Source organism: Stenotrophomonas sp. ZAC14A_NAIMI4_1 (assembly GCF_003086915.1).
In the GTDB taxonomy this organism is placed as follows: domain Bacteria; phylum Pseudomonadota; class Gammaproteobacteria; order Xanthomonadales; family Xanthomonadaceae; genus Stenotrophomonas.
This window is the reverse complement of the sequence record NZ_CP026002.1, coordinates 2,748,853-2,977,411: the sequence shown is the minus strand read 5'-3', so window position 1 is coordinate 2,977,411 and position 228,559 is coordinate 2,748,853. Positions and strand designations below refer to the sequence as shown.

Below are 228,559 nucleotides of genomic sequence, written 5' to 3'. Positions count from 1 at the left end.
GGCCTGGCTGGCTGCACCGACGGACAACGCGCGCCTGGGCGACTTCTGATCGGGGCGGAGCTGCCGTATCCGGTTTCGGTGCCGGCGCCCAGCCGGCACCACCCCTGGATGCAGCGCGCGGCCCTGCGGACTTAAACTAGACACCGTTGCCCGCAGGATCACCCATGTTCGATATCTCCCCCCAGCTCGACTGCGCCGGTCGCATCCTGCGCCTGGACCGTGCCCGGGTCATGGGCATCGTCAATGTCACCCCGGATTCGTTCTCCGATGGTGGCGCCCATGACAGCACCGACGCAGCCGTAGCCCATGGCCTGAAGCTGGTGGAGGAGGGCGCCGACCTGCTCGACATCGGCGGCGAGTCCACCCGCCCGGGCGCCGCGCCGGTGTCGGTGGAAGAAGAGCTGCAGCGCGTGCTGCCGGTGATCGAACAGCTCGCTGCCCGCACCACCGTGCCGATCAGCATCGACACCTTCAAGCCGGAGGTGATGCGCGCGGCCGTGGCGGCCGGCGCCGGCATGATCAACGACATCTTCGGCCTGCGCCAGGACGGCGCGCTCGACGCGGCTGCCGACACCGGCGTGCCGGTGGTGCTGATGCACATGCAGGGCGAACCCGGCCACATGCAGGCCGACCCGCATTACGACGACGTGGTGGCCGAGGTCCATGGCTTCCTCGTGCAGCGCCTGTTCGCCGCCGAAATGGCCGGCATTGCCAGGAAGAATCTGCTGATCGACCTGGGCTTTGGTTTCGGCAAGACCACGGCCCACAACATGACCCTGCTGGCCCGGTCCGAGCGTTTCCTGGAACTGGGCGTGCCGATGCTGGCCGGCCTGTCGCGCAAGCGCAGCCTGGGCGAGCTGACCGGCCGCGAGGTGGCGACCGAGCGCGTGGCGTCATCGGTGGCTGCTCACCTGATCGCCGTCCAGCGTGGCGCCCGCATCGTGCGCGTGCACGACGTGGCCGCCACGGTGGATGCATTGAAGATCTGGGAGGCCGTGGATGCGGTCCCCGCGATCCGCGCCGATGCCGCCCCGTCGATCCGCTGGCCGGACGAAGAGTGATGGCCGTCGACCAGCGTCCGCTGGCGATCGCGGTGATGGGCCCGACCGCCAGTGGCAAGACCGCCACGGCGATCGCCCTGGCCCGTCAGCTGGACGGCGAGATCGTCAGCGTCGATTCGGCGCTGGTCTACCGCGGCCTCGATATCGGTTCGGCCAAGCCCGATGCCGCCGAGCGGGCGCAGGCACCGCACCACCTGCTGGACCTGCGCGACCCGTGGCAGACCTATTCGGCGGCCGAGTTCGCCGCTGACGCCGGCCGCGTGGTGGCCGACATCGTCGCCCGCGGCAAGACCCCGATCCTGGCCGGTGGCACCGGCCTGTATTTCCGCGCCCTGCTGCAGGGGCTGTCGCCCATGCCCGAGGCCGACCCGGCGATGCGCGAGGTGCTGAGCGCCGAGGCTGCAGAGCGCGGCTGGGCCGCCCTGCATGCTGAACTGGCGCAGGTCGATCCGGCCGCCGCCGCGCGCATCCACGCCACTGATCCCCAGCGCATCCAGCGTGCGCTGGAGGTCTACCGCCTGACCGGCACGCCGATCAGTGAATGGCAGCGCCGCCCCGGCGTGGCGCCCCTGCCGGTGCGCACCCTGAAGCTGATCCTGGCCCCGCGCGACCGCGCCGTGCTGCACCAGCGCATCGAGGCCCGCTTCGACGCGATGCTGGGCCAGGGCTTCCTCGACGAGGTGCGTGCCCTGCGGGCCCTGCCGCAGATGGCGGCCGTGGCCGCGCCGCTGGACCTGCCGGCGGTGCGTGCGGTCGGCTATCGCCAGGCCTGGGAATTCCTGGACGGGCAGGGCGACGCCGCCCGCTTCCGCGACAAGGCCATCTTCGCCACCCGGCAGCTGGCCAAGCGCCAGCTGACCTGGCTGCGTGGCGAGCTTGATGCGCGCTGGTTCGATCCCCATATGGACCAGGAGCGCCTGGCAAGCGCAGTGTCGACCTTCGTCGCACGCTGAACCGCTGCTGGCCGTGTAACATCATGGGCCGGCGGGCGGCTCGGGGGCCGTGGCAACCGCCGGCAACCCAATAAGAACAATAATCAGGAGTTAGCAATGTCCAAGGGGCAATCGCTGCAGGATCCTTTCTTGAATGCACTGCGGCGCGAACGCGTGCCGGTTTCGGTGTACCTGGTCAACGGCATCAAGCTGCAGGGCACGATCGAATCGTTCGATCAGTTCGTGGTCCTGCTGCGCAACACCGTCAGCCAGATGGTCTACAAGCACGCCATTTCCACCGTCGTGCCGGCGCGTAACGTGAAGGTCGGGCCGGGTGGTGGCTATGTGCAGTCGGGTGAAAACGGTCAGGCGGGTGATGAAGCAGACGAGTAATTCTGGAGCGGTGAATGTTTGACCGCTCGAAAAAGGGCGAAAACGCCCTGTTGATCCAGCCCCACTTCGGCAAGCTGGAAGACGACGTGCTGGAAGAGTTCGGTGATCTGGCCCGCTCGGCAGGGGCCAGCATTGCCGCCACCATCACTGCGCGCCTTGACCGTCCCAACCCGTCGACCCTGATCGGCAGCGGCAAGCTGGACGAGATCAAGGCGGCGGCCGATGCAACCGGCGCCGACCTGATCCTGGTCAACCACTCGCTGAGTCCGGGCCAGGAACGCAACCTGGAACGTTTCCTGGAGCGCCGGGTGATCGACCGTACCGGCCTGATCCTGGACATCTTCGCCCAGCGTGCGCACAGCCACGAAGGCAAGCTGCAGGTGGAGCTGGCGCAGCTGCGCCACCTTGCCACCCGCCTGGTGCGCGGCTGGACCCACCTGGAGCGCCAGCGCGGCGGTTCCATCGGCCTGCGAGGCCCGGGTGAAACCCAGCTGGAAACCGACCGCCGCCTGCTGCAGAAGCGGGTGGAGCAGCTGCAGAAGCGCCTGGAGAAGGTCGAGGTGCAGCGTACCCAGATGCGCCGCGCGCGCCTGCGCAGTGAGCTGCCGCGCGTTGCCCTGGTCGGCTACACCAACGCCGGCAAGTCGACGCTGTTCAATGCCCTGACCGGCGCCGAGGCGTACGCCGCCGACCAGCTGTTCGCCACTCTGGACCCGACGGTGCGTCGCATCGCCGTACCCGGCGGCAGCGTCGTGCTGGCCGATACGGTGGGCTTCGTGCGCGACCTGCCGCATGACCTGGTCGCCGCGTTCCGCTCGACCCTGTCCGAGGCGCGCGAGGCCGACTTCCTGCTGCACCTGGTCGACGCCGCCGATCCGCACCGCGAGGAGCGCATCGCCCAGGTCGACGAAGTGCTCACTGCGGTCGGCGCCGGTGACCTGCCGCAGCTGCTGGTGTTCAACAAGATCGACCGCATCGAGGGCGGCGAGGTCCGCCACGACGGCCAGGACGGTATTCCCGATCCTTCGCGCCGCGAGCGGGTCTGGATTTCCGCCCGCGACGGGCAGGGCCTGGAGCTGCTGCAGAGCGTGCTGGGCAAGCGCCTGGGCCTGCAGCACGTCACCGGCGAGCTGCGCCTGCCGCCCAGCGCCGGCCGCCTGCGCGCGCGCCTGCACCAGCTGGAAGTGATCCGCAGCGAGACGGCTGACGAAGACGGCTGGCTGCTGCAGGTGGACATCCCGATCGCCGAAGCCGAAAAGCTGGCTGCCAGCGCCGACGGCGGCCCGATCCGCGCCCTGCTGCCGGAAAAGCTGCCGGAGTGGTGAACCACGACGGGTGGGGGCGGAGCCCTTTGCTGCGCAAAGGGATCTGACCCTGTGCGTTCCGACAGATCGCGGGAAACTGTCGAAGGCGGGGCACTGTGGGTTTGCGGGGTGTGAGCCGCATGGATGCGGCGACCAAGCCCCCATGGACGGGTTTACGGCGTCCCCGCAGACCCACAGTGCCCCGCCATCCCACGGATAGCAGCATTTGACGTCGCCGTTGCCGTTGATTGCGGCAGGTGCAGGGCTGCAAGCCCTGCTGGAACACTCCATCCCGCACTACCGGCCGATTACCGCACTCCAGCCGCCCGATAGTGCACATCCGCTCACGCCCGCCGGGCGGATGATCCGAGGGTCTGCCCCCACGGCACCCCCGGAGTCCCTTCCATGTCCCACGTCAGCACCGACGCACTCCCCCAGTACACCGCGGCGGAGAAACGCCACCGCGTGTTCGCCATCATGTCGGCCTCGTCCGGCAACCTGGTGGAGTGGTTCGACTTCTACGTCTACGCGTTCTGCGCCATCTACTTCGCCGGCGCCTTCTTCCCGGCGTCCAACCCGACCGTGCAGCTGCTCAACACCGCCGGCGTGTTCGCCGCCGGCTTCCTGATGCGGCCCATCGGTGGCTGGCTGTTCGGCCGCATCGCCGATCGCCTCGGCCGCAAGAAGTCGCTGCTGATCTCGGTCAGCATGATGTGCGGCGGCTCGCTGATGGTCGCCTGCCTGCCGACCTACGCCAGCATCGGTGCGATGGCACCGGTCCTGCTGCTGGTCGCGCGCCTGATCCAGGGCCTGTCGGTCGGTGGCGAGTACGGCACCACGGCCACCTACATGAGCGAGGTCGCCCTGCGCGGCCAGCGCGGCTTCTTCTCCTCGTTCCAGTACGTCACCCTCATCGGTGGCCAGCTGCTGGCGGTGCTGGTCATCGTCATCATGGAAGCCCTGCTGAGCGAAGCGGAGATCCGCGCCTGGGGCTGGCGCATGCCGTTCGTGCTTGGTGCCATCGCCGCCGTGGTCGCGCTGCTGCTGCGCCGTACCCTGCATGAAACGCAGAGCGAGGCCGACCGTGGCGACAAGGATGCCGGCAGCCTGTCGGCGCTGTTCCGTGACCACAAGGCCGCCTTCTTCACCGTGCTCGGCTATACCGCTGGCGGCTCGCTGATCTTCTACACCTTCACCACCTACATGCAGAAGTTCCTGGTCAACACGGTGCACCTGCCCATCAAGACCGCCAGTTACGTGATGACCGGCGCGCTGTTCCTGTACATGTGCATGCAGCCGCTGTTCGGCATGCTGTCCGACCGCATCGGCCGCCGCACCAGCATGATGCTGTTCGGTGCGCTGGGCGCGCTTACCACCGTTCCGATCCTGATCACCCTGCAGCACGTCACCAGCCCGTGGGCGGCCTTCGGGCTGATCGTGCTGGCACTGGCCATCGTCAGCTTCTACACGTCGATCTCCGGCATCGTGAAGGCCGAGATGTTCCCGCCGCAGGTGCGCGCGCTCGGCGTCGGCCTGGCCTATGCCATCGGCAACGCGATCTTCGGCGGCAGCGCCGAGTATGCCGCGCTGGGCCTGAAGAGCCTGGGCCATGAACAGCTGTTCTTCTGGTACGTCACGGTGATGATGGTGGTGGCGTTCCTGGTCAGCCTGCGCCTGCCGCGCCAGGCCCGCTACCTGCACCACGACCACTGAGGGGCGGGGGAGGACAGCGCTGCCGATCTGCGGTACAAGATGACCGTTGCTACCTCGATCCATGCCGATGTCCTTCCCCTCCGACGCCGATCTCCATGCCCAGGCCGCCGCGCTTGGGCAGCGCCTGCAGCAGGCCTCGCTGCAACTGGTCACCGCTGAAAGCTGCAGCGGTGGCTGGATCGCCAAGTGCATGACCGATATCGCCGGTTCCTCGGCGTTCTTCGACTGCGGCATGGTGGTCTACAGCTATGAAGCCAAGCAGCGCCTGCTGGGCGTGCGCGCGCAGACCCTGGAGCAGTTCGGTGCGGTCAGCCGCGAGGCCGTGCTGGAAATGGTGTCCGGTGCGCTGATCAATTCCGGCGCCGGTATCGCCGTGGCCGTGACCGGCATCGCCGGCCCGGGCGGCGGCAGCCCGGACAAGCCAGTCGGCAGCGTCTGGATCGGCTGGAAGCGCCGCGGCGGTTACGCACGCGCCGAGCTGTTCCAGTTCGACGGCGACCGCGAAGCCATACGGCGGCAGACCGTCGCAGCCGCCCTGCACGGTATCGACGCCCAGCTGTGACATGCTGGCCCGGTATCGAACCGGAGTAGGCATCGATGTGGGAGACGCTGGGTACCGTCCGTGACCTTGGCCGGCTGCAGGAAATCGCGGCCGTCCTGATCCGTTACGGCTTCGGCGACGTGGTCCGGCGCATCGGCCTGGCCACCGTGCTCGAGCGCGCCGGCCGGCTGCTGCACTGGAACGAGGAAAGCCAGCAGATGCTGCGCATGACCGCGCCGGTGCGGGTGCGCAGCGCCCTGCAGGATCTCGGCCCGACCTTCGTCAAGCTGGGCCAGGTCCTGGCCACCCGTGTCGACCTGCTGCCGCCGGAATGGATCGCCGAGCTTTCCGAGCTGCAGAACGCGGTACCGGCGCTGCCCTATGCCGCCATTCGCGAACAGTTGGAGTCCGACCTGGGGGCATCGCCGTCCCAGGTGTTCGCCTTCCTCGATGAAACGCCGATGGCCGCGGCTTCGCTGGCCCAGGCCCACCGCGCGCGCCTGCACGATGGCCGGGAAGTAGTGTTGAAGGTGCGCCGACCCGGCATCCGCGATGTGGTGGAAGCCGACCTGCGCCTGCTGGCGCGCCTGGCCGAGATCGTCGAGGCGCGCCTGCCCGACCTGCGTCGCTATCGCCCGGCCGAAGTGGTCCAGCAGTTCACCGTATCGCTGCGCCGCGAGCTGGATTTCGCCGCCGAGTGCCGCAATGCCGAGCGCATCGCCCGCAATTTCCACGGCCGCGACGACATCCTGATTCCCGAGGTGCACTGGCAGTGGACCTGCGAGAGCCTGAACGTCCAGGATTTCGTCGACGGCATTCCAGGCCGTGACCTGGCTGGCGTGGATGCGGCGGGGCTGGACCGCCGTGAGCTGGCCCGGCGTGGTGCCGACATCGTGCTGAAGATGGTGCTGGAGGACGGCAGCTTCCACGCTGACCCGCACCCCGGCAACATCATCTACCTGCGCGACGGCCGCATCGGCGTGATCGATTTCGGCATGGTCGGCGCGCTCTCCGAGGTGCGCCGGTTCCAGGTCGCGCAGTTGCTGCACGGCCTGGTCGAGCAGGACCCGCAGGGCGTGGCCGACGTGCTGCTGGACTGGGCCGGTGGAGTGGAAGTGGACGAGAACCGGCTGCAGCACGACATCAGCCAGTTCGTCGACCAGTACCGCGGCGTGCCGCTGAAGGACCTGCGCATCGGCCTGATGCTGGGCGACATCACCCAGTTGCTGCGCAGCTACAGCCTGACCCTGCCAGCCGACCTGGCGCTGATGATCAAGGCCTTCCTGACACTGGAAGGCATGGGCCGCCAGCTTGACCCGGATTTCGACATGGCCAGCGCCGCGCGCCCGTTCCTGGAGCGGGTGGTGCTGCAGCGCTACGCGCCGCGTGCGCTGCTCAAGCGCGGACGGCGCAGCCTGCTGGGAATGATCGATTTCGCCGGCGAACTGCCGCGCGACCTGCGCAAGCTGGTCCAGGCCGCGCGCCGCGGGCGCCTGCAGCTGAAGGTGGAAACCAGCGCGCTGCAGGGCTTCGGCGACCAGGTGAACCGCGCCGCCAACCGCCTGGTGATGGGCATCGTCACCGCCGCGCTGATCATCGGCTCGTCCATCGTGATGCACAGCGTGGGCGGCATCTCCAGCCGCTGGCTGCTGGCCCTGGGCGTCTGCGGCTTCGTCGGTGCCGGTTTCTGCGGGGTCTGGATCCTGTTCTCGATATGGAGAAGCGGCAAGCACGCGTAGCGTGCTTACCGCAGCGGTTCCCAACGGGAACCGCGGAATCGCTGCGCGATTCCTGTAGAGCCGACCGCTGGTCGGCTGCTTTTGCTCCTGCCCCTGCGCTTTTTACCCATCTGCCGAGCATGGGCTCGGCACTACAGATCCCGCCCCAGGCACTTGCACACCCATCAGTTAGTAGTAATACTACTAACCATGGACCTGACCGACACCCAGCAGGCGATCCTGCAGTTGATCGCCGAGCGTATCGAGAGCGAAGGCGCACCGCCGTCGCAGACTGAAATCGCACGTGCATTCGGCTTCAAGGGCGTACGCGCGGCCCAGTACCACCTGGAGGCCCTGGAGCAGGCCGGTGCAATCCGTCGCATCCCCGGCCAGGCCCGCGGCATCCGCCTGGTACAGGCACCGCCGATCGAGAAGCTGGCCGAACCCGGGCTGCCCGACAGCGTCCTGCGCCTGCCGGTGCTGGGCCGGGTCGCCGCCGGCCTGCCGATCGGCGCCGACATCGGTTCGGACGATTTCGTGGTGCTGGACCGGGTGTTCTTCTCGCCGGCCCCGGATTACCTGCTGAAGGTGCAGGGCGATTCGATGATCGACGAGGGCATCTTCGACGGCGACCTGATCGGCGTGCACCGCACCCGCGACGCGCATTCCGGGCAGATCGTGGTGGCCCGCATCGACGACGAGATCACCGTGAAGCTGCTGAAGATCGCCAAGGACCGCATCCGCCTGCTGCCGCGCAACCCGGACTACAAGCCGATCGAAGTCCTGCCCGACCAGGATTTCGCGATCGAGGGCCTGTACTGCGGCCTGCTGCGTCCCAACCGCTGAGCCTGCTGCGGCAGCACCGTTCCACCAGCATTACCCCGCGGTCTTTTGTGGCGATTCTCTGGTTCCACTGAGGTTGGTACGGATGTCCGATAATTCTTTTCTGAGCGCCGGGCAGAATCTCAGCCTGTGCGATACATCCGACTTAAAGTGAACCCATGGCAAAGAAGACCCCGAAAGACAGCACCCCCAACGACATGACCTCTGCTAGGAGCAACACGATGGACGAGAACAAAAAGCGCGCATTGGCTGCTGCTCTGGGCCAGATCGAGAAGCAGTTCGGCAAGGGCTCGGTGATGCGCATGGGCGACCGTGTGGTCGAACCCGTTGAGGCGATCCCGACCGGCTCGCTGATGCTCGACATCGCACTGGGCATCGGTGGCCTGCCGAAGGGTCGTGTCGTTGAAATCTACGGTCCGGAGTCGTCGGGCAAGACCACCCTGACCCTGCAGGCCATCGCCGAATGCCAGAAGATGGGCGGCACTGCCGCGTTCATCGACGCCGAGCACGCACTGGACCCGATCTACGCCGCCAAGCTGGGCGTGAACGTGGACGACCTGCTGCTGTCGCAGCCGGATACCGGTGAGCAGGCGCTGGAAATCGCCGACATGCTGGTCCGCTCGGGCTCGGTGGACATCCTGGTGGTCGACTCGGTCGCCGCGCTGACCCCCAAGGCCGAAATCGAAGGCGAAATGGGTGACCAGCTGCCGGGCCTGCAGGCCCGCCTGATGAGCCAGGCGCTGCGCAAGCTGACCGGCAACATCAAGCGCTCCAACACCCTGGTGGTCTTCATCAACCAGCTGCGCATGAAGATCGGCGTGATGATGCCGGGCCAGAGCCCGGAAGTGACCACCGGCGGCAATGCGCTGAAGTTCTATGCCTCGGTGCGCCTGGACATCCGCCGTATCGGTGCGATCAAGAAGGGCGACGAGATCATCGGCAACCAGACCAAGATCAAGGTCGTCAAGAACAAGCTGGCGCCTCCGTTCAAGCAGGTCATCACCGAGATCCTGTACGGCGAAGGCATCAGCCGCGAGGGCGAGCTGATCGACATGGGCGTGGATGCCAAGCTGGTCGAGAAGGCCGGTGCCTGGTACAGCTACGGTGAAGAGCGCATCGGCCAGGGCAAGGACAACGCCCGCGGCTACCTGCGTGACAACCCGACCGTCGCCGCCAAGCTCGAGGCCGAGCTGCGCGAGAAGTTCCAGCCGTCCGAAGCCGCCCGCGAGGAAGGCGACGACGACGGCGACGACGAGTAAGACTTGCTGTGGGGCAGGGCGGCGCCGTCAGTGACGTCGCCCTGTCCCGCAGGTTCGAACCGCCCACGGACGGGCAGGGTGCCAGGGACGGCGCCACCCTTGGAGTAGCAGATGTCTGATGCCGACGCCCCCACCGGCCGCAAGCGCCGGCCGCGCGAACAGACCCCCGTACAGCGTGCCCTGGGCCTGCTGGTACGGCGTGAGCATTCGCGCAAGGAGCTGACCCGCAAGCTGACCGCACGCGGTATTGAAGGCGAGGCCGCCGAGGCTGCCGTTGCCAAGCTGACCGAGGCCGGCTGGCAGGACGACACCCGCTTTGCGGAAAATCTCGTCCGGATGCGCGCCAATACCGGCTATGGGCCCATCCACGTCCGTGCCGAGCTGGGGACCCACGGCCTGGACAGCGCGGCGATTGCCGCCGCGATGGAGACCTACGAGGGCGACTGGCAGGAAAATGCCCGCGATCTGGTGCGCCGCCGCTTTGGCGAGGATGGCCCGCAGGATCTGGCGCAGCGGCGCAAGGCCGCCGATCTGCTGGCCCGGCGGGGCTTCGACGGTGACAGCATCCGCCGTGCGACCCGCTTCGACCCGGATGACTGAGACTGGCGGCGCCGGGCCTGATACCCTTTGGGTTTTCGGCGGTCCGTTACGACCCTGGCCAGTGAGGCCGGCGGTTCGGGGCTGCCGGCCCGCACACTGCCAGCCCCCTCAATGAACGCACCCGCCAAATTCACGACCTCCCAGATCCGCAGCGACTTCCTTGAGTTCTTCAAGGGCAAAGGCCACACCATCGTGCCGTCGGCGCCGCTGGTGCCGGGCAATGATCCGACCCTGCTGTTCACCAACTCCGGCATGGTCCAGTTCAAGGACGTGTTCCTGGGCGCGGAAAAGCGCAGCTACGTGCGCGCGGCCGACGTCCAGCGCTGCCTGCGCGCCGGTGGCAAGCACAACGATCTCGACCAGGTCGGCTACACCGCGCGTCACCACACCTTCTTCGAAATGCTGGGCAACTGGTCCTTCGGTGATTACTTCAAGAAGGACGCCATCGCCTGGGCATGGGAACTGCTGACCCAGGTCTGGAAGCTGCCGGCCGAGCGCCTGCTGGTCACCGTGTACCAGACCGACGATGAGGCCTACGCGCTCTGGCGCGACATGGTGGGCATCCCGGAAGAGCGCATTGTGCGCATCGGCGACAACAAGGGTGCCCCGTACGCGTCGGACAACTTCTGGCAGATGGCCGACACCGGCCCCTGCGGCCCGTGCACCGAGATCTTCTACGACCACGGCGACCACATCGCGGGCGGCCCCCCGGGCTCGCCGGATGAAGACGGCGACCGCTTCATCGAGATCTGGAACCTGGTGTTCATGCAGTTCGACCGCCAGAGCGACGGCACGCTGGTGCCGCTGCCGGCCCCCTGCGTGGATACCGGCATGGGCCTGGAGCGCCTGGCGGCGATCCTCCAGCACGTGCACACCAATTACGAGATCGACCTGTTCCAGGCGCTGATCCGCAAGGCGTCCGAGCTGACCGGCATGGCCGACCTGGAGAACAAGTCGCTGCGCGTGATCGCCGATCACATCCGCGCCTGCTCGTTCCTGATCGTCGACGGCGTGCTGCCGTCCAACGAAGGCCGCGGCTATGTCCTGCGCCGCATCATCCGTCGCGCCCTGCGCCACGGCTGGATGCTGGGCGTGCGCCAGCCGTTCTTCAGCAAGCTGGTGCCGACCCTGGTCGAGCTGATGGGTGAGGCTTACCCGGAACTGCCGGCCCAGGCCGACACCGTCGTCCGTGCGCTGCAGGCCGAGGAAGAGCGTTTCGCCGAAACCCTCGATGCCGGCATGAAGATCTTCGAGGACGTGGCGGCCAAGGCAAGCAACGGCGTGATCCCCGGCGTTGACGCCTTCCGCCTGTACGACACCTACGGCTTCCCGCTGGATCTGACCCAGGACATCGCCCGCGAGCGCGAGCTGACGGTCGATACCGACGGCTTCGACGCGGCGATGGAGCAGCAGCGCGAGACCGCGCGTGCCGCCGGCAAGTTCGGTGGCGGCGTAACCCTGCCGGCCGAGCTGGTGGCGACGCTGACCCCGACCCTGTTCCTGGGCTACGACCGCCTGCAGGCCGACGGCCTGACCGTGCTGGCCCTGCTCAAGGACGGCCGCCCGGCGCAGTCGGCAGACGCCGGCGACGCGGTGATCGTCATCACCAACCAGACCCCGTTCTACGCCGAATCCGGCGGCCAGGTGGGTGACACCGGCGTGCTGACCGGCAACGGTGTGCGCCTGGTGGTGAGCGACACCCAGAAGTTCGCGGGCCAGTTCCATGGCCACGTCGGCACCCTGTCCGAAGGCGGGCTGAAGGTCGGCGACGTGCTGTCCGGCCAGGTCGATGGCGAGCGCCGTGGCGCCACCATCCTCAACCACTCGGCCACCCACCTGCTGCATGCCGCCCTGCGCGAAGTGCTCGGCACCCACGTGCAGCAGAAGGGTTCGCTGGTCGCACCGGACCGCCTGCGTTTCGACTTCTCGCACTTCCAGCCGATCAGTGCCGAAGAGCTGGCCGTGATCGAACGCAAGGTCAACCAGCAGGTGCGCGCCAACAACGCCGCTGAAGTGCACAACATGGGCATGCAGGAAGCGCTGGACTTCGGCGCGATGGCCCTGTTTGGCGAGAAGTACGGCGAGAACGTCCGTGTGCTGAAGATGGGCGATTACTCCACCGAGCTGTGTGGCGGTACCCACGTCAGCCGTACCGGTGACATCGGCCTGTTCAAGATCACCTCCGAAGGCGGTGTCTCGGCGGGCGTGCGCCGCATCGAGGCCGTCACCGGCCAGGGTGCCCTGGATTACGTGGACGCCGAGGAAGCCCGCCTGGCCGAAGCGGCCGAACTGCTCGGCGGCAGCGCCGCCGACGTGGTCGAGAAGATCCGTGCCCTCGGCCTGCGCCAGAAGCAGCTGGAACGCGAACTGGAAGCCGTGAAGGCCAAGGTCGCCGCCGGCGCCACTGCGGACCTTTCCGGCCAGGCCGTCGAGGTTGCCGGTGTGAAGGTGCTGGCCGCACGCCTGGAAGGCTTTGATGCCAAGGCCCTGCGTGACGCCATGGACCGCCTGAAGCAGCAGCTGGGCAATGCCGTGATCGTGCTGGCCGGCACCCAGGACGGCAAGGCTGCCCTGGTCGCGGGTGTGAACGGCAGTGCAATGGGCAAGGTCAAGGCCGGGGAACTGTTGTCCCACATCGCCAGTCAGATCGGGGGCAAGGGCGGCGGACGCCCGGACCTCGCCCAGGGTGGTGGCGAGGACGGGCCCGCCCTTGCTACCGCTCTGGCCGCGGTCGTCGAATGGGTCAGCCCCCGCCTGTGATGTGAACCCCTGCCGTCCCCCTCCTTGTAGGAGCGGGACGGCTGACGGTACCATTGCGAAATCTTTTCCCTTTGTCGTGGGGACGCTTCTTGACGGAGCGTCAAGCCGGTGGGGGATACCCTTCCACACGGTTCCATGGAGACTTACAAAAATGTTGATCTTGACTCGCCGCGTCGGCGAAACCCTGATGATCGGAGACTCGGTGAGCGTCACCGTGCTCGGCGTCAAGGGCAACCAGGTGCGTATCGGTATCACCGCGCCGAAGGACGTTGCTGTGCATCGCGAAGAGATCTACCAACGCATCCAGCGTGGTGACGAAGCCAGCAGCACCGGAAGCGAAAATTCCGGCGAATAAAAGCTTTACCTTCGCGTCTGATTAACGTTATGATTCACGCCCCGCTGAGGTGCACCGCACCAGACGCGGAGAAAACCCCGGAGCGATGCCCGAGTGGCTGAAGGGGCTCCCCTGCTAAGGGAGTATAGGGTCAAAAGCTCTATCGAGGGTTCGAATCCCTCTCGCTCCGCCAGATACAAGAAAGCGCCCGCAGATCTTCGATTTGCGGGCGTTTTTCGTTGTGCGCGTGCCTCAGTCGCAGGCGCGTCACTTGCACATTCCGGGACGCAGAAACGAGCGCCCGCGGAAAATCATTCCGCGGGCGCTGTGTGCGTCGAAAAGAAACAGCTCAGAGCCGCACGGTCACGCCCACCTGGAAGCCACGCCCCGGCAGCGGCGCGATGTACTTCAGCGGCGAGTTGTGCGGGCGCGCCTCCTCGTTGAGCAGGTTGCTGCCATTGATGAAGACCTCCATTCCCGAGACAGCGGTCGTACGCAGGGGAATCTCACGGCTCAGCTGCAGGTCGACCAGGTTGAAGGCATCCAGCGGCACTTCTTCGCTGACGTTGCGGCCCAGGTACTTCTGCGTGTCGTAGTAGGTGCTCGACAGCTGCGCCTTCCAACCTTCGCGCTGCCATTGCAGGCTCGCGCCGTAGCGGTTGGTCGGCATGTTGGGCAGATACTCGCCGTCGTTGTGGGCACGCAGTGCATCGGGATGGTCGGCCTTGTTCTTCACCAGGTCGGCAAAGGCGGACATTTCCAGGCTGCCGAAGCGGCCGAGTGCCACCGACTGCGAGGCATCGATCTCGAAGCCCTTCACCGTGGTATCGGTCTGCTTCCAGTACTTCAGCGGCAGGCGGTTGGCCGTCTGCAGGCCGGAGTAGCCCAGGTACAGGTAGTTCTCGTAACGCATCCGGTAGGCGGTGGCGGTGAGCTGGAAGCCGCCCAGGTGGAACATGCCGGCCAGCTCCAGGTTCTTCGCGCGTTCCGGTTCCAGGTTCTGGTTGCCTTCTTCCTGGGTCATCACCGAGTAGTGCGCGTTGCTGGCGTACAGCTCGTTGATCTCCGGTGCGCGCTGCGAGGAGGAATAGCGCAGCTTGGCGGCGAACAGCGGGCCGAGTTCAACGTAGGAGCCGATGCTGTAGCTGTTGAGCCGGAAGTCGCGGTCCTGCAGCGCGGTGTTGGCGGAATTGCGCGCGGTCTTGAAGCTGCTGGGCCGCAGCGTGTGGTCCACGCGTTCGTGGCGCACGCCCGCGTCGAACGACGCCCAGTCGAAGTCCAGCGTTTCCTTCAGGAACACCGCCTGGGTGCGGGTGTCAACGTTGGGCAGGTAGCGCTGCGGGCCGCTGCCGGTGACGTCGCGTGACTGCTGGCTGAGGCCGAGCAGGCCGCTCAGCGGGCCCACGCGGCGGTGGGCCAGCAGCAGTTCGGCCTGGGTGCTTGCGAAGTCGTAATCGTTGGCCTTGCGGGCACCCAGGCGTTCGCCGGAGGTGTTGTCCAGCTGCGAGACGCGCAGCTCGGCGCGTTCGATGCCCGGCACCGGGTCGCGCAGCAGGGCTTCCAGTGCATAGCGCTCCTGCTTGATGACCACGCCCACCGGCAGGCCATCGGCATGGTTGGCGCCGAAGGACAGGTTCTGCATCGAGAAGCCGGGCACGCCGTACTCGCTGTCCTTGGCGTCGATGCTGATGCCCACGTAACCGCGATCGAAGAACAGGGTCGAGCCGAGCGCCACCTGCGAGCTGCGTGAGTAGCTGTTGCCGAGGCGATGGTGGTAATCCGGGGTGACGTCGTTGTTGATCCGCTTCTGCACGTAGGACGGCGTACCGGCGACATAGTCCGGATTGGCCGAATTGACGTAGGTCTGGCGCTGCCAGACCGAGGTCGGGTTGCTGGTGTAGAAGGAGAACTCGCCATCGGCCCAGTCCGGGTTCTCGGTCATGAACTGGTCGATGTAGGGTTGCGATGCCTTGTTGTAGACCTGCTGTACCCGCGCCTCCTTCTGGCAGGCGTCGGCGAGTGCCGAGTTGACCCCGCCGGCGGCCGGGAACAGCTGCGTATTGCACGCGGCCGCCTTGCTGTTGCCGGGGATGTCGTAGTGCGAGATGCGCTGCCGCGAGACCTGCAGGTTGGTGGAGACGTTGCGCTGGTTGTTGAAGTTCATGCGGAAGCCCTGCGCATCGGCGGCGTTGAAGCCCTTGCGCAGCACCAGTTCCATCGACTGGTCCTTGTCCTCCATCGTGCGCGAGATCAGCCCGGAATCGACCTCGACACTGCCGCCGATGGCATTGCCGCCATGGCGCACGGTATCGGAGGACTTGTTGACGCTGACGCTGCGCACGAACAGCGGGTCGAACGGAATGTTGATGTCGCCGCTGATCGCGTTCATGCCCAGGATCGACTGGCCGTCCTGCAGGATCTGCACGCGGCTGCCGCTGAGGCTGCGGATGACCGGGGCACCGGCGTTGGGCCCGAAGGCGCTGCTCTGCACGCCGGAAACGTGTTCGAGAAGGCCGCCGAGGGTGCGGTTCTGTGCCTGTGGGTTGTCGACGGTGACCCGGCTGTCGATGCGCGAGGGCTGGCTGACTTCGACCTGCAGGGTGGGCAGGGTGGGCGCGTCCGCCGCGCGGGCGGAGTGGAGGGCGACGGACTGAAGGGCGAGGGGGATGGCTGCTGCTAGCAGGTGGCGACGCATGACACGCTCCGTAAAAATGGCGTGAAATGTTATAACGTAACGATACGTAACGACAAACGATTTCTTCGCCGTATCATCGAAGCCATCATCGATGGCGACCGGCCCTGCCTTGGATTCCCTGCAGCACTTCCATCCCGCCACCCGTGACTGGTTCCATTCCGCGTTCGCGGCGTCGACGCCGGTGCAGGACCAGGCATGGGCGTCGATCGCCGCAGGCCAGCACACGTTGGTGGTTGCGCCCACCGGGTCGGGAAAGACGCTGGCGGCCTTCCTGCATGCGATCGACCAGGTGTTCGCCGAGCGCGATGGCGATGCACGCCGCGACCCGGCGGCCAAGCCCGTGGCACGCACGCGCGTGCTGTACCTGTCGCCGATCAAGGCGCTGGGCAGCGATGTTCAGCGCAACCTGCAGGTGCCGCTGCAGGGCATCAGTGCGCGCCGCAGCGAACGCGGCGACCCGGCCGTTGCCCTGACCGTGGCCATGCGCACTGGCGATACCAGCAGCAGCGAGCGCGCGCGGCTGGTGCGGCGTCCGCCGGATATCCTGATCACCACGCCCGAGTCGCTGTACCTGATGCTGACGTCACAGGCGCGGGAGATCCTGCGCGATGTGCATACGGTCATCCTCGATGAGATCCATGCGGTGGCCGGCGGCAAGCGCGGCTCGCATCTGGCCCTGAGCCTGGAGCGGCTCGACGCGCTGCTGCAGGTGCCCGCACAGCGCATCGGCCTGTCCGCCACGGTGCGCCCGGTCGAGGGCGTTGCGGCCTTCCTCGGCGGTGATCGCCCGGTGCAGGTGGTGCAGCCGCCTTCGCAGCGGCAGCTGCAGCTGAAGATCGTGGTGCCGGTGGAGGACATGACCGACCTGGCCATGCACGGCCCGGCGGAAGGGCGCGGGGCCGGCACACGGGCAGGTTCGATCTGGCCGCATGTGGAAGCCAGCATCCTCGACAACGTGATGCAGCATCGCTCCACGATTGTCTTTGCCAATTCGCGTGGCGTGGCCGAACGGCTCACGGCGCGGCTCAACGAGCTCCATGCCGAGCGCGCGGACGCTGGGCACGCGAGCGACACCGACGATGCGGCCGCAACCGCTTACGGTTCTTTCACCGGCAGCACGGTGAACCGTGTCACTGCACCCGAGTCAGTGATCGCACGCTCACACCATGGCTCGGTGTCCAAGGAGCAGCGCGCCGCCATCGAGCAAGCGCTGAAGTCGGGCGAGCTGCGCTGCGTCGTCGCGACCTCCAGCCTCGAGCTGGGCATCGACATGGGCCTGGTGGATCTGGTCATCCAGGTGGCGCCGCCGCCGTCGGTGTCCAGTGCATTGCAGCGGGTGGGGCGTGCGGGACACCAGGTCGGCGGCATCTCGCGCGGCCTGCTCTACCCGCGGACACGGCGCGATCTGGTCGATGCCGCCGTGGTGGTGGACAGCATGCTGGATGGGCGCATTGAAGCCATCGATCCACCGCGCAACCCGCTGGATGTGCTGGCCCAGCAGACCGTTGCCGCCGTGGCGATGGAGCCACTCGATGTGGAGGCCTGGTTTGCACGGGTCTGCCGCGCCGCGCCTTACCGCACGCTGCCGCGCAGTGCCTTTGACGCGGTGCTGGAAATGCTGGCCGGGCGCTATCCGTCCGACGAATTTGCTGGTTTCCGCCCCCGTCTGGTGTGGGACCGGAAAACGGGCACGCTGACTGCGCGCCCGGGTGCCCGGCAGTTGGCGGTCACCAGTGGCGGCACCATCCCGGACCGCGGCATGTACGCGGTGGTGCTGCCTGAGGGCGAGGAGCAGGCCGGTTCGCGTCGGGTGGGCGAGCTGGACGAGGAGATGGTGCACGAGTCGCGGGTGAACGATGTGATCACTCTCGGCGCGACGTCCTGGCGCATCGACCAGATCACCCTTGACCAGGTCGTGGTGACGCCCGCACCCGGGCGCTCGGCGCGGCTGCCGTTCTGGCGTGGCGAGGGCATCGGTCGCCCGGCCGAGCTGGGGCAGGCCACCGGTGCGTTCCTTGCCGGACTGGAGGCCGATCCGGGCGGCGCTGGCGAGCCGTCACCGGCGCTGCTCGCGCGCCTGCGCGAACGTGGTCTGGACGACAGCGCGATCGGCAACATGCTGGCGCTTGTTGGCGAGCAGCAGCAGGCGACCGGCGTGCTGCCGACCGACCTGCGCCTGGTGGTCGAGCGCTGCCGCGACGAACTGGGCGATTGGCGGGTAATGCTGCATTCGCCGTACGGACGCCGCGTGCACGACCCCTGGGCCCTGGCGGTGGCCGCGCGGCTGCGCGAGCAGGTGGGCATCGACCCGGCCGTGGTGGCCAGCGACGACGGCATCATCGTGCGCATGCCTGACCGCAGCGGCGCTGCGCCGGGCGCGGAGGTGTTCGTGTTTGACGCGGCCAGCCTGCGCCACTCCATCACGCTGTCAGTCACTGGGTCCGCATTGTTTGCCGCCCGTTTCCGTGAGTGCGCCTCGCGCGCCCTGCTGCTGCCACGGCGCACGCCGGGCAAGCGCTCGCCGCTGTGGCAGCAGCGCCTGCGTGCGGGGCAGTTGCTGGAGATCGCGCGCGGCCACGAGGATTTCCCCATCCTGGTCGAGACCGCGCGCGAATGCCTGCAGGATGTCTACGATCTGGACGCGCTGGATGCGCTGATGCTGCGCGTGCAGGCGGGCCAGGTGCAGGTGGTGGAAGTGGAGACCGCCGTGCCGTCGCCCTTCGCGGCGAACCTGTTGTTCGGCTATGTCGCCGAGTTCATGTACGAAGCCGACGTGCCTCTGGCCGAACGGCGTGCCTCGGTGTTGTCGCTCGACAGTGGCCTGCTCGCCGAGCTGCTTGGCCAGGTCGACCTCGGTGAGCTGCTGGACGATGACGTGGTGGCCACCGTGGCGCGTGAGCTGCAACGGTTGGATCCGCCCCGCCACGCGCGGGGCAGCGAAGGCGTGGCCGACCTGCTGCGTGAGCTTGGCCCGTTGCCGGCCAGCGACATCGCGCAGCGCATCACCGAACCCACGCAGGCGGCGGCCTGGCTGCAGGCGCTGCATGCAGCGGGCCGTGCCATCCGCGTGACCGTTGCCGGTGTTGAACAGTGGGCAGCGGTGGAAGACGCCGCGCGGCTGCGGGATGCCCTCGGCATCGACTTGCCGGCAGGCATTGCCGAGGTGTTCCTGGCACCGGTGCTTGATCCACTCGGTGACCTGCTCGGCCGCCATGCGCGCCACCACGGGCCCTTCAGCAGCGGCAGCGTGGCTGCCCGCTTCGGAGTGGGTGTGGCGGTGGTGGACGATGCGCTGCAGGTGTTGCAGGAGCAGGGCCGGATCATTCGTGGTCGCTTCGGCCTTGATCGCCGCCATCCCCCCGGCAACGCCACACTGCCTACCACGCGCGCGGCCCACGAATGGGTGGCGGTCGATGTGCTGCAGCGGCTGCGGCTGCGCTCGTTGCAGGCCGCCCGCGAGGCAACGCGCCCGGTGCCGGTGGACGCCTATGTCGGCGTGCTGCTGGAAGGGCAGGGCGTATTGCACGAGACCGCGCCTGATCGTGGCAGCGAGCGCGTGCTGCAGGTGATCGAACAACTGGCGGGGCTGCCACTGCCAGCGTCGCTGTGGGAGCAGCAGGTGCTGCCTGCACGGGTGCCCGGTTACACGCCTGCGCTGCTGGATGAACTGCTGGCCACCGGTACGGTGCTCTGGGCCGGCCACGGCCGGCTGGGCGACGATGACGGATGGGTGTCGCTGCACCTGCGGGAGCATGCGGCCGAAACCCTGCCGCTCATGGACGCGGATGCCAACGCGTCGCCGATGCAGCAGGCGATCCTGCAGGTGCTCGCCGCAGGCGGTGCGTTCTTCGCGCGCCAACTGGCGATGCAGGTACAGACTCAACTCGCGGATGCAGGCAGTGCCGGCGAGGATTTCCAGACGGCGCTGTGGCAGCTGGCCTGGCGCGGGCAGATCAGCAGTGACCTGTGGGCCCCGCTGCGTGCGCTCGACGGCGCGCGTCCGCTACGGGCGCGCCCGATGCCCGTGTCCCGCCGCCGCCGCGGCTTTGCCTTCGCGCCGCTGGCGGCGGGCAGTGCAGGACTGGAGCTGGCGAGCAGCGCGGGGCCGACGCTGGCCGGACGCTGGTCGCTGCTGCCACAGGAGCGGGCCAGTGACACGTTGCGCGCGCTGGCGCAGACCGAGGCGCTGCTGGACCGCTACACGGTGGTCACCCGCAGCGCGGCGATGAGCGAAGCCGTGGCCGGCGGCTTCCCGGCACTGCGCCCGGTGCTGCGCAGCATGGAAGACGCCGGCCAGCTGCTGCGCGGGCGCTTCGTGGAGGGCATGGGCGGTGCCCAGTTCGCCCAGCGCGAGGATATCGACCGCCTGCGGGCCTGTGCCGAGCGCGCGGGTGGCCCTGGCGGATGGGTTGCGCTGTCCGCGCTGGACCCAGCCAACCCGTTTGGCAGCCTGTTGCCCTGGCCGCAGACGATGGCCGGGGCCAGGCCGGTGCGTCGCGCCGGTGCGCTGGTGGTGATCGGTGGAGGCCGACTGCAGCTGTATCTGCCGCAGGGTGGCCGCCAGCTGTCCAGTTGGATCGATGACACGGCAGCCGACGTTGCGGCGCGCTGGACGGCGGCAGCGCAGGCGCTGGCAGTCGGCCTGCGGCGCGGCCGTAGGCTGTCCTTCACGCTGCAGCGGATCAACGAGGCGCCGGTCCACCGCGGGCCTGCCGTGGACGCCCTGCGCGCGGCAGGGTTCAGCAATGAGCCGCGCGGGCTGGGCTGGAACGGCTGACCTCGAGCCGTGCTCGACTGGCGTTGTAGAGCCGAGCCAGCGCTCGGCTGCATTTGTAGAGTCGAGCCATGCTCGACTAAGCCGAGCATAGGCTCGGCTCTACGGGACCGCGCAGCCGAGCATCGGCTCGGCTCTACAGAAACCTTCAGCCGTGCTACAGAAACCTTCAGCCGTGCTCGAAGCGCAGTGGCTGGCCACCCATCGCCGGGTCGCTGGTGCCGGGGCGGCCGTCTTCGGCGCGGCCGGCCAGGCGCAGCTCGCTGTCACCGGCCACCACGTGCAGGTCATACCACCCGCTGGTGGGTGCAGCGTCCCAGGCCAGCGTGGTCTGCGCACCCGCGGCCAGCATCAGCGTCTGCTCCGGCATGTGCCCGGCGTAGGCACCGGCGCGCACACGGATCGATTGCGCGGCGCTGCTTGCATTGCGCAGCTGCAACCGCAGCTGGCCCTCGACCGGGTCTACCTGCGCTTGCAGCACCGGTGCACCGGCCACGCCACGGAAGTGGCGATGGAAGCCGTTGGGGCCGAGCAGCCACAGGTCATAGCGACCCTGTGCATCCAGCGCCCAGCGGTCCTGCAGCGGCGCGCCGGGCAGCACCGTATAGCGGCGTGGCAGGGCGGCCAGCTGCAGGCGGTCGTAGACGTGCAGTACGCTGGCGGCGCCTTCGCACGCCAGGTGCAGGGCCACGCCGTCCGCGGCAACCGCCTGCACCTGCGCGTGTGGCCGGTACGGCAACGCGCGCGATGGGCGCGTGCCCGCTTCCTGGCGCGCCGCCTGCAGGCCCTCGGGCAGTGCAGGCACGGTGCGGCCCGGCAGGGCTGCCGCGCGCGCGGCGGTGGCGCTCACATCGGGCAGCCCGCGCACGAACGGGCGGGTATCGCGCTGGGCGAAGTCGAAGGCGTTGGCCAGGTCGCCACACACGGCGCGGCGCCACGGCGAAATGTCCGGCGCGGCCACGCCGAAGCGGCGTTCGATGAGGCGCAGCACCGAAGTGTGGTCGTACACCTGCGAATCGACCCAGCCGCCACGACTCCATGGCGAAATCACGTACAGCGGCACGCGCGGGCCCAATCCATACGGGCGGCCCCGCAGTCCGGCCTCGTCGTACTTCTCGTCGCCCGGTGCCGGGTGCTGGTGGTACTCGCCCTCGGTGCTCACCGATGAAGCGCCTGCCCAGCCGCCACCGGGCTGTGCCGATGGAGGTGCCGGCGGCGGCACGTGGTCGAAGAAGCCGTCGTTCTCGTCGAACATCAGCAGCAGGGCAGTGCGGCTCCAGACCTCCGGATCGGCGGTCAGCGCATCCAGCACGTGTGCGGTGTAGGCCGCGCCCTGCGCAGGGCTGGACGGGCCGGGGTGCTCGCTGCCAGCGGCATCGGCAATGATGAAGCTGACCTGCGGCAGGCGCCCCTCGATGGCGTCCTGGCGCAGCTGGGCCAGGCCCCGCGTGCTGACCCCGCGCTGGCGCAGCGCGGCATCGTGCCCCGGTGCGGCACGGTAGGCCTGGCGGAAGGTCTCGAAGCCGGCCAGCGGGTTGTCGGTGAAGTTGTCGGCCATGTCCTGGTAGATCTGCCAGGACACGCCCGCCTGCTGCAGGCGCTCGACATAGCTGGCCCAGCGGTACGAATCCGGATGGCCGCCGTGCTCGGGGAAATTGTCATGCGAGTTGGCGATCACCGGCCCGCCGGCGCGGGCGAAGGCATCGTTGTGGCCGGTCCACAGGAACACCCGGTTCGGGTTGGTGCCGGCCTGCATGGCGCAGTGATACGCGTCGCAGATCGTGAACGCTTCGGCCAGGGCGAACTGGAAGGGCAGGTCGGCACGCTGGAAATAGCCCATTGCGTGGTTCTGCTTGGCCATCGGCCAGTGCCCCATGCGGCCATGGTCCCACGCGCGCTGCGCGTCGGGCCAGGTGTGCGGGGTGCCTTCCACGCGCATGTAGCCGAAGTGCGCGGCCGTATCCAGCGGGAACGGCGCGATCGCACGCTGGCCGCTCGCATCGGGCTGCAGCCACAGGCTGCGCGCACCGTCCCCGCCGGCCAGGGGCGCGGCAGGGGCAACAAAGCGGTCGCCAAAACCACGTACGCCCGGCAGCGTGCCGAAGTAGTGGTCGAACGAGCGGTTTTCCTGCATGAACACCACGATGTGCTGCAGGTCCTGCAGGCTGCGCGTCTGCGCGACCGGGGCGATGGCCGCAGCGCGGGCGATGCTGGGCAGCAGCGGTGCCAGGCCGGCGGCAACGCCGGCCTGCAACAACCGGCGTCGGCCGATATCAGTCACGAATGCCTCACAGATCCACGCGGAAGGAAATGCCGACGGTGCGCGGTGCGCCGATGAAGGCGGCGTTGGCACCGTCGACCCCTGCAAGATAGCGCTTGTCGGTGAGGTTGCTCACGACCAGGTTGGCACCCATGCCCTTCAGGCGCGTCGACAGGCCCTGCAGGTCAAAGCCGATGTTGGCGTTGAAGACGGTGGCCGAGGGCAGCTTGTTGACGTTGGCCGCGTCCAGGTAGCGGGTGCCGAGGTAGCGGCCGGACAGTCCGAAGTTCCAGTTCTCGCCCTGCCAGTCGGCCGAAAGCACCAGGATCTGCTCGGGCTGGCCGATCACCTTGGCGCCATCGACGATGCCCAGCTGGGTGTCACGCGCGGCGTCGCCGCTGCCCAGGTACTTGGAACGGTTGTAGGTGTAGGCCGCGTTGACCCGCCAGCCGTTGTCCCAGCCATAGCCGAACGCGGCTTCCAGGCCGTTGCTTTCCACGCCACCGAAGTTCTCGTAGACGCCATCGGTCTCGCCCAGGTAGTCGATGCCGCTGACGAAGCCGGCCGGCAGGTAAACGATGCGGTTGTCGAACTTGATGTTGTACAGGGTGACCGAGGCGGTCAGCGGCCAGCGGCTGATGCGCATGCCCACTTCGATGTTGTCGGCCGTTTCCGGTTCGACGTTGCGGAAGCGCTGCGGATCGGTCTCGCCAAGCACGCCGGAAGGAATCGCGGCGAAGTTCTGCGAGAAGCCGGCGAACAGCTCCATGCCTTCCACGCCCGGCGCCCAGGTGAAGCCGGTGGAGAGCAGCGGATCGGACTTGGAATCAGATGTGACGTGTTCGCTGGCGCCGATCACGCGGTTGCGCGACTGGTCGACGAAGAACTGCTTGACGCCCACGCGCGCGCTGAACGGGCCGAAGCGGGCCACGTCCTCGACGTAGTACATCTGCTCGTCCACCTTGTACTTGTCCTCGAACTGCACCCAGTACGGCTGGTGGTCGAAGCCGATGTCCTGGCCGACGTTGAGCAGGCGGTGCCAGTCGCGGCGGGCGGAGCGGTCCAGCTTCTCCACCCACAGGCCGCCGCGGATCGTGTTGTCGACGCCGCCGAAGGTCTGCCGCCATTCGACATCGGCGGTCACGCCCATGCGGTCGTTGTCGTAGTGGGTGTGGCGATAGGACTGCGCACCCAGCACGTTGCCGGCGTAGCAGTTGGGGTCGTACTCGGCGCTGAAGCCCACGCGCGGGGTGCAGCCGGCAATCGGCTGGGCGCTGCTGCCATCGGGGTTCACGAAGTAGATCTGGCCCAGGTTGCTGCCGCCGTACACGGTGCTGCCGCCCAGGTATTCGGACTGCGGGCGACCGGCGCCATCATTCGTGACATCGGCCAGGTAAGGCGGCAGCCAGTCGCCGCGGCCCTGCATGCGGTGGCCATAGGCGGCCATCGAGGTCTTGAAGCCGTTGCCGGCGTCGAAGGCGGCGCGCAGGTAGCCGAAGGTGTTTTCGCGCAGCGCACGCGAACCCGAACGGTAGTTCTGGTCCAGGTAGGGGATGCCGGTGAGGGTGCCGACCAGGTTGTCGCGGTCGGGGTTGGTGGCGAAACCCTGCGGCGAGACGCTGGTGTACTCCGGCTCGTCGGCATCGTTGTAGGACAGGTAGCCGGTCAGCGTCCAGCGGTCCAGTTCGGTGATGAACTTGCCGGCGATGTGGTCGTTGCTGGTCTTGCCGCTGCCGTCGATCCAGTCGCTCACCCGGGCCGAGGACGCACTGACCCAGGCGCGGGTGTGGCCGCCCAGCAGCCCGGTGTCGTAGCGCACGTAGTACTTGCGCGCATCGTTGTCACCGGCGCCGACGACGAAACGCAGGCGGCTGTCCTGCAGCGGATCGCTGGTGAGGAAGTTGAGGGTGCCGCCGAGCGCCTCGTTCGAACGCGAGGAGATATCGGCCGTGCCCTGGCTCACTTCCACCGTCTCCAGGTCGAGCGTGTCGATGTAGCGGTTGGCCATCGAGCCGCCACCGTAGCCCGAGCCACCATTGGGCAGGCCATCGATGGTGGTGCCGATCTGCTGCGTGTCGCGGTTGGTGACGAAGCCGCGCATGCTGATCTGCGTGCCCCACACCGATGAACCGGTGGCGTCGGCTTCGCTGACCACCACGCCCGGCACTTCGTTGAGCGCGCCGTTGACGCTGCTGAGCACGGTCTGCCGGTTCAGCGTTTCGGCGCGCACCGAGGTCTTGGCGTAGCTGGTGGCCTGGCCGATCACCTGCACCTGGTCCAGGGTCCGTGCGTCGGTGCTGTGCGTTTCGGCGGCTTCGCCCTGCGGTGCTTCGGCCAGGGCGTCCAGCGCGGGGGCGATCAGCAGGGCAAGCAGCGAGACTCGGGGAAAACGCGCAATCGTTCGCATCGAAACCGGACCTTGAGTGGGGGAAAGCCCGGGAGTTTCAGCAGGGTGGATGACATGGGAGTGACGTTCAGATGCAGGCTTCATGTTGCGTGACGGCCGGCACGGTGAAGCGCTGCGCTCAGTAGCGCGCATCCTTGGGCTTGGGGTCGCGCGGCCAGTCCTTGCCCTTGCCATCGAAATCCGGCCGCGGCTGGTGGATGAAGTAGTCGGCGATGTCCACCGCGTCCTGGTCGGGCATCACCTGCTGGCCCAGCGGTGGTTCGCGGCCCGCCGCCGGTGGCATGTTGTGCTTGACGAAGCTGGCCGCCTTGTACAGCCGTGCCATGCCGGCGCCGATGTTGAAGCTGCGCTCGCCCCACAGCGGCGGGAAGGCGATATCGCCGCTGCCATCGCGGCGGCCCGCGCCGTTGTCGCCGTGGCAGGCGGCGCACTGCGCTGCATACAGGGCCTGGCCGCGCATGCGGTCGGGCACCAGCGAGGAATCGATCGGCCCTTCGCTTGGCGCCGCCACGCGCGCGCCGTCGGGTACGGGGCGGCTCAGCCAGGCCATGTATTCCAGCATCGCGCGCATCGGTGGTGCGTCGCGGGCCAGCGGCTTGCCGTTCATCGAACGCTGCAGGCAGCCGTTGATGCGTTCGACCAGGCCGATCTCCTTGCCGGGGCGGGTCATGTAGCGCGGGTAGCTGCCGCCGCCGGTGTTGAGGTAGTGGTTGCCGAAAGGCCGCTTGCCCTCGGCCATGTGGCAGGAGTTGCAGTTCAGGTCATTGCCCACGTTGTCCGGCAGCAGGCGTGCGGTCTCGTTGAGCAGGCGGCGGCCGTACATCACCGCATCGCCATTGCCGAGGCTGGCGATCTCTTCGGCGCTGGGCATGTGGTACGCGCCGACCCGCGAGCCCTGTGCGTCGAGGATGTCCAGCGTGGCGGGAGTGGCATCCAGCGACGGATGGCGGTACGCGTACAGCAGTGCGGCGGCTGCGGCCACCACCAGTACGCCGATGGCAATGACAATGGCCGCGCTTCTGCGCTTGCGTGCGCGCCTCATGGTGCCACCTCCTGCGGAACCACATGCACGGGCTTGTCGCGCACCACCCTGCGCATGCGCGCGATGTCGGCTTCGCTCACCGCGCTGGCCTGGTTGCCCCAGCTGCTGCGGATGAAGGTCAGGATCTGCGCCAGCTGGGCGTTCGGCAGATGCTCGAAGCCGGGCATCGAGAAGGCCATCCGGTCGTGCGGCGTGTGCGGCATGCGGCCACCAGCCAGGGTGACCTGCACCAGCGAACTCGGGTCATCGGCGAAGACGATGGAGTTGCCGGCCAGGGCAGGGTAGATGCGCGGCATGCCACGGCCATCGGCACGGTGGCAGGCCTGGCAGTGCTCGGCATAGGCCAGCGAACCCTCCACGCGGTAGTCGCCGTCGCGCAGCGCGGTGGTGGTCGTGTCGGGGCCGGCAATCCACTGCGTGCTGCGGCCGGCGCGCGGCGGCAACTGCTTCAGGTAACGGGCCATGGCCAGCAGGTCGGCGTCGGTCAGGTACTGGGTGCTGTGTTCCACCACGTCGGCCATGCCGCCGAACGCGGCGGAGCGATCAGTGCGGCCGGTACGCAGGAACTCGACGATCTCGTCCTGGCTCCAGCTGGCCAGGCCAGTGGCTTCGTTGCGCAGGTTCTTCGCATACCAGCCTTCCAGTACCGAACCGGAGAGGAAACGGCGGCCCTCGTCATCAGCCATGGCGGTTTCCTGGAAGGCCAGGCCGCGCGGGGTATGGCAGGCGCCACAGTGCGCCAGGCCCTCCACCAGTTCGGCGCCGCGCTGCTGGCCGGCATCCAGCGAAGGATCGGCAATGAAGCTGCGGGGGCGGGCAAACAGCAGTTGCCACCATGCCAGGGGCCAGCGCATGTTGGCCGGCCAGGGGATCGTGCTGTCGGCGTTGTGCTGGCGCACCGGCTGCACCGCGCCCATGAAGTAGGCGTACAGCGCCTGGACCTCGTCATCGCTGGCGATCACGTAGGAGGCGTAGGGCATGGCCGGGTACAGCGGCTGGCCGTCGTGGCGGACGCCGCGGCGGACCGCGCGCTCGAAATCGGCATAGTCGTAGCGGCCGATGCCGGTATCCGGGTCTGGGGTGATGTTGGTGGAATAGATTGTGCCCATCGGCGTCTGCATGCCCAGCCCGCCGGCAAAGGCTTTGCCGCCGGGGGCCGTGTGGCAGGCGGCGCAGTCGGCCGCGCGCGACAGGTACTGGCCGCGGGCGATCAACGCGGGATCGTGGATGTCGACCACGGCGGGCTGGCGCGGCGCAAACCAGTACGGCGTGCTGCGGGCAATGCCCCAGGCCGCACCGGTCGCGGCGGCCAGGACAAGGAGAAGCTTGAACGAGGTACGCATGGGCGCACTGTCGGCAAACGCGCAGGCGCGTTCATTGATCCGGATCAATGCTTTGTCCATATGCGACATCGCGCGAAGCTGAATCGATCCCGGCTTGTCATCAACCCGTCATCGAGCTGCGATAGATGCGCCCGGCCGCGCCCGCTAACCTGCCACGCTGTCGCACCTTTTCCCTGATTGCCCATGAAGCGCCCGCTGCTGCTGTTGCTGGCGTGCGCCGGCCTGTGGCTGGCTGCATGCTCATCCTCGATCACCGCCTCGTCCACCTCGCTCAGCGACCAGCTGGTCGCGCCCGGTGGCGTGTCCACCCTGCTGGACCAGCCGCGCATCGCCGCGGCCATCGCCGAGCTGCCCAACCGCCATGGCTTCCTGCCCGGGCGCGACAACGTGCCGATCTTCTGGCGCGTCTTCGACCCGGGCGATTACGGCGCCCGCTACCACTACCTGCCGCAGCGCCATGAAAACGGCCAGCCGTTGGATACCGGGTTGAGCCTGTCGGTGCCGCAGCCGTTCCGTGCGCAGGCGCCGCGCGGCACCGTGGTGCTGCTGCACGGCTGGATGATGAACGGTGATTCGATGCTGCCGTGGTCGTTGCAGCTGGCCGAGTCGGGCTACCGCGTGGTCACCCTGGACCTGCGCAACCACGGGCAGTCCGGGCGCGGCCCGTCGGGCTACGGCACCTACGAATCGGATGACGTGGTCGATGTCATCGGCGAGCTGCGTGCGCGTGGTGAGGTCGCCGGGCCGCTGTATCTGTTCGGCGTGTCCTACGGCGCCGCGACGGCGGTGTTCACTGCAGACAAGCTGGGCGACCAGGTGGCCGGCGTGGTGGCGATGGAGTCGTTCGCCAATGCCGGCGTGGCGATCCGCACGATGATCCCGCACCTGATGGCCTTGCAGCCGGAGGGGCTGAAGGCGCAGGCAGTGGCGTCCTATGCGCGCTGGCGTTATGGCGGCCAGGACATCAACCAGGTGATCGCCGCGGCCAGCCGCCGCATCGACGTCGACCTGGACCAGGTGGACGTCGCCCGCGCGCTGGCCGATACCCGCGCCTGCGTGCTGCTGCTGCACGGGCAGGGCGACCAGCACATCCCGGTCAGCCAGGGCCGCGAGCTCGCCCTGGCCAATCCGCGCGCGCACTACATCGAGATGCGCGGCGAAGACCACATCACCCTGCCGCTGCGGCTGGACCTGCTGGCCGGCGTGGTCGATGACTGGATGGCCCAGGACGAACACCACCCCCGCGCAACCTGCCCGGCGCCGCAGCTGCCGGCGCAGGCCGAGTGGCTGGTGCGCGATACCGCTGCCGCTGCGCCCACCCGCAGCTGACGTTCTTCCTTACGGCAGGCGGCGTGCCAGCGCCCGGGCGGAGGCGGCCACGCCCAGCAGCAGCGCTGCCACGCACAGGAAGGCGAAGCCCAGGGTGGTGAGGTGGGCCAGCCCGCCGATCGCTGCCGGGCCGGCGAGGATGCCCGCATAGCCCAGCGTGGTCACGGCCGTGATCGCAATGCTTTCCGGCATCGCACGCTGCTGGCCAGCCATTGAGAACAGCGCCGGTACGATGTTGGCGCAGCCCAGGCCGACCATCACGTAGCCCACCAGCGCCACCGCGAAGGAAGGCACCAGCGTGGCCAGGACGAAGCCCGTGGCTGCGGTGATGCCCCCCAGCACGATCGTGCGCGTACGGCCCAGGCGCTCGACGATGCCGTCGCCGAACAGGCGCATCGCGGTCATCGCCAGGGTGAACACCGCGAAGCCGGCGCCGGCCTGGTCGCGCGGCACCTGCCGCACTTCGGCCAGGAACACCGCGCTCCAGTCCAGCATCGAGCCTTCGGCGAGGAACACGATGAAGGCCAGCACGCTGATGAACAGCACCACGCCATGCGGAACGGCCAGCATCGGGCCGTCATGGGCGATGCGCTGCGGGCGCCAGTGCGGTGCCGACAGCAATGCCACCACGAGCATGGCTGCCACCGACAGCAGGGCCGCCATCCACAGCGGCGTGCCCAGCAACAGCAGGCCGGTCATGCAGCCGGCACCGACGAAGCCGCCGATGCTGTAGAACGCGTGGAAGCCGGACATCATCGCGCGGCCGGCATCGCGTTCGACCGCGACGGCCTGCATGTTCATCGTGCAGTCCATCGCGCCAACGCCGGCACCGAACAGGAACAGGGCCGCACCCAGTGCCAGCGGCGATGGCGCCAGCGCCAGCAGTGGCAGGGCCAGCAGGATCAACGCCGTGGTGATGACCATCAGGCGACGGCACCCCAGGCGTCCACTCAACGCGCCGGCAAGCGGCATCGCCAGCAGCGAGCCCAGGCCCAGGCAGAGCAGCACCGCGCCCAGGCTGGCATCGGACAGGCCGGCCTTGGCCTTGGCATAGGGCACCATCGGTGCCCAGGCGGCGGTGGCAAAGCCGGGAATGAAGAAGGCGGCGCGGGTGGCGTGCTGCTGGGCACGCGGGGAAGAAGGCGTCATGCGCAGGAAAGGCTCCGGAGGATCCCGGTCATGAAAACGTTTTCAGATCGACCGGGCAAGTGCCATTTGTGTCATTCCAGTGCGAATACGAATGCAGCGTCGCCCGTCGCACACGCAAAGGCCCGCGATACCGATGGGTATCGCGGGCCTCGCTGCACGGTATTGTCTGGTGCTTACAGCGGCAGGTCGAACACCAGCACTTCAGCGTCGTTGCCGTTCTCCAGGGTCAGCTGCGCTTCGTCGCTGACCTGCAGTGCATCACCGGCATCGAGGGTGATGCCGTTGACCTGCAGCTGGCCACGGGCGACCTGCACATAGGCACCACGGCCGTTGCCCAGTGCGTGGTGCAGCTTCTGGCTGCCATCGAGGATGGTGGCGTAGATGCGGGCGTCCTGCTGGATGCGCAGCGAACCGTCGGCGCCATCGGGCGAGGCGATCAGGCGCAGCTGGCCGCGCTTGGTCTCCGGCGCGAAGTGGGTCTCGCGGTACGACGGCTCGATGTTCTCGCTGTCCGGGAAGACCCAGATCTGCAGGAAGTGCACCGGATCAGTGGCCGAGTGGTTGAACTCGCTGTGGCTGACACCGCTGCCGGCACTCATCACCTGCACGTCGCCGTAGCGCAGCACCGAGCCGGTGCCCATCGAGTCCTTGTGCTCCAGCGCACCGCCCAGCACGTAGGAAATGATTTCCATGTTGCTGTGGCTGTGGGTGCCGAAGCCCTGGCCACCGATGACCTTGTCCTCGTTGATGACGCGCAGCGGGCCGAAGCTGACGTAGCGCGGGTCGTAGTAGCCGGCGAAGGAGAAGGTGTGGCGGGAAGACAGCCAGCCATGCTCGGCCAGGCCACGGGTAGCGCTCTTGCGGATCTGCAGCATGATGAATTCTCCTTGTTCGATGGTTTCGATGGGGCGGGGTGGGCCGGTGGCCGCTGTGTTTCCCCGTTGGAGAGAAGTATCCGCTTGCACCCCGGGTTTGAAAAACGGATAGTTTTGACAGCCATCATCGAAAATTTCGAATGCTCAAGCTCAGCCTCGACGCTCTGCAGATCCTGGACGCCATCGACCGCCGCGGCTCGTTTGCCGGCGCCGGCAAGGCCCTGCACAAGGTGCCCTCGACCATCTCCTACACCGTGGCCAAGCTGGAGGAGGACCTGGGCGTGCAGCTGTTCGATCGGGTCGGCCCCCGTGCGGAGCCGACCGAGGCCGGTCGCGCCCTGCTGGACGAAGGCCGCCACCTGCTGCGTGCCGCCCGCGAACTGGAGCTGCGGGTGCGCCGGGTGGCCTCTGGCTGGGAGGCCGAGCTGACCCTGGCGGTGGATTCGATGTTCCCGACCTGGCTGCTGGGCCCGGACATCGCCGCCTTTCGTGGGATTGAAGCGCCGACGCGCCTGCGGCTGTTCAGTGAAGCGCTGTCAGGTACCTGGGAGGCGCTGCTGGATCGCCGTGCCGACCTGCTGGTGGGTGCCGCGGGCGAAGGCCCCAGTGGTGGTGGCTATGTCGTGGAGCCGCTGGGCAGCGTCGATTTCGTGTTTGCGGTAGCGCCGGATCATCCGTTGGCGCAGGTGCCGGGCGTGCTGGGCCGCGAGCAGCTGGCCGAGCATTGCGCGATCGCGGTGTCCGATTCCGCGCGCCGCTTGCTGCCGCGGACGGTGGGCTTGTTGATGGGCCAGGAAATGCTGACGGTGCCGGACATGGCCAGCAAGTTGAAGCTGCAGTGCCAGGGCGTGGGCTTCGGTTTCCTGCCCGGGCCGTGCGCGCGCGCGGCGGTGGCGCGCGGCCAGCTGGTGATCCGCGAGGTGGAGGAGCCCAAGCCGGAGGAGACATTCTGGCTGGCGTGGCGCACGGGTGAGGATGGTGCGGCATTGCGCTGGTGGCGCGAGCGGTTGCGCAGGCCGGAGCTGCTGGCGCAGTGGTGGCAGGCGATGGAGTAGATCCACGCCATGCGTGGATGAGGGTCTTGTTTGCAGGGCTTGCAGCCCTGCACCTGCTCAATGCAACGTCAACTTCAACGTCAAATGCGTGCATTCCGTGGGTTGGCGGGGTGGGTCCGGTTGAGGGGGACGCTGCAAGTACGTCCATGTAAGCTCGGTCGCCGCATCCATGCGGCTCACGCCCCCTCAACCGGACCCACCCCGCCTTCGACAGATTTCAGCGATCTGTTGGAACGGCGTTCTGCTTTGGTGGGTGCCGACCGTTGGTCGGCACGGGGTTGGATCTGGTAGGTGTCGACCTTGGTCGACACAGTAGAGCCACGCCATGCGTGGATGATTCATTCGATATCTGACAGATGTGCCGACCAACGGTCGGCACCCACCAACGGCCTGTCGGAGCAGCGCTCTGCTCCGGTAGGTGTCGACCTTGGTCGACACGGTGGATCCACGCCATGCGTGGATGATTCATTCGATATCTGACAGATGTGCCGACCAACGGTCGGCACCCACCACCAGCAGGTTCCAACAGCCGCGGGAAACTGTCGGGGGTGGGGCGGTGTGGGTGGACAGGACCGTTGGCGCCATGGATGGCGCCATCGAGCCCCCATGGATGGGTTTACGGCGTGTCCTGGCCACCCACACCGCCCCGCCCAACCAGCAGAAAACCAGAGCCGCTTTTGATCTTGCTTCGGCTTCGGCTTCGGCCTCTGCAGGTGCAGGGCGCAGCCCTGCCGAAAACACAAAAAAAACAGCAGGCCGGAGCCTGCTGTTTCGGTGTAATGGTGCGCCCGGAGAGATTCGAACTCCCGACCGCCTGGTTCGTAGCCAGGTACTCTATCCAACTGAGCTACGGGCGCCAATTACATAAACTTGTTGTGTTGATCGTGTGTGGTGCGCCCGGAGAGATTCGAACTCCCGACCGCCTGGTTCGTAGCCAGGTACTCTATCCAACTGAGCTACGGGCGCGCGGTACACAATCAATTTTGTTACTACATTTTACTGCATCTTCCAGCGGCGGATGCTGGAAGCCTGTCGAGTGGTGCGCCCGGAGAGATTCGAACTCCCGACCGCCTGGTTCGTAGCCAGGTACTCTATCCAACTGAGCTACGGGCGCCCTGCGACAGGAGCGGAATTATGCGGATGTCGGCGGCTGCCGTCAACGCTTTTGTGAAAATTTTCATTCAACTGAATGAAAAAGTGCTCAGCCACGGCCTCCGGCGCCTTCATCCAGGCGAAGTGATCCGCACGCGTACCCAGTTCCTGCGCGGAAAGCACGCGCACGCGTGAGGCCACATTCGGCAGCTTCGCCAGCAGCGCCTGCATCGACCCGAGGGGCGCGAACCAGTCATCGGCCATCAGTACTGCCTGCGCGCTGCCATGGATGCGTGCCAGTTGTGCATCGAGGTCTTCATGCATGCCGACGGCGGCGTAATGGTTGTTCAGGCCCACGCGCGCCCAGTCGGCGATCAGCCCGCGTGCTTCGGTGCCGCCAAAGCCGAGGCGGCGGCCGTGCAGTACCCCCTGGCGGCGCGCGATCCACGGCAGGAAGCGGTAGAACAGCGGCAGCAGCCAGCCGCGCGGCGGCGGGAACACGCGCCAGAACGGCGTGCCGCTGGCCGCCAGCCACAGGCGCTGGAATCGATCCGCAGTGCGGCCCGCATGCAGGCAGGCCAGTTGCCCGCCCAGGCTGTGCCCGCCGATGATCCATGGCAGCGCGGCCTCTGCTTCGTCTTCGCGGCCCAGCACGGCCTGGCTGGCCGGCAGATCCTGTTCGAGGATTTCGCGATAACCCCAGTCCGCCGTGCGCGAAGGGCGCAGGGAGCTGCTGCCGTTGCCGCGCCACTCATGCAGGTAGACGGCGATGCCGCGTGTGGCCAGTGCCTGCGCCAGCGGCAGGTAGTGGCGTGCGGCCACGCCCAGTGCCGGCAGCCACAGCAGGCGGGCCAGTGGCCGTGGCGGCACGCAGGCGATGATTTCGTAACGGTGGCCATCGCCGCTTTCCACGGCGATCGTGCGCGGCGTATCGCTCATGCGTGCGGTGCCGCGCCGAAGTGGTCCAGCACGAGCACCTCGCTGCGGCCGGGTGCGTACCCCTGCTGCAGGCCGCGTGCCACGTAGTCGATGCCGGCTTCGCAGGCGTTGGCCAGGCTGAGCCCGTTGCACAGCTGTGCGGCGATGGCCGAGGCCAGCGTGCAGCCGGTGCCGTGTGCATCCAGCGGCAGCCGTGCGTGGATGAATTCCTCGCTGCTGACGCCGTCGAAGTAGCGGTCGATCACCCGGTTGCCTTCGTGCAGGTGGCCCCCCTTCAGCAGGACGGCGCCGGCACCCATGTCCAGCAGGGCGGCGGCAGCCTGTTCGGCCTGGTCGGCGTTGCTGATGCTGCGGCCGACCAGCAGTTCGGCTTCGGGGGTGTTGGGCGTGATCAGCGTGGCCAGCGGTATCAGGCGTTCGCGCATGGCCTGCAGCGCGCTGTCTTCCAGCAGGCGCGCGCCGCTGGTGGCGACCATCACCGGATCGAGCACCACGTGTGCCGGGCGGCGTTGTTCAAGCACGTCGGCGACGGTGTGGATCACATCCGCATTGGCCAGCATGCCGAGCTTCACCGCGTGGATGTCGAAATCATCGAAGCAGGCATCGAGCTGCGCGCGCAGGAAGGCGACCGGCGGCACGTGCACGGCCGTCACGCCGCGGGTGTTCTGTGCAGTCAGCGCAGCGATGGCGGACAGGCCGTGTACGCGATGCGCGGCGAAGGCTTTCAGGTCGGCCTGGATGCCGGCGCCACCGCCGGAATCGGAACCGGCGATGGTGAGGGCGGAAGCGGGAGTGGTCGGGCTCATGCCTCGATTGTGCCGTGGTCCCGCCTGTGAAAGTAGATCCACGCCATGCGTGGATGCCCCCCCGGTTCAATGCCGCCAGCGTGCCCACTGCTGGTAGAGCACATAGACGATACCGGTCAGCCCGGTCAGCAGGGCGGGGGCGAGCAGGGCGTCGTAGCGGAAATGCATGAACAACCAGGCACCGAGAATGCCGCCGCCGAGGAAGCCGCTGATGATCAGCCCGCTCAGGGTCAGCCGGCGGACCTGCAGCGGCAGGCCGCGCAGCAGGTGGCCCAGGCCGATGCCGAGATCGGTGAACATGCCGCTCAGATGGGTGGTGCGCACCACGGCGCCGCTGAAGGTGGTGGCCATCGCGTTCTGCAGGCCGCACGCCATGGCAGCGGCCAGCGCACCCCAGATCTGCTGCTGTTCGAACAGCGGAATGGCCACCAGCAGCAGCGCCGATTCGATCGCCAGGGCCACGCCGTAGCGCCGGCCCAGCTGCAGCGTGTTGTCCTGGATCAGCAGGCCGCTGAGCATCGCGCCCAGCGAGAACGCGATCAGCAGGCCCCACAGGTGACCGACCGCGCGCCAGTCACCCTGGGCGATGGCCATGCCCAGCTGGCTCGTGCTGCCGGTCATGTGGCTCACCGCCTGGTGCTCGAAGCCCAGGAAGCCCACCACGTTGACCATGCCGGCCACGCTGGACAGCGCCACCGCGCCGATCCAGACCCAGGTGGGCAGGCGTATTCCCATGCCGCCGCCTCAGGGCGACGGCACTTTGCCGCCGTTGAACTGCAGGTCGCTGAAGGTGCCGGTGGCCGGATCGAACACCGCACCCCAGAACTGCCGGCCGCCATCGCAGACGCGGATCGCTTCGCGGGCGGGGTTGCTGCCGGCGCCTTCAGGCAGGTGGAAAGCGTTGATGTAGATCAGCTGCTGGCCACCGCTTTCGATGCCCACGTACTGGCGGTCGAAATCCAGTACGCGCGGCACCTGGGCTTCCAGCGAGGACAGCTTGGCTTCCATCTGGTCCACCTGCTGCCGGCTGGGTGCCCAGTAGCCGCTTACCCGCCCGGCCTCGCGGCCGGGGCTGGTGCGCGAGCAGGTGTCCAGCACCTGCGCGGCGATGCCGGGGCGGGTCACCACCCACGATTGGCCGGTACGCTCGGCGGTCGGCACGCTGGCCGGGCCGCGCGTGGTGGTGCAGGCGGCCAGTGCGGCTGCGAGGGTGATCGCAGCCGTGGGCAGCAGCAGGCGGGTGCAACGGTTCACAACACCTCCGAAGCGTAATCGGCCAGGCGCGAACGTTCGCCGCGGCGCAGGGTGATGTGCGCACTATGCGGCCAGTTCTTGAAGCGGTCCACCGCGTAGGTCAGGCCCGAGGTGGTTTCGGTCAGGTACGGGGTGTCGATCTGCTCGACGTTGCCCAGGCAGACGATCTTGGTGCCGGGGCCGGCACGGGTGATCAGCGTCTTCATCTGCTTCGGGGTGAGGTTCTGCGCTTCATCCAGGATCAGGTAGCGCGACAGGAAGGTGCGCCCGCGCATGAAGTTCATCGAGCGGATCTTGATGCGGCTGGCCAGCAGGTCGTTGGTGGCCTGGCGGCCCCAGGTGCCGCCTTCCTGGTTGTGGGTGAGCACTTCCAGGTTGTCGGTCAGCGCGCCCATCCACGGCGTCATCTTTTCTTCCTCGGTGCCGGGCAGGAAGCCGATGTCCTCGCCCACGCTGACCGTGGCGCGGGTCATGATGATCTCGCGGTAACGCTGCTGGTCCATCGTCTGCGCCAGGCCGGCGGCCAGCGCCAGCAGGGTCTTGCCGGTGCCGGCGGTGCCGAGCAGGGTGACGAAGTCGATCTCCGGGTCCATCAGTGCGTTGAGCGCGAAGTTCTGCTCGCGGTTGCGCGCGCTGATACCCCACACGGCGTGGCTGCCGTGGCGGAAATCATCGACCAGCGACAGCACCACCTTGCCATCGCCGACCACGCGACTCACGCGCAGTTCGACCTCGTCTTCGCCGGGCAGGTAGACGTACTGGTTCGGGTACCACTCCTCGCCATCCTGCGCGAGGATCTCGTAATGCGTGCGGCCCTTGTCGCTCCAGCTGCGCAGGTCCTCGCCGTGGCGCTTCCAGAAGTCTTCCGGCAGCTCGGTGGCGCCGGTGTAGAGCAGGCTGAAATCATCCAGCGCGCGGTCGTTCTCGTAGTCCTCGGACACGATGCCGGCGATGGCGGCCTTGATCCGCAGGTTGATGTCCTTGGAAACGAACACCACCGGCAGGTCGGGGGTTTCTTCCTTCAGCGCCAGGATCGCGCCGAGGATGGCGTTGTCCGGGATGACCTTGCCGAAGCTCTTGCCCGCATCGAAATGGCTGGTCTGGAAGCGCAGCTTGCCGGCGCTCTGCTTGCCGCGCAGCTGCAGGCCGTTGGGGCGCTCCAGCGGAATGCCGTCGGCCAGGTTGTCCAGGCCCGATTCCTGCACCAGCTCATTGAGGAAGCGGCTTACCTGGCGGGCGTTGCGGCTCGCTTCGGAGGTGCCCTTCTTGCCGTTGTCCAGCTCCTCGATCACCTGCATGGGCAGGTAGACGTCATGTTCCTCGAACTTGAACAGCGCGGTGGGATCGTGCATCAGCACGTTGGTATCCAGCACGTAGATGCGCTTGCCTCGGGTCATCGTCATTTCCTGGTTACGGACAGGGAAAAACCACCACGACCTGCTGCAGGGCAGGGTGGTGGCGGACACAGTGGGCGTTGGAACTCACTTGGATTGGGCGGCCTTCAGTTCGGCAAGCACGGCGTCGGCATGGCCGGCGACCTTGACCTTGCGCCAGGACTGCACGAGTTGGCTGTCGGGAGAAATCAGGAAGGTGCTGCGTTCGATGCCACGTACCTGCTTGCCGTACATGTTCTTCATCTTGATGACGTCGAAGGCGGTGCACAGCGCTTCGTCGGCATCGCTGACCAGCGGGAAATTGAAGCCCTGCTTGGCGCAGAAGTTGTCGTGCGACTTCATCGAGTCGCGGGAGACGCCGAGCACGACCGCGCCGGCCTTCTTGAATTCCGGCAGCAGCGCGTTGAAGTCGATGCCTTCGGTGGTGCAGCCGGGGGTGCTGTCCTTGGGGTAGAAGTACAGCACCAGCCACTGGCCTGCGTAATCGCCGAGGGTGGTCTGGTCACCGCCGGACAGTGCCAGCGGGAGGGAAAGGGTGGTGCTGTCCAGGGTATCGCCGTTGTTCATGAGGTCCTTCTGTCGAGCCTGGGTTGTTTCTACGACAATTGCATGAAACGCCACGCGCCCGTGAGAGGCGCGCGAAAATCCGCACGCCCGGTCAGAATTTCATCGGGTCCATGATCGCGTCCAGGTTCAGGTGGTCGCAGAATTCGAGGAAATCGTCGCGCAGCGCGGCGATGTGCATGTTGGCCGGCACGCCGATGGTGACCTGCGCGCTGAACATTTCAGCACCAGTCTGCATGGCGCGGTAACGCGTGCTCTGCAGGCTCTCGATGGTGATGCCCTGGCGGTCGAAGAAATCGGCCAGCTGGAACAGGATGCCCGGCTTGTCGGCGGCGATCACTTCGACGATGTACGGCAGCAGGTTGGACTGCGCCTGCTTGGCCTCGGTGCGGTACCAGACCAGCTTCAGGCCTTCCTCGCGCTCAAGCCGGGTCAGCATCGCTTCCAGCTTGGCGACTGAATCCCAGGAGCCGGTGGCCAGGGCGGTGACCGAGACATCGCGGCCGACCGTGGCCAGCCGAGCGTCCACCAGATTGCAGCCACTGTCGGCAATGCGGCGGGTGACGGACAGCAGGGGGGACTCCGGATGCGTCGTGTAGGCGTTGATCAGGAGGTGGTTTTCGCTCGGCGCGGGGCGCGGGGTGGTGTCGGTCAAGGCGATTCCGGGTAATGCATGGGTGAGTCTGAATGCCCGCCGGGGGCGGGAATCCACCGGTGTCCAGCATACTTGCCCGTGCTTTCGCGCCGCAAGTAACATTCAGGTGCCCCCGGCCTGTCGTGGCGGGCGTTTTCCCTCCCCAGCCAAGAGCAGCACGTCCTTGTCCCTTTCCGGCCTCATCACCGCGCTGGCGACCCCGTTCCGGGCCGACGGCTCCCTCGACCCCGACGGTTGGCAGCGCCTGCTGCACCTGCAGCTGGAGGGCGGCGTCCAGGGCGTCGTCGTTGCCGGCTCGACCGGCGAAGCAGCCACCCTGTCCGATGCGGAGTACGACCAGCTGCTGGCCAGCGCCGTCGAGCGCATCGCCGGCCGCGTCCCGGTCCTGGCCGGCACCGGCCTGTCCGGTACCGCCAAGACCATTGAACAGACCCGCCGCGCCGCCGCGCTCGGCGCCACCCACGCCCTGGTGGTGACCCCGCCGTACGTGCGGCCCACCCAGGCCGGCCTGATCGCGCATTACCGCGCCGTGGCCGACCAGGGCGGCCTGCCGGTGGTGCTGTACAACGTGCCCGGCCGCACCGGCTGCGACATGCAGCCGGACACCGTGGCCGAGCTCGCCAGCCACCCGAACATCGTCGCCATCAAGGAAGCGGTGGGCGACATGGGGCGCGTGCAGGCCCTGCTGGCCCTGGCGGGTCCGGAGTTCGCCGTGCTCAGTGGCGATGACGGCACCGCCGCCCGCTCGATCCAGGCCGGCATGGCCGGGCTGATCTCGGTCGGTTCCAACGTGCTGCCCGGTGCCTACCGTCGCATGTGCGCGCTGGCTGCCGCCCACGAACATGACGCCACTGAATCCTGGGATGCGCGCCTGCAGCCGTTCCATGATTTCTGCGGTGTCGAACCCAACCCGATCCCGGTCAAGGCGCTGCTGCGCCGCATCGGCATCGGCCATGACCTGCGCCTGCCGCTGCTGCCGCTCTCGGCCGCACACCAGCCCGCGGCCGACCATCTCGCCGGCGACATCGCCGCCCTTGAAGCCCTTTCCAGCCACTGACCTGTTGTCGTGGCCTGATCCAGGAGATCCACATGCGTCAATCCGTTTCCACTGTCCGCGTGCTGTCCTACGCCCTGCTTGCCATCGCCGTCGCTGCCGGCACCACCGGTTGCTTCAAGCGTGGCGCCAAGGGTGATTACGCCCTGGCGCCCGAAATGCGCCCGCTGGAAGTGCCGCCGGATCTGAACGTCCCGGCCGGTGCCGGTGGCAACCAGGTGCCGGCGCTGAGCTCGGCCACCAAGCCGGCCGCTCCGGCCGCCGCCGCCCCGGCCGCTGGCAACAGCGGTTTCACCATCCCGGGCAGCAAGGAAGAGGCCTTCGGCAAGGTCGGCACTGCGCTGGAAGGCGTGGAAGGCCTGACCATCGCCAGCCGTGCGCAGCTGCTGGGTTCGTATGACGTGGCCTATGAAGGCAGCAACTTCCTGGTCCGCGTGGTCGCCGTCGATGCCGGTGCCTACATCTCCGCGGTCGACCCGCGTGGCCTGCCGGCCACCGCCGAAGCCCCGGTGAAGCTGATTGCCGCACTGAAGGCGAAGCTGGCGCAGTAAGCGCGGTCGAGGTTCCGCCGGGCATGGCCCGGCGCTACCTTTCGCTCTGGTAGACGCCAACCTTGGTTGGCATCGACCCACAAAAAAGGGCGCCGCAAGGCGCCCTTTTTCGTTGCCGCAACAGGCGCTTGTCAGCGCTCCAGCAGCGGCAGCTTGTCCGGCTTGCCGTCCCACTCGCCGGCATCGGCGGGCGGATCCTTGCGCACGGTCAGCACCGGCCACTCCTTGGCGAGCTCGGCGTTGAGGCCCACGAACACTTCCTGGCCGGCTGGGACATCGTCCTCCGGGAAGATCGCGTTGACCGGGCACTCCGGCTCACAGAGGGTGCAGTCGATGCACTCGTCCGGGTCGATCACCAGGAAGTTCGGGCCTTCGTGGAAGCAGTCCACGGGGCACACTTCCACGCAATCGGTGTGTTTGCACTTGATGCAGTTTTCGGTGACGACAAAGGGCATAAGGGGGGAGGCAGATCCGTCTTCAAGCGGACAATTCTAGAACAGGTTGAACGCGCGCGCTGCCGTTGGACGCACCAGCGGCCTGCGCGCTGACGATTCTGCACAGGTGGCGAGGGTGTGCGGCCACCGCGTAGCGGCACTTTGCGGCACTGCACATTGCCAAGCCGGGGAAGCCCCCGGCAGACTCGTTGTCCATCGGTGGACAACGGGCGGTGAAGCGGTGCGGATCGCAGGGATGGGCAGGGCATGAGCGTGTATCTGGGCATCGACGCCGGCACGCAGAGCGTGAAGGTGATCGCCTACGACGCGGCGGCGCGCGCGGTGCTGGCGCAGCAGGCCCGGCCGCTGGAGCTGTCGGCGACAGCCGACGGTGGCCGCGAGCAGAACGCCGCCGACTGGGTAAAGGCGCTGGTCGAGGCGATCCAGGCCCTGCCAGGGCCGGTGCGGGCACGGGTGCGAGGGCTGGCGGTGTCCGGCCAGCAGCACGGCTTCGTCCCGCTGGGGCGCGACAACCGCGCGCTGGGCCCGGTCAAGCTCTGGTGCGACACCAGCACCAGCGCCGAATGCGAGGACATCACCGCCACCCTGGGCGGGGCGGCAGCGTGCATTGCCGAGGCGGGCAACGACCTGCGGGTGGGCTACACCGCATCCAAACTGCGCTGGACCCGCCAGCACCGGCCCGAGGTGGATGCGGCCCTGGACGGCATCGCCCTGCCGCACGACTACCTGAACCTGTGGCTGACCGGACAGCGCTTCATGGAGGCCGGTGACGCCTCCGGCACGGGCTGGCTGGATGTGCGCCGGCGCGACTGGTCGCCGGCGATGCTGGCCGCCACCGACGAGCGGCGTGACCTGGCGGCGCTGCTGCCGCCGCTGGTCGGCCCGGAGCAGGGCTACACGCTGCTGCCGGCGGTCGCCGCACTGCTGGGGCTGCCTCCCGGCACCCGCGTGGCGGTCGGTGGTGGCGACAACATGATGGCGGCGATCGGCACCGGTGCGGTGCGCGAGGGGCGGCTGAGCATGAGCCTGGGTACCTCCGGCACGTTGTTCGCCTGGAGCGCCACGCCCTGCGTCGATGCGCAAGGGCGCTGGGCCGCGTTCTGCGCTTCCGACGGTGGCTGGCTGCCGTTGATCTGCACGATGAACTGCACGATCGCCACCGGCCAGGTCGCCGCGCTGCTGGGCCAGTCGCCCGCGCAGTGCGAAGACCTGCTGGCACAGAGCGCGCCGGGTGCCGATGGGCTGGTGATGCTGCCGTACTTCAATGGCGAGCGCAGCCCAGACCTGCCGCTGGCGCGCGGCGCCCTGCATGGGCTGGACCTGCACAACCTGACCCCGGCCAACCTCTACCGCGCCGCGATGGAGGGCGCCAGCTACAGCCTGCGGCTGGGCCATGACGCGCTGGTCGAAGGTGGCCTGCATGGGCAACGCCTGGTGCTGACCGGCGGTGGCGCCAACAGCCCGGCGTGGCGCCAGCTGATCGCCGACCTGTTCCAGCTGCCGGTGGTCGTGCCGGTGCAGGCCGAAGGTGCAGCCTTCGGTGCCGCGCTGCAGGCGCTGTGGCTGTGCGAAGGGCAGGGCCGGGCGCTGGCCGATCTGGTTGATGAGCACCTGCAGTTCGACGCCGCCCTGGCCGCCCAGCCCGATCCCACGCGCGCCGCCGCCTACGAGGCCGGCTACCAGCGTTTCGTCCACCACCTGCAGGCGTTGACGCCGCTGTTCCAGCAGCGCCTGCCCTGATCCCGAAGAAGGAAGCATCGTCCATGGCAACCCCGTTCCATGTTGGTCAGCGTGAGTACTTCCCCGGCATCGGCCGCATCCCCTTCGAGGGCCGCGATTCCGACAATCCCCTGGCCTTCAAGGTCTACGACGCACAGAAGCAGATCGGCGGGCGCAGCATGGCCGAGCACCTGCGCTTCGCCGTGGCCTACTGGCACAGCTTCTGCGGCGCCGGCCAGGACCCGTTCGGGCCGGGCACCCGTGCTTACCCGTGGGACCACGGCGCTACCGCGCTGGCCCGTGCCGAGGCACGCTGCGATGCGGCCTTCGAGTTCTTCACCAAGCTGGGCGTGCCGTACTGGTGCTTCCATGACGTGGACCTGGCGCCGGATGCGGACGACATCGGCGAATACCGCGCCAACCTCGCGCACATGGTCGAGCTGGCCGGCCAGCGCCAGCAGCAGACCGGCATGCAGCTGCTGTGGGGCACGGCCAACCTGTTCTCGCACCCGCGCTACATGAATGGTGCGGCCACCAACCCGGACTTCGCCGTGGTCGCGCGCGCGGCGGTGCAGGTGCGTGCGGCGCTGGATGCCACCGTGGCGCTGGGTGGCAGCAACTACGTGTTCTGGGGCGGTCGCGAAGGCTATGCCTGCCTGCTCAACACCGACATGAAGCGCGAGCAGGCGCATCTGGCGCGGTTCCTTGCGGCGGCCCGCGACCATGGCCGCAGCATCGGCTTCCAGGGCACCTTCCTGATCGAGCCCAAGCCGATGGAGCCGATGCACCACCAGTACGACTTCGACAGCGCCACCGTGGTCGGCTTCCTGCGCGAGCACGGCCTGGACGGCGATTTCAAGCTGAACATCGAGGCCAACCACGCCACCCTGTCCGGGCATACCTTCGCCCACGACCTGCAGGTGGCTGCCGATGCCGGGCTGCTGGGCAGCATCGACGCCAACCGCGGCAACCCGCAGAACGGCTGGGACACCGACCAGTTCCCGACCGACCTGTACGACGCCACCGGCGCCATGCTGGTGGTGCTGCGGCAGGGCGGGCTGGGCCATGGCGGCCTGAACTTCGATGCCAAGGTGCGCCGCGAGTCGAGCGACCCGCAGGATCTGTTCCTGGCCCATATCGGCGGCATGGATGCCTTCGCCCGCGGCCTGGAAGTGGCCCATGCGCTGCTGCAGGCCTCGCCGCTGGAGACGTGGCGGCGCGAGCGCTATGCCAGCTTCGACCACGGCCCGGGGCAGGCCTTCGCCGCCGGCCAGCTCAGCCTGGACGACCTCTGTGCGCATGCCCATCAGGCCGGCGAACCGCGCCAGCGTAGCGGCCGGCAGGAAGCCTATGAGAACCTGCTGAACCAGTACCTGCTGCGCTGAGCGGCAGGCCCACCCCTTTCGCGGAAGACCCAATGTCCACAGCGATTCCTGCAAACGCCGGCACGCGCGGCGAAAACACCGCCTTCATCGTCCTGATCAGCTGCGTGGCCACCCTGGGGGGCTTCCTGTTCGGCTTCGACAGCGGCGTGATCAACGGTACGGTCGACGGCCTGCGCCAGGCGTTCAATTCCAGCGAGGCCGCGCTGGGCTTCGAGGTGGCGTCGATGCTGCTGGGCTGCGCGATCGGTGCATTCGTGGCCGGGCGCCTGGGCGACCTGCTGGGCCGGCGCAGCGTGCTGATCATTTCGGCGGTGCTGTTCCTGCTGTCGGCGCTGGGCGCGGGCGCGGCGCATGCCTCGTGGCTGTTCGTGGCCGCGCGCATGGTCGGCGGCTTCGCGGTGGGCGCGGCCAGCGTGATGTCGCCGGCCTACATCGCCGAAGTGGCCTCGGCGCGCTACCGCGGCAAGCTGGCCACGGTGCAGCAGATGGCCATCATCAGCGGCCTGTTCGCGGCGTTCCTCAGCAATTTCCTGCTGGCGCGCGCCGCCGGTGCCTCCACCGAGGTGCTGTGGCTGGGGCAGGAGGCGTGGCGCTGGATGTTCTGGATGCAGGCGATTCCGTCGCTGCTGTTCCTGGTGCTGCTGCTGGCCATCCCGGAAAGCCCGCGCTTCCTGGTGGCCAAGGGGCGCCAGGCGCAGGCCGAGGCGGTGCTGGTGAAGCTGTACGGTGCGGACGAGGCACGGACCAAGCGCAGCGAGATCGAGGGCAGCCTGGCCCAGGACCAGCACCGGCCGAGCTTTGCCGACCTGAAGGACAAGGCCACCGGCCGCCTGCGCAGCATCGTCTGGGTGGGTATCGGCCTGGCGGTGCTGCAGCAGCTGGTGGGCATCAACGTGGTGTTCTACTACGGCGCGGTGCTGTGGCAGGCGGTGGGCTTCTCGGAAAACGATGCGCTGCTGATCAACGTGCTGTCCGGCGCGCTCAGCATCGGTGCCTGCCTGGTGACGGTGCTGCTGATCGACCGCATCGGCCGCAAGCCGCTGCTGTGGGTCGGCTCGGTGGGCATGGCCGTTGCGCTGGCGCTGATGGTGGTGGCCTTTGCCAGCGGCAGCCTGGTGGATGGCAGGCTGCAGCTGTCCGACGGCATGGGCCGGCTGGCGCTGGTGGCCGCCAACGTCTACGTGGTCTTCTTCAACATGTCGTGGGGCCCGGTGATGTGGGTGATGCTGGGCGAGATGTTCCCGAACCAGATCCGCGGCTCGGCGCTGGCGGTGGCCGGCGCGGCGCAGTGGACGTCCAACTTCGCCATCACCGTCACCTTCCCGATGCTGCTGGCCGGCATCGGCCTGGCCGGTGCGTACGGCATCTACACCGTGGCAGCCTTCCTCTCGATCTTCTTCGTGGTCCGCTACGTCCGCGAGACCAAGGGCAAGGAACTGGAGCAGATGGAAGGCTGACGCGCTTCGGCTTCGGAGGCGATCCGTTCGCGCCTCCCTGTTACGTGGGGGAGGGGGCAGGCCGCCCTCTCCAGGACACGCAAAATCCCCTCCATGGTGCTCGATGGCGCCATCCATGGCGCCAACGGTCCTGGAGAGGGCGGCCTGCCCCCTCCTGACAGTTTCATGGTGTGTGCGGCAGCTGCGGGCTGCTTGCCGATGGCTGCCGCAGTGCGCGATCAACTGTCCGGAGACGGTGGGGTCACCCAGGCCAGGACCGCAGGCGCCATGGATGGCGCCTACGAGCCCCCATGGATGGGTTAACGGCGTGTCCTGGCCTGGGTGACCCCACCGGCTCATGCCGATAACAGGGAGGCGCCACAGCGACCGAGCGCCCGCAGTAGTGAACCCGGAAAACGGAAAAGCCCGCACAAAGGCGGGCTTTTTCGGTTCCTGCTGCGGCGACTGGTGCTCCCTAGGGGACTCGAACCCCTGTTTTAGCCTTGAGAGGGCCACGTCCTAACCACTAGACGAAGGGAGCAGTGTGTCGCTGCCGGGGCAGGAGCGCTAGTATATGCACCTCGATGCCATTGGGCAATCCCGAAACTTCAACCGGAAGCGCCAACATCATTTCCTCTGCTCCATCACCGTTCAGCCTGCGCGTCATCCCGCGCGACCAGCACACGATCTCCCGCAAGGACATCAGCCCCAATGCTTTGCGCGTGCTGTACCGCCTGCGCGATGCCGGCTTCGGCGCCTACCTTGTCGGTGGCGCGGTGCGCGACCTGCTGGTCAATGGCCAACCCAAGGATTTCGACGTGGCCACCGACGCCACGCCCGAACAGGTCAAGCAGCTGTTCCGCAACTGCCGCCTGATCGGCCGCCGTTTCCGCCTGGCCCACGTGGTCTTCGGCCGCGAGATCATCGAAGTCGCCACCTTCCGCGCCAACAGCGATGACGGCAGCGGCGACCGCGAAATGGAAAACGGCATGCTCGTGCGCGACAACGTGTACGGCACCATCGAAGACGATGCCGTCCGCCGCGACTTCACCTGCAACGCCCTGTACTACGCCATCGAGGATTTCTCGGTGCGTGATTACACCGGCGGCTTCGAGGACGTGCAGGCACGCCTGATGAAGCTCATCGGCGACCCGGTGCAGCGCTACCAGGAAGACCCCGTGCGCATGCTGCGTGCGGTGCGCCTGGCGGCCAAGCTCGGTTTCCAGATCGAAGAAGGCACCGCCGCACCGATCCCGCACCTGGCCAACCTGCTCAACGAGGCCGCCCCGGCGCGCCTGTTCGAGGAAGTGCTCAAGCTGTTCCTGTCCGGGCACGGCGTGGCCAGCTTCGAAGGCCTGGAACGCTACGGCCTGTTCGACGTGCTGTTCCCGGAAAGCGGCAAGGCACTGAAGTCCAACCGCACCGGCGCGCTGCGCCGCATGCTGGTGGAAGGCCTGGCCAATACCGATGCACGCGTGGCCAACGACGAACCCGTCTCGCCGGCGTTCCTGTTCGCGCTGCTGCTGTGGCCGGCCTACTGCCGCGCCCAGGCCAGCCTGCTCAAGCAGGGCGTGGCCCCGGAAGAAGCGCAGCGTCGCGCCGCCGACCGGGTCACCGTGCAGCAGCTGAGCACCATCGCCCTGCCGCGCCGCTTCTCGCTGCCGATGCAGGAGATCTGGCTGCTGCAGGCGCGCTTCAGCTCGCGCCAGCGCAAGCGCGTGTTCCGCACGCTCACCCACCCGCGCTTCCGCGCCGCCTTCGATTTCCTGGCCCTGCGCCAGGTCGCCTCGGCCGAGCACGAAGCCGACGTGGCGTTCTGGCGCGAGGCACAGGCGCAGTCCGGGCATGAGCTGGAATCCTCGCTGGATGCCATGCACACCGACGGTGGCGATGAGGAGGGTGGGGCACCGCGCAAGCGTCGCCGCCGTCGTCGTCGCACCGGTGCTGCCGGCGGCGCTGCCGAGTAAGCCATGACCCTTGCCTGGATCGGCCTGGGGGCCAACCTGGGTGACGCGGCCAGCACCGTCCGCGCGGCCATCGCCGCGCTGGATGGGCTGCCCGGCACGCAGCTGCGCCAGGCGTCGCGCCTGTACGCCACGCCGGCCTGGGGCAATGAAGACCAGCCACCGTTCGTCAACGCGGTGGCTGCGGTCGAGACCACCCTGGCCGCCGGCGATCTGCTGCAGGCGATGCTGGCGCTGGAGCAGCAGTTCGGACGCGTGCGCGACCCTGCCGTGCACTGGGGCCCGCGCGCGCTGGACCTGGACCTGCTGCTGTACGGCGCGCAGGTGCTGGACGAGCCCGGCCTGCAGGTGCCGCATCCGTACCTGCACGAGCGCGCCTTCGTGCTGGTGCCGCTGGCCGAAATCGCACCGGAACTGGTGATTCCCGGCCATGGACGCGTGCAGGATGCAGTGGTGCGGGTCGATGCCTGCGGGATCGCGCCGATAGGGTGATAATGACCGGGTTATCTCCCCCGGTTATCAGCACATGAGCACCCACGCAGACAGCAAGCCCTGGACCGTTCCCGCCCTGGCCGAGGCCAAGCGCAATGGCCAGAAGCTGGTCATGTTGACCGCCTACGACGCTGGCTTCGCCCGTACTTTCGACGCCAACGGCGTGGACCTGATCCTGATCGGCGATTCGCTGGGCATGGTCGTGCAGGGCCATGATTCGACCCTGCCGGTGACGGTGGCCGACATGGTCTATCACACCCGCGCGGTATCCCGCGTGCTGCAGCGTGCGCTGCTGGTGGCGGACCTGCCGTTCGGCGCCGACGCCACCCCGGAACGCGCGCTGGACGCTTCGCTGCAGCTGCTGCAGGCCGGTGCGGAGATGGTCAAGATCGAAGGTGCCGGCTTCAAGGTCGACATCGTGCGCTACCTGGTCGAGCGCGAGATTCCGGTCTGCTCGCACCTGGGCCTGACCCCGCAGTCGGTGCTGCGCCTGGGCGGCTTCAAGATCCAGGGCCGTGGCGATGCCGCGCGCCAGCTGGTGGAAGACGCCAAGGCCGTGGCCGCGGCGGGTGCAGCGCTGATCGTCCTCGAATGCATGCCGACCCCGGTGGCCGCGGAAGTGACCGCCGCCGTCGACGTGCCGACCATCGGTATCGGTGCCGGCCCGCACTGCGATGGCCAAGTGCTGGTGCTGCACGATTTCATCGGCCTGGACAGCGGCCACCGGCGTCCGAAGTTCGTCAAGGACTTCCTGGCCGAAGGCGGCTCGGTGGCCGGTGCCACCCGCGCCTACGCCGACGCCGTGCGCGACGGCAGCTTCCCCGACGAACAGCACGCCTACGCCCAATGATCCAGACCTTCAACGAGCTCGGTGCGCTGCGCGAACAGATTGCGCAGTGGAAGCAGCAGGGCCTGCGCGTGGCACTGGTGCCGACCATGGGCAACCTGCACGGCGGCCACCATTCGCTGGTGAGCCTGGCGCGCCAGTATGCCGACAAGGTAGTGGCCAGCATCTTCGTCAACCCGACCCAGTTCGGGCCGAACGAGGACTTCAGCCGCTACCCGCGCACGCCCGAGGCCGACGTGGCCGGGCTGGAGCAGGTCGGCTGCGATGCCGTATGGCTGCCCAGCGTAGAGGCGATGTACCCGCTGGGCGTGGACAAGACCACGCAGATGCACGCCCCGGGCGTGAGTGAAGTGCTGGAGGGCGCCAGCCGCCCGGGGCACTTCGATGGCGTCTGCACGGTGGTGGCACGCCTGTTCCTGCAGGTGCAGCCGGACGTGGCCGTGTTCGGCCGCAAGGATTACCAGCAGCTGGCCGTGATCAAGCAGATGGTGGCCGAGCTGTCGTTCCCGATCCAGATCGTCGGTGCCGAGATCGTGCGTGACGACGATGGCCTGGCCAAGAGCTCGCGCAACCAGTACCTGGACGCGGCCCAGCGCCCGCTGGCGACCACCCTCCACCGCACCCTGCTGGGCATGCGCGAAGGTTACGTGGCCGGGCAGGCGCGCGCGCAGATCGAGGCTGATGCCACAGCCGCGCTGCAGGCCGCCGGCTTCCAGGTCGACTACGCGGTGCTGCGCACCCCCGAGCTGGCCGAGCCGACCTTCGACGGCGGTGGCCGGGTGGCGCTGATCGCCGCCCGCCTGGGCAGCACCCGGTTGATCGACAACCTGGAATTCTGAGTTCCGCCCGCGCCGGGCGATGCATGGGGTCAGATCGCTTTTCCAAGGGAAAAGGGATCTGACCACGGTTTCATCGCCTACCTGAACGGGTTGCCGGCCGTGATGCCCCGCGCTGCGCGGGTGCTAGAATCCCCGCTTTCCTTTGCGTTGTGCCGTGCCATGCATCTGTCCCTGCTGAAGACCAAGATCCACCGCGCCACCGTCACCCATTCCGAGCTGAACTACGAAGGCTCGATCGCCATCGACGACAACCTGCTGGCTGCCACGGGCATCCGCGAGTTCGAGCAGGTGCACATCTGGGACGTGACCAACGGTGCGCGCTTCTCGACCTACGCCATCCGTGCCGAAGCCGGCAGCGGCGTGGTGTCGCTCAACGGTGGCGCTGCACGCCACGTGCAGGTCGGTGACATCATCATCATCGCGGCGTTTGCCAGCATGACCGAGCAGGAAGCCGACAGCTTCAAGCCGAAGCTGGTGTACGTGGACGGCAACAACCAGATCACCCACACCAACGACACGATCCCGACCCAGGCCGCATGACAACGAACAACGGATTCGACTCGCTGCATTCCCACGCCCAGCGCCTGAAGGGCGCAAGCATCCCCAGCCTCCTCGCCGCCGAACCCGGTCGCGTGCAGGACCTGGCGCTGCGGGTCGGTCCGTTGTACGTCAATTTTGCCCGGCAGAAGTACGATGCCGCGGCGCTGCAGGCGTTGCTGGCACTGGCCGCCGACCGTGATGTCGGCGGTGCCATCACCCGCCTGTTCCGTGGCGAGCAGGTCAACCTGACCGAAGGCCGCGCCGCACTGCACACCGCGCTGCGCGGCGATGTGGTCGATGCGCCGGTGGCGGCCGAGGCTTATGCCACCGCGCGCGAAATCCGCCAGCGCATGGGCGTGCTGGTCCGCGCGCTGGAAGACAGCGGCGTGACCGACGTGGTCAGCGTCGGCATCGGCGGTTCCGATCTGGGCCCGCGCCTGGTGGCCGATGCGCTGCGCCCGGTCAGCGGTGCACGCCTGCGCGTGCATTTCGTGTCGAACGTGGACGGCGCCGCCATGCAGCGCACGCTGGCCACGCTGGATCCGGCAAAGACCGCTGGCATCCTCATTTCCAAGACCTTTGGTACCCAGGAAACCCTGCTCAACGGGCAGATCCTGCACGACTGGCTGGGTGGCAGCGATCGCCTGTACGCGGTCAGTGCCAACCCCGAGCGCGCGGCCAAGGCCTTCGCCATCGCCGCCGATCGCGTGCTGCCGATGTGGGACTGGGTCGGGGGCCGCTATTCGCTGTGGTCGGCCGTTGGTTTCCCGATCGCGCTGGCAATCGGCTTCGAGCGTTTCGAGCAGCTGCTGGACGGCGCCGCGCAGATGGATGCGCACGCGCTGGACGCGCCGCTGGAGCGCAACCTGCCGGTGCTGCACGGCCTGACCGACATCTGGAACCGCAACGTGCTGGGCCATGCCACGCACGCGGTGATGACCTACGACCAGCGCCTGGCGCTGCTGCCGGCCTACCTGCAGCAGCTGGTGATGGAAAGCCTGGGCAAGCGCGTGCAGCGCGATGGCCAGCCGGTCACCACCGACACCGTGCCGGTGTGGTGGGGCGGGGCGGGCACCGATGTGCAGCACAGCTTCTTCCAGGCGCTGCACCAGGGCACCAGCATCATCCCGGCCGATTTCATCGGCTGCGTGCACAACGATGATCCGTACACGGTCAACCACCAGGCGCTGCTGGCCAACCTGCTGGCGCAGACCGAGGCGCTGGCCAACGGCCAGGCCAGCGACGACCCGCACCGTGATTACCCGGGCGGCCGCCCGAGCACGCTGATCCTGCTGGATGCACTGACTCCGCAGGCGCTGGGCGCCCTGATTGCCATGTACGAACACGCCGTGTACGTGCAGTCGGTCATCTGGAACATCAACGCCTTCGACCAGTTCGGCGTCGAGCTGGGCAAGCAGCTGGCCAGCGGCCTGCTGCCGGCACTGCAGGGCGAAGACGTGGCGATTGCCGATCCGATGACCCGCGAGATCCTGGCGCAGCTGAAGCGCTGAGGTATCTGTAGAGTCGAGCCATGCTCGACTGCATTGTGCGTGGAGTCGAGCATGGCTCGACTCTACAATTCGGTAGCGCCGGGCCATGCCCGGCGAGCGCAGCGGCGTCTTACCTGCTCGGGTCGCGTTCCGGGCTCGGCCGCTTGGCCAGCTTGCGCTGCAGCGAACGCCGGTGCATGCCCAGCAGGCGCGCAGCGGCCGACACATTTCCGCCGGTCTCGTGCATCGCCTGCTGGATGTGTTCCCACTGCAGGCGGCTGATCGGCGTCATCGCGTCGGGCACTTCCATTTCGCCGTCATCGGCCGGGCCGTCATCTTCCTCGCCCAGTGCGCGCAGGATCATCGGCACCGTGGCCGGCTTCGGCAGGTAATCATCCGCACCCAGCTTGATCGCCTCCACCGCAGTGGCGATGCTGGCGTAGCCGGTGACCAGCAGGATCCGCATATCCGCGCGCAGGGCGCGCAGCGGCTGGATCAGCGCCAGGCCCGAATCGCTGCCCAGTTTCAGATCGATCAACGCGAACGCCGGCGGGTGCTGGCGGGCCAGCGCCAGCGCGCTGGCGGCATCCTGCGCCGTCTGCGTTTCCAGCCCCTTGCGGGCCAGGCTGCGCTGCAGGGTGCGCAGGTACAGTTCGTCGTCGTCGACCAGCAGGCCGAGGGTTGAGGCGCTCATGGGGTTTCCTCGTAGGGAGCCAGGGGCAGGCGGAAGCCGACGCGGCTGCCGGCGCCTTGCGCCGGGCGCATCCACATCTCGCCGTGCAGGCGTTCGATGGTGGCATGGGACAGGGCCAGGCCCACGCCCATGCCTTCACTCTTGCTGCTGCCGAACAGCTTGCCCGGCAGCACCGCGGCGCGCGCATTGAAGCCGTGGCCGTAGTCGCGTACTTCGCCGATCAGGTCCTCGCCGTCGATGCGCAGTTCCAGATCCACGCGTGGCCGGCCGGCCTGTTCGCCGGCGTCGGCAGCATTGTTCAGCAGCACCATCAGCAGGTGGCCCACGCCGGGATCGAGTGGCAGGCGCAGCGGCGCGTCGTCGTTGCGGTGCAGGTCGATGGTCGGGCGCACCAGCCGCCATTGTTCCAGCACCTGCTGGGCGCTGGAGTGGCTGCGGCCCGGGCCATCGGTGGTGGCCGGCGCAGCCAGCGCCAGCACGCGTTCGCGGCATTGCACCAGCAGTTCGCGCAGGGTTTCCATGTCCTCGCGCACTTCCGGCTCCTCGCTGCGCTCGGCCACGTCGTCGGCCAGCAGGGTCATGGTCGCCAGCGGGGTGTTAAGTTCGTGCGCCACCGAGGCGGCGTGCGTGGCCAGGGCGACGATGCCTTCATTGCGGGCAAACCGCTCGCGCAGCGCCGAAAGTTCCAGTTCGCGCACGCGCAGGGCCATCGCCAAGCGGGTGGAGAAGGTCAGCACCACCGCCGCCGACAGCAGGAAGTTGGCCACAACGCCCCAGCGGTTGAGGTCCACCGTATGGAAGTAGCCGGTCGGCAGCGGCTGCCCGAACAGGCCGCTGGCGGCGTAGCCGAGCAGGCAGGCGGTGGCCACGGCCAGCGCCCAGCGCAGGGGCAGGGCGAAGGCGGCCAGCGCGATCAGGATCAGGAACAGCGAGCCGAACGGGTTGGCGATGCCGCCGCTCCAGCCGACCATCCAGGTCAGGATGATCACATCGACCAGGATATGGCCGAAGGCAGTCAGTGGCGCGGTGTCATCCGGCTCCGGGCGCAGCTGCGTATACAGGTTGAACACGGCCAGCACGGCCACGCCCGCCCACAGCGGCAGCTGCGGCAGCGGCAGGCCCAGCACCCACGTGGCGACCAGGATCGTCGCGGCCTGGCCGGCGACGGCCAGCCAGCGCAGGCTGCAGAGGGTGCGTAGGAAGGGGGCGTCGGGACCGGTCATTCCCGACCATCGTATGCGTTCACCGGGCAACCTGCCTGCGACAATCGGCCGCAGACGTGCCGATGGCTGAATGGCAATCGCCCGGAATGCAGGGCCGGGCGGTAGAATGCGCCCATGCACGACGCCGTCACCCGCCCGACCCAACCCTCCGATGCCACCGCCTGGTCCCGTCGCCAGACCCATGCCGTCCAGATCGGCGGGGTCACCGTAGGTGGCGGCAAGCCCGTGGTGGTGCAGTCGATGACCAACACCGACACCTCCGACGTGGCCTCCAGCGTGAAGCAGGTGGCCGAGTTGTGGCGGGCCGGTTCGGAAATGGTGCGCCTGACCGTCAACACCGTGGAAGCGGCTGCAGCCATTCCGCGCATCGTCGACAAGCTGGCGATGATGGGCATCGACGTACCGCTGATCGGCGACTTCCACTACAACGGCCATCAGCTGCTGACGGCCGAGCCGGCCTGTGCCGAGGCGCTGGCCAAGTACCGCATCAACCCGGGCAACGTCGGCTTCGGCAAGAAGAAGGACCTGCAGTTCGCCCAGCTGATCGAGTTCGCCATCCGCTACAACAAGCCGGTGCGCATCGGCGCCAACTGGGGCTCGCTGGACCAGGCCCTGGCGGCGAAGCTGATGGACGAGAACAACCATCGCGAACAGCCCTGGGACGCCGGCCGCGTGCTGCGCGAGGCGCTGATCCGTTCTGCGCTGGATTCGGCCGAGCAGGCGGTGGAGATCGGCCTGCCGCGCGATCGCATCATCCTCTCGGCCAAGGTCAGCGGCGTGCAGGAACTGATCGCGGTCTACCGCGATCTGGCCCAGCGTTCGGATTTCGCCCTGCACCTGGGCCTGACCGAAGCCGGCATCGGCAGCAAGGGCATCGTCGCCTCGGCGGCAGCGCTGAGCGTGCTGCTGCAGGAAGGCATCGGCGACACCATCCGCATTTCGCTGACCCCTGAGCCGGGCCAGTCGCGAACGCAGGAAGTGATCGTCGCCCAGGAACTGCTGCAGACCACCGGCCAGCGCGCGTTTACTCCGCTGGTCACCGCCTGCCCGGGCTGCGGCCGCACCACGTCCGAGTTCTTCCAGGAACTGGCCAAGGTCGTGCAGAACCACGTCCGCGAGAAGATGCCGGTCTGGAAGGTGCAGCACCCTGGTGCGGAGAACATGACCCTGGCGGTGATGGGCTGCATCGTCAACGGGCCGGGCGAGTCGCGCCACGCCAACATCGGCATTTCCCTGCCGGGTACCGGCGAAACGCCGGCCGCGCCGGTGTTTGTCGATGGCGAGAAGAAGGTGACCCTGCGCGGCGACAACATCGCCCAGGAATTCGTTGCCCTCATCGACGAATACGTCGAACAGAAGTATGTCCGGATCGCCGGGTAAGCCGGCGATCCTGGCCGCGCCGGAACCGGCGTCCGGCTTCCGACACTGGATGGGGCGCAACGCGTGGCGCCTGGTGCTGCTGTTTGCCGGTGTGCTGCTGCCGCTGGCCGGCTTCGTCGCCCTGGCCGACGAGGTGCACGAGTTCGAGTCGTTCCATTTCGATGCCCCGCTGCTGTGGCAGATGCACGGGTTGCATTCGCCGTGGCTGGACCGGTGCTTCGTGCTGCTGTCGAAACTGGGTTACGAGTGGTTCCTGATCCCGGCCGACGTGCTGATCGTCGGTGCGCTGCTGTGGCGGCGGCGATGGCGCGAGGCGACCTTCGTGGCGGTGTGCTTCGTCGGCTCGGCGCTGCTGAACATGGGCAGCAAGCAGTTCTTCCAGCGTGACCGCCCAAGCCTGTGGGAATCGATCGCCCCCGAATCGACGTTCAGCTTCCCCAGTGGCCATGCGATGGGCACCATGACCCTGGCGGCGACCGTGGTGCTGCTGGCCTGGAACACCCGCTGGCGCTGGCCGGTGCTGGTGCTGGCGCCGCTGTTCAGCCTGCTGGTCAGCCTTTCCCGGGTCTACCTGGGGGTGCATTACCCCTCCGATATCCTCGCCGGATGGTGTGCGGCGCTGGTTTGGGTGGTAGGGTGCTATCTGGTCATGTTCAGTCGCCGGCAACCCTGGCGACACCGCGGTTCGCCGCCAGCAGCGGCCAGCGAAGCGATCGCAACAGGGGAGTGACGTGGATGCCCCTCCGGGGACGTCCATGAAAGAGCAGGTTGTTTCGTTGTAACGGGTTCTGTGGGACAGGGGGCTACATCGATGTGCGAAGAATGTGATGCGCAAGGCAGAACGCCGTTTTTGCGCAGTCGTCGTGCTTGCGATGGTCGGATGCCCTGCCTAGCGTGGCCCGCAATGGCCGCATTCGAAGAGGTACGTGAATGACGATTCGAGTCTACCTGGTGGACGACCACGCGCTGGTCCGCACCGGTATGAAGATGATCCTGTCGGGTGAAGCCGACATCGAGGTGGTGGGCGAAGCCGAGACCGGCGAGGACGGCCTGCGCGAGATCCGCCAGCTGCTGCCGGACGTGGTGCTGTGTGACCTGCACCTGCCGGGCGTCAGTGGCATGGAAGTGACCGAGCGCATCGTGCGTGGACACCGTGCCACGCGCGTGGTGATCGTCTCCGTGCTGGAAGATGGCCCGCTGCCGAAGCGCCTGCTGGAAGCGGGCGCGGCCGGTTACATCGGCAAGGGCTGTGACGCGCAGGAGCTGCTGCGTGCGGTTCGTGACGTGGCCGCCGGCCGCCGTTACCTCGGCACCAGCATCGCGCAGAACCTTGCGCTGTCCACGGTGGAAGGCAATGCCTCGCCGTTCGACACGCTCTCGCCGCGCGAGCTGGAAGTGGCGCTGCTGCTGACCCAGGGCCTGCGCCAGGAAGACATCGCACGGCGGCTCAGCCTGAGTGCGAAGACGGTGAACACGCACAAGGCGCGGTTGTTCGAGAAGATGGGGATCAGCGACAACATCGCGTTGGCGCGCATGGCCAGCCAGTACGGGCTGGTGGATCCGGCGCGGCCGCTGTAACAGCGTCGGCCGGACACCTTGGGTCAGAGCCCTTTCCTGCGGAAAGGGATCTGACCCAGGACAGGTTGCAGGTGCTTCGGGGTCGGATCCCTTTCCCGGCGGGAAAGGGCTCTGACCCCTGATGACGCCGAATCGCGGCTTGGGCTTAGTGGCCGCGGACGCGCTTGATGATCTTCGCGGCGTCGGCGGCGCTGGCGCGCACCTTGTCCCACTCGCCGTCGGCGATCCAGTTGCCCGGCACCATCCACGAACCACCGATGCAGACCACGTTCTTCTGTTCGAGGTATTCGGCGGCGGTGTTTTCGGTGATGCCACCGGTCGGGCACAGCTTCAGGTCGGCAACCGGACCAGCCAGGCCCTTGATCATCGCCAGGCCACCCACGGCCGTGGCCGGGAACAGCTTGCAGACACGGAAGCCGCGCGCGTAGAGCGACAGCAGCTCGGTCGGCGTGGCCGCACCCGGCACCACCGGCAGCGGTGCCGCCGCCAGCGCATCGGCCAGCACCGGCGGCGTACCCGGCGTCACCAGGAAATCCGCACCCGCATCGATCGACTGCTGCATCTGCTCCACGGTCAGCACCGTGCCCGCGCCCACCACCACATCGGGCAACTCGCGCTTGAGCATCGCCAGCGCTTCCATCGCCACCGGCGTACGCAGCGTCAGCTCGATGGCCGGCAGCCCACCTTCCAGCAGCGCCGCACTGACTGCACGCGCCTGGTCCAGCGTATGAATCGTCACCACCGGCAGAATGCCCGCCGCATGCAGCAGTTCCGCCGCCTTCACCTGATGTTGTTCGATACCCATGCTTTTGCCTTTGCCTTTGCTCTTCTTGATTCAGTGGCCGCAGCGCAAATGACACGCCGGGAATTGTCCAAGGGCAGTAGAGCGCCCTGGCCGGGACCGTGAGCGGCATGGATGCCGCGACCGAGCCCCCATGGATGGGTTTACGGCGTGTCCCGGCCAGGGCGCTCTACTGCCCAAGCCGGGAAGCCTGCCGCGGCGTTTCGCTTCAGGCGTCTTTTGCCTCATGCGGCGCCGCCGCCGCCGCGGCATCATGCCCCAGCTCATATTCCGAATCGTAATCCCACGGCCCACCATCAGCCGCCGCCGGCCCGCACGAAATCGAAATCGCACCCTGGTCCGCCGGACCCACCACGCGGCGATTGATCGCGAACAGGTTGCGGCCCAGATCGTGCGCTGCCGGTGCCGTGTTCGGCGCCAGCGACCGTGCCGCCCACTCGGCCGCATCCACCAGCACTTCCAGCGTGCCGGCTTCACCGTCCAGGCGGATCATGTCGCCCTCGCGTACCTTGGCCAGCGGGCCACCGCGCGCCGCTTCCGGCGTCACGTGGATCGCCGCCGGGATCTTGCCCGACGCACCGGACAGGCGGCCATCGGTGACCAGCGCCACGCGCCGGCCCTGGTTCTGCAGCAGGCCCAGCAGCGGCGCCAGCGAATGCAGTTCCGGCATGCCGTTCGAACGCGGGCCCTGGTAACGCACCACCGCCACGAAATGCTCGGGCAGCAGGCCACCGGCGTGCAGCTTGTTCAGCACCTGCGGCGCATCGACCACCACGGCCGGCGCTTCAATGGTGCGGTACTGCGGCTTCACCGCCGACAGCTTGATCAGCGACTTGCCCAGGTTGCCGCGCAGCAGGCGCAGGCCGCCCTGGCTTTCGAACGGGTTGTCGACGCTGCGCACCACTTCTTCATCGGCGCTGCGTTCCAGGCCCGGCAGATAGACCAGCTTGCCGTCGCGCAGCTGCGGTTCGCGCGCGTAGTCGGCCATGCCGCCACGGGCCACGCTGACCAGGTCTCCGTGCATCAGGCCGGCCTTGATCAGCTCGCCGAACACGAACGCCGGGCCACCGGCAGCGGCGAAGCGGTTCACGTCGGCCTCGCCGTTCGGATAGACGCGGGCCAGCAGCGGAATCAGCTGCGACAGTTCGTCGAAATCGTCCCAGGTCAGCACGATGCCGGCGGCACGGGCCACGGCAATCCAGTGGATGGTGTGGTTGGTAGAACCGCCGGTGGCCATCAGCGCGATGACCGCGTTGATGATCGCGCGCTCGTCGATGATGCGGCCCAGCGGGCGGAAATCATCGCCCAGTGCGGTGATGTCCAGCGCACGCTCGGTGGCTTCGCGGGTCAGCGCATCGCGCAGCGGCGTATCCGGGTTGACGAAGGAGGCGCCCGGCAGCTGCACGCCCATCGCTTCCAGCAGCACCTGGTTGGAATTGGCGGTGCCATAGAAGGTGCAGGTGCCGACGCCATGGTACGAGGCGGACTCGGCTTCCAGCAGTTCCTCGCGGGTGGCTTCGCCGGCGGCGTAGCGCTCGCGCACTTCGGCCTTCTGCTTGTTGGGAATGCCCGGGGTCATCGGGCCGGCCGGCACGAACACCGCCGGCAGGTGGCCGAAGGCCAGTGCGCCGATCAGCAGGCCCGGCACGATCTTGTCGCACACACCGAGGTGGATGGTGGTGTCGAACATGTCGTGGCTGAGGCCGATGGCCGTGGCCTGCGCGATCACATCACGCGAGAACAGCGACAGTTCCATGCCGCCGCGGCCCTGGGTCACGCCGTCGCACATCGCCGGCACCGCGCCGGCCACCTGTGCGGTCGCGCCGAGTTCGCGGGCGACCGCACGGATCTGCTCCGGGTAGGTCTCGAACGGCTGGTGCGCCGACAGCATGTCGTTGTAGGCGGTGATGATGCCCAGGTTCGGGGTCACGCCGCCGCGCAGCCGGCTCTTGTCGGTGGTGCCACAGGCGGCGAAGCCGTGGGCGAGGTTGCCGCAGCTCAGGCGGCTGCGGAACGGGCCATCGCGCAGGGCGGCGTCGATCGCGGCCAGGTAGGCGGCGCGCGAAGCAGCGCTGCGGGCGATGATGCGATCGGTGATGGCTTGCAGTTGCGGATGGAGGCTCATTGGCTACCAGCGTTCAAGGTGGCGAGAGGCTGGCGGCGGCGGGCGCCGCCGCCGACGTCAATCAGCCCAGTGCACGCGCAGGCGCGCGCCGTCCAGGTTGATTGCATTGAGGATCGGGTAAAGCTGTGCGTCGTTGCTGTCCAACGCCTGGCGCAGCACCTGCAGCTTCTGCTTGCCGCGCAGCAGCAGCAGGCGCTGGCGGCACTGGCCCAGGCCACGCGGGGTCAGGGTGATGCGCAGCGGCCACTGGTTGGCGCCAGGGCAGCCGGTGGCATCCAGCGCGGCATAGGGCAGGGTGCTTTCCAGGGCGCGGGCCAGATCCTTCGAGCCCGGGAACAGCGAGGCGGTGTGGCCATCGTTGCCCATGCCCAGGGCGACCACGCTCGGCGCCTGGCTGTGCTGGGCCTGCAGGTTGGCGGTGTACACGCATTCGGCCAGCGGCTTGCCGACGCGCACCAGCGGATCGAAGTGCGCCCCTTCGGCACGCTTGAGCAGATGCTCGCGCACCAGCCAGGCATTGCTGTCGCGATCCTGCGGCGAGAGCCAGCGCTCATCGGCCAGGCTCACTTCCACCCGGTCCCAATGCACGTCCAGCTCGGCCAGCGCCTGGTACACCGGCGCTGGCGTGGTGCCGCCGGAGAGCAGGATGCGGGCGCGGCCGACTTCGTTGATGTCGTGGTTGATGGCCTGGGCCATTTCGGCGGCCACCGCTTCGATCCAGCCATCGGCATCGCCATGGCTGATGAAATCGATGCGGTCGTCGTGGAAGGTCTGGCTCATGCGGCAACTCCTTGGGCGTCACGTTCGGCGTCGGCGGCATAGGCGGCGGCGCCCAGCAGCCCGGGGCAGGGGTGCATGATCGCCAGCGACGGCACCCGCGCCATGATCGAAGAGAACCGGCCCTTGTGTTCGAAGCGCTGGCGGAAACCCGAATGCTGCAGCGAATCGAGCATCTTCGGCACCAGGCCGCCGGTCAGGAACACGCCATCCCAGGCGCCCTGCACCAGCACCAGGTCACCGGCGATGGCACCGAACACGGCACAGAACACATCCACGGTGCGCATCGCCTGCGGGTCGCCCAGCGCAGCACGCGCGGTGACGTCGACCGGCTGCAGCTGGCCCGGATCGAAGCCGGCCATCTCGCATACCGCGCGATGGATGTTGACCAGGCCCGGGCCGCAGATCAGGCGCTCATTGGAGACGCGGCCGAACTGCTCGGAGAGGATTTCCAGGATGCGGATTTCCTCCGGCGTGCCGGGCGGGAAGCTGACGTGGCCGCCTTCGGTTTCCAGCGGGTAGCTGCGGCCGTGGCGCACGATCAGGCCGCCGACGCCGAGGCCGGTGCCGGGACCGATCACGCCGTAGTTGCGCGGCTCGCCCGGCGCGGCCGGGGTCCAGTGCGCGCCGCCGATCTGGATCACGTCCTGCGGCTGCAGCAGGGCCACGGCCATCGCCTGTGCGGCGAAGTCGTTGATCAGGTGCAGCTCGTCGAAGCCGAGCATGGCGGCGGTGCGGCTGCGCGAGATCACCCACGGGTGGTTGGTGATGCGTGCCTCATCGCCGTCGACGCGGCCGGCCACCGCGAACACGCCGCGGCGCGCGGTGGCGCCGGCCTGTTCCAGGTAGTGGCGCGCGGCATCGCCCAGCGAGGGGAACTCGGCCACCGCGTATTCGCGGATGCTGTCCTTCTGCAGGGGCGCGTCCAGCGAGGTGTCGGCCAGGGCGAAGCGGGCGTTGGTGCCGCCGATGTCGGCGACCAGCACAGGCTGGCTGCCGACACTCATGCCGATGCTCCGCTGTCCGGTGCGTCCACGCCCTGCGGCAGGAAATCGGTGGCGTTGTCTGGGCCCCACTGGCCGGCCGGGTAGGGCTCCAGCGGCAGGTTGGCGGCCTTCCAGGCATCGGCCACGCTGTCGATCCAGGCCCAGGCCGCGCGCACTTCGTCATCGCGCACGAACAGGGTGTGGTTGCCGTTGAAGGCATCCAGGAACAGGCGTTCGTAGGCGATGCGGCGGTGCAGGCCGGTCGGCACGGACAGCTCCAGTTCCAGCGGGTGCAGTTCCAGCGCGCCCCATTCCGGGCCGGCCAGGCTGCTCATCAGGCCCAGCTCGATGTTTTCCTGCGGCTGCAGCTGGAACACCAGGCGGTTCGGCGCGGCCTGCGCACGCTGCGGGCGCTCGAACAGCCAGTGGGTGACCGGCTTCAGCGTGACCACCACGCGGGTGGTGCGCTCGGGCAGGCGCTTGCCGGTCACCAGGTGGAACGGCACGCCGCTCCAGCGCCAGTTGTCGATGTGCGCGGTGACGCCGGCGAAGGTTTCCACGTCGCTGCCTTCCGGCGGCTGGTAGGCCTGGGCCGGCTGGCCGTTGATGCTGCCGGCGGTGTAGCGGCCACGGATGCTGTCACGCGCCGCGTGCTTGGCATCGAGCGGGCGCAGGGCGCGCAGCACCTTGACCTTCTCGTCGCGGATGCGGTCGGCTTCGAGCGAGGCCGGCGGCTCCATCGCCACCATGCACAGCAGCTGCAGGATGTGGCTCTGCACCATGTCGCGCAGGGCGCCGGAGCGGGCGTAGTAGGCATCGCGGCCGTCCACGCCTTCGCTCTCGGCCACCAGGATGTGCACCGATTCGATGTAGTTGCGGTTCCACACCGCTTCCAGCAGCGTGTTGCCGAAGCGCAGGGCGATCAGGTTCTGCACCGCCGCCTTGCCCAGGTAATGGTCCAGGCGGAACACGCGGTCTTCGTCGATCCACTGGCCGATGGTGGAGATGATCTCCTCGGCGCTTTCGCTGTCGCTGCCGATCGGCTTTTCCAGCATCAGGCGCGACGGTGCTGCCAGGGCGCCGCCCTTGGCCAGGCCTTCGCAGGTGGAGATGTACAGGCCCGGCGGGATGGCCAGGTAGCTGACGCAGCGGCGGTCGACCAGGTCGGACACCGCGGCGGCGACCGAGTCGACGTCGCGCAGGTCCACCGAGCGGTAGTCGATGCGGCGCAGCAGGGAGGCGATGTCCTCCTGGCTGGCCATCGGCATGGCCTGCTGCAGGCGCGGCCGCAGGATGTCATGGAAGGCTTCGGTGTCATGGCCGGACAGGGCCAGCGCACGGATGCGGAAGTCCTCCGGCAGCAGGCCGTCGCCAAGCAGGCGCAGCAGCGAAGGGAACAGGTAGCGCTGGGCCAGATCACCTGTGGCACCAAACAGGAAGAGGGTGTCGTGCATCGCTCGAGTTTCAGATCCGGGTGACATCGTTGTCAATCGCTTCATGGCTGGGTTCAGGGGACATCCGCGCTACTGTCTGTCCGAGGCTCGCTGGGGGCGGATTTCCGGCGAACCGGAAGACCGTTCCATGCGTAACCACTACGACGATGACCTTTCGTCTGGTCGTCGAAGCAGATCGGCGCGCACCGACGTTCGGATAGTGCCACGTGAAAACGTTTACATGGCAGAATGGGCAACTGTATTCGATTGCAGTGGTCGCCGTCATGCGGCAGCTGCGCAATCATCACTGCCATCGGGAGGGCCGAGGCAGTCCCCAATGACAGCCCGGGCGTCGGGCGGACTGGATAGATTGATATGGCAAAAGTGCAGTTGCAGGGTGTGCGCAAGGTCTACGACAACGGCCAGGTCGCGGTGAAGGACGCCACCTTCGAGGTCGCCGATGGCGAGCTCATGGTGCTGGTCGGACCGTCCGGCTGTGGCAAGTCGACCCTGCTGCGGATGGTGGCCGGACTTGAGGAGATCAGTGGCGGCACGCTGACCATCGGCGACCGGGTGGTCAACGATGTGGCGCCGAAGGACCGCGACATCGCCATGGTGTTCCAGAGTTATGCGCTGTACCCGCACATGACCGTGGCCGAGAACCTGGCCTTCGGCCTGAAGCTGCGTGGCCACGACAAGGCGACCATCGACAAGCGCATCGCCGAGGCGGCGCAGACGCTGGGCCTGACCGAGATGATGGACAAGCTGCCCAAGGCGATGTCCGGCGGCCAGCGCCAGCGCGTGGCCCTGGGCCGTGCACTGGTGCGCGAACCGGCGGTGTTCCTGCTGGACGAGCCGCTGTCCAACCTGGATGCCAAGCTTCGCCACAGCGTGCGTACCGAGATCGCGCAGCTGCACCGCAAGCTGGGCACCACCATGATCTACGTGACGCATGACCAGGTGGAAGCAATGACCCTGGGCCAGCGCATCGTGGTGCTGAAGGACGGCATCATCCAGCAGATCGACACGCCGATGGCGCTGTATGACCGCCCCGCCAACCTGTTCGTGGCCGGCTTCCTCGGCAGCCCCGCGATGAACGTGCTGCGCGGCACGCTGCAAGGCGATGCTGCAGGTGTGTCGGTGCTCGATGGCGAGTGGCGCGCGCCGCTGGGCCAGGCCACCATCGACCCGGCGTGGCTGCAGAAGCCGATTGCCGTGGGCGTGCGTCCGGAGCACCTGCAGCCGGCGGGTGCCGACGATACGCATGCGTTCACCGCACGCATCGAGGGCATCGAGCCGGTCGGCAACGAGATCTTCGTCAACATGAGCAGCGGCAAGCATGCCCTGACCATGCGCGTGGCGCCGCAGTCGCTGCCGGGCGTGGGCGAGGACATCCGCGTGGCGATCCACACGCAGGGCCTGCATTTCTTCAATGCCGAAACCGGCGAACGCCTGTAAGGGGCGGTAGCGCCGGGCCATGCCCGGCGTCATCAAAGGCGTGCGGACCAACGGTCCGCACCCACCCGATTCTGTAGAGCCGAGCCCACGCTCGGCTGCGGGCCTCAGCGCGCCAGGCCGTCCAGCAGCGGCATGCGCTGCGCGGCCACGCCGCCCACCTGCAGTTCGGCGTCGCTGGTTTCCAGCGGCAGCACGGCCAGGGCCAGGTCGCCAGCCACGCTGGCAATGCTGCCCAGCGCCGCACCGTCCTGCTGCACGCCATCGCCGGCCTGTGCCGGGGCGGCGGTATGCAGCAGCTGCACCGCACGCTTGGCCTTGCCGAGGAAATGGGTGCGGGCCACGATTTCCTGGCCCGGGTAGCAGCCTTTCTTCACGCTGTAGCCGTTCAGCCGGTCCAGGCCCAGCTGCTGCGGCGTCCACACCTCGCGCTGGCTTTCGTCCAGGCGGGGCAGGCCGAAGCGCAGGTCGGCCTGGCGCCAGGCCAGCGCGAACGCGGCTTCATCGACCTCGCTGCCCGCCGCAAATCCCTCAGCCGGACCAATGCGCAGGGTGCGCGGCAGGGCATCGCTGCCCAGGTCCAGCTCCCAGCCCGCCTCGCCACCCCCGGCGATCGCTGCGCCACTGGCCGCTTCCGGCGCAGTGAAGGCACCGGCCACGGCCAGATCCGCGTGCACCTGCAGCTTCACCTTGCGGCGGAACACGAAACGCTGCAGTTGCGACGCAATCGCATCTGCATCGCCATCGGCCAGCACCAGCATCACGTGATCCTCGGCCAGCCGCAGCAGCTGGAACACCGCCAGGGTGCGGCCCTTGGCGCTCAGCCACGCGCTCCATTGCCAGTGCTGAAGGGGCAGGGCGGTGACGTCGCTGCTGAACTGGGCATGGGCGAAAACGGCCGCATCCACGCCCTGCAGGCTCAGCAACTGGTGGCCGGGCAGGCGCGGATATGCGACGAAAGCAGGGGGAAGGTTGTCAGGCACGTGAACGAGGTCTAAAATTTGTGCGTTGCGAGACCGAACATGATAGGCCAAACAACCCCCACTCCCGACGACGAAACTGAAGCCCCGCTGGTTCCTGCGGCACCTGTGCCCGTGGAAAAACCAGAGGCGGAAGAAGAATTCGGCGGCCGCGGCGGACTTGATCCGGTGCGGTATGGCGATTGGGAGAAAAACGGACGCTGCATCGATTTCTGATCAGCATTGAGCCAACGCGGCATCGTGCCGCCCAGCCGAGACAACGAGCCCAGCGAAATGGCGACCAGACAACGCCCCCTATCCCCGCACCTTCAGGTGTATCGCTGGCAGATTCAGATGGCCACCTCGATCCTGCATCGAGCCACTGGCGTCTTTCTGTCCGTGGGTGCCCTCATCATCGCCGCCGGCCTGCTGGCCCTGATGATGGGACCCGATTCCTGGAACTGCTTCACCGGTCATGCCGGGGCCTGGTATGGCCGCGTGTTCCTGTTTGCGTGGACATGGTCGTTCGCCTATCACCTGTGCAATGGCATCCGCCATGTCGTGCAGGACTTCGCCGTCGGCTTCAGCATCCCGGCCTTCGTCCGCAGCAGCTGGATCTCGGTCTTTGCCAGCCTGGTGATCACCGCGCTGGTCTGGGCCTACGTGTTGTTCGGAGGTGCCGCATGAGCAAGTTCCGTACCCCGCTGAAGAACGTGCGCGGCCTTGGCTCGGCCAAGACCGGCACCGAGCACTTCGTGCACCAGCGCCTGACCGCCGCCGCCCTGGTGGTGCTGGGCCTGTGGTTCCTGGTGTTCGTGGTGCGCATGGCCGGCGCCGACTACGCCACGGCCGTGGCCACCATCGCCAAGCCGTGGAATGCCGTGCCGCTGATCGGCCTGCTGATCACCATGTTCTGGCACGCACAGCTCGGCATGCAGGTCGTGCTGGAAGATTATATCCACGAATCGCTGCTGGCCCTGGTGCTGCAGACCGCGGTGAAGTTCGTCGCCGTGCTCGGCATGATCGTCAGTGTGTTTGCGGTGGGCCGCATCGCCCTCGGCGTTGCCTGAGCCCAGGCACCAAGACAGGAATCCAGACTAGATGTCCGCTTACAAGATCACCGAACACAAGTACGACATGGTCGTGGTGGGCGCCGGCGGCGCCGGCCTGCGCGCCACGTTCGGCCTTGCCGCCAAGGGCCTGCAGACCGTGTGCCTGACCAAGGTCTTCCCGACCCGTTCGCACACCGTCGCTGCCCAGGGCGGTATTTCCGCCGCGCTCGCCAACATGGGCGAAGACGATTGGCGCTACCACTTCTACGACACCATCAAGGGCTCGGACTGGCTGGGCGACCAGGACGCCATCGAGTACATGTGCCGTGAGGCCATCCCGGCCATCATCGAGCTCGAGCACTACGGCGTGCCGTTCAGCCGCACCGCCGAAGGCAAGATCTACCAGCGCCCGTTCGGCGGCATGACCACCAAATACGGCGAAGGCCCGGCGGCGCAGCGTACCTGCGCGGCGGCCGACCGTACCGGTCACGCCATGCTGCACACCCTGTACCAGCAGTCGCTCAAGCACGACGCGCGCTTCATGATCGAGTACTTCGCGCTCGACCTGATCTTCGATGACGAAGGCGTGTGCCGTGGCGTGCTGGCCCTGGACATGTCCGACGGCACGCTGCACCTGTTCCGCGCCCAGGGCGTGGTGCTGGCCACCGGCGGCTACGGCCGTGCGTACTTCAGCGCCACCTCGGCGCACACCTGCACCGGCGACGGTGGCGGCCTGGCCATGCGTGCCGGCATCGCCATGCAGGACATGGAGTTCGTGCAGTTCCACCCGACCGGCATCTACGGCGCCGGCTGCCTGATCACCGAGGGTGTCCGCGGTGAAGGCGGCATCCTGCGCAACAGCAGCGGCGAGCGCTTCATGGAGCGCTACGCACCGCACTACAAGGATCTGGCCTCGCGTGACGTGGTGGCCCGTTCGATGACCATCGAGATCCGCGAAGGCCGCGGCGTCGGCGAGCACAAGGATCACATCCTGCTCGACCTGACCCACCTCGGCCCGGGCGTGATCGACGAGAAGCTGCCGGGCATCGCCGAAAGCGCCCGCATCTTCGCCGGCGTCGACGTGCACAAGCAGCCGATCCCGGTCATCCCGACCGTGCACTACAACATGGGCGGCATCCCGACCAACTTCCACGGCGAAGTCGTGCGCAAGGATGGCGACAACCCCGATGCCGTGGTGCCGGGCCTGTACGCCATCGGCGAAGCGGCCTGCGTGTCCGTGCACGGCGCCAACCGCCTGGGCTCGAACTCGCTGCTCGACCTGGTGGTGTTCGGTCGTGCCGTGGCCAACCGCTGCGCCGCCACCATCAAGCCGGGCGCTGCGCACAAGCCGCTGCCGGCCGATGCCTGCGACAAGGCGCTGGGCCTGCTGGACAAGCTGCGCCATGCCAATGGCGATACGCCGACCTCGGTCATCCGCGACAACATGCAGCGCACGATGCAGGCCGACGCCGCCGTCTTCCGTACCAGCCAGACGCTGAAGGAAGGCTGCGAGAAGATGGCGACCGTGTTCGACTCGTTCCAGGACGTGAAGGTCAGCGACCGTTCGCTGGTCTGGAACTCGGACCTGATCGAGACCTACGAGCTGAACAACCTGCTGCTGAACGCGGTGGCGACGATCAACTCGGCGGAACAGCGCAAGGAAAGCCGTGGTGCGCACGCGCACGAGGACTTCCCGGACCGCGACGACGTCAACTGGCACAAGCACACGCTGGTCACCGTCGACGAGAAGGGCAAGTGCAGCTTCGACTACCGTCCGGTGCACATGTACACGCTGACCGACGAGGTCGACGTGGTGCCGCCGAAGCCGCGCGTGTACTGATCGCGACCCCCGCCTACCATGCAATCCGCGCCTTGATGGCGCGGGCCGCCTGAGCCAACGAGAGCAGCCATGGCCGAGTTTTCACTCCCCAAGAATTCCAAGGTCACGAAGGGCCAGCACTTCCCCGCCAAGAGCGGTGGCAAGAACCTGCGCACCTTCAAGATCTACCGCTGGAGTCCGGACGACGACAGCAATCCGCGCACCGATACCTATGAGATCGATCTGGACGCCTGCGGCCCGATGGTCCTGGACGCGCTGATCAAGATCAAGAACGAGATCGATCCGACCCTGACCTTCCGTCGCTCCTGCCGCGAAGGTATCTGCGGTTCGTGCGCGATGAACATCGACGGCACCAACACCCTGGCCTGCACCCGCGCCATCGCGGACTGCGGCAAGAAGGAAGTGCCGATCTACCCGCTGCCGCACATGAGCGTGGTCAAGGATCTGGTTCCGGACCTGACCCACTTCTACGCGCAGTACGCGTCGATCAAGCCGTGGATCCGCACCCAGACCCCGGCGCCGCCGGACCGCGAGCGCCTGCAGTCGCCGGAAGACCGCAAGAAGCTCGACGGCCTGTACGAGTGCATCCTGTGCGCCTGCTGCTCGACCAGCTGCCCGAGCTACTGGTGGAACGGCGAGCGTTACCTGGGCCCGGCGATCCTGCTGCAGGCCTACCGCTGGATCATCGACTCGCGCGATGAAGACACCGGTGCGCGCCTGGACGATCTGGAAGATCCGTTCAAGCTGTACCGCTGCCACACCATCATGAACTGTGCCCGGACCTGCCCGAAGGGCCTGAACCCGGCGCTGGCGATCGCTGAGATCAAGAAGCTGATGATGGAACGCCGCGCCTGATACGGCGCCGCGTTGTTGCATGACCCCAGTAGAGCCACGCCATGCGTGGCTTTGCTGTATCTGGAGAAACACGATGGACGAAGACACCCTGCTGAAGAAGCTGCGCTGGCGCTGCCGCCGCGGCATGCGCGAGCTGGACCAGCTGTTCGGGCGCTACCTGGACCGCGAATGGAGCACTGCGCCGACCGAAGAGCGCGAGGTTTTCCTGTTCCTGCTCGAGTGCGAGGACGATAAGTTGTGGCGCTGGTTCATGGGCTACGAGGCCTGCCCGCATGCCCACGCCATCCCTCTCATGCAGAAGATCCTCGCCCTCAAGGCTTGAGTGGCGACCCTCGCGGCTGCAGGCCGGCGCCCAGGCGCTGGTGCTGCTGGCCGCGCCCTGGCTGCTGCGCGCCTCGGCCCTTCCCGAAGACCGGTACTGGCCGGTACTTGCCGGCGTCTGGCTGCTGGGCCTGATCCAGCTGGGCTGGCGGCTGCGCCGGCCGGTGCGCCGGCTTGAACTACCGGCACTGCCGGCGCCGCTGCGGCTGGATGGGGCCGATCTCGAGGTGCCGCGGCTGGTGGTGCGTGGCCCCTGGCTGCTGCTGCACTGGCGCTGCGAAGGGCGGCGCGGGCGCCTGCTGTTCTGGCCGGACGTGCTCGCCCACCGGCAGCGACGTGAACTGCGACTGGCCGTATCCGCACGCAGCGTTTCACGTCGACCCCGTACGATGGCACCATAGACTGAATCGACTGGCGTGCCTGCATGTTCAAACCCATCCCCGTGGCCATTGGCCTGCGCTATCTGCGCGCCAAGCGCCGCAACGGCTTCATCTCCTTCATCTCGATGGCATCGATCCTGGGCATCGCGCTCGGCGTCACGGTGCTGATCACCACCCTGGCGGTGATGAGCGGTTTCCAGAAGGAAATCCGCAGCCGCCTGCTGCAGATGACCGCGCATACCACCATCAGCCGCGATGGCGAGCCCATGCCCGACTGGATGCGCGTGGTCGACGTGGCCAACAAGGACCCGCGCGTGGCCGGTGCTGCGCCGTACATCGAGATCCAGTCGATGATCAGCGGCCCGCGCGTGCAGGGCGCGATCATCCAGGGCATCGAGCCGGCGCTGGAGCCGAAGGTGTCGGTGATCGACAAGAAGATCACCAAGGGCAGCTATGACAGCCTCAAGCCGGGCAGCTTCAACGTGCTGCTGGGCAAGGAGCTGGCCATGTGGCTGGGCGTGGACGTGGGCGACCAGGTGCTGGTGACCTTTGCCGAAGTGCAGGGCACGCCGGCCGGCGCGGTGCCACGGATGAAACGCTTTACGGTCAGCGGCCTGTTCGAGGCCGGCTACAACGAGGTCGACCGCGGCGTCGGCTTCGCCAACATGAAAGACCTCGAGCGCGTGCTGCGCTCGGACGGCGCCACCGGCGTCCGCCTGAAACTGCACGACATGGACCGCTCGCTGGAAGTGGGCGTGGACCTGGCGCAGAACCTCGGCGGCGCGTACCGCGTGAGCGACTGGACCCAGCAGAACGCCAACCTCTACCACTCGCTGCGCATGGAGAAGGTGGTGATGGGCATCCTGCTGTCGCTGATCATCGCGATGGGCGCCTTCAACCTGGTCTCCTCTCAGGTGATGCTGGTGACCGACAAGCAGGCCGACATCGCCATCCTGCGCACGCTGGGCCTGACCCCGGGCGGGGTGATGCAGGTGTTCATGGTGCAGGGCTCGCTGATCGGCATCTTCGGCACGCTGGCCGGCCTGATCGGCGGCATCACCCTGACCTTGAACCTGGAGCGCATCCTCGGCGCCATCGAGTCGCTGTTCAACGTCAAGCTGCTGCCGGAGGACGTGTACTACATCACCGGCCTGCCGACCGACATGCAGCCGCGCGACATCGTCGTCATCACCCTGGTTGCCTTGTTGATGAGCTTCCTGGCCACCCTGTATCCCGCCTGGCGGGCAGCACGCACCCAGCCGGCGGAGGCCCTGCGCTATGAATAAGGTCTTCAATCGCGGCGATGAAGTGATCCGTGCCGAGACGCTGGCCAAGACCTACGCCGAAGGCCGCATGCAGACCCCGGTGTTCGACGGCCTCGACCTGAAGGTCACGGCCGGCGAGACGGTGGCGATCATTGGCGCCTCCGGTGCCGGCAAGAGCACCCTGCTGCACCTGCTGGGCGGCCTGGACGTGCCGACGGCGGGCGAGGTGTACGTCACCGGCCAGCGCATGTCGGCACTGTCGGACACCGAGCGCGGCCTGCTGCGCAACCAGGCGCTGGGGTTCGTCTACCAGTTCCACCACCTGCTGCCGGAATTCACCGCGCTGGAAAACGTGATGATGCCGGTGATGCTGGCCGGTATCGGCGTGCCGGAGGCCAGCCAGCGCGCGACCGCGCTGCTGGAAGCGGTCGGCCTGGGCCATCGCCTGGATCACAAGCCGGGCGAACTGTCCGGTGGCGAGCGCCAGCGTGCCGCCGTAGCGCGTGCGCTGGTCAACCACCCGGCCTGCGTGCTCGGCGATGAGCCGACCGGCAACCTGGATGACCGCACCGCCGCCACCGTGTTCGAGCTGATGCTGGAACTCAACCGTGCGCGCCACACCAGCCTGGTGCTGGTGACCCACGACCGCAGCCTGGCGCGCCGCCTGGATCGCGTGCTGGAACTGCGCGAAGGGCGGCTGCACGCCCTGGCCCACGCCGACGTCTGAGGCGCCGGATCCCGGCGGGCACCGCCGACCGGCGGCTGAATCGGGCCGCCGGCCGTTGCGCCGGCGTTGCCCGGCCGGGCGCATGATGTGCGCAGTTCCCCGCTGGAGATCGCCATGAAAACCCCGTTGCTGATCGCCGGCCTGTGCCTGGCCCTGGCCGGCTGCGCCACCACTGGCCTGACCAGTGCCGACCGGCTGGAACTGTACCGCGCACACGCCGGCCCGCCGCAGAGGGACATGCAGTTCTTCGGCACGCTCAATGGTTGGACCGAGCTTGGAGACAGTGCGCTGGCGGTGTGGACCCGGCCCAGCGAAGCCTATCTGCTGGAGCTGGCCGGGCCGTGCACGGATCTGTCCAGTGCACCTGCCATCGGCCTGACCAGCCGGATGGGTCGCGTCAGCGCGCCCTTCGACAAGGTGCTTGTGCGCGACCCGACGGGCGGCCCGCGCGTGCCGTGTTTCATCAAAACGATCCGCAAGCTGGATGTGAAATCGCTGCGCGCAGAGGAAAAGGAAATGCGGCAGGCGCAGGTGCAGGAGCGCGAGGAATCCGCGAACTGATCGGGTAGCGCCGGGCCATGCCCGGCGGGTGTCTGGTCGCCGGGCATGGCCCGGCGCTACCGGCTCAGGCTTCCGGGGTAAAGCCGGCCGGCTTTTCGGCGTCTTTCTCGAACAGGAACTTCACCAGTTCCGCTTCCAGCATCGCGCGGTGTTCGGGCTTGCGCGGCGACAGGCGGTTTTCGTTGATCAGCGTGGTCTGGTGCGCCAGCCAGGCCGCCCAGGCCTGCTTGCCGATGTGGTTGAACACGCGCTGGCCCAGGTCGCCGGGGTAGGGCACGAAGTCCAGGCCCTCGGCATCGCGTTGTTCGTACTGGCAGAAGACGGTTCGGGGCATGGCACTCACTCGTGGTTGCGGGGTTTCGTGGGTCTGCGTTTCGGCGCCTTCACCGGCGTGCCGTCCAGCAGCTTGCGGATCGGCGCGGGCAGGCCCAGCGCCGGGAGTTCGTCAGCGGCCACCCAGCGCAGCGCCGGTTCTTCCACGCGCAGGCCGCGTACCTGCCGCGACAATACCTGCAGGTGCAGCCGATAGTGGCTGAAGGTGTGCTGCAGCACCGGTAGTTCGTCGGCATCTTCCAGCGAACCGTCGACGTACGCGTCGAACCAGTCCTGCAGGTCACTGCCGGCCTCGGCCTGCGGCAGGGTCCACAGCTGGGCCCAGATGCCGGTATCGGGCCGCTTCTGCAGCAGCACGCGCTGCTGCGGGTCGCGCAGCAGCAGGGCCACCGCTTCGCGCTCGGGCAGGGTCTTGCCGGGTTTCGGCGTGGGCAGTTCGGCGGTGCGGCCTTCGCGGCGAGCCACGCAGTCTTCCTGCATCGGGCAGATCACGCAGGCCGGCCTGGCGCGGCTGCACACGGTCGCGCCCAGATCCATCTGTGCCTGGGTGTAGTCGGCCATGCGCCCGGCGGGTACCTGCGCCACATGTGCTTCGGCCAGCGCCCAGAGTTGCTTCTCGATGGCCGGCAGGCCGGGAAAGCCCTCGATGCCGTGATAGCGGCTCAGCACGCGCTTGACGTTGCCATCGAGGATCGCGAACGGGTCGTTCCAGGCCTGGCTGAGGATGGCGCCAGCGGTGCTGCGGCCGATGCCGGGCAGGGCATGCAGCGCATCGAAATCGCGCGGCAGGTCGCCGTCGTGCAGTTCCACGCAGCGCTTGGCCGCAGCATGCAGGTTGCGTGCACGGGCGTAATAGCCCAGGCCGGCCCACTGCGCCATCACTTCGTCGTTGCTGGCGGCGGCCAGGTCGGGCAGGCTCGGGAAATGCTGCAGGAAACGCTGGAAATACGGGATGACCGTGGTCACCTGGGTCTGCTGCAGCATGATCTCCGACAGCCAGACCCGGTAGGGACTGCGCGGGTGCTGCCAGGGCAGGTCGTGGCGGCCGTGGTCGTCGAACCAGTGCAGCAGGTGGGCGACGAAGTCGTCTGCGGGGGCGGTTCCGGCGCTGGCGTGCGGCTGGCGGGGCATGGGTATTCCGGGGAAGGCAGCCACCCGTGGGGTGGCTCTACCAGATTTCAGTAGAGCCACGCCATGCGTGGCTGCACGGCGTATCAGGCGCCCAGCGCTTCAGGCAGCAGGGCGTCGACGAAGGCTTCCGGATCGAACACGCGCAGGTCTTCCGGGCGCTCGCCGATGCCGGCGAAGCGGATCGGAATGCCGAACTCGCGGGCCAGGGCGAAGACCACGCCGCCCTTGGCGGTGCCGTCCAGCTTGGTCACCACCAGGCCGGTCACCTTCACTGCGGCATTGAACTGACGCAGCTGCGACAGCGCGTTCTGGCCCGTGGTGCCGTCGATCACCATCAGCACTTCGTGCGGCGCGGTTTCGTCGATCTTGCCGAGCACGCGGCGGATCTTGCCCAGCTCGTTCATCAGGCCGGACTGGGTATGCAGGCGGCCAGCGGTGTCGGCAATCAGCACCGAGGTGCCGCGCGCCTTGCCGGCCTGCAGCGCGTCGTAGGCCACCGAAGCGGCGTCGGCGTTCTGCCCCTGGGCGACCACGGCCACGCCGTTGCGCTCGCCCCAGGCCTGCAGCTGGGCCACGGCCGCAGCACGGAAGGTATCGCCGGCAGCCAGCATCAGGCTGTGGCCCTCGTCCTTGAAGCGCTTGGCCAGCTTGCCGATGGTGGTGGTCTTGCCGACGCCGTTGACGCCGACGGTGAGCACCACGAAGGGCTTGGCGTTGCGGTCGATCACCAGCGGCTTGGCCACCGGCTGCAGGATCGCGATCAGCTCGCTGCGCAGTGCGGCCAGCAGGGCATTGGCATCGACGAACTCGCGCGACTTCATGCGCTTGCGCAGGCCCTCGACCAGGTCGGTGGTGGCGCCCACGCCGACGTCGGCGGTGATCAGTGCGGTTTCCAGTTCGTCCAGCAGGTCGTCGTCGAGCTTGGGATTGCGCGAGAACAGGCCGCCGAAGCTGCGGGCGATGACGCTGTTGCGCAGGCGCTCGCGCCAGCCGGGCTTGCCGGCCGGGGCCGGGGCGGCATCGACCAGCACCGGCAGATCAGCGGCGGGCGCGGCCGGAGCCTCGGCCGGGGTCACCGGCGCCAGCGGTGCGAGCACGGCGGCGGCAGCCAGGGCCTCGGCCTCGAAGTCCTCCGGGGCGATGACCCGTTCCTGCACCGGCGCTGCCGGTGCAGCGGCAACCGGCGGCTCGGGCGCGGCGACGGGCGCGGGCGCAGCGGCCTCGACGGTGGCCGGCGCGGCTACCGGTGCGGCGGGTGCCTCCTCGACCGGAGCGGCAGACGGGAACGCCGCCGCCAGCTCATCAGCCGAGTAATGCTGGGTCTTGGGCGCGTCCGTCGTGGCGGCGTCCTGGGGCTTCTTGCGGCGGAAAAAACTGAGCATTGGCAAAAGGCGCTGAAATCAGAGGGATATGCTACCACTCGGGCCTGTCGGCTCGATGTGGACTCAAGGTTGCGCGTGCGGGGCCGTTAACCGGTCCGAGGGGCTGCGCAGGGCAGCCCGGAGACCGCCGATGAACGTGATGGAGACTGCGCTGTCCGGAATGCGCGCGGCCCAGCAGGGCGTGCAGGTTGCCGCACACAACGTGGCCAACGCCGCCACCCCGGATGCCCAGCGGCTGCAACTGCAGCGCGCTGCGGCCGGGCAGGGCGGGGTAGAGGCGACGGTCGTTGCTGCCGACCCAGACCCCACCGCGCCATTGGGTGACCTGCTGGCGGCCAAGGCTGAAGTGGTGGCCTTCGCCGCCAACGCCGCGGTGATACGCCGCCAGGACCAGATGCTGGGCTCGCTGCTGGATCGGGAGGCCTGAGAAGCCCGCCCTGGTAGGTGTCAACCTTGGTTGACACGCATTTGGAGCGCCAACCAAGGTTGGCCCCTACCAGAGCATCGCCCGGTAGCGCCGGGCCATGCCCGGCGCCCCGCTGTCGATCAGGCCGACAGTTCCAGCAGCAGCTTGTTCAGGCGTGCCACGTAGGCGCCCGGGTCCTTCAGGCTGTCACCGGCGGCCAGCGCGGCCTGGTCGAACAGCACCCGGCCCAAGTCGTCGAAGCGCGCGCCGTCGGCTTCCGCATCGAGCTTGGCGATCAGCGGGTGGCCCGGGTTGATCTCCAGCACCGGCTTGCTGTCGGGCACCTTCTGGCCGCTGGCTTCCAGGATCTGGCGCATCTGCAGCCCCAGGTCCTGTTCGCCGATCGCCAGCACCGCCGGCGAATCGGTCAGGCGGTGCGAGACGCGCACTTCGGCCACGTCATCGCCCAGCACCGACTTCAGGCGCTCGACCAGGCCCTGCCTGTCCTTCGCCGCGGCTTCCTGTTCCTGCTTGTCGGCTTCGCTTTCCAGCGCGCCCAGGTCGAGGTCGCCGCGGGCGATGTCGACGAAGCCCTTGCCGTCGAAATCGGTCAGGTAGCCCATCAGCCACTCGTCGATGCGGTCGGTCAGCAGCAGCACTTCCACGCCCTTCTTGCGGAACACTTCCAGATGCGGGCTGTTGCGCACCTGGCTGTAGCTCTCGCCGGTCAGGTAGTAGATCTTGTCCTGGCCTTCGGCCATGCGGCCGATGTAATCGGCCAGCGACACGGTCTGCGCATCAGCCTCGCCACGGGTGGAGGCAAAACGCAGCAGGCCGGCCACCTTCTCGCGGTTGTTGTAGTCCTCGGCCGGGCCTTCCTTCAGCACCTGGCCGAATTCCTTCCAGAACGTGGCGTACTGCTCCGGCTTGTCGGCGGCCAGCTTCTCCAGCATGTCCAGCGAGCGCTTGGTCAGCGCTGCCTTCATCGAATCGATGACCGGGCCGGACTGCAGGATCTCGCGCGAGACGTTCAGCGACAGGTCGTTGGAATCGACCACGCCCTTGATGAAGCGCAGGTAGAGCGGCAGGAACTGCTCGGCCTGGTCCATCACGAACACGCGCTGCACGTACAGCTTCAGGCCCTTGGGCGCATCGCGGTGGTACAGGTCGAACGGCGCGCGGCCGGGCACGAACAGCAGCGAGGTGTACTCCAGCTTGCCTTCGACCTTGTTGTGGCTCCAGGCCAGCGGGTCGCTGTGGTCGTGCGCCACGTGCTTGTAGAACTCGGTGTACTCGGCGTCGCTGATCTCGGTGCGCGGGCGGGTCCACAGCGCGCTGGCGCGGTTGACGGTCTCCCATTCACCGGCAGCGCCTTCTTCGCCTTCCTTCGGCATCTGGATCGGCAGGCCGATGTGGTCGGAGTACTTCTTGAGGATGCTGCGCAGGCGCCAGCCATCGGCGAAATCATGCTCGCCGTCCTTCAGGTGCAGGACGATGCGGGTGCCGCGCTCGGCCTTGTCGACGGTGGCCACGTCGAAGTCGCCTTCGCCGCGCGAGGTCCAGCGCACGCCTTCGCCTGCAGCCAGGCCGGCGCGGCGCGAGGTCACTTCCACTTCGTCGGCGACGATGAAGGCGCTGTAGAAGCCGACGCCGAACTGGCCGATCAGCTGCGAATCCTTCTTCTGGTCGCCGGACAGCTGGCGCAGGAAATCGCCGGTGCCGGATTTTGCAATCGTGCCGAGGTGGGCGATGGCTTCGGCGCGGCTCATGCCGATGCCGTTGTCTTCGATGGTGATGGTGTGGGCGGCGGCGTCGAAGCTGACGCGCACGCGCAGCTCGCTGTCGCCTTCCAGCAGGGCGGGCTGGGTCAGGGCTTCGAAGCGCAGCTTGTCGGCGGCGTCGGCGGCATTGGAGACCAGCTCGCGGAGGAAGATTTCCTTGTTGGAGTACAGCGAGTGGATCATCAGCTGCAGCAGCTGCTTGACCTCGGTCTGGAAGCCAAGGGTTTCGGTCTGGGGGGTCTCGGTCATCGATAGGGCTCCGTGTGCAATGCCGCGCCAGCGCGTGCGGCCTGGCCAAGGGGTATGGCTGATTGTCCCGAAATCAAGGGGTTGGTCGGCAGGGCTTGCAGCCCTGCACCTGCAGAGGCAACAGCAACAGCAGCAGCGGCATTCCGTGGGATGGCGGGGCACTGTGGGTTCGCGGGGACGCCGTAAACCCATCCATGGGGGCTTGGTCGCCGCATCCATGCGGCTCACACCCCGCGAACCCACAGTGCCCCGCCTTCGACAGGTTCACGCGGCTGTTGGAACCTGCTGTTGGTGGGGGCCGACCGTTGGTCGGCACATCTGTCAGATATCGAATGAATTCATCCACGCATGGCGTGGATCTACTGGCAACGGCGGCTGTTGGTAGCTGTCGACCTTGATCGACACTATTTTTCCATAACACATCGATATCCAACCCAGTGCCGACCAACGGTCGGCACCCACCTGAGCAGAAAGCCGTTCCGACAGATCGCAGGAAACTGTCGAAGGCGGGGTGGGTCCGGTTGAGGGGGTGTGAGCGCCATGGATGGCGCGACCAAGCCCCCATGGATGGGTTTACGGCGTCCCCCTCAACCGGACCCACCTCGCCATGCCACGGAATGCCCGCTGTTGCTTCGGCTGTTGCTCTGGCCTCGGCGGGTGCCGGGCGCCGCCCGGCCGAACTACAATCCCGCTCATGGTGAATTTCTCGAACAACCTCCGCCGGGGCCGCCGGTGAGCGGCCGTGGTGGCAATGACGGCCAGGTCCGCATCATCGGCGGGCGCTGGCGCAATACCCGCCTGCCGGTGCCGACCCTGCCGGGCCTGCGGCCCAGCAGCGACCGCGTGCGCGAAACGCTGTTCAACTGGCTGATGCCCCGGCTGGGCGGGGCGCGGGTGCTGGATCTGTTCGCCGGCAGCGGCGCGCTGGGCCTGGAAGCCGTCTCCCGCGGTGCGGCGCACGCCACCCTGGTCGAGCGCGATCCCCAGCTCGGCCGCAACCTGTCGTCCGCCGTCGCCAAGCTGCAGGCCGCCGGGCAGGTCACCGTGGTCCAGGCCGATGCCCTGCGCTGGCTGCAGGGCGCGCAGGCGCAGCAGGCCGATCTGGTCTTCATCGACCCGCCGTTCGCCGATGGCCTCTGGCAGGACGTGCTGGCCCAGCTGCCACGCCACCTGGCCGCCGATGCCTGGCTGTACCTGGAATCGCCGGCCGGCCACGTGCCCGTGCTGCCGCCGGAATGGCTGCTGCACCGCGAGGGCGGCACCCGCGAGGTGCGCTTTGCCCTGTACCGCCGCGCCGCTGCTACACTTTGACTTCATCTGAACATCTGCATCCGCCCATGACCGTGGCCAACCGCCGCATTGCCGTCTACCCCGGCACGTTCGACCCCATCACCAACGGTCATATCGACCTGGTGAGCCGGGCCGCGCCGCTGTTCGAAAAGGTCGTGGTGGGCGTGGCGCAGAGCCCGTCCAAGGGCCCGGCGCTGCCGCTGGAGCAGCGCGTGCAGCTGGCCCGGGGTGCCCTGGGCCACCACAGCAATGTCGAAGTCATCGGCTTCGATACCCTGCTGGCCCATTTCGTACGTTCGGTCCAGGGCGGGGTGCTGCTGCGCGGCCTGCGCGCGGTGTCCGACTTCGAATACGAATTCCAGATGGCGAGCATGAACCGCCACCTGATCCCGGAGGTCGAGACCCTGTTCCTGACCCCGGCCGAGCAGCACAGCTTCATTTCGTCCTCGCTGGTCCGCGAGATCGCCCGCCTGGGTGGCGACGTGTCCGGTTTCGTGCCGGCCGCCGTGCTTGAGGCGCTGCGCAAGGTCCGCGAAGCGAAGTCGGCGCAGTCGTAAATCCTGCCCGCCGCGGCAGGGCCAGTAGTACCACGCACCCCCATTACGTAAACCACACGCACCACTCGGGAGGAAACCCATGAACACCACCATGCGCGCGATGCTGATCGCTTCGTTTGCCCTGGCCTTCACCGCCTGCAAGAAGGAAGAAGCGGCTCCGGTCGAAGACGCCAAGCAGGCCCTGGTCGCTCCGGCCAAGGAAGACGATGCAGGCTGGAAGAAGTACCTGCAGGAAGTGGCGATCCAGAACATGGGCACCATCACCAACAGCCCGTTCCTGTATTACCTCTCGCCGGAATCGGACCCGGACTTCCAGGCCAAGTACGAGCGCCAGACCGAGAGCGCGACCCAGGCCGTGGCCCGTGGCGTGCAGCCGGGCAACATGCTGGCCTTCGGTTCGTCGGCCTCCGGCAAGATGGCTGACATGATCCAGGCCGTGTTCAAGGACGTCTCGCCGGATTCGATGAAGGGCGTGCGCGTCGTCTTCATCGGCCAGTCCGCAGACAACGCCCGCGTGCAGGCTGTCGTGCAGCCGACCGGCGCCGAGTACATTTTCGTCGAAGCCAAGTAAGACCGTGCCATGGCGGCCATGCTCCGGCATGGCCCGGGCGGCGCTCCGCAAGGATGCCGCTGATGACCTGACCGGCCCGCGCGCCCGCGCAGGCCGGTCCTTGTCCCAAGGCGCGGGCGAGGAGTATCGCCATGTCGCTGAAAATCAACGAGCTCTGCGTCAACTGTGACGTCTGTGAGCCGGCCTGCCCGAACCAGGCCATTTCGATGGGTGAAACCATCTACCTGATCGACCCTGCGCGCTGCACCGAATGCGTGGGTCACTTCGACGAACCACAGTGCGTGGTCGTCTGCCCGGTCGAATGCATCGACCCGGACCCGGAGATCGTGGAAACGGAAGTCCAGCTGCTGGCCAAGTTGCGCCGACTGCAGCACGATCACCCCGAACTCTATGCGGAGCCCCCATCCGAATGAAGACGCTGATCGTCCGTCCCCTGCTGCTGCTCGGCCTGGTGCTGAGCCCGCTGGCCTGGGCTGAAACCACCGCCCGTGCCGAGCGCCCCGATGGCGCGGCCATTGCCAGCGGTCATGCGCTGGCGACCCAGGCGGGCATCGACATCCTGGCGCAGGGCGGCAATGCCTTCGATGCGGCCGTGGCGGTGTCCTCCACCCTGGCCGTGGTCGAGCCGATCAGCTCGGGCCTGGGCGGCGGCGGCTTCTTCCTGCTGCACGATGCGGCCACCGGCAAGGACATCATGCTGGATGCGCGCGAGACCGCCCCGACGGCCGCGACCCCGCAGGCGTTCCTGGACAAGCAGGGCAACCTGGACCGCGACCGTTCGGTCAACGGCCCGTGGTCGGCCGGTATCCCGGGCCTGCCCGCCGCCCTGGTGGAACTGTCGGCCAAGCACGGCAAGCTGCCGCTGTCGGCCTCGCTGCAGCCGGCCATCCGCATTGCCCGCGAGGGCTTCCCGGTCTATGACCGCATGGCCAAGGGCTACGCCTCGCGCCGTGAGGTGATGGAACGCTTCCCCGGTACGCGCGAGGTCTACCTGCGCAACGGCAAGCCGATCGCCACCGGCGATCTGTTCAAGCAGCCGGAGCTGGCGCAGACCCTGGAGCGCCTGGCCGCAGGTGGCCGTGATGGCTTCTACAAGGGCCAGACCGGCAAGCTGCTGCTGGAAGGCGTGAAGCAGGCCGGCGGCAAGTGGACGGCCGACGAGCTGGCCGGCTACCAGGTCAAGCTGCGCGAACCGATCGTGTTCGACTACAACGGCTGGAAGATCACCACCGCGCCGCCGCCGTCGTCCGGTGGCATCGCCCTGGCCAGCATGCTGCAGATCCTTGAAGGCTGGGACATCAAGCAGATGGATGCGGCCCACCGTACCCACCTGGTGGTGGAAGCCATGCGCCGCGCCTACCGCGACCGCACCTTCTTCCTGGGCGATCCGGACTTCGTGCAGATCCCGCAGAAAGTGCTGACCAGCAAGGACTACGCGCAGGGCCTGCGGGCCACGATCCACCCGGAAAAGGCCACCCCGAGCGACCTGCTGTCGGGCAACCCGACCCCGCTGGAAGATGACGAGACCACGCATTTCTCGATCATCGACCGCGATGGCAACCGCGTCGGCGCCACCCAGACCGTCAACCTGCTGTACGGCTCGGGCCTGATTCCCAAGGGCACCGGCGTGCTGCTGAACAACGAGATGGACGACTTCGCGCTGAAGCCGGGTACCCCCAACGCCTTCGGCGTGATGGGTTACGAGGCCAACGCGCCGAAGCCGGGCAAGCGCATGCTCAGCTCGATGACGCCCACCTTCATGGAGAACGCCGACAAGGTGGTGGTGCTGGGCACCCCCGGTGGCAGCCGCATCATCACCATGGTGCTGCTGGGCATCCTCGGCTATGACGCCGGCCTGGATGCACAGCAGGTGGCCGCCCTGCCGCGCTACCACCACCAGTGGCTGCCGGACCTGATCGAGGCCGAGAGCGATGCCTTCGACGCAGGCACCGTGAAGCAGCTGCAGGCGATGGGCCACAAGATCGACCTGCCGGGCGACGTCGCCGCTGGCGGCCGCGGCTCCAGCCACGTCTGGGGCAACCTGCAGACGGTGGAGTGGGACCGCAAGGCCAACAAGCTCTACGGTGGCAGCGATCCGCGCAACCCGGTGGGCAGCGCCCAGGTCGTGCCGGCACACTGATGTGGCGGTAGCGCCGGGCCATGCCCGGCGAAGCAGAAATCACCAGGCCCCGCCACCCAGCGGGGTTCTGCATTTTGCGGCTAGCGATTATTTAACGGGGTGCCCTCGATAATTGCCGAATGAAACTATGGTCGATTCGTGGGAACTCGCAGCGCCTGGATGGCGGCGCGATGTTCGGCAACGCGCCGCGTGCGGTGTGGGAAAAGTGGGCGGCACCGGACGAGCTCAATCGCATCGAGCTGGCGTGCCGTGCGCTGCTGGCCAGCCCGCTGGATGGCAAGACCGTGCTCTTCGAGACCGGCATCGGTGCGTTCTTCGATCCCCGCATGCGTGACCGCTATGGCGTGCAGGAAAGCCAGCACGTGCTGATCGATTCGCTGCGCGAGGCGGGTTTCGAGCACGAGGACATCGACGTGGTGGTGCTCAGCCACCTGCATTTCGACCACGCGGGCGGCCTGCTGGCGGCATGGAGCGAAGGGCGCGGGCCGGAGCTGCTGTTTCCCAACGCGACCTTCGTGGTCGGTGCGCAGCACTGGCAGCGGGCGCTGCAGCCGCATCCGCGCGACCGCGCCAGCTTCATTCCGGAGCTGCCGGGCCTGCTGCAGGCCAGTGGGCGCCTGGAAGTGGTCGATGGCGAGTATTCGCAGGCGCTGGGCAACAGCGTGCGCTTCAGCTACAGCGATGGGCATACGCCGGGCCTGATGCTGGCCGAGATCGTGGGCCATGCGCATGCCGGCGAGGATGCGCATGGTGGCGTGGTGTTCTGCGCCGACCTGATCCCGGGGCGCTCGTGGGTGCACGTGCCGATCACCATGGGCTACGACCGTAATGCCGAGCTGCTGATCGACGAGAAGCGGCGCTTCCTGGAAGACAAGCTGGCGCGCAACGTGCATCTGTTCTTCACCCATGACCCGCAGGTGGCGCTGGCGCAGCTGGGGCGGGATGAGAAGGGGCGTTTCGTGACCCTGCATGAGCAGGGGGAGCTGAAGGCGCGCGCGCTGGGGTGAGGGGTGTTCGTTTGGCAGGGCTTGCAGCCCTGCACCTGCGGTAGTGCCGGCCGCTGGCCGGCACCCTCAACAGCAAAAGCGGGCATTCCGTGGGTTGGCGGGGCGGTGTGGGTGGTCAGGACACGCCGTAAACCCATCCATGGGGGCTCGATGGCGCCATCCATGGCGCCAACGGTCCTGCCCACCCACACCGCCCCACCTCTGACAGTTGGCCGGTGGCTGTTGGTGGGTGCCGACCGTTGGTCGGCACATCTGTCAGATATCGATTTTCAAATGGGGTCGGATCCCGTTGCTTCGCAACGGGCTCTGACCCCGCTCGGGTGAAGTCGATGGACTCTCTTACGAGGCTTTCAGGCAGCTGCTCATGAAGGTCTTGCGGGCGTCGCCGGCGAGTTTCTTCGTCGCGGCATCGGCGTTGCACTGCTTCATGCGCTCCTGCGGGGTGGCGGCCTTGGTTTCGGTGGCGTGGCCGCTCAGGCAGGCGCTCTGCGCGGTCTTGTAGGCGTCGCCCTTCAGCCCTTTGTTCTTGGCCGAGCAGTCAGCCATGCGCTGCTGTTGCGGGGTGGCGGCGGTGGCGGCCAGGGGCAGGCCGATCAGCAGGGCGGCGGCCAGCAGGAACGAGGCGTTCATGGCATCTCCAGGGCGAGCGGTGCGGGTGCGCGGAGCATTCGCCTGCTGGCTGGAAAACGACGTGAAGATCCGCGATCGTCCCGGTAACGCTTGCCTGGGCGGGGCGATCGGCGTATCGGTGGGCATCCGACCGTTCGCACAGGAGTACGCCCATGACTGCCGATGCCGACCAGCATCCGGACACCGACCTGGTCATCAGCCGCGTGCTGGCCGCGCCGCGGGCGGCCTTGTGGCGGGCGTGGACCGAGCCTGAGCTGCTGCGGCAGTGGTGGTGCCCGCGGCCGTGGACCACTGAAGTGCGCGCGTTCGAACTGCGCGCGGGTGGGGCATTCCACACCTTCATGCAAGGCCCCGAGGGCGGCAGCAGCGATAACCCCGGGTGTTTCGTCGAGGTGGTGCCGCAGCAGCGCCTGGTGTTCACCTCGATGCTGGGCGGTGGCTGGCGCCCGCAGACGCCGTGGCTGGGCTTCACCGCCATCATCACCCTGGCAGACGAAGGGCAGGGCTGCCGCTACACCGCGCAGGTGATGCACCCGGACAAGACAGTCCGTGACCAACACGAACAGATGGGATTCTTTGAGGGCTGGAACATGGCCATCGACCAGCTGGAAGCGCTGGCGGCCGGGTTGTAGCTTGGCCGGGGTCGGAGCCCTTTCTGCGAAAGGGATCCGACCCCGGGGTCAGATCCCTTTGCACGGGCAAAGGGCTCTGACCCCTTGAACCGGATCACACCACGCGGGTACCGAAGATGCGGTCGCCGGCATCGCCCAGGCCCGGCAGGATGTAACCCTTGTCGTTGAGCTGGGCATCGATGGCCGCGGTGTAGATCTCCACGTCCGGATGCGCGGCCTTGACCGCTTCGATGCCTTCCGGCGCCGCGACCAGGAAGATGCCCTTGATGCGGCGCGCGCCGGCGCGCTTGAGCATGTCGATGGTGGCGATCAGGGTGCCGCCGGTGGCCAGCATCGGGTCCAGGATCAGCGCGTCGCGCTCTTCCAGGCGGCCGGTCAGGCGCTCGAAATAGGGCACCGGCTGCAGGGTTTCCTCATCGCGCTGCAGGCCGACCACGCTCACGCGCGCAGCCGGGATCAGCGACAGCACGCCGCTGAGCATGCCCAGGCCGGCACGCAGGATCGGCACCACGGTGATCTTGGCACCGGCGATGCGCTGCACGGTGACCGGGCCGGCCCAGCCGGGCAGGGTGTGCGGCTCGGTCTCCAGGTCGGCGGTGGCCTCGTAGGCCAGCAGCGTGCCCAGTTCGTTGGCCAGCTCGCGGAAATCCTTGGTGCTGAGCGCGGCGTTGCGCATCAGGCCGATCTTGTGCTGCACCAGCGGGTGGCGCACTTCGACGATCTTCATGGTCGGGAAGGGGAATGGAGAGAGGCCCCCATTTTGCCGGATCGGCGCTGCGAAGCCCACGCCGCATGCAATGAATGTGCTGAACAGTGTCACCGCCATGCAATCTTGCGGACATACCGTGCAGACCCATTCTTCACAGGTATGGGACTCCACCGTGCACATCAAGACTCCGCTGGCCATGGCCATCACCGTGACCCTGGCGCTGGGGGCCGCAGCACCGCTGCAGGCCGCCGGGCAGCAGGCCTTGGCCGCCACCGGCGCGGTTGCCGCCGATGCCGTCGACCTGGACCGCATCGAAGTGCGCGCCCAGCTCGAATCGCAGATCCGCGCGGTCGACCTCAAGCGCAGCAGCGACGCCATCGAAGACGCCGTGTCCTCCGATGCCCTGGGCCAGTACCCGGACAAGAACGTCGCCGAATCGCTGCAGCGCCTGCCGGGCATCAGCGTGACCCGCGACCAGGGCGAAGGCCGTTTCGTGGTCATCCGCGGCCTGGATGCCAACCTCAACAGCGTCAGCATCGATGGCATCGCCGTGGGTACCCCGGAAGATTCCAGTCGTGCTGCACCGCTGGACGTCATTCCCTCCGATTCGACCGAGCGCCTGCGCGTGGTCAAGTCGCCCACCCCGGACATGCCCGGTGATGCCATCGGCGGCGCGGTGCTGGTTGAATCGGCCTCGGCCTTCGACCGCGACGGCCGCAGCCTGCGTGGCAAGATCGAAGCCAGCCACCAGCAGCTGTCCGGCGAGACCAGTCCGAAGGCCTCGTTCAACTACAGCGAAGTGTTCGCCGACACCTTCGGCGTGGCGCTGGGCGTGAACTACCAGAACCGCAAGTTCGAGTCGGAAAACACTGAAGTCGAGTACGACGGTGAGAAGGATGCCGCTCCGGGCGATGTCACCGCGATCAACCTGCAGAACCGCAAGTACGAGATCGAGCGCAAGCGCATCGGTGCCAACCTCAACATGGACTGGCGCCCGGACGAGGACAGCAAGTACTACCTGCGCACCCTGTACAGCCAGTTCGACGATGCCGAAACGCGCCAGCGCGTGATCTACAACTTCGACGACGCCGACATGGTCGCCACCGGCACCGACCAGTTCCGCCTGGACGACCTGCCGTCGGATGCGATCCAGAAGCGCATGCGCTACCGCACCAAGAAGGAAAACACCTTTGCTGCCAGCCTGGGCGGCGAGAACAAGCTGACCAACGCGGTGGTCGATTACAAGATCGGTTACACCCGTACCGAAGAGCGCGTCAACGATGAGATGGAGGCGCGCTTCGAACTGGATGCCGACGACATGTCCGGCACCCTGGATCAGCGCAGCCGCCTGCCGACCTACACGCTCAGCAGCAACGACTGGATGGACAACGCGAACTACGCGTTCGACCGCTTCGTGATCTCGCCCAAGCAGGTCAACGACGAAGAGCGCAGCGCGCAGGTCAACGTGCGCTTCGACGGCGACAGCAGCAGCATCAAGTTCGGCCTGCTGGGCCGCTGGCGCGACCGTGATGTCAACGTGGACGAAAGCGAGCTGCGCCGCGGCCCGGACATCGACCTGACCACCTGGACCGCCGCCGACCCGGAACACCGCCACGGCGTGATGGGGCAGGGCATGAGCTCGGCGGCCATGCGCCGCTACTGGGCGCAGAATGGCAGCCGTTACACCGCCCGCCCGCAGGACGTTGCCGGCAACGCCGCCACCTCGCTGGAAGAGGACTACACCGCCAGCGAAGACATCTTCGCCAGCTACGCGATGGGCACCTGGGACATCGGTGCGCTGCGCATCATCGGTGGCGTGCGCGTGGAAAACACCCGCTTCAAGGCCACGGGCAATAGTGTCGAGCTGGACGACGATGACGGCTACACCGTCAACCCGGTGCAGGCCAACCGCAGCTACACCAACGTGCTGCCGGGCCTGCACCTGCGCTACGACGCGGCCGACGACTGGGTGCTGCGCGCCTCGGCCAACAAGACGGTCTCGCGCCCGTCCTTCGGTGACATCTCGCCGCGCCGCGCGCTGAACGCCGGTGACGAAGAGCTGCGCCTGGGCAACCCGCAGCTGGATCCCTACGAATCGAAGAACATCGACCTGTCGGTCGAGAAGTACATCGGCACCACCGGCATCGTCTCGCTGGGCCTGTTCCACAAGTCCATTGACGGCTACATCGTGGAGACCGTGAGCCAGAATGATCCGGCCTACGACGGCCTCGACGTGACCCGCCCGATCAATGGCCGCAAGGCCACCGTGCGCGGTGCCGAGTTCAATTGGCAGCAGCAGCTGGCATTCCTGCCCGGCGCGCTGGACGGCCTGCTGGTCGGTGCCAGCGGCACCTGGCTGGATACCAGGTTCGATGCAGGCATCGACGGCCGCGAGGGCGAGGACTTCATGCTGCCGCGCGCTTCCAAGCACGTGTACAGCGCGCACATCGGCTACGAGAAGTACGGCCTGAGCACGCGCCTGGCCGCGGTCTACCGCAGCGAGTACCTGGACACCGTTGGTGCGGGCCGCGCGTTCGACATCTACGTCGCGCCCAACACCCAGCTCGACTTCTCGCTGGATTACAAGTTCACCCCGCGCATCAGCATGTACTTCGAAGCGCAGAACCTGCTCGACAAGCCGCTGGAGCTGTACCAGGGCACCCGTTCGCGCACCCTGCAGATGGAAGAGTACGGCCGCACCTACGCCATCGGCCTGAAGGTGGCCCTGTGATGGCGCGTGGCATGACCCTGCTGGCCGCCGCGATGGCTGCCTGCCTTGCCGCCGGCTGCACGCCTGCGGAGGCTCCGGCCGGTGCCGATACCGACGCCGCCGCGAAGGCACCGGCTGAGGCCGCGCGCTCGGTGTCGACCATCGCCGAGGCGTTCCTCAGCCCGATGACCCCGGACGACAACATCGACTCGCCCGCTGCGTGGAAGGCGCCGGACGGCAAGACCTGGCTGATCGCCACCGCCAAGGCCACCGACAAGCTGGTGGTGTACGACGGCAGCAACGGCCAGCACCTGCGTGACGTCGGCACCGCCGGCACCGCGCTGGGCCAGTTCGACCGCCCCAACGGCATCTCGGTGACCGACGACCTGCTGTGGATCGTCGAACGTGACAACCATCGCGTGCAGGTGTTCTCGCTGCCCGATTTCACCCCGCTGGCGGTGTTCGGTGCCGACGACCTGCGCAAGCCGTATGGCCTGTGGGTCGACCGCCGTGCCGATGGCTACAGCGTGTACGTCACCGATTCGTGGGACAACGGCGAGGATGCACAGGGCAAGGACATCCTGCCGCCGCTGGCCGAGCTGGACAAGCGCGTGCGCCAGTACCACGTCACCCGCGATGGCGCCAAGGTTCAAGCGACCCTGGCGGCCAGCATCGGCGATACCAGCGAGGCCGGCGCACTGCGCGTGGTCGAGTCGATCTGGGGCGACCCGGCCAACGATCGCCTGCTGATCGCCGAGGAAGACGAAAGCTACGCCAGCGAGTTCAAGGTCTACACGCTGGCTGGCCGTTTCACCGGCACCACCTTTGGCCGCGATGTGTTCAAGGCGCAGGCCGAAGGCGTGATGCTGCGCACCTGCGGCAAGGACGGCTGGTGGATTACCACCGAGCAGGGCAAGCAGCGCAGCGTGTTCCACCTGTTCGACCGCCATACGTTGAAGCCGGTGGGTGCCTTCCAGGGCAATACCGTGGCCAACACCGATGGCATCTGGATGATGCAGCAGCCGAGCCCGCGCTTCCCGCATGGCGCGCTGTATGCCGTGCATGACGACCAGGGCGTGGTCGCCTTCGACTGGGAGGCCATCGCCAAACAGCTGTCGCTGCCGCTGGAGTGTGGCGCATGAGCCGTCGTTGCATGAATGCCCTCGCGCTGGGCCTGCTGCTGGCGGTTCCTGCGCTGGGCTTTGCCGCCGCCGAACCGAATACCCAGGTGCCGGTGGGCAGCCATCACTATGCGGCCACCACCGTGCCCGACCGCATCGTCGCCTCGCCGTCGGTCGACCCCAGCCAGGGCTTCGCCGTGGCCTGGCGTACCGATGGCAGCGTGCAGGCGCCGCTGCTGGAAATCGCTCTGGCCGGTGATTCGCCGGCCATCGAGGGCATCCGCCAGGTGCGCGCGAAGACCCAGGAACTGAAGACCGAGAACGGCGTATCGCACCACCATCGCGCCGAAGTCGAGGGCCTTACGCCGGACACCCTGTATGTGTACCGCGTGCAGGGCAATGGCAGCTGGAGTGCCTGGAACCAGCTGCGCACGCTGGGCAAGGCCGGCGAGCCGCTGACCCTGCTGTACTTCGGCGATACCCAGAACAAGAACCTCAGCCATGTCAGCCGCGTCGTTCGTGCCGCGCAGAAGACCGCACCGGAGGCACGCATGAGCCTGTTCGCCGGTGATCTGGTCAGCGGTGGCGACGGCGCCGATGACAGCGAGTGGGGCGAGTGGTTCACCGCTACCAGCTGGCTGGCGCAGGAAACCCTGGTGGCCCCGGCCATCGGCAACCACGAGTACTTCGAAGAGTTCGAGGACACCCCGCAGGAACGCCGCGTGCTGGGCAAGCACTGGCCGGTGACGTTCGCGCTGCCGGGCAACGGCGCCGCCGCCGCGGCCAGCAGCACCTACTGGTTCGACGTGCAGGACGTGCGCGTGGCCGTGCTCGATGGCACGTCCGCACTCGACCTGGGTACGGCCAAGGCGCAGGCGCAGTGGCTGGACAAGGTGCTGGCCAACAACCCGCACCCGTGGACCATCGTGCTGCTGCACCAGCCGTTCTATTCGCCGCGCGAAGGCCGCGAGAACGCGGCGCTCCGCGACGTGCTGCTGCCGGTGATCCGCCGCCACAACGTCGACCTGGTGCTGCAGGGCCACGACCACACCTACGGCCGCCGCGGCGAAGGGCAGGCCGCCACGCCGCAGTACGTGGTGACGGTGGCCGGCCCGAAGCAGTACCGCCTGTCCGACGAGGCACGCCGGACGATGGACCCGGTGGCCGAGGACACCCAGCTGTTCCAGGTGCTGAAGATCGACCCGCAGCACCTGCGCTACGAAGCCCGCACCGTCACCGGCCGGTTGTACGATGCCTTCGAGCTGCGCCGCGACGCCGCTGGCGGCAAGCAGCGGGTGGAACTGCGCGAAGATCGCATCGCCCCGCGCGACTGCCCGCGTGCGCAGACCGCCAAGGGCCGTGCCGACCGTTGCTGGGAATGAGGAGTGACCGCATGAATGCATCTCGACGCATCGCCCCGCTGGCCGCCTTGGGCGCAGCCCTGCTGCTGGTGGCCGGTGCCGTGACCGCCGCCGACAGCGTGCTGCACCCGTTCCTGGCGGCGCAGCCGAAGCAGGCCCCGGCCGAAGTGAACCTGGCGGTGGAGATCCCGGCCGGCAGCTTCACCAAGTACGAGATCAAGGAAGACGGCCTGGTGCATGTGGATCGCTTCCAGTCGATGCCGGTGGCCTATCCGGCCAACTATGGCTCGATGCCGCGCACGCTGGCCGGTGACAACGATCCGCTGGATGCGCTGGTGTTGACCCGCGAACCGCTGCACCCCGGCGTGATCGTGCGCTTCCGTCCGATCGGCTACCTGAAGATGATCGATGGCGGCGAGCACGACGAGAAGGTGATCGGCGTGCCCACCGACAAGGTCGACCCGACCTACGCCAACATCCGCGACCTGTCCGATCTGCCTGAGATCGAACGGCAGCGCATCGAAGCGTTCTTCCGGGTCTACAAGGACCTGCCGGCCGGCCGCAACCCGGTGCAGCTCAACGGCTGGGGCAATGCCGCTGAGGCCCGCGCGCTGATCAGCGAGGCGATGAAGCGCTTCGAAAAGTAGATCCACGCCATGCGTGGATTCAGCCCAGTAACGTCTCGATGAACGACTCGGCCTGCAGGCGGTCGCCCAGCACCCGGGCCACCGCCTGCACGGCCGCTTCCTGGTGCTCGGCGCGGATGCCGCCGTCGTCGTCATCGTTGTAGAGATCGTCGCCGGCCTCCATATACGCCGTGCCGGCCGCCGCCAGCGCTGCCATCAGGGTCGGCACATCCGTGGCGATCTCACCGGCCTCCAGCAGACCGGCGCCGTGGTGGCTGAACAACACGCGGCCGTCATCCAGGTCGAGGATGAACGGATCGGCGCCGCGATCGGCAATCACCAGCCAGTTCGACGGCCAGCTGTCGATCGGCTCGCCGCTGATGCCGTTCCAGCGATACCCCGCCTGGTGGCGCCACAGACGCTGCAGCGGCGGCACCCACACCTCAAGACCGGGAATGGTGATGCCGGCATGGCCGACCTTGGTATTGATCTCGCGCCCCAGCGGCCCGACCTGCGCGTAGAAACGCGCCAGCTCTGGCGGCAGCGGGAAGGGACCGTCCCAGTCCTGTCCGTCCTGGGCCTGCAACGGGCCGAAACGGGCGAAGGCAGCGTGCAGGTCATCCATGGCGTCGTTGTTCCGGTAACGGGCCCGGCAGCCTAGCAGATGGTCCTGCGTGCAATGCCTTCACCGCCGCTGGCTATCATGTGCGCCATCCAGAACGAAGGCGATGCACGTGTCGGTAGCGTTGGTGTGGTTCCGCCGCGATCTGCGGCTGCAGGAAAATCCGGCCCTGCAGGCCGCGCTCGATGCCGGCCACGAGGTGGTGCCGGTCTACATCCATGCGCCGCAGGAAGAGGGCGAATGGGTGCCTGGCGCAGCGTCGGATGCCTGGCGCCATCGCTCGCTGGCGGCGCTGGATGCCGACCTGCGCGCGCGCGGTTCGGCCCTGGTGCTGCGCAGCGGCGACAGCCTGGACACGCTGAAGGCGCTGATCGAAGAGACCGGCGCCGAGGCGGTGTACTGGAACCGCAAGTACGAGCCGGCCACCCAGCCGCGCGACGCCAGCATCAAGCGCACCCTGCGCGAGCAGGGCGTTGATGCGCAGAGCTGCAACGGCAGCCTGCTGTTCGAGCCGTGGGATGTCGCCACCCAGCAGGGGCAGCCGTACAAGGTGTTCACCCCCTACTGGCGCAACGTGCTCAGCCACTGGCGCCTGCCTGCGCTGCAACCCGCGCCGAAGAAGCTGGCATCGCACGGCGTCGCCAGCCTCGCGCTGGAGGAACTGCAGCTGGCGCCGGCGCTGGACTGGGACACCGGCTTCTGGGAGCACTGGCAGCCCGGCGAAGCGGGTGCGCTGGAGGCGTTGTCGGTGTTCGAGGATGGTGCCCTGCGCGGGTACCGCGAGCAGCGTGACCTGCCGGACCGTGTAGGCACCTCGCGGATGTCGCCGCACCTGCATTTTGGTGAGATCGCACCGTGGCGCATCGCCCATGCGCTGGAAGGCCTGCGCAGTGCCGGCACCGATGCCGATATCGACGGCTACCTGCGCCAGCTCGGCTGGCGTGATTTCGCCTATCACCTGCTGCACCACTTCCCGAAGACGCCGAACGAGAACCTCAACCCGCGCTTTGATCGCTTCCCCTGGGCCAACCCCAGTGGCGCGCAGCTGCGCGACTGGCAGCGTGGCAACACCGGCGTGCCGATCGTTGATGCCGGCCTGCGCGAGCTGTGGCATACCGGTTACATGCACAACCGGGTGCGGATGATCGTTGCGAGCTACCTGTGCAAGCACCTGCGCGCGCACTGGCTGCACGGCGCGCGCTGGTTCTGGGACACGCTGGTCGATGCCGACCTGGCCAACAATACGATGGGCTGGCAGTGGGTGGCGGGCACCGGGGCCGACGCGGCGCCGTATTTCCGCGTGTTCAATCCGGTTACCCAGGCTGAGAAGTTCGATCCGCAGGCCCGTTACATCACCCGCTGGGTGCCGGAACTGGCGGCGCTGCCGGTCAAGGCGCGCTTCGCGCCGTGGCAGCATCCGCTGCTGCTTGCCGACAAGGCGCCGGGCTACCCGCGCACCCCGCTGGTGGACCTGGCTGCAGGCCGCGACGCCGCGCTGGCGGCCTACCGGAGCACGGGCGGCGCGTAAAGGCCGCCGATGAAGGCCGGCTCAGAAAGCTGAATGCAGCACGTCCGGCCTTCACATCCATCATCCCGGCATCGCGCCGGGCTGTATATCCTCCGGGTCGTTCGCACGCCGCACCGGCCGGCATCCAAGGAGACCACCATGATCCGCAACACCACCCGCAACGTCGCCCTGGCCCTGATGACCGCTGCCGCGCTGACGGCGTGCGCCACCGGCGGCTCCTATGTGCAGAGTGACCAGTACGGCAACCCGACCGAACAGCAGAACCGCACCGGTCGTGGCGCCCTGATCGGTACCGCCGTCGGCGTGGCCGCTGGCCTGCTGAGCGGCAACAGTGCCACCGAACGTCGCCAGCACGCACTGGTCGGCGCCGGCATCGGCGCGCTGAGTGGCGCGGCCATCGGCAACTACCAGGATCGCCAGGAGCGCGCCCTGCGTGAGCGCACCGCCAACACCGGCATTGACGTGCAGCGCCAGGGCGACAACATCACCCTGAACCTGCCGGACGGCATCACCTTCGATTTCGGCAAGTCGGCGCTGAAGCCGCAGTTCTACGGCTCGCTCAACGGTGTTGCCAGCACGCTGAACGAGTACAACCAGACCATGATCGAAGTGGTCGGCCACACCGACAGCATCGGCAGCGACGCGGTGAACAACCGCCTGTCGAAGGAGCGCGCGGATTCGGTGGCCCAGTATCTGGTCGGCCAGGGCGTGCAGCAGGTGCGCATTGAAACCCTGGGCGCCGGCAAGGCCTATCCGATTGCCGACAACAGCACCGACGCCGGCCGCGCGCAGAATCGTCGCGTGGAAATCCGTGTGATTCCGCTCAAGCAGTAACGCGCAGCGTTACTGCTGTTCCGGCACCGCCGGAACAAAAATGCCGCCCTTGCAGGCGGCATTTTTTGTAGGTGCCGAGCCTTGCTCTGCACGCTCTGGCCTTTGTAGAGTCGAGCCATGCTCGACTCCGTAAAAGCAGTCGAGCATGGCTCGACTCTACAAAAAGCGGTCGAGCAAGCTCGACCACTACAAGAGCGTCTACACATCACCCCGCTGCCGTCGGCCGCACCACGATCTCGTTCACGTCCACGTCGCCCGGCTGCTCGATCGCGAACCGCACTGCGCGGCCGATCGCATCAGGCTGCAGCGCGATGGCGCGGTACTGCACCATCGCCTCCGCGGCGACCGGGTCGGTGATGGTGTCGGCCAGCTCGCTTTCCACCACGCCCGGGTGGATGCAGGTCACCCGCAGGTCGCGATGCTCCTGGCGCAGGCCCTCGGAGATCGCGCGCACGGCGTACTTGGTCGCGCAGTACACCGCTGCCGTCGGCACCACCGACAGCGCACCGATCGAGGCGATGTTGATGATCTGGCCCTGGCCACGCGCCTGCATGTGCGGCAGCACGGCGGCGATGCCGTGCAGCACGCCGCGGATGTTGACGTCGATCATCCGGTCCCACTCGTCCACCTTCAGCGAGGCCATCGGCGAGAGCGGCATGACGCCGGCGTTGTTGACGATCACGTCGATACTGCCGAACTCCGCCAGCGCCATCGCAGCGAACGCTTCGACCTGCGCGCGCTGGGTCACGTCCAGCGCCTGCACCCGCACCTGCGCACCTTGTCCGCGCAGTTCGTCGGCGAGTGCCTGCAGCCGGTCGAGGCGGCGTGCGCCGAGCACAAGGCGCGCGCCCGGCTGGGCCAGTGCGCGGGCGATGCCGGCACCGATGCCACTGGATGCGCCGGTGATGAGGATGGTTCGGGAAAGGCTCATGGCAGGACTCCTGGACGGGGAAAGGGTCGGTCTGGACCCGGTGCCGCCACGGTAGATCCCCCACGTTGTCGCGATAAGATGCCTATTGCCGATCAGCCTGTTAAGGACTGCTAACCAATGTCCGTCGATCTCAATGCCCTTGCGGTGTTCCAGCGGGTGGCCGAATGCCGCAGCTTCACCGGGGCCGCCGAGCAGCTGGGCGTGACCCGTTCTGCGGTCAGCCAGACGATCAGCAAGCTGGAACAGGCGCTGGGCATCGCCCTGGTCCTGCGCACCACGCGCAGCGTCAACCTGACCGATGCAGGGCAGGCGCTGCTGTCCTCGGTGCGGCCGGCGCTGGCAGAACTGGATACCGCGCTGGAGGCGACCCAGCGGCGCCAGGCTGCCGTATCCGGGCAACTGCGGCTCGCGGTGTCCTCCATCGCAGAAGCCTTTCTGGGCGGGCCGATGCTGGCCAGCTTCGCGGCGCGGCATCCGGCGCTGCAGCTGGACATCACGGTGAGCGACGAGGAATTCGACATCGTCGGTGCGGGCTTCGATGCCGGCGTGCGCCTGGGCGAAGTCATCGCCCAGGACATGGTGGCGGTACCGGTGTCGGCACGGCAGCGGCAGCTGGTGGTGTGCGCGCCGGCATACCGCGATCAGCATGCGCTGCCCACGCATCCGCGCGAGCTGGCCGATCATCGCTGCATCGGTTGGCGCAGTGCGCCGGGCAAGGCGCCGTATCGCTGGGAATTCGAAGAGCGCGGACGGGAGTTCAGTGTCGATGTGCAGCCGGAAATCACCAGCAACGACATGGGCGTGATGGCGCGCCTGGCGGTGGCCGGCGCGGGCATCGCCATCGGCATGGAAGAGACCTGGCGGCCGTGGCTGCAGCGCGGCGAACTGGTGCCGCTGCTGGAGCCGTACTGCCCGCGTTTCGCGGGCTTCTTCCTGTACTACCCGAGCCGCCGCCAAGCCGAACCAAAGCTGCGCGCGCTGGTCGAGCACGTGCTCTCCGGCTTGTAGCGTCGAGCCATGCTCGACTGCTCCTGCTCTCCCGCATTCGGGTTTTCAAGCAGTCGAGCATGGCTCGACTCTACAAAAGCAGTCGAGCAGTAGATCCACGCCATGCGTGGATGCGTCGGTCATGCCGCAGCAGTGACCTTCTCGAGGATGCGCTTGCCGCTGTTTTCCAGCGCGGCATCTTCCTTTTCCTGCTGCTGCCGTGCCAGCTTCGCCGCCGGGCACTGCGCCAGCATGTAGTTGGCGTCGAAGTTGAGCTTCTCCACCAGGAAATCGACGAAGGCACGCACCTTCGGCGAGACCAGGCGGCCGCCGGCAAACACCGCGTTGAAGTCCACTTCCGGCCCGGTCCAGCCGGCCAGAACGCGGCGCACCATGCCCGATTCGACGAACGGCTTGGCCATCACGTCGCCGGTCAGCAGCAGGCCTTCGCCGCACACCAGCGCGCCGTTCAACGCCGACATGTCGTTGGCGGTCATCAGTGGCGTCACCGGGAAATCGCGCAGCTCGCCACCGTTCTCGCCCAGCTGCCAGGTGAAGCGCGGCGAGTTGCCGGTGTGGTACGGCTTGCGCATGGCCAGGATGCGGTGGAACTGCAGTTCCTCCGGGTGCAGCGGTTCGCCGTAGCGTTCGATGTAGGCCGGGCTGGCAAACACCTGCGTGCGCAGGCTGCCCAGCTTGCGCGCAACCAGGTTGGAATCGGGCAGGGCACCCACGCGCAGGGCAAGATCGGCCTCGCCTGCAATCAGGTCCAGCTTCTCGTTGCCCAGGTGCATGTCCAGGCGGATTTCCGGGTACTGCGCGTGGAACTGGCCCAGCAGCGGCGCGATCCAGGTAATGCCGATGGAGTAGGGCACGGTGAAACGCAGCCAGCCACGCGGGCCGGACTGCAGCTGGCTCACCGCGCTCTCGGCTTCTTCCAGTTCGCGCGCGATGCGCTGGCAGTGCTCGTGATAGATCGAACCGGCTTCGGTCAGGCCGAGGCGGCGCGTGGTCCGGTGCAGCAGGCGCGCGCCCAGGCGCGTTTCCAGCTCCTGCACTTTGCGGCTGACCGTGGTCTTGGGCAGGCCGAGCGATTTGGCAGCGGCAATGAAGCTGCCTTGCTCGACCACCTTGACGAAGATCAGCGTCTCGTTGAGATCGTGGGACATGGTCGGGATCCTGGACGGCGGGGATGGGACAATCGTGACAGAACGATTGGACCGGGGACGGGATGATTATTCCCCTTAATCCGGACTAATCAAGTAAAGGTTTGAGGTCTATCGTGGCGCCATTCGTGAAATGGAGCTCGTCCCCCATGAGCCTGCGCAACATTCTTGCCCACTTCCGGCGTGCCGGCCAGAACGCTCTGGACCTGGCAATGACCGTCGAAGCCCGCCCCAGTTCCTTGGTACACAAGGATTTCCGGGAGTTTACCGCGCCCATGCGTAACCAGCGCGGCAGCTCGATCCGCCTGTCCGCCCAGCAGGGCGATCGACTGCGCCGAATTGGGACTATCCCGGATTTGGGAGGAAATGTCCCGTGAATGGGATTCTGACGCCCGAAGTCCTGGTTCTCGGCGGCACCGGTGCCGTCGGCCAGGGCGTGGTCGGCGCCCTGCTGGAGGCCGGCAGTCCGGTCCTGGTGGTGGGGCGCGACCCGGGCCGACTGGCGGCACTGCACGAGCAGTTCGCCGATGAGCCGGGCCTGCAGACGATGCTGGGCTCGCTCAGTGACGACGGCTCGGCAAAGGTGCTGGCCGAACGCGTGGCGCAGCGTCCGCGCCCGCTGGCCGCGGTGGTCGCGGCGATGGGCGGTCCGTACAACCGCGGCCGTGTCATCGACCGCAGCGGCGATGCGCTGCTGGGTGCGATGCAGGCCGACCTGATGCCGCACGCCCATGCGGTGCGCCACCTGCTGCCACTGCTGCAGGACAACCCGCATGCCCGCCGCTACGTGATGATCGGCAGCCCCGCCGGTGCCAAGCCCTGGGCGGGCTACGGTGAAACCTCCATCACCACCGCTGCGCTGCGCATGTACGCGCAGGTGGTGCACCAGGAAGCGCAGGCGCTGGGTGTGCGTGCGCAGATGCTGGAAGTGTGCAGCCCGGTCTGCACGCCGGCCAATGCGGCCAATGCCTGCATCGAGTGGCCGAGCTCGCTGCTGGTCGGCCGCCGCGTGGTGTCCCTGCTGGATGGATGCCGCGACAACCGCGCCATCGTCCGCTGCGACAACAGCGATGCGGAACTGCCGCGCGGCCTGTTGAACCTCGACCTGCCACCGCTGTGGCGCGACACCGCAGGCGTTGCTTGACCTCAACCATCGTTGAGGTCGCAGGCTACGCCGCCGCTTTACCGATCTTCGATTCCTACGCTGTACCACCCCTTCCGTACGGATGCATGCCATGACTTCCCCCAACACCACCTCACACCGTTTCAGCCATCGCCTGGCGATGGCCGGCGTGTCGATCCTCGCAGCCGCGGTGCTGGCCGCCTGCAGTGGCGGCCATGCCGAAGAGGCCGGCGCACCGCCGCCGCCGCAGGTCAGTGCCGCCCCGGTGCTGGTCAAGCCGATCAGCCAGTGGGACGAGTTCAGCGGCCGCGTCGAGGCCGTGCAGAGCGTCGAGCTGCGCCCGCGCGTGTCCGGCTACATCGACAAGGTCAATTACGTTGAAGGCGAAGAAGTGAAGAAGGGCGCTGTCCTGTTCACCATCGACGCCCGCAGCTACCAGGCCGAGTACGATCGCGCCGCCGCCGAACTGGCCCGTGCCCGCACCCAGGCCAGCCTGGCCCGCAGCGAGTCCGAGCGCGCCAAGCGCCTGTCCGAGCAGCAGGCCATCTCCACCGAGACCGCCGAGCAGCGTCGCGCTGCGGCTGACCAGTCCGGTGCAGCGGTGCAGGCTGCACAGGCAGCATTGGATGCCGCGCGCCTCAACCTGGAATTCACCAAGGTGCGCGCGCCCATCGACGGCCGTGCCGGCCGCGCGATGGTCACCGCCGGCAACCTGGTCACCGCCGGCGACAGCGCCAGCGTGCTGACCACGCTGGTCTCGCTGGATACGGTGTTCGTGTACTTCGATGCCGACGAAAGCACCTTCCTGCGCTACGCCCAGATGGCCCGCAAGGGCGAGCGCCCGAGCGAGCGTGACAGCGAGCTGCCGGTGAAGGTCGGCCTGTCCGGTGAAGAGGGTTACCCGCACACCGGCAAGGTCGATTTCCTCGACAACCAGGTGGCCCGCAGCACCGGCACCATCCGCGTCCGCGCACTGCTGGACAACGCCGACCGCCAGTTCACCCCGGGCCTGTTCGCCCGCGTGCAGCTGCTGGGCAGCGGCCAGTTCCAGGCCATGCTGATCGACGACAAGGCCGTGCTGACCGACCAGGACCGCAAGTACGTGTACGTGGTCGACAAGGATGGCAAGGCCCAGCGCCGCGACATCCAGCTCGGCCGCACCGCCGAAGGCCTGCGCATCGTCCAGAGCGGCCTGGCCGCCGGTGACAAGGTCATCATCGACGGCGTGCAGAAGGTCTTCATGCCGGGCATGCCGGTGCAGGCCAAGGCGGTGGCGATGCAGCCCTCGCCGGCGCCCGCACCGGGCCGCGATGCCACCGCCGCCCTGAACCACTGATCCGCCGTCTCCTGATCCAAGTTTCCGCTTAGCTGTCGGCGCCAGCGACAGCCTTCCCTGCCTTCGTCATTTTGACGAGGGGCAGGGCGGCTGTTGCCCGTCGGCGGCATTTCCCAGGAATTCCTCCATGGACTTTTCCCGTTTCTTCATCGACAGGCCGATCTTCGCGGCGGTGCTGTCGATCGTGATCTTCGCCGCTGGCCTGATCTCGATCCCGTTGCTGCCGATCGGCGAGTACCCCGAAGTGGTGCCGCCCTCGGTGGTCGTGCGCACGGTCTACCCGGGCGCCAACCCCAAGGTCATCGCTGAAACCGTGGCCACCCCGCTGGAAGAGGCGATCAACGGCGTCGAGGGCATGATGTACCTCAAGTCGGTGGCCGGCTCCGATGGCGTGCTGCAGATGACCGTCACCTTCCGCCCGGGCACCGACCCGGACGCAGCGGCGGTGAAGGTGCAGAACCGCGTGGCGCAGGCGCAGGCGCGCCTGCCCGAGGACGTGCGCCGGCAGGGTGTGACCACCCAGAAGCAGTCGCCGACGTTCCTGATGGTGGTGCACCTGACCTCGCCCAATGGCAAGTACGACACCCTGTACCTGCGCAACTACGCCCGCCTGCACGTCAAGGACGCGCTGGCCCGTATCCCGGGCGTGGGCGATGCGCAGATCTTCGGTGGCGGTGACTACGCCATGCGCGCCTGGCTGGACCCGGACAAGGTGGCCTCGCGTGGCCTGACCGCCAGCGACGTGGTGCGCGCCATGCGCGAGCAGAACGTGCAGGTTTCGGCGGGCCAGCTCGGTGCCGAGCCGCTGCCCAACAGCCAGTTCCTGACTCTGATCAATGCCCAGGGCCGGTTGAAGAGCGAAAAGGAATTCGGCGACATCGTGCTCAAGAGCGGCACCGATGGCGAGATCGTGCGCCTGTCCGATGTGGCCCGCGTGGAACTGGGCGCCGGCGACTACACCCTGCGTTCGCAGCTGGATGGCAAGAACGCGGTCGGCATCGGTATCTTCCAGTCGCCGGGTGCCAATGCGCTTGAGATCCGTGATGCGGTCATCGGCACCATGGACGAGATGCAGAAGACCATGCCTGCCGACGTGAAGTACGAAGCGGTGTATGACACCACCATCTTCGTGCGCGATTCGATCAAGGCCGTGGTGTCCACCCTGCTCGAAGCCATCGCCCTGGTGGTGCTGGTGGTGATCCTGTTCCTGCAGACCTGGCGTGCCTCGATCATTCCGCTGATCGCCGTGCCGGTGTCGGTGGTGGGTACCTTTGCCGCGCTGTACCTGCTGGGCTTCTCGATCAACACGCTGAGCCTGTTCGGCCTGGTGCTGGCGATCGGCATCGTGGTCGACGACGCGATCGTGGTCGTGGAAAACGTTGAACGCAACATCGAGGAAGGCCTCACCCCGCTGGCTGCGGCCCACCAGGCCATGCGCGAAGTGTCCGGCCCGATCATCGCGATCGCGCTGGTGCTGTGCGCCGTGTTCGTGCCGATGGCCTTCCTGTCCGGCGTCACCGGCCAGTTCTACAAGCAGTTCGCCGTCACCATCGCCATCTCCACGGTGATCTCGGCCATCAACTCGCTGACCCTGTCGCCGGCCCTGGCCGCGCGCCTGCTGAAGCCGCATGACGCCGCCAAGGATGCGCCGACGCGCATCATCGACCGCCTGTTCGGCTGGGTGTTCCGTCCGTTCAACCGCTTCTTCAAGTCCAGCTCGGAGAAGTACGAGCGTGGCGTGTCGAAGATCCTCGGCCGTCGCGGTGCGGTGTTCGTGGTCTACGCGATCCTGCTGGTCGGTACCGGCGTGATCTTCAAGCTGGTGCCGCCGGGCTTCATCCCGACCCAGGACAAGCTGTACCTGATCGCCGGCGTGAAGCTGCCGGAGGGTTCGTCGATCGCGCGTACCGATGAAATGCTGCGCAAGGTCGCCAAGATCGCCCAGGAAACCGATGGCGTCGCCCACACCATTTCCTTCCCGGGCCTCAACGCGCTGCAGTTCACCAATACGCCCAACACCGGCGTGGCATTCATTCCGCTCAAGCCGTTCAACGAGCGTCATGGCCGTACCGCCGCGCAGATCAATGCGGAGATCAACCAGAAGATCGCCGGCCTGCAGGAAGGCTTTGCTTTCGCCCTGATGCCGCCGCCGATCCTCGGCCTGGGTAACGGCAACGGCTACCAGATGTTCATCGAGGACCGTGGCAACCTGGGTTACGGCGCGCTGCAGAATGCCGTGCAGTCGATGCAGGGTGCCGTTGCGCAGACCCCGGGCATGGCCTTCCCGATTTCCAGCTACCAGGCCAACGTGCCGCAGCTGGATGCGGAAGTGGATCGCGTGAAAGCCAAGGCCCAGGGCGTGCAGCTCACCGAGCTGTTCGACACCCTGCAGACCTACCTCGGTTCGGCCTACGTCAACGACTTCAACCAGTTCGGTCGTACCTGGCAGGTAATCGCCCAGGCCGACGGCCCGTTCCGCGAGAGCGTCGAAGACATCGGCAAGCTGCGTACCCGCAATGACCGCGGCGAGATGGTGCCGATTGGTTCGATGGTCACCATCAAGCAGACCTTCGGCCCGGACCCGGTGCTGCGCTTCAACGGTTACCCGGCGGCCGATCTGGCCGGTGAGGCCGATCCGCGCCTGCTGTCCTCGGCCGAAGCGATGAACAAGCTGACCGAGATCGCCGACAAGGTGCTGCCGGTGGGCATGACCACCGAATGGACCGACCTGAGCTACCAGCAGGCCACCCAGGGCAAGGCCGCCTTCATCGTGTTCCCGGTGGCGATCATGCTGGCCTTCCTGGTGCTGGCAGCGCTGTACGAAAGCTGGTCGCTGCCGCTGGCGGTGATCCTGATCGTGCCGATGACCCTGCTGTCGGCCCTGTTCGGTGTGTGGATGACCGGCGGCGACAACAACGTGTTCGTGCAGGTCGGCCTGGTGGTGCTGATGGGCCTGGCGTGCAAGAACGCGATCCTGATCGTCGAATTTGCCAGAGAGCTGGAGATGGGCGGCAAGGGCATCGTTGAATCGGCCCTGGAAGCCTGCCGCCTGCGCCTGCGCCCGATCGTGATGACCTCCATCGCGTTCATCGCCGGCACCGTGCCGCTGGTCCTGTCCCATGGTGCAGGCGCCGAAGTGCGCTCTGTCACCGGCATCACGGTGTTTGCCGGCATGCTGGGCGTGACCCTGTTCGGCCTGTTCCTGACCCCGGTGTTCTACGTGGCCCTGCGCAAGTTCGTCACCCGCAATGGCGGTGGCCAGCTGGTGCAGCACGGCGAGCCCACCATTCACCACTGACATGCACCCCGAGGTCGCCGGCATTGGCTGGCGACCGCTTCCCCCAAACCAAGGCGTGAATCCATGAACACCCATCAGAACAAGATTGCACTGGTCACCGGCGCCACCCGTGGCATCGGTTTGGAAACCGTGCGCCAGCTGGCCCAGGCCGGCGTGCACACGCTGCTGGCCGGCCGCAAGCGCGAGACCGCGGTGGAGCAGGCACTGCTGCTGCAGGGCGAAGGCCTGCCGGTGGAAGCCATCCAGCTGGACGTGACCGATGCTGCCAGCATCGCCGAAGCGGTCGAGCAGGTGCGCCAGCGCCACGGCCGCCTGGACATCCTGGTCAACAACGCCGGCATCATGATCGAGAACCCGGCGCAGGCACCGTCCGAGCAGTCGCTGGAGACCTGGCACCGCACCTTCGACACCAACGTCTACGCGCTGGTTGCGGTCACCCAGGCGTTCCTGCCGCTGGTCAAGCAGGCCAAGTCCGGCCGCATCGTCAACGTGTCCAGCATGCTCGGCTCGCAGACCCTGCATGCCGATCCGAACTCGGGCATCTACGATTTCAAGGTCCCCGCGTACAACGCGTCCAAGGCGGCCGTGAACAGCTGGACCCTGGCGCTGGCGTACGAGCTGCGCAACACCCCGATCAAGGTCAACACCGTGCATCCGGGCTACGTGAAGACCGACATGAACGGTGGCAACGGCGAGATCGAGATCAGCGAAGGCGCGCGTTCCAGCGTGGAAATGGCGCTGATCGGCGAAGCCGGTGCCAGCGGCAGCTTCACCTACCTGGGTGAGGTGCTGCCATGGTGATCCGCACGTTGGCGATGGCCATCTCCAGCTTGGTGCTGGCAGGGTGTGTCAGCGTCGGCCCCAACTACAAGGCCCCGGCGCAGGAGCCGGTGGTCCTGCAGGGCGCACAGCAGGCGGTGTTCAGCACCGCCTCGCCGGTGGCCAGCTGGTGGGCGCAGTTCGATGATCCGGTGCTGGAAGAACTGGTGCACGGCGCACTGTCGGAAAACCTCGACCTGCGCGTGGCTGTGGCCCGCGTCAGCCAGGCCCGTGCGGTGTTCGTCGAAAGCCGCTTCGACCAGGCCCCGCATGTCACCGCTGGCGGCAGCTACGATCGCCGCAAGCAACCTGATCCGCAGCTGGGTGGGCAGCGGGTGTTCAGTGAAAGCTACCAGCTCGGCTTCGACGCCGGCTGGGAGCTGGATCTGTTCGGCCGCAAGCGCCGCGCTGCAGAAGCCGCACGCGCCGATCTCGGTGCCGAGCAGGCAAACCTGGCCGATGCCCAGGTGCTGGTCGCCGCCGAAGTGGCGCGCAACTACTTCGAGCTGCGTGGCACGCAGAAGCGCATCGCGGTGGCCCAGCACACCCTGGAAAACCTGCGCGATACGCAGAAGCTGACCGAGGCGCGCTGGGAACTGGGCGCCGGCAGCGAGCTGGATGTGCAGAGCAGCCGCGCCCGCCTGAAGGCGATCGAGGCCGACATCCCGCTGCTGGAAGTGTCCGAGGCACAGTCGCGCAACCGCCTGGCGGTGCTGCTGGGCCAGCGTCCGGAAGTGCTGACCGCGATGCTGGCGCCGCAGGATGTGCCGGCGTTCGCCAAGGCGTTGCCGCTGGGTGACACCCGCGAACTGCTGCGCCAGCGCGCCGACGTGCGCGTGGCCGAACGTCGCCTGGCCGCTGCCACTGCGCGAGTGGGCGTGGCCACGGCCGATCTGTTCCCGCGGCTGTCGCTGTCCGGTTTCGTCGGCTTCCTCGGCGGCGATGCCAGCGGCCTGGTCAACGGCAACAACAAGGCCTGGTCGCTGACGCCCTCGCTGAGCTGGGCCGCGTTCGATTTCGGCACCGTGCGTGCGCGCCTGCGTGCCAGCAAGGCCGAGGCCGAAGGCGTGGCCGCGCAGTACGAACAGGCCGTGCTGCTGGCGCTGGAAGACACCGAGAACGCGCTGACCCGCTACTCCAAGCAGCAGGCGCGGCTGGCCATCGTGGTCGAGCAGGCGCAGGCGGCACGGCGTGCCGAGTCGCTGGCGCAGATCCGCTTCCGCGAGGGCTCGGAGGACTTCCTGACCCTGCTGGATGCGCAGCGCACGCAGCTGGCCGCCGACGATGCACTGGCCGCGGCCGAGGCAGAGGTCAACGTCAGCGTGGTGGGTGTCTACAAGGCCCTGGGCGGCTGGGGGCAGTCGCCGCAGGCGCCGAGCGTGGCGCAGGCGCAGTAACCGCGGGACTGCAACAACGACGAGGGGACGGATGCGCAGGCATCCGTCCCCTTGTTGTCTGCGGCCGTCAGCGCTTCGGCCAGTCCAGCTCAACCACCAGCGGGAAGTGGTCCGACGGCAGCACGCCGCTGATGCGGCGGTCATCGGTGGTGAAGCTGCGGGCATGGAAGCCGCGCACCAGCACCCAGTCCAGCTGCACGGTGGCCTTGCCGGTGAAATCGTGGAAGGTTTCGCGCGGGCCCTTCGGCGCCTTCACCTGCGTACGGGTGTCCTGCAGCACGCGGGTGAAGGCCTTGTAGGTTTCGCTGCCCGGCTCGGTGTTGAAATCACCGGTCAGCACCACCGGCAGGTCGGCGGGCAGCGTATCCAGGCGTTTGGCGATCAGCTCGGCGCCCTTGATCCGGCGCGGCTCGTCCTCGTCGCGGTAGGGCAGGTGGGTGTCCATGAAGTAGAAGCGGCGGCCATCGTCCAGGCGGCGGAACAGCGCCCAGGTGACCATGCGCGGGTACAGGTTGCCCCAGGTGATGCTGCCGGGCACGTCCGGGGTATCGGACAGCCAGAAGTTGCCGGATTCCTCGATCGCCAGCACCTTGCTGTCGTAGAACACGCCCATGTGCTCATCGCCCTCGCCACCGCGGCGGCCTTCACCGAACCAGCGGTAGCCGGGCAGATGGGCGGCCAGGTAGGTGGCCTGTTCCTGCACCAGTTCTTGGGTGCCGACCACGGCCGGGTGCGCATCGAGGATGACCTTGACCATCACATCGCGACGGTCGTCCCAGCGCTTGCCCGGTTCGGTATCGGCGGGGGTGCGCACATTGAAGGACATCACCTTCAGCGGGGCGGGCGGTTGCGCTGCCCAGGCAGCGGCAGGCAGAGCAAGGGCCAGCAGCGCGCACAGTGCGGGCCGGCGAAGACGCGACAACATCGTGGAATCCCTCCATTCCATGAAAACGGTTTCACGGAGCATGCCACGGAACGCAGGGCAGGGGGTGTGCCGGGATGGGTGGCTGGCGCGGAGCGGGCCGCCGCGGGTCCGCGGCACGATTTGACGCATCCGGACACGTCGGGAAAGATACGCCCCTGTTCCGGGCCAGCCATATCGCCACGCCCTCCCCCCAAGAGGAGTTCACGTGCTGAGATATTCGCGGCTGACGGTCGCCATTTCGTTGCTGGTCTGCGCCCACGCCCACGCCGAGCAGGCCCCGCCCGCGCCGCAGACGCTGGACAAGGTCATCGTAACGGCCTCGCGTACCGGCCAGGACGCCGCCACCGCGCCGCAGACGGTGGTGATCATCGGCAAGGAGCAGATCGAGCAGCAGCTGCGCCTCAGCAGCAATTCGTCCGATGTGCTGTCCAGCCTGCTGCCGTCGTACACGCCCAGCCGCGGCAAGATGAACGGCAGTGGCGAGACCCTGCGCGGGCGCACGCCGCTGATCCTGGTCGATGGCATCCCGCAGTCGAACCCGCTGCGCCCCACCGGCCGCGAGGCGCATACGATCGACTACGCGCTGGTCGAGCGCATCGAGGTGATCCAGGGCGCCAACGCCATGAACGGCCTGGGCGCTACCGGCGGCACCATCAACCTCATCACCCGGCGCCCGGAACCGGGTGCGGTCAACCAGCACTTCGGCGTGCAGACGACGCTGCCGACCTCTGAAGTGCGCGGTGAAACCACGGGTTACCGCGCCGATTACCGCATCAGCGGCAGCAAGGGAAAGTGGGATTATCTCGTCGGCGCCGGCTATGAAGACCAGGGCCTGTGGGTGGATGGCGAGGTCACGCCGATCGGCGTGGACGTCACCCAGGGCGACCTGATGTCCACCCGTGCCTACGACCTGCACGCCAAGCTGGGCTACTGGATCGACGACAACCAGGAGCTGCAGTTCAGCAGCAACCGCTACCGCATCAAATCCAAGGCCGAGTACGTACCGGTGGCCGGCAACCGCGATCTGGGCATTGCCACCACCTCGGTGCGCGGCACGCCGCCGGGCACGCCGGCCTGGAACGATGCCTGGACCACCGGCCTCAGCTACACCCACCACGACCTGGCCGGCATGGAGCTGAAGGCGATGGTGTTCAACCAGGAGTTCGAAGGCCTGTTCGGCGCGGACAACTCGTCCACCTTCCAGGACCCGCGCATCGCGCCGGTCGGGACGTTGTACGACCAGTCGCGCTCGACCGCTTCCAAGTGGGGCAGCAAGACCAGCCTTGGCCGCGATGACCTGCTCGGTGGCGACCTGAAGATCACCGCCGGCGTGGACACGCTGCGCGACAGCGGCAAGCAGGACCTGTACGGCACCGGCCGCACCTACGTGCCCGATTCGCGCTACAGCAGCGTGGCCGGCTTCGTGCAGGCCGACTACAAACTGCTGCCGCAGCTGACCGTGCAGGGTGGCTGGCGCCGCGAAGAGGCCGACCTGCGCATCGACAGCTACACCACGCTGTACCGCTACAACCGCGTGGCGGTGCAGGGCGGCAAGCTGAAGTTCCAGCAGAACCTGCGCAACATCGGCCTGGTGTACGCGCCAACCGAGCGCTTCAACACCTTCGCCAGCTATTCCGAAGGCTTCGGCATGCCCGACGTCGGCCGCGTGCTGCGCTCGATCAACACGCCGGGCACCAACGTGGAATCGCTGCGCTCGCTGCAGCCGCTGCTGACCCGCAACAGCGAGATCGGTGTGCGCTACCGCTCGCCGTCGTGGGAAGCCGAGGCCAGTGCATTCCAGTCACGCTCGGAGTACGGCACGCGCGTGATCGCGGTCGACGGCGCGTTCCAGCTCGCCCGCGAAAAGACCGCCATCGAGGGCCTCGATGCGAGCGTGCGCTATCGGTTGAATGATGCCCACGGGCTGGGGCTGTCCTATGCCTGGACCCGCGGGCGCTACGACAGCAATGCAGATGGCCGGCTCGACGCGCGGCTGGATGGCCTGAACATCGCACCGAACCGCGTCATCGCGACCTGGTCGGCGCAGTGGACGCCGGAGCTGTCGACCTTCGTGCAGGGGCAGTACGCCTTCAGCCGCAACTTCGACGAGGCCGCCAAGGAATTCAGCGGCTACGCGCTGTTCGACCTTGGCGTTGACTACCGGCTCGCCAAGGGCAAGGTGAACCTGGGCATCGCCAACCTGCTCGACCGCCAGTACATCACCTACTACTCGCAGAGCGCGCTGATCGAACCGGCGCGGTACTTCGCCGGGCGTGGGCGGACGGTGACGCTGGGTTACAGCCTGGATTTCTGAGGCGGGCCGTGCGGGCAGGATTATTTCTGCCCGCCATCATGCGCCTGCATGTCCTCGTGCAGGATGCGCCGCAGCTCGACAATCGCCGGCGTGGCTTCCTGCACGCTGTGCCCGGACACGATCACCTTTTCCGATACCGCATTGGGCAGGTGCGAGCTCCAGTAAGGCACCAGCCCGTCGTTGGTTTTTTCCAGCGGCCCGTCGGCGCTGGCGCGCGCAATGATGGAGTGGTAACGCACCCGCGGTGACAACGGCAGATCGGCCACCGCCTTCACGAACGGATCGTCCTTGTCGAGGTTCTGGATGCTGTTCATCTGGTAACCGTGCTTGCCATCGTCGCGGTCGATGTGGCCGTCCTTGGCGACGTTGGCCGCGTCTTCCAGCACGGTCAGCGGCAGCCGCACCAGGCGGCCGATCCAGCGGCCCAGGCGCGTGCCGGCCACGTCGGTGCCACGGTGCGGGGTGGCGATGAAGACCACCCGCGAGATCTCCGGTTCGGGCTGGAAGGTCAGCAGCGGCGGGCCCTTGGTGCGCAGCAGTTCGCGCTGTGCCGGGCTCAGTTGGGCCGTGGCCAGCAGCGTATCCACCAGGTGGTCGCCGGACGAAGACACCATCAGCCGCGAGATCACCCCGCCCATGCTGTGCCCGACCAGCACCATGTCATGCGAGGCCACCGCCTTGCCGCTGGGATCGTAGTGCTGCATCACGTCCTCGAGCGTGCGCCGGATCGCATCGTGGCTGAGCGCGATCGGCATGTTGGTCGGGTAGTAGAACTGCCAGACCTGGAAATCGCTGCGGATCTCGTCGTCGCGCATCAGCTCGTTGGCCACGTTCACCCAGGCCTCGGGGCTGCTGGCCAGGCCGTGGATCATCAACAGCACGCGGCGGTTGGGGTCGTAGGGCTGCATCATGAACAGATGCGGGCGGTCGATGCCGCCCTTGCCGCCGAACAGCGAGCGCAGCGATTGCCGGCTGAAGTTGGAACGGGCCAGCCAAAGCGCGTAGCCGGCGGTGAAGTTGGCAGCCAGCGGCACCTGCTCGCCATGCAGCTGCACCATCGAGATCTGGTAGGGGTCGTGGATCTCCAGCTCCGGCTCGTCGTCGTGCAGCATCTCCCACAGGTTGGCGCCGGAAAAACGCAGCAGCACGGTCATCGAGGGCGAGGGCATCTCGCTCCAGCTGCGCTCAGGTGGCGCGGCGTCCTGGCCCGGACGGTCGGCATGCGCTGCAGCGGCCAGGCCGGTCGTGGCCGGGTCGGCCATCACCGCCACCAGTTCGGCGCCGAAGCCATCGCGGCGATGCACGCTGCGCAGCGTGCCGGTGAAGGACATCGACGCGGCCGCGACCAGCTCGATCGGCTCGCGCGTGTCCTGCGTGGTGCCTGCATCGGGCTGGGCCAGCACGAAGGTCCAGCGGCCCAGCCGCAAACGGCCGCTGTCATTGCCCACCTGATGGCTGGAATAGGCATCGAACAGCATCACCGCAGCTTCCTGCACGGCCAGGTTGTAGTAGTCGCGCACCTGGGTCTGGCGGTCTTCGAAGCCGCGCTGGTTGGCCGTGCGTTCGGTGAAGAACAGATACGCATAGGCCTGCCGCGCGACGTGCATCCACGCATCCAGCCGCGGCTGGAAGCCGGGATCGGCCACCAGCATCGCCGGCGTCGTGCCGCGCCGCGCCTTCGGCATGGGCATCGCCATCGCCTGCTGCAGCCACAGTTCGGCCAGCGCCGAGCGCTTGTCCTCCTCGCGCACCACGATGCTCGCTTCCATCGCCTCGATACAGGGCAGGCCGGGCTTGGCGCAGGTGGTTTCGTCCAGGCCCGCCACCCGCAGCGTCTCGATGGTCGCCGCGCTGAGCCTGCCGCTGGTGAGGATGTCGCCGCGCTTGAGGGCGATGTACTGGCCTGGGGTGACCGTGGTCACCTGCACCGAGGGGCCGAACTGGCGCAGCGTGGCGCAGCCGCTCAGCAGGAGCAGCGCGATCAAGACGAGGGTCGTGTGGCGGATGACGCCGAAGCCCGTGGTTGCCATGCGATCCTCCGGCGCGGTGGCGCCACTCTAGCGGGCGGGGCGTCAAGGCGGAAGCACGTGGATAAACGCGTGCTGGGGGACTGTGACACCATCGCCGGCAGTGCTTTTCAGGGAATGACGATGCACCTGCTGGAAACGCGGATTCCACCGCCGCTGGTGATGCTGCTGTGCGGGGCGGTGGGGTATGCGCTGGCCGGCGCCTGGCCGTGGCCCGTCCTGCCGGTTCCTGGCTGGGTTGCAGTACTGGTGGGGCTGGCAGGGGTGGGGTTGAACCTGCTGCCCAAGGTGGCCTTCCGCCGCGCGCGGACTACGGTCAATCCACTGCGCCCTGGCGCTGCTACATCGCTGGTGACCGGCGGCATCTACCGCCACACGCGCAACCCGATGTACCTGGGGCAGGCGCTGCTGCTGCTGGGCGGAGTGCTGTGGCTGGGCAGTGCTGCGGCGCTGCTGGTGGTGCCGCTGTTCGTCGGCTGGATCACGCGTTTCCAGATCCTGCCCGAGGAGCGGGTGCTGGCCGACCGTTTCGGCGCTGAGTACGCCGCGTTCCGGCGCGGGGTGCGGCGCTGGCTGTAGGGCAGGGCGCAGGCAACAAAAAAGCCGGACCCCAATCGACGGGAGTGTCCGGCTTTTCGTGCCCCGAAGGGCGGTACAGATGGTGGAGGTGGGCGGAATTGAACCGCCGTCCGAAGGCACTCCATCCCCAGCACTACATGCTTAGCTCACCGTTGAATCTCATCCCCGAGCAGCACGGTGTGCAAAGCGCACCCGGGAACCAGCCTGTTTTGTTCTAGTGCCGGACTGACAGGCAGCCGCCCAGCGCGATTCCATGATAATGACTCTACGCTGCGAGCATGGACACAAGCAGTTTCGAGGCTCCGCCTAAGTCGGCAGAAGGTCACGCACCGCAGTTTTTAGGCTGCGAGAGCGACCGGAGCGTAGTTGTCGTCGTTGGCAACTAGAGTTTTGCAGCTGGATTTACGAGGACAGCTACCCCCTCGGCATGCGCCAGGCGACTTCACAACCCCCGTCGAAACCAATGCACCCCCGGTTTCTTCAAGTTCTGCAAGGTACAAGGCCGATGAACGTGTTGCCACGTGCAGCGCCTGCCCAACGAGTGCAATGCTACGGCAAAACAGCTGAACAGTCACCTTGGCAATCGGAAAAACGTTGTAGAGCCCCTGTCATAGCGGTTTGCTAACGTCGTTGGCACGATTTTGCGACACACTGGCCACCAACATCCGAGCCAGGACAGACACGGAGACCCAGGGTGAGCGACACCATCCAACAACGTAGCCTGCGACAGCTGGTCGGGCCGGTAGGCGCCGACTACCGCCGACGCGCGTTGCCGCCCGGCTGGGTATGGGCGGTACTGGCCGCGATCGTCACTGCGGCCTGCCTGACCGCGCTGCCGGCGACGGCGGCGGTGTTCCTGGTGGCCAGTGCGGTGGTGGTGTACTGGCCGCGTCGCGACCAGGCCCTGGTGCCGGGCTGGCGCATGCTGGCCCTGGCCGTGCTGGCGGTGATGGTCTGGGGTCCAGATGTCATCGCGCTGTGGTTCGAGCACGGTGCGGCGGTGGCCCTGCTGACCCTGGCCTCGTTGAGCATCCTGACCCATGTCCGCCGCAGCTGGGCGCTGTCGCAGCAGCTGCAGCACCGGGCCGATGCGCTGGATGACCAGCAGCTGCTGGCCCTGTTGCCGGATGATGCGGCCCAGCTGGCAAAGCAGTGGCGGGCCGGCGATGACCGGCATGCGCCGGAGCTGGCGGTGGTGATGCACCTGGCGGTGATGCACGCGGCGCTGGCGCCGCGGATGCGCGGGCAGGGCATGCTGGCCGGCTGATCGCCCGCCTTTCTGTAGAGCCGAGCCATGCTCGGCTGCCCCGCGACCAGAAAACCAAGCCGAGCATGGCTCGGCTCTACAAAAGGCAAGTCGAGCAAGCTCGACTCTACAAACAGCTGTTACGCGTCGCGGTTTCCGCGACGCATCACGCGCTGCTTCTCGATCGCCCAGTCGCGGTCCTTGGCGGCATCGCGCTTGTCGTGGGTCTGCTTGCCCTTGGCCAGTGCCACTTCGAGCTTGATCTTGTTCTTGCTCCAGTACATGGCGGTGGGCACGATCGTGTAGCCATCGCGCTCGACCTTGCCGACCAGCTTGTCGATCTCGTTCCGGTGCAGCAGCAGCTTGCGCTCGCGCCGGTCGTTGGCCACCACGTGGGTGGAGGCCTGGATCAACGGGGTGATCTGCGCGCCGATCAGGAAGATCTCGCCCTGCTTCACGTAGGCGTAGGCGTCGATGATGTTGCCGCGCCCGGCGCGGATCGACTTCACCTCCCAGCCCTGCAGGGCCAGGCCTGCCTCGAAGCGCTCCTCGATGTGGTACTCGTGGCGGGCACGCTTGTTCAACGCGATGGTTTTGTTGGCCGTCGCGTTCTTTGCTTTATCCTTGCCGCTGTTCTTGCTCATTTCCGTATTGTCTCCGATTCGGGCCCGCCCGGTCGATTGCCGAAACGCGCCGTCTTTATGCCTACTATCCGCCGCAGCGCCCTGGTCGAACACTCGGCCGCGCGCATGTTCGACCTGGTCAACGATGTCCAGGCCTACCCGCGCCGCTTCCGCTGGTGCTCGGACGCCCGCATCCTGGAACAGGGCGAGGACCGCCTGGTCGCCCGCCTGGATCTGGGCCTGGGCTCGTTCAGCACCTGGTTCCAGACCGAAAACACCCTGCAGCGCCCGCACAGCATTGATATGCAGCTGCGCGACGGCCCCTTCAAGCAGCTGCATGGCCGCTGGGAGTTCCATGCGCTGGCCGAGGATGCCTGCAAGGTCACCCTGACCCTGGAGTTCGAGCCGAAATCGCGCCTGCTCGCACCGGCGCTGGCGATCGGTTTTCAGGGCCTTGCCGACCGCATGGTCAACGACTTCGTCCGCGTTGCCGACGAGGGCTGAGCGATGATCGAGGTCGAGGTGGTACTGGCCTGGCCGCAACAGGTGCAGTCACGCCGGTTGCAGCTGCCGGAAGGTGCGACCGTGGCCGAGGCCGTTGCCGCAGCCGCCCTCGAGGGCAGTGCCGGGTGTCCGGCCGCCGCCGTGCATGGCGTGCTGGCACGCCCGCAGCAAGCGCTGCTGGACGGTGATCGGGTGGAACTGCTGCGGCCGCTGCAGGCCGATCCCAAGGAAAACCGCCGGCGTCGCGCGCGCGGCGATTGATTCCAGGGTCCCGCCCCGCAGGGCGGGCGGTGGGCTCAGCGACCCTTCTTCTTGTCCTTGGCCAGGTTGCGGCCGAACTGGCGGACCGTCTGCTGGGCCAGGGCCTTGTCGTTGGCCGGGAAGTACTCGCCATCCCAACGGGTGACGGCGTCATTCTCGAAGTACACGGTGAAGTTCTTCACTTCGGTACGGCCGAGACGGTTCACGCGCTGGCTGGAGGTGTAATCCCAGCGCTGGGCGTGGAAGGGGTCCGGCACGGACGGGGTGCCCAGCAGCGCATTCACCTGCTGCTTGCTCTGCCCGACCTGCAGCTTGGAGACGGCATCTTCCCGGATCAGGTTGCCCTGATAGATGGGTTGCTTGTAGATGATGCCGCACCCGGTGGTGGACAGGGCGACGGCGGCGACCAACAGAAGATTGCGCATCGGTACTGGCGGTTGGGGAAATCAAACCGATGATACACTCCCGGCGTGCCACCGCGACCCAATCCGAGGCAGCTGGCGCTAAATCGCCAATGAACGGAGACCTATGGAAACCCACGACCTGCGTAAAGTCGGCCTGAAGGTGACCCATCCGCGGATGCGGATCCTGGCGCTGCTCGAGCAGCGCAATGCCCAGCACCACATGACCGCCGAAGACATCTACCGCCAGCTGCTGGAGCACGGCGATGAAATCGGCCTGGCCACGGTGTACCGGGTGCTGACCCAGTTCGAGGCCGCCGGCCTGGTGCTGAAGCACAACTTCGAAGGCGGCCAGGCCGTCTACGAGCTGGACCGCGGCGGCCACCACGACCACATGGTCGATGTGGACAGCGGCAAGATCATCGAGTTCGAAAGCCACGAGATCGAGGAGCTGCAGCGCAAGATCGCCGCAGACCACGGCTACGAGCTGGAAGAGCATTCGCTGGTGCTGTACGTGCGCAAGAAGCGCAAGTAAGGCGCTGCGGCCAGCAGTGGATACACGAAGACCCCGGGCATGCCCGGGGTTTTTCGTTGCTGGGCCCGATGCTGGGGTCAGAGCCCTTTGCTGGCGCAGAGGGATCCGACCCCGGCCGACCCAATGGGGTCAGATCCCTTTTCCGGCGGAAAAGGGCTCTGACCCCTTACCTCCAAGCAGCGCGTCCAGATCCACCGCCTCGGCCATCGCCCGGTTGCCGGCATCGCCGGGGTGCAGGTGGTCGCCCGAGTCAAAGGCGGGGGCCATCCGCGACGGATCAGCGGGATCACGCAGGGCCGCATCGAGGTCGATCACGGCGTCGAACGGGCTGTCGCTGCGCAGCCAGTCGTTGAGCTGCCGGCGCAGCGCGTCCTTGTCCGCAGCGTAGTAGTCCTCCAGTGGCGTGCCCGGCAGGGCGCCCGCGACGGGCGGCAGGGTCGCGCCGAGAATCCGCAGGCCCCGGCCGTGGGCCTGCCGTGCCAGCGCCCGGTAGCCGGCCTGCAGCTGGCCCAGGGTGGGCCGGGCCTCGTCGCGGGCAAAGGCCGTGCCCGGCCAGCTGATGTCGTTGATGCCGAGCAGCACGATCACACTGGCCACGCCGGGTTGGTCGAGTACGTCACGCGGGAAGCGGGTGAGGGCGGCTTCGCCCATGCCGTCGCGCAGCAGGCGGCCGCCGGAGATGCCGGCATTGGCCACGGCCACCCCGCGCGGGGCCAGGCGGGCGGCCAGATGATCGGTCCAGCGCTGGTCCTGGTCCAGGCTGGCGGTCGCGCCATCGGTGATCGAATCGCCGATGACCACCACGCTGCGCGCGCTGGCTGGCGCCTCGACGTCGATGCCGCTCAGTACCAGGCGTGCGGTGGTGGGTTCGGCCCCGTGCAGGGTGGTCGCTCGGCTCTGGTCACCGGGGGCGATCCAGCTGGTCTGCCGGCCGTCCCAGTGGAAGCTGTGCAGCGGCGTGGCTGCCGGCAGGTAGAGGCTGACCTGGACGGCCTGCAGGGCGCGGGTGGGCAGGGCCAACGGGTCGCTCAGGCGCTCCTGGCCGGGGGCGATCAGCACGCTGGGCTGGCCGTCGAACTGCAGAGCCAGGGGCGCGCTGCCGGCGGCGCTGGCCACGCTGGCCGCGCCTACCCGGAGCGGCTGCTGCCCATGGACATTGCTCAGACGCACCCGCAGCCGCGGTCCGCCCAGGCTGATACGCGCGGTCTGGCGGAAGGTCTGGGCCTGCAGGGCGGGCGGGATCAGGGTCGGAAACAGGAAGTCCGCGCCCCAGACCGGTTGCGGGCTGGCTTGCCAGCTGGCGACCCAGTGGCTAGGGCTGGCTGGTTCAGCGGTGGCGGCGCCGGACAGGGCGATCAGGACAGTGGCGGCAAAATGGCGGAGGCGGTGCATCGGGCAATCCCGGCAGGAGGAAGCGCCATGGTGATTGCGGCCCCATCTGTGAACTAGACTGCGGATGGATAATCATCTGTGAACTGGATTCACTGGCATGGCGCGACCCGACATCAACCGATCCGGCGAACTGGAAGTGTTCGTACGGGTGATCGAGACCGGCGGCTTTTCCGCCGCCGCGCGCACGCTGGATATGACGCCTTCGGCGGTCAGCAAGCTGGTGGCGCGGCTGGAACAGCGGTTGGGCACGCGCCTGCTGCAGCGCTCCACCCGGCAGCTGCAACTGACCCCGGAAGGCTGCGCGTTCTACGAGCGTGGGCTGCGGGTGCTGGCTGACCTGGAGGAAGCCGAGCGCTGTGCCAGTGCCGATGCCGAGCCGCGGGGCCGGCTGCGGGTCAATTCCAACGTGCCCTTCGGCCAGCACTTCCTGCTGCCGCTGCTGCCACGGTTCCTGCAGCGCAATCCCCAGGTGGGCGTGGACCTGACGCTGAACGATGAGGTGATCGACCTGCTGGAGCAGCGCACCGACGTCGCCGTGCGTGCGGGGCCGCTGAAGAGTTCCAGCCTGGTGGCACGGCGGCTGGGCTCGACCCGGATGATGATCGTGGCGGCGCCGTCCTATGCGCAGCGGCAGGGGCTGCCGCGCACGGCCGAGGAGCTGCTGGCGCACAACCGGCTGGACATCGGCCATGCGCGGGCGATGCAGGGCTGGCCGGTGCTGCAGGACGGCCGCGAGCGCATGGTGCTGCCCAACGGCAATGCCCGCGCCAGCAATGGTGACGCGCTGCGCCAGCTGGTGCTGGGTGGGCTGGGCATGGCGCGGCTGGCCGCGTTCCAGGTGCAGGCCGACATAGCCGGTGGGCGCCTGCTGCCGGTGCTGGAAGACGCCAACCCGGGTGACCTGGAAGAGGTGCACGCGGTGTTCCTGGGGCAGGGCGGTTACCTGCCGCTGCGGGTGCGCGCGTTCCTCGATTTCCTGGTGGAGCACGTGGATCTGGCGCGGCCGTTGGGGTAGTGCCGCGCATGGACGCGCCGGAGCCGAGCATGGGCTCGGCTCTACATGTCGGTTTCGTTCGAGATGTTCCTGTAGAGCCGAGCCCATGCTCGGCTCGGCCGGCGTTACACCTGCAGCAACTTGCGGGCGGCCGCGCGCGCTTCCTTGCTCACTTCCACGCCACCCAGCATGCGCGCGAGCTCTTCCTCGCGTGCCTTGGTATCCAGCTTTTCCACTGCGCTCTGGGTCATGCCTTCCACCGGGGCCTTGCTGACCCGGTAATGGGCGTGGCCCTTGGAGGCGACCTGCGGCAGGTGGGTGACGCACAGCACCTGGCGCTTCTCGCCCAGCGCGCGCAGCTTCTGGCCGACGATGTCGGCCACCGCGCCGCCGATGCCCGAGTCGACTTCGTCGAACACCATGGTCGGCACCGCATCGAGGTCCAGCGCAGCCACTTCGATGGCCAGCGAGATGCGCGACAGTTCACCGCCGGAGGCGACCTTGCGCAGCGCACGCGGTGGCTGCCCGGCATTGGCTGCCACCAGGAACTCCACGCGCTCGGCGCCCTGCGGGTCGGGCTTGCCGCTGTCCTGCGGTTCCAGCTCGATCAGGAACTGGCCGCCGCCCATGCCCAGCTCGGCGATGATGCCGGTGGTGGTGGCCGACAGCTCGGCTGCAGCCTGGCGACGGCTGCTGCTGAGCACTTCGGCCTGCACGCGCCACGCGGCGGCAGCCTTGTCGATCTCACCGGCCAGGCGCTGCAGGCGCTCGTCTGCGCCGCGCAGCTGCTCCACTTCGGCATGCATGCGCTCGCGCTGCGCGCCCAGTTCGTCCATCGGCACGCGGTGCTTGCGGGCCAGGTCGTGCAGGCGGCCGAGGCGGCGCTCGTTCTCCTCGAACTGCTCCGGGTCGGCATCGAGATCGTCGTGCACCCGGTCCAGCAGCGACAGGGCTTCGTGCAGCTGGATCGAGGCGTTCTCGATCAAACCATCCACCTCGCCCAGGCGCGGGTCGTGCTCGATCAGGCGTGACAGCTCGTGGCGCACCTGCTGCAGCAGGTCCAGCGCCGAGCTGCCGTCGTCACCGTTGAGCTGGTTGCTGGCCGCCTGGCAGGCGCTCAGCAGGGCGCTGGCGTGGGCCTGGCGACGGTGGCTGGCGCCCAGGGCGGCAATCGATTCGGGTTCCAGGTCCTCGCGGTCGAGCTCGCGCAGCTGGTGCTCGAGGAAGCCGATGCGGTCGGAAACGTCGCCCTGTTGCGACAGCGCCAGTGATTCATCGACCAGCGCCTGCCACGCGGCGGCGGCGCGGCGCACCTGGCGGCGCTCGGCCTCGTTGCGGGCATAAGCATCGAGCAGGGCCAGCTGCGACGGGCGCGTCAGCAGGGCCTGCTGCTCATGCTGGCCATGGATCTCCACCAGCCGCCCTGCCAGCTCGGCCAGCTGTGCCAGGGTCACCGGGCGGCCGTTGATCCAGGAGCGCGAGCCACCGTCGGCGCGGATCACCCGGCGCAGCTGGCACTGGTCCTCGTCGTCCAGCTCGTTGTCGGCCAGCCACTGGCGTGCGGCCTGCAGCTGGTCCAGGGCGAACTCGGCCGACAGCTCGGCGCGGGCGGCGCCGTGGCGGACCACGCCGCTGTCGGCGCGCAGGCCGGACAGGAAGCCCAGCGCGTCGACCATCAGCGACTTGCCGGCGCCGGTCTCGCCTGAAACAACGGTCATGCCGGGCCCGAATTCCAGTTCGGTGGCGCGGACGACGGCAAAATCCTTGATCGAAAGATGTCTGAGCATGGGTACAGGGGTGTCTGAGCCGCGCAACGCTAGCACGCGCGGCGGGGTGGTCCAATGACTTGCCAAGGCGACGCACCGCCATTATCTAGTGTCCGTGTCTCACAGGTTGATTCCATGCACGGTTCCGCTGACCAGCTTGCCCCGCGTGCGCGCCATCTGCTGCGCACGCTGATCGCGCGTTACATCCAGGACGGCGAGCCGGTCGGCTCGCAGACGTTGGCGCGCGTGGCTGGCCTGGAGGTCAGTCCGGCCACCATCCGCAACATCCTGGGCGACCTGGAGGACCTGGGCCTGCTGGCCTCGCCGCATACCTCGGCCGGGCGCATCCCCACCGCGCACGGCTACCGGGTGTTCGTGGACAGCCTGCTGCAGATGCAGCCGCCGGGCGAGGGTGAACTGGCCCGCCTGCGCCACGAACTGGCCGGAGGCGGCAGTACCCAGGCCCTGCTGGGCAGCGCCTCGGAGCTGCTGTCGGCCATGAGCCACTTCGTGGGCGTGGTCAGCGCGCCGCGGCGCGAGCAGTTCGCCTTCCGCCAGATCGATTTCGTGGCGCTGGACGGTCGCCGGGTACTGGCGATCCTGGTGTTTGCCGACAACGAGGTGCAGAACCGGGTCATCGAGACCCGCCAGGACTTCGAGCCGGGCCAGTTGGAACAGGTGGCCAACTACCTCAATGCCCATTTTGCCGGCCTGCCGCTGGCCGAGATCCGCACCCGCCTGCTGCTGGAGCTGCGCGACGCCCGTTCCGAGCTGGAGCTGCTGCTGGCCCACAGCATCGAGCTGGCCGAGCAGGCCCTGCAGCCGCCGGCCGACGACATGCTGGTGGCCGGCCAGACCCGGCTGATGGGGGTGCAGGACCTGTCCGACCTGGAACGCCTGCGCGAACTGTTCGAACTGTTCTCCAGCAAGCGCGAGATCCTGCAGCTGCTGGAGCGGACCATCCAGGCCCCGGGCGTGCGCATCTTCATCGGTGAAGAGACCGGGATGATGCCGCTGCAGGGGGTCTCGCTGGTCACAGCGCCCTATACCGCCAACGGGCAGGTGCTGGGCGTGCTGGGGGTGATCGGGCCCAAGCGGATGGCCTACGACCGGGTGATTCCGCTGGTCCAGGCCACCGCGGACGTGCTCGGGGCGGCCTTTTCGCCCCCGGGACGCGGTCCGGGGCCGGCAGACGCTTGAAACGCAGCATCCCGCCCACACTAGGGTGGGTGGAGGCGGAGAGTGACCGCCAGGGACCCAGACATGAACCAAGAACATCCAGATATCGAAGCCCAGCAGAGCGCCGCCGATGCGGCCGCTGCCGCAGGCACCCATGACGAACTGGAGCGCCTGCGCGCCGAGGTCGAGCAGGTCAAGGCCGATGCGCTGCGTGAGCGCGCCGACCTGGAGAACCAGCGCAAGCGCGTGGCCCGCGACATCGACCAGGCCCGCAAGTTCGCCAACGAGAAGCTGCTGGGCGAGCTGCTGCCGGTGTTTGACAGCCTGGATGCCGGCCTGAAGGCTGCCGGCGACGACGCCAACCCGCTGCGCGAGGGGCTGGAGATGACCTACAAGCAGCTGCTGAAGGTCGCCGCCGACAACGGCCTGGTCCTGCTGGACCCGACCGGCCAGCCGTTCAACCCGGAACACCACCAGGCCATCAGCCAGGTGCCGGCCCCCGGTGCCGCCCCCGGCAGCGTGGTGACCGTGTTCCAGAAGGGCTACCTGCTCAACGAGCGCCTGCTGCGGCCGGCGCTGGTGGTAGTGGCCGCCGATTGACGCGCCGGGCCGGCAACGGCCCACCGCCGTCAGGTAGCGCCGGGCCATGCCCGGCGTACCTTGAACGGTTGAACACAGCGTTCGGGTGATGGCTTGAATGTTCCACGAGCCTCCCCCACATCCCATTCATCCACCGGCCGACCGGCCGGACTGACACCAACAAGCATTCTTCAGGAGTCTCCCCCATGGGCAAGATCATTGGTATCGACCTCGGCACCACCAACTCGTGCGTGGCGATCATGGACGGCGGCAAGGCCCGCGTCATCGAGAATTCGGAAGGCGATCGCACCACCCCGTCGATCGTCGCCTACACCAAGGACGGCGAAGTCCTGGTCGGCGCCTCGGCCAAGCGCCAGGCCGTCACCAACCCCAAGAACACCTTCTACGCGGTGAAGCGCCTGATCGGCCGCAAGTTCACCGACGCCGAAGTGCAGAAGGACATCGCGCACGTCCCGTACAGCATCCTGGCCCATGACAACGGCGACGCCTGGGTGTCCACCAGCGATGCCAAGAAGATGGCGCCGCAGGAAATTTCGGCCAAGGTGCTGGAAAAGATGAAGAAGACCGCCGAGGACTTCCTCGGTGAGAAGGTCACCGAAGCGGTCATCACCGTGCCGGCCTACTTCAACGACAGCCAGCGCCAGGCGACCAAGGACGCTGGCCGCATCGCCGGCCTGGACGTCAAGCGCATCATCAACGAGCCGACCGCGGCCGCGCTGGCCTATGGCCTGGACAAGGGCGACAACAAGGATCGCAAGATCGTGGTGTACGACCTGGGCGGCGGCACCTTCGACGTCTCGGTGATCGAGATCGCCAACGTCGACGGCGAGAAGCAGTTCGAAGTGCTGGCCACCAACGGTGACACCTTCCTGGGCGGCGAAGATTTCGACAACCGCGTCATCGAATACCTGGTCGAAGAGTTCAACAAGGACCAGGGCATCGACCTGCGCAAGGATCCGCTGGCCCTGCAGCGCCTGAAGGACGCCGCCGAGCGCGCCAAGATCGAGCTGTCCAGCGCCCAGCAGACCGAAGTGAACCTGCCGTACGTCACCGCTGACGCGTCGGGCCCGAAGCACCTGAACATCAAGCTGACCCGCGCCAAGCTGGAGTCGCTGGTGGACGAGCTGATCAAGAAGTCGATCGAGCCGTGCCGCGTCGCCCTGAACGATGCCGGCCTGCGCTCGAGCGACATCAGCGAAGTGATCCTGGTCGGTGGCCAGACCCGCATGCCGAAGGTGCAGCAGGCGGTGACCGAGTTCTTCGGCAAGGAACCGCGCAAGGACGTCAACCCGGACGAAGCCGTGGCACTGGGTGCGGCGATCCAGGGCGGCGTGCTGGGCGGCGACGTCAAGGACGTGCTGCTGCTGGACGTGACCCCGCTGTCGCTGGGCATCGAGACCATGGGCGGCGTGTTCACCAAGATCATCGAGAAGAACACCACCATCCCGACCAAGGCATCGCAGGTGTTCTCGACCGCTGAAGACAACCAGTCGGCCGTGACCGTGCACGTGCTGCAGGGTGAGCGCGAACAGGCCCGCTTCAACAAGTCGCTGGCCAAGTTCGACCTGTCCGGCATCGAGCCGGCCCCGCGCGGCCTGCCGCAGGTGGAAGTGTCCTTCGACATCGACGCCAACGGCATCCTGCACGTGTCGGCCAAGGACAAGAAGACCAACAAGGAACAGAAGGTCGAGATCAAGGCCGGTTCGGGCCTGTCCGAGGAAGAGATCGCACGCATGGTCGCCGACGCGGAAGCCAACCGCGAAGAAGACAAGAAGTTCCAGGAACTGGTGCAGGCCCGTAACCAGGCCGACGCCCTGATCCACGGCACCCGCAGCGCCATCACCGAGCACGGCAGCAAGGTCGGCGGCGATGTCATCGGCAAGGTCGAGGTCGCACTGGCCGATCTGGAAACCGCGATGAAGGGCGACGACAAGGCACAGATCGAAGCCAAGTCGAAGGTGCTGGAAGAAGCAGGCCAGGCGCTGTTCGCCGCGGCTTCGGCCGAACAGGGCGGTGCCGCCCCGGGTGCCGACGCCGGCAACGCAGGCAAGGCGCAGGATGACGTGGTGGACGCCGAGTTCACCGAAGTCAAGGACGACAAGAAGTCCTGATCCGGACCGACACGGGACGCTGGCCACCAGCGTCCCGTTGTCGTACCAGGGTCCTGACCGCCCACCGGCGTGTCGGGGCGCCCGACGCAAGAGCGGACCTGGTTCCGCTCTTCCGCTTTGACGAATCCCGACTTTCCGGAATGCGATCCACGATATGAGCAAGCGCGATTACTACGAAGTGCTGGGCGTTGCCCGCACCGCCACCGACGAAGAGCTGAAGAAGGCCTACCGTCGCTGTGCGATGAAGTTCCACCCGGACCGCAACCCGGGTGATGCGGCGGCCGAAGCCTCCTTCAAGGAGTGCAAGGAAGCCTACGAGACGCTGTCCGACGGCAACAAGCGCCGCATGTACGATGCCCACGGCCACGCCGCGTTCGAGCACGGCATGGGCGGCGGTGGCGGTCCGGGCGGCCCGGACATGAACGATATCTTCGGCGATATCTTCGGCAACATCTTTGGCGGTGGCGGCGGTGGGCCGCGCCAGGCCCGTCGCGGTGCCGACATCGGCTACGTGATGGAACTGGACCTGGAAGAAGCCGTGCGCGGCGTCGAGCGCCGGATCGAGATCCCGACCCTGGCCGAATGTGGCGACTGCGATGGCAGTGGCTCCGAAGACGGCAAGGTCGAGACCTGCAACGTGTGCCATGGCCGCGGCCAGGTGCGCATCCAGCGCGGCATCTTCGCCATGCAGCAGGCCTGCCACAACTGCAACGGCCGTGGCCAGATCATCGCCAAGCCCTGCAACACCTGCCACGGCAACGGCCGCATCGAGGAAGACAAGGTGCTGTCGGTGAAGGTGCCGGCCGGCGTCGATACCGGCGACCGCATCCGCCTGCAGGGCGAAGGCGAGGCCGGCCCGGCCGGTACGCCGCCGGGTGACCTGTACGTGGAAGTGCGCGTGCGCGAGCACCACATCTTCCAGCGCGACGGCGACGACCTGCACTGCGAAGTGCCGATCCGCATCTCGCAGGCCGCGCTGGGCGATACCGTGCGCGTGGCCACCCTTGGCGGTGAGGCGGAGATCCGCATTCCGGCCGAAACCCAGACCGGCAAGCTGTTCCGCCTGCGCGGCAAGGGCGTGCGTTCGGTGCGCAGCCGCAGCGAAGGCGATCTCTACTGCCGCGTGGTGGTGGAAACCCCGGTGAACCTGACCAACGACCAGCGCAAGCTGCTGGAACAGTTCGAAGCCACCTTCGTCGGCGAGGAAGCGCGCAAGCATTCGCCGAAGTCGGCCACCTTCATGGATGGCGTGAAGGGCTTCTGGGACCGCATGACGTCCTGAGTTCTTGAGCGGAAACGTAGAACGGTAGCGCCGGGCCATGCCCGGCGTTTTCGTTTGCGGGCGTCATCGGCAGGAATGGGGTCAGAGCCCGTTGCTGGGCAACGGGATCCGACCCCGTGCCGTAGAGCCACGCCCGGCGGGCACTACCAGATCTCCCAATCTGCATTGCCGCCCATCCGGCGCCCCTCAAACACCAATGTGCCGCGCTCGCCGAACACATCCAGCTGGAACCAGGCCTGTCCATCGTGGCTTCGCGGGCGCACATGAAGGCGGCCTTGCGCCCGGTTCATTTCCACATGGTAAGGATTGCGCTGCGGAGGGTTCTCGGGGCTTCCCGTCCATTCCACGTTGATGTAGCCGTCGTCGCTACGCCCTTGGATCTCCAGGGAAAAACGGAATCCGTCCGGCTGCTCGTCCGAGTGGAACCGGAAGTGAGACCCGCTGGCGTGTGTGGCGGGACTGCTCATTGCCAGGATCAGCAATGCTGCCGAAGCCGCCCGCATGGTGACACTGCTCGCCTTCATGCATCGTGCTTCCTCGCCAGTGGGAGGTCATCGAAGCACACCGTTGCGCAGCGGAACTGCGACACGCTTGGCTCTTATGCCCGGTTGCGGAGAATGCCTACGGCACGCCCGGCGTTTCGTCTGTGCGATTCCTGCCGCCTAAAATGGAAGCATGAATCCATCCATCCTGAAAAGACTGCGCTGCCGGGGCGCCATCGGCATTACGATGCTGGTGGCGGTGTTGACCGTACCCCATGTCTCGGCAGCACCGGCTTGCGGCTTCGATGAGCCGATCGTCGATCCGCAGGGAGCCCCTACGCCTTTGCCTGGTACACGCTGGACCTACTCCATCGGCGCATCGCGTCCAGAACTGACGTTGCAGCTGCAGACGGTGGAACCGCAGCAGCTGGCGCTTTCGATTGATGGAGAGGCCGTTCGGCACGAATGGCGAGAGACCTATGCAGACGTGAATCCGCTGCGCAAAGGGGAAAAGATCCTGCTGCGCTTCCCGTTATCCGTCGGCGCGCAGTGGCAGGACAGGTTCGAGGAGCCGGGCGAAATCCGCGCTTCGTTTGGCAGCTATCGCTATGACTATGTGGAGGAGAGCAGCAGCCGAGTCGTAGCCGTCGAGACGGTACGGACTGCGCTGGGTGACGTAAATGCCTACCGGATCGAGAGAGATGCGCGGTGGCACAAATCCAATCCCCGCTCGGATGACATGAAACACATGCGCCTGGACGGTAGTGGTGCGGTGGACGGAATGGAACGCAGCATCAGCTGGTACGCGCCAAGCGTTGGGCGGGTGGTGTTGCGGCGAAGCATCAAGGCCAATCCAAACTATCGCCGCTACCCGACTGCGGAAAACGACAGTCCCCATCTGATGGTCACCGAGCTGGTCGGTTTCCAGCGCCCCGATGGCTGCCGCGTCGAAGCAGCTCCCACCCAGGCGCGCGTGCCCGATGATCTGCCGCCGCTGCATTACCCCCTGATGTTCAACGACAGATGGGAATTCCTGTTGATTCGTCATCAGCATGTGCCGGCCGTATCCGTGGATCGTTAGCGCGTGGAGCTGCCTGCGGGACCCGCAGGCGATCATCGGAAAAATGCCGCCGGCGTCTGCCCCAGCTGCCGCTTGAACATGCTGGTGAAGGCGCTGGGGCTGTCATAGCCCATCGCCAACGCCACATCGATGACTTTCTCACCGACCGCCAGGCGCTCCATCGCGGCCAGCAGGCGCGCCTGTTGCCGCCACTGGCCGAAGGTCATGCCCAGTTCGCTGGCGAAATGGCGCTGGATGGTTTTCACGTCCACCGCCAGCGCTTCGGCCCAGTCCTGCAAGGTGGCTTCGTCGCCGGGGTGCTTCTGGATGTGCTGGCAGATACGTTGCAGGCGCGGGTCGGTGGGCGTCGGCAGGTGCAGCGGCAGCACGTCCATGCGGTGCAGCTCGTCCAGCAGCAGACGCACTACGCGGCCATCGCGGCTGTCATCGTGGTGCTCGCCTTCGATCAGCGTGGCCGCGTGCAGCAGCTCGCGCAGCAGGGGCGCCACCTGTACCGCGAATGCCTCGGTGGCCAGCTGCGGGGCGAACGCCGGATCGATGTAGAGGCTGCGCATGTGCACATCGGCGATGCAGTCCACGGCATGGGCCATGCCGGCCGGCATCCAGATGGCACGCGTGGACGGCACCACCCAACGGCCGACCTCGGAGCGCACCACCATCAGGCCGGACATCGCGTAGACCAGCTGGTGGCGGCGATGGCGGTGCGGCGACACCCGGGTGCCGGCCGGGTAGTCCTTGACCCGGCAGGTCACCGGCCGATGGCCGGGCACTTCGTTCCAGGGCGCGGATTCCCGGATCGCGCAGGGAGTGTCCTTTTTGCGATATGGCATGACCAGAACGCGGCGGAAGGGAGGGGGAGGGCACCGTAGCATGCAGGGCTCGCCCCCAACCTGACTGCGCACCATGTCCAGCCTGGCTACACCCGCCCCCACCGCCCGCAGCTCGACCCGCGGTGTGCTGGCGGCGATTTCCACCTCCCACATGGTCAACGACATGATGCAGTCGCTGATCCTGGCCATCTATCCGGTGATCAAGGGAGGCTTCAACCTCAGCTTCACCCAGATCGGCCTGATCACGCTGACCTACCAGCTGACCGCTTCGATCTTCCAGCCGCTGGTCGGCCTGGTCACTGACCGCAAGCCGGCACCGTACTCGCTGCCGATCGGCATGGCCTCGACCCTGTGCGGCATGCTGCTGCTCGGCTTCGCGCCGAACTACGCCATGGTGCTGCTGGCGGCGGCCATGGTCGGCATCGGGTCGGCCATTTTCCATCCGGAAGCCTCGCGCATCGCACGGCTGGCCTCCGGCGGCCGCCACGGGCTTGCCCAGTCGGTGTTCCAGGTCGGCGGCAACTTCGGCACTGCCCTGGGCCCGCTGATCGCCGCGGCGGTGATCGTGCCGTTCGGCCAGCACGCCGCCTCGTGGTTTGCCGGCGCCGCACTGATCGGCATCGCTCTGCTGACCTATGTCAGCCGCTGGTATGCGCTGCATCTGGGCGCCCCGCGCCCGGTCGGGCAGGCCACGGTCGCCCCGCGTCATCCGACCCGCACCGTGGCCCGGGTGATGGCGATCCTGCTGGTGCTGATCTTCAGCAAGTACTTCTACATGGCCAGCATCGGCAGCTACTTCACCTTCTACCTGATCCACCACTTCGGCATTCCGGTGGCGCAGGCCCAGCTGCACCTGTTCGCGTTCCTGGTGGCGTCGGCCGCTGGTGGCTTCCTCGGTGGCCCGCTGGGCGACCGCATCGGCCGCAAGCCGATCATGTGGACCTCGATCCTGGGCGTGGCGCCGTTCGCGCTGGCGCTGCCGCATGCGGATCTGTTCTGGACGACGGTGCTGGCGGTGCTGATCGGCTTCGTGCTGTCGTCGGCGTTCTCGGCCATCGTGGTGTACGCGCAGGAGATGATGCCGCACCGCATCGGCATGGTGTCGGGGTTGTTCTTTGGCTTCGCGTTCGGCATGGGTGGCCTGGGCGCCGCCGTGCTGGGCCTGCTGGCGGACAAGACGAGCATCGAGTACGTGTACCAGCTGACCGCGTTCCTGCCGCTGCTGGGCATCATCGCGGCCTGGCTGCCGCCGTCGCGTCCTGCTGCTCACTGAGGGGTTTGGGTTTACAGGGCTTGCAGCCCTGCACCTGCTCAATGCAACGTCAACGTCAAATGCGTGCATTCCGTGGGTTGGCGGGGTGGGTCCGACAGTCTTCCGCGAGCTGTCGGAACGGCTTTCTGCTCTGGTGGGTGCCGACCGTTGGGCGGCACGGGGTCCGTCGGAATGGCGATCTGCTGGGGTAGGTGTCGACCTTGGTCGACGAAGTAGATCCACGCCATGCGTGGATGAATTGATTCGATATCTGACAGAAAAATCGTGTCGACCAAGGTCGACACCTACCAACAGCCGCGCATCGCCGTTACCGACAGCCGCGGGAAACTGTCAGAGGTGGGGCGGTGTGGGTGGGCAGGACCGTTGGCGCCATGGATGGCGCCATCGAGCCCCCATGGATGGGTTTACGGCGTGTCCTGACCACCCACACCGCCCCGCCATCCCAAGGAATGCCGCTCTGGCTCTGGCTTTTGCAGTTGACGTTGCATTGAGCAGGTGCAGGGCTGCAAGCCCTGCCGAAAACCCCCTTGGGCGTAGAATGCGGGCATGAGCGAATCCCTCGACAACCACCTGCTCCACGGCCGTCGCCAGCGCCCCGACGGGCCCTCGCCGATCGATGTCATCTCCGTCCAGTCGCAGCTCGTCTACGGCCATGCCGGCAACAGCGCCGCCGTGCCGCCGATGCGCGCCCTCGGCGTGCGCGTGGCGGAAATCCCGACCGTCCTGCTCAGCAATGCGCCGTTCTACGACACCACCCGCGGCCGCGTGCTGCCCGCCGATTGGTTCGCCGATCTGCTGCTCGGTACCCGCGAACGCGGCCTGCCGCAGCGCGCGAAGATGCTGGTCTCCGGCTACTTCGGCAGCGCCGCCAACGGTGCCGCCTTCGCCGACTGGCTGGACGGGATCCTGCCGGCCTGCCCGCAGCTGCGCTACTGCCTGGACCCGGTCATCGGTGACACCCATACCGGCCCCTACGTGGAACCCGGGCTGGAGGCGATCTTCGCCGAGCGCCTGCTGCCGCACGCCTGGCTGGTTACGCCCAATGCGTTCGAACTCAACCGCCTCACGGGCATGCCCGCCCTGGCCGAGGCCGATGCCATCGCCGCTGCGCGCACGCTGCTGGCCCGTGGCCCGCAGTGGGTGATCGCGCACAGCGTGGGCGGTACCCCCGGCGAGCTGGTGACCCTGGCCGTCGGCCGCGACGAGACCTGGCGCTGGACCTCGCCGCTGCTGCCGGTGGATGTGGCCGGCACCGGTGACGTGCTGATGTCGCTGGTGGTGTCCTTCCTGCTGCGTGGCGAGTCGATGCAGCAGGCCATCTCGCGCGCCATCGCCGGCACCCATGCCGCGCTGGAAGCCACCCTGGCCAACGGCTTCGAGGAGTTCGACGTGATCGCTGCCGCGCCTGCCGCGCTGGCTGAGCCCGCGCGCTTCCACGCCGAACGCGTGGCATGAGCGACCTGCAGGCGCGTACGCCGCGCACGGTCGGCATCGTGGGCAGTGCCGGCGCCTATGGGCGCTGGCTGGCCCGGTTCTTCCAGCAGCACATGCAGCTGCATGTGATCGGCCATGATCCGGCCGACCCGTCCTCGCATACGCCCGAACAGCTGCTGGCGCAGGCCGATGTGCTGGTGTTCTCGGCGCCCATCCGGCATACCCCGGCCCTGATCGCCGGCTACGTGCAGCAGTCGGGCGGCCGCGAGCAGGGGCGCCTGTGGCTGGACGTGACCTCGGTGAAGGACGCCCCGGTGCAGGCGATGCTGGCCTCGCAGGCCGAAGTGGTCGGCCTGCATCCGATGACTGCGCCACCGAAAGCGCCGACCCTGAAAGGCCGGGTGATGGTGGTCTGCGAGGCGCGGCTGCAGCACTGGCAGCCGTGGGTGGACAGCCTGTGCGCCGCCCTGCAGGCCGAGTGCGTGCGTGCCACCCCGCAGCACCACGACCAGATGATGGCGCTGGTGCAGGCGATGGTGCATGCCACGCACCTTGCGCAGGCCGGCGTGCTGCGTGAGTACCAGCCGCAGCTGGGCGACCTGGCGGCGATGATGCCGTACCGCTCGGCTTCGTTCGAACTGGATACGGCGATCATCTCGCGCATCCTCTCGTTGAACCCGGCCATCTACGAAGACATCCATTTCGGCAACCCCCACGTGGCACCGATGCTGGACCGGCTGGTCGGCCAGCTGCAGTCACTGCAGGCGCAGGTCGGGCAGGGTGACGATAAGGCCCGTGGCTGGTTCCGCGAGCAGATGCTGGCCGCCAACCACGACGCCTTTGGCGAGCCCGCGCTGGCGGCGGGCAACTACACCTTCGAGCGCGTTGGCTACCTGCTGGCCGACTTGACCGAGCGCAATGCCTTGTCGGTGCACCTGCCGGAGGATCGGCCCGGTTCGCTGCGCGAACTGCTGCATGTATTCGAGCAGCACAGCATCAGCCTGGCCTCGATCCACTCGTCGCGGACGCCGGGCGGCGAGGTCCATTTCCGTATCGGTTTCGTGGCGGGCAGCGATCCGCTGGCGATCGCGCGGGCGGCAGTGGAAGTCGACGCGAGCGGAATCGGCCGGGTGCTCGGCCAGGCCTAGTCATCCACAGGCGGTGTGGATGATTTCTGAGCAAACGTGTGGATAACTGTCGACAGCCCTTGGCAGGCAACGCTGTCAAGATGGTTGGCGAAAAATTGACCACACGATTTTTGTAGAGTCGAGCCATGCTCGACTGCCCCCTGCCGGACCACGCCCGGACGGCGGGGAATGTCGACCAAGGTCGACACCTACCAGAGCAGGGCGGTACGAAATCCGGTAGCGCCGGGCCGTGCCCGGCGATCCTCAGATCGTCAACCGCAGTTCGCCGCCACTGGTGGTGAACTCGCGGCCATTACGGACCAGGTGACGGCCGTCATCCAGTTCGTAGCGCGGCGTGGTTTCCCGGTCATTGCTGCTGCCGACGGCATCGGGCTTGAACTCGATGATGATGTGGCTTTCGCCATTGCTGTCGACTGCAGGGAACTGACGGAACGACATCGTGCACCTCCTTCAGCGGAACCTTCTGTTTCGCCGCCAGCTTGGGCCGGCTGGTGTTAGCCGGCCGTCAATCAATCGACGAACTGCAGTCGCGCCAGCTCCGCATACAGTCCACCTTCAGCCAACAGCTCCGCATGCGTGCCTTCGGCAACGATGCGGCCCTGGTCCATGACCACGATACGGTCGGCCTTCAGCACGGTGGCCAGGCGATGGGCGATGACCACGGTGGTGCGCCCGGCCATCAGCCGTTCCAGGGCCTGCTGCACGCTGTGCTCGCTCTGCGCATCCAGTGCACTGGTGGCCTCGTCCAGCAGCAGGATAGGCGAATCCTTCAGCAGGGCGCGGGCGATCGCCACGCGCTGCTGCTGGCCGCCGGACAGGCGCGCGCCGCGCTCGCCCAGCTCGCTGTCATAGCCTTGCGGCAGTGCGCGCAGGAAGGTGTCGGCTTCAGCCGCTTGTGCCGCGGCTTCGACCTCGGCATCGCTGGCCTGCAGGCGTCCGTAGCGGATGTTGTCGCGTGCACTGGCGGCGAACAGGGTCGGCTGCTGCGGCACCAGCGCAAGCTGGGCACGCAGGTCGGCCGGATCGACCTGGCGCACATCATGGCCGTCCACGCAGATGCGGCCGCTGGCCGGATCATGGAAGCGCAGCAGCAGCGACAGCACGGTGCTCTTGCCGGCCCCGGACGGGCCGACCAGGGCCACGGTCTCGCCGGGACGCACGTTCAGGCTGAAGTGATCCAGTGCCGGCTGGTCCGGCCGCTGCGGGTAATGGAACACCACATCGTCGAACTGGATCTGCCCCTGCAGCGGCTGCGGCAGCGCGTGCGGCTGTGCCGGTGCGCGGATCTCGATGTCTTCCTGCAGCAGCTCGCCGATCCGGCCCATGCCGCCGGCCGCACGCTGCAGTTCGTTCCACACTTCGGCCAGCGCGCCCACCGAGCCGCCACCGATCAGTGCATACAGCACGAACTGGCCCAGGGTGCCGGCGCTCAGGCGGCCGTCGATGACATCGTGCGCGCCCAGCCAGAGCACGCCAACGATGGCGCCGAACACCAGCAGGATGGCGCTGGCGGTAACCAGCGACTGCGCGCCGATGCGCCGCCGAGCGGCGGTGATGGCATCGCCGAGCGCATGGTCGAAGCGACCGCGCTCGTAAGGCTCGCGGGCATGGGCCTGCACGGTGCGTACCGCGCCCAGGGTCTCGCTGGCCAGGCTGTTGGCATCGGCGATGCGGTCCTGGCTGTTGCGGGCGACCACGCGCAGCTTGCGCGCGCCGATGATGATCGGCAGCACCGCCAGCGGGATGCCGAGCAGCGACCATGCGGCCAGCCGTGGGCTGGTGACGAACAGCATCGCCAGGCTGCCGACCACCGTCACGCTGCTGCGCAGGGCCACCGACATGGTCGAACCGACCACGCTGCGCAGCAGTTCGGTATCGGCGGTCAGGCGCGACACCAGTTCGCCGCTGCGGCTGCGGTCATGGAAGCCGGCGCCGAGCTGGATCAGGTGTGCGTACAGCTGGCTGCGCAGGTCGGCCACGACCTTTTCGCCCAGCAGCGACACGAAGTAGAAGCGTGCGGCCGTGCCCAGCGCCATCACCACGGCAACCACCATCAGCAGCGCGAACGCGCGGTTGATCTGGCCGCCGCTGCTGAAGCCGTGGTCGATCATCTGCTTGACCGCTGGCGGCAGGCTCAGCGTGGCCGCCGATGAGACCGCCAGGGCCAGCAGCCAGGCGGTGAACAACCCGCTGTGGCGGCGCACGAACGGCCACAGCGTACGCAGGCTGCCCAGGCGGCGCAGCGGCGGGGTTGAAGCGGACGTCTCGTCCTTGTCAGTCATCCTGGTGGTCATCTTCTATGCGGATACGGTCACGGGTGGCGTCGCGCAGGCGGATTTTCAATGCGTCGACCTGATCGGCGGGCAATTCCACCCGCAGGCGCACACCGTTGGCATCGAACTGTTCATCGCGCTTTTCGGCGGCAAAGCCGGGCAGGGCGGCGTGCAGGGTGCCCAGATCCTCGAAGCCGGCCTGCAGCTGCAGGCGTGCCATGGCCACCAGCGGCAGGCGCGGCGCGGTGCGCAGGCATTCGGCGGCAGTGCCACCATAGGCACGCACCAGGCCACCGGCACCGAGCTTGATGCCGCCATACCAGCGGGTCACCACCACCATCACGCGGTCGAAGCCCTGGCCATCGATGGCCGCCAGGATCGGCCGCCCGGCGGTGCCTGCGGGCTCGCCATCATCGCTGGAACGGTAATCCTGGCCGTGCCGGTAGGCCCAGCAGTTGTGGGTGGCATCGGCCACGGCCACCTGCTGCAGGAACGCCAGCGCACCGGCGCCGCTGTCGATGGGCGCGGCGTGGGCGGTGAAGCGGCTGTGCTTGACGTCCAGCGTATGGCTGACGGGCTGGGCGAGGATATCGGGCATTCCGACCATTCTACGGCGTCGCGGCGGGTCTGCCTCAGTCGTCCAGCAGCGGGCGCAGATCCTTTGGCAGGCGCGCTTCGGGATACGTCTGCAGGTAGCGCTCCAGGCTGGCACGGGCCAGATCGCGCTGGCCGTTGTCGCGGCGCTCGCGGATCTTCTGCAGCCACTGCCGGCGCGGCAGCCTGGCATCGGCTGCGACTTCCGAATGCACCGCGTCGGCGCTGAGCGAGGCATCGCTGGAGCGGCGCAGCATCACGCCCGGCGCGCTGGTCGGCGCGGGCGCGGAATTGGCCTTGAAGGCGGTGGGTGCTGCACGGCGCTGGCTGCGGGCGGCGTCGGCGCTGGCCGCGGCTTCACCCTGGATCGCGTCCCGCTCGGCCGCAGCCGGGGCCGAATAGGCCACCGGTGCTGCGGGTGCCGCGGGCGCGGGCGGCGCAGGCGGTGCGGGTGCGAAGGCGGCCTCGGCAGCGGGTTCGGCTGGCAGGCTGCGCAGGGCGATGCGGGGCGCGGGTTCGGCCAACGCCGGGGCCGGGGCCGCCTGCGCCTCGGGCCTGCGGGCAATGGCGGGTTGGGCGGCCTGCTTGGCTGCAGCCTGTGGCGCGGGCAACGGCGGCGGCGGCGCAACCTCTGCCGCAGCGGACATGGGCTGCGGTGCCTGGGCATCGGCCGCAGCGGCGGCATCGGCGGCGGGCGCGGTGGCGATCTGTGCTTCCTGCGCCGGCAGCACCGGCGGTTCCGGGCGCATATGCCAGGCGATGCCGACGGCAAATACCATCGACGCGGCGATGCCGAACACGGCCGGCCAGCGCCGCTGCGTCCGGCGCGCGGTCGACGTCGTGGCGGTGTTGTCGGCTGCTGCCGCTGTGTCTGCGGCAGTCGTGGACACCGATGCACGCGCGGCGGCAAGGATCGCCGCGTCTAGCGCAGCAGGCGGTGCCTGGTCGTGGCGGCGGCCGATCAGGCCGGCCAGCGCACGTTCTTCAGGCGACAGGGGATCGTCTCGATTCATGCCTTCAGTCCCGCACGCAGCTTGTCCATCGCATAGCGCAGCCGCGATTTCACTGTTTCCCGGCCGACGCCGGTGATCTGGCCGATCTCCTCCAGGCTCAGTTCCTGTTCCAGCCGCAACTGCAGCACTTCACGCTGCTCGGGCGGCAGGTCTTCCATCGCCAGCTGGATGCGCCGGCGCTGCTCGAATTCAGACAGTTCAGCTTCCGGGGTCTGCCCGTCTTCCAGCGCAGCCAGGCGCAGATCGGCGTCGGCCGGCGCGGCAGGGCGATGGCGGGCGGCACGCCAGTGGTCATTCAGGCGGTTGTGCGCGATGCGGAACAACCACGTGCTGAATGCAGCATCGGGCTGCCAGCCGGCGCGCGCGCTGATCACCCGCTGCCAGACGTCCTGGAAGATCTCTTCGGCCAGCGCGGTGTCGCGCAGTTGCCGCAGCAGGAAGCCGAACAGGCGCTTGCGATGGCGCGTATACAGGCTTTCGAACGCCTGCAGGTCGCCACCGGCCCAGGCCAGCATCAGCGCTTCATCGGTTGGCAGGGCGGTCGCTTCCACGGCATACAGGGTAAGGCCTGCAGGCGGTGGCGCATAGCCGTTGGCGGGGGCGGGGAGGGCGCAGTTCACGGCGGTTCGCGGGCGGGTGTCGACAGGAACAACGTGCCGGCACACGAAACGGGGTTGGCGGGCTTCCATTCCCCCCCCGGTGCCGCGTTATGCTCGCCCGCTCAGGGGAGGCGACGCTGTAGCGGCGCCAAGAGAACGTCATTTTGTCCACGCAAGCCGACCGTGTGTCATCGCTGTCACCTCACGAGGCCGTCTTGAGCACGGCGCTGGTGCGCGCGCTGCATGCGCTGCTGCCGGACGCCGCGATCGTGCGGGTGGGGTGGAACGACCCGCAGCTGGGCCGCGGCCGGGACAGCTGGCCGCAGGGGGCCAGCGATGGCGAGCTCGACGGGGACGCGGGGATATGGGAGCACGCTGCCTGGGGACACGATGGCGCACAGCTGTCGCTGCGGGTGCGCGGCGCGTCGCCTTCGGAAGCCTGGTGGGGGGTGTCGCGGCAGGCAATGGAGCTGGCCCTGCAGCGTGGCCGCCAGGCCGGACAGATCCGTGCCCTGGAACAGGCTGAACGACTTCAGCAGGCGCTGTTCCAGATTGCCGATCTGGCCGGTGCCGACCTGGAAATGGGCGAGATGCTGCGCCACGTGCATGGCGTGCTCGGCTCGCTGATGTACGCCGAGAACTGCTACATCGTCGAGTACGACGATGTGCGCGACCAGATGCGCTTCCTGTATTTCGCCGACCAGGTGGATGACTTCGTGGCTGACCCTTCGATCAGCTACGACGCCGGGCAGATGCCGCGCAGCCTGACCGTGGCCCTGCTGCGCCATGGCAAGCCGCTCAGTGGCCCGTCGCGCGAACTGCTGGCCGATGCCGAGGAAGAGCACGACCCCGAGCGCGGCCCGGAAAGCCTGGACTGGCTGGGCGTGCCGATGCTGCGCGATGGCCGCGTGTGCGGCGCAATCGTGGTGCAGAGTTACGAACAGGCTGCGCTGTATGGCGAAGCCGAGCGCGCGCTGCTGGGCTTCGTTGCCCAGCACGTGCAGACCGCGATGGACCGGCGCCAGGCACAGGTGCGGCTGGAACAGCAGGTGGAGCGACGCACGCTGGAGCTGCAGCGTGCCAACCGCAGCCTGCAGGACGAAGTGGCCGAGCGCCGTCGTGGCGAACAGCTGCAGACCGCGCTCTACAACATCGCCGAGATGGCCATGTCGGCCGACAGCCTGGCCCAGTTCTATGGGCAGGTGCATGGCGTGGTGGGCCGGCTGCTGGACGCGCGCAACTTCTACATCGCCCTGGTCAACACGCGCAGTGACGGCCTGGATTTCGTCTACTCGGTGGATGAGCACAACAGCTCACGCGCGCCGCGCGCCTTCAGCCGCGGCCTGACCGAATACGTGGTGCGCCACCGGCGCCCGCTGCTGGCATCGCGTGCGCAGATCGACGCGCTGCTGGCCACCGGCGAAGTGCGCGAATCCGGCGCGCGTTCGCACTGCTGGCTGGGCGTGCCGCTGCTGCGCGACGACGAGGTGGTCGGCGCGATCGTGGTGCAGAGCTACACCGACCAGATCGCCTTCAGTGTGCACGACCAGCGGCTGCTGACCTTCGTGGCACAGAACATCGGTACCGGCCTGGCCCGCCAGCGCGACCAGCAGCGGCTGCGTTCGGCGCATGCCGAGCTGGAAAAGCGCGTGGAAGAACGCACGCGCGAACTGGCTGAAGTGAATGACAAGCTGCTGGGCCAGATTGCCGAGCGGCTGCGCGCCGAGCAGCGCCTGACCCACCAGGCCATGCACGATGCGCTGACCGGGCTGCCCAACCGCCTGCACCTGCTGGACCGCCTGCAGGATGCGCTGGCGCTGGCGCGCCGCGAAGGCGGCCCGGTGTTCGCGATGCTGTTCCTGGACCTGGACCGCTTCAAGCTGGTCAACGACAGCATCGGCCACGCCGCCGGCGACCGCATGCTGGTGGAGGTGGCCAAGCGCATCGTGTCCATGGCCGGCGACGGCGATGTCGTGGCACGGCTGGGCGGCGATGAATTCGCCGTGCTGCTGCAGTGCCCGCAGGGCCTGGCCCAGGCGCTGGATTTCGGCCAGCGCCTGCTGCTGGCCCTGCAGGAATCGATGTGGATCGCCGGGCGCGAACTGTTCCCCTCCGGCAGCCTCGGCATCGCCCTGTGGAATCCGCATTACCGCACCGGCGAAGAGCTGCTGCGCGATGCCGATGCGGCGATGTACCGGGCCAAGGCGCAGGGCCATGACCGCTGCGCGATCTTCGATGAGGACATGCGCGAGCAGGCCATGCGCAGCCTGGACCTGGAGGCGGACCTGCGGCGGGCGATCAACAACCGCGATTTCGTGCCGTTCTATCAGCCCATCGTGCGCCTGTCCGATGGCGAGGTGGTGGGCCACGAGGCGTTGCTGCGCTGGCAGCACGAGCGCCGCGGCCTGCTGCTGCCCGGCGCCTTCCTGGAGCTGGGCGAGGAAAGCGGCCTGATCGAGCAGGTCGACTGGCTCATCTACGAGCAGGTCATCGCCGGCCTGGCCGACGGTGGGCGTGGCTATGTCTCGGTGAACGTGTCACCGCGGCATTTCCGCTCGGCCGATTTCAGCAAGCGCCTGTTCGGCCTGCTGGAAGCCAACGATGCCGACCCGCAGCGGTTGCGGCTGGAAATCACCGAGGTCGCGCTGCTGGACGACGGCCCGCACACGCTGCGCATCCTCAAGGGGCTGCGCGAGCGGGGCATCCAGGTGCAGCTGGATGATTTCGGGACCGGCTTCTCGGCGCTGTCCTACCTGCACCGGTTCCCGATCAGCACGCTGAAGATCGACCAGAGCTTCATCGCCGGCCTGCATGGGCCGGAGGCCCAGAGCACGCGCGCGCTGGTGGAAGGTGTGCTGTCGCTGGCGCGCACGCTGGGCATCGAGACCATCGGCGAGGGCATCGAGACCGAGGCCCAGCGGCAGAGCCTGTTCGAGCTGGGCTGTGACTACGGCCAGGGCTACCTGCTGGGGCGGCCGGCACCGTGGACGCGCGCGGTGGCCTGAACCACCGCGCAGGCCAGGCACGCTGGGCCACGCTCAACGCAGCGCGGCGCGTCGCTTCTCGTCGATCCACTTCGAGGCCTGGGCCGGCTCGTAGGCCTGCATCCACGCCAGCATTTCATCGATGTCCGAGCCGTACCACAGGTCCTGGCGCTGTTCCGGGTGCAGGAAGCGCTCTTCCACCATGCGGTCGATCATGCCGATCAGCGGGGCGTAGAAGCCGTCCACGTCCAGGAACGCGCAGGGCTTGTTGCCGATGCCGAGCTGGCGCCAGGTGAGCATCTCGAAGATCTCCTCCATGGTGCCGAAGCCGCCGGGCAGGGCGACGAAGCCGTCGGACAGGTCGAACATGCGCGACTTGCGCTCATGCATCGAGCCGACGATTTCCAGTTCGGTCAGGCCGCGGTGGGCCACTTCCCAGTCGGCCAGCTGGCGCGGGATGACGCCGGTCACTTCGCCGCCGGCGGCCAGCACAGCGTTGGCGACGGTGCCCATCAGGCCGACATTGCCACCGCCATAGACCAGGCGCATGCCATCGCGGGCGATGCGGTCGCCCAGCGCCATGGCGCGTTCGGTGTAGACCGGCTTGCTGCCAGCGTTGGAGCCACAGTAGACGCAGAGGGACTTCATGGGGGATTCCTGTCTCTTGGTGCGGAAACGAAAACGCCCCGCCGGCAACCGGGTCAGCGGTCGCGGGCGGGGTGTTGGTCGATTATGACGCGTTGGCGCGGATTACGCGGCGGCGGCCTGCTCGCGGCGCGGGCCTTCACGCAGGGCGCGGCCGACCAGGCCCACCAGCAGGTCCAGCTCATCGCTGTCCATGCCGAAGTGCGGAGTGAAGCGCAGCGAGTTCTCGCCACCGTGGATCACGTTGATGCCGTGCTGGCGCAGCCATTCCTCGGTGGAACCGGCGCCATAGCACTTGAACTGCGGGGCCAGCTCGCAGGAGAACAGCAGGCCGGTGCCCTGCACCTTGGTGATCAGCCCGCCCAGCTCGCTCTTCAGCTGTTCCAGCTTGCGCACGGCCTCGGCACCGCGCTCGGCGATGTTGGCGCGCACCTGCGGGGTGAGCTGGGCCAGGGTGGCGCAGGCCACGTCCAGCGCACGCGGGTTGCTGGTCATGGTGTTGCCGTAGATGCCCTTGCGGTACAGCTGGGCGGCATGCTCGGTCACCGCCAGCACCGACAGCGGGTACTGCGCGGCGTTGAGCGCCTTGGAGTAGGTTTCCATGTCCGGCGGATCCAGGCCTTCGAAGCCCGGGTAATCCACCACCGACAGCACGCCATGGGCGCGCAGGCCGGCCTGGATCGAATCGAGCAGCAGCAGGCTGCCGTGGGCGCGGGTCAGCTCGCGGGCCACCGCATAGAACGCCGGCGGCACCGAACGGCCCGGGTCGCCTTCACCCATCACCGGTTCCAGGAACACCGCTTCGATGAACCACTGGTTGCGCTCGGCATCCTCGAACACCTTGCGCAGGCCGGCCTCGTCGTACGGGGCGACCGTAATGACCGAATCCTCGCCACGGTAGCTGGCCAGGTGCTGCTGGTAGCTCTTGCGGCTGGAATCGGAATACAGCGCCGGGCGGTCGGTGCGGCCATGGAAGCTGCCCTTGATGACCACGCGCTTGATGGCGGCACCGGCATGGCGCGCACCCGGGTCGGTCTGCAGCTTGGCGTTGACGTCGGCGATGCGCGCGGCCAGGCCGACCGCTTCCGAGCCGGAGTTCAGGCACATGAAGCGGGCGAACGGGCAACCGCCTCGGCGGTGGCCGATCTCCGCGCGCAGGGCGGTGATGAAGCGCTGCTGAGACAGGCTGGGGGTCATGATGTTGGCCATCACCTGCGGGCGCGACATCGCTTCGAGCACCGCATCAGGGGTATGGCCGAAGCCGAGCATGCCGTAGCCGCCCGCGTCGTACAGCACGGCGCCCTTCAGGGTGACCACCCACGGGCCGCGCGCGGCCAGCGCCACGTACGGGGTCACCGCGTCGTCGGCATAGAAATTGACGAAGCCGTCCTGCATCGCGTCGATCTGCGCCTGCTCGTCCTGCGCCAGCAGCGGCCCCAGCTCCTGCTGCACGCGCCCGAACTCGTCGGCGGCCGCTTCCACGGCGGCAACCAGCTGCGGGTGGCGGGCCGACAGCGCGACCAGGGTGGCGTCGTCCAGGCCGGTGGTGATGCGGCTGCCGGGCTGGGCGCGGAGGGGGGCGAGGCGTTCGATGAAGCTCATTGCAGATCTCCTGAAACGTTGGGTCGCACGGGCCTTCAAAAGCAAAACGCGCGTCATCACGCGCGCTTGGGGCGGACTCGTGCTGCGGACTTCCTTTCCGATGCTAGCACTAGTTTTTTTGCGCGATAACCCCGCAGAAACCTGCTGCATAGCAGCATATTGCCCGACGTTCGCCACGAAGCGCGCCGGCTCGCAGGCGCTGGACGTACAATGCGCGCCAATGTCGACCTGTTGCCGATCACTGCCTTGAAGAAGTCCGATTTCCACTACGACCTGCCGGCCGAACTGATCGCCCAGGCGCCGCTGGCCGAGCGTTCGGCCAGCCGCCTGATGCTGGTGCCGCCGGCGCCCGCCGCCTTCACCGACGTGCAGGTGCGCGACCTGCCGTCGCTGTTGCAGCCGGGCGACCTGATGGTGTTCAACGACACCCGGGTGATCCCGGCGCGGTTGTTCGGGCAGAAGGCCAGTGGCGGCCGCGTGGAGATCCTGATCGAGCGCCTGCTGGGCGGCCAGCAGGCGCGTGCCCAGGTGGGCGCCAGCAAGTCGCCCAAGGCCGGCAGCCGCATCGCCCTGGATGCCGGCGGCGAGGCCGAGGTGCTGGGCCGCGACGGCGAGTTCTACGTACTGCACTTCCACGTGCCTGAATCGCTGGAACAGTGGCTGCTGCACGCCGGTCGCCTGCCGCTGCCGCCGTACATCCAGCGCGAACCGGGCATGGACGACCGCGAGCGCTACCAGACCGTGTTCGCCCGCGAAGTGGGCGCGGTGGCCGCGCCGACCGCCGGCCTGCATTTCGACGAGCCGCTGCTGGCCGCCTTGAAGGCCAAGGGCGTGGACTTCGGCCACGTCACCCTGCACGTGGGCGCAGGCACCTTCCAGCCGGTGCGCGCCGATGACCTGAAGGACCACGTGATGCATCGCGAGTGGCTGAACGTGGGCGCTGAACTGGTGCAGCAGGTGCGGCGCACCCGCGAGGCTGGCGGCCGGGTGATCGGCGTGGGCACCACCGTGGTGCGCGCGCTGGAAAGCGCGATGCGCGAGGGTGAACTGCTGCCGTTCGCCGGCGAGACGCAGATCTTCATCACCCCCGGCTACCGCATCCGCAGCGTGGACGCGATGGTGACCAACTTCCACCTGCCGGAAAGCACGCTGCTGATGATGATTTCCGCGTTTGCCGGCAAGGATCGCGTGTTCGAGGCCTACCAGCACGCGATCGAACAGCGCTACCGCTTCTTCAGCTACGGCGACGCGATGCTGCTGTTCCCGCAGGCGGGGTAGGGGGCTGGCCTCTGCCTGATTGTGGTGGGTGCGCACCGTTGGTGCGCACTTGCAGGTGCCTGGAAGCCAGCAAAGCCACGCATGGCGTGGCTCTACTGCCGCTGCAATCGGTAGATCCACGCCACGCGTGGATGAACCCCTGCCGAGTCAGCCAACCCGCGTCATGCGTGGGTATTTCTGTCCGCGAGCGGGTTCCGGGGGAGGGCTGCTCAGCCCAAATCCACGTCGCATTCGCTGAGCGGGACGGACTGGCCGTCCGAAATCATCAAATGGCGCCCTTGAATACGGGCCAAGCGAAGACGCATGGTTCTTGCCCCAGCTTCTACTGCCGTCCGCCATCCATCCAGATCACCGTGGAAGGAAAGGGCTCGGAAGCACTGGCCGTTGGGCAGGGCTATCCGGCAGTTGTCCGATACGATGCCACCGCTGCTCGCGATGATTTCGCCAGCACAATCCAGCAGCTCATTGAATTGACTGGAAGCAGGGCGGATTCCGTCATCTTCGTAGTAGATGAACTCCACTCCGGCTACAGGGTTGACGCCCGGGGCGGTTCGATTGGCTCGTTGCTCGATTTTTCCGCCAAGGATTCTTTCCAGATCTTTCCGGTCACCGTTCACTGACTCGTCTCGTCTCATTGTGGATTCGCCTGCGCAGCCAGCTGGGTCGCGATGGCTGGTTCGGCCTGAACGCCCTCGCATGTGAGTGCGTGCTGCTGCACGAGTCTTGCTTCGTGGGTCGGAATCTCTGAAGCATCTACTTCAAATCGACGGACCCACTGATCGGCGAGCTGGCCGATCAGCCTCGGTTCTGTAGACTTTGGGTTGGAGTGGAGATTGCCGAGTGATGCAGCTCGAATTTCCCTGAGATAATGATCGAGCAGCACGTATTCAGGGGGGCGAGGGTCTGCTCCATGCACGCAAGCGAGGGGCCTTGCTCCAGCCTGGATCAAGGCTCCCCCGCCATACGTGTGAAGCTTGAAGTATTGCCCTGGGAGGGCGCCGCGAAGCTGGTCGAGCCCTCCGGCCGTTGCCAGCCGGGTGTCATCCAGCAAGGTCAACCAGCTGACCGTCTTGAACCTGGGATGCTTGAGCTCCGCCCGGTTCGCCAGGAGGGCAGCGTTCCCCGCATCCAGGCCTGGAAGGCGCTGGGCCAGCACTGCTTCAATCGCCTCATTGCGCTCTCGGCGCACTGGGCTCAGATTCAAGGCGTAGCCCGCATGCCCATGTGCGGCCCTCAACCAGTGTGCACATTTGATCGCCAGTTCAATGAATTGGCGTAGCCCTGCTAAGGACTGGCTAGTCGGGACTGACAACTCGAGCACACTCGTGTCATTGCCCATGTGGGATTGCCAGCCGCGCTTACCGTAAACAACGAACTGCCAAGCTCCAGCGTCCTCGGCGTTGGAACCGCTGGTGTAACAGAAGCTGAGATGGTCGTCTTCCGACATTGGCTCGATCATTTCGCGCAGAGCTTTGCTGTCCTTGACGCGCTGCCGGGGTGGTCCGTCCTTCGGTTTCTCGCGCCAGAGCCATTGCAATGCGTCTCCCGCGAACTCGCGGAACGCGTCGAAGCAAAGGCAAAGGTTTTCTCTCGTGGAGGCCAGGTGTGCGCCCTTGAAGTACAGCGTCAGGCGTAGACACATCACCGCGCCTACGTAGTTCGCTGGGCCGCTCGGAAGAAAGAGGTCGCCGGGAAACTCGAGTGACGCCTGTGCGTCCGGAGACCATTCAATTTCCAGGGGAAGGTCGTGCGGGGAGGGCATGAGTGGAGTGGCAGCATGTGGAGCTGGCCACACTAGGAAGAAGGTGTTCTGCCGCCAAGGCCAATTACGACAAGCAGGTGTCGGATGGTCGCCCATTCAGCCCTGAATGGGCGGCCGACCCGGTTTTGGGAGACAATAGGCGACTATTTGCCTGAACGACCGCTCCATGTCCCGATTGCAGTTCCAGCTCCAGACCCGCGACGGCCGTGCCCGCCGTGGCCGCCTGACCTTCCCGCGTGGCACGGTGGAAACGCCGGCCTTCATGCCGGTGGGAACCTATGGCTCGGTCAAGGGCATCCTGCCGGACCAGGTGCGCGCGCTGGGCGCCGAGATCATCCTCGGCAACACCTTCCACCTGTACCTGCGGCCGGGCCTGGACATCATCGCCGACCACGGCGGCCTGCACGGCTTCTGCCAGTGGGATGGCCCGATCCTGACCGACTCCGGCGGCTTCCAGGTGTTCTCGCTGGCGCACCGCCGCAAGATCACCGAGCAGGGCGTGACCTTTGCGTCGCCCACCGACGGCGCCCGCGTGTTCCTGGGCCCGGAAGAGAGCATGAAGATCCAGAAAGTGCTCGATTCGGACGTGGTGATGATCTTCGATGAGTGCACCCCGTACCCGGCCACTGAGGACGTCGCCCGCCGTTCGATGGAGCTGAGCCTGCGCTGGGCCCAGCGCAGCCGCAACGCACATGACGAGCTGGGCAACGACGCGGCGCTGTTCGGCATCGTCCAGGGCGGCGTGCATACCGACCTGCGCAGCCGCTCGGCCGAGGCCCTGCAGGCGATCGGCTTCGACGGCTATGCCATCGGTGGCCTGGCCGTGGGCGAACCGGAGCACGAGCGCAACGCCATGCTCGACCACCTGGACCCGGAGCTGCCGGGCGACCGCCCGCGCTACCTGATGGGCGTGGGCCGGCCGGAGGACCTGGTCGAGGGTGTCGCCCGTGGCGTGGACATGTTCGACTGCGTGATGCCCACCCGCAATGCCCGCAACGGCCACTATTTCACCTCGTTCGGCACCGTACGCATCCGCAACTCGCAGTATGCGCGCGACATGGACCCGATCGAGCCGGGCTGCGGCTGCGTGGCCTGCAGCGGCGGCTACACCCGCTCGTACCTGCGCCACCTGGACCGCTGCAACGAGATGCTGGCGCCGATGCTGGGCACCCTGCACAACCTGTTCTACTACGAAAAACTGATGGCCGACATCCGCGCGGCCATCGAGGCGGGAACCTTCCAGGCCTTCCGCGAGTCCTTCTATGCAGCACGCGGGGCGGTCGCGCCGCCCCTGTAACCCCGCAGCACCCCTGCCGAACGGCCCAAGGACGAACGTCCGGGGCCGTGGCATACTTCAAGGCTGACCCAGATCCGCGGTCGACACCCTGCGCCCGTCAAACGGGCCTGAGCGCCGCCCAACCTAAGGACCAACGATGAACCTGCTTGCTTTCCTGATTCCCGCCGCCCACGCCCAGGCCGCCGGCGGCCAACCGCAGGGCATGGGCCTGACCACCCTGCTGTTCCCGATCATCCTGATCGCCATCATGTACTTCCTGATGATCCGCCCGCAGATGAAGCGGCAGAAGGAACACAAGGGCATGCTGGAGAAGATCAAGCGTGGCGACGAAGTGCTGACCAACGGTGGCATCGCCGGCGTGGTCACCGACATCGGCGACAACTTCATCACCGTCGAAGTGGCTGACAACGTGCGCATCCGCGTGCAGAAGGGCGCTATCGGCAGCGTGCTGCCGAACGGCACCCTGAAGTCGGCCCAGTAAGCCACTCCTTTTCCGATGCACAACCGCGGCGCCGGGGATGGCGCCGCGCGGGACCCAAGCAATGCTCGAATTTCCACGCTGGAAGTACGTCGTCATCCTGATCGTACTGGCGCTCAGTACCCTGTATGCGCTGCCCAACATCTACCAGAAGGACCCGGCCGTCCAGATCACCGCCAACCGTGGCGGAGTGGTCGACGACGCGCTGCGCGACCGTGTGCTGGCCGACCTGAAGAAGGCCGGTGTCACCACGATCGGCGCCGAGAAGGAAGGGGAAAGCCTGATCGTCCGCCTGCCGGACCTGAAGGCCCAGTCCGCTGCCAGCGACGCGCTGCGTGACACCGTCGGCGAGAACTACACGGTGGCCCTGAACCTGGCCTCGACCGTGCCGGACTGGCTGGCCAAGCTGGGCGGCCGCCCGATGGTGCTGGGCCTGGACCTGCAGGGCGGCGTGCACTTCGTGCTGCAGGTCGACCAGAAGGCAGCCCTGGACAAGCGCCTGGACGCCTACACCGAAGACGTGCGCAGCACCCTGCGTGACGCGCGCATTGCGTACCAGTCGGTCGAGCGCCGCGCCGACAACACCATCGTGGCCAACCTGAGCCCGTCGGCCGGTGACGATGCCGCCGCCAACGCCCGCGCGGCGCTGGTCAAGTCGCAGCCGACCCTGGGTTACGACGTCAGCGGCAGCCGCATCACGGTGACCATCCCGGACACCGAGATCTCGCAGATCGCCAACGGCGCCATCGAGCAGAACATCAACACCCTGCGCAACCGCGTGAACCAGCTGGGCGTGGCCGAGCCGATCATCCAGCGCCAGGGTGCCGACCGCGTGGTCGTGCAGCTGCCGGGCGTGCAGGACACCGCCGAAGCCAAGCGCATGATCGGTGCCACCGCCACCCTGGAATACCGTGCGGTGGTCGAAGGCAACGCGCAGGACGCCATCGCCTCCGGCCGCATTCCGCCGGAAGCCAAGGTCTACCAGCAGCGTGATGGCCGTGGCCCGATCCTGCTGAACAAGCGCGTGATCGTCACCGGCGACCAGATGGTCGGCGCGCAGGCGGTCACCGACACCAACAGTGGTGCCCCGGCGGTCAGCGTGACGCTGAACAACGTCGGCGGCCAGCGCATGTTCGACTTCACCAGCGCCAACGTGAACAAGCCGATGGCCGTGGTGTACACCGAGCGCGTGCCGACCGTGACCGTCGTTGACGGCCAGGAAGTGCGTGGCTTCAAGGTCAACGAGGAAGTGATCTCGGTGGCCAACATCAACGGCGTGTTCGGCAAGAACTTCCAGACCACCGGTCTGCAGAAGAAGGAAGCCGAGGACCTGGCCAAGCTGCTGAAGTCCGGCTCGCTGGCCGCGCCGATGGACTTCGTCGAAGAGCGCGTGGTAGGCCCGAGCCTGGGTGCGGAGAACGTCAAGAACGGTATCACCGCGGTGGTCTACGCGTTCCTGTTCACCCTGGTGTTCTTCACCATCTACTACCGCATGTTCGGCCTGATCACCTCGCTGGCGATGCTGTTCAACCTGCTGATCGTGGTGGCGGTGATGTCGCTGTTCGGCGCGACGATGACCCTGCCTGGCTTCGCCGGCCTGGCGTTGTCGGTCGGTCTGTCGGTGGACGCCAACGTGCTGATCAACGAGCGTATCCGTGAAGAGCTGCGTGCCGGCGTGCCGGGCAAGACCGCGATCGTGACCGGTTACGAACGTGCTTCGGGCACGATTCTTGACGCCAACCTGACCGGCCTGATCGTCGGTGTGGCCCTGTTCGCCTTCGGCACGGGTCCGCTGAAGGGCTTCGCCCTGACCATGATCATCGGTATTTTCGCCTCGATGTTCACTGCGATCACCGTGTCGCGCGCCCTGGCGACGCTGATCTATGGCCGTCGCAAGAAGCTCCAGAACGTGGCCATCTGACGGGACGACACGCACATGAAAATTTTTCCGCTGCACATCCTCCCGAACGATACCCAGATCGACTTCATGCGCTGGCGCCATGTCGCGATGGTCGTCACGATCATCGTGTTCCTGGCATCGATCGGCATCATCGGCTTCAAGGGCTTCAACTACGCCCTGGACTTCACCGGCGGCACCCTGATCGAAGCCCGCTTCGATCGCGCGGTGGACGTCGAGCAGGTCCGTACCAAGCTCGAGGACAATGGTTTTGAAGGCGCCCAGGTGCAGAGCGTCGGTGGCAACACCGACCTGCTGATCCGCCTGGCCCCGCACGGTGAGCACGCCCCGGGTACCGGTGCGGCCGCCGCCGAGGACAAGGCCACCGCTGCGGCGGTGGTCAAGGCGCTGTCCACCGCCGACAACCAGGCCACCGTGCTGCGCAACGAGTTCGTTGGCCCGCAGATCGGCAAGGACCTGGCGATGAACGGTCTGTACGCCACCATCTTCATGCTGGCTGGCTTCCTGATCTACATCGCGGTGCGCTTCGAATGGAAGTTCGCGGTCACCGCCAGCATCGTGGCGATGTTCGACCTGATCGTGACGGTGGCTTACGTTTCCCTGCTGGGCCGTGAGTTCGACCTGACCGTGCTGGCCGGCCTGCTGTCGGTGATGGGCTTTGCGATCAACGACATCATCGTGGTCTTCGACCGCGTGCGCGAAAACTTCCGCAGCCTGCGTGCCGAGCCGATGGAAGTGCTGAACCGTTCGATCAACCAGACGCTGTCGCGTACGGTGATCACCGCGGTGATGTTCTTCCTGTCCGCGCTGGCCCTGTACATGTACGGCGGCAGTTCGATGGAAGGCCTGGCCGAGACGCACATGATCGGTGCGGTGATCGTGGTGCTGTCCTCGATCCTGGTGGCGGTGCCGATGCTGACCATTGGTGCGCTGCGCGTGACCAAGCAGGACCTGCTGCCGAAGGCGAAGGACGTCGAGGCGCTGGCCCGTCGCCCGTAAGCACCCGCTGCACGCAGTACACAGAGAACCCCGCGCAAGCGGGGTTTTTTGTTGCAGGGCTGCGCCCTGCACCTGCTTCAATGCAACGGCAACGTCAAAAGCCTGCATTCCGTGGGATGGCGGGGCACTGTGGGTTCGCGGGGGCGCCGTAAACCCATCCATGGGGGCTTGGTCGCCGCATCCATGCGGCTCACACCCCGCAAACCCACAGTGCCCCGCCTTCGACAGTTGGCCGGTGGCTGTTGGTGGGTGCCGACCGTTGGTCGGCACATCTGTCAGATATCGATATCCGACCCAGTGCCGACCAACGGTCGGCACCCACCAGAGCAGAAAGCCGTTCGGACAGATCGCGGAGAACTGTCGAAGGCGGGGTGGGTCCGGTTGAGGGGGTGTGAGCGCCATGGATGGCGCGACCAAGCCCCCATGGACGGGTTTACGGCGTCCCCCTCAACCGGACCCACCCCGCCAACCCGCAGCAACCCAGCCTTTGACGTTGACGTTGATCCAGCAGGTGCAGGGCTGCAAGCCCTGCAAAACAAACCCCACCCTACGCCAGCGTCGGTTGTGCAATCTTTCCCCGCGCACTACGATCCTGCGGTTCGCGCGCACCTGCGCGCGCCCGTATTCCTGCTGAGCGCCCCGTGCGCCGCATCTGCCAACCCGAGGTATCCATGGTCATCAAACCGCGCGTCCGCGGCTTCATCTGCGTCACCACCCACCCGACCGGCTGCGAGGCCGCGGTCAAGCAGCAGATCGACTACATCCGCGCCCGCCCGCCGATCCAGAACGGCCCCAAGCGCGTGCTGGTCATCGGTGCCTCCACCGGCTACGGACTGGCCGCGCGCATCACCGCCGCGTTCGGCAGTGGCGCTGCCACCCTGGGCATCTTCTTCGAACGCCCGGGCAGTGAGACCAAGCCGGGCACGGCGGGCTGGTACAACTCCGCGGCGTTCCACAAGTACGCCGACGAAGCCGGCCTGTATGCCAAGAGCATCAACGGCGATGCCTTCTCCGATGAAGTGAAGGCCAAGGCCATCGAGATGATCAAGGCCGACCTCGGCCAGGTCGATCAGGTCGTCTACAGCCTGGCCGCGCCGCGCCGCAAGCACCCCAAGACCGGCGAGATCATCAGCTCCACGCTGAAGCCGATCGGCGAACCGATCGTCCTGCGCGGCCTGGATACCGACAAGGAAGTGCTGACCGAGACCCACCTGCAGCCGGCCACGGCTGAGGAGATCGCCGGTACCGTCGCGGTGATGGGTGGCGAAGACTGGCAGATGTGGATCGATGCGCTGTCCGAGGCCGGCGTGCTGGCCAACGGCTGCACCACCACCGCCTTCACCTACGTGGGCGAAGAGATCACCCAGGCGATCTACTGGAACGGTTCGATCGGCGCGGCCAAGAAGGACCTGGACGACAAGGTGCTGGGCCTGCGCGCATCGCTGGCGAAGATCGGCGGCGACGCGCGCGTGTCGGTGCTTAAGGCCGTGGTCACCCAGGCCAGCTCGGCCATTCCGACCATGCCGCTGTACCTGTCGCTGCTGTTCAAGGTGATGAAGGCGCAGGGCACGCACGAAGGCTGCATCGAGCAGCTCGACGTGCTGTACGACATCCTCTACGGCGGCAAGGCGGACGGCGTGGCTGTCGACCGCCTGCGCCACGACCTCGTCGATGACCAGGGCCGCACGGTCGCCCTGGTGGACGAGGAAGGCCGCCTGCGCGCGGACTACAAGGAAATGGCGCCGGAAGTGCAGGGCAAGGTGCTGGAGCTGTGGCCGCAGGTGACCAACGAAAACCTGTACGAGATCAGCGACCTGGCCGGCTACAAGGCCGACTTCCTGCGCCTGTTCGGTTTCGGCGTGGACGGCGTGGACTACGAGGCCGACGTCAACCCGGACGTCAAGATCGCCAACCTGGTCGACCTGACCTGACAACCCCGTGGTAGTGCCGGCCGCTGGCCGGCATTGCGGGCATGCGTGGTTGCCGGCCAGCGGCCGGCACTACCAGTATCAGACTCAGCCGAAATCGAAGTTCATCGATGGCAGCGCCGGGCCGACGAACTCGCCCTGCACGTAATCGACGCCCGCGCTGAACAGCAGGGTCATCGAGTTCGCGTCGCTGACGAACTCGGCCATGGTGCGGATGCCGGCTTCCTGCGCACGTGCGGTGATCTGGCTGATGCGGTCGATGTTCTCGCGGGTCGCGCCAAGGTCGCTGGTGAAGCCGCGGTCCAGCTTGAGGAACTGCGGTTCGAAGTGGGCCAGCAGCTGGAACGAATCCAGCCCCGAACCGAACTGCTCCAGGCCGATCCGGCAACCCAGCGGGGCGACGTCGGCAAGGAACTGCTGGGCGGCGCGCAGGTGGGTGAAGACCTTGACCTCCGGCGCATGCAGCCACAGCCGTTCGCCCGGTACGCCCTGGGCCTGCAGCTGCTGGCGCAGGGTGGCGATCATCTTGGAGTCGTCGAACGACTCGGGGGTGACCTTGACCAGGATCTGCGTGTCATGGCCGGCACGGGCGCGTGCGCCGAGCACGTCGATGGCCTTCGAGACCACCCAGCGGTTGATGTCGCCCAGCAGGCCGTGCTCCTCGGCAATGCCGAGGAAGGCGGTCGGGCTGAGCAGCTCGCCGTTGTGCTCCAAGCGCAGGTAGGCCTCGTACAGCTCCAGCGGCTCGCCCTGCAGGTTCAGCACCGGCTGGTAGTGCAGCTGGAAGCCGTCACCTGCCAGCGCCTCGCGGATGCGCGCGACCCAGCGCTGCACGCGCTCTTCCTCGATGCGGTCGACCGCAGCCGGGTCGAAGATGCGCGAAGTGTTGCCCAGCGCGGCCGCAGCCTGCGCGCATTCGCTGGCACGCGCCAGCACCTGGCCGATGCTGGCGATCTTCTCGCCCACCTGCACGCCGCCGAGGCTGACGGTGACCGTGGCCGAGCGTGCGCCGATGGTGAACACGTGCGCGGCAAAGGCTTCGCGGATGCGCTCGGCCAGGGCCAGGGTCTGTGCGTAGGCGCCGGACTGCAGCACGGCGAAGCTGTGTTCGCCGAAGCGCGCCATCTGCGCATCCTCGCCCACCACGTCAGCCAGCAGCGCGGCCATCGCGCCGATCAGGGTGTCGGCCGAGGCCAGGCCGATATCGGGGATCAGGCGCGCGTAGTGGTCCGGTTCGACCAGCAGCAGGCCGAACTGGCCCTCACTGCGGCCGGCCTGGGCCACGGCATCTTCCACCTGCAGCATGAAGGTGGGGCGGTTGAGCAGGCCGGTGACCTGGTCGCGCTGGCGGAGGTCCTCGACCTCGCGGGCCAGTTCGGTGTCCAGTTCCAGCCGGCGGCGGAACACCACCTGCAGGCAGGATTCGCCTTCGTAGGTGGCGGCGGTGAACTCCATGGTGGCCGGGAACGCACTGCCATCCTGGTGGCGCGCATCCAGCTGGTACTGCGGCGGGGGCGCCTCGCCACGGCTGAGCGACTTCAGCAGCTGCTTGAAGCTGTCCACGTGCTGGGCGGCGACCATGTCCAGCAGCGAGATGCCTTCGACCTCGTCGAAGTCCTCGTAGCCGAACATTTCCAGATAGGCATCGTTGGCACGGATGTGCATGCCTTCGTGGACGTAGGCGATGGGGTCGCGCGAAGAGGCGATCAGCGCGTCGCAGCGGCGCTCGGTCTCGCGCATCTGCGCCTCGATGCGGCGCAGGCCACGGCGCGCCTGCAGGTCGACCCACTGGTCGCGGACCACCGCCAGCAGGTGTTCATTGCGCTGGCGCAGCGCCAGGGCGCGGACGCCGTTGCTGCTGGCCTGGACCAGTTCGTCTTCGTCGATGCGATCGGCCAGCAGCACCAGCGGGATGTCCTTGCCGCTGGCGGCGATGTGCTGGGCCACCAGCGGCAGCGGGATGCCCTGCGACGGCGAGGCCAGCACCAGGTCGATGGCCTGGCTGGCCAGCACCTGCGTCAGCTCGGCCGAATCCTGTGGCCGCCAGGGGCGCACGGCGATGCCGCTGTTGCGCAGGGTGCTGACGATGGCTTCGGCGTTCTCGCCGCTGTCATCGACGATCAGCAGCCGGATGGTGATGTCGTTCGCGTTCTGCATGCACTGCTCCCCAATCTGCAAATCTAGATACACGATGCGCGGCGGTCCGTCCATGCGCTCGCCCCTTGCGGGGTTGGAACGGCGATGCGGTTCACACCACGCTGCCGGCGGCATGGCCGCTGGCCCAGGCCCACTGGAAGTTGTAGCCGCCCAGCCAGCCGGTCACATCCAGCACCTCGCCGACGAAGTGCAGGCCGGGCACGCGCTTGGACTCCAGGGTGGCCGAAGAGACCTCGGCCGTGTCCACGCCGCCCAGGGTGACTTCGGCGGTGCGGTAGCCTTCGGTGCCGCTGGCCACCAGCGGGAATGCGCCCAGCAGCTGCCCGGCCTGGCGCAGCACCGGTTCGTCCAGCTGCCGCACCGGGCGGTCCGGCAGCCAGTGCTCGCACAGGCGCTGGGCCAGCCGCTTGGGCAGCACCTCGGCCAATACGGTGCGCAGTTCGGCCGCCGGCCGGTCGCGTTTCATCTGCCGCAGCCACTCGGTCGCGTCCTGGCCCGGCAACAGGTCCAGTTCCAGGGCATCGCCGGGTTGCCAGAACGAGGAGATCTGCAGGATGGCCGGCCCGCTGACGCCACGATGGGTCAGCAGCATGAAGTTCTGGAAGTGTTTGCCGTTGCAGCGCGCCTCGATGGGCAGGGCAACGCCACTGAGGTCGGCCAGCCGCTCCTGATGGGTGCCACTGAGGGTCAGCGGTACCAGGCCGGCGCGGGTGGGCAGGATCTGGTGGCCGAACTGGCGGGCCACCTCGTAGCCGAAGCCGGTGGCGCCCATGCTGGGGATCGAAAGGCCGCCGGTTGCCACCACCAGCGAGGCGCAATGGAACAGGCCATCGGTGGTGTGCACGCGGAAGCCATCGCTGCCGTGTTCGATGCGCTGCACGCTGCAGTCGGTGCGGATCTGCACGCCGGCCGCCTGGCACTCGTCCACCAGCATCTTCACGATCTGCTTGGACGAGACATCGCAGAACAGCTGCCCCAGTTCCTTTTCGTGATAGGCGATGCGGTGCTTGTCCACCAGCTCGATGAAGTGCCACGGCGTGTAGCGCGCCAGGGCCGACTTGCAGAAGTGCGGGTTGGCCGAGACGAAGTTGGCCGGCGTGGTGCCGGTGTTGGTGAAGTTGCAGCGCCCACCACCGGACATCAGGATCTTCTTGCCGACCTTGTTGGCGTGGTCGATCACCTGCACGTGGCGGCCGCGCTGGCCGGCCGTGATCGCAGTCATCAGCCCGGCTGCGCCGGCACCGATGACCAGCACGTCGCAGCGGATCGTGCTCATGCCTTGGCGCGCTTGCGCCAGTTCGGAATGATGTCGAGCTGGATCTGGTCGTTGAGGAGCTGCACCTCGCCGTCCTGGATCAGCACGCTGAAACGCATGGCGCGCTGGATCTGCTGGCCCCACTGTTCGACGAAGGCGCCGTCGAGGTCGACCACCGACAGGTTGTCGAAGCGGGCAAGGCCCTTGCTCTGCTTGTTCCACCAGATCTCGGACGCGTTGCCGCCGTAGTTCACTACCTGCACCTGGCGGCTGCGGTTGCAGGCCTTGCGCACGCGAGACTCGTCCGGGTGACCCAGGTCGATCCACTGCAGGATGTCGCCGGTGTAATCGTGGTTCCACAGGTCCGGTTCGTCGTCGGTGCTCAGGCCGCGGCCGAACTCCAGGCGGTCATCGGCATTGAGGGCGAAGGCGAGCAGGCGCACCATCAGGCGATCGTCGGTTTCCGACGGGTGCTGGGCCAGGGTCAGGTTGTGGGTCGCGTAGTAGCCGCGATCCATGTCGCTGATCTGCAGCTCGGCCTTGCGGATGGTGGCGGTGAGGGCCATGGGGAATCCGTCGACTAAAGACGACCATGATAGAGGTTTGCTGTAAGGGTGTCCGTCGCCAGGGTGTCTGCCGGGCGTCAACGATGGCACTCTGGCGGTGCTTTCCCTCCTGCCGCCCGCGCATGACCCGTTCCCCGATCCGCCGTCTCCGTATCGCCGACGTCGACTTCGTCTGCAGCGTGCGCGCATCCGCGCCCGGTGCGCTGCCCGCCAGCGTGGTGTTCGCCGCCTATGGGCCCGGGCGTCGGCTGCGCATGCGCTTCAGCAGCGCCCCTGCGCAGCGGCGGCTGGCGGGTGATGCCGGGCTGGACCACGGCAGCCTGCGCATGGCCGACGGCACCTGGATCAACCTGCACCGGCCTGCGGTGATGCGTGCGCTGGTGCTGGCGGCGCTGGGCGATGGCCTGGGCGACGGCATGGAGCGCGATGGCTGGCAGGTGCTGGACGTGGCCACGTTGCCGCCGCCGGAGCCCACCACGCCATGAGCCTGCCCAGCCGCCTGCAGCTGCCGCCGGGTGACTGGGCGTGCCTGCTCGATGGACTGTGCGCGCGCTTCCCGCGCATCGGCCGCGGGCAGTGGCAGGACCGTTTCGCCCGGGGCCGGGTGCAGGACGCGCAGGGCAGGGCGCTTGCGCCGGACCAGCCCTGGCAGGTCGGGCTGGACATCGTCTATTTCCGCGAGGTCAGCGACGAACCGCGCATCCCGTTCAGCGAGCGCATCGTGTACCAGGATGAGCACCTGCTGGTGGCCGACAAGCCGCACCACCTGCCGGTCACGCCCGCAGGCGGCTACGTGCGCGAGACCCTGCTGGCGCGGCTGGTGGCGCGCACCGGCAACACGGACCTGGTGCCGCTGCACCGGCTTGATCGGCTCACCGCAGGGCTGGTGCTGTTTTCGCAGCGGCCCGATTCGCGCGATGCCTACCAGCGGCTGTTCCGCGAACGTCGTATCGACAAGACCTATGAGGCGCTGGCGCCCGCGTTGCCGGGCCTGCAGTTCCCGCTGGAACGGCGGAGCCGGATCGTGGCGGGCGAGCCGTTCTTCCGCATGGCCGAGGCACCGGGCGAGGCGAACGCGCGCACCCGGGTGGACGTGATCGCCGCCGACGCGGCGGTCTGGCATTACCGGCTGCGGCCGGAAACCGGGCGCAAGCACCAGCTTCGCGTGCACATGGCGGCGCTGGGCGCACCGATCCTTGGCGATGACCTGTACCCGCAGCTGCAGCCAGCGGTGGATCCACTGCGGGCGCCGCCGTTGCAGCTGCTGGCGCGGGCTTTGGCGTTCCAGGATCCGCTGGATGGGCAGCGCCGGGTGTTCAGCAGTGACCGTGCGCTGCAGGCGCCGGACAGCCCGGCCGACGCGGTCTGATCAGCGGGGCCTGATCACTGTGGATTGATCACCGCGGCTTGATCCGGGCCAGCCAGCGGTCCAGCTCGGCGGCGAACAGCTGGCGGTCGCGCTGGCCCAGGGGCGGCGGGCCACCGGTCTGTACGCCCGACCCGCGCAGTTCCTCCATGAAATTGCGCATCGACAGCCGCTCGGCCATGTTGTTGGCGGTGTACAGCTGGCCGCGCGGGTTCAGGGCGACGGCCTTCTTCTCCAGCACCAGCGCAGCCAGCGGGATGTCCTGGGTCACCACCAGGTCACCGGCGGCGACCCGCTCGACGATGGCGCTGTCGGCCACGTCCAGGCCCTGTGGCACCTGGAGGGAGCGCAGCCAGCGCGAGGGCGGTGTGCGGATCCACTGGTTGGCGACCAGGGTCAGCTCCAGGCCGACCCGCTCGGCGGCGCGGAAAAGGATGTCGCGGATGACAACAGGGCAGGCGTCGGCATCGACCCAGATCCTCGGACGCCCATGTTCAGCGGGGGTTTCAGCTTCAGTCATCTACCCAGTGTAGGGTAGGAAAAACCTGAATGGGGACTCGGGTTTAGCCTCGATCGGCTGCCAGCCCTTGTCACGCCTAGCCGGGCAGGGGATGCGGCTGAATGTCGGGGCTATCGCTTTTTCCTGAAAACACGCGTATCGTTCGACCCACTGTGTTTGCTAGGGTCACCGTGAATCGTGGCCTGGTGCAGTTGATCTCACGATCCGCTCATCGATCCGCTTTACCAACGCCTGCAACTCAGTCTCGGCCCCGATACCCGGTGGCTGCGATTTTTTTCAACATGTGTTTCAGGAGTTAGTAACTATGTCTGATCGTCAGACCGGCACTGTCAAGTGGTTCAACGACGCCAAGGGCTTCGGCTTCATCACCCCGGAAAGCGGCCCGGACCTGTTCGTGCACTTCCGTGCCATCCAGGGCACCGGCTTCAAGACCCTGCAGGAAGGCCAGAAGGTTACCTTCATCGCCGTCCAGGGCCAGAAGGGTATGCAGGCTGACCAGGTGCAGGCGGTCTAATCCGTCTGCTACCGTTTGGTAGCCAGAAACGCCGGAAGCGAAAGCTTCCGGCGTTTTTTTATGCCCTCTGTAGAGTCGAGCCATGCTCGACTGCGGCATGCTCGACTGCGGCGTGAAGGCAGTCGAGCATGGCTCGACTCTACAATGGGCCATGCATTCCAAGAGCCCGCCCATGCGCATCGTCCACCACCTGGAAAACTCCCGTTCGCTGCGCGTGCTGTGGATGCTGGAGGAGCTGGGGCTGGACTACGAGCTGCGGCGCTACCCGCGCGATCCGAAGACGCTGCTGGCGCCGCCGGAGCTGCGCCAGGTCCACCCGCTCGGCAAATCGCCGGTGCTGCAGGATGGCGATCTGGTGCTGGCCGAGTCCGGGGCGATCCTCGACTACCTCGTCGACCGCTACGACACCGGGCGCCAGTTCTCGCCGTCGCCGGTACCGGCCGACGGTGCCGAGCGCATCGACTACCGCTACTGGCTGCATTACGCCGAAGGTTCGGCGATGCCGCCGCTGCTGCTGACCCTGGTGATCGGCCGCATCCGCAGCGCACCGATGCCGTTCTTCGCCCGGCCGATTGCCCGCGGCATTGCCGACAAGGCCGAGCGCAGTTTCATTGGCCCGCAACGTCGCCTGCACCTGGACTGGATGGAGCGACGGCTGGCCGAAAGCCCCTGGTTCGCCGGTGACCGTTTCACCGCCGCCGACATCCAGATGAGTTTCCCGATCCAGGCGGCTGCAGCCCGTGGGGGTGGCCTGGACGACAAGCCGGCCCTGCGCAGCTTCCTTGCACGCATCGGCGAGCGCCCGGCCTACCGGCGTGCCGAGGCGCACGGCGGCGCCCTGCAGGCCCTGCGCGGCGATTGAGGAGCGGCCCTGCCGCCCCCATCCTGCAGGGATGGATACCAGCGCCCCCCGTTTCGACAACCGCCTGCTGAGCGCCCTGCCGGGCGACCCCGAGAGCGGCCCGCGCCGCCGCGAAGTGCGCGGCGCCGCATGGTCACCGGTGATGCCGACCCCCGTGGCCGCCCCCACGTTGCTGGCCTGGTCGCCGGACGTGGCCGCGCTGCTGGGCCTGGAAGCAGCAGACGTGGAAGGCGACGACTTTGCCCAGGTATTTGGCGGCAACGCGCTGTACGCAGGCATGCAGCCATGGGCAGCCAACTACGGTGGCCACCAGTTCGGCCATTGGGCGGGCCAGCTGGGCGATGGCCGGGCGATTTCGCTGGGTGAACTGGTGGCGGCCGATGGCCGGCACTGGGAGCTGCAGCTGAAGGGCGCCGGGCCGACCCCGTACTCGCGCGGCGCCGATGGCCGTGCCGTGCTGCGTTCGTCCATCCGCGAGTTCCTGTGCAGCGAAGCGATGCATCACCTGGGCGTGCCGACCACGCGCGCCTTGTCGCTGGTCGGCACGGGCGAAGACGTGGTGCGCGACATGTTCTACGACGGCCACCCGCGCGCCGAGCCGGGCGCCATCGTCTGCCGTGTCGCGCCGTCGTTCATCCGCTTCGGCACCTTCGAACTGCCGGCATCCCGCGGCGAGACCGCGCTGCTGAAGCAGCTGGCCGAGGCCTGCATCGCCCGCGACTTCCCCGAGCTGCAGGGCGAGGGCGAGGCGTTGTACGGCGACTGGTTCGCGCAGATCGCCGTGCGCACCGCCGAGCTGATGGCGCACTGGATGCGCGTCGGTTTCGTGCACGGAGTGATGAACACCGACAACCTGTCCGTGCTGGGCCTGACCATCGACTACGGCCCGTACGGCTGGGTGGAGGATTACGACCCGGAGTGGACGCCCAACACCACCGACGCCCAAGGCCGCCGCTACCGCTTCGGTACCCAGCCGCAGGTGGCGTACTGGAACCTCAACCGGCTTGCGCAGGCACTGTCGCCGCTGTTCGCCGACGTGCAGCCGCTGCAGGCCGGTCTGGCTGCGTTCCAATCCACCTTCGTCGCCTGCACGCGCCGCGATGCCGCCGCCAAGCTGGGCCTGGCCGCCGCCGATGACGAAGACCTGCAGCTTTACCTGCGCTGGCAGCAATTGCTGCAGGACGGCGGCATGGACATGACGTTGGCCTGGCGCGCGTTGATGCGCGTGGACGCGGCGGCGCCGGATGCAGGTTTGCTCGAAGCGGTGTACTACGACGAAGCTCGCCGGCAGGCGGTGCAGGTGCCGCTGCAGCAGTGGTTGCAGGACTACGCCGCGCGGCTGCGTGTCGATCCGCTGGCGGCCGATGCGCGCCTGGCAAAGATGGCGGCGGCCAATCCGCTGTACGTGCTGCGCAACTGGTTGGCGCAGGAAGCGATCGACCGGGCGGAGCAGGGCGACCTGGAAGGCGTGCACGCGCTGCAGGACGTGCTGCGCGACCCGTACACGGAACGCCCGGGGCTGGAGCACTATGCCGGCAAGCGGCCGGCGTGGGCGGATGACCGCGCGGGCTGCTCGATGCTGTCCTGCAGTTCGTAGGGGGTTTTTTCTGCAGGGCTTGCAGCCCTGCACCTGCCGAAGCAACAGCAAAAGCGTGCTATCCGTGGGATGGCGGGGGGGGTCCGGTTGAGGGGGACGCTGCAAGTACGTCCATGTAAGCTCGGTCGCCGCATCCATGCGGCTCACGCCCCCTCAACCGGACCCACCCCGCCTTCGACAGTTTTCTGCGGTCTGTTGGAACTTGCTGCTGTTGGTGCCAGCTGCTCTTGGTGGGTGCCGACCGTTGGTCGGCACGGGGTTGGATATCCCGGCGTTGCCAGTAGATCCACGCCATGCGTGGATGAATTCATCCGATATCTGACAGATGTGCCGACCAACGGTCGGCACCCACCAACAGCACACGGAACCCGCCATCCCACGGAATGTGGCCTTTGACGTTGACGTTGACGTTGCCTTGGCTCGAAGCAGGTGCAGGGCGGCAGCCCTGCCAACAGCCCCCTACAACGATGGTATTACCCATTCAGTGCGATATTCGCACGCGTAGTCGATTACCGCACTTGAATGGTGCAGTGCGATAAACCTAATTTCACTCCCACAGTTTCACAGCAGTCCAAGCGATCCACCCCTGGCGGGGCGAGGGCAGCAGCCGGTCCGGTGCTGAAGCCAGGTGCAGGGGAAGACCGCCGGATTTCCCTTCATCTGTGCGGAGTGATCGCATGCGCCGTCGTCTGTCCGTTGTTTCCGTGTCCCTGCTTGCCGTGCTGCCGTCGCTGGCGCTGGCCTACCAGGCCGAACCGCCGCGCGAAGACCTGCAGGTCCTGCGCGTGGACCGCTATGCCGACGACGCCAATGCCGGCTCGCTGCGCTGGGCCATCACCACCGCCAACGCTGCGCCGGGCCGCTATCGCATCGAGATCGACGCCGTCGGCGCCGCGCCCTACGTGATCAAGCCGGCCGCGCCGCTGCCGGAAATCAAGGGCCCGGTGCAGATCATCGGCACGCCGTGGGCGCGCGATGGCCAGTACGTCGCCATCGATGGTTCGGCCTACGTCACCGGCACCGGTACCGATGCCTGCCCGGGCGCCGAGCCAGGCCAGTCCGGCACCAACGTGCGCACCACCACGCTGCCGGGCCTGGTCCTGCGCGATACCCAGGGCGTGGAACTGGCCGGCCTGGAGATCCGCAACTTCTGCATCGGCGTGCTGGTCAACCGCGCCAGCCACAACGAGATCCATGACAACCGCATCGTCGCCAACAAGGGCGGCGCCGGCATCATGCTCACCGGCGACGACGGCAAGGGCCAGTCCACCGCCACCACCACCGTGCACAACCGCATCGTGCGCAATGCGTTCCTCGACAACGGCGACGGCCTGGAGCTGACCCGCGGCGCGGCCTGGAACCTGGTGGCCGACAACCTGTTCCAGTCCACCCAGGCCAACCCGGAACCTTCGCAGGGCATCGAGATCCTGTGGGGCAACGACAACAGCGTGGTCCACAACCGCTTCGTCGATTACTCCGATGGCCTGCAGATCAACTGGGGCAACCGCAACTACATCGCGGCCAACACCTTCACCGGCAATTCGCTGGGCCTGAGCATCACCGGCAGCGGCAACGTGGTCGATGGCAACACCATCACCGGCAATGGCATCGGCATCGGCGTGCGCCCGCAGCCGGTCAGTGCGCCGAACCGCTTCACTGCCAACCGCATCTTCGGCAACGGCCTGCCGATCGAGCGCTGTGAAGCCGGCGGCGCCTGCGTGAAGGGCCAGCCGCGCGGCGCCATCGTGTTCGGCGTGCCGGGCTTGGAACACGCCAGCTTCGTCGGCTCGCGTGGCCGTGGCGTCGACAACGATCCATCCAAGCGTGCACGCATCTGCACCGCTGCCGGCCAGGCCGACTGCCAGCCGCTGCCGAACCTGGGCCAGGCAGCGCCGCAGCTGACCGCCGTGCAGGGCAAGGGCGCGCAGCGCCAGCTGACCGGCCGTTTCCAGGGCGTGCCCGACAGCCGCTACCAGGTGGAAGTGTTCGGCAACCGTGCAGCCAGCGGCAGCGAGGCCGAGCTGGTGCTGGGCAGCGTTGAGGCCCGCACCGATGCGCAGGGGCAGGGCAGCTTCACCTTCGCGCTCGGTGCCGGGGCAGATGCTGCCGCTGCCGGCAGCCTGACCGCCACCGTCACCTCGGCGCAGGGCGCCACCTCCCCCCTGAGCGCGCCGCTGTCGCTGCGCTGATCACCTCCACGAGACCGCGACCATGAATCCTGCGAAATCCCCTTCACTGGGCCTGTCCCTGGGCATCCTTGCCACTGCGCTGCTGCCGGCCCTGGCCAGCGCCCAGTCCAGCAACCGCTACGACGGCAAGACCCTCACCGGCGACTGGGGCGGTACCCGCACCGACCTGTACGAGCGCGGCATCGCATTCCGCGGTGACTACGTGGGCGAAGCGATGGGCGTGGTGGACGGTGGCTACGGTGAAACCGGTGCGCGCTACGCGCAGCAGGTGCGCGTGGGCATGGACCTGGACATGGGCAAGCTGGCTGGCTGGGACGGCGGTGCGTTCCACTTCACCCTCAACGACCGTCGCGGCCGCAGCACCTCGGTGGACTTCGTCGGCAACCGCTTCCCGATCCAGGAAGCGTACGGCGGGCAGTACACGCGGCTGACCGAACTGAGCTACGACCAGACCTTCAACGCGGGCCAGTCGTACTACAAGCTGGGCTACTACGCGATGGGCAACCAGTTCGGCCTGCACAGCCTGCTGACCCACTTCGTCAACGCGGCCTTCTGCGCGCACCCGCTGGCGATGTCCGGCAACAGCGGCTGGTACAACTACCCGATGGCACGCTGGGGCGGCGAGTTCGCGCAGCAGATCAGCCCGGCGGTGAACGTGCGCACCGGCTGGTTCCAGGTCAATCCGAACCTCGGCGGCAACATCGAGCGCAATGCGTTCCGGCCGTTCGTCTCGGGCACCACCGGTTCGCTGTTCCCGGTGGAAGTGACCTGGACCCCGGCCAAGGGCAGCCGCTACGCTGGCGTCTACAAGTTCGGCGGTTACTACGACACCTCGCGCGTGAACAAGCGCGGCTTGGATACCTCGCCGACCACCGGCCGCCACGGCGCCTACGTGCTGGCCGAGCAGCGCCTGACCCAGGAGTCGGCCGACCCGAGCCGCGGCCTGACCGCGTTCGCGCAGTACATGGTGTCCGACACCGATACCGCGCAGATCAAGCGCTGGTATGCGCTGGGCGGCGTCTACCAGGGCATCGGCTCGCGCGCGCAGGACAGCATCGCGCTGGGCTACGTGGGCGCCGACATCAACGACCGCCTGGTCGATGCGCGCCGGGCCACGCTGATGAGCGGTGGCGTGCCCACCGATTCGCCGCTGTACAACCTCAGCCAGGCCGAGGAGCTGTTCGAACTGTCCTACAGCTTCCAGGTGAACCCGTGGCTGATGATCCGCCCGGACGTGCAGTACATCATCAACCCCGGCACCTTCAATTACAGCGGTACCGACAACGCCTGGGCCGTCGGTGTCCAGGCCAAGGTGACCTTCTGATGGCCGCGCGCTCCCTCCACGCTCTGGTGACTGCCATGAAATTCCCGTTCGCGTCCGTTGTCCTCGCCGGTGCGCTCGGCGCCTCCCCCCTGCTGGCCCTGGCCGCACCGCCGCCGGCGGTGCTGCAGGTTGGCCAGCTGCGCATCGGCGAGGGCAGCCCCCGCACCATCGTGCCGATCACCGGTGCCACGGCTGACGTTGCCCTGCAGCAGGCCGCCGCCATCGCGGCCAGCAAGGCCACCGACATCGCCGAGTGGCGCATCGACTACCTGGACATCGCCACCGACGGCAAGGCGCTGGTCGCGCTGGGCAAGCGCATCCAGGCGACGCTGGGCGGCAAGCCGGTCATCGTCACCTTCCGCACCAAGGCCGAAGGCGGCGCCAAGCCGATCAGCGATGCCGACTACGGCGCGCTCTACGCCACGCTGCTGCGCGGCGGTGTCGCCCAGCTGATCGACGTGGAGATGTTCCGCGACCCGAAGGTGGTGCAGGCGCTGGTAGCGCAGGCGCACAAGGCCGGGGTGAAGGTGGTGATGTCCAACCATGACTTCCATGCCACGCCGCCGCGCGAAGAGATCGTCGCGCGCCTGCTGAAGCAGCAGGAACTGGGCGCGGACGTGCTGAAGATCGCCGTGATGCCGCGCGATGCCGGTGATGTGCTGGCCCTGCTCGATGCCACCTGGCAGGTGCGCCAGCAGAGCGACAAGCCGCTGCTGACGATGTCGATGGGGGGCACCGGCGTGGTGTCCCGGCTCGCGGGCGAAACCTTCGGCCAGGCCCTGACCTTCGGCATGATCGGCACCCCGTCGGCGCCGGGCCAGGTCGAGGTCGATCGCCTGCAGGACGTCCTGCAGGTCATCCACGCATCCAGCCAGGCCGGTCGCTGAGACCTTCCCCGCCGGACGTTCCATCGCATCACGCTGTTGCAGGAAACCGCACCATGAGCCACGCCTCCGCCGCCGCACCCTCGCTTGTCCTGGAACGGATGAGCCCCTTCCAGTGGACCGCCATCGCCATCTGCGTGCTGTTGAACATGCTCGATGGCTTCGATGTGATGGTCATGGCCTTCACCGCACCGCACGTATCGGCGGACTGGGAACTGTCGGGCAAGGTGCTGGGGCTGATGCTCAGTGCCGGCCTGGTCGGCATGGCGCTGGGTTCGTTCCTGCTGGCGCCATTGGCGGATCGCTGGGGCCGGCGGCCGATGATCGTCTGCTGCCTGCTGATCCTGACCAGCGGCATGGCGCTGTCGGCGCTGGCGGCCAACGCCTGGCAGCTGGGCGCGCTGCGCGTGTATACGGGCATCGGCATCGGCGGCATGCTGGCCGGTGTCGGCGTGATCACCGCCGAGTACGCCAACGCCAAGTGGCGCAGCACGGCGGTCGCGCTGCAGGCCACCGGCTATCCCATCGGCGCCACTGCCGGCGGCCTGCTGGCGGCGTGGATGCTGGAGCACTGGTCCTGGCACAGCGTGTTCCTGATCGGTGCGGGTGCCTCGCTGCTGTGCATTCCGCTGGTGCTGAAGTGCCTGCCGGAATCGCTGGATTTCCTGGTCGCGCGTCGCCCGGCCAACGCGCTGCCGCGGCTGAACGCACTGCTGTCGCGCATGCGCATGCCGGAACTGCAGGCACTGCCGCCGGCGCCGGTGCGTGATGGTCAGCGCCAGGGCTATGCGGCGCTGTTCGTGGGCGACCTGCGCCGCGTCGCGCTGCTGATCGCGCTGGCCTTCTTCCTGCACATGTTCGCCTTCTACTTCGTGCTGAGCTGGACGCCGAAGCTGCTGGTCTCGGCCGGTGTCTCGGCGCAGCAGGGCATCACCGGTGGCGTGCTGCTGAACCTGGGCGGCATCGTCGGCGGCAGCCTGTTCGGCTGGCTGGCCTCGCGCTGGTCGCTGTCGAAACTGACCGCCGGTGCGCTGCTGCTGGCGATGGTCTCGATGCTGGGCTTTGCCGCCTTCAATACGCAGCTGGGCGTGGCGTTCCCGTTGGCATTCGTGATCGGCGCGGCCTTGTTCGCGGCGATGGCTGGCCTGTATGCGGCTGCGCCGGTGGTGTTCGCCGCCGAAGTGCGTACGACCGGCCTGGGCTGGGCCATCGGCATCGGCCGCGTCGGCGCGATTCTCTCGCCGCTCACCGTGGGTGTGCTGGTGGACGGCCACTGGCAGCCCTCGGCGCTGTACGTGCTGTGCGCGCTGCCACTGCTGCTGGCGGCCTGGGCATGCCTGGGCCTGCGCGTCGGCGTGGGCCAGAACCGGCGTTGAACCGATGTCCAGAGCCTATTACTCAATGTGCGATTATCGAATCAACTGGCCGAATATCGCATTGACCGGACGGGGCGCCGTGGCGACCATGTCCGGGTCGCGTTTTCCCTTCGCAGTGGCCCTGCAGCGTGGCGGCGGTGACCGCCGGCAGGCAGGGCAAGGAGCAATGCAGTGATCGACAAGACCGTGGCCAGCGTGGAAGCAGCGGTGGCCGATATCCATGATGGCGCCACCGTGATGATCGGCGGCTTTGGTACCGCCGGCATGCCTGACGAGCTGATCGACGCGCTCATCGCACAGGGCGCGCGCGAACTGACCATCATCAACAACAACGCCGGCAACGGCGATACCGGCCTGGCTGCGCTGATCAAGCACAAGCGCGTGCGCCGCATCGTCTGCTCGTTCCCGCGCCAGGCCGATTCGCAGCACTTCGACGCTGCTTACCGCGCTGGCGAGATCGAACTGGAGCTGGTGCCGCAGGGCAACCTGGCCGCGCGCATCCACGCGGCCGGCTCCGGCCTGGGCGCGATCTTCACCCCGACCGGCTACGGCACCGAGCTGGCCCAGGGCAAGGAAACGCGCGAGATCGATGGCCGCCACTACGTGCTCGAATACCCGTTGCATGCCGATTTCGCGCTGATCAAGGCCGACCGCGGCGACCGCTGGGGCAACCTGGTGTATCGCAAGACCGCGCGCAACTTCGGCCCGCTGATGGCCATGGCCGCACGCTGCGCCATCGTGCAGGTGCGTGAGGTGGTGGCGCTGGGCGAACTGGACCCGGAGGCCGTGGTGACGCCCGGCATCTTCGTACAGCGCGTAGTGCCGGTGGCCGCAGAAGGAGTGCAGGCATGAACAAGCTCAGCCGCGAACAGATGGCCGCGCGCGTGGCGCGCGATATTCCCGAAGGGGCCTACGTCAACCTGGGCATCGGCCTGCCGACCACGGTGGCCAACTTCCTGCCGGCCGACAAGGAGATCTTCCTGCAGTCGGAAAACGGCCTGCTGGGCATGGGCCCGGCGCCGGCCCCTGGCCAGGAAGATCCGGACCTGATCAACGCCGGCAAGCAGCCGGTCACGCTGCTGACCGGTGGCTGCTATTTCCACCATGCCGATTCGTTCGCGATGATGCGTGGCGGCCACCTGGACATCTGCGTGCTCGGAGCGTTCCAGGTGTCGGCACACGGCGATCTGGCGAACTGGAGCACGGGCGCTGCCGACGCGATCCCCGCAGTGGGCGGTGCGATGGACCTGGCCATCGGTGCCAAGCAGGTCTTCGTGATGATGGACCTGTTCACCAAGAAGGGCGAAAGCAAGCTGGTGGCCGAGTGCAGCTACCCGCTCACCGGCCTGCGCTGCGTGTCGCGCGTTTATACCGATGTGGCGGTGTTCGACCTCGGCGCCGACGGTGCGACCGTGCTGGAAATGGTCGAGGGCATGGACATCGAACAACTGCGTGAACTGACCGGCCTGCCGCTGGCACTGGCCGAGGGAGCCTGAGATGAGCTTGCACGAGACCTACATCGTCGATGGCATCCGCACCCCGATCGGCCGCTACGGCGGCGCGCTGTCCGGCGTGCGCGCCGATGACCTCGGCGCGATCCCGCTGAAGGCACTGCTGGCGCGCCACCCGCAGCTGGACCCGGCACTGATCGAGGATGTCTACCTCGGCTGCGCCAACCAGGCCGGCGAAGACAACCGCAACGTTGCCCGCATGAGCCTGCTGCTGGCCGGCCTGCCGGTGACGGTGCCGGGCAGCACGATCAACCGCCTGTGTGGTTCGGGCCTGGATGCGATCGGCACCGTGGCCCGCGGCATTGCGGCGGGCGAGCTGGGCCTGGCCATCGCCGGCGGCGTCGAATCGATGTCGCGCGCGCCGTTCGTGATGGGCAAGGCGACTTCGGCGTTTGCCCGCGACCAGCAGATCGAAGACACCACCATGGGCTGGCGCTTCATCAACCCGCGCCTGCGTGAACTGCACGGCGTGGAAACCATGGGCCAGACCGCCGAGAACGTGGCCGAGCGCTACGGCATCAGCCGCGAGGACCAGGATGCGTTCGCCCTGCGCAGCCAGCAGCGCACGGCTGCTGCGCAGGCGCGTGGCTTCTTCGACGGCGAAATCGTCGCGGTGGACGTGCCGGGCCGCAAGCGTGGCGAGACCGTGACCGTCGACCGCGATGAACACCCGCGCGGCGACACCACCGCCGAGGCCCTGGCCAAGCTGAAGCCGCTGTTCCGCCAGCCGGGCACGGTCACCGCCGGCAATGCCTCGGGCATCAACGATGGCGCCGCCGCGCTGCTGCTCGCGTCGGGCGCGCAGGTGAAGGCGCTGGGCCTGACCCCGCGCGCGCGCATTCTTGGTTTTGCCAGCGCCGGCGTGGAGCCGGCCATCATGGGCATGGGCCCGGTGCCGGCCAGCCAGAAGCTGATGGCACGGCTGGGCCTGTCGATCACCGATTTCGATGCCATCGAACTGAACGAAGCCTTCGCCTCGCAGGGCCTGGCCTGCATGCGCCAGCTCGGCCTGGCCGACGACGCCGCGCACGTGAACCCCAACGGCGGTGCCATCGCCCTGGGCCACCCGCTGGGCATGAGCGGTGCGCGGCTGGCGCTGACCCTGCTGCGCCAGCTGGAAGCCAGCGGTGGCCGCCGTGGCCTGGCCACGATGTGCATCGGCGTGGGGCAGGGCGTGGCGCTGGCCATCGAACGCGTGTAAGCCTTCCACCGGATCCATGATCTGCAAGACAGCCGCGGCCCCTGGGCCGCTCGCCAACAGGAGTACGCCATGAGCGATCCCACCGAACTGCGCGGCTACCGCAAGCCGTACCCCGGCAGCCAGCCGCCGCGCATCCACCTGCCGTATGCCTCCACCGCGCTGCGTGGCCCGGGTACCGACCCGATCGCCATCCCGGTGACGCTCTCGGAAGTGACCGGCCCGAGCATCAACCGCATCACCCTGGGTGAGCATGCCGCCGACCTGACGGCCGGCTTCCCCGGCCAGCCGCAGGGCGAGCGCATCATCGTCAGCGGCCGCGTGCTGGACGAGAACGGCCGCCCGGTGCGCAACACCGTGGTCGAGGTCTGGCAGTGCAATGCCGCCGGCCGCTACCTGCACAAGGGCGACCAGCACGACGCACCGCTGGACCCCAACTTCAAGGGCACCGGCCAGGTGCTGACCGACAGCGAAGGCCGCTACCGGTTCACCACCATCAAGCCCGGCGCGTACCCGTGGCGCAACCACTACAACGCCTGGCGCCCGGCGCACATCCATTTCTCGCTGCATGGCGATGGCATCGGCCAGCGCCTGGTCACGCAGATGTATTTCCCCAACGACCCGCTGCTGGCGTTCGATCCCATCTACAACTGCGTGGATGACGCCAAGGCGCGCGAGCGCATGGTGTCCTCGTTCGACTGGGAAAACACCGCCAACGAGTTCGCGCTCGGCTACCGCTTCGACATCGTGCTGCGCGGTCGCAAGATGACCGTCTGGGAGTAAGACCATGAGTTTCCAATCCACTCCGTGGCAGACCGTAGGCCCGTACTACCGCCTGGGCCTGGAACCGCTGTACCGCACCGAAATCGCCCCGGCCACCGCGCAGGGTGAACGCGTGGAGGTGCAGGGCCAGGTGTTCGATGGCAACGGCGTACCGGTGTCCGATGCCGTGCTGGAAATCTGGCAGGCCGACGCGCAGGGCATCTACGCCCATGGCGAAGACCCGCGTCGCGGCAATCACGACCCGGCCTTCGACGGCTGGGGCCGCGTGCCCACCGATGACCAGGGCCGCTTCGCCTTCACCACCGTCAAGCCGGGCCGCGTGCCGGGCCTGCGTGGCGAGCCGCAGGCACCGCACCTGATGGTGCTGGTGTTCATGCGCGGCCTGCTGCAGGCCACCCGTGGCCGCATCTACTTCAGTGACGAGGCCAGCAATGGCGAGGACGGCATCCTCGTGCTGGTGCCGGCCGAACGCCGCCACACCCTGGTCGCGCAGGCGCAGGGCAAGGGCCTGTACCGCTGGGACGTGCGCATGCAGGGCCCGGATGAAACGGTGTTCTTCGCCTACTGACGCCGGCGCGCCCGACGCGCCTTCCGGCCACTCCACGCCCGCGTGCGGCGCGCGCGGGTAAGCTGTGGCCACCCAGGATGGACTGCACCAATGAGCCACTCCCCAACGCTGCTGGGCGGTCTGTTCGGCGACCCCGCCGTCGACGCCGTGTTCAGTGATGAAGCACGCCTGCAGGCGATGCTGGATGTCGAACGCGCCCTGGCGCGCGCGCAGGTGCAGTGCGGGGTGATCCCCGCCGCTGTGCTGGCGCCGATCGAAGCGGCCTGCAGCGCCGACCTGTACGCAGTACCCGCGCTGTCGGCCGCTACGGCACTCGCCGGCAACCCGGCCATTCCGCTGGTCAAGGCGCTTACCGCGCAGGTCAAGGCGAACGATGCCGACGCCGCGCGCTGGGTGCACTGGGGCGCCACCAGCCAGGACATCATCGATACCGGCGCAGTGCTGCAGCTGCGCGCGGCGGTCAGCCACGTGCGGGCGCGCCTGCAGGTGCTGTGCACGGCGCTGGCGCGGCTGGCCGAGGCCGAGCGCGGCACCGGCCTGCCGGGGCGCACGCTGCTGCAGCAGGCGGTGCCGGTGACCTTCGGGTTGAAGGCGGCCGGTTGGCTGGATGCCCTGCAGCGCAGCCAGCGGCGACTTGAAGCGCTGGCCGACGACACCCTGGTGCTGCAGTTCGGCGGTGCCGCCGGTACGCTGGCCTCGCTGCAGGCACGAGGGCTGGAGGTGGCCGAAGCTCTCGCCGACGAGCTGCAGTTGCCGCTGCCGGCGCTGCCCTGGCACACCGCGCGTGACCGCATCGCCGAGTTCGGCAGCGTGTTCGCGCTGCTGACCGGCAGCCTCGGCAAGATCGCCACCGACATCGTGCTGCTGATGCAGTCGGAAGTTGCTGAAGCCTTCGAGCCGGCGGGCGAGGGCAAGGGTGGTTCTTCGGCGATGCCGCACAAGCGCAACCCCGTTGGCTGCGTGGCGGCCATTGCCGCCGCAACGCGCGTGCCGGGCCTGCTGTCCACGTTGTTCAGCGCCCTGCCGCAGCCGCACGAGCGCGCGGCCGGGCAATGGCACGCCGAGTGGGACACCGTGCCGGAGATCGTGCGCCTGTGCGCCGGCAGCCTGGCCCAGGTGAGCGTGGTGGTGCAGGGTCTGCAGCTGGACCGCGAACGCATGCGCCAGCACCTGGACAGCCATGGTGGCCTGCTCTATGCCGAAGCCGTCGCAGTCACCCTGGGCGAGCGCATCGGCAAGCCGGCCGCGCACGCCCTGGTGGAACGCGCCGCCAAGCAGGCGCTGGCGCAGTCGCTGCATCTGCGCGAGGTGCTGGGGCAGACGCCGGACGTCGCCGCGCAGCTTTCCACCGCACAACTCGATGCCCTGTTCGCCGCCGACAGCTGGCGCGGCATGGCCGATACCTGGATCGACCGCGTGCTCGCGCGCGGCTGATCCCCACATTCGCTGGAGCACGCATGCCCTTCCTCGACCTTCCGCAGCATCGCCTGCATTACCAGACCGAGGGCCGCGCCGATGGGCCGTGGCTGACCTTCTGCAATTCGCTGGGTACCGACCTGGGCATGTGGCAGCCGCAGGTGGATGTACTGGCCTCGCAGTACCGCATCCTGCGCTATGACCGCCGCGGCCATGGCCAGTCCAGTGTGCCGCCGGGGCTGTACACCGTGGCCGAACTGGGCGCCGACGTGCTGGCGTTGTGGGATCACCTTGGCATCGAGCGCAGCCATTTCTGCGGGTTGTCGATCGGTGGCCTGACCGGGCAGTGGCTGGGCGTGCATGCGGGCAACCGCCTGCGCACGCTCACCGTGGCTGCCACCGCAGCCAAGATCGGTACGCTGGACGGTTGGCAGGCGCGCATCGCCCAGGTCCAGCACGATGGCCTGCTGCCGTTGGTGGACGGCACCCGCGAGCGCTGGTTCACCGCCGCCTTCGCACAGACCCACGCGAGCCAGGTGGAGGACATCCTGCAGCGCTTCCTCGCCACCAGCGTGGCCGGCTATGCAGGCTGCTGCAACGCCGTGGGCATGGCCGATTTCCGTGATGTGCTGGGCCGCATCGGCGTGCCGCTGCTGGCCATTGCCGGTGACGACGATCCGGTCTGCGTGCCGGCCGAGCTGCAGGCCATCGCCGAGGGCGTGGCCCATGGCCACTTTGCCGCGGTTCCCGGCCGCCACATCTGCAATCTGGAATCGCCGCAGGCGTTCACTGCCGCACTGGCCGCGCATCTTTCCGCGCAGCACTGAATCACTCAACAGGGTTATGACGATGGACGAACAGGAACGCTACGAAGCCGGCCTTGCGGTGCGCCGCCAGGTGCTGGGCGAGGCGCACGTTGACCGCTCGCTGCAGGCGCGCACCGAGTTCACGACTGAATTCCAGGATTTCATCACCCGCACGGCGTGGGGCACGGTGTGGACGCGCGAGGGACTGCCGCGGCATACGCGCTCGCTGCTGACCATCGTGATGATGGTGGCGCTGGGCCACGATGAAGAGTTCAAGCTGCACATCCGTGCCGCCCGCAACAACGGCGTAACGCCGGAGGAGATCAAGGAGGTGCTGCTGCAGGCCGCGATCTATTGTGGCGTGCCGGCGGCCAACCACGCGTTCGCGCTGGCCAAGCCGATCCTGGAAGAGCAGGCCGCCGGCTGACATCGGGGTCGGATCCCTTTCCAAAGGAAAGGGCTCTGACCCCAGGTCGCAGCGTCGCCCAGCGGGGTCAGAGCCCTTTGCGTTGCAAAGGGATCCGACCCCGGCGATCAGCTCAATTCAACAACGTACCCAAACGCTGTGCCGCTTCGCGCAGGCGCGGCAGCAGCTGGGTCTGCATCACGCCCAGGCCGATGCGGCCCGCCTGGGTGCCGATGTTCAGCGCGGCCACCACATCGCCGCTGCGCGAACGCACCGGCACGGCGATCGAGCGCAGGCCGATCTCCAGCTCCTGGTCGACCAGCGAGACGCCTTCGCGGCGCACCTTTTCCAGCAGGTCGAGGAAGTCATCCATGCGGGTGACGGTGCGGTCGGTGCGCGGCCGCAGCGGGTTGCGTTCCAGGTAGCCTTCCAGCGTGTCGCGCGGCAGGGCGGCCAGCAGCACGCGGCCCATCGACGTGCAGTAGGCCGGCAGGCGGCTGCCCGCACGCAGGCCGATCGACATGATGCGAACGGTTTCCGCGCGTGCTACGTACAGGATGTCATCGCCATCGAGCACGCCCAGCGAGCAGGATTCGTGCACGTCATCGCGCAGGGCATCCAGCACCGGCTGTGCGGCCGCGGTCATCGACGACGAGGCGACGTAGGCGCCGCCCATGCCCAGCACGCGCGGCAGCAGCACGAAGCCGCGGCCCTGTTCGCCCACGTAGCCCAGCTTTTCCAGCGTGTACAGCACCCGGCGCACGGCTGCGCGCGAGATGCCGGTATCGGTGCTGATCTGCGACATCGTCACTTCGCGCGGGTGCTGCGAGAACACGCTCAGCACGGCCAGGCCGCGGCCGAGCGAGGTCATGAAATCCGGATCGCCCTGGTTGTCCTGGATCTGCTGCATCAGCTCATGGGCCAGGCCGCGGTCCTGGGGTGGCGCAGGCGGGCGCTTGGGACGACGGCTGGGAGGAACGGCAGGCATGGCAGCAGCTTTCATCAGGTTCGACCTTGCATGGTAAGCGCTGGAAACGGTATCCGGTACCCACGCGGCGCAGCCTGGCAGGCTGCACCGCATGGCACAGCTCACTTGCGCTCGGGCAGCGCGTAGGCGATCACGTAGTCGCCACGGTCCGGCGACTGGCGTGCGCCACCGGCGGAAATCACCACGTACTGGCGGCCGGTCTTCGGCGAAACGTAGGTCATCGGCGTGCCCTGGCTGCCGACCGGCATGCGTGCCTTCCACACTTCCTCGCCGGTGCGGCTGTCATAGGCGCGCAGGTAGTAATCCTGCGTACCGGCGAAGAACAGCAGGCCCGACTGCGTAGCCAGCGAACCACCCAGCGTCGGCATGCCGATCGGAATCGGCAGGCCCATCTTGATGCCCATCGGCCCGGTGTCCTTCACCGTGCCCACCGGCACCTGCCAGACCAGCTGGCGGGTGGCCAGGTTGATCGCCGACATCGTGCCGAACGGCGGCTTCTGGCAGGGGATGCCCAGCTTGGACAGGAAGCGGTCGCGCAGCGAGCCGTACGGCGTGCCGGTCTGCGAAGCCGCACCCATTTCCACGCCACCGTCGCCGCTGGTCATCTGCGCGCGCGGGATGAGCTTGGTCCACAGGCCCAGGCGCATATCGTTGACGAACAGATAGCCGGTGGTCGGGTCGATCGAGGCGCTGCCCCAGTTCATGCCGCCCAGCGAACCCGGCCACTGCAGCGCGAGGTCTTCGCCCGGCGGCGTGTACATGCCGTCGTAGCGGAACTGCTTGAACTGGATGCGGCACAGCATCTGGTCGATCGGGGTGGCGCCCCACATGTCCGATTCGGTCAGCGTCTGCGCACCGATCTGCGGCAGGCCCACCGACAGCGGCTGGGTCGCGGCGTAGCGCTCGCCCTGTGCATTGCCCTGCGGCGCGGGGATGTTGCGCACCTCGCTGATCGGCACGCCGGTCTGGCGGTTGAGCATGAAGATCTGCCCGGCCTTGGTGATCTGCAGCAGGGCCGGCAGCGTGCCGCCCTTGCCGTCGGGCACGTCGGTCAGGGTCGGCTGCGCCGGCAGGTCGTAGTCCCACAGATCGTGGTGCACGGTCTGGTAGACCCAGCGCTCCTTGCCGGTGGCCACGTCCAGCGCGACCACGGCCGAGCTGTACTTGTCATCCTGCGGGGTACGCTCGCCGGCCCACTGGTCCGGCGTGGTGTTGCCGGTGGGCAGGTAGACCAGGCCCAGCTGCGGGTCGTAGGCCATCGAGGTCCACACGTTCGGGGTGGCACGGGTGTAATGGATCGACGGATCCAGCGGCACGTCCGGGGTTTCCTTGGACAGATCCCAGACCCAGGCCAGCGCACCGGTACGCACGTTGTAGGCACGCACCACGCCGGACGGTTCACCCACTTCGATGTTGTCGGCCACGCGGCCGCCAACCACGATCAGCTCGCCCGCCACCAGCGGCGCGGCGGTGAGCGTATAGAAGCCGGGCTTGATCTCGCCCATGCCGGTCTTCAGGTCGACCACGCCGTTGCTGCCGAAGTCCGGGCACAGCGCGCCGGTCTTCGCATCCAGCGCGAACAGGCGCGCATCGATCGAGGTCATCAGGATGCGCTTTTCGCACAGGGCCGGGCCGGCGCTGGCGGTTTCGGTGGCCGGCATCGGCGCGGGCGCCGGGGCCGCTGCAGTCGCCGCCGCGGGTGCGGTCGCTGCATCGAAATAGCCGAGGCCGCGGCAGCGCTGCCAGTTCGGTGCGGTCGCCTTGGGGTCGAAGGCCCAGCGCTGCTTGCCGGAGTCGGCATCGATGGCGATCACCTGGTTGTGCGGCGTGCACAGGTACAGGGTGTCGCCGATCTGCAGCGGGGTGTTCTGGTCCTCGGCACCGAAGCCGTTGCTTTCCGGCACGTCGCCGGTGTGCGCGGTCCAGGCAACCTGCAGTTCCTTCACGTTGGCCGGGGTGATCTGGTCCAGCGCGGCGAAGCGGGTGCCGGCGGTGGTGTTGCCCCAGTGCATCCAGTCGCGCTGTTCAGCGCTCTTGGCCACCGGCACCACCGGCGGCGTGGTGCCCTGCGCGGTCTGTACCGGGCGCGGCTGGAAGGCGGAAAAGGCCGTGCCCAGCAGGCCAACCAGCAGCACTGCAGCCACGCCATAGGCGCCGCGACCGGCAGCCTGGCCGCGGCTGCGGCGCAGCACCGGCCAGGCCAGGGCAACCAGCAGGGCCAGCACGGCCGGCATCACCAGGCGCGAGACCAGCGGCCAGAACTCCCAGCCCGCATCCACCAGCGCCCAGGCCAGTGTGGCCACGAAGGCCAGGCCGTACAGCAGCGCGCCGTTCGGCCGGCGCATCGCCAGCAGCACGCCAGCCACGGCCGACACCGCACCCATCAGCAGGAAATACCAACTGCCCCCCAGCATTACCAGGCGAACACCACCGACCAGCAGAGCCAGGCCGAACAGGGTCACCAGGATGCCGAGCAGGACCACCAGCACACGGCACAGGGCCGGAACTTTCGTCGTCTCGTCCACGTTGCATGAACCTCATTGCGAAAAACCCGCGCGGAGGCGGGAAAGCCCCGCGCGCGCCAGGCGTGGCGGGGGCCGTCGGCATCCCGGGCGGCTGCGGGCCATGGCGGCGGGCAGGCGTCTGCCTGCTTATGACGCAGGCTGGGTGAATGACCGGTTAGGGCGATTATCGCACGTGTGTGCGATTTTGGCGTGATACCAGACCGCCACGGGTGGAACGCAGCGGCGCGGTGGTGCCGGGAACGGGCAGGGCAGGGGCGAACCGGTTACCCTATGCCGCCATACAAGCTGGTAGCTGCAATGACCGACGCCACCGTGGCCGTCCCCGCCTGGGCTTCGCGCCTGCGCGATATCGCCGATTTCCCGAAGCCCGGCATCCTGTTCAAGGACATCATGCCGCTGCTGGCCCACGGCGAAGACTTCCGCGGCGCGATTTCGGCCATGGCCGACCGTTGGCGCGGGCAGCAGCTGGATGCCATCGTCGGCATCGAATCGCGCGGGTTCATCCTGGGCGCCGCCATGGCGCTGGAACTGGGCGTGGGCTTCGTGCCGGTGCGCAAGCCGGGCAAGCTGCCGGGCAAGGTGCTGCGCGAGGAATACACGCTGGAATACCGCAGCGACTGCATCGAAGTGCATGCAGACGCACTGCCGGCCGGCGCGCGCGTGGCCATCATCGATGACGTGCTGGCCACCGGCGGCACCCTGGGCGCCGCGCTGTCGCTGGTACGCCGCTTGGGCGTTGAAGTGGTGGGTGCCGGCGTGCTGGTCGAGCTGGACGGCCTGGGTGGCCGCGCCCGCTGGGAAGCCGGCCTGCCGCTGCACACCGAACTGGTGTTCTGAGCAGGACGGATCGAATCACCGCACTACGGTAGTTGCCAACCTTGGTTGGCATTGCCCGAGGGGCCAACCAAGGTTGGCCACTACCAGAGCGAAGCGCGGCAGCGAATCACCGCAATCCGGTAGTTGCCAACCTTGGTTGGCACTGCCAGAGGGGCCAACCAAGGCTGGCCGCTACCAGATCACATCATCCGCACGCGGAAGCGACGGCCCTTGATCTTGCCGGCTTCCAGCTTCGCGACCGCCTTGTTGACCTGCTCACGGGCGATGGCCACGTAGGAGCGGGTCGGGAAAATCGCGATCTTGCCGATGTGCTTGCCCGACAGGCCGGCGTCACCGGTGAGCGCGCCGAGGATGTCACCTGCGCGCAGCTTGTCGGTCTTGCCGCCATCGATGCGCAGGGTGCGCATCGCCGCCTGCGGCAGCTCGGCCGGGCGCGAAGTCGCCAGCGGCGTCTTCTGCCAGTCCAGCGGCTGGCCCAGGTGCGCTTCGACGGCCTCGGCACGGGTCTTTTCGCGGCCGGCCACCAGGCTGATCGCCAGGCCGCTGGCACCGGCGCGGCCGGTACGGCCCACGCGGTGCTGGTAGCTTTCCACGTCGGTGGGCAGCTCGTAGTTGATCACCGCGGCCAGCTCTTCCACGTCCAGGCCGCGCGCGGCGACGTCGCTGGCCACCAGCACGTTGCAGCTGCGGTTGGCCAGGCGGAGCAGCACTTCCTCGCGGTCACGCTGTTCCATGTCGCCATGCAGGGCCAGCGCCGAGAAGCCGAACTGCTGCAGCGAGTTGGCGACCTCGTCCACGTCCTTGCGGGTGTTGCAGAACACCACCGCCGATTCCGGCGTGTACTTCAGCAGCAGGCCGGCCAGCGCCTTCTGCCGGTGCGCCGGTTCAACTTCGCAGAACAGATGGCGGATGGCTGGAGCCTGGTCGGCGCCTTCCACGGTCACTTCCACCGCATCGCGCAGCAGGTCGCGGGCGATCACGCGGATGCTGTCGGGGAAGGTGGCCGAGAACAGCAGGCTCTGTCGGTCCTTGTGGGTGCGGCCGGCGATCTCGCGGATCGGCTCTTCAAAGCCCATGTCCAGCATGCGGTCGGCTTCGTCCAGCACCAGGGTGCGCACCGCGCCCAGGTTCAGGGCGCGCTTGCGGGCCAGCTCCTGCACGCGGCCGGGGGTGCCGACCACCACGTGCGGATCATGGCCTTCCAGCGAGGCCAGCTGCGGGCCCAGCGGCACGCCACCGACCAGCAGCAGCAGCTTCAGGTTGGGGATGCCGGTGGCCAGCTTGCGGATCTGCTTGGCAACCTGGTCAGCCAGTTCGCGGGTGGGGCACAGCACCAGCGCCTGCACGCGGATCAGGCTGGGGTCGATGGCCTGCAGCAGGCCAAGGCCGAAGGCGGCGGTCTTGCCGCTGCCGGTCGGCGCCTGTGCAATCACATCGCGGCGATCCAGGATCGCCGGCAGGCTCTGCGCCTGGATCGGCGTGAGAGTGGTATAGCCGAGGGCGTCCAGGCCGGGCTGCAGGGCCGGGCTCAGCGGCAGGGTCGAAAAGTCAGTCATGGCACATTGTACCTGTGCGCGGGGCCGGTCCCGCCTCAGCCCAGCCCGATGGCTGCCAACCGCACGGCCATCGCCTGCAGCTGCGCTGGCGTCGCCGGACGTCCATCGGCCTGCGGCCCCAGCAGCAGCTGGTGGAACCACGGGTTGGCGTGCCGTGTGTCGAAGTCGAACGAGCAGGTCGCCCGCACGCCCATCACGGCCTGCACGATCCCGATCAGCGTGTCCTCCGCCTCGTCGACATTGCCCGGCCCGTAGCGGTCATCGAGCAGTCGCAGGGGAATCGGCAGCAGGGCGGGCGAGGCGGTCATGCCCCAAGTCTAAGCTCACGCCCGCAGAGCCACGCCATGCGTGGATGGCATCGCCCCGGCGCTCAGCCCAATACCGCCAGCACACCCTGGTGGATGGCCAGCCCACCCAGCAGCAGCCACGCGAACAGGATCGATGCCAGCAGCAGCGGCTTCAGCCCGGCCTGGCGCAGCGCCGACACATGCGTGGTCAGGCCCAGCGCGGCCATCGCCATCGCCAGCAGCACGGTGTCCAGCTGCACCAGCCCGGCCTGCACGCCCGCCGGCAGCAGATGCAGCGAATTGAAGCCGGCCACCGCCACGAACCCGAACGCGAACCACGGCACCACGATGCGCGGCGTGCTGCCATCGACCGCCGCCTTGCCGCCGCGTGCCAGCCACAGCGACAGCACCACCAGGAACGGCGCCAGCAGCATCACCCGCACCATCTTGGTGATGACCGCGGTATCGGCGGCCGACTCGCTCACCGCGCGGCCGGCGGCCACCACCTGCGCCACCTCGTGCACGGTCGCACCGGTGAACAGCCCGTACTGGCGCGCGTCCATGGCCAGCCAGCCATGCGACTGCACCAGTGCATACAGCGCCGGGCACAGGAACATCGCCAGCGTGCCGAACACCACGACCGTCGAGACCGCCACGGTGACCTGCGCCGCCCGCCCGCGCACCACCGGCTCGGCGGCCATCACCGCCGCCGCGCCGCAGATGGCGCTGCCGGCGCCGATCAGCATCGCCGCCTCGCGGTCCATCCTGAAAACACGCACGCCCAGCCAGCACGCAAGCCCGAAGGTGCTGGCCACCACCAGTGCATCCATCGCCACGCCGGCCACGCCTACATGGCCGATGTCCTGGAAGGTCAGGCGCAGGCCATACAGCACGATGCCGGCGCGCAGCAGCCAGTGCTTGGAAAAGCCGACGCCGGCTGCGCTGCCCGGCGCCAGCCGCGGGTAGAACGTATTGCCGACCACGATGCCGGCGACGATGGCCACGGTCAGTGCACTCAGGCCATGGGCCTGCAGCCAGGGCAGCTCGGCCAGAGACAGCGATGCCGCCGCCACCAGGCCCACCAGCAGCAGGCCGGGCAGGCGCGGCTGCCAGCGCTGGCGCAGGGCGGGCAGGGACCAGGGGGAGAGGGTGGAGGCGTTCATGCGGGACACGGGCTGAGGAGATGCGTACAGACTGCGCGCGCCCGATTGACCCGTAAAACGAATAATATGCTTGAAACCTACCTATCTAGCAGGTAACCGCCATGCGCTTGACGCTGCGCCAGCTGCAGGTCTTCGTGGCCATTGCCGACCATGGCAGCACCACCGCCGCCGGCCAGGCAATCGCGCTTTCACAGTCCGCCAGCAGCGCCGCCCTGCAGGAACTGGAGGCCCATTTCGGCACGCCGCTGTTCGACCGCATTGGTCGCCGCCTGGCCCTGAACGGCCATGGCCGCGCCCTGCTGGAACCGGCCCGTGCGCTGCTGGTCAACGCCGCCGATCTGGAGCGCCAGCTCGCTGCCGGCGGCGATCCCGGCCAGGGCGCGCCGCTGCGGCTGGTACTGGCCGCCAGTACCACCATCGGCAATTACCTGCTGCCGCCGCGCATTGCCGCGCTGTTGCGGCAGGCCCCCCAGGCCGAGGTCGACCTTCGCATCGACAACAGCGCGGGCGTGGTCGCCGCCGTGCAGCGGCTGGACGTGGACGCCGGCCTGATCGAGGGCCCGTGCCACGAGCGTGGCCTGCAGGTGACCCCGTGGCAGCAGGATCCGCTGGTGATCGTGGCTGCCGCCGACGCGCCCGCGCGCTGGTCGCTGGACGAACTGCGCGGCGCCCGCTGGCTGCTGCGCGAGCCGGGTTCCGGCACCCGTGAAGCGGTGGAACAGGCGTTGCTGCCACACCTGCACGGCTTCGCCCAGACCCTGCAGCTGGGCAATACCGAAGCCATCAAGCAGGCCGCCATCGCCGGCCTCGGCGTGGCCTGCCTCTCGCGTCACACGCTGGAAGAGCCGCTGTCCCTGGGCCGACTGCGCGTGCTGGAGACCCCGCTGCCCCCCCTGCAACGTACGCTGTGGCTGGTACGCCATCCCGGCAAGCAATGGCTGCCGGGCCTGCAGGCGTTGCTGGGGGAGGCGCAGGGGTAGGGTCGACCATGTGCCTTGGTAGAGTCGACCGTGGGTCGACCATGTGCCTTGGTAGAGTCGACCGTTGGTCGACTATCGCGCAGCGCGGGCCCGCCCCCAGATCGAAGAACAGTCGACCAACGGTCGACTCTACTGCCGAGATTCCGACTGACGCCCGGCAACCGGTACAATGGCCGGATGCCTCTGATTACCCTACAGAACGTCGACTTCAGCGTCGGCGGCCCGTTGTTGCTGGAAAAGGCCGAACTGTCGATCGAGCCGGGCGAACGCATCGCCCTGATCGGCCGCAACGGCGCCGGCAAATCCACCCTGCTCAAGCTGCTGTCCGGCGACCACAAGCCCGATGACGGCGAAGTACGCGTGCAGCAGGGCGTCCGCGTGACCCGCCTGGAGCAGGAAGTGCCGCATGGCGCTGCCGGCTCGGTGTTCGACGTCGTGGCCGATGGCCTGGGCGAACTGGGCCAGTGGCTGGCCGAGTTCCACCACCTCAGCCATGCCGAGGTCTTCGATGGCGAAGCCCTGGGCAACGTGCAGGCCAAGATCGACGCCGCCAACGGCTGGGGCCTGGACCAGCGCGTCAGCGAAACCCTCACCAAGCTCGACCTGGATGGCGAGGCCGAGTTCGGCCGCCTGTCCGGCGGCATGAAGCGCCGCGTGCTGCTGGCCCGCGCGCTGGTGTCCAGCCCCGATGTGCTGCTGCTGGACGAACCGACCAACCACCTCGACATCGAAGCCATCGACTGGCTCGAAGCGTTCCTGAAGGGCTGGAGCGGCAGCGTGGTGTTCGTCACCCATGACCGCCGCTTCCTGCGCGCTCTGGCCACCCGCATTGTCGAGATCGACCGCGGCCAGGTCACCAGCTGGCCGGGCGACTGGGCCAACTACGAGCGCCGCCGCGAGGAACGCCTCAATGCGCAGGCGCAGGAAAACGCCCGCTTCGACAAGCTGCTGGCGCAGGAAGAAGTCTGGATCCGCCAGGGCATCAAGGCACGCCGCACCCGCGACGAAGGCCGCGTGCGCCGCCTGAAGGCGATGCGCAACGAGCGCTCCGAACGCCGTGATCTCAGCGGCAACGTCAAGATGGAAGCGGCGCAGGGCGTCAGCTCCGGCAAGAAGGTCATCGACGTCAAGGATGTTTCGTTCGCCTTCGGCGAGCGCACCATGGTCCGCGACTTCACCACCACCATCCTGCGTGGCGACCGCATCGGCCTGATCGGCCCCAACGGCAGCGGCAAGACCACGCTGCTGAAGCTGCTGCTGGGCGAACTGCAGCCGGCCAAGGGCGAAGTCAATGCGGGTACCAACCTGCAGATCGCCTATTTCGACCAGTACCGTGCGGTGCTGCGCGAGGATTGGAGCGCGATCGAGAACGTGGCCGAAGGCCGCGATTTCCTCGAGTTCAACGGCAAGCGCAAGCACGTGCATGCCTACCTGCAGGACTTCATGTTCACCCCCGAGCGTGCGCGCGCGCCGATCACCCGCCTGTCCGGTGGTGAACGCAACCGCCTGCTGCTGGCCAAGCTGTTCGCACAGCCGTCCAACCTGCTGGTGATGGACGAACCGACCAACGACCTGGACGTGGAAACCCTGGAGCTGCTGGAAGAGCTGCTGGGTGAATACACCGGCACCCTGCTGCTGGTCAGCCATGACCGTGACTTCATCGACAACGTGGTGACCTCCACGCTGGTGATGGAAGGCGATGGCGTGATTGGCGAATACGTGGGCGGCTACACCGACTGGCAGCGCTATGCGGCCAGCGTGGCCGCGCCTGCCGCTGCGCCCGCCACCAAGCCCGCCGCCGCTGCACCGGCCGCCGCGGCGGCTGCGGCACCGGCCGCACCCAAGCGCAAGCTGGCCTACAAGGAAGCACGCGAGCTGGAACAGCTGCCCAAGACCATCGAGAAGCTGGAAGGCGATGTCGAAGGACTGACCGCGGCGATGAACGACCCGTCGTTCTACACCCGCAGCAGTGCCGAAGTGACCGCGCACACGCAGCAGCTGGCCAAGGTGCAGGCCGAGCTGGATGCGGCGTACGCGCGCTGGGAAGAGCTGGAAGGCTGATCGTGCGGGATTGGTGCGGACCAACGGTCCGCACCTACCGGTAGATCCACGCCGTGCGTGGATGGGTGATCCGCCAGTGCGGACCAACGGTCCGCACCCACCACCAACGGTCCGTACCCACCGGAATGCCGGGGGTTATTTGACCCCGTGCAGATCCCGCAGCTGGCTCGGCCGGCTGCCGAAGTACGCCGCCAGGTCGGCGATGTCCTGGTCGCTCAGGTCCTTCGCCTGCGGCGTCATCAACGCGTGCTGGCGGTCGCCGGCCCGGTAGGCCTGCAGGGCATGGGCCAGGTAATCGCCGTACTGGCCACCCAGCTTGGGGTAGGTCGGGTCGATCGGCGCGTTGCCGTCGGCACCATGGCAATCAATGCAGCTCTGGTTGGTCGCCTTGCCCTTCACCTTGGCGCGGGCTTCACCGGCTGCCTCGCGGCCCGGCGGCAGGCCGGCCGAGGAGGACGAACCGTGTTCGCCACTGGCGTGGCCAGGGTCGCCGGCCGATTTTTCACTGCTTTCCACCTGCGACTGCGAGCAGGCCGCCAGCAGCAGGGCAACGGACAGGGCGATGGCGTGACGCATCGTATGCGCGGCTTTCGACATGGGCGGGCCTTACTTGACGGTGGACAGGTAAACAGCGAGATCGGCGATCTCCTGTTCGCTGAAGCTCATCGACTGCGCCTGCATCGTCGGATGCCGGCGCTTGCCCTGGCGGTACTCGGTCAGGGCCTGGGTCAGGTACTGCTGGGTCTGGCCACCGATCTTCGGTACCCGGTAACTGGGGTAGGCGTTCTTGTAACCGGTGATGCCGTGGCAGCCCTGGCAGGTGTAGGCCAGCACCCGGCCATTATCGAAGTTGCCGGCCGGGGCGGCGGCAGCGGGCGGCGAGGCCTGGGCCGGAGCCGGGGCGGGTGCTGCAGGTGCAGGAGCAGGAGCGGGCTGTGCGGCGGCCCCGAGGGGCAGGAGGACGGCCAGAGCGAGACAAGCGGCGAGCGGCTGCGGGCGCATGATGTCGTTATCCGGGGATTCGGGTCTGGTCGTTCCGGCGTGGGGTACGGAACGACCCGAGTATAGCCTCAGGTTTCATCTAGCTGAAATGGGGGCGGGCCGACCAGCGGCGTGAAGGCACCATGACCTTTGGGATATGGTGTTGCCGTGAAGTGGTGCATTACTTTGCTACCACACCTGCCCACGCATCCTCCAGGGATCTGACGATGTCGCACCCAACCTTCCTGCCCGGCCGCCGCACTGGACTCTGTGCCGCCGCCCTGCTGATCTCCACCTCCCTGCTGCTGGGCGGTTGCGCCGCGGGCCCCAATTCCGAAGCCAAGGCGGCCGAAACCAAGGACGAGAAGAAGGTCGACGCGGTCCCGGTGGAAGTAGCCGTGGCCAGCCACCGCGCCGTGGCGGCCAGCTACACCGGCACCGCTGCGCTGGAACCGCGCGCCGAATCGCAGGTGGTGGCCAAGACCTCCGGCGTGGCGCTGGCGGTGCTGGTCGAGGAGGGCCAGCGGGTGACCGCCGGCCAGCCGCTGGTGCGCCTGGACCCTGACCGTGCGCGCCTGGCCGTGGCGCAGAGCGAAGCGCAGATGCGCAAGCTGGAAAACAACTACCAGCGCGCACAGAAGCTGGTCGGCCAGCAGATGGTCAGCGCCTCCGACGTCGACCAACTGCGCTACGACCTGGAAAACATGCGCGCGCAGTACCGCCTGGCGACGCTGGAACTGTCCTACACCACGGTGGTGGCGCCGATCTCCGGGGTGATCGCCTCGCGCTCGATCAAGACCGGCAACTTCGTGCAGATCAATACGCCGATCTTCCGCATCGTCGACAACTCCCAGCTGGAAGCCACGCTCAACGTGCCCGAGCGCGAACTGGCCACGCTGCGCGCCGGCCAGCCGGTCGTGCTCTCGGCCGATGCGCTGCCGGGCAAGACCTTCACCGGCACCGTTGACCGCATCGCGCCGGTGGTCGATTCGGGCAGCGGCACGTTCCGCGTGGTCAGCGCCTTCAACGGCACCGAGCACGCGCTGCAACCCGGCATGTTCGGACGCATCCGCATCGACTACGACCAGCGCGCTGATGCCCTGGTGGTGCCGCGCCTGGCCATCCTCGACGACGGCGAGCCGGCGGTGTTCCGCGTGCGCGAAGGCAAGGTGGCGCGCGTACCGGTGAAGCTGGGCTATGCCGAAGGTCCGTGGGTGGAGATCCGCGAAGGCCTGGCTGCCGGCGACAAGATCGTCACCGCCGGCAAGGTCGCCCTGCGCGACGGCACCGCCGTGCAGGTCATCGCCGATCCCAAGGCTCCCAAGGCCAAGCCGGCCACCGTGGCCGCCGGTAAATCCGCAGACAAGGCCGGGAGCCAGCAATGAGCGCCCCGGGACACGACCACGGTGCCTCGCCGGGCGGCGATGGCGCCGCTGCCGGCCTGCGCGGCGGCCTGGTGGAATTCGCCACCCGCCGCCGCGTCACCATCGCCATGTGCACGGTCACGCTGCTGCTGTTCGGCCTGATCGCGCTGGGCAACCTCAAGGTCAACCTGCTGCCCGACCTGAGCTATCCCACCTTGACCGTGCGCACCGAATACACCGGTGCGGCACCGACCGAAATCGAAAGCCTGATCACCCAGCCGGTGGAAGAAGCCGTGGGCGTGGTCAAGAACCTGCGCAAGCTGAAGTCGGTTTCGCGCACCGGGCAGAGCGATGTGGTGCTCGAGTTCGCCTGGGGCACCAACATGGACCAGGCCAGCCTGGAGGTGCGCGACAAGATGGAAGCGCTGAACCTGCCACTGGAGGCCAAGGCCCCGGTGCTGCTGCGCTTCAATCCGTCCACCGAGCCGATCATGCGCCTGGTGCTGTCCACCAAAGCCAGCCCGGCCAGCGATGAGGACGCCATCCGCGAACTGACCGGCCTGCGCCGCTATGCCGACGAAGACCTGAAGAAGAAGCTGGAGCCGGTGACCGGCGTGGCTGCAGTGAAGGTCGGCGGTGGCCTGGAAGACGAGATCCAGGTGGACATCGACCAGCAGAAGCTGGCCCAGCTCAACCTGCCCATCGACACCGTCATCAAGCGGTTGAAGGAAGAGAACATCAACATTTCCGGCGGGCGCCTGGAGGAGGGCTCGCAGCGCTTCCTGGTGCGCACCGTCAACCAGTTCGCCGATCTGGAAGAGATCCGCAACCTGCTGGTCACCACCCAGTCGTCCAACGGCAGCGCGGCCGATTCGGCCCTGCAGCAGATGTTCAACATCGCTGCGTCCACCGGTTCGGCAGCGGCCGTTGCCGCGGCGTCGGCGGCGCAGAGTGCCTCCTCCGGCGGCGGCTCCAGCGTCGTTGCCAACGGCGTGCCGGTACGCCTGAAGGATGTGGCAACCGTGCGCCAGGGCTACAAGGAGCGCGAAGCGATCATCCGCCTGGGTGGCAAGGAATCGGTCGAGCTGGCGATCTACAAGGAAGGCGACGCGAATACCGTGGCCACCGCCGAAGCGCTGCGCAAGCGCCTGGAACAGATCAAGGCCACCTTCCCCGGCGATGCCGAACTGACCACCATCGAGGACCAGTCGCGCTTCATCGAACACGCCATCAGTGACGTCAAGAAGGACGCGGTGATCGGCGGCCTGCTGGCCATCCTGATCATCTTCCTGTTCCTGCGCGATGGCTGGTCCACCTTCGTGATCAGCCTGTCGCTGCCGGTCTCGATCATCGCCACGTTCTTCTTCATGGGCCAGCTTGGCCTGAGCTTGAACGTGATGTCGCTGGGCGGCCTGGCGCTGGCCACCGGCCTGGTGGTGGACGATTCGATCGTGGTGCTGGAAAGCATCGCCAAGGCGCGCGAGCGTGGCCTGGGCATCCTGCAGGCGGCCATCGTCGGTACCCGCGAAGTGAGCATGGCGGTGGTGGCGTCCACCCTGACCACCATCGCGGTGTTCCTGCCGCTGGTGTTCGTCGATGGCATCGCCGGCCAGCTGTTCCGCGACCAGGCGCTGACCGTGGCCATTGCCATCGCGATCTCGCTGCTGGTGTCGATGACCCTGATCCCGATGCTGAGCTCGCTGAAGGGCCGGCCGCCGCTGGCCTTCCCGGAAGAAGCCGCTGCCGAACCGTGGCAACCGCAGAGCCGCTGGCAGAAGCCGGTCGCGCTGGGCCGTCGGGGTTTCGTGGCCAGCGTGCGCTGGAGCTTCTTCGCCCTGGCCTGGCTGGTGGTGCGCCTGTGGCGCGGCGTGGTCGCCGTGGTCGGGCCGGTCATGCGCAAGGCCAGCGACATCGCGATGAAGCCCTATGCCGGTGCCGAGCGTGGCTACCTGCGCCTGCTGCCCAATGCGCTTGCCCATCCCGGCAAAGTGCTGGGCCTGGCCGCGCTGGCCTTTGTCGGCACCATGGCCCTGGTGCCGATGCTCGGCGCCGACCTGATTCCGCAGCTGGCCCAGGACCGCTTCGAAATGACGGTGAAGCTGCCCGCCGGCACGCCGCTGAAGCAGACCGATGCGCTGGTGCGCGAGCTGCAGCTGGCACACGGCCAGGGTGAAGGCGTGGCTTCGCTGTACGGCGTCAGCGGCAGCGGCACGCGGCTGGATGCCAGCCCGACCGAGAGCGGCGAAAACATCGGCAAGCTGACCGTGGTGATGGAAGGCGGCGGCAACGCACGCACCGAAGCGGAAATCACCGAGCGCCTGCGTGACACCATGGGCCAGCACCCCGGTGCCCAGGTCGACTTCGCGCGCCCGGCGTTGTTCAGCTTCTCCACGCCGCTGGAAATCGAGCTGCGCGGGCAGGACATGGCCACCCTGGAACAGGCCGGCCAGCGCCTGGCGGCCCTGCTGCGCAGCAACGCGCACTACGCCGATGTGAAGTCGACGGTGGAAGAGGGCTTCCCGGAAATCCAGATCCGCTTCGACCAGGAGCGCGCCGGTGCACTGGGCCTGACCACCCGCCAGATCGCCGATGTGGTGGTGAAGAAGGTGCGTGGCGACGTGGCCACCCGCTACAGCTTCCGTGATCGCAAGATCGATGTGCTGGTGCGTGCGCAGGAGGGGGACCGTGCCAGCGTGGACAGCATCCGCCGCCTGATCGTGAACCCGGGCAGCAGTCGTCCGGTCACCCTGGATGCGGTGGCCGATGTGGTCGCCACCACCGGCCCCAGCGAGATCCATCGCGCTGACCAGACCCGCGTGGCCGTGGTGTCGGCCAACCTGCGCGACATCGACCTGGGCGCGGCCATGCGCGAGGTGCAGCAGATGGTGGCCGAGCAGCCGCTCGGCGCCGGCGTCGGCCTGCACATCGGCGGCCAGGGCGAGGAGCTGGCACAGGCTGCCAAGTCGCTGATCTTCGCCTTCGGCCTGGCCATCTTCCTGGTCTACCTGGTGATGGCCTCGCAGTTCGAATCGCTGCTGCACCCGTTCGTCATCCTGTTCACCATCCCGCTTGCCCTGGTCGGTGCGATCCTGGCGCTGCTGATGACCGGCAAGCCCATTTCGGTGGTGGTGTTCATCGGCCTGATCCTGCTGGTCGGGCTGGTCACCAAAAACGCGATCATCCTGATCGACAAGGTCAACCAGCTGCGCGAGGCCGGTGTGGCCAAGCACGAGGCGCTGGTGGAAGGTGCGCGTTCGCGCCTGCGGCCGATCATCATGACCACCCTGTGCACCCTGTTCGGCTTCCTGCCGCTGGCGGTGGCGATGGGCGAGGGCGCCGAGGTGCGCGCACCGATGGCGATCACCGTCATCGGCGGCCTGCTGGTGTCGACCCTGCTGACCCTGCTGGTCATCCCGGTGGTGTACGACCTGATGGACCGCCGCGGCGATGCCTACTACCGCGAGCGAGGCCGCAAGCATGCCGGCGAAGGCCTGCACGCTGCTGAGGCTGGCCACAGCGGCGGCGCGGAGGAACCGGCATGAGCGTCGCCGAGTTCTCCATCCGCCGCCCGGTCACCACCATCATGTGTTTCGTGTCGCTGGTGGTGGTGGGCCTGATCGCCTCGTTCCGGCTGCCGCTGGAGGCGCTGCCGGACATCTCCGCGCCGTTCCTGTTCGTGCAGATTCCCTATACCGGCTCGACCCCGGAAGAGGTCGAGCGGACCATCATCCGCCCGGTGGAGGAATCGCTGGCGACGATGACCGGCATCAAGCGCATGCGCTCGCAGGCCACGTCCGAAGCCGCCTCGATCTTCATCGAGTTCAGCGACTGGGACCGGGATATCGCCATCGCGGCCTCCGATGCACGCGAGCGCATCGATGCCATCCGCAGCGACCTGCCTGACGACCTGCAGCGCTACAACGTGTTCAAGTGGTCCAGCAGCGACCAGCCGGTGCTGAAGGTACGCCTGGCCAGCGCCACCGACCTGACCGCCGCCTACGACATGCTCGACCGCGAGTTCAAGCGGCGCATCGAGCGCATCCCGGGCGTGGCGCGCGTGGACATCACCGGTGCGCCGCCGAACGAGGTCGAGATCGCCATCGATGCCGACCGGCTCAGCGCGCATGGCCTGAGCATCAACGAACTCAGCGACCGCCTGCGCACGCTGAACTTCTCGATCTCGGCCGGGCAGATCAACGACAACGGCCAGCGCGTGCGCGTGCAGCCGGTGGGCGAGATCACCGACCTGCAGGAAATGCGTGACCTGGTGATCAACGCCAAGGGCCTGCGCCTGGGTGACATCGCCGAGGTGCGCCTGAAGCCGGCGCGCATGAACTACGGGCGCCGCCTGGACGGCAACCCGGCCATCGGCCTGGACATCTTCAAGGAGCGCAGCGCCAACCTGGTGGATGTCTCGCGCGCTGCCCTGGCCGAAGTCGAGGCGATCCGCGCACAGGACTCGATGCGTGACGTGCAGATCAAGGTGATCGACAACCAGGGCAAGGCGGTCACCTCCTCGCTGCTGGAACTGGCCGAAGCCGGTGCGGTCGGCCTGATCCTGTCGGTCACCGTGCTGTTCTTCTTCCTGCGCCACTGGCCGTCCACGCTGATGGTGACGCTGGCGATCCCGATCTGCTTCACCATCACCCTGGGCTTCATGTACTTCGCTGGGGTGACGCTGAACATCCTGACCATGATGGGCCTGCTGCTGGCCGTCGGCATGCTGGTGGACAACGCCGTGGTGGTGGTGGAAAGCATCTACCAGGAACGCGAGCGCATGCCGGGGCAGCCGCGCCTGGCCTCCATCATCGGCACCCGCAACGTGGCCATCGCGCTCAGTGCCGGCACCCTGTGCCACTGCATCGTGTTCGTGCCCAACCTGTTCGGCGAAACCAACAACATCAGCATCTTCATGGCGCAGATCGCGATCACCATCTCGGTCTCGCTGCTGGCCTCGTGGCTGGTGGCCGTCAGCCTGATCCCGATGCTGTCCGCACGCATGGCCACGCCCAAGCTGCTGCATTCGCAGACCGGCGTGATCGCGCGGCTGCAGCGCCATTATGCCCGCCTGCTGGACTGGTCGCTGCGCCATCGCGGCTGGAGCCTGCTCGGCATCGTGCTGGTGGTGCTGGTCAGCCTGGTGCCGATGAAGTTGACCAAGGTCGACATGTTCGGCGGCGGCGGCGGCAAGGACGTCTTCATCGGGTACATGTGGAAGGGCGCCTACACCTACCGGCAGATGTCCGAGGAAGTCGGCCGTGTTGAAGCCTGGGTCGAACAGAACCGCGAGCGCCTGCACGTGCAGCAGGTCTATTCCTGGTACAGCGAACAGGAAGGTGGCTCGACTACCGTCACCATCGACGAGAAGTACGCCAAGGACATCAAGGCGCTGCAGGAAGAGATCCGCAAGGGCCTGCCGAAGTCGGCGCGCGCCGATTACTTCATCGGCAACCAGGGCGGCGATGGCGGTGGCAACCAGGGCGTGCAGGTCCAGCTGGTGGGTGATTCCAGCAGCATGCTGCAGGAGATCGGCCAGGAAGTGCTGCCGCTGCTGGCCCAGCGCCCGGAGCTGCGCGACGTGCGCATCGACAACGGCGAGAAGGGCGGCGAACTGAAGGTGCACGTCGACCGCGAGCGCGCCGCTGCGTTCGGCTTCAATGCAGAGCAGGTGGCCAGCTTCGTCGGCCTGGCCCTGCGCGGTGCACCGCTGCGCGAGTTCCGTCGTGGCGACAACGAAGTGCCGGTGTGGGTGCGCTTCGCCGGTGCCGAGCAGAGCAGCCCGGAAGACCTGGCCAGCTACAGCGTGCGTACCGGCGATGGCCGCAGCGTGCCGCTGCTGAGCCTGGTCAGCGTCGATGTGGGTTCGTCGGCCACCCAGATCGGCCGCACCAACCGCCAGACCACCCTCACCATCAAGGCCAACCTGGCCGAGAAGATCACCGCCCCCGATGGTCGCAAGGCGATCGAAGCGGTGCTCAAGCCGATGAGCTTCCCCGCCGGCTATGGGTTCACCTTCGATGGCGGTGACTACGGCAACGACAACGAGGCGATGCAGCAGATGGTGTTCAACCTGCTCATCGCCCTGGTGATGATCTACGTGGTGATGGCGGCGGTGTTCGAGTCGCTGCTGTTCCCGGCGGCCATCATGAGTGGCGTGCTGTTCTCGATCTTCGGCGTGTTCTGGCTGTTCTGGGTCACCGGTACCTCGTTCGGCATCATGTCCTTCATCGGCATCCTGGTGCTGATGGGCGTGGTGGTGAACAACGGCATCGTGATGATCGAGCACATCAACAACCTGCGGCGCGGCGGCATGGGCCGCACCCAGGCGCTGGTGGAGGGCTCACGCGAGCGCCTGCGGCCGATCATGATGACGATGGGCACCGCGATCCTGGCCATGGTGCCGATCTCGCTCACCAATACGCAGATGTTCGGCGATGGCCCGGAGTACGCACCGATGGCGCGCGCGATTGCCGGCGGCCTGGCGTTCTCCACCGTGGTCAGCCTGCTGTTCCTGCCGACCATCTACGCGGTGCTGGACGACCTGCGCAGTGCGGTGACACGCCTGATCCGGCGCGCGCGCGGCCTGGACAAGGCGGCCGCAACGGCCGCATAGCGTCGAGCTTGCTCGACTATCGGGCACGACAACGTGTTGTGGTGTGGGGGAGACCGGTCGTAGTGGGGCGGTCTCCCCCTTTTTTTGCCTTCGGGCATGGTGGCGCCAACCAAGGTTGGCCTCTACCTTTTGCCGCCTTGCGGCGCCGACCGGGCATGGGCTCGGGCGCTACGGATTCCGCGACCGGTAGCGCCGGGCCACGCCCGGCGGGGTGCTGCAATCAACCCGCGACCTTGCCCCACACCTTGCCGGCGGTCAGCCACAGGCCCAGCATGCTGCCCAGATTGGTCAGCATGAAGGTCAGCACCACCCGCGTGACGCGGTTGCGGTACCAGCCCTTCAGGCTCTGCGCATCGTCGCGCAGCTTGAGGAAGTCCTCGTAGGCCGGCTTGCGCAGGCGCGCTTCCACCAGCGCCGAGAACGCACCGGTGGGAATGCTCAGGCGGAACGGCTTGAACGGCGCCACGGCAATCGCGGTGAGGATGCTCAGCGGGTGGCTGCCGGCCAGCAGGCAGCCGATGCCGGCCAGGCCGCCGGTGTACATCGCCCACGTGGCCAGCAGTTCGGTGCCCACGCCCAGGCCGCCACGGTAGAAGCCCACGGCAACGCCGGTGATCACGATGGCCAGGATGATCAGGGTCAACCACGGGATGTTGCGCTTCTTCGGCACGGCTTCCAGTTCCGCGCGCAGCGGTGCCGGTTCGGCGGTGTCGGTTTCCAGGTAGCGCGCCAGCCCGGCAAGGTGGCCGGCGCCGACCACCGCCAGCACCTCGCGCAGCTGCGGGTTGTGTTCCTCGCGCAGGCGCGTGGCCATGTAGCGGTCGCGCTCGCCGATGATGGTCTCGTACAGCGCCGGGCTTTCGGTGGCGAATTCACCGAAGCTCGATTCCAGCATGTCGCCCTGCTTGAGCTTCTCGATCTCGTTCTCGCCCACCTCTTCCGAGGAGAACAGGCCCGCGCCGAGACCGGCCACCAGCTTCAGCTTGCCGAAGAAGCCCAGGCGCTGCGAGGCGCGGCGGAAGGTCAGGCCGACTTCGCGGTCGATCAGGTGCACCGGCAGGCCGCGTTCGCGCGCCAGGTCCACCGCGCGCTTCAGCTCGGCACCGGGCTCGATGCCCAGCTGTTCGGCCAGGCGGCGCTGGTAGGCCGACAGGGCCAGGTTGGCGGCAAACAGCGCCACGCGGCCCTTGCGGATCACTTCCACCAGGTCCAGCTTGGCCAGCGTGTCCGGGTCGCTCAGCGCCTGCAGGCGCTGCGGGTCCAGCTCGACGGCCACCGAATCGAAGCGGCCGCTGTCGATGGCTTTTTCCACCGCCTCGACGCTGGCGTGGGAAACGTGTGCGGTGCCCAGCAGGGTGTAACGCACGCCGTCGCGTTCAACGACGCGCACCGGCTGGCCGGCGAACAGATCGTCGCCGGTTTCGGGAAGGGTTTCAGTCATGGATTCATTCATTGGAAGGTGCGGTGTCGGCGCCATCGCCGAGCGCGCGCTGCATCTGCACGGTGTCCAGCCAGCGGCCGTGCTTGCGGCCCAGGCCCTTGAACACGCCCACCAGGTGGAAGCCGAAGCGTTCGTGCAGCTTGATCGAAGCGGTATTGGTCGGTTCGCCGATCACCGCCACCATCTGCCGGTAGCCGCGCGCCACGCAGGCATCGATCAGCGCCTGCAGCAGGCCGGTGCCCACGCCCTTGCCCTGGTAGGCAGCGTCGACGTAGACCGAGTTCTCCACGGTCCACTGGTAGGCCACGCGGGTGCGGTAGGTGTTGGCGTAGGCATACCCCGCCACCTGGCCGTCGATCTCGGCGACCAGGTAGGGGAAGCCACGGTCGATGATGTCGCGCATGCGGCGCAGCATCTCGTCCTGGTCGGGGATGTCGTACTCGTAGGTGTTGACGAAGTCGGTCACTTCCACCGCGTAGATCGCGGTGATCGCGGCGATGTCGGCCGGGCCGGCATCACGGATGAGGACGGCCATGGCAGCGCTCCGGCTCAGTCGATGTAGCGCTTGAGCAGGTCACCGTACGCATCGATGCGACGGTCGCGCAGGAACGGCCAGATGCGGCGCACGTGTTCGCTGCGCTGCAGGTCCACGTCGCACACCAGCACGGTGGCGTCGGTGCCGGCCTCGGCCAGGAACTCGCCCTGCGGGCCCAGCACGTGGCTGTTGCCCCAGAACTGGATGCCCGACGCGCCCAGCGGCGACGCTTCATGGCCGACGCGGTTGCAGCTCAGCACCGGCAGGCCGTTGGCCACGGCATGGCCGCGGTGGCTCAGCACCCACGCGTCGCGCTGGCGGGTCTTCTCGTCCTGCACGTCGTCCGGGTCCCAGCCGATGGCAGTGGGGTAGAGCAGCAGTTCGGCACCGGCCAGCGCCATCAGGCGCGCCGCTTCCGGGTACCACTGGTCCCAGCAGACCAGCACGCCAAGGCGGCCCACCGAGGTATCGATCGGGGTGAAGCCGATGTCGCCCGGGGTGAAGTAGAACTTCTCGTAGAAGCCCGGATCGTCCGGGATGTGCATCTTGCGGTACTTCCCCAGCAGGGTGCCGTCCTTCTCGAAGACCACGGCGGTGTTGTGGTACAGGCCAGCGGCGCGGCGTTCGAACAGCGAACCGACCAGCACCACGCCATGCTTCTTCGCCAGTGCGCCCAGGCGCTCGGTGCTCGGGCCGGGAATCGGCTCGGCCAGGTCGAATTCATCGACCGACTCGTGCTGGCAGAAGTACGGGCCGTTGTGCAGTTCCTGCAGCAGCACCAGTTTCGCGCCCTGCGCAGCCGCCTCGGCCACGCGTGCTTCGATCACCGCCAGGTTGGCGGCGGCATCACCGTGGTTGCGCTCCTGGATCAGGGCGACGGTAAGGGGGCTGCGCGAGTTCATGCGGGGCGTTCCTGCGGGGGAAAACCTGCATGTTAGCGCGGATGGCCTGCCGCGGCGTGTCGGCCGCTGAATGGGCCACCCCTTGTAGAGTCGAGCCATGCTCGACTGCTCTCCGGTCAGATCGCGCGGAAAGCCAGTCGAGCATGGCTCGACTACAAGGAGAGCGCCGGGCGGGGCCCGGCGGCATCCGTTACGCCTTCAGCAGCCCTGCCGGCAGCTGCATGGTGATGCAGTGCAGGCTGCCGTTCTGCCAGATCAGCGAGCGGCAGGGCACCTGCACGATCTCGCGGCCCGGGTGGGCCTGGGCCAGCACATCGCGGGCCAGGTCGTCGGCCGGGTCGCCGTAGGCAGGCATCAGCACCGCGCCATTCACGATCAGGTAGTTGGCGTACGACGCGGCCAGGCGGCGGCCTTCGTCCATCACCGGCTGTGCCCACGGCAGCGGGAACAGGCGGTACGGCTGCCCATCCTTGGTGCGCAGCGCGGCCAGCTCGTTGCCCATCGCCTGCAGTTCGGCGTAGTGCGAGTCGCTCTGGTCGTCGCAGGCCTGGTAGACGATGCTGTCAGGCGAGGCGAAACGGGCCAGGGTGTCGATGTGGGCGTCGGTGTCGTCGCCTTCCAGGTAACCGTGGTCCAGCCACAGCACGCGGTCCTGCTGCAGCCAGTCGGCCAGGTCGGCGCTCAGGCTGGCGCGGTCGCGGTCCGGGTGGCGCTCGTGCAGGCACTTCCAGGTAGTCAGCAGGGTGCCTTCACCGTCGGTCTCAATGCCGCCGCCTTCCAGTGCGAACGGGATGCTGCGCACCGGCGCGTCGTTGAACACACCAGCCTGGTCAAGCGCGCCGACCAGCTGGTCGTCCAGGGTGGCGTCGAACTTGCCGCCCCAGCCGGTGAAGCGGAAGTCCAGCAGCTGGAAGCTGCCGTCGGCGCGGCGCAGGGTGATCGGGCCGGAGTCGCGCAGCCAGGTATCGTCATAGGCCGCCGTGGTGAAGCGGACCCGGTCCATGTCGATGCGGTTGGAGCGCAGCCGCATTTCGGCATAGGTCTCCACATCGTCGTCGGCCACGCAGATCAGCACCGGCTGGAAGCGGGTGATGGCCGCGACCAGCGCGATGTAGGTTTCCTCTACCTGGCCCAGGCGGTCGGCCCAGTCGGTGTCGGCGGTGGGCCAGGCAATCAGGACGCCGCTCTGGGCTTCCCATTCGGCAGGAAAACGAAGGGTCTGGTTCATGGTCTCGCTACACAGGCCCGCCAGCGGCGGGTAGGGGGTTCAGCGGATCGGCGGCTTCGGGCCGATCTCGTTCGGATCCGCCTTGTTGGCCACCACGTCGATCACCTTCTGCTTCTCGAAGTAGACGGTGAACTGCGGGTAGACCCAGCGGTTGATGGTCGGCCACTGGCGCTTCTGCCCGCCGCGCGGCTGCAGCTGCTCGCTCGGCGCGCCGAACTGCGACTGCACCTGCTGCATGCTCTGGCCGCGGACGGGCAGGGCACCGGCCGGCTTTTCAGCGGCGCGGTCGACCAGCAGGGTATCGGCCAGCGCCGGCGTGGCGGCGGCCAGGGTGGCCAGGACGGCCAGTGTGCTCAGGTAACGCTTCATCTCGATCTACTCCCCAGTGGTCAAGAAAGGCGATTACAGCAAAAAACGGCAGGAAAAAAAGCTGCATGCAACAAAAAACCGCCCGAAGGCGGTTTTTTGCATCGGGTCGGTCCCGCGTGGGACCAGCCGCGGCCCGAAGGCCGTGAGGCTCAGCGCTGACGCGCCTTGAAACGCGGGTTCGACTTGCAGATGACGAAGATCTTGCCACGACGACGGACGACCTTGCAGTCGCGGTGACGGGCCTTCGCCGACTTCAGGGAGGACAGGATTTTCATGGCATACCTCGGCGTAAACAGTAGTTGTTCGGGTGGAGCGTGGCCGCGATATGCGCAAGACAATCGGCAGTTGGCGCTCGTTCAAGCCCGCCATTCTACCGGGCTTTTTGTCGTCGTTTCAAGTGGTTGCGCGAAAGTCTCTGCGCGGGGGCTTGGGCAGGGGCTAGAATGGCCCCTTCACACGCGCTAGGACCCCCATGAATCCACTCGCTCCCGTCCTGACCATCGACGGCCCTTCGGGGGCCGGCAAGGGTACCATCAGCCGCATCGTGGCGCGCCGCCTGGGCTGGCACTACCTGGATTCGGGCGCGTTGTACCGGGCGGTGGGCGTGGCTGCGAGCTGGGCCGACATCGATACCTCCGATGCCTCGGCCCTGGTGCGCTGCACCTTCGACACCCACGTTCAGTTTGTTGAACAGGGTGAGTCGATGCGGGTCATGGTCAATGGCACCGACGCCACCGACGAGCTGCGCCTGGAGACCACCGGTGCGCTGGCCTCGGCCATTGCCGCCATTCCCGAGGTCCGTGCCGCACTGAAGGAGCGCCAGCGCGTATTCAGGGAGCTGCCCGGCCTGGTTGCCGACGGCCGCGACATGGGCACGGTGATCTTCAAGGACGCCCCCTACAAGGTCTTCCTGACCGCCAGTGCCGAGGAGCGCGCCGAGCGCCGGCATAAGCAGTTGAAAGACAAGGGGGTTTCTGTTAACTTTGATGACCTCCTGCGCGAGATCATGGCCCGCGACGCCCGTGATGCTCAGCGTACCGTGGCGCCTCTGAAGCCGGCAGACGATGCTGTCCTCATCGACACCACAGGCATCGGCATCGATGATGTCGTTGCCCGAGTGATGGATCTGCTTCCGGTTCCGGCTGCCTGATCCGTTCGCGCGGGAGCACTGCCAGCAGCATCGGCGGTGGTCGCGCATAGCAGTGCTGTACCAGCTCCGTCGCGCAATGATGCGTGGCGGTTTTCCTACTACACACGACCTGCTTTTCCGGGGTCGACCAACAGGCGGGCGGTAGCGGTCTTCAGTGGGGCATGTCCCCGAAAGGAAGCCAACCGACCCATGTGTCCAACAGAGTAAATCTAATGACCGAATCATTTGCCGAACTGTTTGAAGCCAGCCAGGCCAACCTGGCCAAGCTGAAGCCGGGCGCCATCGTCAGCGGTACCGTTGTTGAAGTCCGCGGCGACGTCGTGGTGATCAACGCTGGCCTGAAGTCCGAAGGCATCGTGCCGATCGAACAGTTCCGTAACGACGCTGGCGAAATCGACGTCGCCGAAGGCGACATCGTCAAGGTCGCCCTCGACTCCATCGAGAACGGCTTCGGCGAAACCGTCCTGTCGCGCGAGAAGGCCAAGCGCGCGATGGTGTGGGACGAGCTGGAAGAAGCGTTGGAAAAGAACGAAACCATCACCGGCCGCATCAGCGGCAAGGTCAAGGGTGGTTTCACCGTGGACATCAAGGATGTCCGCGCCTTCCTGCCGGGTTCCCTGGTCGATGTGCGCCCGGTGCGCGATCCGGCCTACCTGGAAGGCAAGGAACTCGAGTTCAAGCTCATCAAGCTGGACCGCAAGCGTAACAACGTCGTGGTTTCGCGCCGCGCTGTCGTCGAAAGCGAGCACTCGGAAGAGCGCGAGCAGCTGATGGACAAGCTGCAGGAAGGCGCGATCCTGAAGGGTGTCGTCAAGAACCTGACCGACTACGGCGCATTCGTGGACCTGGGCGGTATCGACGGCCTGCTGCACATCACCGACATGGCATGGAAGCGCGTGCGCCATCCGTCCGAAGTCGTGAACGTCGGCGACGAGCTGGACGTGCGCGTGCTGAAGTTCGACCGCGAGCGCAACCGCGTTTCGCTGGGCCTGAAGCAGCTGGGCGAAGATCCGTGGGATAACATCGCCCGTCGTTACCCGGCCAACAGCCGCGTCTTCGGCAAGGTCTCCAACGTCACCGATTACGGCGCGTTCGTCGAGATCGAGCCGGGCGTCGAAGGCCTGGTGCACGTCTCCGAGATGGATTGGACCAACAAGAACGTCAACCCGTCCAAGGTTGTGCAGGTTGGTGACGAAGTCGAAGTGATGGTGCTGGACGTCGACGAAGAGCGTCGCCGCATCTCGCTGGGCATGAAGCAGGTTGCCGCCAATCCGTGGGAAACCTTCGCAGCCACCCACAAGAAGGGTGACAAGGTGTCAGGCCAGATCAAGTCGATCACCGACTTCGGCATCTTCATCGGCCTGGACGGCGGCATCGACGGCCTGGTTCACCTGTCCGACATCAGCTGGGCGACCACTGGCGAAGACATCGTTCGCAACTTCAAGAAGGGCGATACCCTGGACGCCGTCGTCCTGGCTGTCGATCCGGAGCGCGAGCGCATCTCCCTGGGCGTGAAGCAGCTGGAGCAGGATCCGTTCGGCCAGTACATGGCTGCCAATCCGAAGGGCTCCAAGGTCGAAGGCGTGGTGAAGGAAGTCGACGCCAAGGGCGCGATCATCGAGCTGGCTGACGGCATCGAAGGTTACGTCTCGGCACGCGACATCGCCAACGAGCGCGTTGACGACGCCACCCAGCACCTGAAGGTCGGCGACAAGGTCGAAGCCAAGTTCGTGGGCATGGACCGCAAGGGCCGTACCCTGCAGCTGTCGATCAAGGCCAAGGACGACGCTGAAATGCGCGAAGTGCTGGAGGAATACCAGTCCTCTTCGGCTGCCAGCGGCACCACCCAGCTGGGCGCGCTGCTGCGTGCACAGCTGAGCGGCAACAAGTCCGAGTAATCGGCCTTACGCTGTACGTTGTTTCCTGGACGGCCCGGGCATTGTTGCCCGGGCCGTTTCAGGGTGAGTGACCCTTGATGTGAGCCGGCAATGACCAAATCCGAACTGATCGAAATCCTCGCGCGCCGCCAGGCGCACCTGAAGGCCGATGATGTCGATCTGGCGGTGAAGTCGTTGCTGGAAATGATGGGCGGTTCCCTCTCTGCCGGGGATCGCATCGAAATCCGTGGCTTTGGCAGCTTCTCGCTGCACTACCGTCCGCCGCGCCTGGGCCGCAATCCCAAGACCGGCGAATCGGTCGCCCTGCCGGGCAAGCACGTTCCCCATTTCAAGCCAGGCAAGGAACTGCGTGAGCGGGTCAGCAGCGTGCTGCCGCTGGACGCCGATCCGGCCTGAGTGTCCCGTCGCGTCACCGCGTGCGAATACCGCGGCGAGTCGGATAAGCTACGACCTCCTGCCACTGGAGCTGTCGCATGAAGGTTTTTCGTCTGCTGGTCCTGCTGGCGGTGCTGCTTCTCGGGTTGATCATCGGTGCCATGAACATGGACGAGATGACCATCAACCTGGTGTTCACCCAGCTCAAGACCTCGATTGGCGTGGCGATCATCGCTTCGCTGCTGATCGGCGTCATCGTCGGTGCCGGCCTGGTGCTGGTGAGCGTGGTCATTCCGCTCTACGCCCAGCTGCGCCGTGCCAACAAGTCGGTCGCCACCCCCGTGGCCCCGGTTTCCCCCTCCCAATCTTTTGATGGACGCTGATCGAAGATGGATTTCGTCACCGAGTGGTTCTGGTTCTTCCTGTTCGTTCCCCTGGCGGCGCTGGCCGGCTGGGTCATCGGGCGGCGCGGCGGGCAACGCCATGGCGACAACCAGGTCAGCCACCTGTCCAGCACCTATTTCCGTGGCCTGAACTACCTGCTCAACGAGCAGCCGGACAAGGCCATCGAACTGTTCCTGCACATCGCCGAGCTGGACAAGGAAACCTTCGAGACCCAGGTCGCGCTGGGCCACCTGTTCCGCCGTCGTGGCGAAGTGGACCGCGCGATCCGCCTGCACCAGGGCCTGGTCAACCGCAACGACCTGAGCGACGCCCAGCGCGTGCAGGCGCTGCTGGCGCTGGGCGAGGACTACATGAAGTCCGGCCTGCTGGACCGTGCTGAAACCGTGTTCACCGAACTGGCCCAGCTGGACCAGCGCGCACCGCAGGCGCTCAAGCACCTGATCGGCATCTACCAGGCCGAGCGCGACTGGGAAAAGGCCATCGACAACGCCACCCGCTTCGAGGATGTCACCGGCGAGCCGATGGGCAAGCTGATCGGGCAGTTCGAGTGCGAGCTGGCCGAGCGCTTCCGTGGCGCCGGCAAGCTGGAAGAGGCGAGGGCGGCCATTGCCCGGGCCTACCAGGCCGATGCCATGTCGGTGCGCGCCGGCATCATCGAAGGCCGCCTGGAAACCGATGCCGGCAACGCCGAGGCTGCCGTGCGTGCCTTCGAGCGCGCCGCGCGCAATGATCCCGAGTACCTGCCCGAACTGCTGCCGGCGCTGATGGAGAACTACCGCAAGGTGGGTGACCTCGGCGGCGCGCGTGCTTTCCTGTCGGAAATGACCGAGCACTACCGCGGCATCGCCCCGGTTCTGGCGCTGACCCGCCTGATGGAAGAGCAGGAGGGCGTGGCACCCGCCCGTGCCTACCTCGGCCGCCAGTTGAAGGATCGCCCGTCGGTGCGCGGCGAATCAGCCCTGATCGACCTGACCCTGGCCGAAGGTGCCGATTCCACGGCCACCCTGCACGACCTCAAGCACATCACCGACCAGTTGCTGGTGCGCAACCCCGCCTACCGCTGCACCCGCTGCGGTTTCGGCGCGCGCACCCACCACTGGCAGTGCCCGAGCTGCAAGGAGTGGGGCACGGTCAAGCCGCTGCTGAACTACGCGGTGCTCTGAGCCATGGTCTGGCAGGTGATGGCCGCGCTGCTGGGGCTGGCCCTGCTCAGCGCCGCGCTGACCTGGGCGGCACGCGGCTATGCGCTGCGCCAGCAGTTGCTGGATCAGCCCGGCGAACGCCGCAGCCACAGCGTGGCGACCCCGCGTGGCGGTGGCATCGCCATCGTCATCAGCCTGCTGGTGGCCGCCGTGGCGGCCATGTGGGTGTGGCCGGCTGCCGCTGCCAGCCTTGGCGTGGCCAGTCTCGGCCTGCTGCTGGTGGCGGGCATCGGCTGGTGGGATGACCATCGGCCGCTGCCGGCCCTGCGCCGCCTGCTGGTGCACTTCATTGCCGCCGGCCTGCTCGCCGCGCTGGTCAAGGTGCACGGTGGCAGCTGGCTGCTGGCCCTGCTGGTGCTGGTCTTCACTGCCTCGCTGATCAACATCTGGAACTTCATGGATGGGATCAACGGCATCGCCAGCAGCCAGGCGGTACTGGCCGCGCTGGGCTTCGCCGCCGTGCTGCCCTGGCCCTGGTCGCTGGTTGCCATCGCCTTGGGCCTGGCCTGCCTTGGTTTCCTGCCGTTCAATTTCCCGAAGGCGCGCATTTTCATGGGCGATGTCGGAAGTGGCGCGCTTGGCTATGCCGTCTCCGTCGTTCTGGCGGTGGCCGCGCTGCGTACGGAAATCAACTGGTTGCTGCTGCTGGTGCCCATTTCCCCGTTCCTCGTGGACGCGGGCTTCACGCTGTTGGCGCGCATCCTTTCAGGACAGCGCTGGATGGAACCCCACACCCAGCATGTCTACCAGCGCGCGGTGCAGGCAGGAGCCAGCCACGCCCAGGTGACAGGGATGTATTTTGTTGTAGGCCTGTTCAGTATTACAGTGTTCAATATCTGCACCAGATTGCAGCCGAGGTGGGAGGCTGTCGTAGCGGTCGCGTGGATTTCCGCGCTGGCCCTGCTTTGGCTCCTCCTGCGCAATGGATTGCGCCACCGATAAGGAATTACTCGAAATATGTCTTCACCCTGGCGGGACAGAATCCTTGGCCTGTTGCCTCGCACGGCCATCGTCTGCCATGACCTGTTCATGGTCTGGGCCTGTTGGCAGCTGCTGCATGCCGGCCGTTACTCCATCCTGCCTGACGCCCCGTCGCTGCCCCTGTGGAACGTCGATACGACGCTGGTGCTCGCGCTCCAGGGCATCGTGTTCTGGCGGGTCGGCCTGTACCGTGGCCTGTGGCGGTTCGCCAGCGTCAGCGACCTGCTGAATATCTTCAAGGCCAGCTTCATCGGCCTGGTCGCCATCGTGCTGGTGCTGGCCTGGAAGCGCTTCAACGGCGTTCCGCTGTCGGTGCTGGTGATCTATCCCTTCGCGCTGTCGGCGCTGCTGGGCGCGCCGCGCCTGCTGTACCGGGCGTGGAAGGACTACCAGTCGCTGCAGTCCGATTCGACCGCGCGGCGCGTGCTCATCCTGGGCGCCGGACAGGCGGCCGAAACCCTGGTGCGCGACCTGCGCCGCTCCGGCAACTTCGAGCCGGTCGGCCTGCTGGACGACGCCCCGCACCTGCGCGGCGCCAAGCTGCAGAGCCTGCCGATCCTGGGCACCCTCGATGACGCCCCGGCCGTGGCCCGCGAAACCGCAGCCAAGCTGCTGGTCATCGCCATTCCCTCGCTGGACGCGGTGGGCATGCAGCGCGTGGTCGCCATCTGCGAAAGCACCGGCATTCCGTTCCGCACCGTGCCCAAGCTCAGCGACATCCTGCAGGGCCAGTCGCTGCCGGGCCAGCTGAAGGAAGTGGCCATCGAGGACCTGCTCGGCCGCAAGCCGATCATGCCGGACTGGAACCTGATCCGTGGCTGGCTGGGCGGGCGCACGGTGATGGTCACCGGTGCCGGCGGCTCGATCGGTTCGGAACTGTGCCGCCAGTGCGCGCGCCACGGCGCCGGCCGCATCGTGCTGCTGGAAATGAGCGAGCTGCTGCTGCTGACCATCGAGGCCGAGCTGCGCCGCAGCTTCCCCGACGTGCAGATCGAAGCGGTGCTGGGCGACTGCGGTGACCCCGCGGTGATGCGCCACGCGCTGTCGCTGCACCCGGTCGATACCGCCTTCCATGCGGCCGCCTACAAGCATGTGCCGGTGCTCGAGCGCCAGCTGCGCGAAGCGGTGCGCAACAACATCCTGGCTACCGAAAACGTCGCGCGTGCGTGCATGGAAGCCCGCGTCGAGCATTTCGTTTTCATCTCCACCGACAAGGCCGTCGATCCGGTCAATGCACTCGGCGCCAGCAAGCGCTACGCCGAGATGATCTGCCAGAGCCTGGACCAGAAGTCCACGCATACCCGTTTCGTCACCGTGCGCTTCGGCAACGTGCTCGATTCGGCCGGCAGCGTGGTGCCGCTGTTCCGCGAGCAGATCCTGCGCGGCGGCCCGATCACGGTGACCGACCCGGAAGTGACCCGCTACTTCATGACGATCCCCGAAGCCTGCCAGCTGATCCTGCAGGCAGCGGCGTCGGCGTCGCACGGTGCCATCTACACCCTGGACATGGGCGAGCCGGTGCCGATCCGCGTGCTGGCCGAACAGATGATCCGCCTGGCCGGCAAGCAGCCGTACAAGGACATTCCGATCATCTACACCGGCCTGCGCCCGGGCGAGAAGCTGCACGAGACCCTGTTCTATTCGGACGAGGATTACCGGCCGACCTCGCACCCCAAGGTGCTGGAAGCCGGCGTACGCACGTTCTCGCGCGACATCGTGCTGGGCAACGTGCCGAGACTGCGTGACGCTATCGCCGAGTACGACACTGATACGATCCGGGAAGTGCTGTTCGCGACGATGCCGGAGTTCTCTCCGATTGAACAGGACGCTTACATCTCCTCCGCTAAAGTTGTTCCCTTTCCGGCACGCGAGGCCAACAGGTACTAAATGAGCAAGCGAATTCGTAAGGCGGTTTTTCCAGTGGCAGGGCTCGGGACGCGCTTTTTGCCGGCAACCAAGACGGTTCCGAAGGAAATGCTGCCGATCATCGATCGTCCGCTTATCCAATACGCTGTTGACGAGGCCATCGAGGCCGGTTGCGACACCCTGATCTTCATCACCAACCGCTACAAGCACGCCGTTGCCGATTATTTCGACAAGGCCTACGAGCTGGAACAGAAGCTGGAGCGTGCGGGCAAGCACGAGCAGCTGGAGATGATCCGCCACGTGCTGCCTGAGGGTGTGCGTGCGATCTTCGTCACCCAGGCCGAGGCGCTGGGCCTGGGCCATGCCGTGCTGTGTGCGAAGTCGGTGATCGGTGACGAACCGTTTGCGGTGCTGCTGCCGGACGATCTGATCTGGAACCGTGGCGACGGCGCGCTGAAGCAGATGGCTGACCTCAACGAGGCTAGCGGTGCGAGCGTGATCGCAGTGGAAGACGTGCCGCACGAGAACACCGCCAGCTACGGCATCGTGGCGACCGAAGCGTTCGATGGTCGCAAGGGCCGTATTTCGCAGATCGTGGAGAAGCCGAAGCCCGAGGACGCGCCGAGCGATCTGGCGGTGGTTGGCCGTTACGTGCTGAGCCCGAAGATCTTCGAGCTGCTGGAATCCACCGGCACCGGTGCCGGCGGCGAAATCCAGCTGACCGATGCGATCGCTTCGCTGCTGGCGACCGACGAAGTGGACGCGTACCGCTTCGAAGGCACCCGTTTTGACTGTGGTACCCATCTGGGCCTGGTCGAAGCGACGATCCGTTTCGCGCTGGAGAACAAGAAGCTGGCGAAGCCGGCGCGCGCGAAGCTGACGGAGATGCTGGCGGAAGAGTGAGGGTGTTCGAGCGCTCCGTTTTGCGCCTCCCTGTATAGCCGGGGAGGCGGGGGCGGGCCGCTGCAGGACACGCCGTGAACCCATCCATGGGGGCTCGTAGGCGCCATCCATGGCGCCTGCGGTCCTGCATCGGCCCGCCCCCGCCTCTCGACAGATTCCGTGGGGCGCGGACGGGGAGGGCGGAATCAAGGGCAAGGGCAAGAGCAAAAAAGGCAGCCGATGGCTGCCTTTTTCTTTTTGGGTCAGAGCCCTTTGCTGCGCAAAGGGATCCGACCCCGGCAATTGACCTTGCCTTTGCCCGCTTATCGGGGTCAGATCCCTTTGCGCAGCAAAGGGCTCTGACCCCGCTTTTGATCTTGCCTTTGCTCACCCTTCCGCCGCGCGGAATGCCGGGTGGCACGGGTGGGTGAGGCTGACCGGGACCGTTGGCGCCATGGATGGCGCCATCGAGCCCCCATGGACGGGTTTACGGCGTGTCCCGGGCAGTCTCACCCACCCGGGCCCCGCAGCAAACCAGCACGTCCGCCGGCAACGCTCTGAACCTTACAGCGCCTCGAAAATACCCGCCGCGCCCATGCCGGTCCCGATGCACATCGTCACCATGCCGTACTTCTGCTGGCGACGACGCAGGCCGTGCAGCAGGGTTGCGGTACGGATCGCGCCGGTCGCGCCCAGCGGGTGACCCAGGGCAATCGCGCCGCCCAGCGGGTTGACCTTGCTCGGGTCCAGGCCGCAATCGCGGATCACCGCCAGCGACTGCGCGGCGAAGGCTTCGTTGAGCTCGATCCAGTCCAGCTGGTCCTGGGTCAGGCCGGCTTGCTTCAGTGCCTTCGGGATCGCGGCGATCGGGCCGATGCCCATCACTTCCGGACGCACGCCGGCCACCGAGAAGCTGACGAAACGGGCAAGCGGGGTCAGGCCGTAATCCTTGATTGCCTGCTCCGACGCCAGCAGCACGGCGCCAGCGCCATCGCTCATCTGCGAGGAGTTGCCGGCAGTGACCGTGCCGCCGAACTGGCCGTTGCGGAACACCGGGCGCAGCTTGGCCAGGCCTTCGGCCGAGGAATCCGGGCGCGGGCCTTCGTCGGTATCGGCCACCTTGTTGCGGGTGATGATGCGCTGGCCATCGGCCAGGTCCGGCAGGTGCGAGACGATCTCGTACGGGCTGATCTCATCCTTGAACTCGCCGTTCTGGATGGCGGCCATGGCCTTCTGGTGCGAGGCCAGGGCAAAGGCGTCCTGGTCTTCGCGCGAGACCTTCCACTCTTCGGCCACCTTCTCGGCGGTGATGCCCATGCCGTAGGCGATGGCGACGTGGTCGTTGTCGAACACGCTCGGGGCCATCGCGATCTTGTTGCCCATCATCGGCACCATCGACATCGACTCGGTGCCACCGGCCAGCATCAGGTCGGCGTTGCCCAGGCGGATCGCGTCGGCGGCCTGCGCCACGGCCTGCAGGCCGGAGGAGCAGAAGCGGTTCACGGTCTGCGCGGCAATCGTGTTCGGCAGGCCGGCCAGCAGCACGCCGATGCGGGCCACGTTCATGCCCTGCTCGGCTTCCGGCATGGCGCAGCCGATGATCGCGTCATCGATGCGGTTGACGTCCACGCCCGGGGCCTGGGCGACGACGCTGCGCAGCACGTGCGCAAGCATGTCATCGGGGCGGGTGTTGCGGAACATGCCCTTGGGCGCCTTGCCGACCGGGGTGCGGGTGGCGGCGACGATGTAGGCGTCCTGGATTTGCTTGGTCATTGCGGTGATCTCTCGAATTTTTTAGCCGGAGTGCCGACCAGCGGTCGGCACCTACCAGGGGCAGATGAGTGCCGACCAACGGTCGGCACCCACCAGAAGCAGGGGGGGCGATCAGTTCCGCAGCGGCTTGCCGGTCTTCAGCATGTGCGCGATGCGGGCCTGGGTCTTTTCCTGCTGGGCCAGTTCGACGAAGTGCTTGCGCTCCAGGGTCAGCAGCCACTCTTCGTCCACCAGGGTGCCGCGGTCGACCTTGCCGCCGCACAGCACGGTGGCGATGCGCTCGGCGATCTCGTAGTCGTACGGGCTGATGAAACGGCCTTCCAGCATGTTCACCAGCATCATCTTGAAGGTGGCGATACCCACGTCACCGGCAACCTGGATGCGGCGTGCCGGCAGCGGCGGGCGGTAACCGGCTTCGGCCAGCGCACGGGCTTCGGCCTTGGCGATGTACAGCGCTTCATAGCTGTTGAACACCACCTTGTCGGTGCTGCGCAGCAGGCCCAGTTCCTGGGCGTTGACCGCCGAGTTGGACACCTTGGCCATCGCCACGGTCTCGAAGGTCTTCTTCAGTTCGGCGAACACGTCACCGCCCGGGCCTGCGGCCTGCGAGGCGCGCACGGCCAGTTCCTTCAGGCCGCCACCGGCCGGCAGCAGGCCGACGCCGGCCTCGACCAGGCCGATGTAGCTTTCCAGGAAGGCGACAGTCTTGGCGCTGTGCATCTGGAACTCGCAGCCGCCACCCAGGGCCAGGCCGCGCACGGCAGCCACCACCGGTACCAGCGAGTACTTGATGCGCTGGCTGGTGCGCTGGAAGTTGGCGACCATCTCTTCGAACTGGTCGACCTTGCCGGCCTGCAGCAGGCCGAGGGCACCGGCCAGATCGGCGCCGGCGGAGAAGGGTTCCTTCTGCTGCCAGATCACCAGACCCTGGAAGTCCTTCTCGGCGCGGCTGACGCACTCCTGCAGGCCGTCGAGCACCTGGTCGGAGACGGTGTTCATCTTGGTCTTGAAGCTGACCACGGCAATGCCGTCGCCGTCATGCCACATGCGCAGGCCGTCGTTCTCGAACACGGTCTCGCCCGGGGCGAACTTCTCGCCCAGCAGCGGATCCGGGAAGCGCTGGCGCTGGTACACCGGCAGCGACGAGCGCGGCAGCTTGGCGTTGCGCGACGGGCTGTAGCTGCCTTCGGCGGCATGCACGCCGTCGCGGCCATCGAACACCCAGTCCGGCAGCGGGGCGCTGCTCATGCTCTTGCCGGCGACGATGTCATCGGCGATCCACTGCGCGACCTGCTTCCAGCCGGCGGCCTGCCAGGTTTCGAACGGGCCGAGCGACCAGCCGTAGCCCCAGCGGATGGCGAGGTCAACGTCGCGCGCGGTCTCGGCGATGTCGGCCAGGTGGTAGGCGCTGTAGTGGAACAGATCGCGGAAGGTCGCCCACAGGAACTGCGCCTGCGGGTGCTGGCTCTCGCGCAGCTTGGCGAACTTCTCGGCCGGATTTTTGATCTTCAGGATCTCGACCACTTCCGGTGCGGCAGTGCGGTCGGCCGGGCGGTAATCCTGCTTTTCCAGGTCCAGCACGACGATGTCCTTGCCGACCTTGCGGAAGATACCGGCGCCGGTCTTCTGGCCCAGCGCGCCCTTGGCGATCAGCGCGTCCAGCCACTTCGGCGACTTGAAGAATTCATGCCACGGGTCGTTGGGCAGGGTGTCGCCCATGGTCTTGATGACGTGGGCCATGGTGTCCAGGCCGACCACGTCGGAGGTGCGGTAGGTGGCCGACTTCGGGCGGCCGACCAGCGGGCCGGTCAGGCCGTCCACTTCATCGAAGCCCAGCCCGAACTGCTGGGTGTGGTGGATGGTGGACAGGATCGAGAACACGCCGATGCGGTTGCCGATGAAGTTCGGGGTGTCCTTGGCGTACACCACGCCCTTGCCCAGAGTGGTGACCAGGAATTCTTCCAGGCCTTCCAGCACGGCGGCGTCGGTGGTGCTGGCCGGGATCAGTTCGGCCAGGTGCATGTAGCGCGGCGGGTTGAAGAAGTGCACGCCGCAGAAGCGGTGGCGCAGCTGCTCGGGCAGCACGTCGGCCAGCTTGTTGATGCCCAGGCCCGAGGTGTTGGAGGCCAGCACCGCGTGGTCGGCCACGAACGGGGCGATCTTCTTGTACAGGTCCTGCTTCCAGTCCATGCGCTCGGCGATGGCCTCGATGATCAGGTCGCAGTCCTTCAGCTGGTCCAGGCCCGACTCGTAGTTGGCCGGGGTGATGGCTTCGGCCAGCGACTTGCTGGCCAGCGGCGCCGGGCTCAGCTTGCCCAGGTTGGCGATCGCCTTCAGCACGATGCCGTCGGCCGGACCTTCCTTCGCGGGCAGGTCGAACAGCACGGTGTCGACGCCAGCATTGGTGAGGTGAGCGGCGATCTGGGCACCCATGACGCCGGCACCCAGCACGGCGGCGCGGCGGACTAGCAGGGAATTGGACATGGTGTAGGGCCTTTGTTGGTCAGCAGTTACTGGGTGGGTCACACCCGGTGGAATCACGGAGAAGTGGGCAGGGCGCTGCCGCGTGCGGCGGCGCGGAACCCGGCTTCGGCGAAATGGATCAGTTCGTGGGCGGCATGGGCACGATGCGCCGCTTCGGTGACACCTGCGGGTCGCTTGATCAGGCCGAAATCGGCCATGGCATAGGTGAGCGAACCGGCGAGGAAATCCAGGCGCCAGTACAGCTCTTCCTTGCTCAGGCCCGGCACGCACTCGGCGATGGCCTTGCCGAACGCGCGCAGCACGTGGCCGTAGTGGTCGGACAGGAACTTGCGCAGGTTGTCGTTCTTTTCGGCGTAGGCGCGGGCGATCACCCGCACGAAGGCACCACCGCTCTGCCGGTCCTGGGCCATGGCCAGGGCGGGCTCGACGAAGGCGGCCAGCACCGGGCGCAGCTGCCCGGGGTGTTCGCTGCGGGCGCGTTCGAGCTGGGCCAGGCGCACGCTGGTCATCTCATCCATGCGCCGGCGGAACACCTCGTTGACCAGGTTTTCCTTGGAGCCGAAGTGGTAGTTGACCGCCGCGATGTTGACGTCGGCCTGGCTGGTGACCTGGCGCAGCGAGGTGCCGGCGAAGCCATGCAGGGCGAACAGCTCCTCGGCGGCCCCGAGGATCCGGTCCTTGGTCGAGAAGTGGGCGGGCTTGGCCATGGGGCGGCGGACCTTAATCAAACGATTGTTTGATACTAGAACCAGACGGTAGCGTATGGCATTTTGCAGTGCAGCAAAACCGGCGGGACGGTCAGAATCCGCTCAGGTGGGTGAATGGGCGGGGCGGGGTCGGATCCCCAACGGGGCTCCGACCCCGATGCTTGCCCGGGAATGGGGTCAGAGCCCCTGCGGGGATCCGACCCCAACGGCCGGCACTACCACCCAGCCGCGATATCTCTTACAATTCGCTTACGTTTATCAGGCTAAGCCCGCGTTTCGACGCGGCTTTTTTTTTGTTACCCTTCGGGCCATCAGCGGCCCGAATCCATTGGAGACATCCCATGGCGCTGGAGCGCACCCTTTCGATCATCAAGCCGGACGCCGTTGCCAAGAACGTCATCGGCGAAATCTACGCCCGCTTCGAGAAGGCCGGCCTGAAGGTCGTGGCCGCCAAGTACAAGCAGCTGTCGCGTCGTGAAGCCGAAGGCTTCTACGCCGTGCACCGCGAGCGTCCGTTCTTCAACGCGCTGGTCGAGTTCATGATCTCCGGCCCGGTGATGATCCAGGCCCTGGAAGGCGAGAACGCCGTCCTGGCCCACCGCGACCTGCTGGGCGCCACCAACCCGAAGGAAGCCGCTGCGGGCACCATCCGCGCCGACTTCGCCGAATCCATCGATGCCAATGCCGCCCACGGCTCGGACTCGGTCGAGAATGCCGCGATTGAAATCGCCTACTTCTTCGCCGCCACCGAAGTCGTCTCGCGCTGAGAGTAATGCCGTGAACGAGGTCGTACAGTCCCCCGCCATCCAGCCGCTGCCGAAGTCGGCACCCACGGCTGGCAAGCAGAACCTGCTCGACCTCGATCGCGCGGGCCTGGAGAAGTTTTTCGTCGAGGTTCTCGGCGAGAAGAAGTTCCGTGCCCATCAGGTGATGAAGTGGATCCACCATCGCTACGTCACCGATTTCGATGAAATGACCGACCTCGGCAAGGTCCTGCGCGCCAAGCTGCAGGCCCATGCCGAGGTGCTGGTTCCCAACATCGTGTTCGACAAGCCCTCCGCCGACGGCACCCACAAGTGGCTGCTGGCGATGGGGGTGGATGGCAAGAACGCCATCGAGACCGTGTACATCCCCGACAAGACCCGCGGCACGCTGTGCGTGTCCTCGCAGGTTGGTTGTGGCCTGAACTGCACGTTCTGCTCCACTGCCACCCAAGGCTTCAACCGCAACCTGACCACCGCCGAGATCATCGGCCAGGTGTGGGTTGCCGCACGCCACCTGGGTAACGTGCCGCACCAGATGCGCCGCCTCACCAACGTGGTGATGATGGGCATGGGCGAGCCGCTGATGAATTTCGACAACGTCGTGCGCGCCATGAGCGTGATGCGCGACGACCTGGGCTACGGCCTGGCCAACAAGCGCGTGACCCTGTCGACCTCCGGCCTGGTGCCGCAGATCGACCGCCTGTCCACCGAAAGCGACGTGTCGCTGGCGGTGTCGCTGCACGCGCCGAACGATGCGCTGCGCGAGACCCTTGTTCCGCTCAACAAGAAGTACCCGATCGCCGAGCTGATGGCTTCGTGCGCACGCTACCTGCGCGCCAACAAGCGCCGCGAATCGGTCACCTTCGAATACACCCTGATGAAGGGCATCAACGACAAGCCCGAGCATGCCCGCGAGCTGGCCCGCCTGATGCGCCAGTTCGACAACGCGGTGCAGGCCAAGGATTCGGGCAAGGTCAACCTGATTCCGTTCAATCCGTTCCCCGGCACCCGCTACGAGCGTTCGGAAGAAGCGCACATCCGCGCCTTCCAGAAGATCCTGCTCGACAGCAACGTGCTGACGATGGTCCGCCGCACCCGGGGCGACGACATCGATGCCGCCTGTGGCCAGCTCAAGGGCCAGGTGATGGACCGTACCCGCCGCCAGGCAGAGTTCAACAAGACGTTGCAGGCAGGGAAGGGGAGCGATGCGGCCGCGTGACCGCCTCTGGCCAGTCCTGATTGCAGGGGTGCTGGCCGTTTCGGCCAGTGGCTGCAGCAAGACCGTCAAGTCCCAGCTTCCCGACGAATACACCCGTGGCGGTGACATCGCCCCGGAGCGCCACGTGCGCGATTCGCCCGGCGTGCGTGAGGAATTCCGTTACCAGGACCAGCTCGCCCTGGCTGCCCGCGACATGCAGGTGGGCAACCTCGACGAGGCCGAGCGCAAGGTGCGCCAGGCCCTGAAGGTCCGGCCCAAGGGCGTGGACGCGGTGATGCTGATGGCCGGCATCGACGAGCGCCGTGGCCGCTCGGAGAAGGCGGGCGAGGGCTTCCGCCGCGCCACCGAGCTGGCCCCGCAGCGCGCTGACGTACTCAACAATTACGGCGCCTGGCTGTGCCAGCACGGCAGTGCCGCCGAATCGCTGCTGTGGTTCGACCGTTCCCTGCAGCTGCCGGGCAATGCCTCCGCGGGCGGCGCGATGGCCAATGCCGGCCGCTGCGCGCTTGATGCCGGCCAGGTGGAACGCGCCGAGCGCGACCTGCGTGCGGCGCTGGTGATGGTCCCGGCCAACCCGGTCGCCCTCGAGGCGATGGCGCAGCTCAACTTCCGCCGTGGCCAGTTTTTCGAGGCGCGCGCCTTCGCCGAACGTAGGATTGCGGCTGCACCGGCCACACGTTCCGTGTTACAACTTGCGTCTGAAATCGAGGCGCGACTGGGCGATCAGGCGGCATCCGATCGTTACCTGCAGCGGATTCGACAGGAATTTCCGCAGGACGCGGGCTCCTAACCTCCAGGGTTGATGCATTGTGATTGATGACCAGACTGTCAGCGCTCTCGATACTGCGGCCGGCTGCGGCACCCGCCTGCGCCAGGCCCGAGAGGCGGCCGGACTGACCCTTGATGATGTCGGCCAGCGCCTGCGCATGCCGGTCCAGGTGGTCAAGTCGCTTGAAGAAGAACAGTGGCAGAAGCTCGGCGCCCCGGTGTTCGTCCGCGGCCAGCTGCGCAGCTATGCGCGCCTGCTGAACGTGGATATCAGCCAGCTGCTGGAGCAGGCCCAGGTCGGTGCGGTGGTTCCGCCCACCCTGGTCAGCCATACCCATACCCCGCGTGCCCGCCGCATCGCCGAGAATCTCGGCCGGCGCATGCTGTATGTCGGCATCACCGCGGTGCTGGCGGTGCCGGTGTGGTTTGCCACCCGCGGCCACTTCGACAACACCCCGTCCGCGCCGAACACGGCCTCGCTGGACGCGATCCCGGCCGCCGTGCCGGTCGCCCCGGCCACCGTCGGCAGCGAGCCGGCAGCGCGCAACGAGCCGGCGGCAGTTGCTGCCAAGCCGGCGGCCACGCCGTACGTGGCGTCGCTGGCCCCGGTGCCGCGCCCGGCCCCGGCCGCTGCGGCTACCGCCAACCTGGACATGCAGTTCAGTGGCGACAGCTGGGTCGATATTGCCGGTCCGGATGGCGGCTCCGTCGAGAAGGCGCTCATCAAGGCCGGCGAGTCCCGCAGCTTCACCCCGGGCCAGGTGAGCCGCGTGACCCTGGGCAATGCCTCGGCGGTCCAGGTTCAGCAGAACGGCGCTATCGTCGATCTGACCCCCTACCAGCGAGCCAACGTGGCCCGCTTTCAGGTATCCTCTGAAGGCTCCGTTGTCCCGGTTTCACACTGAGACGCGGTTTCACCACCTTCGATAATCCCAATGGTCCCTCCCTACGGGCGGGGCGAGAGTACGCATGGCGATCGACGATCTGCTCGACGAGCACGAACAAAGTGAACGTGTCCGCAGCTGGCTGCGGAAGAATGGCGCCAGCATCATCGGTGGCGTAGCGATCGCCATCGGCGCCATTGCCGGCTGGCAGTGGTACCAGACCAACCAGGGCGGCAAGCTGGCCTCGGCCAACGTCGAGTACCAGAAGGCGCTGGTCGGCCTGCAGGACAACAAGCTGGACGACGCTGCCAAGGCGGTCAAGGCGCTGGAGGCTGGCCCGAACAGCATCTATGGCGACCTGGCGGCCCTGCAGCTGGCCAAGGCCCAGGTCGATGCCGGCAAGAACGAAGAAGCACTGGCCACCCTGCGCGGCGTGAAGGTCGAAGGCGACCTGCAGCGCGTGGTTGACCAGCGCGTGGCCCGCCTGCTGGTGGCGACCGGCAAGAGCGACGAGGCGATCAAGCTGCTTGGCAGCGCGACGGACAGCGGCAGCCTGGAGATCCAGGGCGATGCACTGCTGGCGCAGGGCAAGCGCGATGCGGCCCGTGAACAGTATGAGAAGGCGCTTAAGACGCTGGACGTGGCAGCACCGCAGCGGCGCGTGCTGGAAACCAAGGTTATGGACGCTGGCGGCACCGTCGCCGCCCCTGCGGAGTCGGTTTGATGAGTCAGAAGGTCATGATTACGCGCGTCGCCTCCGTCCTGCTGCTGGGCATGGCACTGACCGGCTGCAGCACCATGAAGGGCTGGTTCGCCGGTAAGGATGCCGCCGCCAAGAAGGCGCAGGAGCCGGCGGAACTGGTCAAGTTCGAGCCGACCCTGAAGGTCAACAAGGCCTGGTCGGTCAACCTGGGCAAGGGCGAGCGCCGCATCGGCGTGCGCCAGGGCCCGGCGGTGGCCAATGGCCACGTGTTCGCCGCGGCGATCACCGGTGGCGTGCATGCCATCGACCTGCAGACCGGCAAGAAGGTCTGGACCTGGGAGCCGCAGAAGGAAAAGAAGAAGGCCAAGCTGCGCCTGTCCGGCGGCCCGGGTGTCGGCGAGAACCTGGTGGTCATCGGTACCCTCGATGGCCAGGTGATCGCGCTGGACATCAACGATGGCAGCGAGAAGTGGCGCGCCCGTGTGCCGGGCGAAGTGATCTCGGCCCCGGCCGTGTCGCAGGGCCTGGTGTTCGTGCGCAGCAATGATGGCCGGGTCACCGCGTTCGAAGCCTCCAACGGCACCCAGAAGTGGTTCAACCCCAGCGAGCTGCCGGCGCTGACCGTGCGCGGCAACGCGCCGGTGGTCACTGGCCCGGGCGTGCTGTTCATCGGCAAGGATGACGGCGCTGTCGCCGCCCTGGCCATGCAGGACGGCCGCACCCTGTGGGACCAGACCGTGGGCAGCCCTGAAGGCCGCACCGAGCTGGACCGCATGGCCGACATCGACGGCGCACCGGTGCTGGAAGGCAATACGCTCTTCGTGAGCAGCTTCAAGAACCAGACCATGGCCATCGAAGGCCCGACCGGTCGCCCGCTGTGGGCGCGCGACCACGGCGGTGCCGGCGGCGTGGCGGTGTCTTCGGGCAATGTGTTCGTTACCGACCCCAAGGGCGGCGTGTTCGGCCTGGACAAGACCAGCGGCACCGCGATGTGGTCGCAGACCGGCCTGGCGCGTCGTTCGCTGACCGGTCCTGCGCTGCAGGGTGATTACGTGGTCGTCGGTGACTACAAGGGATACCTGCATTGGCTGCAGGCCTCCGACGGCGCGATGGCGGCGCGGGCCAAGAGTGGCGGTGATGCGCTCCTAGCCCAGCCAGTCGTCGTCGACGGGGTGCTGCTGGTGCAGAATGTTGATGGCAAGCTGACCGCATTCCGGTTGGCAAATTAATACGGAGTAATCGCGATGCTGCCTTTGGTCGCCCTGGTTGGACGGCCGAATGTCGGCAAGTCGACCATCTTCAATGCTTTGACCCGCACGCGTGACGCCCTGGTCCATGACCAGCCCGGCGTCACCCGCGACCGCAACTACGGCGTCTGCCGTCTGGACGAGGACAACCATTTCCTCGTCGTGGACACCGGCGGTATTGCCGAGGAAGAGGAAGGCCTGGCTGGCGCCACCACGCGCCAGGCCCGCGCCGCTGCGGCCGAAGCCGATCTGATCCTGTTCGTCGTCGATGCCCGCGAGGGCACCTCGGCGATGGACGACGAGATCCTGGCCTGGCTGCGCAAGCTGTCGCGCCCGACGCTGCTGCTGATCAACAAGATCGACGGCACCGACGAGGACACCGTCCGCTCGGAGTTCGCCCGCTACGGCTTCGGCGAAATGCTGACCGTGTCGGCCGCCCACCGCCAGGGTCTGGACGACCTGATGGATGAAGTGATCCAGCGCCTGCCCGAAGAAGGCAGCGGCGAAGAGCTGGACAACGATCCGAACCGCATCCGCATCGCCTTCGTCGGCCGCCCGAACGTGGGCAAGTCGACGCTGGTCAACCGCATCCTCGGCGAAGAGCGCATGATCGCCTCGGACGTGCCGGGTACCACCCGCGATTCCATCGCCGTGGACCTGGAGCGTGACGGTCGCGAGTACCGCCTGATCGATACCGCCGGCCTGCGCCGTCGTTCGCGCGTGGACGAGGTCGTCGAGAAGTTCTCGGTGGTCAAAACCATGCAGTCCATCGAGCAGTGCCAGGTGGCCGTGCTGATGCTGGACGCCACCGAAGGCGTGACCGACCAGGACGCCACCGTGCTGGGGGCGGTGCTGGATGCCGGCCGTGCGCTGGTCATCGCCATCAACAAGTGGGATGGCCTGACCGAGTACCAGCGCGAGCAGGCGGAAACGATGCTGTCGCTGCGCCTGGGCTTCGTGCCGTGGGCCGAGTCGGTGCGCATTTCCGCCAAGCATGGCTCGGGCCTGCGCGAGCTGTTCCGTGCGGTGCACCGTGCGCACGAGTCGGCCAACAAGACCTTCACCACCAGCGAAGTGAACAAGGCGCTGGAAATGGCCTACGAGACCAACCCGCCGCCGACCATCCGCGGCCACGTCTCCAAGCTGCGCTACGTGCACCCGGCTGGCGCGAACCCGCCAACCTTCATCGTGCACGGCACCCGCCTGAAGGAGCTGCAGGAATCGTACAAGCGCTACCTGGAGAACTTCTTCCGCAAGCGCTTCAAGCTGATCGGCACGCCGGTGAGCTTCATCTTCCGCGAGGGTACCAACCCGTACGAGGGCAAGAAGAACGTCCTCACCGAGCGGCAGGTCAAGGCCAAGCGGCGCTTGATGAAGCACGTCAAGGGCAAGTGATCCACGAAAAGGCGGCCGCAGGGCCGCCTTTTTTGTTCGCGCTCCCACCGGTAGTGCCGGCCGCTGGCCGGCAACCTCGCGTCGTCTGACGCGTTCATGGCGATGCCGGCCAGCGGCCGGCACTACCCTGCGTTCGCGGATATTGGTCAAGGCGGGTGGCCGCCACGTGCGTGATAATGCGGCCATGAGCATTCCAGAGCTTTCCCCGGAACAGGCACGCGCGCGTGTGGCCCACGGTGCGGTGCTGATCGATGTGCGCCAGGCGCATGAGCGCGCCGGTGGCATGGCCGAGGGCGCGCGTGGCGTGGCCAAGGACGACCTGCTGACCGACCCGGCCGCGCACTTGCCCGCCCCGGGCCAGGAGATCCTGCTGATCTGCCAGAGCGGCAAGCGCTCGGCCGACGCCGCACTGGCGCTGCTGGCGGCGGGCTACCCGAACGTCGCCTCCGTGGCCGGCGGCACCGTGGCCTGGCGCGAGCAGGCGCTGCCGCTGGTGCAGCCGATGCTGGACGCCGCCGACCGCGATTTCTACGACCGCTACTCGCGCCACCTGCTGCTGCCGCAGGTGGGTGAGGCCGGCCAGCGCCGCCTGCAGCAGTCGCGCGTGCTGGTACTGGGCGCAGGTGGCCTGGGTGCACCGGCTGGCTTCTATCTGGCCGCAGCCGGGGTAGGGCACCTGCGGTTTGCCGACCATGACCGCGTGGAGCGCAGCAACCTGCACCGTCAGATCGTGCACACCGAGGCCAGCGTCGGCCAGCTGAAGGTCGATTCGGCGCGCGAGCGGCTGCTGGCGTTGAACCCGTCCATCGAGGTCGAGGCCGTGCCCGAGCGGGTGACCTCGGAGAATGTCGATCGCCTGCTGGACGGCGTGGACGTGGTGCTGGACGGCTCGGACAACTTCCCCCTGCGCTACCTGCTCAACGACGCCTGCATCAAGCACGCCACGCCCATGGTCTATGCCGCCATCGAGCGCTTTGATGGGCAGGTAAGCGTGTTTGACGCCGGCCGCCAGCGTGGCGTGGCGCCGTGCTACCGCTGCCTGTTCCCCGAGCCGCCGCCGCCGGAGTTCGCGCCGAACTGCTCCGAGGCGGGCGTGCTGGGCGTGCTGCCCGGCCTGGCCGGGGTGCTGCAGGCCACCGAGGTGCTGAAGCTGCTGCTGGGCATCGGTGAGCCGCTGGTGGGCCGGCTGTTGCGCTTCGATGCGCTGGGCATGCGCTTCCGCGAAACCGGCATCGGGCCTGATCCCCAGTGCCCGGTTTGTGCGCCGGGTGTGCCGTTCCCTGGGTACATCGATTACGCCGCGTTCTGCAGCGGAGGGTGATCCGGTTCGCCGGGCATGGCCCGGCGCTACCGATTTCGGAACGATCTTGGTTATCAATCCCGCCATCGTTCCATTTTCGGCACAACTAAACGCAACGTCGATGCTATTGCCGTCAGAAAACATGCTCTATCGTTGAGGCCGATTTCGGTTTTCGGGGAAACACCGCATGGCGGTAGAAGCAGCGACCAGCGAGCTGGTCAAGGTCGTGGCCCTGTTGGGCGCGGCGGTGGTGATGGTGCCCTTGTTCCGCAGGCTCGGCCTGGGTTCGGTGCTGGGTTACTTCGCCGCCGGCCTGGCCATCGGCCCGTTCGGCCTGGGCTGGTTCTCCGACCCGCAGGCGATCCTGCATACAGCCGAGCTGGGCGTGGTGATGTTCCTGTTCGTCATCGGCCTGGAAATGCGGCCCTCGCACCTGTGGAGCCTGCGCAAGGAAATCTTCGGGCTGGGGACGCTGCAGATCGCCACCTGTGCGCTGGTGCTGACCACCATCGCCAAGCTGTTCGGCCTGCCGTGGCAGGTCGCCTTCATCGGCGCCACCGGCTTCGTGCTCACCTCCACCGCAGTGGTGATGCAGCTGCTCGCCGAGCGCGGCGACATCGCGCTGCCGTCGGGGCAGAAGATCGTCTCCATCCTGCTGTTCGAAGACCTCTTGATCGTGCCGCTGCTGGCCCTGGTGGCCTGGATGGCGCCGAGCGCGGGCAGTGCCGATGGCGAAGGCTCGCGCTGGTTGTCGGTGGCGATCGGCGTCGGCGCCATCGTCGGCCTGGTGCTGGTCGGCCGCTTCCTGCTCAATCCGCTGTTCCGCCTGCTGGCCGAATCGAAGGCGCGCGAAGTGATGACCGCCGCCGCGCTGCTGGTCGTGCTGGGCGCGGCGCTGCTGATGCAGCTGTCCGGCCTTTCGATGGCGATGGGCGCCTTCCTCGCCGGCGTGCTGCTGAGCGAATCCACCTTCCGCCACCAGATCGAAGCGGACATCGAGCCGTTCCGCGGCATCCTGCTGGGCCTGTTCTTCCTCAGCGTCGGCATGGCGCTGGACCTGGGCGTGGTGGCCGGCAACTGGCCGATGATCGTTGGCCTGGTGCTGGCGCTGATGGCGGCCAAGGCGCTGTGCATCTACGTGGTGGCCCGCCTGATGGGCAGCGACCACGCACAGGCGATGGACCGTGGCGTGCTGATGGCGCAGGGCGGCGAATTCGCCTTCGTGCTGTTCTCCGCCGCCGCCAGTGCCGGTGTCATCGACATGGACATCAATGCCAACTTCACCGCCGTGGTGGTGCTGTCGATGGCGCTGACCCCGCTGGTGGTGCTGGTCTACAAGCGCGTGGCACCGAAGCCGGAAGTGAGCCTGGAAGGTGTGGACACCGCCGATGGCCTGTCCGGCAGCGTGCTGATGATCGGCTTCGGCCGCTTCGGCCAGGTGGCCAGCCAGTCGCTGCTGGCCCGCGACGTGGACGTGACCATCATCGACAACGATGTGGAGATGATCCACAACGCCGAGCGCTTCGGTTTCAAGATCTATTACGGCGATGGCACCCGCCTGGACGTGCTGCATGCCTCCGGCGCCGGTACCGCGCGGGCGATCGCGGTGTGCGTGAACAATGCCGAGGACGCCGATCGCATCGTTGAGCTGGTGGCGCACGAATTCCCGCAGGCCAAGCTGCTGGTGCGCTCGTTCGACCGCGAGCACTCGCTGCGGTTGATCCATGCCGGCGTTGATTTCCAGATCCGCGAGACGTTTGAATCGGCGCTGATGTTCGGCCAGGCCGCGCTGATGGAACTGGGTGCGGACGAAGACGACGCGCAGGAAATCGCCGAGCAGATCCGCGAGCGCGACGCCGAGCGGTTTGAGCTGGAAATGGCCGGCGGCAGCCTGCGTGCCGGTGCGCACATGGTGTTCGGCAGCGCGCTGCCGGGCGTGCCGACCCCGACCCCGTTCACCGCGCCCAAGCGCAAGGCCCGCACGTTGAATGCGGACCAGGTGCCGGAGGAAGAAGAGGATTGATGGCAGGGGTCGGATCCCTTTCCAACGGAAAGGGCTCTGACCCCGTTGCAGGTGCGTGTGTGTTGAATGGGGTCAGAGCCCTTTGCCTGCGGCAAAGGGATCCGACCCCGCTGCCACATCCCGGTGGGCGAGGGGGCCTGAATCAGGGACAATAGCGTCCCCGCCGCCGCCTGCCCCCGCATTCGATGACTGACTCCGCCCCCCAGCTTCCTGCCCGCATCCTCGATGGCCGCCGTATTGCCGAGGACCTGCTCGACAGCCTGAAGGTGCGCGTCGACGCCCGGGTGGCCGCCGGTGGCAGCCGCCCCGGCCTGGCCGTGGTGCTGGTGGGTGGCGATCCGGCCTCGACCGTGTACGTGCGCAACAAGCGCCGCGCGGCTGAAAAGGTCGGCATCGAAGCCCATGACTACGATCTGCCCGCTGGCACCAGCGAGGCCGAACTGCTCGACCTGATCGACCAGCTCAATGCCGACCCCAAGATCAACGGCATCCTGATCCAGCTGCCGCTGCCGGGCATTCCCGACGCGCGCCGCCTTATCCAGCGCATTGACCCGCGCAAGGACGTGGACGGCTTCCACCCGGAAAACGTCGGCCACCTGGCCCTGCGTGAATTCGGCCTGCGCCCGTGCACCCCGCGCGGCATCACCACGCTGCTGGGCCACACCGACCAGCCGGTGCGCGGCCGCAACGCCACCATCGTGGGCGTGAGCAACCATGTCGGCCGGCCGATGGGCCTGGAACTGCTGATCGCCGGCTGCACCGTGACCAGCTGCCACAAGTTCACCCCGAAGGACGTGCTGGAGCAGGCCGTGCGCAACGCCGACATCCTGGTAGTGGCCGTGGGCCGCCCGGGCATCGTGCCGGGCGAGTGGGTGAAGCCGGGGGCCGTGGTGATCGACGTCGGCATCAACCGGCTGGACGACGGCCGGCTGGTGGGCGATGTCGGGTTTGAGGCCGCGGCGGAGCGGGCGAGCTGGATTACCCCCGTGCCGGGTGGCGTCGGCCCGATGACCGTCGCCACGCTGATGCAGAACACGCTGGAAGCGGCGGAAGCATCCTGATTCAACGGCGCCGCTGCGCTCGCCGGGCATGGCCCGGCGCTACCCGGACGGTGTCGGCCTGCATGACCCGCTCCTGGTAGGTGCCAACCTTGGTTGGCACGATTTGTCCGGCGCCTGGGCTCCAGATGGGGTGATGGCCTCTCCCTGTTTGTGCCAACCAAGGTTGGCACCTACCAAAGGCGGTTCCGTGGCGGTTCCATGTCCGCGGCGGTTCTGCGGCGGTGCGGCGGGCCCGGTCCATCGCCCTGAACGGATCACCGCCCGCGCGACACTGCGTCGCATCCACCCCCTCCCACGGGGCGTGAAAAAGGGGTAAAATGTCGCGCTTCCCCACATCTCGGGTATGCCGATGCTGCGCATCCAGGCTGAAGCACTCACTTACGACGACGTCTCGCTCGTCCCCGCCCACTCGACCATCCTGCCCAAGGACGTCAACCTCGAAACGCGGTTGACCCGAGACCTGAAGCTCAAGCTTCCGATCCTGTCTGCGGCCATGGATACGGTCACCGAAGCCCGCCTGGCCATCGCCATGGCACAGCTGGGTGGCATGGGCATCATCCACAAGAATCTCAGCCTGGAACAGCAGGCCGCGGAAGTGGCGAAGGTCAAGAAGTTCGAGGCCGGTGTCATCCGCGACCCGATCACCGTCGGCCCGGAAACCACCATCCGCGACGTGCTGGCCCTGACCCAGGCGCACAACATCTCCGGCGTGCCGGTGGTGGGCAGCGACGGCCTGCTGGCCGGTATCGTCACCCATCGCGATATGCGCTTCGAGACCGAGCTGGACGATCCGGTCCGCCACATCATGACCAAGAAGGATCGCCTGGTCACGGTGAAGGAAGGCGCCGCCAGCGATGAAGTGCTGCAGCTGCTGCACCGCAACCGCATCGAAAAGGTGCTGGTGGTCAACGATGATTTCGCCCTGCGTGGCCTGATCACCGTCAAGGACATCCAGAAGAACACCGACTTCCCCAACGCCGCCAAGGATCTGTCGACCCGCCTGCTGGTCGGCGCTGCCGTCGGCGTGGGTGGTGACACCGACCGCCGCGTGGAAGCGCTGGTTGCCGCCGGCGTGGACGTGATCGTGGTTGATACCGCGCACGGCCACTCGCAGGGCGTGCTGGACCGCGTTGCCTGGGTCAAGAAGAACTTCCCGCACGTGCAGGTCATCGGTGGCAACATCTGCACCGGCGAAGCCGCACTGGCGCTGCTGGACAGCGGCGCGGACGCGGTCAAGGTCGGTATCGGCCCGGGCTCGATCTGCACCACGCGCGTTGTCGCCGGTGTCGGCGTGCCGCAGGTGACCGCCATCGATCTGGTGGCCGAAGCCCTGCAGGACCGCATCCCGCTCATCGCCGACGGTGGCATCCGTTACTCGGGTGACATCGGCAAGGCGCTGGCCGCCGGTGCCTCGACCATCATGGTCGGCGGCCTGCTGGCCGGTACCGAGGAATCGCCGGGCGAGACCGAGCTGTACCAGGGCCGTTCGTACAAGAGCTACCGCGGCATGGGTTCGCTGGCCGCCATGGAAAAGGGGTCGAAGGACCGCTACTTCCAGGACGCCGCCACCGCCGACAAGCTGGTGCCGGAAGGCATCGAAGGCCGCGTGCCGTACCGCGGCCCGGTGGGCGGCATCATCCACCAGCTGATGGGCGGCCTGCGCGCCACCATGGGCTACGTGGGTTGCGCCACCATCGACGACATGCGCACGAAGCCCAAGTTCGTCAAGATCAGCGGCGCCGGCCAGCGTGAGAGCCACGTCCACGACGTGACGATCACCAAGGAACCGCCGAACTACCGCGCCTGACGCGGGCCGGAGAAAGAGGAACGAGGAAGCTGATTCCCGTTCCTCTTTTTCCATCTGCCGCAGCAAATTATTTGAAGTTTCGTTTTCCCTACTGCATTGCCAGGGCGCCATGACCAACATCCATAACGACAAGATCCTGATCCTCGATTTCGGCGCGCAGTACACGCAGCTGATCGCCCGCCGCATCCGCGAGCTGGGCGTCTACTGCGAAATCTGGGCCTGGGACCACAACCCGGCCGAGATCGCGGCGTTTGGCGCCAAGGGCATCATCCTGTCCGGTGGCCCGGAATCGACCACGCTGCCGGGCGCCCCGGCCGCGCCGCAGGAAGTGTTCGACAGCGGCCTGCCGATCTTCGGCATCTGCTACGGCATGCAGACCCTGGCCGCCCAGCTGGGTGGTGCCACCGAAGCGGCTGACCAGCGCGAGTTCGGCCACGCCGAAGTGAACGTCATCAACCCCGATGCATTGTTCAAGGGCCTGAGCGACCACGGCGGCGAGCCGAAGCTGAATGTCTGGATGAGCCACGGCGACCACGTCTCCATCGCACCGCCGGGCTTCACCATCACCGCTACCACCGACCGCATCCCGGTGGCCGCCATGGCCAACGAAGAGAAGCGCTGGTACGGCGTGCAGTTCCACCCGGAAGTGACCCACACCCTGCAGGGCCAGGCGCTGCTGCGCCGCTTCGTGGTGGATGTGTGCGGCTGCCAGACCCTGTGGACCGCCGCCAACATCATCGACGACCAGATCGCCCGCGTGCGCGAGCAGGTGGGCGATGACGAAGTGATCCTGGGCCTGTCCGGCGGCGTCGATTCGTCCGTCGTGGCCGCGCTGCTGCACAAAGCCATCGGTGAGAAGCTGACCTGCGTGTTCGTGGATACCGGCCTGCTGCGCTGGCAGGAAGGCGACCAGGTTATGGCGATGTTTGCCGAGCACATGGGCGTGAAGGTCGTGCGCGTGAATGCCGCCGACCGTTACTTCAGCGCGCTGGAAGGCGTGAGCGACCCGGAAGCCAAGCGCAAGATCATCGGCAACCTGTTCGTCGAGATCTTCGACGAAGAGTCGAACAAGCTGAAGAACGCCAAGTGGCTGGCGCAGGGCACCATCTACCCGGACGTGATCGAGTCGGCCGGCAGCAAGACCGGCAAGGCGCACGTGATCAAGAGCCACCACAACGTGGGCGGCCTGCCGGAGCACATGAAGCTGGGCCTGGTGGAGCCGCTGCGCGAGCTGTTCAAGGACGAAGTGCGCCGCCTGGGCGTCGAGCTCGGCCTGCCGCGCACCATGGTCTACCGCCATCCGTTCCCGGGCCCGGGCCTGGGCGTGCGTATCCTGGGCGAAGTGAAGCGCGAGTACGCCGAACTGCTGGCCAAGGCCGATGCCATCTTCATTGATGAGCTGCGCAAGGCGGACCTGTACGACAAGACCAGCCAGGCGTTTGCCGTGTTCCTGCCGGTGAAGTCGGTGGGCGTGGTGGGCGATGCGCGCGCTTATGAGTGGGTGATTGCGCTGCGGGCTGTGGAGACGATTGACTTCATGACCGCGCATTGGGCGCATCTGCCGTATGAGTTTTTGGGTACGGTGAGCAACCGGATCATCAATGAGTTGCGGGGGGTGTCGCGGGTTGTCTATGACATCTCGGGGAAGCCGCCGGCTACTATTGAGTGGGAATGAGTTGAGGCCTCTTGCGGCTGAGGCAGTTTGTCGAGACGCTGCCGTGGATCATGAATCATGTGTAATTTCTTCTGCGGCAGCGATCAAACTTAATAGCTCATCGGCTTGAGGTGGGGGCGTGAGTTTCTAAGGGGTCGTTATTGGCTTCTATGGCAGTCCTTGCAGCTCAAGGTCGGAGCATTTGTATTCACGGGCATCGTATACAGCGATGTTTTTGAAAGTTTTGGTGGGTGCATGCGCCAGTGCAAATGGGTTGGGCGGTATCTTCAGCGTTCTTTTGGGCATCTCTTTAGTAAATTAAAGTCAGGGGCAGGGATGAGTAGGTGGGGCGAGCCTTCTAATGTAATTGCTGCGATAGCTGTCGTGCTTTCAGTTGTCGCTCTTGCTTCATCGGTGAAGAGTTGTTCCGTCAGTGAGAGTGCTCTTGAGCTGGCAAATGCCGACTACATGGATGCCCGGGCCTTGGTTCTTCTTGGTAGGGTTGACGATGATCGTATAGCTCTTCGTCCTAGTGATGATTCCTTTGTAATTCAGCGTGTTAGATATAAATTCCCAAGTGATTTTGGGGGTGGGTTTAGGTCGGCAGTTGCGCCGGATTTCCAAGTCAATGTCCCTTCAGGGCTAAATGTGCTTAAGGGGATTATTGCGAAGAGCCACTCTGTTGATCCTGGTATGGCGCTGGTTTCTTTGGAATCCTCGTTGCCAGTTCTAGTGGAGACGAGGGCAATTGCAAAAGGAAGGCCAATTCTCGATAGAAGTCTCTATGCACTGGTGTACGAATTTGTACTGGAGCCGGACGGGCCGGAAGGTGTTAAGGTTAAGCTGCTGGCGTTCCACTTGGCAGATCGTCTGAGTGGAGGCGATTCGGGGGAAGTGCAGCTAGAGGCGGCTTGGAAGGAGGCTAATAGAGAGACCAGCGCCGCCGAAATTATTAGGTAGCGCAGCTGCACTGCGTTGAAGGTTTCCGAAAAGAGGATTCTATCTCCGGGTGGTATTGCCCACGATAATGGACTATCAAGCGAGGAGGCTTTTTGAGGAGGGTTGTGCTCGTTTGTCTTCCTGTCAGGTAATTCTGCGATAACTGCGTGTCTTGATCTAGGAAGGACTACAGGGGCGTATGCGACAGCTACATAAGAATAATCATTACGTTCCTCAGTTGTATCTCAGAGGGTGGGCCTCTGAGAATCGAATTCCCACATACAGCCTTCTTGTTGAGGATCCCAGGGTTCCCCTGTGGACACTGCGCTCCTTGAAGAGTGTTGCCTATCGTCCGAACCTTTATACGAGAAGTGTGGATGGTGTGCAGGATGATGCACTGGAGAGATGGCTTGACAGGGAGTTTGAGGCTCCGGCCGTGGCTGCCTTCAAGCGAGCCATTGCAGATCAGCGGTTGGCGCCTGATGACTGGAGAAAGCTCGTAAGATTCGCTTTTGCGCAAGACGTAAGGACGCCAGCTAGACTCCGCCAATTTCATAAGCGTCAGGCAGCTTCGATGCCGGCTCTATTAGAGACGTCCCTGTCTAGCGCTTTAGCTAAACTCAGTGCCGGAACACTGCCGCCGTTAGCTAGGCATCGTGAGCCCGGTCGAGGATTGCCCCTCAGGTTGACGGTGGACGCAGCTGAGGACGATGCGAGCAATGTTGGTGTAGAAGCCCTGGTGGGACGTTCCATGTGGCAATGGACTATTGATCATTTGCTCACAAAAACCATCGAAAAAATATCCATGAAGGGCTGGACTATCTTAAAGCCAGCCTCGGGATTTCTTTGGCCGACTTCCGATAACCCTGTTGTTCGGCTCAACTATTTTGGTGATTATAGATATGATTTCGATGGGGGCTGGGAAGTTCAAAATGGGGATGTCATTTTCCCGCTTTCCCCAGATCACCTGATGTTTCGTTGTCTGGGTTCTCGCCCTCGGTCGAGGGGTAGTCGGGTTGATGTCGAAACCACGCGGAAGATACAGCGAATAATTATTGAAAATGCTGATAGGTTTGTTTTCTCTAAGTCTCCATTTCGTTGTGAAGATATCCGTCAGCGAGTGGTGAATGGAGCAGCCTTTCGAGATGAGAAAGCCTTTTGGGAGCGTTGGGACGCTGAGCAAATTGATGCCGAAAGAGGGTATTCGAGCTGATTAATCAGTTTTTGGTCGTTGCTGATAATGTGGTGCGCTATGATCACTGAGTTACGTTGCCAGAAGCATGAAAATTCGTCGGTTCAGAGATTCTTCAACGCATTGAAGACATGGCGCATCAGGCGGCCCCACTGCCTGGCCTTTACCGAAGCGCGTTTTGACTTGCCGAATCACAACGAGGCATACTGAAGCTTGCATCGGTGCTCGATGGCAATTTGGGCCATCGAGAGCCAGCTTGGCGCTTCCTTCAGTTGCGCATGATACTGCTGAATTTTGTTTTTTCCTTGTTAGCTTCTCTCGAAAACAATAGATTTAACGCTACTTGTTTAGGGGGTGCAGCCGTGCAGTTAGCTTATTTTAGAGCAAATGAGTACAGCCGCTGGGTCGCGTGATATTAATTAAACTGTAGGCACGGGGATCGGACGATGGATAAGAAGGAAGCTGTTGCGCAGTTGAGTAAGTTCAAGGATCGCCTTCTTGTAGATGTTGCGGACGCCTACTCGCAGCGGGGTGACGACTTTGGTAAGGAGCGATTCGCAGCTTGGCGGCGTCAAATCAACAAGTTTCTGGATGATAATCTTCCGGGTGCACGCGCCATGCTTGATAAGAAGCTTACTCGGGGCGTGTACTATCGCGGTGGATATGAAAGCGATTTCGATGTATTCATGCGGGAGAGCGGCGAGCCTGCTGTCGCATTCTTAGATTCACTTTCCCTTGATATTGATAATGATGAATACGAATTTCGACTTCCTTCGGTGGCGGAGTCAACGAATGTCGGTGGCTGGTCTAGGGTAAAGGAAACGGTTGCTCACGATTCGGATCGGGTTTTTATTGTTCATGGTCATGATGAGGCTATGAAGTCGAAGGCTGCTCGCTTTGTTGAAAAGTTGGGGCTGAAGACCGTCATCCTTCACGAGCAGGCAAATCGCGGTCATACGATCATTGAGAAGATTGAGGCCCATACGGATGTTGGGTTTGCCATAGTCCTCTATACCCCCGACGATGTGGGCGGGACAGCGCTGGAGGCAAGTGAGAGTAATTTTCATTCCAGAGCAAGACAGAACGTTGTTTTTGAACATGGATACCTGATCGCAAAGCTATCGCGTGCGAGAGTCGTTCCTTTGGTTTCTGGTAATATGGAGCTGCCGAGTGATATTAGTGGTGTCGTTTATGTTGATGATACCAACTGGCAAATTGATATCGCCAAGGAGATGAAGGCTGCTGGCTATAGCATCGATTTCAATAAGTTGCTCGAGAGCTAAAGGACTCTTTTTTAGAGCTTACGATCAGCGTTTCCGCCGAGTTCGCTCTTGGCCGGTGTTGGCTGCCTGATTTTGGTCTTGAGTGCGCCGAGCAAAGGGCGGGCGCCATTCGATGCTGTGTCTACATTCTTGGTGGTGAGGTGCCATTCCGGGGCGCAGCTATGGGGCTCCGCGCGTCGTTGGTTGCGAGCTGAGTTTCACTATCGCAGCGAAACCATCGCACTGGTCTGTCTTGGGCCCTTCGTGCTGCTGTCCGTGCCGCCTGAGGCGAACGGTTTCGTAGCGAAGCTGGAAGCGGGCGCTAAGCCGACCACACCGAAGTGGATCTACAGCGGCTACAGGATGACGGTGATCAGCAACCAGGAAGAAGAGCAGGCCAAGCCGATGCTGGCCGGCGGTGAAATGAAGTTCTACCCGCAGACCGGGTTGGAGTGGGCGGGTGCGCGCTTCAGCAGCAACACCACGCCGTGGACCGGCCATGTGGTGGTGGATCGGGAGCTGATCACCGGGCAGAACCCGGCTTCGGCGCTGGAAGTTGGACAGCGGTTGGTGGAGCAGTTGAAATAAGCACGCTGGTTAAGCGTGCTTGTCGTCGAGGAGAATCCCGCGCGCATTGCGCGGGAACAATCCGTACAGTCTGTTAAATAGAGCTGATTAGGCCTCCAACTCAACCACCTGTTCGATGGTTGCCGCGCGCTGCAGCCGGCCCCTAAGATATGCGGCGACCTGCGGATCGGTAGCGTAGACGTAGCATCCCTTCATGCCTCGGGTCATCAAGGTGCGATAGGTGTTCTTGATGATGGTGTCGGCCAACTCGGCAGCGTGTGCAGGATTGGACTTCGACAGCTTCACATACCCCTTCATCGTCTTGTCGTGCTGGTCACGTGCACGAGGCACGGTCTTGAGGGCGCCGTCTTCCATGACCAGATCCGGGCCGATGATCACGCCGACGTAATCGACTTCCAGGCCCTGGCAGGTATGGATGCAGCCCACCTGATCAATCGAGTTCGGGGAGACGATCCAAAGGCTTCCGTCCTGACCGAGGTTCCACTGCCGTCGATAGTTGCCGATGACAATGTCAATGTCCTTGCTGTTTTTCTTGCTGTTCCACGGCCAGCAGTAGCCAGCTACAACGCGCGCGCGGTTATCGGCGTTCTTTGCATCGATGGCCGCGTGCAATGCGACCGGATCATCGAATACCTGGAAGTCGTAGCTCTCTTCGTCCAGCGTTGTGTTTGCGGTCGGGCGGACCTGCAGCACGTCGTCCAACCATGCGAGATAGCCGTCCGAACCCGCACAGCGGAACTGCGAGGACAGGGTGTATTCTTCCACCGTCGCTCCACGGGCAGCCGCGAAACTCCGAATGGCCTCTTTGGTGCCGATATCTTTCAGCGTGACCCGTTGGTCTTCATCAATGAAGAACACGCTGCACAGGGCAGCGTTGATCAGCTCCATGATCTGGTTCTTACCCTCGTTCCCGTAGAACCCGCCTTGCTCGGTGAGCCGATGGGCCTCGTCGACGATCAGTAGATCGAATTCGTTCTCGGGGGTATTGATGTACGCTCCGGACCCACCGAAGAAATGATGGAGGCGATCGGTATCCTTCGACTTGCTGAGGGCACTTTTGTAAACCTCACGTGGCGCGGCATTCTTCGAGACGTACTTGACGTTCAAGCCGTCGCGCACCGCGGCCAGAAGATTTACCGCAACGACGGACTTGCCTGTGCCCGGGCCTCCCTCAACGATGACAACCCGAGGCTTACGTTCTGCGTGCGCCTGGGCACACGCCGCCTTGGCGGCTTCGAACACGTGCTTCTGCTCGTCGAGCAATGTGAACGTACTATTTCCCGAGAGCAATCGATGCAGTTCGTCTGCGAGCGCTTTGGATGGGCGGATAGTGGCGTCGTCCAGTTTGGCCAGCACGGGGATGCCATCGCCCTTGCTTGTGTGCTGGCTGATGAAAGCGCGCAGCCCCTCAAGGTCGCCCGCGCCCTTCAGGAAGAGCGGTGCGCGTTGGATGTAGGGCCGGTAATGGGGTGAGTCGATCACACCGTCCGACTGATAATTGTGCAGATAGGCGCAGGGATGAAGCTGGAGCTTTCCTACATGGACCGCTTCGTTGAAGCCCTCAAGGAATGAAGCGTAGGACCATGCCTGAT

Annotated in this window: 199 protein-coding genes, 5 tRNA genes, 1 other RNA gene and 2 pseudogenes (2 of these 207 running past the window's edge); 132 read left to right on the top strand and 75 right to left on the bottom strand. The window is 67.1% G+C overall.

Annotated elements, in window-relative coordinates; genetic code table 11:
* The 14 genes from C1926_RS13465 to C1926_RS13400 form a co-directional block, all read left to right on the top strand.
* A protein-coding gene (locus tag C1926_RS13465) for a hypothetical protein (protein WP_108759517.1) crosses the window boundary here: on the top strand, positions 1-49 show its final stretch. The gene continues 455 nt to the left of window position 1, outside the view; only the last 49 of its 504 coding nucleotides appear in the window; its start codon lies off the left edge, out of view; it ends in the stop codon at positions 47-49.
* A gap of 115 nt (positions 50-164) precedes the next feature.
* A complete protein-coding gene (folP, locus tag C1926_RS13460; protein ID WP_108759516.1) occupies positions 165-1,061 on the top strand; it encodes a dihydropteroate synthase in 897 nt (298 codons plus the stop codon).
* On the top strand, positions 1,061-2,014 hold the full coding sequence (gene miaA, locus C1926_RS13455) for a tRNA (adenosine(37)-N6)-dimethylallyltransferase MiaA (RefSeq protein ID WP_108759515.1): 954 nt from the start codon (positions 1,061-1,063) through the stop codon (positions 2,012-2,014). Before folP ends, miaA begins: the two co-directional genes overlap by 1 nt.
* A 96-nt stretch (positions 2,015-2,110) precedes the next feature.
* A complete protein-coding gene (gene hfq, locus C1926_RS13450) occupies positions 2,111-2,386 on the top strand; it encodes an RNA chaperone Hfq (RefSeq protein ID WP_079221450.1) in 276 nt (91 codons plus the stop codon).
* 14 nt (positions 2,387-2,400) lie between these two features.
* The gene (hflX, locus tag C1926_RS13445; protein ID WP_079221451.1) at positions 2,401-3,711 is read left to right on the top strand and encodes a ribosome rescue GTPase HflX; all 1,311 of its coding nucleotides are present in this window, start codon (positions 2,401-2,403) and stop codon (positions 3,709-3,711) included.
* Between the two features lie 384 nt (positions 3,712-4,095).
* Positions 4,096-5,403: an MFS family transporter gene (locus C1926_RS13440; protein ID WP_108759514.1), complete on the top strand. Its 1,308-nt coding sequence runs from the start codon at positions 4,096-4,098 to the stop codon at positions 5,401-5,403.
* Positions 5,404-5,464: 61 nt separating this feature from the next.
* Complete coding sequence (locus C1926_RS13435; RefSeq protein WP_174208681.1) at positions 5,465-5,965, top strand: CinA family protein; 501 nt, start codon at positions 5,465-5,467, stop codon at positions 5,963-5,965.
* A gap of 35 nt (positions 5,966-6,000) precedes the next feature.
* Entirely contained in the window at positions 6,001-7,683 is a 1,683-nt protein-coding gene (gene ubiB / locus C1926_RS13430) for a 2-polyprenylphenol 6-hydroxylase (RefSeq protein WP_108746441.1), read from the top strand.
* A gap of 189 nt (positions 7,684-7,872) precedes the next feature.
* Positions 7,873-8,508 carry a transcriptional repressor LexA gene (lexA, locus tag C1926_RS13425; protein WP_079221455.1) on the top strand — a complete coding sequence of 212 codons (636 nt, stop codon included), beginning with the start codon at positions 7,873-7,875 and terminating at the stop codon, positions 8,506-8,508.
* Between the two features lie 218 nt (positions 8,509-8,726).
* Complete coding sequence (recA, locus tag C1926_RS13420) at positions 8,727-9,764, top strand: recombinase RecA (RefSeq protein WP_079221456.1); 1,038 nt, start codon at positions 8,727-8,729, stop codon at positions 9,762-9,764.
* Positions 9,765-9,875: 111 nt separating this feature from the next.
* The gene (gene recX / locus C1926_RS13415; RefSeq protein ID WP_079221457.1) at positions 9,876-10,364 is read left to right on the top strand and encodes a recombination regulator RecX; all 489 of its coding nucleotides are present in this window, start codon (positions 9,876-9,878) and stop codon (positions 10,362-10,364) included.
* A gap of 111 nt (positions 10,365-10,475) precedes the next feature.
* A complete protein-coding gene (gene alaS / locus C1926_RS13410; RefSeq protein ID WP_108759513.1) occupies positions 10,476-13,124 on the top strand; it encodes an alanine--tRNA ligase in 2,649 nt (882 codons plus the stop codon).
* Positions 13,125-13,275: 151 nt separating this feature from the next.
* Complete coding sequence (csrA, locus tag C1926_RS13405) at positions 13,276-13,479, top strand: carbon storage regulator CsrA (protein ID WP_108759512.1); 204 nt, start codon at positions 13,276-13,278, stop codon at positions 13,477-13,479.
* 79 nt (positions 13,480-13,558) lie between these two features.
* Positions 13,559-13,651, top strand: a tRNA-Ser gene (locus tag C1926_RS13400).
* 156 nt (positions 13,652-13,807) lie between these two features.
* On the opposite strand, the gene C1926_RS13395 is transcribed toward C1926_RS13400, so the two are convergent.
* A complete protein-coding gene (locus C1926_RS13395; RefSeq protein ID WP_108759511.1) occupies positions 13,808-16,153 on the bottom strand; it encodes a TonB-dependent receptor in 2,346 nt (781 codons plus the stop codon).
* A gap of 91 nt (positions 16,154-16,244) precedes the next feature.
* On the opposite strand from C1926_RS13395, the gene C1926_RS13390 reads away from it, so the two are divergent.
* On the top strand, positions 16,245-20,930 hold the full coding sequence (locus C1926_RS13390) for an ATP-dependent helicase (RefSeq protein WP_108759510.1): 4,686 nt from the start codon (positions 16,245-16,247) through the stop codon (positions 20,928-20,930).
* A gap of 166 nt (positions 20,931-21,096) precedes the next feature.
* Here the strand turns inward: C1926_RS13390 and C1926_RS13385 are convergent, their stop codons facing one another.
* The 4 genes from C1926_RS13385 to C1926_RS13370 all read right to left on the bottom strand — a co-directional run bounded on the left by C1926_RS13385 (position 21,097) and on the right by C1926_RS13370 (position 27,979).
* Positions 21,097-23,208: a phospholipase C, phosphocholine-specific gene (locus tag C1926_RS13385; RefSeq protein ID WP_108759509.1), complete on the bottom strand. Its 2,112-nt coding sequence runs from the start codon at positions 23,206-23,208 to the stop codon at positions 21,097-21,099.
* 7 nt (positions 23,209-23,215) lie between these two features.
* Positions 23,216-25,594 (bottom strand): TonB-dependent receptor, encoded by a 2,379-nt coding sequence (locus C1926_RS13380; protein ID WP_108759508.1) that lies wholly within the window; start codon positions 25,592-25,594, stop codon positions 23,216-23,218.
* A gap of 118 nt (positions 25,595-25,712) precedes the next feature.
* Entirely contained in the window at positions 25,713-26,636 is a 924-nt protein-coding gene (locus tag C1926_RS13375) for a c-type cytochrome (protein ID WP_108759507.1), read from the bottom strand.
* Positions 26,633-27,979: a cytochrome c gene (locus C1926_RS13370; protein WP_108760700.1), complete on the bottom strand. Its 1,347-nt coding sequence runs from the start codon at positions 27,977-27,979 to the stop codon at positions 26,633-26,635. Before C1926_RS13370 ends, C1926_RS13375 begins: the two co-directional genes overlap by 4 nt.
* 183 nt (positions 27,980-28,162) lie before the next feature.
* Between C1926_RS13370 and C1926_RS13365 the strand changes: the two genes are divergently transcribed.
* A complete protein-coding gene (locus tag C1926_RS13365) occupies positions 28,163-29,308 on the top strand; it encodes an alpha/beta fold hydrolase (RefSeq protein ID WP_108759506.1) in 1,146 nt (381 codons plus the stop codon).
* A 9-nt stretch (positions 29,309-29,317) separates the two neighbouring features.
* Here the strand turns inward: C1926_RS13365 and C1926_RS13360 are convergent, their stop codons facing one another.
* The gene (locus tag C1926_RS13360; RefSeq protein ID WP_108759505.1) at positions 29,318-30,457 is read right to left on the bottom strand and encodes an MFS transporter; all 1,140 of its coding nucleotides are present in this window, start codon (positions 30,455-30,457) and stop codon (positions 29,318-29,320) included.
* A 173-nt stretch (positions 30,458-30,630) separates the two neighbouring features.
* The gene (locus C1926_RS13355; protein WP_079221472.1) at positions 30,631-31,332 is read right to left on the bottom strand and encodes a pirin family protein; all 702 of its coding nucleotides are present in this window, start codon (positions 31,330-31,332) and stop codon (positions 30,631-30,633) included.
* Positions 31,333-31,472: 140 nt separating this feature from the next.
* Between C1926_RS13355 and C1926_RS13350 the strand changes: the two genes are divergently transcribed.
* Positions 31,473-32,387, top strand: coding sequence for a LysR family transcriptional regulator (locus C1926_RS13350; protein ID WP_108759504.1), 915 nt, complete (start codon positions 31,473-31,475; stop codon positions 32,385-32,387).
* Positions 32,388-33,167: 780 nt separating this feature from the next.
* On the opposite strand, the gene C1926_RS13345 is transcribed toward C1926_RS13350, so the two are convergent.
* The 10 genes from C1926_RS13345 to C1926_RS13300 form a co-directional block, all read right to left on the bottom strand.
* Positions 33,168-33,244 (bottom strand) — tRNA-Arg (locus C1926_RS13345).
* Positions 33,245-33,276: 32 nt separating this feature from the next.
* Positions 33,277-33,353: transfer RNA gene (locus tag C1926_RS13340), tRNA-Arg, on the bottom strand.
* Between the two features lie 71 nt (positions 33,354-33,424).
* Positions 33,425-33,501: transfer RNA gene (locus C1926_RS13335), tRNA-Arg, on the bottom strand.
* Positions 33,492-34,418, bottom strand: coding sequence for an alpha/beta fold hydrolase (locus C1926_RS13330; protein WP_108759503.1), 927 nt, complete (start codon positions 34,416-34,418; stop codon positions 33,492-33,494). The genes C1926_RS13335 and C1926_RS13330 overlap by 10 nt, the downstream gene beginning before the upstream one ends.
* Positions 34,415-35,224, bottom strand: coding sequence for a bifunctional hydroxymethylpyrimidine kinase/phosphomethylpyrimidine kinase (gene thiD / locus C1926_RS13325; protein WP_108759502.1), 810 nt, complete (start codon positions 35,222-35,224; stop codon positions 34,415-34,417). Before thiD ends, C1926_RS13330 begins: the two co-directional genes overlap by 4 nt.
* A gap of 66 nt (positions 35,225-35,290) precedes the next feature.
* Positions 35,291-35,959: a YoaK family protein gene (locus C1926_RS13320; RefSeq protein ID WP_079221476.1), complete on the bottom strand. Its 669-nt coding sequence runs from the start codon at positions 35,957-35,959 to the stop codon at positions 35,291-35,293.
* A gap of 9 nt (positions 35,960-35,968) precedes the next feature.
* Positions 35,969-36,478 (bottom strand): hypothetical protein, encoded by a 510-nt coding sequence (locus C1926_RS13315; protein ID WP_108759501.1) that lies wholly within the window; start codon positions 36,476-36,478, stop codon positions 35,969-35,971.
* Positions 36,475-37,875, bottom strand: a complete 1,401-nt coding sequence (locus C1926_RS13310; RefSeq protein WP_079221478.1) for a PhoH family protein — start codon at positions 37,873-37,875, stop codon at positions 36,475-36,477. Before C1926_RS13310 ends, C1926_RS13315 begins: the two co-directional genes overlap by 4 nt.
* An 84-nt stretch (positions 37,876-37,959) precedes the next feature.
* Positions 37,960-38,439, bottom strand: coding sequence for a peroxiredoxin (locus C1926_RS13305; protein WP_108759500.1), 480 nt, complete (start codon positions 38,437-38,439; stop codon positions 37,960-37,962).
* A 91-nt stretch (positions 38,440-38,530) separates the two neighbouring features.
* A complete protein-coding gene (locus tag C1926_RS13300) occupies positions 38,531-39,091 on the bottom strand; it encodes a glycine cleavage system protein R (RefSeq protein ID WP_108746462.1) in 561 nt (186 codons plus the stop codon).
* 163 nt (positions 39,092-39,254) lie between these two features.
* On the opposite strand from C1926_RS13300, the gene dapA reads away from it, so the two are divergent.
* Together dapA and C1926_RS13290 are read left to right on the top strand one after the other, a co-directional pair.
* Positions 39,255-40,148, top strand: coding sequence for a 4-hydroxy-tetrahydrodipicolinate synthase (gene dapA, locus C1926_RS13295; RefSeq protein WP_108759499.1), 894 nt, complete (start codon positions 39,255-39,257; stop codon positions 40,146-40,148).
* A 32-nt stretch (positions 40,149-40,180) separates the two neighbouring features.
* A complete protein-coding gene (locus C1926_RS13290) occupies positions 40,181-40,696 on the top strand; it encodes a hypothetical protein (RefSeq protein ID WP_079221481.1) in 516 nt (171 codons plus the stop codon).
* A gap of 131 nt (positions 40,697-40,827) precedes the next feature.
* On the opposite strand, the gene fdxA is transcribed toward C1926_RS13290, so the two are convergent.
* Positions 40,828-41,151, bottom strand: coding sequence for a ferredoxin FdxA (gene fdxA, locus C1926_RS13285; RefSeq protein WP_079221482.1), 324 nt, complete (start codon positions 41,149-41,151; stop codon positions 40,828-40,830).
* Between the two features lie 246 nt (positions 41,152-41,397).
* Between fdxA and xylB the strand changes: the two genes are divergently transcribed.
* The 3 genes from xylB to C1926_RS13270 are packed head-to-tail and all read left to right on the top strand — an operon-like array spanning position 41,398 to position 45,712.
* Entirely contained in the window at positions 41,398-42,891 is a 1,494-nt protein-coding gene (xylB, locus tag C1926_RS13280) for a xylulokinase (RefSeq protein ID WP_108759498.1), read from the top strand.
* A 23-nt stretch (positions 42,892-42,914) separates the two neighbouring features.
* Positions 42,915-44,255, top strand: coding sequence for a xylose isomerase (xylA, locus tag C1926_RS13275; RefSeq protein WP_108759497.1), 1,341 nt, complete (start codon positions 42,915-42,917; stop codon positions 44,253-44,255).
* Between the two features lie 32 nt (positions 44,256-44,287).
* A complete protein-coding gene (locus tag C1926_RS13270) occupies positions 44,288-45,712 on the top strand; it encodes a sugar porter family MFS transporter (RefSeq protein ID WP_079221484.1) in 1,425 nt (474 codons plus the stop codon).
* A 445-nt stretch (positions 45,713-46,157) separates the two neighbouring features.
* Here the strand turns inward: C1926_RS13270 and C1926_RS13265 are convergent.
* Positions 46,158-46,232, bottom strand: a tRNA-Glu gene (locus C1926_RS13265).
* 49 nt (positions 46,233-46,281) lie between these two features.
* Between C1926_RS13265 and pcnB the strand changes: the two genes are divergently transcribed.
* The 6 genes from pcnB to pgi all read left to right on the top strand — a co-directional run bounded on the left by pcnB (position 46,282) and on the right by pgi (position 51,884).
* Positions 46,282-47,658: a polynucleotide adenylyltransferase PcnB gene (gene pcnB, locus C1926_RS13260; protein ID WP_108759496.1), complete on the top strand. Its 1,377-nt coding sequence runs from the start codon at positions 46,282-46,284 to the stop codon at positions 47,656-47,658.
* A 3-nt stretch (positions 47,659-47,661) separates the two neighbouring features.
* A complete protein-coding gene (gene folK, locus C1926_RS13255; protein WP_108759495.1) occupies positions 47,662-48,147 on the top strand; it encodes a 2-amino-4-hydroxy-6-hydroxymethyldihydropteridine diphosphokinase in 486 nt (161 codons plus the stop codon).
* 34 nt (positions 48,148-48,181) lie between these two features.
* Entirely contained in the window at positions 48,182-48,997 is an 816-nt protein-coding gene (gene panB, locus C1926_RS13250; protein WP_108759494.1) for a 3-methyl-2-oxobutanoate hydroxymethyltransferase, read from the top strand.
* Complete coding sequence (gene panC, locus C1926_RS13245; RefSeq protein WP_108759493.1) at positions 48,994-49,833, top strand: pantoate--beta-alanine ligase; 840 nt, start codon at positions 48,994-48,996, stop codon at positions 49,831-49,833. The genes panB and panC overlap by 4 nt, the downstream gene beginning before the upstream one ends.
* A 159-nt stretch (positions 49,834-49,992) precedes the next feature.
* Positions 49,993-50,373, top strand: a complete 381-nt coding sequence (gene panD / locus C1926_RS13240) for an aspartate 1-decarboxylase (protein ID WP_006432456.1) — start codon at positions 49,993-49,995, stop codon at positions 50,371-50,373.
* Positions 50,370-51,884: a glucose-6-phosphate isomerase gene (gene pgi, locus C1926_RS13235; protein ID WP_108759492.1), complete on the top strand. Its 1,515-nt coding sequence runs from the start codon at positions 50,370-50,372 to the stop codon at positions 51,882-51,884. Before panD ends, pgi begins: the two co-directional genes overlap by 4 nt.
* 109 nt (positions 51,885-51,993) lie before the next feature.
* On the opposite strand, the gene C1926_RS13230 is transcribed toward pgi, so the two are convergent.
* Both C1926_RS13230 and C1926_RS13225 read right to left on the bottom strand, forming a co-directional pair.
* Positions 51,994-52,557: a response regulator transcription factor gene (locus C1926_RS13230; protein WP_005409063.1), complete on the bottom strand. Its 564-nt coding sequence runs from the start codon at positions 52,555-52,557 to the stop codon at positions 51,994-51,996.
* The gene (locus C1926_RS13225; RefSeq protein WP_108759491.1) at positions 52,554-53,780 is read right to left on the bottom strand and encodes an ATP-binding protein; all 1,227 of its coding nucleotides are present in this window, start codon (positions 53,778-53,780) and stop codon (positions 52,554-52,556) included. The genes C1926_RS13230 and C1926_RS13225 overlap by 4 nt, the downstream gene beginning before the upstream one ends.
* A 114-nt stretch (positions 53,781-53,894) precedes the next feature.
* On the opposite strand from C1926_RS13225, the gene ispG reads away from it, so the two are divergent.
* The 3 genes from ispG (at position 53,895) to C1926_RS13210 (ending at position 56,738) form a co-directional block, all read left to right on the top strand.
* Entirely contained in the window at positions 53,895-55,160 is a 1,266-nt protein-coding gene (ispG, locus tag C1926_RS13220) for a flavodoxin-dependent (E)-4-hydroxy-3-methylbut-2-enyl-diphosphate synthase (RefSeq protein ID WP_079221491.1), read from the top strand.
* The gene (locus tag C1926_RS13215) at positions 55,141-55,890 is read left to right on the top strand and encodes a phosphatase PAP2 family protein (protein WP_108759490.1); all 750 of its coding nucleotides are present in this window, start codon (positions 55,141-55,143) and stop codon (positions 55,888-55,890) included. The genes ispG and C1926_RS13215 overlap by 20 nt, the downstream gene beginning before the upstream one ends.
* Before the next feature lie 200 nt (positions 55,891-56,090).
* Positions 56,091-56,738: a response regulator gene (locus C1926_RS13210; protein ID WP_079221493.1), complete on the top strand. Its 648-nt coding sequence runs from the start codon at positions 56,091-56,093 to the stop codon at positions 56,736-56,738.
* A 145-nt stretch (positions 56,739-56,883) separates the two neighbouring features.
* Here the strand turns inward: C1926_RS13210 and eda are convergent, their stop codons facing one another.
* The 5 genes from eda to zwf form a co-directional block, all read right to left on the bottom strand.
* Positions 56,884-57,543, bottom strand: a complete 660-nt coding sequence (gene eda, locus C1926_RS13205; protein WP_079221494.1) for a bifunctional 4-hydroxy-2-oxoglutarate aldolase/2-dehydro-3-deoxy-phosphogluconate aldolase — start codon at positions 57,541-57,543, stop codon at positions 56,884-56,886.
* A gap of 205 nt (positions 57,544-57,748) precedes the next feature.
* Positions 57,749-59,665, bottom strand: a complete 1,917-nt coding sequence (edd, locus tag C1926_RS13200; protein WP_108759489.1) for a phosphogluconate dehydratase — start codon at positions 59,663-59,665, stop codon at positions 57,749-57,751.
* Positions 59,666-59,722: 57 nt separating this feature from the next.
* Complete coding sequence (gene pgl, locus C1926_RS13195; protein WP_079221496.1) at positions 59,723-60,445, bottom strand: 6-phosphogluconolactonase; 723 nt, start codon at positions 60,443-60,445, stop codon at positions 59,723-59,725.
* Positions 60,442-61,449 (bottom strand): glucokinase, encoded by a 1,008-nt coding sequence (glk, locus tag C1926_RS13190; protein WP_108759488.1) that lies wholly within the window; start codon positions 61,447-61,449, stop codon positions 60,442-60,444. Before glk ends, pgl begins: the two co-directional genes overlap by 4 nt.
* Positions 61,446-62,882 carry a glucose-6-phosphate dehydrogenase gene (zwf, locus tag C1926_RS13185; RefSeq protein WP_108759487.1) on the bottom strand — a complete coding sequence of 479 codons (1,437 nt, stop codon included), beginning with the start codon at positions 62,880-62,882 and terminating at the stop codon, positions 61,446-61,448. The genes glk and zwf overlap by 4 nt, the downstream gene beginning before the upstream one ends.
* Before the next feature lie 354 nt (positions 62,883-63,236).
* Between zwf and ugpC the strand changes: the two genes are divergently transcribed.
* A complete protein-coding gene (gene ugpC, locus C1926_RS13180) occupies positions 63,237-64,319 on the top strand; it encodes a sn-glycerol-3-phosphate ABC transporter ATP-binding protein UgpC (protein ID WP_108759486.1) in 1,083 nt (360 codons plus the stop codon).
* A gap of 104 nt (positions 64,320-64,423) precedes the next feature.
* Here the strand turns inward: ugpC and C1926_RS13175 are convergent, their stop codons facing one another.
* A complete protein-coding gene (locus tag C1926_RS13175; protein ID WP_108759485.1) occupies positions 64,424-65,299 on the bottom strand; it encodes a folate-binding protein YgfZ in 876 nt (291 codons plus the stop codon).
* Between the two features lie 39 nt (positions 65,300-65,338).
* Here C1926_RS13175 and C1926_RS21930 point away from each other — a divergent pair, with 39 nt between their 5' ends.
* The 10 genes from C1926_RS21930 (at position 65,339) to C1926_RS13125 (ending at position 72,276) form a co-directional block, all read left to right on the top strand.
* Positions 65,339-65,512 carry a DUF1674 domain-containing protein gene (locus tag C1926_RS21930; protein WP_079221501.1) on the top strand — a complete coding sequence of 58 codons (174 nt, stop codon included), beginning with the start codon at positions 65,339-65,341 and terminating at the stop codon, positions 65,510-65,512.
* Positions 65,513-65,569: 57 nt separating this feature from the next.
* Positions 65,570-65,962: a succinate dehydrogenase, cytochrome b556 subunit gene (gene sdhC / locus C1926_RS13165; protein ID WP_108759484.1), complete on the top strand. Its 393-nt coding sequence runs from the start codon at positions 65,570-65,572 to the stop codon at positions 65,960-65,962.
* Entirely contained in the window at positions 65,959-66,345 is a 387-nt protein-coding gene (gene sdhD, locus C1926_RS13160) for a succinate dehydrogenase, hydrophobic membrane anchor protein (protein ID WP_079221503.1), read from the top strand. The genes sdhC and sdhD overlap by 4 nt, the downstream gene beginning before the upstream one ends.
* A gap of 31 nt (positions 66,346-66,376) precedes the next feature.
* Positions 66,377-68,167: a succinate dehydrogenase flavoprotein subunit gene (gene sdhA, locus C1926_RS13155; RefSeq protein WP_108759483.1), complete on the top strand. Its 1,791-nt coding sequence runs from the start codon at positions 66,377-66,379 to the stop codon at positions 68,165-68,167.
* Between the two features lie 69 nt (positions 68,168-68,236).
* On the top strand, positions 68,237-69,022 hold the full coding sequence (locus tag C1926_RS13150) for a succinate dehydrogenase iron-sulfur subunit (protein ID WP_079221505.1): 786 nt from the start codon (positions 68,237-68,239) through the stop codon (positions 69,020-69,022).
* A gap of 73 nt (positions 69,023-69,095) precedes the next feature.
* On the top strand, positions 69,096-69,344 hold the full coding sequence (locus C1926_RS13145; protein WP_079221506.1) for a succinate dehydrogenase assembly factor 2: 249 nt from the start codon (positions 69,096-69,098) through the stop codon (positions 69,342-69,344).
* A gap of 40 nt (positions 69,345-69,384) precedes the next feature.
* Complete coding sequence (locus C1926_RS13140; protein WP_254057264.1) at positions 69,385-69,744, top strand: hypothetical protein; 360 nt, start codon at positions 69,385-69,387, stop codon at positions 69,742-69,744.
* A gap of 23 nt (positions 69,745-69,767) precedes the next feature.
* Positions 69,768-71,009 (top strand): lipoprotein-releasing ABC transporter permease subunit, encoded by a 1,242-nt coding sequence (locus tag C1926_RS13135; RefSeq protein WP_108759481.1) that lies wholly within the window; start codon positions 69,768-69,770, stop codon positions 71,007-71,009.
* Positions 71,002-71,715 carry a lipoprotein-releasing ABC transporter ATP-binding protein LolD gene (gene lolD, locus C1926_RS13130; protein WP_079221509.1) on the top strand — a complete coding sequence of 238 codons (714 nt, stop codon included), beginning with the start codon at positions 71,002-71,004 and terminating at the stop codon, positions 71,713-71,715. Before C1926_RS13135 ends, lolD begins: the two co-directional genes overlap by 8 nt.
* Before the next feature lie 114 nt (positions 71,716-71,829).
* The gene (locus C1926_RS13125) at positions 71,830-72,276 is read left to right on the top strand and encodes a DUF6491 family protein (protein WP_108760699.1); all 447 of its coding nucleotides are present in this window, start codon (positions 71,830-71,832) and stop codon (positions 72,274-72,276) included.
* A 64-nt stretch (positions 72,277-72,340) separates the two neighbouring features.
* On the opposite strand, the gene C1926_RS13120 is transcribed toward C1926_RS13125, so the two are convergent.
* The 3 genes from C1926_RS13120 to ftsY all read right to left on the bottom strand — a co-directional run bounded on the left by C1926_RS13120 (position 72,341) and on the right by ftsY (position 75,122).
* Positions 72,341-72,610 carry an oxidative damage protection protein gene (locus C1926_RS13120; protein WP_108760698.1) on the bottom strand — a complete coding sequence of 90 codons (270 nt, stop codon included), beginning with the start codon at positions 72,608-72,610 and terminating at the stop codon, positions 72,341-72,343.
* A gap of 5 nt (positions 72,611-72,615) precedes the next feature.
* Positions 72,616-73,740 carry an A/G-specific adenine glycosylase gene (gene mutY / locus C1926_RS13115; RefSeq protein WP_108759480.1) on the bottom strand — a complete coding sequence of 375 codons (1,125 nt, stop codon included), beginning with the start codon at positions 73,738-73,740 and terminating at the stop codon, positions 72,616-72,618.
* An 83-nt stretch (positions 73,741-73,823) separates the two neighbouring features.
* Complete coding sequence (gene ftsY / locus C1926_RS13110) at positions 73,824-75,122, bottom strand: signal recognition particle-docking protein FtsY (RefSeq protein ID WP_108759479.1); 1,299 nt, start codon at positions 75,120-75,122, stop codon at positions 73,824-73,826.
* A gap of 130 nt (positions 75,123-75,252) precedes the next feature.
* On the opposite strand from ftsY, the gene C1926_RS13105 reads away from it, so the two are divergent.
* Positions 75,253-75,549 carry a flagellar basal body protein gene (locus C1926_RS13105; protein WP_108759478.1) on the top strand — a complete coding sequence of 99 codons (297 nt, stop codon included), beginning with the start codon at positions 75,253-75,255 and terminating at the stop codon, positions 75,547-75,549.
* 119 nt (positions 75,550-75,668) lie between these two features.
* Here C1926_RS13105 and htpG read toward each other — a convergent pair whose 3' ends face one another.
* Positions 75,669-77,558, bottom strand: coding sequence for a molecular chaperone HtpG (gene htpG / locus C1926_RS13100; RefSeq protein ID WP_108746482.1), 1,890 nt, complete (start codon positions 77,556-77,558; stop codon positions 75,669-75,671).
* A gap of 732 nt (positions 77,559-78,290) precedes the next feature.
* Here htpG and rsmD point away from each other — a divergent pair.
* From rsmD to C1926_RS13070, 6 genes are all read left to right on the top strand, one after another.
* Positions 78,291-78,869 carry a 16S rRNA (guanine(966)-N(2))-methyltransferase RsmD gene (rsmD, locus tag C1926_RS13095; protein ID WP_108759477.1) on the top strand — a complete coding sequence of 193 codons (579 nt, stop codon included), beginning with the start codon at positions 78,291-78,293 and terminating at the stop codon, positions 78,867-78,869.
* Positions 78,870-78,895: 26 nt separating this feature from the next.
* Complete coding sequence (gene coaD, locus C1926_RS13090; protein ID WP_008267036.1) at positions 78,896-79,405, top strand: pantetheine-phosphate adenylyltransferase; 510 nt, start codon at positions 78,896-78,898, stop codon at positions 79,403-79,405.
* A 79-nt stretch (positions 79,406-79,484) separates the two neighbouring features.
* On the top strand, positions 79,485-79,976 hold the full coding sequence (locus C1926_RS13085; RefSeq protein WP_079221515.1) for a hypothetical protein: 492 nt from the start codon (positions 79,485-79,487) through the stop codon (positions 79,974-79,976).
* Positions 79,977-80,107: 131 nt separating this feature from the next.
* Positions 80,108-80,389, top strand: coding sequence for a YfhL family 4Fe-4S dicluster ferredoxin (locus C1926_RS13080; RefSeq protein WP_079221516.1), 282 nt, complete (start codon positions 80,108-80,110; stop codon positions 80,387-80,389).
* Entirely contained in the window at positions 80,386-82,116 is a 1,731-nt protein-coding gene (ggt, locus tag C1926_RS13075) for a gamma-glutamyltransferase (RefSeq protein WP_108759476.1), read from the top strand. Before C1926_RS13080 ends, ggt begins: the two co-directional genes overlap by 4 nt.
* 119 nt (positions 82,117-82,235) lie before the next feature.
* Positions 82,236-83,123 carry an MBL fold metallo-hydrolase gene (locus tag C1926_RS13070; RefSeq protein ID WP_079221518.1) on the top strand — a complete coding sequence of 296 codons (888 nt, stop codon included), beginning with the start codon at positions 82,236-82,238 and terminating at the stop codon, positions 83,121-83,123.
* A gap of 339 nt (positions 83,124-83,462) precedes the next feature.
* On the opposite strand, the gene C1926_RS13065 is transcribed toward C1926_RS13070, so the two are convergent.
* Complete coding sequence (locus C1926_RS13065; protein WP_108746485.1) at positions 83,463-83,753, bottom strand: PsiF family protein; 291 nt, start codon at positions 83,751-83,753, stop codon at positions 83,463-83,465.
* Positions 83,754-83,905: 152 nt separating this feature from the next.
* Here C1926_RS13065 and C1926_RS13060 point away from each other — a divergent pair, with 152 nt between their 5' ends.
* Complete coding sequence (locus C1926_RS13060; RefSeq protein ID WP_108759475.1) at positions 83,906-84,385, top strand: SRPBCC family protein; 480 nt, start codon at positions 83,906-83,908, stop codon at positions 84,383-84,385.
* A 94-nt stretch (positions 84,386-84,479) separates the two neighbouring features.
* Here C1926_RS13060 and upp read toward each other — a convergent pair whose 3' ends face one another.
* Positions 84,480-85,112, bottom strand: coding sequence for a uracil phosphoribosyltransferase (gene upp / locus C1926_RS13055; RefSeq protein ID WP_079221521.1), 633 nt, complete (start codon positions 85,110-85,112; stop codon positions 84,480-84,482).
* Between the two features lie 154 nt (positions 85,113-85,266).
* On the opposite strand from upp, the gene C1926_RS13050 reads away from it, so the two are divergent.
* From C1926_RS13050 to C1926_RS13035, 4 genes are read left to right on the top strand one after another with little or no spacing between them, the layout of a single operon-like run.
* Entirely contained in the window at positions 85,267-87,825 is a 2,559-nt protein-coding gene (locus C1926_RS13050; protein ID WP_108760697.1) for a TonB-dependent receptor, read from the top strand.
* The gene (locus C1926_RS13045) at positions 87,825-88,946 is read left to right on the top strand and encodes a phytase (RefSeq protein WP_108759474.1); all 1,122 of its coding nucleotides are present in this window, start codon (positions 87,825-87,827) and stop codon (positions 88,944-88,946) included. Before C1926_RS13050 ends, C1926_RS13045 begins: the two co-directional genes overlap by 1 nt.
* Positions 88,947-88,957: 11 nt before the next feature.
* On the top strand, positions 88,958-90,307 hold the full coding sequence (locus C1926_RS13040) for a metallophosphoesterase family protein (RefSeq protein ID WP_254057412.1): 1,350 nt from the start codon (positions 88,958-88,960) through the stop codon (positions 90,305-90,307).
* Between the two features lie 11 nt (positions 90,308-90,318).
* The gene (locus tag C1926_RS13035; RefSeq protein ID WP_108759472.1) at positions 90,319-90,933 is read left to right on the top strand and encodes an inorganic diphosphatase; all 615 of its coding nucleotides are present in this window, start codon (positions 90,319-90,321) and stop codon (positions 90,931-90,933) included.
* Positions 90,934-90,952: 19 nt separating this feature from the next.
* Here C1926_RS13035 and C1926_RS13030 read toward each other — a convergent pair whose 3' ends face one another.
* A complete protein-coding gene (locus C1926_RS13030; protein WP_108759471.1) occupies positions 90,953-91,537 on the bottom strand; it encodes an SMI1/KNR4 family protein in 585 nt (194 codons plus the stop codon).
* A gap of 109 nt (positions 91,538-91,646) precedes the next feature.
* On the opposite strand from C1926_RS13030, the gene C1926_RS13025 reads away from it, so the two are divergent.
* Positions 91,647-93,062 carry a deoxyribodipyrimidine photo-lyase gene (locus C1926_RS13025; RefSeq protein WP_108760696.1) on the top strand — a complete coding sequence of 472 codons (1,416 nt, stop codon included), beginning with the start codon at positions 91,647-91,649 and terminating at the stop codon, positions 93,060-93,062.
* 138 nt (positions 93,063-93,200) lie between these two features.
* Positions 93,201-93,896: an OmpA family protein gene (locus C1926_RS13020; RefSeq protein WP_079221528.1), complete on the top strand. Its 696-nt coding sequence runs from the start codon at positions 93,201-93,203 to the stop codon at positions 93,894-93,896.
* A 205-nt stretch (positions 93,897-94,101) separates the two neighbouring features.
* On the opposite strand, the gene C1926_RS13015 is transcribed toward C1926_RS13020, so the two are convergent.
* Complete coding sequence (locus tag C1926_RS13015) at positions 94,102-94,827, bottom strand: SDR family oxidoreductase (RefSeq protein ID WP_108759470.1); 726 nt, start codon at positions 94,825-94,827, stop codon at positions 94,102-94,104.
* A 117-nt stretch (positions 94,828-94,944) separates the two neighbouring features.
* Here C1926_RS13015 and C1926_RS13010 point away from each other — a divergent pair, with 117 nt between their 5' ends.
* Positions 94,945-95,835: a LysR family transcriptional regulator gene (locus tag C1926_RS13010; RefSeq protein ID WP_108759469.1), complete on the top strand. Its 891-nt coding sequence runs from the start codon at positions 94,945-94,947 to the stop codon at positions 95,833-95,835.
* Between the two features lie 119 nt (positions 95,836-95,954).
* On the opposite strand, the gene C1926_RS13005 is transcribed toward C1926_RS13010, so the two are convergent.
* Positions 95,955-96,983 carry a LysR family transcriptional regulator gene (locus C1926_RS13005; RefSeq protein WP_108746490.1) on the bottom strand — a complete coding sequence of 343 codons (1,029 nt, stop codon included), beginning with the start codon at positions 96,981-96,983 and terminating at the stop codon, positions 95,955-95,957.
* 146 nt (positions 96,984-97,129) lie between these two features.
* On the opposite strand from C1926_RS13005, the gene C1926_RS13000 reads away from it, so the two are divergent.
* The 6 genes from C1926_RS13000 (at position 97,130) to C1926_RS12975 (ending at position 104,953) form a co-directional block, all read left to right on the top strand.
* Positions 97,130-97,357, top strand: a complete 228-nt coding sequence (locus C1926_RS13000; protein WP_108746491.1) for a hypothetical protein — start codon at positions 97,130-97,132, stop codon at positions 97,355-97,357.
* Positions 97,354-98,124 (top strand): SDR family NAD(P)-dependent oxidoreductase, encoded by a 771-nt coding sequence (locus C1926_RS12995; protein WP_079221533.1) that lies wholly within the window; start codon positions 97,354-97,356, stop codon positions 98,122-98,124. Before C1926_RS13000 ends, C1926_RS12995 begins: the two co-directional genes overlap by 4 nt.
* Before the next feature lie 91 nt (positions 98,125-98,215).
* Entirely contained in the window at positions 98,216-99,439 is a 1,224-nt protein-coding gene (locus C1926_RS12990) for an efflux RND transporter periplasmic adaptor subunit (RefSeq protein ID WP_174208682.1), read from the top strand.
* Between the two features lie 127 nt (positions 99,440-99,566).
* Entirely contained in the window at positions 99,567-102,737 is a 3,171-nt protein-coding gene (locus C1926_RS12985) for a multidrug efflux RND transporter permease subunit (RefSeq protein WP_108759468.1), read from the top strand.
* A gap of 63 nt (positions 102,738-102,800) precedes the next feature.
* Positions 102,801-103,538, top strand: a complete 738-nt coding sequence (locus C1926_RS12980; protein WP_079221536.1) for an SDR family oxidoreductase — start codon at positions 102,801-102,803, stop codon at positions 103,536-103,538.
* The gene (locus C1926_RS12975) at positions 103,532-104,953 is read left to right on the top strand and encodes an efflux transporter outer membrane subunit (protein ID WP_108746495.1); all 1,422 of its coding nucleotides are present in this window, start codon (positions 103,532-103,534) and stop codon (positions 104,951-104,953) included. The genes C1926_RS12980 and C1926_RS12975 overlap by 7 nt, the downstream gene beginning before the upstream one ends.
* A gap of 67 nt (positions 104,954-105,020) precedes the next feature.
* Here C1926_RS12975 and C1926_RS12970 read toward each other — a convergent pair whose 3' ends face one another.
* Complete coding sequence (locus C1926_RS12970; protein ID WP_108759467.1) at positions 105,021-105,878, bottom strand: endonuclease/exonuclease/phosphatase family protein; 858 nt, start codon at positions 105,876-105,878, stop codon at positions 105,021-105,023.
* A gap of 205 nt (positions 105,879-106,083) precedes the next feature.
* Here C1926_RS12970 and C1926_RS12965 point away from each other — a divergent pair, with 205 nt between their 5' ends.
* Positions 106,084-108,192 carry a TonB-dependent receptor gene (locus tag C1926_RS12965; RefSeq protein ID WP_254057263.1) on the top strand — a complete coding sequence of 703 codons (2,109 nt, stop codon included), beginning with the start codon at positions 106,084-106,086 and terminating at the stop codon, positions 108,190-108,192.
* A 20-nt stretch (positions 108,193-108,212) separates the two neighbouring features.
* Here C1926_RS12965 and C1926_RS12960 read toward each other — a convergent pair whose 3' ends face one another.
* Entirely contained in the window at positions 108,213-110,222 is a 2,010-nt protein-coding gene (locus tag C1926_RS12960) for an alpha/beta fold hydrolase (RefSeq protein ID WP_108759466.1), read from the bottom strand.
* A gap of 120 nt (positions 110,223-110,342) precedes the next feature.
* Here C1926_RS12960 and C1926_RS12955 point away from each other — a divergent pair, with 120 nt between their 5' ends.
* Positions 110,343-110,798 carry an isoprenylcysteine carboxylmethyltransferase family protein gene (locus C1926_RS12955; RefSeq protein WP_108759465.1) on the top strand — a complete coding sequence of 152 codons (456 nt, stop codon included), beginning with the start codon at positions 110,343-110,345 and terminating at the stop codon, positions 110,796-110,798.
* An 80-nt stretch (positions 110,799-110,878) separates the two neighbouring features.
* Here the strand turns inward: C1926_RS12955 and ssrA are convergent.
* Positions 110,879-111,271, bottom strand: a transfer-messenger RNA (tmRNA) gene (gene ssrA / locus C1926_RS12950).
* A gap of 221 nt (positions 111,272-111,492) precedes the next feature.
* On the opposite strand from ssrA, the gene C1926_RS12945 reads away from it, so the two are divergent.
* A complete protein-coding gene (locus C1926_RS12945; protein ID WP_108759464.1) occupies positions 111,493-112,065 on the top strand; it encodes a hypothetical protein in 573 nt (190 codons plus the stop codon).
* Between the two features lie 119 nt (positions 112,066-112,184).
* Here the strand turns inward: C1926_RS12945 and smpB are convergent, their stop codons facing one another.
* Positions 112,185-112,688 (bottom strand): SsrA-binding protein SmpB, encoded by a 504-nt coding sequence (smpB, locus tag C1926_RS12940; RefSeq protein WP_079221548.1) that lies wholly within the window; start codon positions 112,686-112,688, stop codon positions 112,185-112,187.
* 57 nt (positions 112,689-112,745) lie between these two features.
* On the opposite strand from smpB, the gene C1926_RS12935 reads away from it, so the two are divergent.
* Together C1926_RS12935 and C1926_RS12930 are read left to right on the top strand one after the other, a co-directional pair.
* Positions 112,746-113,171, top strand: a complete 426-nt coding sequence (locus C1926_RS12935) for a type II toxin-antitoxin system RatA family toxin (protein WP_108759463.1) — start codon at positions 112,746-112,748, stop codon at positions 113,169-113,171.
* Positions 113,172-113,174: 3 nt separating this feature from the next.
* A complete protein-coding gene (locus C1926_RS12930; RefSeq protein WP_108759462.1) occupies positions 113,175-113,432 on the top strand; it encodes an RnfH family protein in 258 nt (85 codons plus the stop codon).
* A gap of 35 nt (positions 113,433-113,467) precedes the next feature.
* On the opposite strand, the gene bamE is transcribed toward C1926_RS12930, so the two are convergent.
* Positions 113,468-113,857 carry an outer membrane protein assembly factor BamE gene (gene bamE, locus C1926_RS12925; protein WP_079221551.1) on the bottom strand — a complete coding sequence of 130 codons (390 nt, stop codon included), beginning with the start codon at positions 113,855-113,857 and terminating at the stop codon, positions 113,468-113,470.
* A gap of 103 nt (positions 113,858-113,960) precedes the next feature.
* Here bamE and fur point away from each other — a divergent pair, with 103 nt between their 5' ends.
* Positions 113,961-114,368 (top strand): ferric iron uptake transcriptional regulator, encoded by a 408-nt coding sequence (gene fur / locus C1926_RS12920; RefSeq protein ID WP_005409235.1) that lies wholly within the window; start codon positions 113,961-113,963, stop codon positions 114,366-114,368.
* Positions 114,369-114,497: 129 nt separating this feature from the next.
* Here fur and C1926_RS12915 read toward each other — a convergent pair whose 3' ends face one another.
* On the bottom strand, positions 114,498-115,760 hold the full coding sequence (locus C1926_RS12915; protein ID WP_108759461.1) for an SGNH/GDSL hydrolase family protein: 1,263 nt from the start codon (positions 115,758-115,760) through the stop codon (positions 114,498-114,500).
* Between the two features lie 97 nt (positions 115,761-115,857).
* Between C1926_RS12915 and C1926_RS12910 the strand changes: the two genes are divergently transcribed.
* Positions 115,858-116,775 (top strand): LysR family transcriptional regulator, encoded by a 918-nt coding sequence (locus C1926_RS12910; RefSeq protein ID WP_108759460.1) that lies wholly within the window; start codon positions 115,858-115,860, stop codon positions 116,773-116,775.
* A 104-nt stretch (positions 116,776-116,879) separates the two neighbouring features.
* Here C1926_RS12910 and recN read toward each other — a convergent pair whose 3' ends face one another.
* Positions 116,880-118,541: a DNA repair protein RecN gene (gene recN, locus C1926_RS12905; protein ID WP_108759459.1), complete on the bottom strand. Its 1,662-nt coding sequence runs from the start codon at positions 118,539-118,541 to the stop codon at positions 116,880-116,882.
* Between the two features lie 114 nt (positions 118,542-118,655).
* Here recN and hrcA point away from each other — a divergent pair, with 114 nt between their 5' ends.
* The 4 genes from hrcA (at position 118,656) to dnaJ (ending at position 123,692) form a co-directional block, all read left to right on the top strand.
* Positions 118,656-119,720 carry a heat-inducible transcriptional repressor HrcA gene (gene hrcA / locus C1926_RS12900; protein WP_079221555.1) on the top strand — a complete coding sequence of 355 codons (1,065 nt, stop codon included), beginning with the start codon at positions 118,656-118,658 and terminating at the stop codon, positions 119,718-119,720.
* 63 nt (positions 119,721-119,783) lie between these two features.
* On the top strand, positions 119,784-120,299 hold the full coding sequence (gene grpE / locus C1926_RS12895; protein ID WP_079221556.1) for a nucleotide exchange factor GrpE: 516 nt from the start codon (positions 119,784-119,786) through the stop codon (positions 120,297-120,299).
* A 185-nt stretch (positions 120,300-120,484) separates the two neighbouring features.
* On the top strand, positions 120,485-122,410 hold the full coding sequence (gene dnaK / locus C1926_RS12890) for a molecular chaperone DnaK (protein WP_108759458.1): 1,926 nt from the start codon (positions 120,485-120,487) through the stop codon (positions 122,408-122,410).
* Positions 122,411-122,564: 154 nt separating this feature from the next.
* Positions 122,565-123,692, top strand: coding sequence for a molecular chaperone DnaJ (gene dnaJ, locus C1926_RS12885; protein WP_108759457.1), 1,128 nt, complete (start codon positions 122,565-122,567; stop codon positions 123,690-123,692).
* 143 nt (positions 123,693-123,835) lie between these two features.
* Here the strand turns inward: dnaJ and C1926_RS12880 are convergent, their stop codons facing one another.
* Positions 123,836-124,216 (bottom strand): hypothetical protein, encoded by a 381-nt coding sequence (locus C1926_RS12880; protein ID WP_108759456.1) that lies wholly within the window; start codon positions 124,214-124,216, stop codon positions 123,836-123,838.
* Positions 124,217-124,367: 151 nt separating this feature from the next.
* On the opposite strand from C1926_RS12880, the gene C1926_RS12875 reads away from it, so the two are divergent.
* Positions 124,368-125,255 (top strand): hypothetical protein, encoded by an 888-nt coding sequence (locus tag C1926_RS12875; protein WP_108759455.1) that lies wholly within the window; start codon positions 124,368-124,370, stop codon positions 125,253-125,255.
* 32 nt (positions 125,256-125,287) lie between these two features.
* Here the strand turns inward: C1926_RS12875 and C1926_RS12870 are convergent, their stop codons facing one another.
* Positions 125,288-126,085 carry a helix-turn-helix transcriptional regulator gene (locus C1926_RS12870; protein ID WP_108759454.1) on the bottom strand — a complete coding sequence of 266 codons (798 nt, stop codon included), beginning with the start codon at positions 126,083-126,085 and terminating at the stop codon, positions 125,288-125,290.
* 73 nt (positions 126,086-126,158) lie between these two features.
* Between C1926_RS12870 and C1926_RS12865 the strand changes: the two genes are divergently transcribed.
* From C1926_RS12865 to C1926_RS12855, 3 genes are all read left to right on the top strand, one after another.
* Positions 126,159-127,358 carry an MFS transporter gene (locus C1926_RS12865; RefSeq protein WP_108759453.1) on the top strand — a complete coding sequence of 400 codons (1,200 nt, stop codon included), beginning with the start codon at positions 126,159-126,161 and terminating at the stop codon, positions 127,356-127,358.
* A gap of 546 nt (positions 127,359-127,904) precedes the next feature.
* Entirely contained in the window at positions 127,905-128,813 is a 909-nt protein-coding gene (gene pdxY, locus C1926_RS12860; RefSeq protein ID WP_079221561.1) for a pyridoxal kinase, read from the top strand.
* A complete protein-coding gene (locus C1926_RS12855; RefSeq protein ID WP_108759452.1) occupies positions 128,810-129,940 on the top strand; it encodes a prephenate dehydrogenase in 1,131 nt (376 codons plus the stop codon). Before pdxY ends, C1926_RS12855 begins: the two co-directional genes overlap by 4 nt.
* A gap of 243 nt (positions 129,941-130,183) precedes the next feature.
* Here C1926_RS12855 and C1926_RS12850 read toward each other — a convergent pair whose 3' ends face one another.
* The 5 genes from C1926_RS12850 to C1926_RS12830 all read right to left on the bottom strand — a co-directional run bounded on the left by C1926_RS12850 (position 130,184) and on the right by C1926_RS12830 (position 134,371).
* On the bottom strand, positions 130,184-130,378 hold the full coding sequence (locus C1926_RS12850) for a hypothetical protein (RefSeq protein ID WP_108759451.1): 195 nt from the start codon (positions 130,376-130,378) through the stop codon (positions 130,184-130,186).
* A 71-nt stretch (positions 130,379-130,449) separates the two neighbouring features.
* Positions 130,450-132,222, bottom strand: a complete 1,773-nt coding sequence (locus C1926_RS12845; RefSeq protein ID WP_079221564.1) for an ABC transporter transmembrane domain-containing protein — start codon at positions 132,220-132,222, stop codon at positions 130,450-130,452.
* Positions 132,215-132,811 (bottom strand): YigZ family protein, encoded by a 597-nt coding sequence (locus C1926_RS12840; RefSeq protein ID WP_108759450.1) that lies wholly within the window; start codon positions 132,809-132,811, stop codon positions 132,215-132,217. The genes C1926_RS12845 and C1926_RS12840 overlap by 8 nt, the downstream gene beginning before the upstream one ends.
* Before the next feature lie 34 nt (positions 132,812-132,845).
* Entirely contained in the window at positions 132,846-133,820 is a 975-nt protein-coding gene (locus tag C1926_RS12835) for a hypothetical protein (RefSeq protein ID WP_108759449.1), read from the bottom strand.
* Positions 133,817-134,371 (bottom strand): RNA polymerase sigma factor, encoded by a 555-nt coding sequence (locus C1926_RS12830; protein WP_301554043.1) that lies wholly within the window; start codon positions 134,369-134,371, stop codon positions 133,817-133,819. The genes C1926_RS12835 and C1926_RS12830 overlap by 4 nt, the downstream gene beginning before the upstream one ends.
* Positions 134,372-134,634: 263 nt before the next feature.
* Between C1926_RS12830 and C1926_RS12825 the strand changes: the two genes are divergently transcribed.
* Positions 134,635-137,424: an EAL domain-containing protein gene (locus C1926_RS12825; protein WP_108759447.1), complete on the top strand. Its 2,790-nt coding sequence runs from the start codon at positions 134,635-134,637 to the stop codon at positions 137,422-137,424.
* A 33-nt stretch (positions 137,425-137,457) separates the two neighbouring features.
* Here C1926_RS12825 and C1926_RS12820 read toward each other — a convergent pair whose 3' ends face one another.
* A complete protein-coding gene (locus tag C1926_RS12820) occupies positions 137,458-138,051 on the bottom strand; it encodes a TIGR00730 family Rossman fold protein (RefSeq protein WP_079221569.1) in 594 nt (197 codons plus the stop codon).
* A gap of 102 nt (positions 138,052-138,153) precedes the next feature.
* On the bottom strand, positions 138,154-139,650 hold the full coding sequence (locus C1926_RS12815) for an aminotransferase class III-fold pyridoxal phosphate-dependent enzyme (protein ID WP_079221570.1): 1,497 nt from the start codon (positions 139,648-139,650) through the stop codon (positions 138,154-138,156).
* Positions 139,651-139,896: 246 nt separating this feature from the next.
* Between C1926_RS12815 and queA the strand changes: the two genes are divergently transcribed.
* Positions 139,897-140,928, top strand: a complete 1,032-nt coding sequence (queA, locus tag C1926_RS12810) for a tRNA preQ1(34) S-adenosylmethionine ribosyltransferase-isomerase QueA (RefSeq protein WP_108760694.1) — start codon at positions 139,897-139,899, stop codon at positions 140,926-140,928.
* A 209-nt stretch (positions 140,929-141,137) separates the two neighbouring features.
* Here the strand turns inward: queA and C1926_RS21715 are convergent, their stop codons facing one another.
* Both C1926_RS21715 and C1926_RS12800 read right to left on the bottom strand, forming a co-directional pair.
* The gene (locus C1926_RS21715) at positions 141,138-141,545 is read right to left on the bottom strand and encodes a hypothetical protein (RefSeq protein ID WP_108760693.1); all 408 of its coding nucleotides are present in this window, start codon (positions 141,543-141,545) and stop codon (positions 141,138-141,140) included.
* Between the two features lie 14 nt (positions 141,546-141,559).
* Entirely contained in the window at positions 141,560-142,690 is a 1,131-nt protein-coding gene (locus tag C1926_RS12800; protein ID WP_108759446.1) for a type VI immunity family protein, read from the bottom strand.
* Between the two features lie 166 nt (positions 142,691-142,856).
* Here C1926_RS12800 and tgt point away from each other — a divergent pair, with 166 nt between their 5' ends.
* The 5 genes from tgt to fabV all read left to right on the top strand — a co-directional run bounded on the left by tgt (position 142,857) and on the right by fabV (position 149,313).
* Positions 142,857-143,987 (top strand): tRNA guanosine(34) transglycosylase Tgt, encoded by a 1,131-nt coding sequence (tgt, locus tag C1926_RS12795; protein WP_079221572.1) that lies wholly within the window; start codon positions 142,857-142,859, stop codon positions 143,985-143,987.
* Between the two features lie 136 nt (positions 143,988-144,123).
* Entirely contained in the window at positions 144,124-144,468 is a 345-nt protein-coding gene (gene yajC / locus C1926_RS12790; protein WP_108759445.1) for a preprotein translocase subunit YajC, read from the top strand.
* 61 nt (positions 144,469-144,529) lie between these two features.
* Positions 144,530-146,386: a protein translocase subunit SecD gene (secD, locus tag C1926_RS12785; protein WP_174214097.1), complete on the top strand. Its 1,857-nt coding sequence runs from the start codon at positions 144,530-144,532 to the stop codon at positions 146,384-146,386.
* 15 nt (positions 146,387-146,401) lie between these two features.
* A complete protein-coding gene (gene secF / locus C1926_RS12780; RefSeq protein ID WP_108759443.1) occupies positions 146,402-147,382 on the top strand; it encodes a protein translocase subunit SecF in 981 nt (326 codons plus the stop codon).
* 671 nt (positions 147,383-148,053) lie between these two features.
* On the top strand, positions 148,054-149,313 hold the full coding sequence (gene fabV / locus C1926_RS12770) for an enoyl-ACP reductase FabV (RefSeq protein ID WP_108759442.1): 1,260 nt from the start codon (positions 148,054-148,056) through the stop codon (positions 149,311-149,313).
* A gap of 84 nt (positions 149,314-149,397) precedes the next feature.
* On the opposite strand, the gene C1926_RS12765 is transcribed toward fabV, so the two are convergent.
* From C1926_RS12765 to C1926_RS12755, 3 genes are all read right to left on the bottom strand, one after another.
* The gene (locus tag C1926_RS12765) at positions 149,398-151,467 is read right to left on the bottom strand and encodes an EAL domain-containing protein (protein ID WP_108760692.1); all 2,070 of its coding nucleotides are present in this window, start codon (positions 151,465-151,467) and stop codon (positions 149,398-149,400) included.
* A 91-nt stretch (positions 151,468-151,558) separates the two neighbouring features.
* A complete protein-coding gene (locus tag C1926_RS12760; RefSeq protein WP_079221577.1) occupies positions 151,559-152,743 on the bottom strand; it encodes an NAD(P)/FAD-dependent oxidoreductase in 1,185 nt (394 codons plus the stop codon).
* A complete protein-coding gene (locus tag C1926_RS12755; protein WP_108759441.1) occupies positions 152,740-153,288 on the bottom strand; it encodes a YaeQ family protein in 549 nt (182 codons plus the stop codon). Before C1926_RS12755 ends, C1926_RS12760 begins: the two co-directional genes overlap by 4 nt.
* A gap of 122 nt (positions 153,289-153,410) precedes the next feature.
* On the opposite strand from C1926_RS12755, the gene C1926_RS12750 reads away from it, so the two are divergent.
* Positions 153,411-153,773: a hypothetical protein gene (locus C1926_RS12750; RefSeq protein WP_108759440.1), complete on the top strand. Its 363-nt coding sequence runs from the start codon at positions 153,411-153,413 to the stop codon at positions 153,771-153,773.
* Complete coding sequence (locus C1926_RS12745; RefSeq protein ID WP_108759439.1) at positions 153,770-154,657, top strand: pseudouridine synthase; 888 nt, start codon at positions 153,770-153,772, stop codon at positions 154,655-154,657. The genes C1926_RS12750 and C1926_RS12745 overlap by 4 nt, the downstream gene beginning before the upstream one ends.
* Before the next feature lie 28 nt (positions 154,658-154,685).
* On the opposite strand, the gene C1926_RS12740 is transcribed toward C1926_RS12745, so the two are convergent.
* Positions 154,686-155,174 (bottom strand): YaiI/YqxD family protein, encoded by a 489-nt coding sequence (locus C1926_RS12740; RefSeq protein ID WP_108759438.1) that lies wholly within the window; start codon positions 155,172-155,174, stop codon positions 154,686-154,688.
* Between the two features lie 304 nt (positions 155,175-155,478).
* On the opposite strand from C1926_RS12740, the gene C1926_RS12735 reads away from it, so the two are divergent.
* The 15 genes from C1926_RS12735 to pcaC all read left to right on the top strand — a co-directional run bounded on the left by C1926_RS12735 (position 155,479) and on the right by pcaC (position 170,629).
* Complete coding sequence (locus C1926_RS12735) at positions 155,479-155,688, top strand: cold-shock protein (RefSeq protein ID WP_004153307.1); 210 nt, start codon at positions 155,479-155,481, stop codon at positions 155,686-155,688.
* A 172-nt stretch (positions 155,689-155,860) separates the two neighbouring features.
* On the top strand, positions 155,861-156,550 hold the full coding sequence (locus C1926_RS12730; RefSeq protein ID WP_079221582.1) for a glutathione S-transferase: 690 nt from the start codon (positions 155,861-155,863) through the stop codon (positions 156,548-156,550).
* A gap of 31 nt (positions 156,551-156,581) precedes the next feature.
* Positions 156,582-158,147: a YdiU family protein gene (locus tag C1926_RS12725; protein WP_108759437.1), complete on the top strand. Its 1,566-nt coding sequence runs from the start codon at positions 156,582-156,584 to the stop codon at positions 158,145-158,147.
* 677 nt (positions 158,148-158,824) lie between these two features.
* Positions 158,825-160,336, top strand: coding sequence for a NosD domain-containing protein (locus tag C1926_RS12720; RefSeq protein ID WP_108759436.1), 1,512 nt, complete (start codon positions 158,825-158,827; stop codon positions 160,334-160,336).
* 22 nt (positions 160,337-160,358) lie between these two features.
* Positions 160,359-161,660, top strand: coding sequence for a carbohydrate porin (locus C1926_RS12715; protein ID WP_108759435.1), 1,302 nt, complete (start codon positions 160,359-160,361; stop codon positions 161,658-161,660).
* Positions 161,661-161,695: 35 nt separating this feature from the next.
* On the top strand, positions 161,696-162,547 hold the full coding sequence (gene aroD / locus C1926_RS12710; protein ID WP_254057262.1) for a type I 3-dehydroquinate dehydratase: 852 nt from the start codon (positions 161,696-161,698) through the stop codon (positions 162,545-162,547).
* Between the two features lie 53 nt (positions 162,548-162,600).
* Entirely contained in the window at positions 162,601-163,920 is a 1,320-nt protein-coding gene (locus C1926_RS12705) for an MFS transporter (RefSeq protein ID WP_079221587.1), read from the top strand.
* A 171-nt stretch (positions 163,921-164,091) separates the two neighbouring features.
* Positions 164,092-164,772 (top strand): 3-oxoacid CoA-transferase subunit A, encoded by a 681-nt coding sequence (locus C1926_RS12700; RefSeq protein WP_079221588.1) that lies wholly within the window; start codon positions 164,092-164,094, stop codon positions 164,770-164,772.
* Complete coding sequence (locus tag C1926_RS12695; protein WP_079221589.1) at positions 164,769-165,416, top strand: 3-oxoacid CoA-transferase subunit B; 648 nt, start codon at positions 164,769-164,771, stop codon at positions 165,414-165,416. The genes C1926_RS12700 and C1926_RS12695 overlap by 4 nt, the downstream gene beginning before the upstream one ends.
* Before the next feature lie 7 nt (positions 165,417-165,423).
* Entirely contained in the window at positions 165,424-166,632 is a 1,209-nt protein-coding gene (gene pcaF / locus C1926_RS12690) for a 3-oxoadipyl-CoA thiolase (protein WP_108760691.1), read from the top strand.
* Between the two features lie 69 nt (positions 166,633-166,701).
* On the top strand, positions 166,702-167,412 hold the full coding sequence (gene pcaH, locus C1926_RS12685) for a protocatechuate 3,4-dioxygenase subunit beta (RefSeq protein ID WP_079221590.1): 711 nt from the start codon (positions 166,702-166,704) through the stop codon (positions 167,410-167,412).
* 4 nt (positions 167,413-167,416) lie between these two features.
* A complete protein-coding gene (gene pcaG / locus C1926_RS12680) occupies positions 167,417-167,980 on the top strand; it encodes a protocatechuate 3,4-dioxygenase subunit alpha (protein ID WP_108759433.1) in 564 nt (187 codons plus the stop codon).
* 90 nt (positions 167,981-168,070) lie between these two features.
* Positions 168,071-169,414, top strand: coding sequence for a 3-carboxy-cis,cis-muconate cycloisomerase (locus C1926_RS12675; RefSeq protein WP_108759432.1), 1,344 nt, complete (start codon positions 168,071-168,073; stop codon positions 169,412-169,414).
* A 23-nt stretch (positions 169,415-169,437) separates the two neighbouring features.
* Positions 169,438-170,223: a 3-oxoadipate enol-lactonase gene (gene pcaD / locus C1926_RS12670; protein ID WP_108759431.1), complete on the top strand. Its 786-nt coding sequence runs from the start codon at positions 169,438-169,440 to the stop codon at positions 170,221-170,223.
* A 22-nt stretch (positions 170,224-170,245) separates the two neighbouring features.
* Positions 170,246-170,629 carry a 4-carboxymuconolactone decarboxylase gene (pcaC, locus tag C1926_RS12665; protein ID WP_108759430.1) on the top strand — a complete coding sequence of 128 codons (384 nt, stop codon included), beginning with the start codon at positions 170,246-170,248 and terminating at the stop codon, positions 170,627-170,629.
* Between the two features lie 112 nt (positions 170,630-170,741).
* Here pcaC and C1926_RS12660 read toward each other — a convergent pair whose 3' ends face one another.
* Complete coding sequence (locus C1926_RS12660) at positions 170,742-171,596, bottom strand: IclR family transcriptional regulator C-terminal domain-containing protein (RefSeq protein ID WP_079221595.1); 855 nt, start codon at positions 171,594-171,596, stop codon at positions 170,742-170,744.
* Between the two features lie 101 nt (positions 171,597-171,697).
* Positions 171,698-174,121, bottom strand: coding sequence for a membrane-bound PQQ-dependent dehydrogenase, glucose/quinate/shikimate family (locus C1926_RS12655; RefSeq protein ID WP_108759429.1), 2,424 nt, complete (start codon positions 174,119-174,121; stop codon positions 171,698-171,700).
* Between the two features lie 297 nt (positions 174,122-174,418).
* On the opposite strand from C1926_RS12655, the gene C1926_RS12650 reads away from it, so the two are divergent.
* Complete coding sequence (locus C1926_RS12650) at positions 174,419-174,958, top strand: adenine phosphoribosyltransferase (RefSeq protein ID WP_079221597.1); 540 nt, start codon at positions 174,419-174,421, stop codon at positions 174,956-174,958.
* 179 nt (positions 174,959-175,137) lie between these two features.
* Here the strand turns inward: C1926_RS12650 and dbpA are convergent, their stop codons facing one another.
* The 3 genes from dbpA to C1926_RS12635 form a co-directional block, all read right to left on the bottom strand.
* The gene (dbpA, locus tag C1926_RS12645; RefSeq protein ID WP_108759428.1) at positions 175,138-176,514 is read right to left on the bottom strand and encodes an ATP-dependent RNA helicase DbpA; all 1,377 of its coding nucleotides are present in this window, start codon (positions 176,512-176,514) and stop codon (positions 175,138-175,140) included.
* A gap of 35 nt (positions 176,515-176,549) precedes the next feature.
* Positions 176,550-176,822, bottom strand: a complete 273-nt coding sequence (locus C1926_RS12640) for a hypothetical protein (protein WP_108759427.1) — start codon at positions 176,820-176,822, stop codon at positions 176,550-176,552.
* A 62-nt stretch (positions 176,823-176,884) separates the two neighbouring features.
* Positions 176,885-177,964 (bottom strand): YeiH family protein, encoded by a 1,080-nt coding sequence (locus C1926_RS12635; protein WP_108759426.1) that lies wholly within the window; start codon positions 177,962-177,964, stop codon positions 176,885-176,887.
* 101 nt (positions 177,965-178,065) lie between these two features.
* On the opposite strand from C1926_RS12635, the gene C1926_RS12630 reads away from it, so the two are divergent.
* Together C1926_RS12630 and C1926_RS12625 are read left to right on the top strand one after the other, a co-directional pair.
* Entirely contained in the window at positions 178,066-178,944 is an 879-nt protein-coding gene (locus tag C1926_RS12630) for a LysR family transcriptional regulator (protein WP_108759425.1), read from the top strand.
* A gap of 177 nt (positions 178,945-179,121) precedes the next feature.
* Entirely contained in the window at positions 179,122-181,005 is a 1,884-nt protein-coding gene (locus tag C1926_RS12625; protein ID WP_108759424.1) for an ATP-binding cassette domain-containing protein, read from the top strand.
* A 135-nt stretch (positions 181,006-181,140) separates the two neighbouring features.
* Here the strand turns inward: C1926_RS12625 and C1926_RS12620 are convergent, their stop codons facing one another.
* Positions 181,141-181,602 (bottom strand): cytochrome c, encoded by a 462-nt coding sequence (locus C1926_RS12620; protein ID WP_079221603.1) that lies wholly within the window; start codon positions 181,600-181,602, stop codon positions 181,141-181,143.
* 9 nt (positions 181,603-181,611) lie between these two features.
* Positions 181,612-182,007 carry a c-type cytochrome gene (locus C1926_RS12615; RefSeq protein WP_108759423.1) on the bottom strand — a complete coding sequence of 132 codons (396 nt, stop codon included), beginning with the start codon at positions 182,005-182,007 and terminating at the stop codon, positions 181,612-181,614.
* Positions 182,008-182,213: 206 nt separating this feature from the next.
* On the opposite strand from C1926_RS12615, the gene C1926_RS12610 reads away from it, so the two are divergent.
* From C1926_RS12610 to C1926_RS12600, 3 genes and pseudogenes are all read left to right on the top strand, one after another.
* Positions 182,214-183,371 carry an efflux RND transporter periplasmic adaptor subunit gene (locus C1926_RS12610; RefSeq protein WP_108746512.1) on the top strand — a complete coding sequence of 386 codons (1,158 nt, stop codon included), beginning with the start codon at positions 182,214-182,216 and terminating at the stop codon, positions 183,369-183,371.
* Between the two features lie 62 nt (positions 183,372-183,433).
* A pseudogene (locus C1926_RS12605) lies at positions 183,434-186,892 on the top strand (efflux RND transporter permease subunit); the annotation flags it as partial.
* Positions 186,889-189,963 (top strand): efflux RND transporter permease subunit, encoded by a 3,075-nt coding sequence (locus C1926_RS12600; protein WP_108759422.1) that lies wholly within the window; start codon positions 186,889-186,891, stop codon positions 189,961-189,963. The pseudogene C1926_RS12605 and the gene C1926_RS12600, both read left to right, overlap by 4 nt.
* 220 nt (positions 189,964-190,183) lie before the next feature.
* Here C1926_RS12600 and C1926_RS12595 read toward each other — a convergent pair whose 3' ends face one another.
* The 6 genes from C1926_RS12595 to ykgO form a co-directional block, all read right to left on the bottom strand.
* Positions 190,184-191,416: a TraB/GumN family protein gene (locus C1926_RS12595; RefSeq protein WP_174214095.1), complete on the bottom strand. Its 1,233-nt coding sequence runs from the start codon at positions 191,414-191,416 to the stop codon at positions 190,184-190,186.
* On the bottom strand, positions 191,409-191,939 hold the full coding sequence (locus C1926_RS12590; RefSeq protein ID WP_079221609.1) for a GNAT family N-acetyltransferase: 531 nt from the start codon (positions 191,937-191,939) through the stop codon (positions 191,409-191,411). Before C1926_RS12590 ends, C1926_RS12595 begins: the two co-directional genes overlap by 8 nt.
* Positions 191,940-191,953: 14 nt before the next feature.
* A complete protein-coding gene (locus tag C1926_RS12585; RefSeq protein ID WP_079221610.1) occupies positions 191,954-192,841 on the bottom strand; it encodes a carbon-nitrogen hydrolase in 888 nt (295 codons plus the stop codon).
* A 190-nt stretch (positions 192,842-193,031) separates the two neighbouring features.
* Entirely contained in the window at positions 193,032-194,069 is a 1,038-nt protein-coding gene (locus C1926_RS12580) for an agmatine deiminase family protein (RefSeq protein WP_108759420.1), read from the bottom strand.
* 39 nt (positions 194,070-194,108) lie between these two features.
* Positions 194,109-194,438 carry a hypothetical protein gene (locus C1926_RS12575; protein ID WP_108746517.1) on the bottom strand — a complete coding sequence of 110 codons (330 nt, stop codon included), beginning with the start codon at positions 194,436-194,438 and terminating at the stop codon, positions 194,109-194,111.
* 149 nt (positions 194,439-194,587) lie between these two features.
* The gene (gene ykgO / locus C1926_RS12570; RefSeq protein ID WP_054656844.1) at positions 194,588-194,713 is read right to left on the bottom strand and encodes a type B 50S ribosomal protein L36; all 126 of its coding nucleotides are present in this window, start codon (positions 194,711-194,713) and stop codon (positions 194,588-194,590) included.
* A gap of 197 nt (positions 194,714-194,910) precedes the next feature.
* Between ykgO and cmk the strand changes: the two genes are divergently transcribed.
* The 8 genes from cmk to galU all read left to right on the top strand — a co-directional run bounded on the left by cmk (position 194,911) and on the right by galU (position 203,218).
* The gene (cmk, locus tag C1926_RS12565) at positions 194,911-195,588 is read left to right on the top strand and encodes a (d)CMP kinase (RefSeq protein ID WP_108759419.1); all 678 of its coding nucleotides are present in this window, start codon (positions 194,911-194,913) and stop codon (positions 195,586-195,588) included.
* A gap of 212 nt (positions 195,589-195,800) precedes the next feature.
* Positions 195,801-197,486: a 30S ribosomal protein S1 gene (gene rpsA, locus C1926_RS12560; RefSeq protein ID WP_012510790.1), complete on the top strand. Its 1,686-nt coding sequence runs from the start codon at positions 195,801-195,803 to the stop codon at positions 197,484-197,486.
* A gap of 90 nt (positions 197,487-197,576) precedes the next feature.
* Entirely contained in the window at positions 197,577-197,882 is a 306-nt protein-coding gene (locus C1926_RS12555) for an integration host factor subunit beta (protein ID WP_005409286.1), read from the top strand.
* A 77-nt stretch (positions 197,883-197,959) separates the two neighbouring features.
* The gene (locus tag C1926_RS12550; protein WP_053511270.1) at positions 197,960-198,244 is read left to right on the top strand and encodes a LapA family protein; all 285 of its coding nucleotides are present in this window, start codon (positions 197,960-197,962) and stop codon (positions 198,242-198,244) included.
* A 6-nt stretch (positions 198,245-198,250) separates the two neighbouring features.
* Positions 198,251-199,429, top strand: coding sequence for a lipopolysaccharide assembly protein LapB (lapB, locus tag C1926_RS12545; RefSeq protein WP_108746518.1), 1,179 nt, complete (start codon positions 198,251-198,253; stop codon positions 199,427-199,429).
* Positions 199,430-199,432: 3 nt separating this feature from the next.
* Positions 199,433-200,410, top strand: coding sequence for a glycosyltransferase family 4 protein (locus tag C1926_RS12540; protein WP_108759418.1), 978 nt, complete (start codon positions 199,433-199,435; stop codon positions 200,408-200,410).
* 15 nt (positions 200,411-200,425) lie between these two features.
* Complete coding sequence (locus tag C1926_RS12535) at positions 200,426-202,336, top strand: nucleoside-diphosphate sugar epimerase/dehydratase (protein ID WP_174214094.1); 1,911 nt, start codon at positions 200,426-200,428, stop codon at positions 202,334-202,336.
* Positions 202,337-203,218: a UTP--glucose-1-phosphate uridylyltransferase GalU gene (gene galU, locus C1926_RS12530; RefSeq protein WP_079221617.1), complete on the top strand. Its 882-nt coding sequence runs from the start codon at positions 202,337-202,339 to the stop codon at positions 203,216-203,218.
* A 543-nt stretch (positions 203,219-203,761) separates the two neighbouring features.
* Here the strand turns inward: galU and C1926_RS12525 are convergent.
* From C1926_RS12525 to C1926_RS12515, 3 genes are all read right to left on the bottom strand, one after another.
* Entirely contained in the window at positions 203,762-204,970 is a 1,209-nt protein-coding gene (locus tag C1926_RS12525) for an acetyl-CoA C-acyltransferase (RefSeq protein ID WP_005416236.1), read from the bottom strand.
* A gap of 111 nt (positions 204,971-205,081) precedes the next feature.
* Positions 205,082-207,454, bottom strand: a complete 2,373-nt coding sequence (locus C1926_RS12520) for a 3-hydroxyacyl-CoA dehydrogenase/enoyl-CoA hydratase family protein (RefSeq protein WP_108759416.1) — start codon at positions 207,452-207,454, stop codon at positions 205,082-205,084.
* 53 nt (positions 207,455-207,507) lie between these two features.
* On the bottom strand, positions 207,508-208,161 hold the full coding sequence (locus tag C1926_RS12515; protein ID WP_108759415.1) for a TetR family transcriptional regulator: 654 nt from the start codon (positions 208,159-208,161) through the stop codon (positions 207,508-207,510).
* Between the two features lie 341 nt (positions 208,162-208,502).
* Here C1926_RS12515 and ndk point away from each other — a divergent pair, with 341 nt between their 5' ends.
* The 16 genes and pseudogenes from ndk to C1926_RS12440 all read left to right on the top strand — a co-directional run.
* The gene (gene ndk / locus C1926_RS12510) at positions 208,503-208,928 is read left to right on the top strand and encodes a nucleoside-diphosphate kinase (RefSeq protein WP_008265389.1); all 426 of its coding nucleotides are present in this window, start codon (positions 208,503-208,505) and stop codon (positions 208,926-208,928) included.
* Between the two features lie 10 nt (positions 208,929-208,938).
* On the top strand, positions 208,939-210,144 hold the full coding sequence (gene rlmN, locus C1926_RS12505) for a 23S rRNA (adenine(2503)-C(2))-methyltransferase RlmN (protein WP_079221620.1): 1,206 nt from the start codon (positions 208,939-208,941) through the stop codon (positions 210,142-210,144).
* Positions 210,131-210,934, top strand: a complete 804-nt coding sequence (locus C1926_RS12500) for a tetratricopeptide repeat protein (protein ID WP_079221621.1) — start codon at positions 210,131-210,133, stop codon at positions 210,932-210,934. Before rlmN ends, C1926_RS12500 begins: the two co-directional genes overlap by 14 nt.
* A 19-nt stretch (positions 210,935-210,953) precedes the next feature.
* Entirely contained in the window at positions 210,954-211,817 is an 864-nt protein-coding gene (locus tag C1926_RS12495; protein WP_108759414.1) for a RodZ domain-containing protein, read from the top strand.
* A gap of 64 nt (positions 211,818-211,881) precedes the next feature.
* Positions 211,882-212,520 carry a tetratricopeptide repeat protein gene (locus tag C1926_RS12490; RefSeq protein WP_079221623.1) on the top strand — a complete coding sequence of 213 codons (639 nt, stop codon included), beginning with the start codon at positions 211,882-211,884 and terminating at the stop codon, positions 212,518-212,520.
* Positions 212,520-213,728 (top strand): outer membrane protein assembly factor BamB, encoded by a 1,209-nt coding sequence (bamB, locus tag C1926_RS12485; protein ID WP_079221624.1) that lies wholly within the window; start codon positions 212,520-212,522, stop codon positions 213,726-213,728. The genes C1926_RS12490 and bamB overlap by 1 nt, the downstream gene beginning before the upstream one ends.
* 15 nt (positions 213,729-213,743) lie before the next feature.
* A complete protein-coding gene (der, locus tag C1926_RS12480) occupies positions 213,744-215,141 on the top strand; it encodes a ribosome biogenesis GTPase Der (protein WP_079221625.1) in 1,398 nt (465 codons plus the stop codon).
* Positions 215,142-215,325: 184 nt separating this feature from the next.
* Positions 215,326-216,462, top strand: a complete 1,137-nt coding sequence (moeB, locus tag C1926_RS12475; protein WP_108759413.1) for a molybdopterin-synthase adenylyltransferase MoeB — start codon at positions 215,326-215,328, stop codon at positions 216,460-216,462.
* A 166-nt stretch (positions 216,463-216,628) separates the two neighbouring features.
* Positions 216,629-218,464, top strand: coding sequence for a monovalent cation:proton antiporter-2 (CPA2) family protein (locus C1926_RS12470; RefSeq protein WP_079221627.1), 1,836 nt, complete (start codon positions 216,629-216,631; stop codon positions 218,462-218,464).
* A gap of 185 nt (positions 218,465-218,649) precedes the next feature.
* Complete coding sequence (folD, locus tag C1926_RS12465; RefSeq protein ID WP_108759412.1) at positions 218,650-219,525, top strand: bifunctional methylenetetrahydrofolate dehydrogenase/methenyltetrahydrofolate cyclohydrolase FolD; 876 nt, start codon at positions 218,650-218,652, stop codon at positions 219,523-219,525.
* 349 nt (positions 219,526-219,874) lie between these two features.
* The gene (gene guaB / locus C1926_RS12460; RefSeq protein ID WP_108747812.1) at positions 219,875-221,332 is read left to right on the top strand and encodes an IMP dehydrogenase; all 1,458 of its coding nucleotides are present in this window, start codon (positions 219,875-219,877) and stop codon (positions 221,330-221,332) included.
* Between the two features lie 109 nt (positions 221,333-221,441).
* Positions 221,442-223,007 carry a glutamine-hydrolyzing GMP synthase gene (gene guaA, locus C1926_RS12455; protein WP_108759411.1) on the top strand — a complete coding sequence of 522 codons (1,566 nt, stop codon included), beginning with the start codon at positions 221,442-221,444 and terminating at the stop codon, positions 223,005-223,007.
* A 159-nt stretch (positions 223,008-223,166) separates the two neighbouring features.
* A complete protein-coding gene (locus tag C1926_RS21505) occupies positions 223,167-223,946 on the top strand; it encodes a hypothetical protein (protein WP_159095101.1) in 780 nt (259 codons plus the stop codon).
* A 178-nt stretch (positions 223,947-224,124) separates the two neighbouring features.
* Positions 224,125-225,138, top strand: a complete 1,014-nt coding sequence (locus C1926_RS12450) for a DUF4238 domain-containing protein (protein ID WP_108759410.1) — start codon at positions 224,125-224,127, stop codon at positions 225,136-225,138.
* A gap of 425 nt (positions 225,139-225,563) precedes the next feature.
* Positions 225,564-226,400 (top strand): nucleotide-binding protein, encoded by an 837-nt coding sequence (locus C1926_RS12445; protein ID WP_108759409.1) that lies wholly within the window; start codon positions 225,564-225,566, stop codon positions 226,398-226,400.
* A gap of 183 nt (positions 226,401-226,583) precedes the next feature.
* Positions 226,584-226,967: pseudogene (locus tag C1926_RS12440) on the top strand (type 1 glutamine amidotransferase domain-containing protein); the annotation flags it as partial.
* 87 nt (positions 226,968-227,054) lie between these two features.
* Here the strand turns inward: C1926_RS12440 and C1926_RS12435 are convergent.
* Positions 227,055-228,559: the 3' portion of a DUF2075 domain-containing protein gene (locus tag C1926_RS12435; RefSeq protein WP_108759408.1), read on the bottom strand. 379 nt of this gene lie beyond the right edge of the window; 1,505 of the gene's 1,884 nt are visible here — the last part of the coding sequence; its start codon lies off the right edge, out of view — the gene reads right to left on this strand; its stop codon occupies positions 227,055-227,057.

Bases quoted from the DNA above. Each gene is read 5' to 3' on its own strand.
- C1926_RS13145 (WP_079221506.1), top strand. From the start codon at position 69,096: ATGGACGAAGACACCCTGCTGAAGAAGCTGCGCTGGCGCTGCCGCCGC.
- hfq (WP_079221450.1), top strand. From the start codon at position 2,111: ATGTCCAAGGGGCAATCGCTGCAGGATCCTTTCTTGAATGCACTGCGG.
- bamE (WP_079221551.1), bottom strand. From the start codon at position 113,857: ATGCGCAATCTTCTGTTGGTCGCCGCCGTCGCCCTGTCCACCACCGGG.
- C1926_RS12935 (WP_108759463.1), top strand. From the start codon at position 112,746: ATGCCTACTATCCGCCGCAGCGCCCTGGTCGAACACTCGGCCGCGCGC.
- C1926_RS13000 (WP_108746491.1), top strand. From the start codon at position 97,130: ATGAGCCTGCGCAACATTCTTGCCCACTTCCGGCGTGCCGGCCAGAAC.
- C1926_RS12635 (WP_108759426.1), bottom strand. From the start codon at position 177,964: ATGAACGCCTCCACCCTCTCCCCCTGGTCCCTGCCCGCCCTGCGCCAG.
- tgt (WP_079221572.1), top strand. From the start codon at position 142,857: ATGTCCCGATTGCAGTTCCAGCTCCAGACCCGCGACGGCCGTGCCCGC.
- folK (WP_108759495.1), top strand. From the start codon at position 47,662: ATGACCCTTGCCTGGATCGGCCTGGGGGCCAACCTGGGTGACGCGGCC.
- C1926_RS12720 (WP_108759436.1), top strand. From the start codon at position 158,825: ATGCGCCGTCGTCTGTCCGTTGTTTCCGTGTCCCTGCTTGCCGTGCTG.
- panB (WP_108759494.1), top strand. From the start codon at position 48,182: ATGAGCACCCACGCAGACAGCAAGCCCTGGACCGTTCCCGCCCTGGCC.
- C1926_RS13105 (WP_108759478.1), top strand. From the start codon at position 75,253: ATGAACGTGATGGAGACTGCGCTGTCCGGAATGCGCGCGGCCCAGCAG.
- C1926_RS13010 (WP_108759469.1), top strand. From the start codon at position 94,945: ATGTCCGTCGATCTCAATGCCCTTGCGGTGTTCCAGCGGGTGGCCGAA.
- C1926_RS12735 (WP_004153307.1), top strand. From the start codon at position 155,479: ATGTCTGATCGTCAGACCGGCACTGTCAAGTGGTTCAACGACGCCAAG.
- C1926_RS13045 (WP_108759474.1), top strand. From the start codon at position 87,825: ATGGCGCGTGGCATGACCCTGCTGGCCGCCGCGATGGCTGCCTGCCTT.
- C1926_RS12960 (WP_108759466.1), bottom strand. From the start codon at position 110,222: ATGGCAACCACGGGCTTCGGCGTCATCCGCCACACGACCCTCGTCTTG.
- pcaD (WP_108759431.1), top strand. From the start codon at position 169,438: ATGCCCTTCCTCGACCTTCCGCAGCATCGCCTGCATTACCAGACCGAG.
- fur (WP_005409235.1), top strand. From the start codon at position 113,961: ATGGAAACCCACGACCTGCGTAAAGTCGGCCTGAAGGTGACCCATCCG.
- C1926_RS13060 (WP_108759475.1), top strand. From the start codon at position 83,906: ATGACTGCCGATGCCGACCAGCATCCGGACACCGACCTGGTCATCAGC.
- eda (WP_079221494.1), bottom strand. From the start codon at position 57,543: ATGGGTATCGAACAACATCAGGTGAAGGCGGCGGAACTGCTGCATGCG.
- C1926_RS12835 (WP_108759449.1), bottom strand. From the start codon at position 133,820: ATGAATCGAGACGATCCCCTGTCGCCTGAAGAACGTGCGCTGGCCGGC.
- ubiB (WP_108746441.1), top strand. From the start codon at position 6,001: ATGTGGGAGACGCTGGGTACCGTCCGTGACCTTGGCCGGCTGCAGGAA.
- C1926_RS12540 (WP_108759418.1), top strand. From the start codon at position 199,433: ATGGTCTGGCAGGTGATGGCCGCGCTGCTGGGGCTGGCCCTGCTCAGC.
- C1926_RS12555 (WP_005409286.1), top strand. From the start codon at position 197,577: ATGACCAAATCCGAACTGATCGAAATCCTCGCGCGCCGCCAGGCGCAC.
- fdxA (WP_079221482.1), bottom strand. From the start codon at position 41,151: ATGCCCTTTGTCGTCACCGAAAACTGCATCAAGTGCAAACACACCGAT.
- ftsY (WP_108759479.1), bottom strand. From the start codon at position 75,122: ATGCTCAGTTTTTTCCGCCGCAAGAAGCCCCAGGACGCCGCCACGACG.
- C1926_RS13355 (WP_079221472.1), bottom strand. From the start codon at position 31,332: ATGCTGCAGATCCGCAAGAGCGCTACCCGTGGCCTGGCCGAGCATGGC.
- secD (WP_174214097.1), top strand. From the start codon at position 144,530: ATGCTCGAATTTCCACGCTGGAAGTACGTCGTCATCCTGATCGTACTG.
- C1926_RS12870 (WP_108759454.1), bottom strand. From the start codon at position 126,085: ATGCCATATCGCAAAAAGGACACTCCCTGCGCGATCCGGGAATCCGCG.
- C1926_RS13380 (WP_108759508.1), bottom strand. From the start codon at position 25,594: ATGCGAACGATTGCGCGTTTTCCCCGAGTCTCGCTGCTTGCCCTGCTG.
- C1926_RS12815 (WP_079221570.1), bottom strand. From the start codon at position 139,650: ATGAGCTTCATCGAACGCCTCGCCCCCCTCCGCGCCCAGCCCGGCAGC.
- C1926_RS13360 (WP_108759505.1), bottom strand. From the start codon at position 30,457: ATGACGCCTTCTTCCCCGCGTGCCCAGCAGCACGCCACCCGCGCCGCC.
- recA (WP_079221456.1), top strand. From the start codon at position 8,727: ATGGACGAGAACAAAAAGCGCGCATTGGCTGCTGCTCTGGGCCAGATC.
- sdhA (WP_108759483.1), top strand. From the start codon at position 66,377: ATGTCCGCTTACAAGATCACCGAACACAAGTACGACATGGTCGTGGTG.
- C1926_RS12740 (WP_108759438.1), bottom strand. From the start codon at position 155,174: ATGACTGAAGCTGAAACCCCCGCTGAACATGGGCGTCCGAGGATCTGG.
- C1926_RS12620 (WP_079221603.1), bottom strand. From the start codon at position 181,602: ATGTCGAAAGCCGCGCATACGATGCGTCACGCCATCGCCCTGTCCGTT.
- C1926_RS13125 (WP_108760699.1), top strand. From the start codon at position 71,830: ATGAAAACCCCGTTGCTGATCGCCGGCCTGTGCCTGGCCCTGGCCGGC.
- C1926_RS12675 (WP_108759432.1), top strand. From the start codon at position 168,071: ATGAGCCACTCCCCAACGCTGCTGGGCGGTCTGTTCGGCGACCCCGCC.
- edd (WP_108759489.1), bottom strand. From the start codon at position 59,665: ATGAGCCTCCATCCGCAACTGCAAGCCATCACCGATCGCATCATCGCC.
- upp (WP_079221521.1), bottom strand. From the start codon at position 85,112: ATGAAGATCGTCGAAGTGCGCCACCCGCTGGTGCAGCACAAGATCGGC.
- C1926_RS13330 (WP_108759503.1), bottom strand. From the start codon at position 34,418: ATGAGCGATACGCCGCGCACGATCGCCGTGGAAAGCGGCGATGGCCAC.
- C1926_RS12930 (WP_108759462.1), top strand. From the start codon at position 113,175: ATGATCGAGGTCGAGGTGGTACTGGCCTGGCCGCAACAGGTGCAGTCA.
- C1926_RS12600 (WP_108759422.1), top strand. From the start codon at position 186,889: ATGAGCGTCGCCGAGTTCTCCATCCGCCGCCCGGTCACCACCATCATG.
- C1926_RS13065 (WP_108746485.1), bottom strand. From the start codon at position 83,753: ATGAACGCCTCGTTCCTGCTGGCCGCCGCCCTGCTGATCGGCCTGCCC.
- C1926_RS12910 (WP_108759460.1), top strand. From the start codon at position 115,858: ATGGCGCGACCCGACATCAACCGATCCGGCGAACTGGAAGTGTTCGTA.
- C1926_RS12705 (WP_079221587.1), top strand. From the start codon at position 162,601: ATGAGCCACGCCTCCGCCGCCGCACCCTCGCTTGTCCTGGAACGGATG.
- C1926_RS12515 (WP_108759415.1), bottom strand. From the start codon at position 208,161: ATGGCCAAGCCCGCCCACTTCTCGACCAAGGACCGGATCCTCGGGGCC.
- sdhC (WP_108759484.1), top strand. From the start codon at position 65,570: ATGGCGACCAGACAACGCCCCCTATCCCCGCACCTTCAGGTGTATCGC.
- recX (WP_079221457.1), top strand. From the start codon at position 9,876: ATGTCTGATGCCGACGCCCCCACCGGCCGCAAGCGCCGGCCGCGCGAA.
- panD (WP_006432456.1), top strand. From the start codon at position 49,993: ATGCATCTGTCCCTGCTGAAGACCAAGATCCACCGCGCCACCGTCACC.
- C1926_RS12765 (WP_108760692.1), bottom strand. From the start codon at position 151,467: ATGCAGAACGCGAACGACATCACCATCCGGCTGCTGATCGTCGATGAC.
- C1926_RS12865 (WP_108759453.1), top strand. From the start codon at position 126,159: ATGTCCAGCCTGGCTACACCCGCCCCCACCGCCCGCAGCTCGACCCGC.
- dnaJ (WP_108759457.1), top strand. From the start codon at position 122,565: ATGAGCAAGCGCGATTACTACGAAGTGCTGGGCGTTGCCCGCACCGCC.
- pgi (WP_108759492.1), top strand. From the start codon at position 50,370: ATGACAACGAACAACGGATTCGACTCGCTGCATTCCCACGCCCAGCGC.
- pcaG (WP_108759433.1), top strand. From the start codon at position 167,417: ATGAGTTTCCAATCCACTCCGTGGCAGACCGTAGGCCCGTACTACCGC.
- ugpC (WP_108759486.1), top strand. From the start codon at position 63,237: ATGGCAAAAGTGCAGTTGCAGGGTGTGCGCAAGGTCTACGACAACGGC.
- yajC (WP_108759445.1), top strand. From the start codon at position 144,124: ATGAACCTGCTTGCTTTCCTGATTCCCGCCGCCCACGCCCAGGCCGCC.
- C1926_RS12520 (WP_108759416.1), bottom strand. From the start codon at position 207,454: ATGTCCAATTCCCTGCTAGTCCGCCGCGCCGCCGTGCTGGGTGCCGGC.
- coaD (WP_008267036.1), top strand. From the start codon at position 78,896: ATGACCGTGGCCAACCGCCGCATTGCCGTCTACCCCGGCACGTTCGAC.
- C1926_RS12955 (WP_108759465.1), top strand. From the start codon at position 110,343: ATGCACCTGCTGGAAACGCGGATTCCACCGCCGCTGGTGATGCTGCTG.
- C1926_RS12800 (WP_108759446.1), bottom strand. From the start codon at position 142,690: ATGCCCTCCCCGCACGACCTTCCCCTGGAAATTGAATGGTCTCCGGAC.
- aroD (WP_254057262.1), top strand. From the start codon at position 161,696: ATGAAATTCCCGTTCGCGTCCGTTGTCCTCGCCGGTGCGCTCGGCGCC.
- C1926_RS12625 (WP_108759424.1), top strand. From the start codon at position 179,122: ATGCCTCTGATTACCCTACAGAACGTCGACTTCAGCGTCGGCGGCCCG.
- guaB (WP_108747812.1), top strand. From the start codon at position 219,875: ATGCTGCGCATCCAGGCTGAAGCACTCACTTACGACGACGTCTCGCTC.
- alaS (WP_108759513.1), top strand. From the start codon at position 10,476: ATGAACGCACCCGCCAAATTCACGACCTCCCAGATCCGCAGCGACTTC.
- folP (WP_108759516.1), top strand. From the start codon at position 165: ATGTTCGATATCTCCCCCCAGCTCGACTGCGCCGGTCGCATCCTGCGC.
- C1926_RS12525 (WP_005416236.1), bottom strand. From the start codon at position 204,970: ATGACCAAGCAAATCCAGGACGCCTACATCGTCGCCGCCACCCGCACC.
- csrA (WP_108759512.1), top strand. From the start codon at position 13,276: ATGTTGATCTTGACTCGCCGCGTCGGCGAAACCCTGATGATCGGAGAC.
- C1926_RS13350 (WP_108759504.1), top strand. From the start codon at position 31,473: ATGCTCAAGCTCAGCCTCGACGCTCTGCAGATCCTGGACGCCATCGAC.
- C1926_RS13020 (WP_079221528.1), top strand. From the start codon at position 93,201: ATGATCCGCAACACCACCCGCAACGTCGCCCTGGCCCTGATGACCGCT.
- C1926_RS13230 (WP_005409063.1), bottom strand. From the start codon at position 52,557: ATGAGCGCCTCAACCCTCGGCCTGCTGGTCGACGACGACGAACTGTAC.
- C1926_RS13120 (WP_108760698.1), bottom strand. From the start codon at position 72,610: ATGCCCCGAACCGTCTTCTGCCAGTACGAACAACGCGATGCCGAGGGC.
- C1926_RS12915 (WP_108759461.1), bottom strand. From the start codon at position 115,760: ATGCACCGCCTCCGCCATTTTGCCGCCACTGTCCTGATCGCCCTGTCC.
- C1926_RS12755 (WP_108759441.1), bottom strand. From the start codon at position 153,288: ATGGCCCTCACCGCCACCATCCGCAAGGCCGAGCTGCAGATCAGCGAC.
- C1926_RS12745 (WP_108759439.1), top strand. From the start codon at position 153,770: ATGAGCCTGCCCAGCCGCCTGCAGCTGCCGCCGGGTGACTGGGCGTGC.
- moeB (WP_108759413.1), top strand. From the start codon at position 215,326: ATGAGCATTCCAGAGCTTTCCCCGGAACAGGCACGCGCGCGTGTGGCC.
- ggt (WP_108759476.1), top strand. From the start codon at position 80,386: ATGAAGACGCTGATCGTCCGTCCCCTGCTGCTGCTCGGCCTGGTGCTG.
- smpB (WP_079221548.1), bottom strand. From the start codon at position 112,688: ATGAGCAAGAACAGCGGCAAGGATAAAGCAAAGAACGCGACGGCCAAC.
- panC (WP_108759493.1), top strand. From the start codon at position 48,994: ATGATCCAGACCTTCAACGAGCTCGGTGCGCTGCGCGAACAGATTGCG.
- C1926_RS12855 (WP_108759452.1), top strand. From the start codon at position 128,810: ATGAGCGACCTGCAGGCGCGTACGCCGCGCACGGTCGGCATCGTGGGC.
- pgl (WP_079221496.1), bottom strand. From the start codon at position 60,445: ATGAGCCAGACCTTCCACGACGACCGCATCGATTTCATCAGCCATGGC.
- lapB (WP_108746518.1), top strand. From the start codon at position 198,251: ATGGATTTCGTCACCGAGTGGTTCTGGTTCTTCCTGTTCGTTCCCCTG.
- dnaK (WP_108759458.1), top strand. From the start codon at position 120,485: ATGGGCAAGATCATTGGTATCGACCTCGGCACCACCAACTCGTGCGTG.
- C1926_RS12590 (WP_079221609.1), bottom strand. From the start codon at position 191,939: ATGGCCGTCCTCATCCGTGATGCCGGCCCGGCCGACATCGCCGCGATC.
- cmk (WP_108759419.1), top strand. From the start codon at position 194,911: ATGAATCCACTCGCTCCCGTCCTGACCATCGACGGCCCTTCGGGGGCC.
- C1926_RS12445 (WP_108759409.1), top strand. From the start codon at position 225,564: ATGGATAAGAAGGAAGCTGTTGCGCAGTTGAGTAAGTTCAAGGATCGC.
- xylA (WP_108759497.1), top strand. From the start codon at position 42,915: ATGGCAACCCCGTTCCATGTTGGTCAGCGTGAGTACTTCCCCGGCATC.
- C1926_RS12650 (WP_079221597.1), top strand. From the start codon at position 174,419: ATGACCGACGCCACCGTGGCCGTCCCCGCCTGGGCTTCGCGCCTGCGC.
- hflX (WP_079221451.1), top strand. From the start codon at position 2,401: ATGTTTGACCGCTCGAAAAAGGGCGAAAACGCCCTGTTGATCCAGCCC.
- C1926_RS12630 (WP_108759425.1), top strand. From the start codon at position 178,066: ATGCGCTTGACGCTGCGCCAGCTGCAGGTCTTCGTGGCCATTGCCGAC.
- ykgO (WP_054656844.1), bottom strand. From the start codon at position 194,713: ATGAAAATCCTGTCCTCCCTGAAGTCGGCGAAGGCCCGTCACCGCGAC.
- C1926_RS12840 (WP_108759450.1), bottom strand. From the start codon at position 132,811: ATGCCCGATATCCTCGCCCAGCCCGTCAGCCATACGCTGGACGTCAAG.
- C1926_RS12640 (WP_108759427.1), bottom strand. From the start codon at position 176,822: ATGACCGCCTCGCCCGCCCTGCTGCCGATTCCCCTGCGACTGCTCGAT.
- grpE (WP_079221556.1), top strand. From the start codon at position 119,784: ATGAACCAAGAACATCCAGATATCGAAGCCCAGCAGAGCGCCGCCGAT.
- C1926_RS13440 (WP_108759514.1), top strand. From the start codon at position 4,096: ATGTCCCACGTCAGCACCGACGCACTCCCCCAGTACACCGCGGCGGAG.
- lolD (WP_079221509.1), top strand. From the start codon at position 71,002: ATGAATAAGGTCTTCAATCGCGGCGATGAAGTGATCCGTGCCGAGACG.
- ndk (WP_008265389.1), top strand. From the start codon at position 208,503: ATGGCGCTGGAGCGCACCCTTTCGATCATCAAGCCGGACGCCGTTGCC.
- C1926_RS12450 (WP_108759410.1), top strand. From the start codon at position 224,125: ATGCGACAGCTACATAAGAATAATCATTACGTTCCTCAGTTGTATCTC.
- C1926_RS13270 (WP_079221484.1), top strand. From the start codon at position 44,288: ATGTCCACAGCGATTCCTGCAAACGCCGGCACGCGCGGCGAAAACACC.
- C1926_RS12725 (WP_108759437.1), top strand. From the start codon at position 156,582: ATGGATACCAGCGCCCCCCGTTTCGACAACCGCCTGCTGAGCGCCCTG.
- C1926_RS13085 (WP_079221515.1), top strand. From the start codon at position 79,485: ATGAACACCACCATGCGCGCGATGCTGATCGCTTCGTTTGCCCTGGCC.
- C1926_RS12580 (WP_108759420.1), bottom strand. From the start codon at position 194,069: ATGAACCAGACCCTTCGTTTTCCTGCCGAATGGGAAGCCCAGAGCGGC.
- secF (WP_108759443.1), top strand. From the start codon at position 146,402: ATGAAAATTTTTCCGCTGCACATCCTCCCGAACGATACCCAGATCGAC.
- C1926_RS13390 (WP_108759510.1), top strand. From the start codon at position 16,245: ATGGCGACCGGCCCTGCCTTGGATTCCCTGCAGCACTTCCATCCCGCC.
- hrcA (WP_079221555.1), top strand. From the start codon at position 118,656: ATGCACGGTTCCGCTGACCAGCTTGCCCCGCGTGCGCGCCATCTGCTG.
- C1926_RS12715 (WP_108759435.1), top strand. From the start codon at position 160,359: ATGAATCCTGCGAAATCCCCTTCACTGGGCCTGTCCCTGGGCATCCTT.
- C1926_RS12550 (WP_053511270.1), top strand. From the start codon at position 197,960: ATGAAGGTTTTTCGTCTGCTGGTCCTGCTGGCGGTGCTGCTTCTCGGG.
- C1926_RS21930 (WP_079221501.1), top strand. From the start codon at position 65,339: ATGATAGGCCAAACAACCCCCACTCCCGACGACGAAACTGAAGCCCCG.
- der (WP_079221625.1), top strand. From the start codon at position 213,744: ATGCTGCCTTTGGTCGCCCTGGTTGGACGGCCGAATGTCGGCAAGTCG.
- C1926_RS12875 (WP_108759455.1), top strand. From the start codon at position 124,368: ATGAATCCATCCATCCTGAAAAGACTGCGCTGCCGGGGCGCCATCGGC.
- C1926_RS12490 (WP_079221623.1), top strand. From the start codon at position 211,882: ATGGCGATCGACGATCTGCTCGACGAGCACGAACAAAGTGAACGTGTC.
- C1926_RS12575 (WP_108746517.1), bottom strand. From the start codon at position 194,438: ATGAAGCGTTACCTGAGCACACTGGCCGTCCTGGCCACCCTGGCCGCC.
- mutY (WP_108759480.1), bottom strand. From the start codon at position 73,740: ATGCCCCGCCAGCCGCACGCCAGCGCCGGAACCGCCCCCGCAGACGAC.
- C1926_RS13435 (WP_174208681.1), top strand. From the start codon at position 5,465: ATGCCGATGTCCTTCCCCTCCGACGCCGATCTCCATGCCCAGGCCGCC.
- glk (WP_108759488.1), bottom strand. From the start codon at position 61,449: ATGAGTGTCGGCAGCCAGCCTGTGCTGGTCGCCGACATCGGCGGCACC.
- thiD (WP_108759502.1), bottom strand. From the start codon at position 35,224: ATGAGCCCGACCACTCCCGCTTCCGCCCTCACCATCGCCGGTTCCGAT.
- C1926_RS12980 (WP_079221536.1), top strand. From the start codon at position 102,801: ATGAACACCCATCAGAACAAGATTGCACTGGTCACCGGCGCCACCCGT.
- C1926_RS13150 (WP_079221505.1), top strand. From the start codon at position 68,237: ATGGCCGAGTTTTCACTCCCCAAGAATTCCAAGGTCACGAAGGGCCAG.
- fabV (WP_108759442.1), top strand. From the start codon at position 148,054: ATGGTCATCAAACCGCGCGTCCGCGGCTTCATCTGCGTCACCACCCAC.
- rpsA (WP_012510790.1), top strand. From the start codon at position 195,801: ATGACCGAATCATTTGCCGAACTGTTTGAAGCCAGCCAGGCCAACCTG.
- guaA (WP_108759411.1), top strand. From the start codon at position 221,442: ATGACCAACATCCATAACGACAAGATCCTGATCCTCGATTTCGGCGCG.
- C1926_RS12660 (WP_079221595.1), bottom strand. From the start codon at position 171,596: ATGCCTGCCGTTCCTCCCAGCCGTCGTCCCAAGCGCCCGCCTGCGCCA.
- htpG (WP_108746482.1), bottom strand. From the start codon at position 77,558: ATGACCGAGACCCCCCAGACCGAAACCCTTGGCTTCCAGACCGAGGTC.
- xylB (WP_108759498.1), top strand. From the start codon at position 41,398: ATGAGCGTGTATCTGGGCATCGACGCCGGCACGCAGAGCGTGAAGGTG.
- C1926_RS12730 (WP_079221582.1), top strand. From the start codon at position 155,861: ATGCGCATCGTCCACCACCTGGAAAACTCCCGTTCGCTGCGCGTGCTG.
- C1926_RS13135 (WP_108759481.1), top strand. From the start codon at position 69,768: ATGTTCAAACCCATCCCCGTGGCCATTGGCCTGCGCTATCTGCGCGCC.
- C1926_RS13320 (WP_079221476.1), bottom strand. From the start codon at position 35,959: ATGGGAATACGCCTGCCCACCTGGGTCTGGATCGGCGCGGTGGCGCTG.
- zwf (WP_108759487.1), bottom strand. From the start codon at position 62,882: ATGCACGACACCCTCTTCCTGTTTGGTGCCACAGGTGATCTGGCCCAG.
- C1926_RS13395 (WP_108759511.1), bottom strand. From the start codon at position 16,153: ATGCGTCGCCACCTGCTAGCAGCAGCCATCCCCCTCGCCCTTCAGTCC.
- sdhD (WP_079221503.1), top strand. From the start codon at position 65,959: ATGAGCAAGTTCCGTACCCCGCTGAAGAACGTGCGCGGCCTTGGCTCG.
- C1926_RS13290 (WP_079221481.1), top strand. From the start codon at position 40,181: ATGCGTCAATCCGTTTCCACTGTCCGCGTGCTGTCCTACGCCCTGCTT.
- C1926_RS13365 (WP_108759506.1), top strand. From the start codon at position 28,163: ATGAAGCGCCCGCTGCTGCTGTTGCTGGCGTGCGCCGGCCTGTGGCTG.
- C1926_RS12500 (WP_079221621.1), top strand. From the start codon at position 210,131: ATGCGGCCGCGTGACCGCCTCTGGCCAGTCCTGATTGCAGGGGTGCTG.
- C1926_RS12610 (WP_108746512.1), top strand. From the start codon at position 182,214: ATGTCGCACCCAACCTTCCTGCCCGGCCGCCGCACTGGACTCTGTGCC.
- C1926_RS13210 (WP_079221493.1), top strand. From the start codon at position 56,091: ATGACGATTCGAGTCTACCTGGTGGACGACCACGCGCTGGTCCGCACC.
- C1926_RS12975 (WP_108746495.1), top strand. From the start codon at position 103,532: ATGGTGATCCGCACGTTGGCGATGGCCATCTCCAGCTTGGTGCTGGCA.
- folD (WP_108759412.1), top strand. From the start codon at position 218,650: ATGACTGACTCCGCCCCCCAGCTTCCTGCCCGCATCCTCGATGGCCGC.
- C1926_RS13080 (WP_079221516.1), top strand. From the start codon at position 80,108: ATGTCGCTGAAAATCAACGAGCTCTGCGTCAACTGTGACGTCTGTGAG.
- C1926_RS12615 (WP_108759423.1), bottom strand. From the start codon at position 182,007: ATGCGCCCGCAGCCGCTCGCCGCTTGTCTCGCTCTGGCCGTCCTCCTG.
- C1926_RS12750 (WP_108759440.1), top strand. From the start codon at position 153,411: ATGACCCGTTCCCCGATCCGCCGTCTCCGTATCGCCGACGTCGACTTC.
- C1926_RS13005 (WP_108746490.1), bottom strand. From the start codon at position 96,983: ATGTCCCACGATCTCAACGAGACGCTGATCTTCGTCAAGGTGGTCGAG.
- C1926_RS13305 (WP_108759500.1), bottom strand. From the start codon at position 38,439: ATGAACAACGGCGATACCCTGGACAGCACCACCCTTTCCCTCCCGCTG.
- C1926_RS12990 (WP_174208682.1), top strand. From the start codon at position 98,216: ATGACTTCCCCCAACACCACCTCACACCGTTTCAGCCATCGCCTGGCG.
- C1926_RS12820 (WP_079221569.1), bottom strand. From the start codon at position 138,051: ATGAAGTCCCTCTGCGTCTACTGTGGCTCCAACGCTGGCAGCAAGCCG.
- C1926_RS13370 (WP_108760700.1), bottom strand. From the start codon at position 27,979: ATGCGTACCTCGTTCAAGCTTCTCCTTGTCCTGGCCGCCGCGACCGGT.
- recN (WP_108759459.1), bottom strand. From the start codon at position 118,541: ATGCTCAGACATCTTTCGATCAAGGATTTTGCCGTCGTCCGCGCCACC.
- pcaH (WP_079221590.1), top strand. From the start codon at position 166,702: ATGAGCGATCCCACCGAACTGCGCGGCTACCGCAAGCCGTACCCCGGC.
- pcaC (WP_108759430.1), top strand. From the start codon at position 170,246: ATGGACGAACAGGAACGCTACGAAGCCGGCCTTGCGGTGCGCCGCCAG.
- C1926_RS12585 (WP_079221610.1), bottom strand. From the start codon at position 192,841: ATGAACTCGCGCAGCCCCCTTACCGTCGCCCTGATCCAGGAGCGCAAC.
- C1926_RS13375 (WP_108759507.1), bottom strand. From the start codon at position 26,636: ATGAGGCGCGCACGCAAGCGCAGAAGCGCGGCCATTGTCATTGCCATC.
- C1926_RS13070 (WP_079221518.1), top strand. From the start codon at position 82,236: ATGAAACTATGGTCGATTCGTGGGAACTCGCAGCGCCTGGATGGCGGC.
- ispG (WP_079221491.1), top strand. From the start codon at position 53,895: ATGCACGACGCCGTCACCCGCCCGACCCAACCCTCCGATGCCACCGCC.
- C1926_RS13015 (WP_108759470.1), bottom strand. From the start codon at position 94,827: ATGAGCCTTTCCCGAACCATCCTCATCACCGGCGCATCCAGTGGCATC.
- dbpA (WP_108759428.1), bottom strand. From the start codon at position 176,514: ATGACTGACTTTTCGACCCTGCCGCTGAGCCCGGCCCTGCAGCCCGGC.
- C1926_RS12470 (WP_079221627.1), top strand. From the start codon at position 216,629: ATGGCGGTAGAAGCAGCGACCAGCGAGCTGGTCAAGGTCGTGGCCCTG.
- C1926_RS13215 (WP_108759490.1), top strand. From the start codon at position 55,141: ATGTCCGGATCGCCGGGTAAGCCGGCGATCCTGGCCGCGCCGGAACCG.
- C1926_RS13030 (WP_108759471.1), bottom strand. From the start codon at position 91,537: ATGGATGACCTGCACGCTGCCTTCGCCCGTTTCGGCCCGTTGCAGGCC.
- C1926_RS12695 (WP_079221589.1), top strand. From the start codon at position 164,769: ATGAACAAGCTCAGCCGCGAACAGATGGCCGCGCGCGTGGCGCGCGAT.
- C1926_RS13040 (WP_254057412.1), top strand. From the start codon at position 88,958: ATGAATGCCCTCGCGCTGGGCCTGCTGCTGGCGGTTCCTGCGCTGGGC.
- C1926_RS12970 (WP_108759467.1), bottom strand. From the start codon at position 105,878: ATGTTGTCGCGTCTTCGCCGGCCCGCACTGTGCGCGCTGCTGGCCCTT.
- C1926_RS12880 (WP_108759456.1), bottom strand. From the start codon at position 124,216: ATGAAGGCGAGCAGTGTCACCATGCGGGCGGCTTCGGCAGCATTGCTG.
- C1926_RS12760 (WP_079221577.1), bottom strand. From the start codon at position 152,743: ATGAGCACGATCCGCTGCGACGTGCTGGTCATCGGTGCCGGCGCAGCC.
- C1926_RS12985 (WP_108759468.1), top strand. From the start codon at position 99,567: ATGGACTTTTCCCGTTTCTTCATCGACAGGCCGATCTTCGCGGCGGTG.
- C1926_RS13225 (WP_108759491.1), bottom strand. From the start codon at position 53,780: ATGACCGGTCCCGACGCCCCCTTCCTACGCACCCTCTGCAGCCTGCGC.
- C1926_RS13035 (WP_108759472.1), top strand. From the start codon at position 90,319: ATGAATGCATCTCGACGCATCGCCCCGCTGGCCGCCTTGGGCGCAGCC.
- galU (WP_079221617.1), top strand. From the start codon at position 202,337: ATGAGCAAGCGAATTCGTAAGGCGGTTTTTCCAGTGGCAGGGCTCGGG.
- lexA (WP_079221455.1), top strand. From the start codon at position 7,873: ATGGACCTGACCGACACCCAGCAGGCGATCCTGCAGTTGATCGCCGAG.
- C1926_RS13310 (WP_079221478.1), bottom strand. From the start codon at position 37,875: ATGACCCGAGGCAAGCGCATCTACGTGCTGGATACCAACGTGCTGATG.
- miaA (WP_108759515.1), top strand. From the start codon at position 1,061: ATGGCCGTCGACCAGCGTCCGCTGGCGATCGCGGTGATGGGCCCGACC.
- C1926_RS12845 (WP_079221564.1), bottom strand. From the start codon at position 132,222: ATGACTGACAAGGACGAGACGTCCGCTTCAACCCCGCCGCTGCGCCGC.
- C1926_RS12850 (WP_108759451.1), bottom strand. From the start codon at position 130,378: ATGTCGTTCCGTCAGTTCCCTGCAGTCGACAGCAATGGCGAAAGCCAC.
- bamB (WP_079221624.1), top strand. From the start codon at position 212,520: ATGAGTCAGAAGGTCATGATTACGCGCGTCGCCTCCGTCCTGCTGCTG.
- pdxY (WP_079221561.1), top strand. From the start codon at position 127,905: ATGAGCGAATCCCTCGACAACCACCTGCTCCACGGCCGTCGCCAGCGC.
- C1926_RS12535 (WP_174214094.1), top strand. From the start codon at position 200,426: ATGTCTTCACCCTGGCGGGACAGAATCCTTGGCCTGTTGCCTCGCACG.
- C1926_RS12595 (WP_174214095.1), bottom strand. From the start codon at position 191,416: ATGAATGAATCCATGACTGAAACCCTTCCCGAAACCGGCGACGATCTG.